Source organism: Mesorhizobium sp. LNHC252B00 (assembly GCF_000502955.1).
Classification (GTDB): domain Bacteria; phylum Pseudomonadota; class Alphaproteobacteria; order Rhizobiales; family Rhizobiaceae; genus Mesorhizobium.
On sequence record NZ_AYWO01000006.1, the window covers coordinates 1 to 225338 of the forward strand.

General features: G+C 60.6%; 195 protein-coding genes and 19 pseudogenes. 108 read left to right on the forward strand and 106 right to left on the reverse strand.

Annotation, left to right across the window (positions count from 1 at the left end):
- The first annotated feature begins 70 nt into the window (after window positions 1-70).
- From X744_RS159505 to X744_RS159480, 8 genes and pseudogenes are all read left to right on the forward strand, one after another.
- Window positions 71-1012: a DUF2493 domain-containing protein gene (locus X744_RS159505; protein WP_031259995.1), complete on the forward strand. Its 942-nt coding sequence runs from the start codon at window positions 71-73 to the stop codon at window positions 1010-1012.
- A gap of 62 nt (window positions 1013-1074) precedes the next feature.
- Window positions 1075-1335, forward strand: coding sequence for a type II toxin-antitoxin system prevent-host-death family antitoxin (locus X744_RS159500; protein WP_023758670.1), 261 nt, complete (start codon window positions 1075-1077; stop codon window positions 1333-1335).
- Window positions 1325-1716, forward strand: a pseudogene (locus tag X744_RS1000000175040) (hypothetical protein). Before X744_RS159500 ends, X744_RS1000000175040 begins: the two are co-directional and overlap by 11 nt.
- Window positions 1717-1909: 193 nt before the next feature.
- Complete coding sequence (locus X744_RS159495; protein ID WP_245266574.1) at window positions 1910-2155, forward strand: DUF1778 domain-containing protein; 246 nt, start codon at window positions 1910-1912, stop codon at window positions 2153-2155.
- A complete protein-coding gene (locus X744_RS0136540) occupies window positions 2156-2407 on the forward strand; it encodes a hypothetical protein (protein WP_023758672.1) in 252 nt (83 codons plus the stop codon).
- Window positions 2398-2931 (forward strand): hypothetical protein, encoded by a 534-nt coding sequence (locus X744_RS159490; protein WP_031259999.1) that lies wholly within the window; start codon window positions 2398-2400, stop codon window positions 2929-2931. Before X744_RS0136540 ends, X744_RS159490 begins: the two co-directional genes overlap by 10 nt.
- A gap of 708 nt (window positions 2932-3639) precedes the next feature.
- Entirely contained in the window at window positions 3640-3963 is a 324-nt protein-coding gene (locus X744_RS159485) for a DUF736 family protein (protein ID WP_023758674.1), read from the forward strand.
- Between the two features lie 57 nt (window positions 3964-4020).
- Window positions 4021-4362, forward strand: a complete 342-nt coding sequence (locus X744_RS159480; protein ID WP_023758675.1) for a hypothetical protein — start codon at window positions 4021-4023, stop codon at window positions 4360-4362.
- A 117-nt stretch (window positions 4363-4479) separates the two neighbouring features.
- On the opposite strand, the gene X744_RS159475 is transcribed toward X744_RS159480, so the two are convergent.
- Entirely contained in the window at window positions 4480-4887 is a 408-nt protein-coding gene (locus X744_RS159475) for a hypothetical protein (RefSeq protein WP_023758676.1), read from the reverse strand.
- The gene (locus tag X744_RS159470; protein ID WP_023758677.1) at window positions 4884-5564 is read right to left on the reverse strand and encodes a ParA family protein; all 681 of its coding nucleotides are present in this window, start codon (window positions 5562-5564) and stop codon (window positions 4884-4886) included. Before X744_RS159470 ends, X744_RS159475 begins: the two co-directional genes overlap by 4 nt.
- Window positions 5565-6124: 560 nt before the next feature.
- On the opposite strand from X744_RS159470, the gene X744_RS159465 reads away from it, so the two are divergent.
- Together X744_RS159465 and X744_RS159460 are read left to right on the forward strand one after the other, a co-directional pair.
- Window positions 6125-6475 (forward strand): hypothetical protein, encoded by a 351-nt coding sequence (locus tag X744_RS159465; protein WP_156938515.1) that lies wholly within the window; start codon window positions 6125-6127, stop codon window positions 6473-6475.
- Window positions 6472-8766 (forward strand): relaxase/mobilization nuclease domain-containing protein, encoded by a 2295-nt coding sequence (locus X744_RS159460; protein ID WP_031260001.1) that lies wholly within the window; start codon window positions 6472-6474, stop codon window positions 8764-8766. The genes X744_RS159465 and X744_RS159460 overlap by 4 nt, the downstream gene beginning before the upstream one ends.
- A 224-nt stretch (window positions 8767-8990) precedes the next feature.
- On the opposite strand, the gene X744_RS159455 is transcribed toward X744_RS159460, so the two are convergent.
- Complete coding sequence (locus X744_RS159455; RefSeq protein ID WP_023758680.1) at window positions 8991-9968, reverse strand: GlxA family transcriptional regulator; 978 nt, start codon at window positions 9966-9968, stop codon at window positions 8991-8993.
- A 204-nt stretch (window positions 9969-10172) separates the two neighbouring features.
- On the opposite strand from X744_RS159455, the gene X744_RS159450 reads away from it, so the two are divergent.
- From X744_RS159450 to X744_RS159410, 9 genes are all read left to right on the forward strand, one after another.
- Complete coding sequence (locus X744_RS159450; protein ID WP_023758681.1) at window positions 10173-10859, forward strand: GntR family transcriptional regulator; 687 nt, start codon at window positions 10173-10175, stop codon at window positions 10857-10859.
- 444 nt (window positions 10860-11303) lie between these two features.
- Entirely contained in the window at window positions 11304-12215 is a 912-nt protein-coding gene (locus X744_RS159445; protein ID WP_023758682.1) for a dihydrodipicolinate synthase family protein, read from the forward strand.
- Window positions 12208-13725, forward strand: coding sequence for an aldehyde dehydrogenase (locus tag X744_RS159440; RefSeq protein WP_023758683.1), 1518 nt, complete (start codon window positions 12208-12210; stop codon window positions 13723-13725). Before X744_RS159445 ends, X744_RS159440 begins: the two co-directional genes overlap by 8 nt.
- The gene (locus X744_RS159435; protein WP_023758684.1) at window positions 13722-15053 is read left to right on the forward strand and encodes an FAD-binding oxidoreductase; all 1332 of its coding nucleotides are present in this window, start codon (window positions 13722-13724) and stop codon (window positions 15051-15053) included. The genes X744_RS159440 and X744_RS159435 overlap by 4 nt, the downstream gene beginning before the upstream one ends.
- 81 nt (window positions 15054-15134) lie before the next feature.
- On the forward strand, window positions 15135-15986 hold the full coding sequence (locus X744_RS159430; protein ID WP_023758685.1) for a glycine betaine ABC transporter substrate-binding protein: 852 nt from the start codon (window positions 15135-15137) through the stop codon (window positions 15984-15986).
- A gap of 88 nt (window positions 15987-16074) precedes the next feature.
- Window positions 16075-17166 carry a glycine betaine/L-proline ABC transporter ATP-binding protein gene (locus tag X744_RS159425; RefSeq protein WP_031260002.1) on the forward strand — a complete coding sequence of 364 codons (1092 nt, stop codon included), beginning with the start codon at window positions 16075-16077 and terminating at the stop codon, window positions 17164-17166.
- A gap of 15 nt (window positions 17167-17181) precedes the next feature.
- The gene (locus X744_RS159420) at window positions 17182-18030 is read left to right on the forward strand and encodes an ABC transporter permease subunit (RefSeq protein WP_023758687.1); all 849 of its coding nucleotides are present in this window, start codon (window positions 17182-17184) and stop codon (window positions 18028-18030) included.
- Window positions 18027-18884 carry an ABC transporter permease subunit gene (locus tag X744_RS159415; protein WP_023758688.1) on the forward strand — a complete coding sequence of 286 codons (858 nt, stop codon included), beginning with the start codon at window positions 18027-18029 and terminating at the stop codon, window positions 18882-18884. The genes X744_RS159420 and X744_RS159415 overlap by 4 nt, the downstream gene beginning before the upstream one ends.
- 18 nt (window positions 18885-18902) lie before the next feature.
- The gene (locus tag X744_RS159410; protein WP_023758689.1) at window positions 18903-19901 is read left to right on the forward strand and encodes a 4-hydroxyproline epimerase; all 999 of its coding nucleotides are present in this window, start codon (window positions 18903-18905) and stop codon (window positions 19899-19901) included.
- Between the two features lie 416 nt (window positions 19902-20317).
- Here X744_RS159410 and X744_RS159405 read toward each other — a convergent pair whose 3' ends face one another.
- The 12 genes from X744_RS159405 to X744_RS0136560 all read right to left on the reverse strand — a co-directional run bounded on the left by X744_RS159405 (window position 20318) and on the right by X744_RS0136560 (window position 33295).
- Window positions 20318-22468, reverse strand: a complete 2151-nt coding sequence (locus tag X744_RS159405) for a type IV secretory system conjugative DNA transfer family protein (protein ID WP_031260004.1) — start codon at window positions 22466-22468, stop codon at window positions 20318-20320.
- Window positions 22469-22480: 12 nt separating this feature from the next.
- On the reverse strand, window positions 22481-23506 hold the full coding sequence (virB11, locus tag X744_RS159400) for a P-type DNA transfer ATPase VirB11 (RefSeq protein ID WP_023758691.1): 1026 nt from the start codon (window positions 23504-23506) through the stop codon (window positions 22481-22483).
- Window positions 23503-24966, reverse strand: a complete 1464-nt coding sequence (gene virB10 / locus X744_RS20160) for a type IV secretion system protein VirB10 (protein ID WP_023758692.1) — start codon at window positions 24964-24966, stop codon at window positions 23503-23505. Before virB10 ends, virB11 begins: the two co-directional genes overlap by 4 nt.
- The gene (locus X744_RS159395; RefSeq protein ID WP_023758693.1) at window positions 24966-25763 is read right to left on the reverse strand and encodes a TrbG/VirB9 family P-type conjugative transfer protein; all 798 of its coding nucleotides are present in this window, start codon (window positions 25761-25763) and stop codon (window positions 24966-24968) included. Before X744_RS159395 ends, virB10 begins: the two co-directional genes overlap by 1 nt.
- Window positions 25760-26467 carry a type IV secretion system protein gene (locus tag X744_RS159390; protein WP_023758694.1) on the reverse strand — a complete coding sequence of 236 codons (708 nt, stop codon included), beginning with the start codon at window positions 26465-26467 and terminating at the stop codon, window positions 25760-25762. Before X744_RS159390 ends, X744_RS159395 begins: the two co-directional genes overlap by 4 nt.
- A gap of 83 nt (window positions 26468-26550) precedes the next feature.
- Window positions 26551-27594 (reverse strand): type IV secretion system protein, encoded by a 1044-nt coding sequence (locus tag X744_RS159385; RefSeq protein WP_023758695.1) that lies wholly within the window; start codon window positions 27592-27594, stop codon window positions 26551-26553.
- A gap of 183 nt (window positions 27595-27777) precedes the next feature.
- On the reverse strand, window positions 27778-28512 hold the full coding sequence (locus X744_RS159380) for a type IV secretion system protein (RefSeq protein ID WP_023758696.1): 735 nt from the start codon (window positions 28510-28512) through the stop codon (window positions 27778-27780).
- Window positions 28513-28521: 9 nt separating this feature from the next.
- Window positions 28522-29679, reverse strand: a complete 1158-nt coding sequence (locus tag X744_RS159375; protein ID WP_084025344.1) for a lytic transglycosylase domain-containing protein — start codon at window positions 29677-29679, stop codon at window positions 28522-28524.
- Window positions 29663-32065 (reverse strand): VirB4 family type IV secretion system protein, encoded by a 2403-nt coding sequence (locus X744_RS159370; protein WP_023758698.1) that lies wholly within the window; start codon window positions 32063-32065, stop codon window positions 29663-29665. Before X744_RS159370 ends, X744_RS159375 begins: the two co-directional genes overlap by 17 nt.
- Entirely contained in the window at window positions 32062-32355 is a 294-nt protein-coding gene (locus X744_RS20125; RefSeq protein ID WP_023720449.1) for a VirB3 family type IV secretion system protein, read from the reverse strand. Before X744_RS20125 ends, X744_RS159370 begins: the two co-directional genes overlap by 4 nt.
- Window positions 32356-32358: 3 nt before the next feature.
- Window positions 32359-32709, reverse strand: coding sequence for a TrbC/VirB2 family protein (locus X744_RS159365; protein ID WP_156938516.1), 351 nt, complete (start codon window positions 32707-32709; stop codon window positions 32359-32361).
- Window positions 32687-33295, reverse strand: coding sequence for a lytic transglycosylase domain-containing protein (locus tag X744_RS0136560; protein WP_198032215.1), 609 nt, complete (start codon window positions 33293-33295; stop codon window positions 32687-32689). Before X744_RS0136560 ends, X744_RS159365 begins: the two co-directional genes overlap by 23 nt.
- A 132-nt stretch (window positions 33296-33427) precedes the next feature.
- Between X744_RS0136560 and X744_RS159360 the strand changes: the two genes are divergently transcribed.
- From X744_RS159360 to X744_RS1000000173565, 3 genes are read left to right on the forward strand one after another with little or no spacing between them, the layout of a single operon-like run.
- On the forward strand, window positions 33428-34030 hold the full coding sequence (locus X744_RS159360; RefSeq protein ID WP_156938518.1) for a hypothetical protein: 603 nt from the start codon (window positions 33428-33430) through the stop codon (window positions 34028-34030).
- Window positions 34027-34575 (forward strand): hypothetical protein, encoded by a 549-nt coding sequence (locus tag X744_RS01000000169540; protein WP_023758702.1) that lies wholly within the window; start codon window positions 34027-34029, stop codon window positions 34573-34575. Before X744_RS159360 ends, X744_RS01000000169540 begins: the two co-directional genes overlap by 4 nt.
- Window positions 34572-34736: a hypothetical protein gene (locus X744_RS1000000173565; RefSeq protein WP_156938519.1), complete on the forward strand. Its 165-nt coding sequence runs from the start codon at window positions 34572-34574 to the stop codon at window positions 34734-34736. The genes X744_RS01000000169540 and X744_RS1000000173565 overlap by 4 nt, the downstream gene beginning before the upstream one ends.
- On the opposite strand, the gene X744_RS159355 is transcribed toward X744_RS1000000173565, so the two are convergent.
- Complete coding sequence (locus tag X744_RS159355) at window positions 34733-35077, reverse strand: hypothetical protein (protein WP_156938520.1); 345 nt, start codon at window positions 35075-35077, stop codon at window positions 34733-34735. The two genes, X744_RS1000000173565 and X744_RS159355, sit on opposite strands and share 4 nt — an antisense overlap.
- A gap of 642 nt (window positions 35078-35719) precedes the next feature.
- Between X744_RS159355 and X744_RS159345 the strand changes: the two genes are divergently transcribed.
- Together X744_RS159345 and X744_RS159340 are read left to right on the forward strand one after the other, a co-directional pair.
- Entirely contained in the window at window positions 35720-37321 is a 1602-nt protein-coding gene (locus X744_RS159345) for a hypothetical protein (protein ID WP_031260018.1), read from the forward strand.
- Window positions 37311-38336 carry an alpha/beta hydrolase gene (locus tag X744_RS159340; RefSeq protein ID WP_023758706.1) on the forward strand — a complete coding sequence of 342 codons (1026 nt, stop codon included), beginning with the start codon at window positions 37311-37313 and terminating at the stop codon, window positions 38334-38336. Before X744_RS159345 ends, X744_RS159340 begins: the two co-directional genes overlap by 11 nt.
- An 82-nt stretch (window positions 38337-38418) precedes the next feature.
- On the opposite strand, the gene X744_RS159335 is transcribed toward X744_RS159340, so the two are convergent.
- Window positions 38419-38934 carry a helix-turn-helix transcriptional regulator gene (locus tag X744_RS159335; protein WP_023758707.1) on the reverse strand — a complete coding sequence of 172 codons (516 nt, stop codon included), beginning with the start codon at window positions 38932-38934 and terminating at the stop codon, window positions 38419-38421.
- Between the two features lie 96 nt (window positions 38935-39030).
- On the opposite strand from X744_RS159335, the gene X744_RS159330 reads away from it, so the two are divergent.
- From X744_RS159330 to X744_RS159320, 3 genes are all read left to right on the forward strand, one after another.
- Window positions 39031-39630, forward strand: coding sequence for a hypothetical protein (locus X744_RS159330; RefSeq protein WP_023758708.1), 600 nt, complete (start codon window positions 39031-39033; stop codon window positions 39628-39630).
- 56 nt (window positions 39631-39686) lie between these two features.
- Entirely contained in the window at window positions 39687-40145 is a 459-nt protein-coding gene (locus X744_RS159325) for a hypothetical protein (RefSeq protein ID WP_023758709.1), read from the forward strand.
- Between the two features lie 380 nt (window positions 40146-40525).
- Window positions 40526-41902: an ISNCY family transposase gene (locus X744_RS159320; RefSeq protein ID WP_031260020.1), complete on the forward strand. Its 1377-nt coding sequence runs from the start codon at window positions 40526-40528 to the stop codon at window positions 41900-41902.
- A gap of 667 nt (window positions 41903-42569) precedes the next feature.
- On the opposite strand, the gene X744_RS159315 is transcribed toward X744_RS159320, so the two are convergent.
- From X744_RS159315 to X744_RS159280, 8 genes are all read right to left on the reverse strand, one after another.
- A complete protein-coding gene (locus X744_RS159315) occupies window positions 42570-43646 on the reverse strand; it encodes an ABC transporter ATP-binding protein (RefSeq protein WP_023758711.1) in 1077 nt (358 codons plus the stop codon).
- On the reverse strand, window positions 43643-44443 hold the full coding sequence (locus X744_RS159310) for an ABC transporter permease (RefSeq protein WP_023758712.1): 801 nt from the start codon (window positions 44441-44443) through the stop codon (window positions 43643-43645). Before X744_RS159310 ends, X744_RS159315 begins: the two co-directional genes overlap by 4 nt.
- Before the next feature lies 1 nt (window position 44444).
- Window positions 44445-45305 carry an ABC transporter permease gene (locus tag X744_RS159305; RefSeq protein WP_031260021.1) on the reverse strand — a complete coding sequence of 287 codons (861 nt, stop codon included), beginning with the start codon at window positions 45303-45305 and terminating at the stop codon, window positions 44445-44447.
- A gap of 67 nt (window positions 45306-45372) precedes the next feature.
- A complete protein-coding gene (locus X744_RS159300; RefSeq protein WP_031260023.1) occupies window positions 45373-46377 on the reverse strand; it encodes an ABC transporter substrate-binding protein in 1005 nt (334 codons plus the stop codon).
- A gap of 82 nt (window positions 46378-46459) precedes the next feature.
- Window positions 46460-47938, reverse strand: a complete 1479-nt coding sequence (locus X744_RS159295) for an aldehyde dehydrogenase (RefSeq protein ID WP_023758715.1) — start codon at window positions 47936-47938, stop codon at window positions 46460-46462.
- A complete protein-coding gene (locus X744_RS159290; RefSeq protein ID WP_023758716.1) occupies window positions 47935-48984 on the reverse strand; it encodes an LLM class flavin-dependent oxidoreductase in 1050 nt (349 codons plus the stop codon). The genes X744_RS159295 and X744_RS159290 overlap by 4 nt, the downstream gene beginning before the upstream one ends.
- Window positions 48985-48989: 5 nt before the next feature.
- Entirely contained in the window at window positions 48990-50819 is a 1830-nt protein-coding gene (locus tag X744_RS159285; protein WP_023758717.1) for an alpha/beta fold hydrolase, read from the reverse strand.
- A complete protein-coding gene (locus X744_RS159280) occupies window positions 50812-51399 on the reverse strand; it encodes an amino acid synthesis family protein (RefSeq protein ID WP_031260025.1) in 588 nt (195 codons plus the stop codon). The genes X744_RS159285 and X744_RS159280 overlap by 8 nt, the downstream gene beginning before the upstream one ends.
- A 130-nt stretch (window positions 51400-51529) precedes the next feature.
- On the opposite strand from X744_RS159280, the gene X744_RS159275 reads away from it, so the two are divergent.
- From X744_RS159275 to X744_RS1000000173570, 3 genes and pseudogenes are all read left to right on the forward strand, one after another.
- The gene (locus X744_RS159275; protein WP_023758719.1) at window positions 51530-52198 is read left to right on the forward strand and encodes a GntR family transcriptional regulator; all 669 of its coding nucleotides are present in this window, start codon (window positions 51530-51532) and stop codon (window positions 52196-52198) included.
- A gap of 265 nt (window positions 52199-52463) precedes the next feature.
- Window positions 52464-52805 (forward strand): annotated as a pseudogene (locus X744_RS0136570) (c-type cytochrome); the annotation flags it as partial.
- Window positions 52806-52903: 98 nt separating this feature from the next.
- Window positions 52904-53062, forward strand: a complete 159-nt coding sequence (locus tag X744_RS1000000173570) for a hypothetical protein (protein WP_156938521.1) — start codon at window positions 52904-52906, stop codon at window positions 53060-53062.
- 31 nt (window positions 53063-53093) lie between these two features.
- Here the strand turns inward: X744_RS1000000173570 and X744_RS20025 are convergent.
- From X744_RS20025 to X744_RS1000000171875, 3 genes and pseudogenes are all read right to left on the reverse strand, one after another.
- Window positions 53094-54352, reverse strand: a pseudogene (locus tag X744_RS20025) (HipA domain-containing protein).
- Complete coding sequence (locus tag X744_RS0136575) at window positions 54330-54623, reverse strand: helix-turn-helix transcriptional regulator (RefSeq protein ID WP_031260029.1); 294 nt, start codon at window positions 54621-54623, stop codon at window positions 54330-54332. The pseudogene X744_RS20025 and the gene X744_RS0136575 overlap by 23 nt, the downstream one beginning before the upstream one ends.
- Window positions 54624-54860: 237 nt before the next feature.
- Window positions 54861-54974: pseudogene (locus X744_RS1000000171875) on the reverse strand (recombinase family protein); the annotation flags it as partial.
- Here X744_RS1000000171875 and X744_RS159270 point away from each other — a divergent pair.
- Window positions 54970-55161 (forward strand): hypothetical protein, encoded by a 192-nt coding sequence (locus tag X744_RS159270; protein WP_023758726.1) that lies wholly within the window; start codon window positions 54970-54972, stop codon window positions 55159-55161. The pseudogene X744_RS1000000171875 and the gene X744_RS159270 overlap by 5 nt on opposite strands.
- Window positions 55162-55945: 784 nt before the next feature.
- On the opposite strand, the gene X744_RS1000000173575 is transcribed toward X744_RS159270, so the two are convergent.
- The 13 genes from X744_RS1000000173575 to X744_RS159210 form a co-directional block, all read right to left on the reverse strand.
- Window positions 55946-56110, reverse strand: coding sequence for a hypothetical protein (locus X744_RS1000000173575; RefSeq protein ID WP_023758727.1), 165 nt, complete (start codon window positions 56108-56110; stop codon window positions 55946-55948).
- Window positions 56111-56360: 250 nt separating this feature from the next.
- Complete coding sequence (locus tag X744_RS159265; protein ID WP_023758728.1) at window positions 56361-57209, reverse strand: DUF1445 domain-containing protein; 849 nt, start codon at window positions 57207-57209, stop codon at window positions 56361-56363.
- A gap of 170 nt (window positions 57210-57379) precedes the next feature.
- A complete protein-coding gene (gene sctT, locus X744_RS159260; RefSeq protein ID WP_023758729.1) occupies window positions 57380-58195 on the reverse strand; it encodes a type III secretion system export apparatus subunit SctT in 816 nt (271 codons plus the stop codon).
- 9 nt (window positions 58196-58204) lie between these two features.
- The gene (locus X744_RS159255) at window positions 58205-58474 is read right to left on the reverse strand and encodes a flagellar biosynthetic protein FliQ (RefSeq protein WP_023758730.1); all 270 of its coding nucleotides are present in this window, start codon (window positions 58472-58474) and stop codon (window positions 58205-58207) included.
- Between the two features lie 16 nt (window positions 58475-58490).
- Complete coding sequence (sctR, locus tag X744_RS159250; protein WP_023758731.1) at window positions 58491-59144, reverse strand: type III secretion system export apparatus subunit SctR; 654 nt, start codon at window positions 59142-59144, stop codon at window positions 58491-58493.
- Entirely contained in the window at window positions 59137-60195 is a 1059-nt protein-coding gene (gene sctQ, locus X744_RS159245; protein ID WP_198032216.1) for a type III secretion system cytoplasmic ring protein SctQ, read from the reverse strand. Before sctQ ends, sctR begins: the two co-directional genes overlap by 8 nt.
- Before the next feature lie 78 nt (window positions 60196-60273).
- Window positions 60274-60735: a hypothetical protein gene (locus tag X744_RS1000000174800; RefSeq protein ID WP_156938522.1), complete on the reverse strand. Its 462-nt coding sequence runs from the start codon at window positions 60733-60735 to the stop codon at window positions 60274-60276.
- Between the two features lie 13 nt (window positions 60736-60748).
- Entirely contained in the window at window positions 60749-62107 is a 1359-nt protein-coding gene (locus X744_RS159235) for a FliI/YscN family ATPase (protein ID WP_023758734.1), read from the reverse strand.
- Window positions 62104-62721 carry a type III secretion system stator protein SctL gene (sctL, locus tag X744_RS159230; protein ID WP_023758735.1) on the reverse strand — a complete coding sequence of 206 codons (618 nt, stop codon included), beginning with the start codon at window positions 62719-62721 and terminating at the stop codon, window positions 62104-62106. Before sctL ends, X744_RS159235 begins: the two co-directional genes overlap by 4 nt.
- On the reverse strand, window positions 62718-63347 hold the full coding sequence (locus X744_RS159225) for a SctK family type III secretion system sorting platform protein (RefSeq protein ID WP_023758736.1): 630 nt from the start codon (window positions 63345-63347) through the stop codon (window positions 62718-62720). The genes sctL and X744_RS159225 overlap by 4 nt, the downstream gene beginning before the upstream one ends.
- Window positions 63344-64177: a type III secretion inner membrane ring lipoprotein SctJ gene (sctJ, locus tag X744_RS159220; protein WP_245266547.1), complete on the reverse strand. Its 834-nt coding sequence runs from the start codon at window positions 64175-64177 to the stop codon at window positions 63344-63346. Before sctJ ends, X744_RS159225 begins: the two co-directional genes overlap by 4 nt.
- Window positions 64178-64189: 12 nt before the next feature.
- Entirely contained in the window at window positions 64190-64822 is a 633-nt protein-coding gene (locus tag X744_RS159215; RefSeq protein WP_023758738.1) for a hypothetical protein, read from the reverse strand.
- A gap of 18 nt (window positions 64823-64840) precedes the next feature.
- A complete protein-coding gene (locus X744_RS159210; RefSeq protein WP_245266548.1) occupies window positions 64841-65488 on the reverse strand; it encodes a type III secretion protein in 648 nt (215 codons plus the stop codon).
- Window positions 65489-66444: 956 nt separating this feature from the next.
- On the opposite strand from X744_RS159210, the gene X744_RS159205 reads away from it, so the two are divergent.
- Window positions 66445-67377, forward strand: coding sequence for a LysR family transcriptional regulator (locus X744_RS159205; protein ID WP_023758741.1), 933 nt, complete (start codon window positions 66445-66447; stop codon window positions 67375-67377).
- Window positions 67378-67394: 17 nt separating this feature from the next.
- On the opposite strand, the gene X744_RS159200 is transcribed toward X744_RS159205, so the two are convergent.
- Together X744_RS159200 and X744_RS159190 are read right to left on the reverse strand one after the other, a co-directional pair.
- Window positions 67395-76406 (reverse strand): LysM peptidoglycan-binding domain-containing protein, encoded by a 9012-nt coding sequence (locus X744_RS159200; RefSeq protein WP_023758742.1) that lies wholly within the window; start codon window positions 76404-76406, stop codon window positions 67395-67397.
- Window positions 76407-77230: 824 nt separating this feature from the next.
- Complete coding sequence (locus tag X744_RS159190) at window positions 77231-78058, reverse strand: MurR/RpiR family transcriptional regulator (protein WP_245266549.1); 828 nt, start codon at window positions 78056-78058, stop codon at window positions 77231-77233.
- Window positions 78059-78302: 244 nt separating this feature from the next.
- On the opposite strand from X744_RS159190, the gene X744_RS159185 reads away from it, so the two are divergent.
- The 7 genes from X744_RS159185 (at window position 78303) to X744_RS159160 (ending at window position 84273) form a co-directional block, all read left to right on the forward strand.
- Entirely contained in the window at window positions 78303-78485 is a 183-nt protein-coding gene (locus tag X744_RS159185; protein WP_031260038.1) for a hypothetical protein, read from the forward strand.
- 116 nt (window positions 78486-78601) lie between these two features.
- Window positions 78602-79603, forward strand: a complete 1002-nt coding sequence (locus X744_RS159180) for an EscD/YscD/HrpQ family type III secretion system periplasmic domain-containing protein (protein WP_023758746.1) — start codon at window positions 78602-78604, stop codon at window positions 79601-79603.
- Window positions 79600-80040: a hypothetical protein gene (locus X744_RS0136590; RefSeq protein WP_031260040.1), complete on the forward strand. Its 441-nt coding sequence runs from the start codon at window positions 79600-79602 to the stop codon at window positions 80038-80040. Before X744_RS159180 ends, X744_RS0136590 begins: the two co-directional genes overlap by 4 nt.
- A 17-nt stretch (window positions 80041-80057) precedes the next feature.
- Entirely contained in the window at window positions 80058-80369 is a 312-nt protein-coding gene (locus X744_RS159175; RefSeq protein WP_023758748.1) for a hypothetical protein, read from the forward strand.
- Window positions 80366-82528, forward strand: coding sequence for a type III secretion system export apparatus subunit SctV (gene sctV / locus X744_RS159170; RefSeq protein WP_023758749.1), 2163 nt, complete (start codon window positions 80366-80368; stop codon window positions 82526-82528). Before X744_RS159175 ends, sctV begins: the two co-directional genes overlap by 4 nt.
- A gap of 48 nt (window positions 82529-82576) precedes the next feature.
- Entirely contained in the window at window positions 82577-82915 is a 339-nt protein-coding gene (locus tag X744_RS159165) for a pilus assembly protein N-terminal domain-containing protein (protein ID WP_084025354.1), read from the forward strand.
- Between the two features lie 317 nt (window positions 82916-83232).
- Complete coding sequence (locus X744_RS159160; RefSeq protein WP_023758751.1) at window positions 83233-84273, forward strand: EscU/YscU/HrcU family type III secretion system export apparatus switch protein; 1041 nt, start codon at window positions 83233-83235, stop codon at window positions 84271-84273.
- A gap of 633 nt (window positions 84274-84906) precedes the next feature.
- Here the strand turns inward: X744_RS159160 and X744_RS1000000175980 are convergent.
- The 4 genes from X744_RS1000000175980 to X744_RS159145 form a co-directional block, all read right to left on the reverse strand.
- Complete coding sequence (locus X744_RS1000000175980) at window positions 84907-85041, reverse strand: hypothetical protein (protein WP_023758752.1); 135 nt, start codon at window positions 85039-85041, stop codon at window positions 84907-84909.
- A 19-nt stretch (window positions 85042-85060) separates the two neighbouring features.
- Window positions 85061-85474, reverse strand: a complete 414-nt coding sequence (locus X744_RS159155) for a transposase (RefSeq protein WP_023758753.1) — start codon at window positions 85472-85474, stop codon at window positions 85061-85063.
- Window positions 85475-85960: 486 nt separating this feature from the next.
- A complete protein-coding gene (locus tag X744_RS159150; protein ID WP_023758755.1) occupies window positions 85961-86563 on the reverse strand; it encodes a dimethylsulfoniopropionate lyase in 603 nt (200 codons plus the stop codon).
- 50 nt (window positions 86564-86613) lie between these two features.
- Window positions 86614-88650 carry an NADH:flavin oxidoreductase gene (locus X744_RS159145; protein WP_023758756.1) on the reverse strand — a complete coding sequence of 679 codons (2037 nt, stop codon included), beginning with the start codon at window positions 88648-88650 and terminating at the stop codon, window positions 86614-86616.
- Between the two features lie 148 nt (window positions 88651-88798).
- Here X744_RS159145 and X744_RS159140 point away from each other — a divergent pair, with 148 nt between their 5' ends.
- The 3 genes from X744_RS159140 to X744_RS159130 are packed head-to-tail and all read left to right on the forward strand — an operon-like array spanning window position 88799 to window position 92266.
- Window positions 88799-89428, forward strand: coding sequence for a TetR/AcrR family transcriptional regulator (locus X744_RS159140; protein WP_023758757.1), 630 nt, complete (start codon window positions 88799-88801; stop codon window positions 89426-89428).
- Between the two features lie 13 nt (window positions 89429-89441).
- Window positions 89442-90236 (forward strand): pyrroline-5-carboxylate reductase dimerization domain-containing protein, encoded by a 795-nt coding sequence (locus tag X744_RS159135; protein ID WP_023758758.1) that lies wholly within the window; start codon window positions 89442-89444, stop codon window positions 90234-90236.
- A gap of 44 nt (window positions 90237-90280) precedes the next feature.
- Complete coding sequence (locus X744_RS159130) at window positions 90281-92266, forward strand: FAD-dependent oxidoreductase (RefSeq protein ID WP_023758759.1); 1986 nt, start codon at window positions 90281-90283, stop codon at window positions 92264-92266.
- Between the two features lie 85 nt (window positions 92267-92351).
- Here X744_RS159130 and X744_RS1000000173580 read toward each other — a convergent pair.
- From X744_RS1000000173580 to X744_RS159120, 4 genes and pseudogenes are all read right to left on the reverse strand, one after another.
- Window positions 92352-92701, reverse strand: a pseudogene (locus tag X744_RS1000000173580) (cobalamin-dependent protein); the annotation flags it as partial.
- 1 nt (window position 92702) lies between these two features.
- Window positions 92703-93119: pseudogene (locus X744_RS1000000173585) on the reverse strand (B12-binding domain-containing protein); the annotation flags it as partial.
- Between the two features lie 95 nt (window positions 93120-93214).
- Window positions 93215-94864: an ABC transporter substrate-binding protein gene (locus tag X744_RS159125; RefSeq protein ID WP_031260045.1), complete on the reverse strand. Its 1650-nt coding sequence runs from the start codon at window positions 94862-94864 to the stop codon at window positions 93215-93217.
- Between the two features lie 30 nt (window positions 94865-94894).
- Window positions 94895-96445 carry a trimethylamine methyltransferase family protein gene (locus X744_RS159120; RefSeq protein ID WP_031260047.1) on the reverse strand — a complete coding sequence of 517 codons (1551 nt, stop codon included), beginning with the start codon at window positions 96443-96445 and terminating at the stop codon, window positions 94895-94897.
- Between the two features lie 92 nt (window positions 96446-96537).
- On the opposite strand from X744_RS159120, the gene X744_RS159115 reads away from it, so the two are divergent.
- The 3 genes from X744_RS159115 (at window position 96538) to X744_RS0136610 (ending at window position 98989) form a co-directional block, all read left to right on the forward strand.
- Complete coding sequence (locus X744_RS159115; protein ID WP_023758764.1) at window positions 96538-97446, forward strand: LysR substrate-binding domain-containing protein; 909 nt, start codon at window positions 96538-96540, stop codon at window positions 97444-97446.
- A 408-nt stretch (window positions 97447-97854) separates the two neighbouring features.
- The gene (locus tag X744_RS1000000175050) at window positions 97855-98298 is read left to right on the forward strand and encodes a hypothetical protein (protein WP_245266583.1); all 444 of its coding nucleotides are present in this window, start codon (window positions 97855-97857) and stop codon (window positions 98296-98298) included.
- On the forward strand, window positions 98195-98989 hold the full coding sequence (locus X744_RS0136610) for a DUF4055 domain-containing protein (RefSeq protein WP_245266579.1): 795 nt from the start codon (window positions 98195-98197) through the stop codon (window positions 98987-98989). Before X744_RS1000000175050 ends, X744_RS0136610 begins: the two co-directional genes overlap by 104 nt.
- A gap of 176 nt (window positions 98990-99165) precedes the next feature.
- Here the strand turns inward: X744_RS0136610 and X744_RS159110 are convergent, their stop codons facing one another.
- Entirely contained in the window at window positions 99166-99513 is a 348-nt protein-coding gene (locus X744_RS159110) for a hypothetical protein (protein ID WP_023758767.1), read from the reverse strand.
- A 511-nt stretch (window positions 99514-100024) separates the two neighbouring features.
- On the opposite strand from X744_RS159110, the gene X744_RS1000000170950 reads away from it, so the two are divergent.
- On the forward strand, window positions 100025-100462 hold the full coding sequence (locus X744_RS1000000170950; protein ID WP_023758769.1) for a hypothetical protein: 438 nt from the start codon (window positions 100025-100027) through the stop codon (window positions 100460-100462).
- Window positions 100463-100739: 277 nt separating this feature from the next.
- Here X744_RS1000000170950 and X744_RS1000000171880 read toward each other — a convergent pair.
- Window positions 100740-100940: pseudogene (locus X744_RS1000000171880) on the reverse strand (CsbD family protein); the annotation flags it as partial.
- A 29-nt stretch (window positions 100941-100969) separates the two neighbouring features.
- Between X744_RS1000000171880 and X744_RS159095 the strand changes: the two are divergent.
- Window positions 100970-101329 (forward strand): hypothetical protein, encoded by a 360-nt coding sequence (locus X744_RS159095; RefSeq protein WP_023758771.1) that lies wholly within the window; start codon window positions 100970-100972, stop codon window positions 101327-101329.
- Between the two features lie 116 nt (window positions 101330-101445).
- Here the strand turns inward: X744_RS159095 and X744_RS159090 are convergent, their stop codons facing one another.
- A complete protein-coding gene (locus X744_RS159090) occupies window positions 101446-101745 on the reverse strand; it encodes a DUF1236 domain-containing protein (protein ID WP_031260057.1) in 300 nt (99 codons plus the stop codon).
- Between the two features lie 522 nt (window positions 101746-102267).
- Here X744_RS159090 and X744_RS159085 point away from each other — a divergent pair.
- Window positions 102268-102624, forward strand: coding sequence for a low affinity iron permease family protein (locus X744_RS159085; protein ID WP_023758775.1), 357 nt, complete (start codon window positions 102268-102270; stop codon window positions 102622-102624).
- 730 nt (window positions 102625-103354) lie between these two features.
- Here the strand turns inward: X744_RS159085 and X744_RS1000000175055 are convergent.
- Window positions 103355-103504: pseudogene (locus X744_RS1000000175055) on the reverse strand (ISAs1 family transposase); the annotation flags it as partial.
- A 177-nt stretch (window positions 103505-103681) separates the two neighbouring features.
- Here X744_RS1000000175055 and X744_RS01000000169555 point away from each other — a divergent pair.
- From X744_RS01000000169555 to X744_RS159030, 11 genes are all read left to right on the forward strand, one after another.
- Window positions 103682-103990: a hypothetical protein gene (locus X744_RS01000000169555; RefSeq protein WP_245266552.1), complete on the forward strand. Its 309-nt coding sequence runs from the start codon at window positions 103682-103684 to the stop codon at window positions 103988-103990.
- Between the two features lie 255 nt (window positions 103991-104245).
- On the forward strand, window positions 104246-105892 hold the full coding sequence (locus X744_RS159075; RefSeq protein WP_023758779.1) for an ABC transporter ATP-binding protein: 1647 nt from the start codon (window positions 104246-104248) through the stop codon (window positions 105890-105892).
- Between the two features lie 233 nt (window positions 105893-106125).
- Entirely contained in the window at window positions 106126-106617 is a 492-nt protein-coding gene (locus X744_RS159070; RefSeq protein ID WP_023758780.1) for a MarR family winged helix-turn-helix transcriptional regulator, read from the forward strand.
- Window positions 106614-107333, forward strand: a complete 720-nt coding sequence (locus tag X744_RS159065) for an SDR family NAD(P)-dependent oxidoreductase (protein WP_023758781.1) — start codon at window positions 106614-106616, stop codon at window positions 107331-107333. The genes X744_RS159070 and X744_RS159065 overlap by 4 nt, the downstream gene beginning before the upstream one ends.
- Window positions 107334-107335: 2 nt before the next feature.
- The gene (locus X744_RS159060; protein WP_023758782.1) at window positions 107336-108667 is read left to right on the forward strand and encodes an FAD-binding oxidoreductase; all 1332 of its coding nucleotides are present in this window, start codon (window positions 107336-107338) and stop codon (window positions 108665-108667) included.
- A gap of 59 nt (window positions 108668-108726) precedes the next feature.
- On the forward strand, window positions 108727-110400 hold the full coding sequence (locus X744_RS159055) for a peptide ABC transporter substrate-binding protein (RefSeq protein WP_031260062.1): 1674 nt from the start codon (window positions 108727-108729) through the stop codon (window positions 110398-110400).
- 103 nt (window positions 110401-110503) lie between these two features.
- Complete coding sequence (locus tag X744_RS159050; protein WP_023758784.1) at window positions 110504-111454, forward strand: ABC transporter permease; 951 nt, start codon at window positions 110504-110506, stop codon at window positions 111452-111454.
- A 10-nt stretch (window positions 111455-111464) separates the two neighbouring features.
- Entirely contained in the window at window positions 111465-112352 is an 888-nt protein-coding gene (locus X744_RS159045; RefSeq protein WP_031260063.1) for an ABC transporter permease, read from the forward strand.
- A gap of 11 nt (window positions 112353-112363) precedes the next feature.
- Window positions 112364-113686: an FAD-binding oxidoreductase gene (locus X744_RS159040; RefSeq protein ID WP_031260065.1), complete on the forward strand. Its 1323-nt coding sequence runs from the start codon at window positions 112364-112366 to the stop codon at window positions 113684-113686.
- Window positions 113687-114233: 547 nt separating this feature from the next.
- Window positions 114234-114476 (forward strand): type II toxin-antitoxin system prevent-host-death family antitoxin, encoded by a 243-nt coding sequence (locus X744_RS159035; protein WP_023758787.1) that lies wholly within the window; start codon window positions 114234-114236, stop codon window positions 114474-114476.
- Window positions 114476-114901, forward strand: a complete 426-nt coding sequence (locus tag X744_RS159030; protein WP_023758788.1) for a type II toxin-antitoxin system VapC family toxin — start codon at window positions 114476-114478, stop codon at window positions 114899-114901. Before X744_RS159035 ends, X744_RS159030 begins: the two co-directional genes overlap by 1 nt.
- 246 nt (window positions 114902-115147) lie before the next feature.
- On the opposite strand, the gene X744_RS159025 is transcribed toward X744_RS159030, so the two are convergent.
- From X744_RS159025 to X744_RS159010, 4 genes are all read right to left on the reverse strand, one after another.
- Entirely contained in the window at window positions 115148-116092 is a 945-nt protein-coding gene (locus tag X744_RS159025) for a Dyp-type peroxidase (RefSeq protein WP_031260067.1), read from the reverse strand.
- 152 nt (window positions 116093-116244) lie between these two features.
- Complete coding sequence (locus X744_RS159020) at window positions 116245-117309, reverse strand: alpha/beta hydrolase (RefSeq protein WP_023758791.1); 1065 nt, start codon at window positions 117307-117309, stop codon at window positions 116245-116247.
- Window positions 117310-117374: 65 nt separating this feature from the next.
- Complete coding sequence (locus X744_RS159015) at window positions 117375-117593, reverse strand: hypothetical protein (RefSeq protein WP_023758792.1); 219 nt, start codon at window positions 117591-117593, stop codon at window positions 117375-117377.
- 65 nt (window positions 117594-117658) lie between these two features.
- Complete coding sequence (locus X744_RS159010) at window positions 117659-118243, reverse strand: glutathione binding-like protein (protein ID WP_023758793.1); 585 nt, start codon at window positions 118241-118243, stop codon at window positions 117659-117661.
- A gap of 510 nt (window positions 118244-118753) precedes the next feature.
- Between X744_RS159010 and X744_RS159005 the strand changes: the two genes are divergently transcribed.
- The 3 genes and pseudogenes from X744_RS159005 (at window position 118754) to X744_RS159000 (ending at window position 120996) form a co-directional block, all read left to right on the forward strand.
- The gene (locus tag X744_RS159005) at window positions 118754-118921 is read left to right on the forward strand and encodes a hypothetical protein (protein ID WP_156938526.1); all 168 of its coding nucleotides are present in this window, start codon (window positions 118754-118756) and stop codon (window positions 118919-118921) included.
- A gap of 178 nt (window positions 118922-119099) precedes the next feature.
- Window positions 119100-120269, forward strand: a pseudogene (locus X744_RS19750) (SbmA/BacA-like family transporter); the annotation flags it as partial.
- Window positions 120270-120717: 448 nt separating this feature from the next.
- Window positions 120718-120996 (forward strand): SPW repeat protein, encoded by a 279-nt coding sequence (locus X744_RS159000; RefSeq protein WP_245266580.1) that lies wholly within the window; start codon window positions 120718-120720, stop codon window positions 120994-120996.
- Window positions 120997-121504: 508 nt separating this feature from the next.
- On the opposite strand, the gene X744_RS1000000175060 is transcribed toward X744_RS159000, so the two are convergent.
- A complete protein-coding gene (locus X744_RS1000000175060; protein ID WP_245266555.1) occupies window positions 121505-122242 on the reverse strand; it encodes a hypothetical protein in 738 nt (245 codons plus the stop codon).
- Between X744_RS1000000175060 and X744_RS1000000175065 the strand changes: the two are divergent.
- Window positions 122229-122381, forward strand: a pseudogene (locus X744_RS1000000175065) (hypothetical protein); the annotation flags it as partial. The gene X744_RS1000000175060 and the pseudogene X744_RS1000000175065 sit on opposite strands and share 14 nt — an antisense overlap.
- A gap of 4 nt (window positions 122382-122385) precedes the next feature.
- Window positions 122386-122592: a hypothetical protein gene (locus tag X744_RS1000000175070; protein ID WP_023758800.1), complete on the forward strand. Its 207-nt coding sequence runs from the start codon at window positions 122386-122388 to the stop codon at window positions 122590-122592.
- A 252-nt stretch (window positions 122593-122844) separates the two neighbouring features.
- On the opposite strand, the gene X744_RS158985 is transcribed toward X744_RS1000000175070, so the two are convergent.
- The 10 genes from X744_RS158985 to X744_RS0136650 all read right to left on the reverse strand — a co-directional run bounded on the left by X744_RS158985 (window position 122845) and on the right by X744_RS0136650 (window position 132452).
- Entirely contained in the window at window positions 122845-123255 is a 411-nt protein-coding gene (locus X744_RS158985) for a cupin domain-containing protein (RefSeq protein WP_023758802.1), read from the reverse strand.
- A gap of 178 nt (window positions 123256-123433) precedes the next feature.
- The gene (locus X744_RS158980; protein ID WP_023758803.1) at window positions 123434-123730 is read right to left on the reverse strand and encodes a hypothetical protein; all 297 of its coding nucleotides are present in this window, start codon (window positions 123728-123730) and stop codon (window positions 123434-123436) included.
- Between the two features lie 120 nt (window positions 123731-123850).
- A complete protein-coding gene (locus tag X744_RS158975) occupies window positions 123851-124609 on the reverse strand; it encodes an SDR family oxidoreductase (RefSeq protein WP_023758804.1) in 759 nt (252 codons plus the stop codon).
- A 611-nt stretch (window positions 124610-125220) separates the two neighbouring features.
- Window positions 125221-126243 carry an IS110 family transposase gene (locus tag X744_RS158970; protein ID WP_084025370.1) on the reverse strand — a complete coding sequence of 341 codons (1023 nt, stop codon included), beginning with the start codon at window positions 126241-126243 and terminating at the stop codon, window positions 125221-125223.
- 521 nt (window positions 126244-126764) lie between these two features.
- The gene (locus tag X744_RS158965) at window positions 126765-127925 is read right to left on the reverse strand and encodes an ABC transporter permease (protein WP_245266557.1); all 1161 of its coding nucleotides are present in this window, start codon (window positions 127923-127925) and stop codon (window positions 126765-126767) included.
- A gap of 55 nt (window positions 127926-127980) precedes the next feature.
- Window positions 127981-128721, reverse strand: coding sequence for an ABC transporter ATP-binding protein (locus X744_RS158960; RefSeq protein ID WP_023758807.1), 741 nt, complete (start codon window positions 128719-128721; stop codon window positions 127981-127983).
- Window positions 128722-128731: 10 nt separating this feature from the next.
- A complete protein-coding gene (locus X744_RS1000000170955; RefSeq protein ID WP_023758808.1) occupies window positions 128732-129439 on the reverse strand; it encodes an efflux RND transporter periplasmic adaptor subunit in 708 nt (235 codons plus the stop codon).
- The gene (locus X744_RS1000000170960) at window positions 129423-130205 is read right to left on the reverse strand and encodes a biotin/lipoyl-binding protein (RefSeq protein WP_023758809.1); all 783 of its coding nucleotides are present in this window, start codon (window positions 130203-130205) and stop codon (window positions 129423-129425) included. Before X744_RS1000000170960 ends, X744_RS1000000170955 begins: the two co-directional genes overlap by 17 nt.
- A 127-nt stretch (window positions 130206-130332) precedes the next feature.
- Window positions 130333-130620: a hypothetical protein gene (locus X744_RS0136645; RefSeq protein ID WP_031260080.1), complete on the reverse strand. Its 288-nt coding sequence runs from the start codon at window positions 130618-130620 to the stop codon at window positions 130333-130335.
- Window positions 130621-132203: 1583 nt separating this feature from the next.
- Complete coding sequence (locus tag X744_RS0136650; RefSeq protein WP_031260082.1) at window positions 132204-132452, reverse strand: hypothetical protein; 249 nt, start codon at window positions 132450-132452, stop codon at window positions 132204-132206.
- 746 nt (window positions 132453-133198) lie between these two features.
- Between X744_RS0136650 and petA the strand changes: the two are divergent.
- From petA to X744_RS158935, 4 genes and pseudogenes are all read left to right on the forward strand, one after another.
- Window positions 133199-133624, forward strand: a pseudogene (gene petA, locus X744_RS158950) (ubiquinol-cytochrome c reductase iron-sulfur subunit); the annotation flags it as partial.
- Between the two features lie 17 nt (window positions 133625-133641).
- Window positions 133642-134943, forward strand: a complete 1302-nt coding sequence (locus tag X744_RS158945; protein ID WP_023758813.1) for a cytochrome b N-terminal domain-containing protein — start codon at window positions 133642-133644, stop codon at window positions 134941-134943.
- A gap of 31 nt (window positions 134944-134974) precedes the next feature.
- Window positions 134975-136522 (forward strand): mechanosensitive ion channel family protein, encoded by a 1548-nt coding sequence (locus tag X744_RS158940; RefSeq protein ID WP_023758814.1) that lies wholly within the window; start codon window positions 134975-134977, stop codon window positions 136520-136522.
- Complete coding sequence (locus tag X744_RS158935) at window positions 136519-137427, forward strand: pirin family protein (RefSeq protein ID WP_023758815.1); 909 nt, start codon at window positions 136519-136521, stop codon at window positions 137425-137427. Before X744_RS158940 ends, X744_RS158935 begins: the two co-directional genes overlap by 4 nt.
- Before the next feature lie 93 nt (window positions 137428-137520).
- On the opposite strand, the gene X744_RS158930 is transcribed toward X744_RS158935, so the two are convergent.
- The 8 genes and pseudogenes from X744_RS158930 to X744_RS158900 form a co-directional block, all read right to left on the reverse strand.
- A complete protein-coding gene (locus tag X744_RS158930; RefSeq protein ID WP_023758816.1) occupies window positions 137521-137952 on the reverse strand; it encodes a DUF1810 family protein in 432 nt (143 codons plus the stop codon).
- A gap of 35 nt (window positions 137953-137987) precedes the next feature.
- Entirely contained in the window at window positions 137988-138269 is a 282-nt protein-coding gene (locus X744_RS158925) for a GNAT family N-acetyltransferase (RefSeq protein ID WP_023758817.1), read from the reverse strand.
- A gap of 72 nt (window positions 138270-138341) precedes the next feature.
- Window positions 138342-139172 (reverse strand): ATP-binding protein, encoded by an 831-nt coding sequence (locus X744_RS158920; RefSeq protein WP_245266559.1) that lies wholly within the window; start codon window positions 139170-139172, stop codon window positions 138342-138344.
- A 120-nt stretch (window positions 139173-139292) separates the two neighbouring features.
- Window positions 139293-139685 carry a CBS domain-containing protein gene (locus tag X744_RS158915; protein WP_023758819.1) on the reverse strand — a complete coding sequence of 131 codons (393 nt, stop codon included), beginning with the start codon at window positions 139683-139685 and terminating at the stop codon, window positions 139293-139295.
- Between the two features lie 104 nt (window positions 139686-139789).
- Entirely contained in the window at window positions 139790-140437 is a 648-nt protein-coding gene (locus X744_RS158910; protein WP_023758820.1) for a hypothetical protein, read from the reverse strand.
- Window positions 140438-140476: 39 nt separating this feature from the next.
- On the reverse strand, window positions 140477-140875 hold the full coding sequence (locus X744_RS158905) for a cupin domain-containing protein (RefSeq protein ID WP_023758821.1): 399 nt from the start codon (window positions 140873-140875) through the stop codon (window positions 140477-140479).
- 80 nt (window positions 140876-140955) lie between these two features.
- A pseudogene (locus X744_RS01000000169565) lies at window positions 140956-141680 on the reverse strand (NAD(P)H-binding protein).
- A gap of 64 nt (window positions 141681-141744) precedes the next feature.
- Window positions 141745-142536 carry an alpha/beta hydrolase gene (locus X744_RS158900; protein ID WP_031260090.1) on the reverse strand — a complete coding sequence of 264 codons (792 nt, stop codon included), beginning with the start codon at window positions 142534-142536 and terminating at the stop codon, window positions 141745-141747.
- A 371-nt stretch (window positions 142537-142907) separates the two neighbouring features.
- Between X744_RS158900 and X744_RS1000000171900 the strand changes: the two genes are divergently transcribed.
- Window positions 142908-143171: a DUF680 domain-containing protein gene (locus X744_RS1000000171900; protein WP_245266561.1), complete on the forward strand. Its 264-nt coding sequence runs from the start codon at window positions 142908-142910 to the stop codon at window positions 143169-143171.
- A 296-nt stretch (window positions 143172-143467) separates the two neighbouring features.
- Here X744_RS1000000171900 and X744_RS158895 read toward each other — a convergent pair whose 3' ends face one another.
- The 8 genes from X744_RS158895 to X744_RS158860 all read right to left on the reverse strand — a co-directional run bounded on the left by X744_RS158895 (window position 143468) and on the right by X744_RS158860 (window position 154175).
- Window positions 143468-144217, reverse strand: coding sequence for a glucose 1-dehydrogenase (locus X744_RS158895; protein ID WP_023758824.1), 750 nt, complete (start codon window positions 144215-144217; stop codon window positions 143468-143470).
- Window positions 144218-144360: 143 nt separating this feature from the next.
- Complete coding sequence (locus X744_RS158890; RefSeq protein WP_023758825.1) at window positions 144361-145350, reverse strand: alpha/beta hydrolase; 990 nt, start codon at window positions 145348-145350, stop codon at window positions 144361-144363.
- A gap of 390 nt (window positions 145351-145740) precedes the next feature.
- Entirely contained in the window at window positions 145741-146433 is a 693-nt protein-coding gene (locus X744_RS158885; RefSeq protein WP_027026535.1) for a response regulator transcription factor, read from the reverse strand.
- 2 nt (window positions 146434-146435) lie between these two features.
- Complete coding sequence (locus X744_RS158880; RefSeq protein WP_031260092.1) at window positions 146436-146813, reverse strand: response regulator; 378 nt, start codon at window positions 146811-146813, stop codon at window positions 146436-146438.
- Between the two features lie 2 nt (window positions 146814-146815).
- Window positions 146816-147457 carry a response regulator gene (locus X744_RS158875; RefSeq protein ID WP_023758828.1) on the reverse strand — a complete coding sequence of 214 codons (642 nt, stop codon included), beginning with the start codon at window positions 147455-147457 and terminating at the stop codon, window positions 146816-146818.
- Window positions 147458-147857: 400 nt separating this feature from the next.
- Window positions 147858-151253 (reverse strand): PAS domain-containing protein, encoded by a 3396-nt coding sequence (locus X744_RS158870; RefSeq protein WP_084025358.1) that lies wholly within the window; start codon window positions 151251-151253, stop codon window positions 147858-147860.
- A 307-nt stretch (window positions 151254-151560) separates the two neighbouring features.
- A complete protein-coding gene (locus X744_RS158865; protein ID WP_023758830.1) occupies window positions 151561-153147 on the reverse strand; it encodes an MFS transporter in 1587 nt (528 codons plus the stop codon).
- 23 nt (window positions 153148-153170) lie between these two features.
- Window positions 153171-154175, reverse strand: coding sequence for an HlyD family secretion protein (locus X744_RS158860; protein WP_245266563.1), 1005 nt, complete (start codon window positions 154173-154175; stop codon window positions 153171-153173).
- A gap of 500 nt (window positions 154176-154675) precedes the next feature.
- Between X744_RS158860 and X744_RS158855 the strand changes: the two genes are divergently transcribed.
- Window positions 154676-154870 carry a hypothetical protein gene (locus X744_RS158855; protein WP_023758832.1) on the forward strand — a complete coding sequence of 65 codons (195 nt, stop codon included), beginning with the start codon at window positions 154676-154678 and terminating at the stop codon, window positions 154868-154870.
- A gap of 65 nt (window positions 154871-154935) precedes the next feature.
- The gene (locus X744_RS158850) at window positions 154936-155118 is read left to right on the forward strand and encodes a hypothetical protein (RefSeq protein ID WP_031260098.1); all 183 of its coding nucleotides are present in this window, start codon (window positions 154936-154938) and stop codon (window positions 155116-155118) included.
- Between the two features lie 59 nt (window positions 155119-155177).
- On the opposite strand, the pseudogene X744_RS158845 reads toward X744_RS158850, so the two are convergent.
- Both X744_RS158845 and X744_RS01000000169570 read right to left on the reverse strand, forming a co-directional pair.
- Window positions 155178-155546: pseudogene (locus X744_RS158845) on the reverse strand (alkene reductase); the annotation flags it as partial.
- 663 nt (window positions 155547-156209) lie between these two features.
- Window positions 156210-157763, reverse strand: coding sequence for an AI-2E family transporter (locus X744_RS01000000169570; protein ID WP_023758836.1), 1554 nt, complete (start codon window positions 157761-157763; stop codon window positions 156210-156212).
- Window positions 157764-158017: 254 nt separating this feature from the next.
- Between X744_RS01000000169570 and X744_RS01000000169575 the strand changes: the two are divergent.
- A pseudogene (locus X744_RS01000000169575) lies at window positions 158018-159082 on the forward strand (histidine kinase dimerization/phosphoacceptor domain -containing protein).
- A gap of 160 nt (window positions 159083-159242) precedes the next feature.
- On the opposite strand, the gene X744_RS1000000173595 reads toward X744_RS01000000169575, so the two are convergent.
- The 4 genes from X744_RS1000000173595 to tssH form a co-directional block, all read right to left on the reverse strand.
- Entirely contained in the window at window positions 159243-159515 is a 273-nt protein-coding gene (locus tag X744_RS1000000173595) for a hypothetical protein (protein ID WP_156938527.1), read from the reverse strand.
- Between the two features lie 105 nt (window positions 159516-159620).
- The gene (locus tag X744_RS158835) at window positions 159621-159836 is read right to left on the reverse strand and encodes a hypothetical protein (protein ID WP_023758840.1); all 216 of its coding nucleotides are present in this window, start codon (window positions 159834-159836) and stop codon (window positions 159621-159623) included.
- 351 nt (window positions 159837-160187) lie between these two features.
- Window positions 160188-160406 (reverse strand): hypothetical protein, encoded by a 219-nt coding sequence (locus X744_RS1000000174445; protein WP_023758842.1) that lies wholly within the window; start codon window positions 160404-160406, stop codon window positions 160188-160190.
- 221 nt (window positions 160407-160627) lie between these two features.
- On the reverse strand, window positions 160628-163411 hold the full coding sequence (gene tssH, locus X744_RS158830) for a type VI secretion system ATPase TssH (RefSeq protein WP_031260101.1): 2784 nt from the start codon (window positions 163409-163411) through the stop codon (window positions 160628-160630).
- A 331-nt stretch (window positions 163412-163742) separates the two neighbouring features.
- Between tssH and tssA the strand changes: the two genes are divergently transcribed.
- The 17 genes and pseudogenes from tssA (at window position 163743) to X744_RS158755 (ending at window position 183746) form a co-directional block, all read left to right on the forward strand.
- Window positions 163743-164912, forward strand: coding sequence for a type VI secretion system protein TssA (gene tssA, locus X744_RS158825; protein WP_023758844.1), 1170 nt, complete (start codon window positions 163743-163745; stop codon window positions 164910-164912).
- Window positions 164913-164918: 6 nt separating this feature from the next.
- The gene (tssB, locus tag X744_RS158820; RefSeq protein WP_023758845.1) at window positions 164919-165458 is read left to right on the forward strand and encodes a type VI secretion system contractile sheath small subunit; all 540 of its coding nucleotides are present in this window, start codon (window positions 164919-164921) and stop codon (window positions 165456-165458) included.
- 3 nt (window positions 165459-165461) lie between these two features.
- Complete coding sequence (tssC, locus tag X744_RS158815) at window positions 165462-166967, forward strand: type VI secretion system contractile sheath large subunit (protein ID WP_023758846.1); 1506 nt, start codon at window positions 165462-165464, stop codon at window positions 166965-166967.
- Between the two features lie 46 nt (window positions 166968-167013).
- Window positions 167014-167475, forward strand: coding sequence for an Hcp family type VI secretion system effector (locus X744_RS158810; protein ID WP_023758847.1), 462 nt, complete (start codon window positions 167014-167016; stop codon window positions 167473-167475).
- Window positions 167462-168217 carry a type VI secretion system baseplate subunit TssE gene (gene tssE / locus X744_RS158805; RefSeq protein WP_023758848.1) on the forward strand — a complete coding sequence of 252 codons (756 nt, stop codon included), beginning with the start codon at window positions 167462-167464 and terminating at the stop codon, window positions 168215-168217. Before X744_RS158810 ends, tssE begins: the two co-directional genes overlap by 14 nt.
- 1 nt (window position 168218) lies before the next feature.
- Window positions 168219-170093, forward strand: coding sequence for a type VI secretion system baseplate subunit TssF (gene tssF / locus X744_RS158800; RefSeq protein WP_023758849.1), 1875 nt, complete (start codon window positions 168219-168221; stop codon window positions 170091-170093).
- The gene (gene tssG, locus X744_RS158795) at window positions 170057-171124 is read left to right on the forward strand and encodes a type VI secretion system baseplate subunit TssG (RefSeq protein WP_023758850.1); all 1068 of its coding nucleotides are present in this window, start codon (window positions 170057-170059) and stop codon (window positions 171122-171124) included. The genes tssF and tssG overlap by 37 nt, the downstream gene beginning before the upstream one ends.
- Window positions 171121-172590, forward strand: coding sequence for a type VI secretion system-associated FHA domain protein TagH (gene tagH / locus X744_RS158790; protein ID WP_031260103.1), 1470 nt, complete (start codon window positions 171121-171123; stop codon window positions 172588-172590). Before tssG ends, tagH (X744_RS158790) begins: the two co-directional genes overlap by 4 nt.
- A gap of 3 nt (window positions 172591-172593) precedes the next feature.
- On the forward strand, window positions 172594-173046 hold the full coding sequence (gene tssJ / locus X744_RS158785; RefSeq protein WP_023758852.1) for a type VI secretion system lipoprotein TssJ: 453 nt from the start codon (window positions 172594-172596) through the stop codon (window positions 173044-173046).
- Between the two features lie 39 nt (window positions 173047-173085).
- Entirely contained in the window at window positions 173086-174420 is a 1335-nt protein-coding gene (gene tssK / locus X744_RS158780) for a type VI secretion system baseplate subunit TssK (RefSeq protein WP_023758853.1), read from the forward strand.
- Between the two features lie 4 nt (window positions 174421-174424).
- On the forward strand, window positions 174425-175747 hold the full coding sequence (gene icmH / locus X744_RS158775; protein ID WP_023758854.1) for a type IVB secretion system protein IcmH/DotU: 1323 nt from the start codon (window positions 174425-174427) through the stop codon (window positions 175745-175747).
- Window position 175748: 1 nt separating this feature from the next.
- Window positions 175749-179283: pseudogene (gene tssM, locus X744_RS01000000169580) on the forward strand (type VI secretion system membrane subunit TssM).
- Window positions 179280-179807: a type VI secretion system-associated protein TagF gene (gene tagF / locus X744_RS158770; protein ID WP_023758857.1), complete on the forward strand. Its 528-nt coding sequence runs from the start codon at window positions 179280-179282 to the stop codon at window positions 179805-179807. The pseudogene tssM (X744_RS01000000169580) and the gene tagF overlap by 4 nt, the downstream one beginning before the upstream one ends.
- Window positions 179807-180910, forward strand: a complete 1104-nt coding sequence (locus tag X744_RS158765) for a DUF2169 domain-containing protein (RefSeq protein ID WP_023758858.1) — start codon at window positions 179807-179809, stop codon at window positions 180908-180910. The genes tagF and X744_RS158765 overlap by 1 nt, the downstream gene beginning before the upstream one ends.
- Entirely contained in the window at window positions 180907-181929 is a 1023-nt protein-coding gene (locus X744_RS158760; protein WP_023758859.1) for a 3-oxoacyl-ACP synthase, read from the forward strand. Before X744_RS158765 ends, X744_RS158760 begins: the two co-directional genes overlap by 4 nt.
- Window positions 181929-182891, forward strand: coding sequence for a DUF4150 domain-containing protein (locus tag X744_RS1000000175075; RefSeq protein WP_023758860.1), 963 nt, complete (start codon window positions 181929-181931; stop codon window positions 182889-182891). The genes X744_RS158760 and X744_RS1000000175075 overlap by 1 nt, the downstream gene beginning before the upstream one ends.
- Before the next feature lie 12 nt (window positions 182892-182903).
- On the forward strand, window positions 182904-183746 hold the full coding sequence (locus tag X744_RS158755) for a hypothetical protein (protein WP_031260108.1): 843 nt from the start codon (window positions 182904-182906) through the stop codon (window positions 183744-183746).
- A 58-nt stretch (window positions 183747-183804) separates the two neighbouring features.
- Here X744_RS158755 and X744_RS158750 read toward each other — a convergent pair whose 3' ends face one another.
- Genes X744_RS158750 through tssI form a run of 3 tightly spaced genes read right to left on the reverse strand, consistent with a single transcriptional unit; the run spans window position 183805 to window position 186903 of the window.
- Window positions 183805-184140: a hypothetical protein gene (locus X744_RS158750; protein WP_023758862.1), complete on the reverse strand. Its 336-nt coding sequence runs from the start codon at window positions 184138-184140 to the stop codon at window positions 183805-183807.
- Window positions 184140-184565, reverse strand: coding sequence for a DUF6484 domain-containing protein (locus X744_RS158745; protein WP_023758863.1), 426 nt, complete (start codon window positions 184563-184565; stop codon window positions 184140-184142). Before X744_RS158745 ends, X744_RS158750 begins: the two co-directional genes overlap by 1 nt.
- A gap of 10 nt (window positions 184566-184575) precedes the next feature.
- A complete protein-coding gene (gene tssI / locus X744_RS158740; protein WP_023758864.1) occupies window positions 184576-186903 on the reverse strand; it encodes a type VI secretion system tip protein VgrG in 2328 nt (775 codons plus the stop codon).
- Window positions 186904-187154: 251 nt separating this feature from the next.
- Here tssI and tagH (X744_RS158735) point away from each other — a divergent pair, with 251 nt between their 5' ends.
- The 7 genes from tagH (X744_RS158735) (at window position 187155) to X744_RS158705 (ending at window position 199828) form a co-directional block, all read left to right on the forward strand.
- Window positions 187155-188198, forward strand: coding sequence for a type VI secretion system-associated FHA domain protein TagH (tagH, locus tag X744_RS158735; RefSeq protein WP_023758865.1), 1044 nt, complete (start codon window positions 187155-187157; stop codon window positions 188196-188198).
- Between the two features lie 303 nt (window positions 188199-188501).
- On the forward strand, window positions 188502-190007 hold the full coding sequence (gene tssL / locus X744_RS158730; RefSeq protein WP_023758866.1) for a type VI secretion system protein TssL, long form: 1506 nt from the start codon (window positions 188502-188504) through the stop codon (window positions 190005-190007).
- Window positions 190008-190026: 19 nt separating this feature from the next.
- A complete protein-coding gene (gene tssM / locus X744_RS158725) occupies window positions 190027-193593 on the forward strand; it encodes a type VI secretion system membrane subunit TssM (protein WP_023758867.1) in 3567 nt (1188 codons plus the stop codon).
- Between the two features lie 168 nt (window positions 193594-193761).
- The gene (locus tag X744_RS158720; RefSeq protein ID WP_032907316.1) at window positions 193762-194535 is read left to right on the forward strand and encodes a protein phosphatase 2C domain-containing protein; all 774 of its coding nucleotides are present in this window, start codon (window positions 193762-193764) and stop codon (window positions 194533-194535) included.
- A 5-nt stretch (window positions 194536-194540) separates the two neighbouring features.
- Window positions 194541-196988, forward strand: coding sequence for a serine/threonine-protein kinase (locus tag X744_RS158715; RefSeq protein WP_031260111.1), 2448 nt, complete (start codon window positions 194541-194543; stop codon window positions 196986-196988).
- 108 nt (window positions 196989-197096) lie between these two features.
- Window positions 197097-197507: a DUF1036 domain-containing protein gene (locus X744_RS158710; protein WP_032907342.1), complete on the forward strand. Its 411-nt coding sequence runs from the start codon at window positions 197097-197099 to the stop codon at window positions 197505-197507.
- Entirely contained in the window at window positions 197504-199828 is a 2325-nt protein-coding gene (locus X744_RS158705) for a M23 family metallopeptidase (RefSeq protein ID WP_023758872.1), read from the forward strand. Before X744_RS158710 ends, X744_RS158705 begins: the two co-directional genes overlap by 4 nt.
- A gap of 158 nt (window positions 199829-199986) precedes the next feature.
- Here the strand turns inward: X744_RS158705 and X744_RS158700 are convergent, their stop codons facing one another.
- Window positions 199987-200523, reverse strand: a complete 537-nt coding sequence (locus tag X744_RS158700) for an OmpA family protein (protein WP_031260113.1) — start codon at window positions 200521-200523, stop codon at window positions 199987-199989.
- Window positions 200524-200715: 192 nt separating this feature from the next.
- Between X744_RS158700 and X744_RS158695 the strand changes: the two genes are divergently transcribed.
- Window positions 200716-201294, forward strand: a complete 579-nt coding sequence (locus X744_RS158695; RefSeq protein ID WP_198032220.1) for a hypothetical protein — start codon at window positions 200716-200718, stop codon at window positions 201292-201294.
- A 47-nt stretch (window positions 201295-201341) separates the two neighbouring features.
- Here the strand turns inward: X744_RS158695 and X744_RS158690 are convergent, their stop codons facing one another.
- From X744_RS158690 to X744_RS158675, 4 genes are all read right to left on the reverse strand, one after another.
- Window positions 201342-202586 (reverse strand): caspase domain-containing protein, encoded by a 1245-nt coding sequence (locus X744_RS158690; RefSeq protein ID WP_245266565.1) that lies wholly within the window; start codon window positions 202584-202586, stop codon window positions 201342-201344.
- 19 nt (window positions 202587-202605) lie between these two features.
- Window positions 202606-203715 carry an OmpA family protein gene (locus tag X744_RS158685; RefSeq protein ID WP_023758876.1) on the reverse strand — a complete coding sequence of 370 codons (1110 nt, stop codon included), beginning with the start codon at window positions 203713-203715 and terminating at the stop codon, window positions 202606-202608.
- Window positions 203716-203920: 205 nt separating this feature from the next.
- Complete coding sequence (locus X744_RS158680) at window positions 203921-207205, reverse strand: hypothetical protein (protein WP_023758877.1); 3285 nt, start codon at window positions 207203-207205, stop codon at window positions 203921-203923.
- A gap of 234 nt (window positions 207206-207439) precedes the next feature.
- Window positions 207440-208165 carry a hypothetical protein gene (locus tag X744_RS158675; protein ID WP_023758878.1) on the reverse strand — a complete coding sequence of 242 codons (726 nt, stop codon included), beginning with the start codon at window positions 208163-208165 and terminating at the stop codon, window positions 207440-207442.
- 189 nt (window positions 208166-208354) lie between these two features.
- Between X744_RS158675 and X744_RS158670 the strand changes: the two genes are divergently transcribed.
- Window positions 208355-209812, forward strand: coding sequence for a caspase family protein (locus X744_RS158670; protein ID WP_023758879.1), 1458 nt, complete (start codon window positions 208355-208357; stop codon window positions 209810-209812).
- A gap of 171 nt (window positions 209813-209983) precedes the next feature.
- Here X744_RS158670 and X744_RS1000000175080 read toward each other — a convergent pair whose 3' ends face one another.
- Both X744_RS1000000175080 and glnQ read right to left on the reverse strand, forming a co-directional pair.
- Window positions 209984-210505, reverse strand: coding sequence for a hypothetical protein (locus tag X744_RS1000000175080; protein WP_245266566.1), 522 nt, complete (start codon window positions 210503-210505; stop codon window positions 209984-209986).
- Window positions 210506-210723: 218 nt separating this feature from the next.
- A pseudogene (gene glnQ, locus X744_RS1000000175085) lies at window positions 210724-210855 on the reverse strand (glutamine ABC transporter ATP-binding protein GlnQ); the annotation flags it as partial.
- A gap of 303 nt (window positions 210856-211158) precedes the next feature.
- Between glnQ and X744_RS158660 the strand changes: the two are divergent.
- The 10 genes from X744_RS158660 to X744_RS1000000171920 all read left to right on the forward strand — a co-directional run bounded on the left by X744_RS158660 (window position 211159) and on the right by X744_RS1000000171920 (window position 223293).
- Window positions 211159-212016 (forward strand): NmrA family NAD(P)-binding protein, encoded by an 858-nt coding sequence (locus X744_RS158660; RefSeq protein ID WP_245266568.1) that lies wholly within the window; start codon window positions 211159-211161, stop codon window positions 212014-212016.
- A 193-nt stretch (window positions 212017-212209) separates the two neighbouring features.
- Window positions 212210-213256, forward strand: a complete 1047-nt coding sequence (locus tag X744_RS158655) for an NAD(P)-dependent alcohol dehydrogenase (protein ID WP_031260122.1) — start codon at window positions 212210-212212, stop codon at window positions 213254-213256.
- A gap of 363 nt (window positions 213257-213619) precedes the next feature.
- Window positions 213620-214531, forward strand: a complete 912-nt coding sequence (locus tag X744_RS158650) for a sugar ABC transporter permease (protein WP_245266570.1) — start codon at window positions 213620-213622, stop codon at window positions 214529-214531.
- Window positions 214531-215430, forward strand: a complete 900-nt coding sequence (locus tag X744_RS158645) for a carbohydrate ABC transporter permease (RefSeq protein ID WP_023758886.1) — start codon at window positions 214531-214533, stop codon at window positions 215428-215430. The genes X744_RS158650 and X744_RS158645 overlap by 1 nt, the downstream gene beginning before the upstream one ends.
- A gap of 44 nt (window positions 215431-215474) precedes the next feature.
- A complete protein-coding gene (locus X744_RS158640) occupies window positions 215475-217004 on the forward strand; it encodes a sugar ABC transporter substrate-binding protein (RefSeq protein WP_023758887.1) in 1530 nt (509 codons plus the stop codon).
- A gap of 24 nt (window positions 217005-217028) precedes the next feature.
- On the forward strand, window positions 217029-218675 hold the full coding sequence (locus X744_RS158635) for an FGGY-family carbohydrate kinase (RefSeq protein WP_023758888.1): 1647 nt from the start codon (window positions 217029-217031) through the stop codon (window positions 218673-218675).
- Window positions 218668-219993 carry an iron-containing alcohol dehydrogenase gene (locus X744_RS158630; protein ID WP_245266572.1) on the forward strand — a complete coding sequence of 442 codons (1326 nt, stop codon included), beginning with the start codon at window positions 218668-218670 and terminating at the stop codon, window positions 219991-219993. Before X744_RS158635 ends, X744_RS158630 begins: the two co-directional genes overlap by 8 nt.
- A gap of 76 nt (window positions 219994-220069) precedes the next feature.
- The gene (gene ugpC, locus X744_RS158625) at window positions 220070-221152 is read left to right on the forward strand and encodes a sn-glycerol-3-phosphate ABC transporter ATP-binding protein UgpC (RefSeq protein WP_023758890.1); all 1083 of its coding nucleotides are present in this window, start codon (window positions 220070-220072) and stop codon (window positions 221150-221152) included.
- On the forward strand, window positions 221153-222208 hold the full coding sequence (locus X744_RS158620; RefSeq protein WP_023758891.1) for a hypothetical protein: 1056 nt from the start codon (window positions 221153-221155) through the stop codon (window positions 222206-222208).
- Between the two features lie 86 nt (window positions 222209-222294).
- Window positions 222295-223293, forward strand: coding sequence for a sugar-binding transcriptional regulator (locus X744_RS1000000171920; RefSeq protein WP_198032218.1), 999 nt, complete (start codon window positions 222295-222297; stop codon window positions 223291-223293).
- A gap of 345 nt (window positions 223294-223638) precedes the next feature.
- On the opposite strand, the gene X744_RS1000000171930 is transcribed toward X744_RS1000000171920, so the two are convergent.
- The 4 genes and pseudogenes from X744_RS1000000171930 to X744_RS1000000173610 form a co-directional block, all read right to left on the reverse strand.
- Window positions 223639-224163 carry an EF-hand domain-containing protein gene (locus X744_RS1000000171930; RefSeq protein ID WP_031260128.1) on the reverse strand — a complete coding sequence of 175 codons (525 nt, stop codon included), beginning with the start codon at window positions 224161-224163 and terminating at the stop codon, window positions 223639-223641.
- Window positions 224164-224376: 213 nt separating this feature from the next.
- A pseudogene (locus X744_RS1000000171935) lies at window positions 224377-224870 on the reverse strand (hydantoinase/oxoprolinase family protein); the annotation flags it as partial.
- A 195-nt stretch (window positions 224871-225065) separates the two neighbouring features.
- Window positions 225066-225218: pseudogene (locus tag X744_RS1000000175090) on the reverse strand (RES domain-containing protein); the annotation flags it as partial.
- A 5-nt stretch (window positions 225219-225223) separates the two neighbouring features.
- A pseudogene (locus tag X744_RS1000000173610) lies at window positions 225224-225338 on the reverse strand (transposase); the annotation flags it as partial.

Here is a 225338-nt window from a genome sequence, read left to right on the forward strand (position 1 = left end):
GACGTGTGCTCTTCCGATCTATGCGCTGTCAGGCCGCGATAGGCGCGGCCACAACCGACGGAGACACGCCATGACCTACGAGCTTCCTTTCGACGACGCCTACGAGCCCTTCCACGTGTCCTCGCCGACCGACCGCGTCATCCTCGAACTGCAGATGTACGGCTATCGCCCGCATCAGGACGATCCCGACCCTCGGCCCCTTCCCGACGACGAGGTGATCCGGGCCGGCCTCGCCGGGATCGTCGAGACCTTTGCGGGCATGCTCGGCGATACCAGGCTCGAACCCGATCTTGACGACCTGCTCTGGTCCTTCGCAAACGTCTTCCACCGCGCCGCCGAGCGCGTCGCCCGCAGCCTCGACCGCAATGAGGAGGCCCAGCGCTTGAGCCAGCAGGAGCAGGACGGCTCGGAGGTGAAGTCCGTCGAGCTGGAACGGCTGACCGCGGAAGGCATCACCTATATCGAGCGCCGCAACGTGCTGGAAATCATGCGCGATGAGGCCGCCGACCTCTACGAGGCACAAACAGGATCGGCATGGCGGCCGCGCACCGGCTCCAAGGTCTCCCACCAGGCGATGACCGCGTCGGTGATCGACTCGAGAGACTTCCTCGCCGCCCGCCGCCATGCCGAAACCGAGGTGCTGGTGCCTGCCGGCACCAAGATCGCCTTCGCCGGCGGCCTCGACTGCAACGATCACGACCGGATCTGGGAGGCGCTCGACAAGGCCCGCGAGAAGCATCCCGACATGGTCCTGCTCCACGGCGGCAGCCCGCGCGGCGCCGAACGTATCGCCGCCTGCTGGGCCGAGAACCGTAAGGTCACCCAGATCGCCTTCAAGCCGGACTGGAACCGGCACGCCAAGGCGGCTCCGTTCCGCCGCAACGACCAGCTTCTCTCGGTGGTGCCCTATGGCCTGATCGTCTTTCCCGGCTCCGGCATCACCGACAACCTCGCCGACAAGGCCCGTCGGCTCGGCATTCCCGTCTGGCGGTTCGCGGAGGGCGGCGCGTGAGCGCCCTTTTCTTCCAAATCCAGAAAATCTGGATAATATAGAGATCGAAAAGGAGTCCAGCCATGCGTCAGTTCACGACGGGGGATCTCAACAAGCAGGTTGGCGACGTCACCGACGTTGCCAGCCGCGAACCCGTTATTCTTACCAAGCACCGGAAACCCCGGTTCGTGCTGATGAGTTACGAGCACTACGAACGGATGCGCATCGGCGGCGATCCCCGCCGCGCATACCGTGTCTCCGAGATGCCGGAGGAACACACGGAAGTCTTCGCCGCCGAGATCGACCGGCTAGCGCGCGGCGAAGGATACGATGATGAGCGGTAGATTTCTGCCCGGTCAGGTGATACCCGTATCTTTGGGCATGGCAACACGAGCGCGGCGAAACGGAAGGCCGCAAAAGCCGGCCGACCTGCGTGGTCATTGCTGTCCGCAGCGCAAGAGACGGCCTGACCCATCTCGCGCTCCTGGCGATAACCACCTAGCCACCGCCCGCCGATCGAGTCGGCTTGGAAGTCTCTGCTATCGAGTGCCGCCGCGCCGGTCTGACCGATCTCAAGCGCTGTTGGATCGTGGTTGACGAATACAAGTACGATATTGCCGAACTGGTACATCTAATCCGACGGTAAGCCCCTCGGTCTGATGAAGATCGCAGCCGCCTTTATCGAAGCGCGCAGCGAGGGCCGCCGCGTCAGCCGTCTGGATTGACGTTCTCTTTTTGCGGCAGGGGGCTTGCGTCGGATCGGATCAGTCCGCCGTTTCCGCATGCCTGTACGCCGGTCGCAGGAACAGGAATGTTCGTCGCGCAAATCCGGTGTCATGCTGCTTTGCGCCGACGTATTCAATTCCAGCACAGGAACGCAGCATGGCCGCCGCCGCAAATAGGAAGATATCCGTGTCGATGCGGTTTCGTAGCGATGATCTCACCATCATCGACCGCGGTGCTGAGCTGCTCGGCCTGTCGCGCGCGGAGTTCATGCAGCGCGCAGCACTCCACGAGGCGCGGGCCGCCATCCTCAACGAAACCGTCATCCGCGTGCCCCCGCAAGCCTATGACGCCTTCATGCAGGCGATCACAGCCCCGGCCGCTCCGTCCCCGCCGAAGGCGGCCGAGCGGCTGCGTCGGTCCCCGCCCTGGGACCGCTAGGTGGCGCTTTCAAGCATCGAACTCCTCGACGACGCGCGCCGCGTCGACAGCTTCGATTGCGGCAAGCCGGCGCTCAACGCTTGGCTGGCCGACTTCGCGCAAAGGAACCAGGCCCGCGGGTTTATCCGCGTCCTGGTCATTCACGACGAGGGAACAGTCGTCGGCTACTACGGCCTCGCGCCGGGCCAGAGGGAGAGGGCGGCCGGCGCGGGGCGGGGGACGCTGGAGAGAAGGGAGTCACGATGTCGATGATATTCATAGGCGGATCACGCGAGATATTCGAGCTGCCGGAACCTGCCATCACTCGCATCGGCGCAATCGTTGCTGCCGAGCACGGCGTGCTGATTGGCGACGCGCCCGGAGCCGATGCCGACGCGCAGGGCTTGCTCGCTGGCTATGGCTACGAACATGTCGGGGTCTTCCATGCTGGCAAGGAACCCCGCAACAATCTGGGCGACTGGGCCGCCTACCATGTCCCGTCACCTGAAGGCACTCATGGATATTGGTTCCACGCCACCAAAGACCGGGAGATGGCGCGGCGCGCCGACTTTGGGATGATGGTCTGGGACGGCGCATCACCCGAGACGGCCGTCAACATGCTTCGGCTCGCCATCGCGAACAAGCCGTGCGTCATTTACGATCTGGCCAGGGGCCGGATGGCGACGACGTACAATGTGGAGGACTGGTGCGCCATGCTCCGCCATGCCGGTTCGGACATTCGCCGCCAAGCCGAAGCCCGCATGCTGCCGGAGGAGCGTCTAACGTTGCCAGGATGATGAATGCGGTCCTGCCGACAGCCCGACGGGTCCGATCCGATATGTTGTTCCGGCTCCTCGCCGCCTAATCCACTTGTATGAGCGGACGGAGCCGGCGCCTTTCGAAACCGGTCCACGCGCAGAGCCGCGGGGCGTTGTGCGGATGATCATCTTAACCCGTCTCGCCTCTGAAGCGGGTGCAAGCGTGCCGAACAACATCCTGGCTTGCCAGGTCATCCAACCTGACTGCGCGGTATCGTCTCCCAGGGGCGTGAAGTTCGCTGCGGCTCCGATCTCAAAACCGCTGTGCCGCCATATCCGAACACGCAGGGCGGTTCACGCGCCAGGCTGCTATTCGATGTGTTGGCGGTGCCGACGACATGACTCGAGAGGCTGCAGCGTGTTCCTGCGATCCGGCAGCGTTACGTCGGCGGTCTAGCGATGGCGGCCTGAGTTCTTGTCCATCTGCTGCATCCGGGGCCATTCCCGTTTCATGTCGCCTTTGTAGACGACCGCCTGCTTTGTGCGGTCAACCCCGTTGGGGGTACACTCGACGAATATTCAGGAAAATTCGATTTCTGTTTTTTGTCTGCGGGCAGGCGAAGGGCCTGCCCGCTATTTTTCGGCAAATAGAATTTTCCAGAATTTTCGCCGAGATGACCGCAGCAGGACGGTCCTCTCCTTTGGCGCCATCGGGAATGGTCCCGATGCAACCGAAGGAGAACCACCATGGCCACCACGATCGCAAACCTCACCACCAAGTCCGACGGCTCGATGGAAGGCGTCTTTGCCACGCTGCGGGTCAACGCCCCGATCACCCTGATCCCGAACCCCAACAAGTCGCGCGAGGACGCGCCCGACTACCGAATCGTCAACAAGCGCACGGGCTTCGAGATCGGAGCCGGCTGGCACCGCATCTCCCAGCGTTCGGGCGAGGAATACCTCTCAGTCAAGCTGGAAGCTCCTGAGATCGGCGTCATCTTCGGCAACCTCGCACCCGCCCCGGGCGGCGAGGAAAACAAGAAGGTCATCCTCTGGAACAACCCCCAGTGAGGCATCGGTGGCCGGCCCCGCAAGGGGCCGGCTCCCCACCGGCAAAAGGAAGTTGCTATGAGCCGCTACACCATCACTGTCACTGTCACCGTCACCGGAAAAGTCCGCTCGGATCCAGACGCTGTCATCGGTTACGACCCACCGCTTCGGACCTACTCCCTGCAATCGTTCCTGCACGAAGAAACCGACGAGCCCGCGCTCTGGCTCGGCACCCACGATCGCGCGTTCGAAGCACTTGAGGATATTCGCCATGCAGCCATCTCACACGGCTACGACTTCATGGCGCTGTCGCCCAAACTGGCCGCAAAGCTGGTCGACGACAAAGCGGCAGCAAGCGGCCGTCCGGAGCGGGACGGCATCTTCGGTGAACTGCTGAAACACCTCAACCAACCCAAGTAGGCAAACACATCTCAGGGCCCGCGACGGAGTACTCCGTCGCGGGCCCTTTTTTTGCCGTCGCAAAGAGCCACGAACATCACCTGTCAAGGCATGTTGATGGAGAGTCCAAACCGCCGATTATTGCTTTGGCAGTTTGTGCTTATGAATGCGGATATAATCCTGGACAGCCTTTCGCAGCAGTTCGGTCATGCTGTGCCCGTTGCTGATCGCCAGCAACTTGAACTGCCGCTGCTCCGCAGCCGTCAGGTAGTAACCGCAGCGGATCATCTCCTCCTCGCGTATCTTCTTTCCGGCGATGGGGTCCTTTTTCTGACCTTGCCGCAGCAGCTTTCGGAAATCAGGCCCGACTGCCGGGGATGGCTTTGTCGGTTCCTGCATCTGGGGCGTAGCTTGCTCCTTGATCCCTGATGGCTTGGCCTTCTGTGGGATGAACATGCTGGGCAGCGCTGGCGGCTGCGTGGAGATCGCCTTCATCATGCGGGCTTTCTTGTCGTCACCAGGTTTCGGTGCGGTTTCTTCACTCATGCCGCGTTCCTTGTGGCTTCGATGAAGGTTTGCAGAAGGTCGTCGAAGACCCCTTCGCTCTCGGCAATCGCCTTCGCGTCGGGCACCTCGGGGCTGTAAAGGGTCTGCCCGGTCTGAAGGTCGCGGTAGGCAACGCGATTGTGCAGGACGTGTTCCGCAATCGGTGTCCCGTTGGCCTGGATGATGGCGCGCAGTTCTGTCAGGGCTCGCGCCCTGCCATCGATGATGGTCTGCTTGGTCAGCACGAATATCGCAGGCAGCGGTCTACCCCGGCTCTCGACCGCCAGCGCGATGTAGTGGTCGGTGATCTGGATGGCGGCGGTCACATCGTCGAGGGCAAAATAGACCGGCACGACGACAATATCGGCGGCGAAGAGCCCGGCCATGAGGTTGTCATTTGTGGTGCCTTCCGTATCGATCAAGACGACCGAGCGTTCTCCGTTGTGAGTGGTTGCTGCGCGAAGGATTTCCTGCGGCGTCATCGCGCTCACCATCGTAAGTTTGTCAGGACGATTGCCAGCTTCGCCCAGCATCTCGAACCAGCGGTTCATGTTCTGCCGCCGGTCGCCATCGATAAGAGTGACCGAATAGCCCCGATGCAGCGCGACGGATGCGAGGGTGCGCAGCACCGTCGATTTGCCAGTGCCGCCCTTTGGGATCGCAGCGGAGATGATCATGGGGCCTCCTTCCGGCGTTGTCTCCTTGTTTCCATGTTAACATGGGAACAAGTCATCATGGACACATGGAACAATGTCACGGTCGAAACATGGTGACATTGTCGACGGGGAAGGCTGGTTTGGCAACCCAGGCGCGCATCGATAAGGGTTCGCTTAAGGTGCGGTTTTGCGCAGCTGCTATCTTCAGCGAAGAAGGGTCCGGCGGGCTAATCCAACTGCGCGTTTCCGACTAAGCTTTTCCGGCTGCGCATTAGGAGCCGATGTTTCCATGTCAACATGGAAACAACTCGTCAACGCATCACAGACACATCGCCTCAAATCACGATTGGAACATTTCGCCCGCGCTGCTGCCGCTGACAACTGCGCCGGTGAGAAAACGTGCGCCCGTAATTTTCATCCCTCGTCTACTTTGTCCTTATTGGCAGGATAGCCTATTTTGTGATACACACAAAATAGGCGGCGCAGCCCTGGTGGGCCTTAGCGCCCGCAAGCGGGCTTGAGAGATGGATGCAGACGCCCAGAAAGCGGCGGTCAAGAGCGCGTCACGACGCTATGGCGAGGTGACGCACATCCGGTTTTCGGCTGACGAGCTGGCAAGCCTCAAAGCCATTGCGGAGCGGGACGGCGTGACCGTCAGCGAGGTCGTCCGGCATCTGGTGCGGGCAGAGGCCGGGCATCTGCCTATCGCGGCAGAGGAGTTGCGGCCGGCGATCGTGGACATGACCGATCAGCTGCGGCGCGTCGGCATCAATTTCAATCAGGCCGTGCGCGCCATGAACGACGGCCGTGTTACCCATGATGAGGATCTTGAGCAGGCGCTGATCGCCGTGGGCGACCTCGTGCGGCAGTTTCGCGATGAACTGAAAACGATGACAGTCGAGTCTCGCAAGGCGAGGGAAGCCAGGCCATGAGCGGTCGTCTTGCTGGCTACGCGGCCGAAATCGAACGCTATCTGCGGGGCGAGCCACCCGGCGTGAAGCGTGAGGATCTGGACGACTACAAGTCAGTGATGGGCGCCGGACGCGCGGCCAGCGAATTTCAGGCGATGAAGAGTTATGAGCTGACCGGTGGCGGCGGACGCCTCGGGCAAGGACAAGCCGGCTCGACAGTAAGTGGCGGCAGGAGCGCCCCTCGTTCTTCGCGGGGAGGGTTGGGGACGGCGGGAAGCTCCGTCTCCAGCGGTGCACCGAAGTCCACTGCTGCTGCGAGCTCGCCAAACGCCACTAGCGCGCCGATCATGGTCTATGGCGCCACGCTCGCCGGTTTCCGGCCGGAAGAGGAGGAGGAAGACTGGAAGCGGCGCGGCGGCGGAGGCCGTGGCCGTGATGCTGTTCGTCCGAGCGGTACAGGGCGAGCAGCGCGGGCGGGCTATCAGGCGCGGGCCGTGGCGGCACGGGCAGGCTATGCGGCGGGTGCGCAGCCTGCCGTGTTTAAAGTCATGCCCAATCCTCCGTCGACCAGGGAAGCCGCCGCGCGGCTGCTCAATTACATCGGCAAGCGCGAGGACGAAAAAGGCGAGAAACACGACATCGAGATTTTCGACGAGGATGGTCAGATGCTTGCGACAGGCGGCGCACGAAAGGCGTTCCTGGAGACGTTTTGCGAGACGTTCGAACCGCCCCTGGAAAATACCAATTTTCTGGAGGTTCGTTTCGAGCTCGCCAGCGAGGTCACCGGTGCCGCCGTGAGCGAGGCGCTGAACAAGGCCTTCGGTGCAAAACCGTTCATCTATGCGCAGGACGGACAGACGGTGGAGGTTTACGCGCACACCGATGAGCGGGCTGGACCGCTCGCCAAGGTCCTGGCCGGTGGTCGGGAGAATTCGCGCAGCAAGGCGCTCGACAAGATCGAGGCGCGGTTGTCTGAAACCATGGGCGAGGCGGGGGTGGCCGCCAGGGCAGAGGTAACGGCGGCTGTGAGCCGTGAACCCAAAGCAAAATATTTCCTGCAGAAGTTCATCCGCACCCACAGTCACCTCCGTCACGCAAATGGCGAGCCCGTGCCTGGGGTGAAGAACTCCACGAAGGCTGCGGCTTCAGTCTATGAACAATGGCGCCCGCAGTTTTCGGGGCGTGAGCGCCGCAATGCCTATCACCTGCTTTTCTCGGCAAGAGCCGGCACCGATGCCAACGCCGTCATGGCTGCAGCGCGCGCCGTGCTCGAGGAGCGAGCGCCAGGATACAAATTCGTCATGGCGCATCACAACGACACCAAGCACGTCCATATTCATGCAATGGTGCAGGCACGGTCAGCCGATGGCGAGCGCCTGAAATTCTACAAACCTGATCTCGCAGCTTGGCGCGAGACTTTTGCGGAAAAAGCGCGCGAGAACGGCATTGCGATGGTGGCGACGCGGCGCATGGATCATGCGATGACACGACCATTCACGAAGGAGCATGCTGGAGCTTATAGCCGCGCCCAGAGCGATCCGCGCTACCAGGTCAGCGCCAGGACGATCGAGCGAGTGGAAGCCAAGCGGCAACGCCGTATCGATGGGCAATCCCTTGTCGTCAACGGCGATGCAATCGCTGCCGCATGGCAAAAGACTGTGACGACGATGCGGACCGCGGGCATAGTCGGTCAGGCTCTCTCGGCAGCAGAGTCGATCGGCAACGATTTTCTTGAGTTCCGTCGCGATCGGGCAGGGGGAGGGCACTCAAACCCAACTACGGATCGCGCAGCAGACGACAAGCAGGGCCAGAAGTCTTTTCTGTCCCATCCCGGCATGAGAGAATTGAATGCACTGATAGGAGATTTGGACATGGCGCAAACCCCCTTGGAAATGCGGCGTCAGATGGCCCGCGTCAATCAGGCTCTCGACAACATGCGCGAGACGCTGCCGCCGGCGCATCAAGGACAGTTCGAACAATACCGTGAAGAGGTCAACAACAAGATGCATGATCGTCTCGCGCGGCTGCANGAAGAGGTCAACGACAAGATGCACGACCGCCTCGCGCGGCTGCAATTCGAGCGGCAGCAGCAGCGTCGTGGTGGCGGTGGCGAGCCGATCCCCGAGCGTGAGGCACGAGGGCGAGACCTTCCAGCTCCGGACGATCCCCGCCAGCCGGAGCAGCCGCGCACAGGCACCGAGCAGGAGAAGGTGAGAGCCAAGCAGAAGGACGCCAACAAGCAGAAGGCTCATCAAGCAGAAGAGCAGGACCGCAAGACACAGCGCTCAAACGAGAACGATTACGAGCGTTGACCAAGGGCCGACCTAGCGTCCTCGCGCGGTGGACGCATTCGTCACAGAATGATCAGGCTGGATGGCAGCAATGCTCCCGACTCCGTCGCAGAGTTCAATTTTTGCGATTGCCTGAAAATAGACATGTCCTACGACGGCTGGGGTCGCGTTTTCACACAAGCAGACAACGGTGATTTAGCAAACTTCGCACCCGAGGTGCACATTTCTTTCCCAGCGCTTGATGATCATTCTGTGGGATTGCTGGCCGAGCGGGTCGGATGCCTAAGATTGGTAGGCGTCATACCGGTCTGCTGACGGAATACCCGGCTGAAATGCCCGGCATTTTCGAAACCGCATCGGTATGCGATTTCCCCTATCTGCAAGTCGCTGTCCTCCAGCAGGGACTTCGCATAATGCACCCGTAGCGCGAGATACGCCGCCATCGGGCTGACGCCCAATTCAGTCCCGAAAAGACGCTCCAGCTGGCGCCTGGAACAATTCAACCGGCCTGCGATCTCGGTGATCGAGACTTTCTCCTGGATATTGCTTTCCATCAACAGAAGAGCCCGCTTTACCGCGCGGCTCGACGCTTCGGGAAACAGATCCCCGACGGGCTGCACGTCCCTGGTGTTTCGAATACGATCAAGGACAAGGATCTTGGCGGCTTTTTCCGCCGCTTTCCGACCGATGAATTGCGACACGAAATAGCCGGCAAGGTCAGCCGCACCCGTGCCGCCGGCACAAGTGGAGCGGCCACGGTCGACGGAAAACAGACTATCGGCATGTGCGTTCACATCGGGGAACTCAGCCCGAAAATCCTTGATGTGGAACCAGCTGACGGCGGCGCTATAGCCATCCAGCAACCCGTAACGGGCAAGCGCGAAACTTCCCGTGCAAAGCGCGGTAAGAGGCACCCCCTTCTCAGCGGCTCGCAAAAGGAATGCCTCTTTCTCTGAACTGAGGGCTCGATTGGTGTCAAGCAGGCCACCGACCACGACGACGTTGTCAAAGTCCTCCGGATTGCCGATCTCCTTCGTCGGAAGCAATTCGACGCCGCAGCTGGCCCTGATTGGCAGGCCGCGTTCGCCAATGATCTGCCAGTCGAATTCGACCCTGCGGCTCCGGTCGCCCTCATCGCCCGCCAGGCGCAACGTGTCGATGAAGAGCGACAGCGGTGACAAGGTGAAGTCGCGAACCAGGAGAAAAGCAAACCTCTTGGCCATTCCTTTTACCTAGGCTGTCCTTGTGCGTTGTTCGATTAGCAGTGTGGGTCGGATCCGTCAGTGTCCCCCCGACGGGTGTGATTTGATGACCGCTGTATATTGTGTACCAAGAAAATACAATCCGTTGACTCGCTCACCAACGCATGCGATTCTTCCTCCCAGACTAAATGTCATTGACTATCAGAATCATTCCGAAGGTGCGCGATGAAGGGCAGCAAGGGCAGTCTCTACGACGATCTGAAGCGTCGCATCCTGACGATGGAACTTGATCCTGATGAGGATCTGGATGAGGTGGCGCTCAGCGAGCGCTACGGTCTCTCGCGGACCCCAGTCAGGGAAATCTTCCGCAGATTGGAGGGCGAAGGATACATCGAAATCCGTGCGAACAGGGGAGCCCGGGTTGTCCCGATGAACCATTCGACACTTCGGCATTTCTTCTTGGTCGCGCCCATGATCTACGCTGCCATCGGCCGATTGGCCGTCCAGAATTTCAAGCCCTCACAGCTTTCGGATCTGAAGGACACACAGGAGCGTTTCCGCAAAGCAAGTGTGTCCAGCGACGCGCTTTCCATGGTGCTTGAGAACAACAGATTTCACGAGATCATCGGCGAGATGTCCGGCAATGCCTACCTTCAGCCGAGTCTCGGAAGGCTGCTGATAGACCACGCCCGTATCGGTCACACATTCTTTCGGCCGCGCAACGCTGACATGCGCAAGCGGCTTCAGTTAGCAGTCGAACACCACGACGGCTTCATCTCTGCTATCGGCGCTCACAAAGAGGATGCCGTTGTCGACCTCGTGTTCGAGCATTGGGAACTGTCGCGCGAAAACATGGAGATGTTTATCGCGCCCCAAGGATTGAAGGCCGATGCCCTCGTTGGCGATCCTTGACCGCATCGCTGTAATCGATCCCGGTGAAATTCGAAGACCCAACTTTCCGGATTACCTCCGGGTTGGGATCATCCCATTTGCTCAAATCACGTGACAGAGCGGGCTCGAAACGCACTGCGCGAGAGGAATGCTCGCTCTCGCTGCTTCTGGTCTTGAGGCAGTTTGCCGGCAATCGGATAGTCGTCGGCAAACTCAGCCGAACCCAATTGACCGGTCCCGGATCGTCCTTGCGAGCAGGTAGTGTGTTTTCAAAATATAAAAATTGTGTACGCAGATAATACAATCCATTGACTCCCTGACGACCCTGTGCGATTTTCCAAGCCATCAAATGCGATCGGCGGGTTCGGGGCACTGAGAATTCTCGCGTGAGAAGTTCGCAGACGGCTTCGTGCGTCTCGAAAAGCGCATTCGTCGAAACGGCCACTCCATCGACGGAGGAATGACTTGAAATTCGAGGGTATCTATACGCCAGCGGTGACGCCGCTTGAGCCCGATGGGCAGATTGATCGCTCCGCCTTCGCGGCAGTTCTTGAGTCACTCATCGACGCCGGGGTGCACGGCATCATCGTCGGTGGTTCGACGGGCGAATACTACGCGCAGAGCGCCCAGGAGCGCTTCGATCTCGCCGCCTATGCCAAGGAGGTCATTGGCACCCGGCTCCCGCTCATCGTTGGAACGGGGGCCATCAGGACGGAAGACTCGGTCGAATATGCCAAGGCGGCGAAGGAAATTGGCGCTGATGCCATCCTCGTATCGTCGCCTCCCTACGCCTTGCCGACCGAAAGAGAAAACGCCGTTCATGCGCTGACGGTGGACCGCGCAGCGAACCTGCCGATCATGCTCTACAACTATCCGGCCCGCATGGGCGTCACCATGCGGGAGGACTTTTTCGCCCGCGTTGGCAGATCCAAGAATGTCGTGGCGATCAAGGAAAGCTCGGGTGAAATGAGCAACGTCCACCTGCTCGCCCGTAAGTTTCCGCACATCTCGCTTTCCTGCGGCTGGGACGACCAGGCGCTCGAATTCTTTGCATGGGGCGCCAGGAGCTGGGTTTGCGCCGGCTCCAATTTCCTGCCGCGCGAGCATGTCGCGCTCTACGAGGCCTGCGTGCTCGAAAAGAACTTCGACAAGGGCCGCGCCATCATGACCGCGATGCTGCCGCTTATGGATTTTCTGGAGTGCGGAAAATTCGTCCAGTCGATCAAGCACGGCTGTGAGTTGATAGGCCTGAAGGCAGGCCCGGTGCGGGCGCCACTGCGCTCGCTCAATTCAGAAGAAAAGCGAACTCTCCAGACTGTCGTCGCCACCTTGAAGCGCACGGTCGCCCAGATCACGTCGGGAGCAAACCATGCATGACCCTTTGACCGCTGCCGAATACAAGGCGATTGCCGCAGGCCTTCAATTTCCGACCAATGCCTTCATTGATGGTGCATTTCGTCCGGCGAATTCCGGCAAGACATTCAAGACGACCAATCCAGCGACGGGCGATACGCTTGCCGAGATCGCGGCGTGCGATGCTACCGATGTCGATTTCGCAGTCGCCAAGTCCAGGCAAGCTTTTGACGACGGCCGCTGGCATCTCCGCTCGCCCAGTGAACGCAAGGCCGTACTCCTCAAATTCGCGAAGCTTCTGGAGGATAACCGTCACGAACTCGCGGTCATGGAGAGCCTCGACAGCGGCAAGCCGGTCCGCGAATGCCAGACCGTGGATGTTCCGGACACGATCCATACTCTCCGCTGGCATGCCGAACTGATCGACAAACTCTATGACAACGTTGCCCCCGTGGGCTCGAACGCGCTGACCATGGTTGTGCGCGAACCGGTCGGCGTCGTCGGGTGCGTCCTGCCCTGGAATTTTCCGCTGCTGATGCTGGCCTGGAAAATCGGTCCGGCGCTTGCCGCCGGATGCTCCGTGATCGTGAAGCCGGCCCAGGAGACGACGCTGACGACGCTTCGTGTCGCGGAGCTGGCGCATGAGGCGGGCATCCCCGCAGCCGTCTTCAATGTCGTCACCGGCAGCGGCAAGGAAGTCGGTGAGCCGATCGGCATGCATATGGATGTCGACATGGTGGCGTTCACCGGATCGACACCGACAGGTCGCCGTTTCCTGCATTACGCGGCGGACTCCAACCTCAAGCGCGTCGTGCTGGAATGCGGCGGCAAGAACCCGGCGGTGGTTCTCGATGATGCCGAAGACCTCGACCTCGTCGCCGAGCAGGTGGTCAACGGCGCGTTCTGGAACATGGGGGAGAATTGCTCGGCCACGTCGCGGCTCATCGTCGACGCCAAGATCAAGGACGAATTGCTGCAGCGGATCGGCGCCTATATGCGCGAGTGGAAGACCGGCGATCCGCTCGACCCGGAAAACCGCATCGGCGCGCTGGTCAGCAAGAACCATTTCGAGAAAGTGAAATCCTTCCTCGGCGACGTGAAGACCGAAAAGCTTTCCGTCGTCCATGGCGGGGCCACGCATAAGGGCATCTACATCGAGCCGACCATCGTCGACGGCGTCACGCCTTCGAGCCGCCTCTTCCAGGAGGAGATCTTTGGACCGATCCTTTCGGTCACGACGTTCAATTCGCTTGCCGAGGCGATAGCTCTCGCCAACGACACGAATTACGGGCTGACCGCATCCGTCTACACAGGCAGCCTGCGCAAGGCGATCAAGCTCTCGCGCGAAATCCGGGCGGGCGTCGTGACCGTCAACTGCTTCGGCGAAGGCGACGCAACGACGCCGTTCGGCGGCTACAAGGAATCCGGCTTCGGCGGACGCGACAAGTCGGTCTTCGCGCACGACAACTACTGCGAATTGAAGACGGTCTGGATCGACGTATCGGATCGTTCAATCGACGAGACCATCCGGTGACCGACATCGTCGTCAAGCGTCTTCCGGCGGAATCCGGAACCTCGGGCTGGGAGGCGATCAGCAGACGCGGCTTCCCCGTCCGGACGCTCGACGGCGACGTTTCGGCCGACTGGCTGATCATCGGTGCCGGCTTCGCGGGCCTCTCCGCCGCGCGGCGGCTGTCTCAACTGCGGCCTGACGACAAGATCGTCGTGCTGGAGGCGGGTGAGATCGCCAAAGGGACCTCGGGCCGGAACTCCGGCTACATGATCGACGTTCCGCACAATATCTCGTCGGGCGAATATTCCGTCGCCGATGAGGCCGAGACAAGGACGGAGATCGCCCAGAACCGTTTTGCGATCGCTTTCGCCGCCGACGCCGCCGCCGCATATGGCATGACCGTGCGCACCTTCGACCCATCGGGAAAGATCAATGCTGCGGCGACAGACCGCGGGATGAGGCTCAACGAAAGCTACGGCCACTCGCTCGCTGGCATTGGCGAAGAGCACCGCTTCCTGGATGCGGACGAAATGCGGGAGATCACCGGCTCATCATACTACCGGGGAGGTCTCTACACGCCGGGCGCCGTGATGATCCAACCTGCAGACTATATCCGCGGGTTTGCGGCCGGGCTGGCATCGAAAGCCGACATATTCGAGCACTCGCCGGTGCTCAAACTGGAGCGCCGGAGCGGGATGTGGAAGGCCATGTCGCGCAACGGAAGTGTGACCGCTCCGAAAGTCATCCTGGGCGTCAATGGCCACGTCGAGGATTTCGGCCACTTCCGCGGCCGCCTTATGCATATCTTCACCTACGCATCGATGACCGCCCCTTTCACGTCGAGGTCCACCGGCAAGGACAGGTGGGCGTTACTCCCGGCCGATCCGATGGGGGCGACGGTCAGGAAGATCACATCAGATGGGTCTTCGCGTATCGTGATCCGGACCAGGTTCACCTACGACTGGACCGTCCAGGTCGGCGAGAAGCGCTTGGCCGGGATTGGCGCTGAGCAGCGGACATCCCTGGACGCCAGGTTTCCGGACCTCAAGGATGTGCCGTTCGAGCACGTCTGGGCCGGGCGGCTTTGCCTCAGCCGCAACCATGTGCCGGCCTTCGGCGAAATAGAAGAGGGCCTCTACTCGGCGTGCTGCGAGAACGGTCTCGGGACCGTGAAAAGCACGCTCGCGGGCGTCATGGCCGCCGATCTGGCGACCGGCACCCACTCGGACATGCTCGACAAATTCTCGGATCAGCCGGAGCCCGCCAGGCTCCCTCCGGAGCCGCTCGCATGGCTCGGCGTCAACACCGTGATCCGATTGCAGGAATTGCGTGCAGGCCGCGAGGGATGAGCCCTCGCCGCGCAATATGAGGACTGAGCCGACCGCAAAGTCTTCAAATGAGAATGGGAACAACAATAAGGAGTGAGTAAAATGAAGACGTTGTGGAAAGCGCTCTGCGCTGCCGCGATGGTCGGTATGACCATGCTGTCCGCGCAGGCGGAAGAAAAGACCATTACCATAGGCACGATGTCCTGGGAGGACCTCACCCCGATCACCGGCATCACCAAGAAGGTGCTCGAAGATTCCGGCTACACCGTGAAGGTGGTGCCTTTCTCAGAGTGGGGCATCGCCTACGCCGCGTTGGCCAAGGGCGACGTCCAGATCCTCGCCTCGCAGACGGACTATGTCGCCCAGGACTACTGGGACAAGAACAAGAAAAAGCTCGAGAAGATCTCTCCGGTTTCGCACGGTCTTTTCCAGGGCGTTGCGGTGCCGAAATACGTGACGATCGAATCGATGGACCAGCTGAATGACAACGCCGACAAGTTCGGCGGCAAGATCGTCGGTATTGAGCCGGGATCGGGTCTGATGCGTGATACGGCGAACTCTGTGAAGGCATACGATCTGAAACTTCAGCTCGTCGAAGGCAGCACCGCGGCCATGACCGCAGCGCTCAAATCGGCAACCGACCGCAAGGAATGGATTGCTGTCACCATCTGGGAACCGTCGTGGATGATGCAGAAATATGACGTGAAGTTCCTCAAGGATCCGAAGGCAATCTTCCCGCCGCCGCAGAGCTATTACTGGATCGGCAAAAAGGGTTTCTCGGCTGACAATCCGCACGCACGCGAGGTCATCGCCAGCGTCTACGTCCCGCTCGCCGACATCACCTCGATCAACTCCGCCGTCAACGAAGGCAAGACCATGGACGAGGCCATCAAAGCCTGGACCGATAGCCATGCCGATCTCCTGAAGCGCTGGGAGAACATCAAGGCCGAATAATCGTCCGGCGGGTCGTCGACATCGGCGGCCCGCCTCGAAACTTCGAAGAACGCGAAGGCCGACGCCAAGCCGGCCCATGGGGAACGCAATGAATAGTGCGATGAAGGACTCCAATGAAGTGCTGGTGGACTGCCAGTCCGTATGGAAAATTTTCGGTAGCCGCGCTCAGGCTGCCGTCAAGGCCATAACCGAACGTGGGCTATCCAAAAAACAGGTGCTGCAGGACTTCGACTGCGTGGTGGGCGTCTCCGATGCCAGCTTCCAGGTCCGCCGTGGTGAGATATTCTGCGTCATGGGACTCTCGGGGAGCGGCAAGTCGACACTGATCCGCCTCCTTAATCGTCTGATCGAACCAAGCCTCGGCAAGATCACGGTGAAGGGAAAGGAGATCGCCAAGCTGAATGCTGCAGAACTCCGCGACATGCGCGCCCGCAACATCGGTATGGTGTTTCAGAGCGTGGCGCTTCTCCCCAACAGGACGGTGCTAGAGAACGCCGCCTTCGGTCTTGAGGTGCGGGGCATTGCGAAAGAGGAGCGCAACAGGACCGCCCGCGCAACCCTCGAAAAAGTAGGCCTTGGCGACTGGACGTCGCGCTATCCCGCCGAACTGTCCGGCGGCATGCAGCAGCGCGTCGGCCTCGCCAGGGCATTGGCGGCGGACCCCGAAATCATTCTCATGGACGAGCCGTTCAGCGCGCTTGACCCGCTGATCCGCCGCCAGTTGCAAGACGAATTCCGCAACCTCACCAAGTCGCTTGGCAAGTCGGCAGTGTTCATCACCCACGACCTCGAGGAAGCCATCCGCATCGGCGACCGCATCGCCATCATGAAGGACGGCGTCATCGTCCAGGTCGGCACGGCTGAGGAAATCGTCACCAAACCCGCCGACGAGTATGTCTCCGATTTCGTGGCGGGCATATCCAGGATCCATCTGGTCAAGGCTCACTCCGTGATGCGTCCCGTGGCCGAGTTCAAGAGCTCGCAGCCGCAGTGTGATGTGAACGCGCTGCTTCGGACGTCGCCGGAGGCCGACATTGGCGAACTCATCGACCTCACCATGCAGTCCGAACGCGACGCGGTCGCTGTCGTGGAGAATGGGACCGTCATCGGTATCGTCACCATCCGTGGCTTGCTACGAGGCGTTGCTGGGGCGCCCGCAAGAGAGCTCGCTGCGGCATAGTTCGGGAGGAGCGAAATGGACACGTCATTCATTACCGACACTTTCGATGCCTGGACGGACACGGCACTTGGCTGGATCAGCGACAACGGCGAATGGTTATTCGACGCTTTCAGGACCGTGCTTGAGGGCACTTACGACGGTGTCCTGTGGCTCCTGCAACTCGCACCGTTCTACTTGATCGCAATCATCGCGGCGCTGCTCGCACGGCGATTGATCAATCCCTTGTCTGGCGTCGTCGCCGGGGTCGCCCTGATCTTTTGTGCGGTCATGGGGCTCTGGACCGAAACCATGAGCACTTTGGCCCTGGTGACTACCGCCACGATCCTCGCCCTTGCCGTCGGCATTCCAGTTGGGATCGTGGCGGGCTTCGTCAAGTCGTTCAACCGGTTTCTCGAACCAGTGCTCGACCTGATCCAGACGCTTCCGCCCTATATCTACCTGCTTCCTGCGATCGCGCTATTGGGCTACGGGCCGGCGACTGCGCTCGTCGCTACTGTCATCGTCGCCATGCCGCCCGCCATCCGGCTCACGTCGCTAGGCATTCGGATGACGCCGCACGAATTTATCGAGCTTGGCCAGGCAAGCGGCCTGACGCCGTGGCAGATGTTCATCAAGATCAGGCTGCCTTTTGCCATCCCGAGCATAATGGCCGGGATCAACCAGAGCCTGATGATGGCCTTCGGCATGGTCGTCATCGCCGGCATCGTCGGTTCGGGAGGTCTCGGAGAGACAATCTACACAGCCGTGCGCACGCTCGACATCGCCACTTCGATCAACGCCGCGATCGCGATCGTCATCCTGACCATGATGCTCGACAGGCTCACACAGAGCGCGGCGCATCGCGCCGAGGGACGTGTAAGATGAACCTTGATCTGGTGCAGTTTTCGCCGGGGGCTTACCTCGCCCCCGCAGTGGATTGGCTGAACAAGAACTTCCATCCGTTCTTCGACGCGCTGACCAAGTTGATCGAGGCGGTGTTGGGCGCCATCGAAACCGCTCTGCTCTACCCGCCACCCTATGCAACGATCGTCTTGGCTGCCCTTCTCGCCGCGTTCTTCGTCAGCGTTCGGGTTTCCGTGGTGACAGCCATCGCGCTTGCATTCTGCCTGCTGGCGGGTTTTTGGACCGCTTCGATGCAGACCCTGGCGCTGGTGACGGTGGCGGTGATCATCTCCGTGTCGATCGCCTTTCCGCTTGGCATTTTGGCATCGCGCTACCGGAAGTTCGAAGCCGCGATCCGTCCCGTGCTGGACATCATGCAGACCGTCCCGCCATGGGTCTATCTCATCCCCGCCGTCATGATCTTCAGCCTCGGCCGCGTCCCGGCGATCATCGCGACGATCGTCTACGGCATTCCTCCGATGCTGCGCCTGACAACCCTGGCCTTCAACCAGGTGCCCAAAGACCTGCTGGAGCTCGGCCAAGCCACCGGCGCCTCGCCACGGTCTGTTCTGTTCAAGATCGAAATCCCTTCGGCCACCCCGACGCTCCTGGTTGGCCTCAACCAGTGCATCCTCCTGTCGCTGGCCATGGTCGTCCTGGCGGGCCTCGTCGGGGCTGGTGGTCTTGGAGCCGAGGTGACGCGGGGATTGACGCGGATGGAAATGGGCCTGGGCCTGCGGGCCGGACTGTCGATCGTCGCCGTCGCCATCCTTCTCGACAGGGTCTCCAGGGGCGTGCTGCAGCGCAGCCAGGCGCCTGGCGCGAAGGCCGCTTGAACCGCGAAGGAAAACACCATGCGCCGCAGTTTCTTCTGCATCGATTCCCACACCTGCGGCAATCCCGTCCGCCTGGTCGTGGGAGGCGGTCCCTTGCTGCCTCACATCCCAATTGCCGAGCGACGCGACCTGTTCGTACGCGACCATGACTGGATCCGGCAGGCATTGATGTTCGAACCGCGCGGACACGACATCATGTCGGGCGCGATCATCTATCCTGCGTACCGTCAGGATTGCGATTTCGCCGTGATCTTCATCGAAGTCAGCGGATGCCTGCCGATGTGTGGTGCCGGCACGATCGGGCTGGTGACGGCGGCAATCGAAGAGGGCCTCGTAACGCCGCGGGTTCCGGGAAAGCTGTCAATCGAGACGCCGGCCGGGAGGGTCGATATCCAATATGAGAAGCCGGGCGAGTTCGTGGACTCCGTCCGGATGTTCAACGTCGCCAGCTATCTGCATGCCGCGGACGTCGCCGTGGATGTCCCCGGTCTCGGTCGCCTCGTCGTCGACATCGCCTATGGTGGCAACTACTACGCCGTCGTCGAGCCGCAGGGTACATGGCAGGGTCTGGACGGCATGTCGGCGAGCGACATCGTCGGCCTCAGCCGCAGGCTCCGCGACGCGCTCGAACCCGTCTGCGATCCGGTTCATCCCGAAGACGAGAAAATACGCGGTGTTCATCACGCCATCTGGTGCGACAGGCCCTCAAGCAGCAATGCCGACGGCCGCGGCGCGGTGTTCTACGGCGACAAGGCGATCGACCGTTCGCCGGGCGGCACCGGAACTTCAGCGCGTATGGCGCAACTCTATGGTAAGGGACGACTGAAGGTCGGCGACAGCTTCCGCCAGGAAAGCCTGATCGGCACGGTGTTCGAGGGCCGTGTCGAGGCCGAGACCGACGTTGGGCTTTTCAAGGGCATACGGCCAAGCGTCGGCGGCTGGGCGAGGATCATCGGTCACAATACGATTTTCGTGGACGATCGCGATCCGCTGGCCCACGGATTCCAGATGCGATGACGACATGCACGCCTCTTCGCAATGTCCGCTCAGGATTTAGATCACGTCTATGCTCTGCGGGTCTGAAGGACCGCTTCTGAAAACCCATGCGCAAAGCCGCCGGTCTGCTTCCGTGAAGATCCTATGGGGATGGAAGGCGACCCGCGCTCTGCCAGAGTGAAGTTGCCAAACATCACCTGGAGGTCAGCATGCAAGCCAACACCACCAAAGCCCCGGCCGCTACCCGATCGACAATGTCGGCAGGCCGTGCATTTCGATATCCCAGGTTAGCCACGCCGTAAGGGAATATTCCGCTTTGCGAACTCACGGATTGGAACTTGTCGATCTCATTGCGCGAAGCGCGATGGATGCGGGATTTGCGGTTGAATTCGACGCCGCGGATTCTTGAGATTCCTCCGCCGCATCGAAATGCTAGTTTATTCATCGACTACATCAGGCAAAGTATCTTCGACGACGCTCAAATTTCGATCGAAAGCCTCGGTGTCGGATGCGTGGGCTCGGAGAGATCGCACCTTGTTTAGGATAGCCGCAACCGCCGCTTCTTTTTCTGGCGCTATGCGTGTTGTCACCGCTTTGGCCGCCAACGCGGAAAAATCTATGGCGGCATAAGGTGGCACACCTGCAGTGTCGCTTGCTTTCGGCCGTTCTTTCACGATGGTGCGCCGGCCCCGCGGCGGAGCCATACGCCCGGCTTTTGCGGCGAATGTCGCGCCGCGCCGCAGGCGGGTCTGCAAGAGGCCTGAGCGGTACGCCGATGCTGTCGGCACAATCGTCGGGAGCGCAGGAGATGGAACCGCCGCGGAAGCGTCCAACGCAGGTCTTTTCGTGCGCGAAGTGTCGGTAGAGGCGGGCAGGGGCATGAATGCGCGTTTGGCGAGCTGGCCGTCGGCGAAATAGAAATTGCGCGTGCCGAGGATTGGCAGTTCCCCACGCGGCAATATGATGACCTTGTTCTTGTCGAGCGTACGGATTTCATCCGGCCGCATGAGGGGCCGCCGCACTTCCTTGCGGTGCTCAGAGCGCGTGTAATAAGTGTCGAACAACGTTGCCTTGGTGCGCGTCACGTCTTTTTGCACGTCCGACGTTTCGCCGAGCTGCTCGGAAACGTAGCGCAGATCGTCAGCGTCCTGAGCACCGAAAAAGATCTGCACGCGAGCGGCGTTGATGAGCGTCTTGCGCCCTTCCTGGCGATAAATCTCGTCTACAGCCTTCAGCGACTGTACGAAAAACCACATAGAAACGCCATTGCCGCCGAGCACGCTCGCCATTTCGGTCACGTTCTCGAGCTTGCCGAGGTTCTGGAACTCGTCGAGCAGCACAAGCACCGGATGCTCTTCCGGACGCGGCATGGTTTCCGACATGAAGTTCATCATCTGCGTAATCAGGACGTTGAACAACGGTCCAAGCGACGTAATCTGCTCACGCCGCACGTCGAGATAGAGAGACATCCGATCACGCTTGAGCTTGCGAATATCGAACGTGCTGCGCGACGTAGCTCGCATCAGGCGCTCGTTGAGAAAGGGAGCCATGCCGGTGCGCACGCCGGCGTAGATTCCGGAAAACTGCCGCTCGGACATCTCAAAATAGGGCAGCAGGGTTTGCAGCGTGAAATGCGAACATTCGCGGCGGCGTTCCTCCCGCAGCGAGCCAATGAATTCCAGGATCGGCTGCTCGGCACCGTTCATGATCTCGAGGATTGTGGCGAAGGTCTTCTTCTCGTTCGGGATCGCAGGCGATTCCATGACGAAGGACGCGATGCCGGTAAAGAGGAGGCGGGCGTCGTTAACCCAGTAGGGATCCGCGTTCGAATGGGGGCGCGGAAACAGCGCCGCAGCAATATTGCGAAGGTCGATGTCGCGCTGTGCTGAGTCCAGCGAGATGAAGTCCATGGGATTGTAGCATGCGGTATTGCCGTCCGGATCAGCCGGCGCGAAACGCACCACGCGGCTCATGGTCGAACGGTAGCCAGCAGTCGCCGCATAGGTCTCACCCCGTAGGTCGAGAACCACGAGCGAATGCAGCCAGCTCAAGGCGTTCGGGATGATGAGAGACGTACCTTTACCGGACCGCGGCGGCCCTATGACGAAGCCGCCGACATCATCGCCATCAATCCACAATTTCTTGCCGCCGATCAGCTTGCGCTGCGCCAAGCGGATCTTGCCGGAGCGCTGATCGCGGCCGGGCGACAGAATTCCGGCAAGCCTGCCGCCGGCTCGACCGACGAAGACGCCGCCAACTTTCGTCAGGCCGGTTTTTGATAAATCGCTCATAGTCATGAAGCGAGAGTCATTGCGCTTTCTCGGGCGCATGAGAAACAGGCTGACCAGTGGCAAGAGAAACCCTAACGCTCCCACTGCAACGGCGTATTGTACCCGGCCAAAATCCCTCGCCATCGTGTCCGCCCACGCCTGACGAACGACTGGCAAGGGATCGGCGTTCAACTGGTCGAACAGGACGTGGGAGCCCGTCCGGTACCAATCCGTCGCGGCATAGGCGACCGTGAAGAGCAGGACGCCCAAGGCCATCGCCATGAGCATCATGAAAATTGCTGTTGCGACTTTCTGCATGGATGGGGCCCGCTAGATCGTCTCGGCCTTGGTGAACGTGATCTCACTGATGCCGCGTCGTCCGCCTTCGGTGCGGACCATCTGGACGACCACCGGGATGACCTCGCGCAGGTAGTCGAGGATTTCGCTTCGTGAGAGGCCTGAACTGCCCTGCATGACCATCAGCGCCAGCCGCTCGTAGGCGGACCGGGCGGAATTGGCATGGACGGTCGTGAGCGAACCAGGATGGCCGGTGTTGATCGCCTGGAGGAACGCGAAGGTTTCAGCGCCGCGCAATTCGCCCAGTAGCAGACGGTCGGGTCGCATGCGAAGCGAGGCCTCGAGCAACTGTTGCGCTGAGACCTTGGCAAGGCCCTGGTCGCCCTTCGAGGCTATCAGGGTGACATTGTTGGGAGCCGGCAGCCTCAGTTCGCGAGTGTCTTCGATTGTGATGATCCGTTCATGAACCGGGACCTCCTTCAAGAGCGCATTCAAAAACGTCGTCTTGCCAGTCGACGTACCGCCTGAAACGACGATCGAGACGCGGTTGCGGACCGCGTATTGCAGGAAATCCATTGGCGACGTGTCGTGCAACATCTCGACAAGTCGCTTTTCTTCGGGTGAAAGCGCCAGGCCGCTGCCCATCGCCGTGTTTTCGAATGCGCCGAGATCGTTGTAGGCATCAAGGCTCATATCCATGATGACCTGCTTGCGGATCGAGATCGCCCCGCCTTCAGGAGCCGCCGGCGGCAAGATGCATTGGATGCGCTCCCCTGAAGGTAAAGCGGCTGACAGGACCGGCTTTTCTTCGTTGATCACCTGGTTGGTCGCCGAGGCGACGCCGATCGAGATATGCCTAATCCAGCCGGGCGTGACCTCGCGCTTGACGACGTGCTCCATTTCCTTGGCGCCGAGGCGTTCGATGAACAATTCACCTGGCCTGTTGATTGCAATCTCGGACACCGCAGCTTCGTTCAAATAGGACCATATCGGCTCCAGATGAGCGCGCAGGACCGGAGCTCTCGCCCAAGGATCGGGGAGGGGATGGACGGCATTCATTTCACCGGGCTCCCATAGCCGGGATAGAAATGATCCTTCGGCGTGCCGTAGAGAGGCGTCGGATCGATCGCCTTCTTCGGCCGCCCGCCTGCCTTGAGGCGTGCAACTTCTTCCTGGACGGGATCGGCGTACAAATCCGAGAAATCGAGATCTCGCCGCACCAGCACGACGACCGATGTGCCCTGGTCGACGTAGACCGTCGGGCCAATGTTCTGCGTATCACGAAACGCCTCTTGCGCGAGTTGCTGCAGCGCGGTCGATGATTTGTCGAAGGCGATGCTACGCGCGTCGCGCTGCGAGCCATTGCCGCCATAAGTTACGGTCGTGGTCTCGCCGGTCACGGGATCGACCGTCGACACCTGGCGCTGTTGTCCATTCTGGCTACTATCGGAAAGCGAGGACAGATATTCAGAGACACCGCCAACGACGGAAAGCATGATGGCGTTGCCGTAGCGTTCAACCCAGTGCGTATCGACACGCCCGCCCATGCCGCCACGGCCGAGCGCGTCTGCCCCAGGCGACTTGATATCGACGGAAATGCCGTCCGAGCGAATGACCCTGCTCCAGACGATGAAAACACGCTTTTGACCGCGCGCAAGCCCCGAGCGGTATTCCCCGGTCAGGCGCGAGCCCTTCGGAATGAGGATTCGCCTGCCGTCGAGCGAGAAGACATCCTCACGCACGACTGCGCGCACGGCGTCGGGAAGGTCGGTGTTAACGGCGGTTTCCAAATAGCCGCGAATGATCGTTCCCTCTGGGATCAACGCATCGGTGCGTCGAAAAACCCTGGCTTTGACGATGCCGGAGGAACTTGCCTCAGACTGCGCCAGGAATGCCTTGTTGGGGTCACTGTCGGCGCCGGGGACCGGGATGATCTGACCGTCGGGCTCGATTTCGACCTGTGCCGCCTGGGCGCCGGCATCCGTCGAGCCGGTTTGATCATTCGTCACCATCTGGCTCGACCGCAGGCGTTCCCACACCGCTTTTTCGCGCTCGGCCGCCTCCGCTTTACGACGAGCCTCGTCCTCAGCCGCCGCCTTGCGTCGGGCTTCTTCCGCCTCGGCCTTGCGGCGTGCCTCCTCGGCCGCCATTTGCGCCTCCAGCGTGCGTCGCTGCGCATCAAGGTCGGCGCCCTCCTGAACGGTCTGATCGACATTATCGGCTTGTTGCGTGCCGTTCTGGACGTCAGCCGGTGGCGGCACCACGATCTGGTCGATCGTGCCGTCGGCAGGTTGCGGCGGCTCGTTCAACGTCGGCGGGCGGAACTCGGGCGGGTTGAAGTTTTCCTCGCCATCGCTGCGAACATCGCGCGATGCAGGCTCCCTGGGCCAGTTCAGCCATATCAGCGCGCCTACGAGCACTACGCCGAGGCCGACCAGGGCGATCCTGGTACCCACGCCCGCACCACGGCGCGCGACCGTCGGGCTGCCGTCCAGTTGGTTATAATCGATCTGGGTCATCACCGCCCTCCGCTGGATCCGAACAGGGTGGAACCACCCGTCAGTTTCGTTGGACCGTAGACCTGCTCGACTGGATCGATAGCGTTGGGTCGCGCCCGGTTGTAGAGGCAGAGCGTCTTGCCATCGGCCCGCAAGGTGAATTGCCGTGCGACCTTGTCGATGACTGTGTATTTGCCCTGAGTACGAACGTTGACCAGGGACTCATGGCGCTTGTCGTCGACAACGAAGATCGCCGGAATGTCGCCCTTGAACTCCAGAAACAGCTTGGTGCCGTCGTCGAATACGGTGCGCGGCTTCAGGCTGTCGTCGCCCTTGTAGGCGTAGTCGTAATTGAGATCGGCATAGTTCAGGTCCTTCAAATCCGGATCGGTTGCGCTCTCCTTGGCCTGTGAGAGCAGGCGCGCGTTGATATCCTCGTCCGGGTATTTGAACCGGACCTGGAAGGATGCCCGGTCACGGCTATTGTCAGTGGCCTGCAGCAGCAGGGAATAGACGCGCCGGTTGGTGACCACGTTGACGTTGGTCCAGGCATCGCGCTCCAGCGGCTTGACGAACAGAAACCGCGATCCGCGTTTGGGGATGATCGACCAGCCTTTCGTGTCGCCAGCCGACACGGTTTCGATGACTTCGGTCGGACTGAGTTCGACCATCGTGGAAATCCCAAGAGCGGCGCGCACCGACGTCACGTCGTCATTGTTGAAGGTGACATATCGGATGCGGCCGTCGCGTGCCGCCGCGCTGTGCATCGCGCCGAGCAGAAGGGCGGCCGATAGGACGAGGCCCGCGCGCCGTCTCATTGCAGGCTCCCCGCGGCCGGGGCCGATTCCTGGTCGCGGCGGTAATCCGTAACCTGAAAACCCAACGGGTTGTCGAAACGCCATTCGTTCTTGAGCGGCGTTGAGGTGTAGCGGAATTTTATCACCGCCACCCAATTGTCGGCGGTGGACGAATTGTCCCGCCGCGTCGTCGTGGCAAAGCGCACCGAGGCTGTGTTGCGATTGAGCAGGGAAACCGATTTGATCTCGACCGAGACAGTGACATTGCGGCCAAAAATCTTGTCCAGCGATTGTGGGTTTGCTGGCGTGAAAAGCCATGTCAAATCCTTGGACGCGGCTTCGGTCGAGTAGAGCTGTGCCAGGTCGTAATTCTGTTTCAGTTCACGCGAATCGTAGGTTTCGCGGGCCCTGATGTAGCGGACCAGATTGGCCGTCGTGACGGCCTCGTTCTGGGACAAATCTCCAGGCTTCAGCGCGCGCATGATCTCGAGGTAGCCCGTCGATTTGTCGACCTCCACAACATACGGTTCGAACTGCCGGAGGGGCAGGATCAGCACGAGCGCCAGCAGCGACAGCACCGCAACCAGTCCCGAAATGCCGCTGACGATCCAGGCCAATGTACGCGATCGGCGCATTGACCTGTGCGTGTCGTCTTCCCAGGTCGCGCCTGCCCTGTAATAGCGCTTGTCGACGAGTTCGCGGCTGCTGCTGGCAGGTGTTTCCATTGAGATTGACACTTTACTATTGCCTCGTTTGCGCGGCGATCCTGATCCGATCGAGGGCCGCGATCCGTGATAGTTCTTGTGTTCTAGCCCAGAGGCCTGGAGTTATCGCGCGCACCTTGCTGGATGGCGGTCCGGGTTGCGGCATCCGCTCTGGCTGCTCGCGAAGATCGAAAACTGTTTGTCGCGAGCTGCCGGGCGCCGCGAGCGGCACGGCCGGCGGCCCATCGCGCGCCGGAATAGCGCACGGCATTCCTTCCGAAGTTTCTATAAGGGTTGTATGCGCCCACAGTGCTGAGATACCCGCCGCCATTCAGGATCGAAGCAATCGAGGGTATCTGCATGAGAACGTAGATGCCGATGATCGTCACCAGCACCAAGGGCAGCACCAGCGACATTTTGCTGTCCATGGTCGCTCCGCCGGACGTGGCGGTGTTCAGCGCCGCATTGACGAGCGAGAAGTAGAAGCCGAGAAAGCCGTAGATGAGCACTTGCTGAATCATCAGAAAGGTGGTGAGCGAAAGGAAGCCTTCGCTCATGCGCGAGGACCAGCGGTAAAGCCAAAGGATGGTCCATATGGGCGCCAAGGCGAGCGTGATGAACAACATCACCTTGGCGGCGATGATCGCGGCCATGGCAAGCGCTGCGAAGATGATGGCCGACAGCAGAACCAGCAGCGACAGCAGCGCGCCAAAAATGTCATAGAAGGATCCGCTGTAGACCTGATTGGCCACGTCTTGCGCCCCTTGGTAGAGGTTGTCGATCAGCGCTGGAATTGCCGCCTGATCGCTGAGCTGATTGCCTGTGGCTCGCGACACGGCGCCTACGATCACCTTTCCGACCTCATCTGGAATGCTTTGCACAAGCTGGTATATCGTCGCGGAAAATGTGCCCCATCCGGTCAGCAGCAGATAGATGATGACGGCGCGGCCGAGGCGATAGGCCGCTTCGATTGGCGAAATCGACTCCCGCCCGCTCAGGATCGAATAGCCCCACCACGCGATATAGAGGGTGAGCATGAGGGTGAAGACGTTGCCCATCGCATTGCCCAACTGCATATAGACGGTGCGAACGAAGTCCTCGCCGATGTTGTCAATGCCACCGAGGATGCTTGCGGCGAGACCGTTCATGGATTCTCGTCAACGATGCTAGCGAACGGCGTTGAATTGACCGGCTTCAGCGCGCCGCATTCGTCGGCGTGGGCATACGCCAAAGGCCCGCACGGAACTTTCAGTTCACGATTTGCACATCCAAAAAGCACTGCGCCGAGCCCGATCGCAGCGCATATGCGCACCACTCGCCTCGACAAGTGCTTAGCCTCCGCTCTTGCCAAATTCCGCGAACGGATTGACGTCGCGCGGTGTCATCATTTTCTGCACCTGGCTCTGGCGAAGAAGATCTCCCTTCAGCTTCTCATTCAGGGCCGCGACCGCACCGTTTTGGACGCCGATCAGTTCGTTGACCGCACGCGCGTTTTCCAGCTGCATTCGTGTGTTCTGGTCCACCGAACCCTTGACGTCCTGCGACTGCCCGATCTGCCCACTCGCGGACTGCAATGACTGTTGGCGCTGGGTGACGCCCTGCGAGGCCTGCGAGGTCAACGCGCTTAGCAGCGACGCCACGTTGACGCTGCCGCCATAGGCGGTGTTGACGGCGCTCGTCTCCTTGCCGGCAATCTGCTGGAGCTGCTTCACCAGCTGCAGCCCATTGATGACGGCGCCGGCGATTTTCTGGATTTCGGGCGACAGGCCACCAAACGAAAGCGCACCGCCGTTCAGGATCGATCCGAACGACGGCGCCTGGGCGATCGACATATTGCCGCCGAGGCCCATTTGTCCGATCCCGAGCGAACCGTCACGACTGCCGCTGAGAGCCTGCAGGATCTCCTCGCTCTTTTTCAGAATATCCTTGTTGGAGTCCATGATGGAGTTGGTGTTTTCCGCATTCTTGCGGGCTACATCGAGATTGGCGCCATCAATGACGGCAATCTGTGCATGGGCCGTGCTTGCCCAAAGCGCCAGACTGGCCGCAATCGCGAATTTCTTCATGTGAGCCTCCTATTGCTGTAGAGAATCGATGACGCCGGCAGCGCCAGCAGGGTCGGTGGTAATGATCATCGAGCGGCTGTCGGCCGAGCTTGCCCCCGCGTTCTCAAGTGCGCATGGTAGCCACTGGCCGCGATCAATCTTAAGCCGTTCCAGTTCCGCGGGATTGCAAGAGAACGGGTTTGGAGAACCGCTCTTCGGTTCTTGCACCAGCTTGGCCGACTGCGATGCCTGAACGTTCTGCATCGACAGAAGTTGTGCCAGCAATGCCGTGAAGTCGCCCGCCTGGGCGAAGTACTGGTTGGTGACATCGGCGTTGATCCCACGAGCCGACGAGTTCAGCTCCCAAGCGTCCTTGTATTCGGTCACCTGGCCAACGTTGCCCGCCAGCGCGTCGATCGCCGCGTCGTTGGCGCCCATCTGCGATGAGCTTGCATCAAGGCCGCCAGCCGCCTTCCTGACCGTGCCCATGGCCGCGTTCTGGGCCGTGCCGCCTGCGCCGTCGGCCGTTACGAACGAGAATGGTGGCGGCGCAGCGGCCGGAGCCTTGCCGCTCGACACGTATTCGTTGAAGTAGCTGTTCCAACGGCCGACGCCGCCGGCCCACTGGTTTTGCTCGCCTGCGTTCGATCCGTTGTAGAAGGAGGCGAGACAGCCATAATTCGTCGCCCCGCATTGCTTCACGCCCATTCCGAGATATTTGACGCCGCCTTCGACATTCTGCTCGTTCACGTCCCGGTCCAGTCCCATGGACTTGCCGGTGGCTTTGGTCAGCTGCATGACGCCTTTGACGCCGGTGTGGCTCCCGGCGCATGTGTCGAAGCGCGATTCCTGATAGGCGACGGAGAGCGCCAGGCCTTCGGGCACGCCGTATTTTTGCGCATAATAGCGGATCATCTTCACGTTGCCCGCGTCGCGCTGCAACGCGTCGGCCGGCGACCGGCGAAACATCTGTGAGCGGTATTTGTTCGAATAGGTGCAGACGACGCTTTTCTTCTTGTCGGTTTCGTCCTTCTTCGCTTCATCCGACGTCTTGCTGTGCTGCTCATCCTCTTGCCGCTTGTCGAGGTTAGAATCGTCGATGACCGCGATCTGAGCGATAGCCACGCTCATACTTTCCGCCGTCGCGAGAGCCACGGCGAGACAAGCGCTGCTAAGCCGCTTCGTCATGCTCGTTCTCCCAACCGCAGAAGTATGGCAGCCACATCTCCGGCTCGTCGCCGAAGGTCTCCCGGAGCCGTGCGCATTCCTTGCTGTTGGCTTCGTTCGAGGACAGGACCTTGATCAGATCGGGCATCGCCGACAAATCGAGCTTGGCTACGATCGAGTCGCTGTCGTGCTTGACGAGGAAGGTGCGTGTTTCCTTCGCGGTCCGGCGCACGAACTCGAATTCCTTCGCTGTCAGCGAGAAGCGCTCCATGTAGGACTCCTTGCTCGCCTTCGGGTTGGGGAAGAAAATGTTGGTCTTCGTTTGCTCGATCAGCGACGACGAGATGGAGGAACTGACGACGTCTTCCGCTGTCTGCGTGCCAAAGCCGACAACGCCGTTGCGGCGACGAATGGTCTTCAGTGTCTCGTTGATGAAAGCGGCGAAAACCTCGTCGTCCAACAGCTTCCAGCCTTCATCGAGGAAGAGCATGATCGGCGAGCCGTCGATGACGTCCTCAAGACGATGGAAGATGTAGAGCAAGGCCGCCGAGCGCAGCTTTCTGTCGCCCAGGATCTTGGTCATGTCGAACCCGACCACCGGTTTCGAGAAATCGATGAGATCGACGGGATTGTTGAAAAGCCAGCCCTTGTCCTTCGGGTCGAGCCAAGGCTGTATCCGCGCGGCCAGATCGTTCATGCCGGGCATGAGGGAGCCCCGAAGCACTTCCGGCAGCAGGTCGAAGGTTCGCTGTTCGCGCGAAATCTTGTAGATCATGTCGACGGCGGCGTTGATGACGCGCATCTCCGCCACGTCCAGCGTGCCGCCTTCCGGCGTCAGAATATAAATGAGCAAATCTTCCAGGAAAGAACGGTTTTCTGCCGTGTCCTCGAGCTGCAATGGCGCGAACCCGGTCGGCTGAGAAGGCTCCATCACCTCGTAGCGACCGCCCAGCGCCCGAACAAAAATTTCAGCGCCGCGCATGTAGTCGAAATAGACACATCGCGGCCGCGGCATGATGCGCATGGCCTGCGCCATCAGGAACGACAGCACCACGGTCTTGCCCGAGCCGGTCGGGCCGAACACCGTGAAGTGGCCGACATCGTGAACGTGGAAATTGAAATAATAGGCCGTCTGGCTGGTCGTTTCGAGCAACGCGATGGGCCGTTTCCAATGCAGCCGCTCACGTTGGCCGGAGGGGAAATTGTGTCCGGAGAAAAGACCGGCGAAGTTAAGCGACGAGATCAACGCACGTCGCGCGATGTAGCTGAAATTTCCCGGCAACTGCGCCCAGAAGGCCAGTTCCGTATTCAGTGTCTCGCGAACCGGCACGATCGACATGCGCGAAAGCTCGGCCGTGATATCGGATAGCGCACGATTGAGCCCAGTCATGTCCGGTGCCAGGGCCATGACGCTCATATGATGTTGTCCGAAGACGACTTCGCCGCCGGCCAGCTTGTCGGCACCGTCGTGGACGGACTCCTCGACCGTCGTGCCCGCCTCGTCGGAACCCTCGACCTGGTTCGCGATGGTGTTGATCCTGCGCATCGCGGTTACCCGGTCTTCGATGGCAAAACTCTGCGTCAGGACAAACTCGTGTGGCAGGCGCAAGAGACCGTCCAATGAGCCCGGCGCGGTGAACGGTGGATATTCCTTGATCGACACCATGGCGCCGAGTTTGCCGGCGTCCGGCCCGCGAAGTTCCAGCGCGGATTTGCCGAAAAACAGCTGTCGTGTCGCCAGCACATCACCAAGGGACATGCGCGGCAAAGGCATTTCCACGTCGCGGCCGCCGGCGAGGATCTTCGCCAAAAATTCCGCAGGCTCGGAAAAGAAGCTGTTGCGGCGCTTCACGACACCGAGAAGACGCGCACCATAAGCGGTAAAATCCTTGACGACGCCGTCGAGAACGTCACGCAATTCGGCCATCGCCTCTTCGCGGGTTTCTTCGCCTGCGGTACTTATGCGAAACGCATTGAGCGCCTTGTCCACCCAGCCGACGCGACCGACCATCGGTCGGCGTATGATCGCCAGATACGCCTCGTTGACGAATAGGTTTTTCGCCCCGAGCTCATCCATGTAGCGGGCGTCGAGCTCGGCCACGAAAGGATTGTCAAAGTCGCCTTCGATCTCCGGCGTCACGTGGCGGCGAATGATCGTTGTGTAGACCGCAAAGCGAGACGTCGAGAGATTGCGGAACGTAGTGTTGCGGTTGAACATGCGGCTGTTCAACTCGGCCTGGTCCATCGTCTGGAACGGCAGGCCACTAAGCTGGATTACGCCGACAAGAAATCCGCTCTTCGTCACGATCAGATTGTCATCGGTATGGCGAAGGTAGGGGATGTGCATCGCCGCGGGCTTTTCGCGGCGGCGCTCACGGCCAAATTTGAGGTCGGCATCGAGGCTCATGGCGAATAGCTCCTCGCGCCCCAGAAAGTAAGGTTCGCCACCGCTCCGCGTTTGGAGACGCGCCGCTCGAAAATGTGGAACATGTAGGGATCGCGCTGGCACAGATATGCGCTGACCAGATGCACCACCCCGAACACGCCAAGGCCGAGCATGAAGCTGCTGGTGGCAATAAAGCCGATCACCGCCAGAATGCCGTTCAGCGCGAACACCTCGTAGCGCACCCCCCATTTCATCGGGGGACGTGTCAGTGGCAGGCTGACCGGCTCGACATAGACTTCCTCGTCATCCATGCCTCAGCTGCCTCCCGCGGTCGCGCGAACCGCATCCACCAGCTGCGCAGCGCCGAAGATCAGAGCGATGCCAATGATGATGGAGAAAGCCATCATCCACGCCAGCCGGCCCGTCATGGCGAGGAAGCCGAGAAAACAGACCGCGATAATGGCGAATGAGCGCGCTATGTCGCCCTGCAGAACTCCAACGAACCACTGGAGCACATTTTCAACTGGTGCCGCCGACTGGGCATACGCAGTAGCTGGCGCGAGAGCTATTCCGACCGCCGAGGCCAAGGCCAGTTTCAGCGCAAATTTGCCCGCTTTCCTGTATTCCACCCCTTGGCTCCTTTCAGTTGCCGAGATCCATGACATGACCATCCTGCCAAGCGTCCTCGCTTGCTGGCGGTGCGGCCGCGAGCGTTTCGGATTTGGTCAGGGCGGACTTCTTCACCACACCGCCGAACTTCCAGCGGTTGAGTATTTTCACGATGTATTCCGCCGTCTCCGGATTCACCGGAATGCCCTGCGACTTGTAGACGCTGTTGGGCCCGGCGTTGTATGCCGCCAGCATCAGAAGCGGATCCCCGAATTCTCCATAGAGTGATTTGAGATAGCGAAGGCCAGCCCGGACATTTGCGTGTGTATCGCAACGATCGCTGACCCCTAGATCGGCCGCCGTGCCTGGCATCAGCTGCATGATTCCCAGCGCTCCGGTCTTGGAAGGACCCTGACTGGCGCCGAGATCGCTTTCGGCCCATGCAATCGCCTCGGCCAGATCGGTGTCGAACCCTTCGTCTTGCGCGATTGAACGCACAAGTCGGGAGACGTCAGCGCGATTTCCGGTCTTACACGCCCCCGGCCTTTGCGCCCCGACTCCGGAAAGGGCTTGCGCCGGTGTTGCGAAGGCGATTGCTACGCGGTCTGATGCCAGGTCCCGGCCATGCGCTTCCAACGGCATCATGGCGCCAAAGAGAGTGAGCAGGGGAGCGAATCGAGTGTTCATAGTGTCGCCTAAATTTAACACTTTACTATGGCTACACGCAGCCCTAGTAAAGTGTCAACACGATATCGATCGCAAGGACGGATTTCGATGAAACAGACTGCCCTTTGTACGGTCTTGCTGCTCCAGGGCACCGTGGCTTATGCTGCCGGCGCCGACGCCCCGAGCGCCTTCGCGCAACCCTCAGAGCACTACCTGCTCCAGTTTGCCAAGCCGGACGAGAAGGTGTTCGTCTATGAACGCTACGATGCAAAAGGCGCGCTCTTTCAGCGCGATGCGGCGACCCTCATCTCGCCGGTCAAGGTGCCGTCGGCGACCGAGCGCGTCATCAACGGCGTGACGTACCGGCTGCGCGGCCTTGCGGCCTGCCCCAAACCGAAGATTGCGTACAAGACGCAGCAATGGGACTGCACGAAGGCCGCGCAGGACTTTGAAGAGGTAATCTACAACGATCGTGCGTCTGTCGTGCTTTGCAAAACACTTGTGCTGCAAAGCAGGAAGGGTGAACCCGATGCTGTGTCGTGCTTCTCGCTCGTGGGTGCGGGCAACGCAAACGACCCGTACAACGTCGCCTACGACGATGACGAAATGGTTTTTTTCGACATGGCGGCGATCGGACGCAACAAGGACGGCAAGTCGCTGCGCCCCGATCTAGAGCATTCGGCCGACCTCGGTGGTCAGTTCCAGGAATGAAACAGGCGAGCTTTGCAGTGCTGGCCGCATTTGGTTTGTGCGCATCGGCACATGCCCAGGATGCATCCGAGTCTGCCGTGCCAACGCCCCTCGCGGTATCGAAATCGGCTCAACTGCTGACGGGAGATACCTGGCGTGACGGAGACCACCTTTTCCGCCTCTATGGCGTCCAGTCATGTCTTCGAGGGACGTCAGCCGAAGAGCCAAATGGGAACAAAATCGATTGCGGAAACACCTCGCTGGCGCACCTTGCTGCGCTGTTCGATAGCGCGGCGGTTACATGCCAGCCAATCGGCTACGCCTTCGACAAGGCGGTTTTTGTCGTGTGCGGTGCGCAGCTCAATGGCGAAACAATCGACGTCGGCACCGCGCTGATAGCGACCGGATACGCGTTTGCCGCAACGACAGCAAAGGGCAAAGCCGTCAATGAGAACTACCTCGTCGCGGAAATCAACGCGAAGATGAAACGTGCAGGTTTGTGGGGCACGACGTTTCAACATCCTGTGCAGCTGCTGCTGAGCCAAGGGTTGGAGAGACAAGAATGAAGCAAGACGATGAGGCGCACAGATATTACTATCCCGTCGAAGGACGCGGTGACGGTGCTATTGGTGGAGCCGCTGCATTCATCGCGATCATCTTGGTGCCGGCAGGACTCTTTGCGGCCTGGAATACTGTGGTCTCATGGATTTCAGCGCTTTTCTCTTAGGACTGCAGTTTCGTGAAAGAATCGAGCAACGCGCGCAAATCGTCGACATCAATCTCGCACCAGCCATGGGCCGTCAGCCGTTGGAAGTGGGCAGCCTTCATTTTCATTTCCGCGATAGTGATTACCGGGGCAATCGCAGCACGCCTTCGCAGTGCGGCCTCCTCCGCCATGACCGCGTCCAGCCTCTGACCCAGCAAGATCGCGTCCGTACCCTCGGCCTCCATTGCTCGCTTGCCCAGACGTTCAAGCTCTGCAATGCTCCGACGATGTTCCGCAATCAGTTTCGCGACGCCTTCAGCCGCTACCACCTGTCCGTTGCTACAGACCAATTGAATAGACATCGACCGGCTCCACGTAACTGACTTGGGGGGCGAGAAAATATCCCTCTGCTTCTCGGGCTCCCGAAGCCCTGGCTTCCCCTGCCTTTCGCTCATGCGAGCACACTCCGCCCTGCCATCAGACAAAACGTTTCAGAATCTATGCCGAAATTGCATATCCCGAATTTGACCCTGGCGCCGGCGCGACCAGCCGACGGTGCGAATAGACAGTCCCATGCGGTCCTTCTGCTCGGCGAAATATGCCCGACACGGGCGCGGGGTCGGGAGCATGTCCGGTTTGCCGTGCTTGATATTCTTCGGCATCGGCCTGCCTTCGGCGCCGGTGTTGGTGCTGGCCAGCAACTTGCGTCGACTCTGTCGCCGGCAACTAGAAGACCAGGGAACCGGCCGAAGGTGCGCCGGTCCATGATCTGAACTCGGACTGCTCATCTGACAGCCCGTAAAGTCTGTAACACCAGGATTTTTAACATCATCACCGCTCGTAAGGTGGGCGCCTGCCCTGCGACCGATCCGGGCAGTCAGTCCCTTGACTGGTCTCTCTCCTCGCCGGCCAAAAATCGAGTTGACAAAACCGTTGATCGAGGACGAAGGCACGATAAAATACGAAGCCTAGCGAAATGGAACGAAACTAGAGCCCGTAAGTCATTGGTTACGAACGGAAAGTTATTTCTCCCGGCGCCGAGAGACGGGAGTGATTTCAAAGAATTATTCAAGCGATTGGCGGCGGCGGGTGCGGGTCGGCCGTTAGGCAAAGACGGGTTTCCTGCAGGCCCATGGACGCCCGAGCTTCTTGCAGAGGCGATTTCACAGATTGATTCCAATCAGGTTGGGGTCGATCTGAGAACGGTGCAGCTTTGGTTTCAGGAGAACGACAAGGGGATTAGCACTACCAACATTCGTTGGCTGGCGAGGATTTTTGGATGCGATGATCCGATCGCAACTAGCGAATGGCAGATGGAGCTTAGTGCGGCGCAATCGCGCTTATCGGCCAAGAGACGAGAATGGAAGAGAGCCGCAAGCAGGATTGCTCCAGATACCGCACTGACTGGGACTTTCGATGACAAGACAGACTCGCCGGCAGAGCTGACACGGTATACTGACGCCAAGGGGCCGAGGCGGCGGTTTAGTTTGGCGAGGAAATCGGAGGCGTTTTTTAGTTACGGATCTCCCCTGAATTTACCGGCGTCGGTGTTTGCCGGCATGACCGCCCTCGGCTTTTTGTCGTACATCATTGGTATCCACAACGTCACCTACGAGCGAGCCGACGGGCTCGTTAAGCAGGTTGGATTTCTTTGGGCCGCAAATTGGACACTCGACTTTATGGTGTTCTTACCGCTGTTTTTCTTCTTCGTTATAGAGTTGCTGGTCTTCTGGAAAAGTGAGGGGCGCAGAAAGCTTGCAGTGCAGGGCGATCAGGAAGGCGACGACGCCTGGTTGCGCAACGTTGACTCTTCCTCGTACACCTATTGGTCGGTTTTTTTGATTTGCTTGCTGTTCGCGGGTCTTTTTCAATGGATCGGCGTGTCCCTGATCCCGTTGATGAGGGGCGGTGGCAACTATGCCATGGATTGGGGGAAAATAGCTCTTGTGCGTCCTGAGATCATATCTGTCCCAGAAACAGTCGCTTTTACGGGGCTAGCCTACCTATACATGTGCCTGGTGTTTTATCTTTTCTTCGCAGGTCTCATTTTGGTCTACACGGTTGTTCATGATCTTTGGAGAATTGGGGACAGGCTGAAGAAGCTGTCGTATGTTGATCATCAGCAAGAACTCAATGAAGCCGGCCTCACAGTGATGCGTGCGGTTTTTCGGTGTACTGTTTTGGGGGTTCTGGTCGCCATATGGATGAAGGTCCAAAGCTCTTATCTGGCATCCAGTGGTGAGAATATTGTGGCATGGTTGGTCGGCGATATGTCTTCGATGTTCCAAGGTCGCGAGCATGTGACCAACGGGTTCCGCTATCGCATGCCGACGCATTACAGCAGCCTTCTTGTCGTTATTTCAACCTGTTTTGTATTTCTGTATGGCACCATCCGACTAGTTGTCGGGGGTCGAGTTCATACGCCTTTGTGGAAGATGTCGGCGGTCGTGGCGTTACTTGTTGTCAGCTACTTGTTGATCGACACGTTTGCCGGCTTTTCGACCCTGCTGGCCATTTCAGTGCTAGTCGCGCTTTACAGCCTGTTCGATCCAGGGTTGGGGCGATGGCGAGAGAGTGATTTGGGAAACAAACAGAGTGTATCATAGTTGGCTTGATCGTTGGGACGAACGCCGGGCCCTTCGCGGTGAGGAAGGGAAGAAACCAACGGATTTCGTCCTTGACGCGGAACGCGCCTTTCCATGTGCGAAGAAGATGACAAGTATCGAGGAATTCTGTGCCCTTGCGGACCAAGCCGTGGTTGATCTAGCCTTTTTCGATGAGCCGAGTGTGAGTGATCAGGGTTTTGAAAGGGTAGATGGGTGGCTCAAATTTCCATCGGACATTTCTACTGATGTCGAACAGAACAACGTCGTCTCGGCGAAAATCACAGAAAGCGGGGCGTTCGATCAGGCAATGGTGATTTTTCACCATTGGAATGCAAGCGCCCGGAATCGTCAGATTGCCAACTTTTTCTCGCAGCGTGGCATCACGGTTGTGGAGATTGCTATGCCTTATCACTTAGAACGTAGCCGTCCCGGCTCCGTCCACGCCGATTATATGCTTAGCCCTAATCTCGGTCGAACGATCCAATCTGTAAGGCAGGCAGTGCTGGATGGGCGAAAACTCATACGATGGTTGAAGAGCGAAGGCTATCGAGAGATTTCGGTTGTCGGTATGAGCTTAGGCTCGTGGGTTGCGGGGCTGGTCGCGGCGCACGACTCGGCTGTGTCAAAAGCCTCGCTGTTTCTGACGGCGGGGAGTCTAGCGGATATGGTTTGGACGGGTCGCGCGACACGACTGATACGTGACAGCATTGAGCCTAAGATTGAGCTGACCGATCTCAGAAGGGCCTGGGGTCCGCTTAACTTGGAGAATTACGAACTTTGTTTGGCACGGCCTGATCTCGATCTTCACGTTGTGTTGGCGAAGAGAGACAAAGTGGTGTTGCCAGAATTATCGGAGAGGTTCATGCGGAGGCTGAAGGATGCCGGTGCTAGGCCAAGTATTTTGGAATTAAACTGTGGTCATTATTCGCTCGCCATGCCGCCTTACATTTTGTGGGCCGGGTTGAGCTTGAAGCGGTTTCTGTCGTGCGCTGACAAGTCGGCCCGGCGAGCATGAGTGTGGCGTTGGCCGGTCAGTTCACCAGAAAATTCTCTGTTAGGCGTGCCTGCGCGTCCGGCTGCAGCCAATAACACGTAGTTCAGGTTGGTGGGACCTTATCCCAAAATAGGAACGTCCGTGGGTCAAGCTTCAACGCCTTGGCGATCGCGGCAATCGTGTCCACGCTGATGTTGCCGCTCGCGCGCTCCAGTTTCGTGAATGTCGCCTCCGCCACGCCGATCAGCTTCGCCATCTCATAGCGGAGCATATTGCGTCGTTGCCGCTCCATGTCGATGATGTGTGCAAGGCGCTTGCGGATCGCAGTTTCGTCCAGCTGATGCACCCATTCGGGGAGTTTTTTCCCGCCGGAGAGCAGTTCTGCGACAGACACTTGCAGGCCGTTTGCCATGATCTGCAGCGTCGTCAATGTGACATTATTTTTCTGCCGAACGGTCTGGATGTAAGTTCGGTAAGCGAGCCCTTCGCCTTCAGGGGTGCGGAACAGCTCGGCCATGTACATATGGGATAGGCCACGCTTGGCTCTCTCCCGCTCCAGCACGGTCGCAATGTTGACGCGCAAGGGGTTGTCGACCGCGCCCGCATCGTCTCGTTTCATAAATCGATGTAGTCGCACAAACCTGCCTTCTTGATTTGTCCTTTTTCGCACGAATCATCCATAGTAAAGTGTCAAAATCGCAACGAGGAAAAGGCTATGACCATGCTGAAACATTTCTTGGTGAGTGCCGCCGCCGTCGCGGGCGCCGCGGCTCTCCCATCCCAATCACAGGCATCGGAATGGGGCTGTCAGGTGCTCCTCTGTCTGTCCGGTGATTGGCAGGGCACTCCTTCTTGCCACCCGCCAATCTACAAGTTGATTGCGGCGATGGAAGCCCCGGGTTTTAACTGGCCGACCTGTCCACAAGCCAACTCCAGCGCCGCGAAATTTGAGAAGTATGAGGATTGTCCGCTTGGCTGGCAAGCAGTTGGTGCCAACTCCGACCGACCCGGAATGGGGCACGAACGGAACATCTGCCGCATCAGCTCCGACAGACTCACGATACCCGGCGTTCTCAAAAACAGCGGCCTCGGCGGACGTGATGAAGACGGATCACGACAGGTCCAACTCGAAATCGAAGGTAAGGTGGTGACGGCAAAAATCCAGACAAGTGGCAACGACAAAGGGCATTCCTTGGGTAATGGCCCAACCTACTACACCATCGCTCGACCGATGCGCGGAGAGCCCTGGTTCATCGAGTATGACGACGCGAACGGTATGCGCCAGAAAAGCTGGTTCAATCTCAACATGCCATAAGCCAAGCCATCACGCAGGACGAGGACTGTGAGGACCATAATTCAGGGAGGTTTGTAGTGTTCAAGACGCTTCTCATGTCCACTATGATTATGAACACAGGCGCAGTGTTGACGGCGGCTGGTCAGAGCGACAGGCCGCGATCAAGCGTGGACAATCCGATGTGGCCCGCTTCACTGAAATGGGACTGCAAGACCGCTGCCAAAATCGTGTGTGAGCGTGATGGCAGTTGCTCGGTGGCTGAGGGCCACACCGGATTTGTGCTGAACTACGGCAGCAACGAAGCTGAGTTCCCGGCCAGCAATGTCAGGATCAAACGCCACTATCAACAGACTGTGCAGGCAAGCCCTTTGCAGCAGGAAGTTAAAGTCGAACTGGCCGACAACCGGGTTCTATGGCTGACGGCCGTGGATGCCAGCCGCACGTATTCGGAAGCGTGGGTCGGCGCACTGAGCGAGTTGAAGGGTGGCGCGGTACTGATGGAATCCGAGGGAGTCTATTGCATGCCGCACAAGTGAATGCGCCCGAGAGGGCAGGCGAGCAAAGGGCGATATGGTCTGACCGCGGCGTCGGACCTCGGCGTTGCAGAAGCGTTCAGGGTGTTCCGTCCAGGTTTATCGGGCGATGAGGTGATAGTAAGTAATATAAGATCCGTCGCATCAAGGCTTAGAGTGGAGTGACTGTCACAACACTAGATATAAATTCACCATGGGACTGTCAAAGCGGTTGATACGCGAGCCATGTATACTTGGAATAACTGAGAAATATTTGCTTTTACTGATGAAAGTCGCATAAGATATCTTATGGAACTTTGACATATTGGCGCAAAGTTAAAATGTCTTGATTCTGCAAAGTAGGAATGTCGCCCTGCTCGCTGTCGAGCGAGGGAGACGGCAGAATGGGATTGATCCTCATGAGCGAGCGCGAGCTGCAACGCATTGAGGTGCTTTCGAAAGTTGTGGAGCGGCGCACGACCATGGTGTCGGCCGCACGGCTGCTGGGACTGTCGGCTCGGCAAGTTCAGCGTCTGTTGAAGACCTTCCAGGCTGAAGGCGCTGCGGCACTTCGGCACAAGGCTCGAGGACGACCATCGAACCATCGATATTTCGCCGGCGTCGGCGAGTTGGCGATCCAGTTGGTCCGAGAACATTATCTCGACTTCGGCCCGACCTTGGCGGCCGAGAAGCTGGCCGCGAACCACGGCCTGGTCGTGTCGCGCGAGACATTGCGCAAATGGATGGCGGAGGCTGGGATTTGGCTGTCGCGCAAGCAGCGCCGGACATTCCATCAGCCGCGTTTGCGCCGGGAATCTTATGGCGAGCTGGTGCAGATCGACGGCAGTGATCACCGTTGGTTCGAGGAGCGCGGCGACCCATGCACCCTGCTCGTTTTCATCGATGACGCGACCGGCAAACTCCAGCAGCTTCGCTTTGTGAAGTCGGAGAGCACGTTCAGTTACTTCGAGGCCCTGGAGCTTTATCTGAAGGCGCATGGTTGCCCGATAGCGTTCTACTCCGACAAGCACACGGTGTTTCGGGTGGCGAGGGCCGAGGCCAGCGCCGGCCGCGGCATGACGCAATTCGGGCGAGCGCTTTCCGAACTCAACATCGAGATCCTGTGCGCCAATTCTAGCCAGGCCAAGGGCCGGGTCGAACGTGTCAATCGCACGCTGCAGGACCGGCTTGTGAAGGAACTGCGTCTTGCTGGCATCTCAGATATCGACGAAGCCAACGCTTTTCTGCCGGCATTCACGACCAGCTTCAACGACAAGTTTGCGAAGATCCCTACCCGGCCGGACAATCTGCACCGTGTCTTGAACATGCCGGCTGATCGACTCCGCGACCTGCTCTGCAAACGCGAGCAGCGCTATGTCGGCCAGCAATTGTCTTTCTCCTATGAACGCAAGCAGATCATGCTGGAGAAGAATGATATCTCATGCGGGCTAGTCGGCAGATATGTCGACATTTACGAGTTCGCCGACGGTCGCCTGGATGTTCGGTGGAAGGCATGCTCCCTGCCCTACACTGTCTTCGACAAAGAGCAGCGCGTCACCCACGCCGCGGTCACCGAGAACAAGCGGCTCGGCGAAGTGCTGACCTGGATCAAGGCTCAGCAGGACGAGGCGCGGCCTCCGCCGAAGATCAAGACCAACAGCGAACAGATCGCTTACAGGAAGCGCGGAACGAAGCCGGGCCGCAGGACGGATTTCATGAATGATCCTGCTGTCATCGCGCGTCGAAAACAAGCGCTGGCAAGGCTGGATGCTGCCGAGTGAATCAGTTCTCAAAGCTAAAGCCGAGGCGCCAAGCTTGAAACGCGCCCGACCGGGCTGCGCAACCCCGACCAGCTGACGCCCGATCGGGCGCTTGTGTCAGCGCCAGGAAGCGCGTCACCGTCGCATTTCTAACTTGCTGCGCCCTGCCCCTCGCAAACGTAGGATGCGACATTTCTACTTTGCAGAGCGAGCGACATTTCTACATCACCGCCACATGACATTAAATGAAAACGCTTCGTTGACCACATCGTCCTGTGCAACCACGGATTCGTAGTTTGCGAAAGAGAAATCTCTCTCAAAAAGCACGTCGGCTACATTTGAGAAGAGCACATTTTTTGACCGTTCAAGGCCTTCCGGCTTGTATCAGGCTCGCCCGCGACTCCCATGGAAAGCGTGCACTCGGTCGCGAAGCCACCAGGCAATCTTAGGACACTGCTATCACGGCGCTCTAAGAGATCAGCGGCGCCCCTCTCCGGCTTGGTAATCGGCCTTGCGCTTTGATCCCTAAGCGGGGAACATGCGCGATCAGCGCGCCGTCAGCCGGATTTTCGACTGAGGTCGCACGGCGTGCGGACAAATTCGCCGTCGACAAGGCACCGGTGTTGAAAGAGGGGCGCGTCGGCGAGCGGCGGGAGGATCATTGGCAGGAGCTTTCTCGATCGGGCAGTTATGCGGAAAACAGGAATGCCGCCGCCGGATCGAAAAAGACTTGACGGCTGCAGGGCGTCAGATCCTGCGACCGCATGGCGGCGGAGGTCGGCCTGATGTCGATCTCCTGTCCAGTGGCCGTGCGCGCGACGATGCGCCGTCGTTCGCCATAGAAGGCGACATCGACGATCTCGACAGCGAGTTCCGCGCTCGCCGGCTTTCGTTCCATGCCAAACGCTTCCGGCCGGATCATCAGCCTGGTTTTTTGCCCCTTGTCGAAGGTCCTGTTGACGCTCACGCCGGAGACGACTGAACCGTCCGCCAGCCGGATCGTTGCCGCGCCATTGGCGGTTTCGAGATGTTCGGCGGTGAGGAAATTCGAATTGCCGATGAAGCCGGCGACGAAGTCGGTGGCCGGTCTGAGATACAGGTCCTCGCCGGTGCCGGTCTGCTCGATGCGACCGTCCCTGAAGAGCGCGATCCGATCCGAGAGGTGCAGCGCTTCCTCCTGGTCATGCGTGACATAGAGGATGGTAACGCCGGTCTCGCGGTGGATGCGGCGGATCTCGGCCTGGATCTCCTCGCGCAGTTTCTTGTCGAGCGCCGACAATGGCTCGTCCATCAAAAGGATCGGCGGATCGTAGGCCAGTGCCCGGGCCAGCGCCACGCGCTGCTGCTGGCCGCCCGACAGTGCGCCGGGCAAGCGCGCGGCGAAGCTTTCCAGCCGCACCAGGGTCAGCATGTCGGCGACCTTCTTCTTCACCTCGGCATCAGGTCGGCGGCGCACCCGAAGCGGAAACGCGATGTTCTCGGCCACCGTCAGATGCGGAAACAGCGTGTACCGCTGGAAGACCATGCCGATGCTGCGCTTGTGCGAGGGTATCGCCAGCAAGGATTTGCCTTCCAGTTGGACATCGCCGGAGCTCGGATCCTGGAAGCCGGCGATGGCATAGAGCGTCGTTGATTTTCCCGAACCCGACGGCCCGAGAAAGGTCAGGAATTCGCCCCTGGGAATCTCAAGGGTGACGTCGTGCACGGCGGTGAACGCGCCGAACGCTTTGTGCAATTTGCGGATGGAGAGGAAGGGCTGGATCATGTCTTGACCTTTCGCTGCAGCAGCGCCGTCACCACCATCAGGGCAAGCGTCAGCCCGACCAGCAGGCTGGAGGCGGCGGCGATGACCGGGCTCAGATCCGAGCGCAGACTGCCCCAGATCTTGACCGGCAGGGTTTGCAAGGAGGGGCTAGCCATGAAGATCGCCACCACGACCTCGTCCCAGGAGGCGAGAAAGGAAAAGATCGCGGCGGAAAAGATGCCGATCCGGATCGATGGCAAGGTTATCCTGAGCCTGGCCTCGAACGGGCTGGCGCCGCAGACGATGGCCGCGTCCTCGATCGATTTGTCGAAGCCTTCAAGTGCGGTGGCGATCGGGATGATGGCGAAGGGCAGCGCCAGCACCGTGTGGGCGATGACGAAGCCGATGCTGGTACCGCCGAGACCGAGGCGCAGGAAGAAGGCGTAGATTGCGATGGCGAACACCACGACCGGCAACACCATCGGCGTCAGCAGCAGACCGCGAAGGATTTCGCGGCCGCGAAACTGGCCGCGAACCAGGGCAAAGGAGGCGAGCAGGCCGATCATCACGGCAAGGATCGCCGTCATCGTGGCGATGCGGGCGCTGGTCAGCGCCGCCTCCAGCCAGGAAGGGTCGGCGAACAGGTCCCGGTACCATTTCAGCGTCCAGCCAGGTGGCGGAAAGGCCAGCCAGCGCGACGAGCCGAACGACAGCAGAACAATGAAAACCACCGGCAGGAGCAAGAAAGCGGCGACCAGGGCGGTGAAGCCGAGCAGCGCAATTTTCAACCAACCCATGCGGTCGTAGTCGAGCAGCATCTCAGATGCCTCCCGTCATGCGCCTGGCGCCGACAAGGCGCAGCTGCAATGCGTAGAGCGCCATGATGACGACGAGCAGGATGAAGGCGGCGGCGCTGCCCAACCCCCAATTGAGCAGCGACTGGATCATCTGCGCGATCATTTCGGCCAGCATCATGTTCGATGTGCCGCCGAGCAGTGCCGGGGTGACGAAATAGCCGAGCGACATGACGAACACCATCAGGCCGCCAGCGGCGAGGCCGGGCAGCGACAGCGGCAGCAGGATGCGACGGAATGCCTGGATGGGGCTGGCGCCGCACAATGCTGCGGCACGCAACGTCATCGGGTCGATCGCCCGCAAGGTGCCGACCAGCGGCAGGATCATGAACGGCAGCATGATGTAGACCATGCCGATGGTCACGCCGGTGAGATTGTTGATGAGCGGCAGCGGCTGGTCGATGATGCCGATGGCGAGCAGCGCTCGGTTGATGACGCCGGTGCGCTGCAGCAGCACCATCCAGGCATATGTGCGGGTGAGCAGATTGGTCCACATCGACAGGATGATGACGCCGAAGATGATCGAGGCCAGCGCGGAGGGCATGATCGCCAGCATCCAGGCGACTGGAAAGGCGACGACGACGGTAACGGCGGTGACCACCGCCGCGACGAGGAAGGTGTTGAAGAACACCCTGGCATAGGTGCCGTCACCCAGCAGCGTTGCGTAGTTCTGCAGGCCGGGTTCGGGCTCGGTGACACTGCGCAAGAGCAGGGCCAAGACCGGCACGACGAAGAACAGCACGATCAGGACCAGCGCCGGCAGCAGGCTGTTGAAGCCTGCCGGCATGCGGAATCCTGGTAGGCTCTGGCGTGTTTCGACCGACATGGCAGTGATCCGGCTATGGGACGAGACGGTGCTGGCCGCCTCGTCCCGTGCTGTTCAAGAGGCAGGCTTATTTCGCCTGCCAGGCATACCAGCGCGTGGCGATCTCGTCGCGGTGCTCGGCCCAGTAGTTCATGTCGAGGTTGATCTGCCCGTCGACATGGGCATCCGGCAGCGACTTCACGACGTCCGCCGCCATTTCGGCCTTGGCCTTGGTGTTAACAGGCGCATAGCCGCTGGATGCGGCAAATTCCGCCTGGCCGGCCGGGCTGCTTGCCGCAGCCAGGAACTTCATCGCCGCATCCTTGTTCTTGGCGCCTTTCGGCACCACCAGGACGTCGGCTGCCGTCAGGTTCTGATTCCAGGACACACCGACATCGGCTTCGTCGTGCTGAAGCGCAAAGACGCGGCCGTTCCACAGCTGGCCGAACGCCGCCTCACCGGAAGCGATCAGCTGCTGCGACTCGGCGCCGCCGCTCCACCAGACGATGTCAGACTTGATGGTGTCGAGTTTCTTGAAGGCGCGGTCGAGATCGAGCGGATATAGCTTGTCGGCGGGAACGCCGTCGGCGAGCAAGGCGATCTCGATGACGCCGGGCGCCGACCATTTGTAGAAGGTGCGCTTGCCCGGGAATTTCTTGGTGTCGAACATGTCGGCCCAGCCGGCCGGTTCGCCTGACACCGCGCCCTTGTTCCAGGCGAGCACGAAGGAATAGTAGAAGCTGCCGACGGCATGGTCGGTGGTGAAGCGCGGATCGAGATCGGCCTTCGGCACAGCGGCGAAATCGATCGGCTCCAGCAGGCCGTCCTTGGCCGCCTTGATGGCGAAATCCATCTCGACGTCGACGACATCCCAGTTGACGCTACCGGCGTCGACCATGGCCTTCAGCTTGCCGTAGTCGGTCGGCCCGTCCTGCAGGACCTTGATGCCGGACGCGGCGGTGAAGGGCTCGGCCCACGATTTGGTCTGCGCTTCCTGGGTTGTTCCGCCCCAGCTGGTGAAGACCATTTCCTCGGCCTTGGCGGCCGTCGTTGCAAGCAGTCCGGCAACAATGCCGGTGAAAATCAGTTTCATGTCGTTCTCCTCTGTTTGTTTTCGTTGTTGGCTGTTCGCGATCGGCGTTTTCGCCTTGATCGCGAATCCCCGTCCGCGGCGGCTACCGCATGACAAAAGGATCGGGAATTGGGTCGTCGGAGGTGCGTATCCACACCGATTTCGAACGCGTGTAGTCGCGGATCGCGTCCATGCCGCCTTCGCGGCCAAGGCCTGACTGGCCATAGCCGCCGAACGGAACCAGCGGCGAGACGGCGCGATAGGTGTTGATCCAGACCACACCGGCGTGGATGCCGCGCGCCATGCGATGGGCTTTCGCGAGATTGGTGGTGAACACGCCGGAAGCGAGGCCGAACCTGGTGTCGTTGGCAAGCGACAGCGCTTCAGCCTCGCTGTCGAAGGCAAGCGCGCTCAGCACCGGACCGAACAGCTCTTCGCGCACGCAGGCAAGGTTCTGGTCTGATGCCTCGATGATCGTCGGCGCGTAGTAGAAGCCGTCCGCCTTGCCCTCGGGGCGCTTGCCGCCGGTGACCAGCCGGCCGCCACTGGTGAGGCTTTCGGCGACGGTCTTCTCGATCCATTCGCGCTGCCGCGATGTGGCAAGCGGCCCCATTTCCGTTTCGGGATCCTGCGGGTCGCCGATCCGGATCGCCTCGGCCTTGTGCTTGAGCCGGGCGAGGAACTCGTCCTTCACTGAACGCTCGACCAGCAGGCGCGAGCCGGCGACGCAGCTCTGGCCGGTGGCGGCGAAGATACCGGCGACGACCGCGTTGGCGGCGCTGTCGAGATCGGCATCGGCAAACACCACGACGGGGCTTTTGCCGCCCAGTTCGAGCGTCGTGGAGGCAAGGTTTTCCGCGGTGTTCCTGACGATCTGGCGGGCGGTTGCCGGACCACCTGTGAAGGCAACGCGGGCGATGAGCGGATGGCTGGTCAGGCGGTGGCCGCAATCATGGCCGAAGCCGGTCAGGATGTTCACGCTGCCGGCGGGAAAGCCCGCCTCGTGCACGAGTTCGGCAAAGGCCAGCAGTGGGGCGGGGCCATCCTCCGAAGCCTTGAGGACGACAGTGCAGCCGGCCGCCAAGGCCGGGCCGAGCTTGACGGCGGACAGGAAGAGTTGCGAATTCCACGGCACGACCGCCGCGACGACGCCGATCGGCTCGGGTCGGATGGTCACTTCCATGTCGGCCTTGTCGATCGGGACAAATGAGCCTTCGTGCTTGTCGGCCAGCCCGCCATAATAGCGGTAGTAGTCGCCGACATAGGCGATCTGGGCGCGCGTCTCGCGGATGATCTTGCCGGTGTCGCGCGTCTCGAGTTCCGCCAGCCGGTCGGCATTGGCGACAACCAGATCGCCGAGCCGCACCAGAAGCTTGCCGCGCGCCGTTGCGGTCATCGCTGCCCATGGGCCGGAGTGCAGTGCCCGATGTGCGGCCGCGACGGCGCGGTCGACATCGGCGGCTGAAGCCGCGGGCATTTTTGCCCATGTTGTGCCGGTCGACGGGTCGATGCTGTCGAAGGTCGAGGCGGCCTCCACGAACTGGCCGTCTATGTAGTTCCTGAATTCGCCGGTGCTCGTCACGCGCGCGGTCCCTGGAAGGCCGGCATCACTTTGTCGATGAACAGCTGCAGCGATTTCTTCTTGCGCTCATGCGAAAGGCCGCTGTCGATCCAGATCGAATACTGGTCGTAACCGAGCGCCTCATAGGCCTTCAGCCTGGCGATCACTTCGTCTGCCTCGCCGATCACAAGATGCTGCCGGATCTTGTCCGGTGCACATTGCGGCATGGCCGCAATCTCGCCCTCCGTCAGTTCTTCCAGCACGCCCTGGCGCACCGGCTTCTTGTTCTGGAACCAAGCGCCGAACTGGCAATAGAATTGCGACAGGTCCTGCGTCAGACGCTCGGCGTCGGCTGCGTCCTCGGCGACGAATGTGTGCATCAAGAGCATGATCTCGGGTCGCGCTATTTCGGGATGAGCAGCACAGGCCGTGTTGAAGCGCTCCATCAGGCTCACCACTTCGCCATCGCCGGAGGCGAGCGGCGTCACCTGGACATTGCATTTATTGGCCACCGCAAAGTCGTGCGAATTGGGGTCACGCGCCGCCACCCAGATCGGCGGATAAGGTTTTTGCAGCGGTTTGGGCGACGAGGTGGTCGACGGGAACGACCAGAATTCGCCGGAGAGTTCGAAATCGCCATCCCACAGGCCACGGATCGCCGGCACCATTTCGCGCATGCGCTGACCCGCGCCCCAGGCTTCGAGCCCGGGGAAAAGCCGCTGGTATTCGTATGCATAGGCGCCGCGTGCAATGCCGATGTCGAGCCGGCCGCCGGTGATGACGTCGGCCATCGCCGCTTCGCCTGCAAGCTTGATCGGGTGCCAAAACGGCGCGACGATGGTTCCGGTGCCGAGCCGGATCGTGCTCGTCTTGGCGCCCAAATAGGCGATGGTGATGAAAGGGTTGGGCGAGATGGTGAATTCCATCCCGTGATGCTCACCGATCCAGGCGGTCTCGAAGCCGGCCTTGTCGGCCAGCACGACAAGTTCCTCCAGTTCGGCAACAAGCTCGGAATGCGGCTTCGCCAGATCCGAGCGCTCCATGTGGACGAACAGCGAAAATTTCATTGGCATCACCTGCGACCAGTAAGAGCTTGGGACGACGCGGCCCTGGCGAGCGGCCGGACTTCGCCTTCGACCTCGTTGCCGACATAGACACCGAAAGCATCTTCCGTGCGTTCACTGATATAGCGGGTCAGCATGGAACGAACCGCCGGATCGGCGATCTTCAGATCGGCGATATCGTCGATCTCGACAAGCCGCGTCTGGCGATCGCTGGGATTGGGTGCGGTAACCGTTCCCCGGTAGTAGACGTGTGAGCGCGACGGATCGGCCGCGTCGTCCCACACCGCAAACAGGAAGCCGAGCTGTGCGTCGACAGCCTTGGCGGCGAGGCATCCCTTGAGGCTGCGAGCGTCCTTCGGCGAGCCCAGCCCGCGACCCGCCGGCAATTCGTGGAAACCGCCCGGTGTTTCGAAGAACAGCACGCGGCCTTCATTCTCGAGAATGGCACCAACTTCGGCCCCATGAGGTGCTGCCGCCAGCGCCTCCTGGCTGAGGCCGGGTGTGACATAGGTGCCGCGGCAATAGCCAAGCGGCTGCGCGCCATTGTGGGTGAAGTCGCGAACGCGGCCGATCAGGATCGAATGGTCACCTGCGTCGACCAGTTGCTCCATGCCGCAATCGAATACGGCGACGGAACCGTCGATCAGCGGATTGCCGGTTTGCCCGGACTGCCAGGCAACAGAAGCGAATTTATCGGCGGCCTTGGAGGCGAAGATGCCGGATTCTGCCTTCTGGCTCTCCGACAGGATGTTGATGGCGAAACCTCTTGAGGTCGAAAAGGCGCTGTGCCCCAACGCCTTCTTGGCGATGCACACAAGCACCAGCGGCGGATCGAGCGAGACCGAGGTGAAGGAGTTGGCGGTGAAGCCGCGTGGCTCGCCCTCCGCACTGACCGTGGTGACGATGGTGACACCGGTCAGGAACGAGCCGAGCGCCCGCCTGAATTCGCCGGCGTCAAATGCAGCAGCCGTCTGCCTTCTCCCCGTAGTAACGGGGAGAAGGACGCTGCTCCTAATGGCAGCGTCTTTCTCCGCATCGAGAAACGCCATCATGTGTTGAGTCACTTTTTCCGGCGAAGCGATTGTCATCATGTGTCTTTCGCCGCTGAGAACGAGACATTGCCCGTGCGGTGCCAGTCGGGCCATCGCCGCCGACATGGCCGGCGTGGAATTCCTGTCTTCCGATCCGGTCATGAACAGTGCCGGCGCTGCGAGCTCGGCCAGGCGGTCGACATGCTCGGTATCGGCGCGGGCAAACAGGCGATAGGTGCGCGCGTAGCCCTGAGCGCTGACGCCTTCAAGCGCCGTGCGTGCCGTTGCGGCTGCACTGGCAAGGGTGGCCGGCAGCGGGTCGCCGAACCAGCGGGCAAGCGTTGCGGCGATGGCCGAAGGATCGCCATGAGAGCCGAGTGCTGCCGCGCGTTCGCGCACCGCCTGCGCCAATGCCTCAGGACGACGGAACACGCCGTTGAGGCAGATGACGGAGTCGACACGCGACGGTGCGCGAAGGGCGATTTCGAGAGCGACCAGCGCCCCCATGGAGTGGCCGACGATCGAAACAGAGGCGAGACCGAGGTGATCGAGCAAGCGGATCGCCTGGTCGGCAAAGTCGGACAGGTTGGAGTTTTCCGGCGGCAGCGGCGAATTTCCATGGCCGAGCATATCGATGGCGATCAGCTCGCGGCGATCCTGCATCAGCTCGATCTGCGCCTGCCAGATCCCGGCATTCATGCCGACGCCGTGGATGAGCAGAACCGGCGCGCCGGAGCCGGCACGGATGAAGCCGGTTCCGTCCGGAGCCGTGTCCCGGACCCATGCAAGGGCGGCGGCGTCAGCCATGCAGATCACCGACCTCTTTCAGATCCTGATAGCGGTCGCCGATGCGGTGGTGCGGACGTCCGCCAATGGAAGCGCCGAGCGCCACCACCAGTTCGTCCGGCGCCGGCGCGTCGCCGATCTGGAAATGCACGGTCAGATAGTGGGAGCGGCGGCCTTCGTCGTTCTTGTCCATCAGCGGGATCATGATTGGCGTGTTCGGCCCGCCACGCAGATTGGTGAAGGCGAGATAGGTCTTGGCGCCAACGGCACGGCGATAGTGGTTGCCGAAATGCAGGGTGTGGATCAGCGCCGAGGCGTGTTCGATCTCGCCTGAGGTGCCGCAGATGGCAGCCTTGCCGTAGCCCTCGATCGCCTCGCCGGAACCGGCGACGGCAAGAATCTCACGGGTAAGCAACTCGCCAAGCACCGGCGCATAGGCCCGTATCGCGGGCGAAAGGTCATCGGTAAACCCCTTGCCTGCCCACGGGTTGTCCAAGACAGCAGCGACGCCTATTAGACGCAGGGGCCTGGGTGCCGCCTTGCCACCCTCGATCAGAGTGGTCTCGACATGGGTCACTATCTTCCGAATAGCAGGGCTCATAGAGGTCCTCTGGAAACTGACCAAGGTTGAACTCACATTCCATAATATGGTATACCATACTATTATCGGCCAAAGCGGCTTGTCAACAGGCATTCGAATCTGGTTTCGTCATTCGTGAAAGGACCAATCCATGGACGATACACTTCGCATCGAGCGCTCGACAAAAACGCTTCGGACCCTGGCGCTGGAACGCATGCGCGAGGCGATCATGGATTTTCGGTTCCAGCCAGGTGAAAGGCTTGTCGAACGGCCGCTTTGCGACCAACTCGGCGTCAGTCGTTCCGTGGTTCGAGAAGTGCTGCGTCAGTTGGAGACCGAGGGCCTTGTCCAGATGATTCCAGGGCACGGGCCGGCGGTAGCGCGACCCGACCTCAACCGTACGGAGGAGATCTATGAGTTGCGTGCCTTGCTTGAGGGGATCGCGGCGCGTGCCTGCGCCCTCACCGCAACCAGCGAACAGATTGAAGGTCTCGAACGCGCGTATGAGGACCTGCTCAAGGCATGGGCCTCAAGCATCCCCGTCGAGGTGATGCGGGCAACATCGCGCTTTTACGAGAATTTGTTTGTTGCCGCAGGCAAGCTGATCGCCTGGGAAATCGTGCAAGGATTGAACGTGCGCATCAATCAATTGCGATCAATGACGATCGCCTCGGCCAACCGGCGCGGTCCCGCGATCGCCGAGATGGAAGATATCATGAACGCGATAAGGGCACGTGAGGCCGACAAGGCGCAAGCCGCCGCCCGGCACCATGTCGAGCAGGCTTGGAACATCGCGCGGCTGTCCTTGCGTCCCAACTGATTTTCTCCTGACGCTGCCTCTGTCGAATCGGCAAGGCTGTCCCCGGGGGGCGACTCCGGGTGCGCACGTCCGCGCCTCACCACCTGCATCCTCTCCTTCCCTGCCCAGCTGTTGCTGTCGAGCGGCTGGTCCCGCCGGAAGCTTCCGGCCCGCAGCAAAGCTCCTCCCCTCAACGTTTCGCAGAGGCCATCCGATGAACCATTCACAAGGCACGACACGCAACCCCCTCATGTCCGCTGGCGTTGCAACTGTGGCGACGTCCATCATGCGAGCGCGCGCATCCCTGGCTACGCTGTTGGCCGCCGGCCTGCTGTTGCCTGCCGCCGCTTCCGCGCAGCAGGCCGACGGCGAGCGGCTGTTCCGGCAGCGCTGCGGGGCGTGCCACAGTATGGAGCCTGGCCAGAACAGGGCCGGTCCGCATCTGTCTGGCGTCATCGGCCGCCTGGCCGGCAGCATCGAGGGAGCACGCTATTCAGCCGCGTTGCGAGAGTCGAACATCGTCTGGGACAGTTCGTCGCTCGACACCTTCCTCACAGCGCCGCGTCAGATGGTGCCTGGCACCCAAATGACTTTCGGCGTTTCCAATGCCGCTCAGCGCGCGGCGATCGCGCTCGCGAACGTCGCGTTCGAAGGCATCCGGGTTCCTGGACCGCTTGTTGGTCTCTCGGATCATCAGAGAATGACGGCATACTGGTTTTTTACTCGATGATATCAATCCAATCTCCCTTGGTCGAGGAGCCGATCCAGGAGGTGGACGGTAACATGTGGGCGGCCAAGGAGCGCACGACGACCTACATCGGCCGCTACAGCGCCAGGCTACATATCGGCGAGGCCTTCATTTCCGAAATCGATCTGCGCAAGTAGGGGAGCCGTCCCATCGCCGCGATTCCCCTCCTTATGCGGCGCAGGTGCCGAGTATCAGGGTCATCGTTTTCACATGCTCATCAATCCGCTCGAGCACCTTCTCCGGAATAACGGCCCGTTCCGGAAGGCTCCACCAATGATCGTTGACGCGCTCGACGACCTTGATCACCGTCCTCAGCACGGCCGGCTCTGGCAGCCTTGCACGGTTGGCGAACGACTCCATCGCGGGGCAGCGAGCGCCTTGAAGGAGCGTTCGCCGCCGAGCGAGAGCGCCATCGAGTCGGCGGGAATATAGGGCACGGTCGACAGGACGTCATAAATTGGCGCAAGCTCTGGCTTGTCGCCAGTGCCCCGGTAGATCAGCGACCAGTTTTTGAGGTGCATGTCGCCGTTGCCGGTGATGACCGTCAGCGCCAGACGGCGCACGAATTCGAGCGCGGCCGTCGGCGAGACGGCCGCGCTCAGGGCTGAGGCAATGTCATGATATGCGGCGCCCTCATATTTGCGCGAGGGATAGACACCGAAAACCTGCGCGAAATCCTCGATATGGACGCGCTCACGACCAACGACGCGATCGAAGCGTTTGACGAGGAGAACCTTGCCGTCCGACAGCGTGTCGAACTCCTCGGGAATTCCCTCGAAATCGGACTTCTCGACAAGCTCGCGCTCGGGCACGTCCATGCCGATCGCCGCCGCCAGCGCTAGGTTGGCAAACTCATTTTCAGAGACGCCGGGGAACGCCGACGATGGAAATTTGGCGATGTACTGGCCTTGCTCGTCGCCCATAGGCAAGGTCAACCCACCTCCCTTGCCGGTGTTCTTGATCACAGAGAGTTTCATCTGTACGCCCGCGAGCGAGAACCGGGCTTTTGGCCTATCCTTTGAGGCATCCTCGGCAACTGCCGTCGTGCCATCGGTCGGCAAGACACGCACGGCGCCCGGAAGATCCGCACCCAGCGCGGCCAGCAGATCAAAATCGTTTCCTGCGCGCACATTGCCTGCGTGGTGTTTCTCCATCGCTTCGCGCAGTTTGTCTTCTGGAAGAAGGTTGGCGAAGAATGCAGGTAAGGCCCCGGCAAGAGGCTTTGGATCCTTCCGCAATCCTCCTGCCGCCGCGCGGAAAGAAAGGCTGAGGACGGGAAAGCCCCCGGTCGCTCGATAGGCGTCGTCGAAATTGAATGCATTGAAATCGCCTGGCGTCCTGACGATCGTTCCGACCTTCAGATCGTTCAGCAGCACGTCAAGGGAGGGGATGGCCTTGGGTGCTTTAAACATTCGGGGGACGATCATCCTCGTCGGGTTGGGAAACAAAGGCGGGGAGATCGTCGTCATGCGGTCGCAGCAAGGACTTGACGGCAGGAACCATGGACTGTGGGATCAGCATCATCTCCAGGCCTAGGGCGCGGGTGATGTTCATCAGGATGGTCGCACGTGCCGCGGCTGCGCCCGTTTCGATGTCGCGATATCGGGGACGCGATATGCCGGCCATATCGGCGACCTGCTCCTGCGTCAGCGACGCGGTAAGCCGCGCCTGCTTCAGCAGGTGACCTATTTCAAGCAGGCCCGCATATTCGCGATGGCATGGTGATACTTAAGAGTTTCATTCAAAGCTAGTTTGATACGCATAAGTATCTTTTGTGCTGTCAATGTCAAGGGGTTGATCTGTTTGTAGATCATTTGTCCTATAAATGAACTGTTTGGGGATCATGACCTCAGGTGAGCGCTGATCCCGCATCGCCTCAGGGCCGGTCTCGCCATCGGCGCGCATGGTGAAGATCCGCTCCGGGGTTGCCTTGACCTTGCGGCCGAACTTGGTGCCGATGGCCTTGGCCTTGGCAATCCCATCCAACAGCCTCTCCGAGCGAATGGCCGTCTCGAACTCAGCGAACACGGCCAGCATCTGGAGCATGGCGGGCCTCGGCATTTTGATGATGCCGATCGCCGCTTTTCGGGCAGAAGACAACGACGGCGCGTCGGTTGAGGTGGTTGGCGTCACCTGCAGGCAGGACGACAACGAAAACCTGTCGTTCGTCGTGATGGTGGATGTGGGCGATGGCGAGATTATCCCATCACTGCGCGACAGTGTTAAAGCAGCATGAACCTTGCACCCCGATCAACGAGCGTCACCAGCACTACGGAGAGCGCCGAACCATTCCGCGGCAGGCGCGTTTCATGGAAGGAATTCTATTCGCTGCGGCCTGGCTTGCGTTCTGCCAATGATAAGGAGCGGAGGGGTACGGCCGGCAGGACCGACTACGTTCGGCCGGCGAAATGACACGTGGGCAACTCGCAACCGCACCTTGGTTTTCCAGATCGGCACCAGATGCCAGTGACACCTACTCAATCTCGAGTAGGGATCCGGTTGTCGTCCTCGCCGATCGAAGTGGACGGCTAGGCCTTCATCGACCGCAGCCAATACAGCGTAACACTCAATCTGCTCGTCGGAAAGCGCGCAGTCTAGGACTTTGTCTCGCACTGCTTGAACTGCCGAAAAGGTAGAAACGATGCGTCCGGCGGCACAAAAGCAGAGATATCCCTCGACAGCGTCAATGACGTCGTCGGGAACAATAAAGTTAAAATGGCGCAAATTAGATGTGGTGGAAGCTACGCGGTTTAGCATTTCGCCTTCAGTAAGCCCCAGCAGACGCTGGCGCCGAAAAAGAAAAATTAGCAAGAACTATTTGGGCGGCGCCGACTTTTATCCACCGCTTTCTAGGGGATAGGGGCGTTCCGATATCCGCCATATCGCGCCCATTTCCCCAAAGACATAACATGACCACTTCCCCACACCGTCGCGCTTAGCGACGGCACTGTGCAGGTGTGTCGCCTCGGTTGGGCGGATCTATGGAAACTCCGACCCGACCTACGGCCGGCGAATGACAATCAGATCGGCTCGCCGAACTCCTCTTCGTTACGGGCGGTCGGGGTGCTCTCATAATCGGGCTGCGGTCGTAGGCGCAAATCAACTCGAGCCTGAGCGCGCCCGACTTCTTCACCGAATTTATACGCAACATAGAGTGCGCCGATTCTGACAAGCCAACGGATCATGAAGGTCTCCTTCGGCGGGAGAAACCCGGCGAAGGGCGGATTGTTTCACCGGATGCCGAATGCAAGTTGCCGCTCCGATGGGGGTGGCGCATGGTGTATTGGCGAGGAAAACGATGGACGAAGCCGAAGCGCTTGAAATTACCTTTACTGAGCTGGATGCAGCTTTGCCGAGGCTTGCTGCCAGCGTGGCACCACCGTCGGCAATCAATCTAGCCTCCGGCCGACACTGTCGATATGTCGAACAGCATCCTCAGCAGGCCCTGGTTCTCAAGTCCGTCCGAACACTGACTGCTCTAACGGCTTGTGCATCCACGTCGGTGATCAGCATATGGCCCGGCGACACCGTGATCGAGATCGCGAGTTCGGCACGCGCAAGAGCGTCTTGAGCGGTCAGGCTGCTGGCCCAGAATACAGGGACCTCCCCTTCCCTGATTTCGACCGCATCGCCCCAGTCGGGAGCCATCAAATCTCGTATCCCGATGGTCACCGGCTCCCCGACATGGATGGGGGAGCCGTGCGCATGCGGGAAACCTGCGGTAAGGGCGCGAACCTTGTCGACGTCGCATTGTCTTATCGGGCGCATGGAGACGACCATTTCGCCACCAAACGATCCGACTTGGAAGGTCTCGATCCTGGTTCTAAACTTTGGAGAAGTTTTTCCGACGTCGATGCGACGGAGTTTCACGCCCTTTTCGGCAAGTGCTGCCTCGACGGTAAGCGAACTGCCTAGCGCAAAAGCGGCAAAGTCATCCCGCCACAAATCGATGATGTCGGTTTTCCGACGGATCATCTCCCCAAACCAATAGATGTTGTACTGGGGCGCATCGGTGCGGATATCGATGTCACCCAAGGCGGGGAGCAATGGACTGCCGGCACGACTCACGGCCACCAAAGGACAGGGTTTCGGATTGCGGACGCAAAACTGATGGAAATCTCCGGCAAAGCTGCGGGGCACAATCACAACGTTGGCCTGCAATTTGCCGCGCGCAAGCCCTCCCGTATGCCCATCATAGGCGCCCGTTCTAACCAGTCTGCGCAGCCTATCTGCATCGACCAGTCGCAAGTCCTCGTAGATCAATGAAGTGGTCTGGCGAGCCATGGATTCCGAGGATGTGCATGTTTCAGAGACACGTCGAGAAGGCGTAAGATCATCGACGGGTCGGCCGCCTGTCAAATTATCAGAATCTTTCCTCGTCGATAAATTGTATTTATTGGTCGACCAACAGAGGCCTCTGTTATTATTAGCCTCTGCTCATAAATCTTTCGCTCTCATTGGCAGCTGCGGCAGCCGATCGCTTCTATCTGTCGGGCTGCTTCGTGCAGAAAGGCCAGGTCCCGGTTCATGTAGAAGAGCAGGAAAGCCGCGTAGAGGACAAGTACGAGGCTGAACACCAGCGTCTTGACGACCAGCGAGAGCGCAAAGACATTCAGGTGCGGCGAGGCGCGCGCCAGGAAAGCCAGCACAATGTCGGACAAGAGCATGCTGACAACGACCGGGAACACAAGGGTCAACGCCATCACCAGGATGCGATTCAGCAGATCGAGAAATATCCAGGCAGCATCCTTGCTGAACACAGGCAGAAGTTGGTCGATCGGCCAAAGGCCGTAGCTGTCGTAGAGGCTCGTCAGGGAGAGCTGCAGGCCACCGGCTGCCAGATAGATCGTCACCATGATGACGGCGAGCAAGGTGCCGGTGGCACTCGTCTCATGGGTCATCATCGGATCGATCAGGGTCCCCATCGTGGAACCGCGCTGCAGGTCCAGGATATCGCCCGCAGCCTCCGCCGCCCAGAACGGTATGCCCATTGCCAGCCCGAGCGTCACCCCGACAACGACCTCCTTGAGCATGTACAGAACGATCATCGTTGTCGTGATATCGGTGTTCGTCAGTTTGGTCATGATCATCGGAAAGACCGGAACCGCCAACGCCAGGGCCACCCCGTTGCGCAGAAGGCCGGATAGCGGCACGCGTGAAAAGAGCGGCATCAGGAGCATGAAACCGGTCAGGCGTGCGAGCGCGAAAGCCCCTGCCAGAAGATAGAACTGAAGCTCTTTGACCGACGCGAAGAGTGGTTCGACCGGCATCCGCGTGCCTCAGCGCGTGACGACGGGGAATTCGTCCAGCGCCGTCGAGGCCTGCTCCGCGATCTGCTGGCCAAGCAGCGGACCGAAGACGATGATGACCAACAGGATCACGACGAGCTTGATCGTCTGCGGCAGCGATTGGTCCTGAATCTGCGTCAGCGCCTGGGCAAGGCCGACAAGGATGCCGACAGCCAACGCCGCGATGATCGCCGGACTGGACGCGAGCAGCACCGTCAGAAGCGCGCTTTGGACCTTCGCCAGGATGAAGTCATTGCTCATGGGAACCCCAGCGGTGTCAGACGTAACTCAGGATGAGGCCATGCATCAGCCGCGACCAGCCATCAATGGCGACGAAAAGGAACAGTTTCAGCGGGATCGAAATGAGAACCGGCGAGACCATGATCATGCCGAGCGTCATCAGGACGTTCGCAACAACGATATCGATGATGAGGAAAGGAAGATAAAGCAGGAAGCCGATCTCGAAGGCGCGGGTAAGCTCGGATGCGACGAAGGCGGGAACAAGGATCGAGAGATCGTCATCCTTGAGATTCTGCCGCGCCTGTTCCGGCCACAGGCGGTTTGTGCCATCGAGAAAGAACTGCCGTTCTTCCGGCTGGGTGAATTTCATCAGATGTCGCTGCAATGGTTCCCTGACCATTTGTGCCGCCCTGGCAAGGTCGTCCGTAGTCTGGAACTGAACTTGTCCTTCCTGAAGCCGGCCCGACATCTCGCTCAGCAACGGCGTGGTGACATAGACCGTAAGCACAAGCGCTATTCCGTAGAGCACCAGATTGGGCGGCATCTGCTGGACGCCAAGCGCGTTGCGGACAAGAAACAGCACCACCGAAATTTTCAGGAAGCCCGTCATCGTGACGACGGCCAGCGGCAGCAACCCGACGAAGCCTACAGCGATCAGAATCCCAAGGAGGTTGGGCGAATTCTCAAGCATTGTCGAACATACGGACGATCCGCACGCCCAGGTTTTCCCCAATCCGCACGATCTCGCCACGACCGACACGCTTGCCGTTGGCGATGATGTCGACAGTCTCCTGCGTTACATCGGTGAGCGCAATGATAGCGCCGGGCGCAAGCTGCCTTACGTCCCCAAGAGGCATTGCCGTGCGGCCGATCTCGAAGGCAAGCGCGACCGGCAACTCGTCCAGAGTCGAATCTTCCAATGTCTGGCCGGCTGGCGGCGGCGTGTTCTGGTTCATGGTCCACTCCCAATTCGATCCAGCGATTGCAGACGGCGCGGCAAGCAATTGCGGCCCACCGGCAGTCAAGGTCACCGGCGCATAAAGACGCTCGGCAATGATGAGTGCCGCCATGCGTTCTTCCTCCGCATCCCTGAAAAGCACCACATCGCCAGGCTGCAGGCTTTGAAGCTCGCCAAGGGTGATCGTCAGCGCGCCACGTCGAAGGCACACCGACAGTGGGAATTCGGCCGGAATCGGCGGCCTCGCTTTGCCGATCTCGTCGAGAAGGCGGCCGATCCGAACCGCCAGGCCGGCGTCCGTCGTGTTCAACACGCAGTCTATCGTTTCGTCGTTGCCGGCCATGACAAAAGCGAGGGGGATTTGCTCCGAAACCGTATCTCTTCGTTCAACCGAGGTGAGCGCGATCCTCTCACCCAGCTTGCTCTCAATCCTTTCGAGGTCCTCTTCGAATGCGGATTCCAGCAGCAGTGCGGCGTGAGTGGGCGCCAGTCGTTTCATGTCGACCAGCTCGTCCGCCTTGGCGAAGGCTCGTTCGACCACAGAAAGCGGCAGGCGCAATTTGGCGACCTTGCCTGCGACGGTGAACGCAATCGTGCACAGCCGCTGGTCCGCAGGGTTCGCCGCCGGCCAGACGGCAGCAATCGTCATTGCCTTCCCCGCGATGGTGATCTGCGCTGGGGCGCGGCGGCGGTAGAAGGCGTTCAATGCCCCGACTTCCGCGGCCGCGACGGATTCCAGTGTCAGCCGTTCGCCGACGCCCGGCAGTCCGGCTGAGCGTTTCACCGGTTTTCCGCGCGCTTTCGTTTTTGCCGACGCCAGGGCCTGAGGCATTACACTTCCATATCCACGATCACGGATGGGCTATCGTTCTGTTGGCAAGCGCGGCGGATCGCGTTCCTCTTCCTCGACAAGCTCGGAAAGAGCGAGGCGACGGCGCGCGCTGCGTTTGGTCAGATGCTCCAACAGGCCATCCAGCTTCGTCACCGCCTTCAGGCTCGCACGATGATCATTGCGGGCTGCCGACAACTCCTCTTTCCGTCGCTCCTCGGCGGCGCCGGCAATCTTCTCGTTTTCGCGCAACTGCTCGGTTTTTCTGGCGGCGATTTCGAACCGTCCCTGAAGCCGATGGAAGCTGGCAGCCTTTACCGGCTGCCCAACCAGCGAACCGAACGCTGCCTCTTCTGCGTCAACCGTGCGCCGGAGGTGTTCGGTGACCGCAGCGGCTGCCGCCTGAACCTCCTTCGCGGCCCGATGCGCAGCGGCGTGCCTTCTGATCACGCCTTCCTTGGCGCGTTCTTCCCGGCGGCGTCTGAGGTCGCCCAATCGAGCGATCATGTCACGATCTTTCATTGACGATTTCCCGCATGAGTTGGCGCGTCTTGTCGATGCTCTCGTGTGTAGCGGACGCCTGACGCAGAAAGGCGTTGATGGCATCGATCTTCGCCACCGCCTCGTCCGCGACGGCATCGCTTCCCTTTTCGTATTCACCGACCCGCAGGAGAAGTTCGATGTCGGCGTAGCGGGCAAGCAACTCACGCAGGCGGCTGGCGTCAGACCGATGGGCCGGCGGTACAACCGCATCCATGAGGCGGCTTCGGCTGCGCAGGACGTCGATGGCCGGGAAATGGTTCCGCTGCGCGAGTTCGTTCGACAGGAAGACGTGGCCATCGAGGAGCGCCTGAATTTCCTCGGCGACAGGATCCAGCGTGCCGTCGCCTTCCAACAGAACGCTGTAGAGGCTTGTAATGGAACCGACGCGGCCGGGGCCTGAGCGCTCGAGCAGGCGGGGCAAGACCGCGAACAGCGAAGATGGAAAGCCGCGACGCGTCGATGGCTCGCCCGAGGCCAGGCCAATCTCGCGCTGCGCACGGGCAAACCGCGTTATGTTGTCCATCGTAAGCAGCACATGCTTACCCTGGTCGCGAAAATATTCGGCAATGCTGGTCGCCACATAGGCGGCCTTGACGCGCTCGATGGCAGGCCGGTCGGAGGTCGCGACGACGACGATTGCCCGCTCCCGCCCTTCCGGTCCAAGCTGATGTTCGAGGAACTCACGCACTTCACGTCCGCGCTCTCCAACAAGGGCGACCACGGCAACATCGGCATCGGTGCCTCTGACGATGTCGGAAAGCAGGATCGACTTGCCGACGCCAGGTTCGCCGAAGATGCCGACGCGCTGCCCGCGCGCGCAGGTGAGCAGCCCGTCGAGGACGCGGATTCCGAGCTGGATCGGCTCGGAAATCAAGCTGCGCTCCAGCGGAGATGGCGGATAGGCATTGACCGGATAGCTGCCGGTCATGCCATCCTGCGAAAGCGGCTTGCCGTCCAGGGGCTCGCCGAGCGCGCTGATCACCCGGCCGAGAAGGCCGGGACCGACGGGCACACGCTGGTCCTTTCCGGTCGCGACGACCTCCGTCAGGCTTGAAAGACCGCTCAGATCGCCAAGCGGAACAAGGATCGCCATTTCGTCCATGAGGCCGACGACTTCCGCCTTGGTCGTCTTGCCGGTCCTGGGGTCGACCAGTTCGCATATCTCGCCGATCCGGGCCTCCTCGACGGTCGCATGGATGATCGTGCCGGTGACCCGCCGTACACGCCCTTTCCTGGGCCGGCTGGCATCGTTGCGGAGGGCGGAGCGCAGGTTCGGAATGAGGGACGCCAGACGGCTTTCGATATCAACAGCGGGCTCTTTCATGGAACCTCCGCCTTTGACGCAATCGCGGCAGCTATGGCTTGGAGCTGCGCGTCGATGCTCGCATCGACGACGGCAAAGTCGGTCGAAACGATGCAGGCGCCGGTTGCCAATGCGTCATCCGCGTCGATCTCGACCGTCATGCCCAGATCACTCTCGCGCAAGACAGCGTCCAGCTCATCGCGAACCCTGTCGACGGAAGCGGGATGAACTCGGACTTTCAGATATTTGGCGCGGCGAATTTCAATCACAGCCTGCCTTGCCGCCTTCGCGACAAGCGTGCTGACGTCGAATTCTCCAAGCATTCGCCTGACGACATCGAGGGCCAGGCTGATGACTTCGGCTTCCAGCCCGCCAAAATAGTGATCCACCTTGACCGCCGTCTCGCTGATCAAGCGTGTGGCGTCCGCATCGCCTTGCGCCTTGCCGTCTTCATAGCCCTGCGCATATTCAGCCGCATAGGCTCGCCGAGCGGCATCACGCAACTGCTGCGCATCGCGCCTTGCTTCATCGAGAAAGGCATGCCCATCCTGCAGGGCGCGCACCTCGGCGGCGCGCAGGATCCGGGCGAAAGGGCGCCCCGGCACGGCATCGGTCGCTTTGTCCGGTTCGATCATCCCGCCGAGCTCATCGCTCGTCGAACAATCGCGGGACCGGTCTCGGCAAAGGGTTCGCCTGCCGTCTGATCGACGAGCTCGTGCGGCACCAGCTTGAGGCGCACCCGCATGCTCGTATCGCCAGGCATCGCCTGACACCAGGCGCCAAGGCAACTCAGGCCGTGGGCATAGACACGGCCGTAAATGTCCTCCAGGGGTTCCAACCGCTGCATCGGACCGGCCAGATCGCGGTTGGCGACCGCGAAAGCGCAGAGATCCGCGCCAAGCGCTGCCTGCCACGCGGCCGCTTCGCGTCCAACAATGACAGCGGCCAGACTGCCGGCCCAGTAGATCGCGCCGGCGCGAAGCGCAAGTTCCTCCAGCTCCTCGCCGGAGGACAAGGCGATCGCTCGATCGACCTCGTCGGCCGGCTCTTCGACTGCTGAAGACAGCTTATGACGCTCCACCAGAAGCTCCGATAATCGTTCATGCAGGCGTCGCGACTGCAGCATACGCTCGCAGGCAGCCTCGCCGATTGTGCCGTCAAGGCATTCCGCGAGCCTGGCCGCATCCACATAGGATGCGGGGTTGGATACGAATGCCTGCCATTCCGGGCTGGCGGTTTGCTTCGAGCCGGTCTCGGTCATGTCTTTTTCACAGACATTGCCGAAGCATCGAGCGCATAGACGCCGGGCTGGCGATACCACTGGAGGTAGGCCAGCCGGGCAGCCAGCGCGAGTATGGCCGCCGCCATCCCGTAGAACAGCCACATCGCGGCGACGACGCTGTCCGGATGCAACCAAAGGCCGAGGAACGTCGTGAAGCCCGCCTCGCCGGTTCCCTGCTCGGGGGCCGCCGCCGTTACCGGAATGAGGGTGACGGAAACATTGTCATAGGTCAGTCCGGCGATACCCTTGGCCACCAGCATCTTGACCTGTGGGATCAGCTCATTCATCGGAACCGATGCGCGATGCCGGATGAAGACGGAGGCGGACGACGGCACCAGCTGCTGTCTCAGCGGATCGTTTTCGGGCAGGACAAGATGGACGCGCGCGGAAAGCACGCCGTCGATATCCGAGATCGTCTGCGACAGCTCCTGGCTCAGGCCATAGATCATCGCCGCCCGCTCTTCCACCGGCGAGGACACCAGCCCACCTCTCTTGAACACGTCGCCCAGCGTCTGGAATTCCTGTTTGGGCAATCCGCTTTCATCCAGAATCGCCATTGCGTCGGCGAACCGATTTTTCTGCACGGAAACCGTCATTTTCCCATCTTTAGCGGTCTCGCGTTGGGCAGGAATCCCATGACGCATCAACGTGGCCACGATCTCGTTGGCCTGCCGCTGGTTGAGGTTGGAATAGAGCTCCTCCGAGCACGCCTGCAACGCAAGCATGCCGATAACAATCAACGCCACGCGCCACCGGGCGCCGCATCGATTCAATAGCGTTGAGCGCCACGGCAAGGTTAGCGTCGGCACGAAATACCCCATTCACTGTTGTTTGATCAGCGTGCTGGTGGACGACGTGACGGCCGTCACGCTGCTCGTCACCACCTCGAGATTGGCGGCTGCCCACATCACCGAAATGGACCGTTCGAGAAGTTGCTCGGCATTCTTTGCCGGGGAATTTTCTGCTTCCTTGCCTGACGGGGCCGTCTTGCCGGCGGCATCCTGCACCGTAGCTGCATCGCCGATCACCGGGGCGTTCGCCTGGCCCAGGGCTTTCTGGACCTGCTGCATGGTTCCGTCCAACGACCGAACGGCCGACCCGAACAGGGCCGACGGATCCGTGAACGCCCCGCCCCCTGCCTTCTCTGCCTCGGCCAGATAGTCGAAGAGTTGGCGTTCGACGATCGCTTCCGTCCTTTCCGGCTTGGAGGATTGCCCAGCCATTGCCGGATTGGCACCGGACGACGCTTGTGCCACCTGCTGACCTTCCCGTGTGGCGACATCACCGCGCTCAGGCGTGTTGACCCTCACGGCGTCGTGCTTTTCCTGCTTGGCACCGGCCATTCGATTGCCAGGCTGCGCCGCGGCGCCAGCGGTGATCTGCTGTTGTGAGCTTATGCTGGTGGTCAAGTTTGCAAGCGTAGCCTCCAAGGCTCCAATCGGTGCGATCTGCATGAACCTGCCTCCCGTTCCCTAGTTCTTCTCGGCGGAGGGGACGTCATACGCCTCCACCTGCCTTCCGCGGAAAACGCGGACCGAAACAACCTTGCCCGGCTCCGGCTTCGTGCCCGTTGCCGCGGGAACTCCGAGCGTTTTCCTGACCAGTTCGATGTAGGAGGGTGGCCCCGATACCGAGACGACATCGTCTTGCTTGGAAACCTTTACCGGAAACCTCGGATCGATGACGCCCAGCCGCGAAAGCCGATCTTCCGCACCGGCAGCCGTGTTTGCATCAAGCGGGATCATTTCCGTCTGGATTTCGGCTTCGGTCGCAACGTTCATGACGATGCCGTCGAAATGCCAGACCAGCCCGTATCGATTGCAAATCTGGGCCAGAAACTCGTGGGCCGTCCCCGCCGGCATGCCGGCGCTCAGGCGTCCTTTTACAAGCTTGCTGACGCGCATCGGCACTCGCATGTTGCGGCCAAACTCGACCAGCGCGTCTGCCACCAACTGGTCGACCGTGATGTATTTGTAAGGGCCAGGTGGCCATCGCGGTTCGGCAGCGTATGCGTGCTGCGAGCCAAAGCCGAGCGCCAGGACCACGGCAAGGCCGCAGGCGGCAAAGGCAGCCCTGGCTCCCGACAACCGATCCGCATGGCAAATACCGCGTCCCGTCAACTTTTGTCCTATTGCAAGCGACCCACGAGTGGTGACCCCGCATCGCTCGCTTCATGGTTTTGCCCGCCGGGTTCACTGTAACGTGCGCACTGCGAAATTGGAAGTCCAATTGGATTGCCGATGCTAGTTCGGTGCCAAATGTTGCGAACAGTGAGCAAAGCGATATGGTGCGCGCTGGAATCAGGCGGGACCCGTGTGTGATCCCCTGTTCAACGCCTGGATGCAGAAAGGTGTCGGTGGTGGCAAACAGGGCGCTGCTCGCGAACGCGTTCGCTCCCGCCAGCATAGCGGGAGGCAGTATCCTGTTCGGCCCACGTCTCAGCCGGAGAGTGGCAGCGGCAGCCTGGGTTGCTGCCACGCTGGTTGCCGCCATGGCTTCAGCGCAGGCCCAATCGAACAGCGCTTATGACCCTAGATGCTGGACTTACGATCAGGCGAGAAATGTGCTGGTCTCCCCTTCCGCTCCCGACCAGACGTCGGACGAAGGAATGCTGCCGGAGCGGTTAGCGATCCCAAGGCAAATCGTGAACTTCAGCGAGGCTCAACCGAAGGGATCGATCGTTCCACCACGGAGCGGCGTCTTTATTACATCGTTGGGGACGGCAAAGCGCTGCGATATGCAGTGGGGGTTGGCAAGGAGGGCCTGGAGTGGGCCGGTCGCGACACGATTTCGAGCAAGAGAAACTGGCCGGATTGGCGACCGCCTGCCGATATGCGATCCGGGAAAGCATCCAAGGGTCGCTTGCTGCCCGCTCATGTCGCAGGAGGACCAAACCCCATTGGGCGCCCGCGCCCTTTATATCGGAAATACGCTTTATCGCGTCCGCGGCACCAACCAGCCATGGACCGTCGGACAGGCCAACTCCTCGGGATGCATCCGCATGACCAATGAAGACGTTATCGATCTATATGACCGCGTAAAGATTGGAGCTCAGATTATTGTCCGGCATTGAATCGTGATCCCTTTCAACATCAAGCAGCTCGAAACCTTTCTCCTGGTTGCCACGTTCGGAAGCTTTCGAAAGGCAGCGGAACGCCTGAACACGACGCAGCCGGCGGTATCCACCCGAATTGCCGGCCTGGAAGAAGCGCTGGGCGCCAAGCTGTTCGAACGGCACAGCAGCACCGTCAGGCTGACCGCCGAGGGACAACGGCTGCTGCCACCTGCTCAACGGGTCCTGCGCGTAGCGGAACGGCTGCAGCTGGCGGCCAACTCTCTTTCAGAGACGGCAGGGGTGCTTCGGCTCGGGGTTGCCGAATCCATCGTTCACACCTGGCTTCCGGATTTCCTGAAGGAATTGCAAGCAAACTACCCGCTTGTCGATACGGATATTGTCGTTGATGCGACGACGACCCTTCGCAACGAACTCATGTCCCACAGGCTCGATCTTGCAGTGCTGATGGGCCCGATTCTGGAGCACAGCATCGAGAACATCGAGCTGCCATCCTTTCCGCTCGTCTGGGTCTGTTCGCCGCAATTGAAATTGGCCAACCGAAGCAAGCTGACGCTGAATGATCTGATGCAGTTTCCGATCATCAGCTACGCGCGCACCACCAGACCCTACAGCGAACTTTACCGCAAGCTCACCAGCGAACTGGAAAAGACGCCGCGTATCTTTCCGGCCAATTCGCTGGCCGCCTCCATCAAGATGACTCTCAACGGTATCGGGATAGCCTCGCTCCCCGAGGAAGTCGTCCAGGACTATACCGCAAGCGGCACATTGCGCATTGTCGACTGCGAATGGCACCCGTCCGACCTGCGGTTTACCGCCTCCTATTCTTCCGAACCATCCAATCCGATAGCGGAGCGGGCGGCGAAGCTGGCCGCCTGCGTCGCGCATGCCTATGCCGCGAGAAGCGGCAAGGCGCAGCCTGCTGACGGACGCTAGATTGGGCCGGCAGTTCTTCAGCCGACCGACGTGACCGGCAGATAGATGCGGTCGCCGGAGAAAATCATGTCCGGACTCAGGATATGATCCATGTTGAGCACCACCGTGGCCGCCACATCCGCTGAATGGGTCCTGGCGATCAGGCGGATAGAGTCGCCGTTCTTGACGTCGACCCACTGATAGCCATTCTTCTCCAGCGTTGGATTCGTGCGGCCCTCGGAATTGCTGCTGCCCTTGGGGTGAACATAGACATAGTCGCCGGAGACCCAGCCGCTATGCATTTCGCCGTCCGGTCCGAAACCGTCGACGGGTATCCAGGCTTCTCCCGAAGGATCGGTCGAAGGTTTCGCGGTCTGTTCGACGAATGTGCCGGGTTGCAGAACCGTCGCCACTGCCGAATGCCCGTCGGGCTGGGTCCGCAAATTCAGGCCGTCATCCGCTTGGACGACAAGTTGCGGAAAGGTCTCTGGCGGGGTTTGTTCCCCACCTGGAACGTCCGAAGGATCATCGGATCGCTGGGACGAGGCATCGCCAGCCGGTTTTTTCGGGTCGGGTGGAGGGGCCGTCTTCGCGCCCTCCCAAGGCTCCGCGAGCAGGGAGTCCAGCGAGAAGAGAAGCATTCCAACGCCGAAGGTGACGCCCAGGGTCCACCGATCCCATGCGGTCCATCTCTTGTCGGACTTTTCCGCCGCCGCGATATCGGCATCGGTTCGCGGTACCGAACGGCTATTCATTCGGTCCGTCCTTATGGCCGACGCCCAGAATTCCGCGCAGCCGAACGTGAACATGGTGCCGGCGACTGTTGCGATCGGCGCCGGCCAGGAATGCAGCGTATAGACGGCGCAGCCAAGCACATAGCCTGGTCCAGCCAGATGTTCGGCCAGGTTTCGGATCACCGGTCTGCCGGTGAACGACTGCAGCATCGACTTTGTGCCATAGACGATGTTGCCGAGCGTAAACGTGCTGTTGACGACAAGATCCTTACCCTGGATCATCCCGGTCGCGGCACCTGGTGCTGCGGCAATGAATGTGGCTCCGCCGAGCGCGTTGAGGAATCGCCCGAACGGCTTGTGAGCCGCGGTTGCGTTGGGGAAGAGCGCCTGCGCCCCGAAAACGAAGCCTCGCACGCCAAATGCCACTCCACTTGCGGTGGCGGTCCAAGTTGGCGGCAACGAAGTCCACAGCGTGTAGGAGGTGGTCGACATGCCACCAAAGGTAGCGAGCGCCTGAGCGTTTTCCCTCATCCTGGCATGGCTCAGCGCCAGATCGACGCGGGTCGCTTGATCCGGCGTCATCGCCTTTTTATGGGTTGCCCGATAGGTCGTCAGTTGCAGCACGGAGAGGCCGTTCGTGTGATCCCCGCTCATCCACTCGAACTGCTCAAGCGTGAACTTGCGGAACTGGCCGGGGCTCATTTCCTCGAACTGTTTTGGTGTCACCGCTTCGACTTGCGGCTGGGTCAGCGCTTCGGTGTGGTGGATCGTGAAGGCGCCCCATTGATCGCGGGTCAACGCCGGGATCTGCTTCTCGGTCAGCCACGGCACCTGCTTGGGATCGAGCTTCGCCACGTCCACGGAACCGACCATGGTTTCGGGGATCGCCGCAACCTGGCGCTCGGTGAGGTTCTTCAGCAATCCGGCCTCGCTCAGATCCTTGAATTGCTGTGACGTGAACTTCGCGACCTGGCCGGGCTTGAACCACGGAACCTGGCGCGCTTCCAACTTCGACACGTCGACAAACTCGACCTTGTCTCCTTTGATCGCCTGCAATTGTGGTTTCGTCAGGTGAGGCGTCAAACCGGCTTTGCCGAGATCCCGGAACTGCTGGCCGGTCATATTCCGGATGTGGCCCTCGGTCAGCCAAGGAATCTGTTTCCCGTCGAGGCCCGCGATGTTGACCTGGCCTATCTTTGCCTTCGCGATACCCCGCATTTGGCTCCTGGTCAGAGAGGGCAGCAAGCCGGCCTGATCCATGTCGCGGAACTGCTGTTCCGTCAGTTCGGCCACCTGCTCACGCCTGAGCCAGGGGATCTGGTTTGGCTCGAAATCGGCCATGTTGAGATCCGGCACCTGGTCAAGCGAAGTCGCCCTGACGCCATCTCGGGTGAGCGCGTGGCCGCCGGAAGCACCGCGTATCCACGGCAGCACGACGGCTTCGCCGGTGTCGGGGTCGTACACCAGTATGTGCGTCTTGTCCGCCAGCTCCGGTGCATCGGCCGGCGCGCGAGGCCCGTCGGAAGGCGGCACATAGACCTGTTCCGAGCCCCTCGGCTCGGTGCCCAACATTGTCGCGGTGATCACCTTGCCGCTCTCGTCCTTGAGCTGCAGGGTTCGGCCCGGACCGGTTCCGGCCGTTGCCGATTGTGGCTGCGGCGCAGCCGTGGCGGGTCTGTTGTGTCCGAAGATGTTGCCGACAATTACCGCATCGTCGAGCGCCCGCTGCAAGTCCGCGGAAGGCGGCGCATCGAGGAAAACCCAGCGCGGTTGATAGCCCGGGTTCTCGTTCCGCAGTGCCACATCCTTGTTGATCTGCTCCTGCAGTTTCGGCGTGAGCGGCACTTCGCGCATCTGCGCGACGCCGTTGATCGTCGTCCAGCGATGATAGGTCTTTACCTCGATCGCCTCGATCACGTCGTCGCTCTTGAAGACGGGCGAATCCACATATCGCCCACCCACGCCTGAGACGGGGTGGGACCCACCCAGGTTGGCATCGACCGGGAAATGCGCTTCTCCAGGCGACCCATTGAGTTCGCGCGTATAGATCTCGCCGGCCTGCCATTTCTCAGGCTGGCGCATGTTGCGGACCTGTGGCAGCGAATAGGTCGTGGGAGGCGCCGCCTCGATTGCCTTCCTGGCAGGGTTCGCCGCCGGCGGCACGCTTTCGCCCTCCGGCCGCCCCTGAGTGCCCGGCACATGGTCCTCGGAGGCGCCGCGCATCCATGGCAGGACGTATGCTTCGCCGGTCTCGGGATCGCGGAACAGAATATGCGACTTGTGCATCAGCTCCGGTTCGTCGCCGCGCGCTGGCGGTCCGTCGGCGGGCGGCACATAGACATTCTCTGCGCTCTCTGGCAGCGGTCCATAACGGGTGGCCGTCCCGGATTGACCGTGCTCGTCCCTTATCTGGATCGGGCCGTTTCGGCGGCTGCCCACCTGCGAGGAGAGGAAGGTCAGCACGCCGTCGGCAACGTTCTGGCGCATGAAGCCGCCATCGACGATCGATGGGCCGAATTCCGTCCGGAACTGCTCGATCGCCGCGCGCTGGTCGGGTCTTGCATTCTTTTCCAGTTCTCCGAGGAACTGCTCCAGGGAGGCCTTGCCGCCCTTCGGGATGCCTGTCGCCGCCCCGTCGCGCGAGGTTTCCACGGCGTGGGCGAGCCAGGCGGGGATCGTCAATTCCTCATTTTGCCCGTCGGCGCGATCGAAGGTCAGTGTCGCGGTTTCGTTCTTGGCGATCGAAGGCGCGATGCTGGCCGCTCTGGACTTGTACTGGATTCTCACCTCGGCGCTGAAAGTCAACGCACCTGCGGGCAGAGGATGCATCGAGAGTGAAAGCGTGTAGCGCGTGGCCGGGGTGCCGTGCGAACCGTAGAGGTTCTTATAGATGTTGCCGGCTCTGGGCATGTAGCGGGACTGCGGTGATTCGTCGGGTTGGAAGCGCGCGGGAAGCCATGATTGTAGCGTCGATTTCACCTTGTAGGTCGCGGACGTGACCATCCGGTCGGGATTGAAACCCAGTACGCCAGGCAGCCTGTTGTGATCGTTGAAGATGACGTCGACCAGCATGGCCTCGGGATTTACAATTCGAGCCTTCTCGCCGGTCAGCAAAACGATGTCTGCCGTCGGCGCCTTGCCCGGTACTGCCGAAAGACGCAATCCGCTCAGCGTCGGCTCATCGACCAGAGAAACCGTGTTCGACGGATCGATCTGGCCGGCGTTGACGAGGTCACGGATCGAGCGGATGCCATCGCCCTGGCCGATGGCTGCGATGAGTTCGGACGCCTTCGCCGGGTCCTTGACCGCGAACTGGATTTTCAGGCTTGTCGAGCCGAGAGCGGACTGGATCTGGTCGTATGCCTGCGTCGACACGATGTCGCCCGGCTGGAGCGTGTCCTTCACCGACAGTTCCGGGCGCTTCTCCAAGCCGACGCGCGGCATCTGGTCCACCGCCGCGACATGATTGGCCACGATCGGCAGGCGTATACCGGCTTTGGTCTCGGTCATGACACGGTCGAACGGAAGCGCGCCTTGCAACTGGACGTGGCCGGATCTGTTTTCCGCCGGCACGCCAAAGAAGTCATGCTGGCCAAGTGCCAGCGTGACCTCCTCGCCCTTGAGCAAAGGCGTGTAGGCCATCTCGATCACGGTGCCTTCGCCATCGGGTGTCATCCCAACGATGGCAGCGTCCAGCGGCTTGGCGTCATAGCCGGTCGCATCGCTGAATATCGCCTTGCTCGCCGCCGCCGACAGATCGCTGCTGCGAACCGGGAAGGCCGTCTGATTGGACACCGGCCAGATACCGGCCTGGAGGCCTGTGATGTTCCTGTATTCGCGTGCCCGGTAGGATACGATGCCCTGGGTGCCGAGTGCGTCCTTGAACGGCGTCAGGCTGCGTTGGCTGACGCTGTCGACGATCGACCACCCGATCATGCCGACATCGGTCTTGGTTCCGACACCGAAGCCAATGGCCGCGATTGTCGGCGAGCCGATCCCGAATGCATCGCCGGTGTTCAACCGGACCCGGAAGGTGACACCGACGCGGAAGTCCGGCAGTATGTCACGAAGCGGCGTGCGCGGAATCTGAACGCCGTCCGGCCCATAGCGCTCGGCCATCTCGCGGCTGGAATAATAGCCCTTCTCCTGCTCGTAGCGGGCCACAAGCTGTTCGACGGCCAAGCCGTCGAGATAGGCCGAGGGCGTCCTCGGATCCTTGCCGCTGGTGTAGACATACCCGCTCGTGTCGTGTCCGGGCGTGCCGGCAAAGCTGCGTGTCTCCGGGTTCCAGACGAGGCGCACCGTTCCGTCTTGTCCTGTCGGCTTGCCCGGTACGATGATGGGATCGCCATCGGCGGGATGGGCAGTGCCAGGCGGGGCCGACCCCTGAGGATCGTGGCCCGGCTGCATTGTCGAACCCTCGCCGCTGCCGTCATCGGCCTTGATCATTTCTCCAGGTATCACCGGATGGCTGGGGTCGTGGAAGACCTGCTTCCCGGTCGGCCTGTAAACGCCATCGGCACCGATCTCATAGACATTCATTGGGCGCCCCGAGGAATTGGGCTCCGGCGCCGGCGGCAATTGCCGCGGTCCGTTGCCGCCAGGCGGCTGCTGGTGCGGTCCGTCGCTGCCCGGTGGCGGACTGGCGTCCGGACCGTTGGAGCTCGCCTGCGTGCCCGTTCCCGGCCGCAACGTACGCAGGCCATGGATGCCGAGGCCCGTGCCGGTGATGCCGGTGCCAAGACCGGTAAGCGCATTGGCAAGCTGGAGACCATTCATCTGATCTCCGTTGACGGCAAGATCGTAGGCAGAGGTCGCCAGCAAGGGTGCGCCGACAATCACCGAGCCGACATCCATTCCCCACGCCGCCTTGTTCAGGCCGGCGGTCGATTGCATGTAACCGCGGGTTTCGAGCGCCAGGGAAGAGCCGGATCGTGTCGCACCTATGCTGCCACGGAAGGCCTGCAGCGCGGTCATTTCCTTTCCCGCCAAGCCAATGGTGCGCAGGCCGCTGGATGCCATGGGCAGAACCGTGGTCGCCGCGCTGGCGATGTTCATCAGTGACTCTCTATCGTCCCACTCGCCGCCATGTTCCAGATGGTTGACCTGGTTTATGACCGCTCGGGTTCCGAGATAGGCAGCACCCGTATAGGCCAGCGGGGCCGCGATCGGCGCGGCCGGCGTGAACGACAGGATGGTGGCGATGCCGGTCCCGATGCCAACCAGCGGATCGACGACCTTGTCCCAGACCGAGACGTTGCGCGCCTTCACCACTTCAAGCGCGATCTTGCCGTCGTCTCCCGCCTTCATCTCCAGTCCTTTGGGAACGACGAGCTTGCCGCTCTCACCAAACTGGCTGTTGTTGTCCTGGAAGTCGCCGAGGTCGTCGAACTTCTCGCCTGTCACGTCGACATAGCGAGTGTTGCCGTCTCCGTCGCGCACGGCAAAGAGCGTGACCTGCTGCGTCCCGACCTCGTCGTCGACATAGAAGATCGGCACGCTGCGCACATACGGATCGTCGCCGCCAATATCGCGGATCTCATGCGTCACATTCTCGATCGCCTCGCGGCCATCATCGGTCGAAGAATTCAGGCCGAACGTCCTGGCGACCGTGTCATCGAGGGTCGGACCAGGTTGTTCCCGGAACTCGTTGTCATAGCCGCTGTCTAGCAGCTGCTGGAACTTCGGCTGATAGATGCCGTCGAGCGTCTGCTGCTGATGCTCGTCCAGATAGGTCTTGTCCACCGTGCCGTTGCGGTCAGCCAGGAGCGAGGGATCGCTGAGCCGAAGCTCATGATAGTCGCTGAACCCTTGCACCACTCGGCGCAGATCCTCGGCCTGCGTTATCTGAGCCCTAGTCGCATCCAGCCTGAGCTTGGCGACCGCCAGTTCGGGGTCGACCCAGCGGCCACCATGATCGTTATCCTGTGTGTCCAGGTCGATCCAGATTGCCTTGCCGCCCTGGGTCAGCGCATCGATCCCTGTCTGGCTGTATTTCTGGGCAACCTCCGGCGCCACCTTGATCGTCTGTCCTGCGACCTCGATTTCGACCGGCTGCACGCCATCGGGCAGCGTCCCTTGGGGCGCATCGACCGCTCCAGGCTCGTGTTGCGTCAGCGCATTGTTGAAGTTGGTCTGCAGGCTCGTCAGCTTCGTTTTCAGGTCGGTGATGCTGTTGCCGAGCTGCTTGTCTAGGACATCGTTCAGATTCTTTGCCGCTTGCGCCTCGCCGGCCTTCGCGGTTTCCAGGCCGTTGGCGGTGCACATCTTCTCCGTCGAACCGCTCAGAAGCTGTTGCCAATCCTTGTTGAGCTGGCGGTCCCGATATTCGTCCGTGACATTCTTGTCGTTCAGACTGTAGGTGAGCTGCTGCTCCGTCGTTCCCTTGTCGAAATGATTGACGACCCAGAGCTGGCCGTCGCGGACCTCGAGCGTCGATGTCTTGTAGTGTCCGAGGTAGTCGCCGCTATACCGGTTGTATTCCTCGTTGGGGTCGAACTCCTGTTCGCCAAGATACTGGCCAAGCAGCTTTTGCTCGAGATCCGTCTGCTGCGCGCCGACCTGTGCGGCAGTGGTATGAGCGTCGAAGTAGTTCTGGTAGGCCTGCGCCAGTTCGACCTGACTGCCTGCTGTCGTCTGCAGCGCCTTGAGGTCCTTGTATTCCTTCGAGTCCGTGGGGACGCCGTCCAGTTCGGCCTTGCCCACCAGGAAATCGATGGTGAGCTTGTCGCCCTTGCTCAGATGCAGGCCGACCTCGGAAAACAGCTTGTCGACGGCCGCGTGCTCGGCGACACCCTGAGCGTGTTCGGTATACCGGTTCGGGCCGTTGACAGGGCCGACAGCTGTTGCATCGGGATCACCCAGCGGCGTCAGCTTGCTCTGCCCGGCAATGGCATCCTTGAGGACGCGTGCGGCATTCTCATATTCGCCACGGGCATCGCGTGCGTTCTGTAGCAAGGTGTTGGCCTTGGTCAGCCGCTCCCGCGCATCGGCGAGCGTGCCCTTCGGTTTCTGCGCGGTCCATTGCAGACCGTTAGGCGCCAGTGCCCTGTTTATGATGGTCTGCGCGCCATCAACGGCATCTTTGTAGGCGGGATCGAGCATATCGACGTTGAACTGCTCCTGCTGCTGGCCGGCCAGAGCTCGCGTCTCGGTGATGCGCGACAGGGCGATGTTCTCGGAAATGATGGCCTGGGCGACCTGGGGATCGACCCAGGTCCAGACGCCGTCGATCTTCATCGGCGTCCACTTCCCGCCGGAAGGTGCGTTGCCCTGTGGCGGTTCGCCGAACGGATCGACAACCCTGTTTTGCCCATCCAGCTTGGGCTTGGCGGCCGTGCCCAAACCGTATTTGTCGATCAAAGCCTGTTTGTCCTGTCCGGCCTTCTCCGCGGCGTCGATGAGGCTGGGCAAGGTCTCACCGGCCAACAGCCCTTCGACAAAGGTCTTCACGACCTGGCCTTCCTTTGCCTCCTCGAAATTGCTGCTGTTGGGGTTCACCGCCAATAGCGTCCTGGCCAAAGCGGCCTGCGTGCTTCCTGCCTCGATCTTCAGGTCGGTGCCGGTGGTGTTGTTGTGCAGCGTCATGCTGCCATCGGGCTTAGTGGTCAGCGTATAGCCGTTGAAGGTGACCTCCACGGTAGTGCGCGTCCCGTTTTCGATGGTGACCTTTTCTCCGGGCTTGATGATGTCCGGATCTCGGGACGAATCGAAAAGCTCAGGATTCGTCCGTCTGAGATCATCCAGCGATACGCCATATTGCTGCGCGATAAGGGTCAAATTGTCGCCGGGCTTGACCTCGTGCTCGACGGGCTTGCCGCCATTGATCTTCTCGGTGATGGTCGTCGTCACCCGGCCGTCCTTGTCGGTGACGATCTTGGTTTCGGTCCCCGTTTTCGGATCGACGATCGTGGTCGTGGTCTCGCCCGTTTTGGTGTTGTGCACACTGTTGCGGGTCTTGCCGTTGCCATCGACGGATTGCGAGGTTTCCTTGCCGTCGGCCGTGGTCACGACGGAGCGTTCGTCGTGCTGATAGTCGTGCGAGTAGACGGTCTTGTCGCCGGTGTGCGGGTCAACGAGCTCCACCGACTGCACGTCGCCATTGCCGCTTGCCGCTGCCTGCGTCTTGACCTGATAGCCGGCGGCCTGCAGTTCGGCCATCACATGCTCGCTGGTGAGGCCGTTGTCCTGCGCGATCTGCTCGATGCTTTTCCCGTCGGCCAGACCTTGCTTGATGTTCTGCGTGCTTTTCCCACCCGGATCCTGCGCGGCCGCCAATATGGTTTTGTGGCCGTCAGGACCGGTGACGGTGGTCACGGGAAGGGACGGACCGGCGCACGGTGCGATCCAATCCGCGGCTGTTCACGACCGTTCAAAGCCTNAGAAGACGGCATACGATATGTAGCCGTGACTGGAGTTCAGACGTGTGCTCTTCCGATCTGCTCGACGCTCGTATAGTAGCTGTCGTGTTGATAGTCGTAATATTGCGTGACGGTGCGGCCGCCGGCATCCGTGATTTTCGTTGTCTGCACGTCACCATTGCCGCTGGGGTCGGCGGTCGACACGGTCATCCCGCCAGACCTGAGCGCGGCGATGACCTGGTCGCGCGTCATGCCGCGGGCAGACGCAATCTGGTCGATACTTTTGCCACCGGTGACGTCGTTGACGATGTTGCGGGCAGTCGTCGCTTCCGCGGCGTTGTCGTCGGGCTTGCTTGCGTCAAGTTTCACCGGCATCAGCGTGGGTGCCGCGAGATCAGTCCGCACATAGAGCGCCGGCGTCACCGTCGTGCCGTTGCCGGATATGCCGGTGCTGGCGTTCAACGCCGGCGCTGCCGGAGCCGCAGCCGGCGGCGGCTGAAGGGAACTCAGTTGCGTGTTCACCTGCGCCAGTTCCTGGCGGGCCTGCGCCGCCCAGTCGCGCTCACCCATCCGGTTGGCGAGCCTGATCTGCTCCCGGAGTTTCGCCGCCTGCGCCTCCAGCCGCGCTATCTGCTCGGCGTTTGCCGTGGCATTGACCTTTTGCGGCTGGACGGGCGGCTTGTTGAGCGTTACCAGGCGAACCATCTGGACGACCTCCGGAATCACTGTTGCCGGCAGCCTGGCCGCCGGCACGCCCGCCCGATCGCACCCTTTCGGATGTTATCGAGGGGGCTTCCAATAAATGCCGAAAGCGGCAAGCTGCTCTTCCGACTGTTTTACCCGTTCTGCGGCATCCGTTTCGGACCGCGCTGCCGTCAGTGCCGCCAGAAGTTCGACGGCGGCGAACGCCGGCGCCATGCTTCGGAAGAACGACTGCGAATTCGACGTGACGATGATTGTCTCCCGCGCGATCCGCGTCAGCGGAGACACGCTGCTGTCAGTGATTGCCACGACGCCGACGCCCTGCCGAGCCGCCTGGCGCGCCACGTCGATGGTCGTGCGTTCATAAGGCGCGATGCCCACAGCCAGCAGCACGTCGCCACGTCCCGCGTGCTGCAGGGCATTCAGGCCTTGTCCGGCCATCTCGCCGACAAGCGTCACCTTGCGGCCAGCGCCAGCCAGAAACGACATGACGTGAACGAAGTGGCTTGCGACCGGGTAGGCGGAGCGTGAGCCGAGACCGAAAAGATCGCGCGATTTGGCAAGCAGGTCGGCGGCGGCAATGAACTGCATGGCTTTGCCGTATTCACCAAGACTTGAAATCTGGGCCGCAAGCGTGTCGGCAACGACGCCGGCCGTCGAATATCCCGGATCGCCACGCTGTTCGATCCCCTGTCGCGCCGGCTCCCCGGCGATCGTCTCACGCAGAGCGCGCGCATAAAGGCTGCGCATATCCTCGTAGCCTTCAAGCCCAAGCCATCGCGCCAGCCGCATCATCGTGCTGTGCGAAACACCGGCCTGGTTCGCCTGCTCGCGCATCGACATCAGTGCGACATCCTTGGGATGATCCAGCACGAAACGCGCGGCGACCCGCAGTTGAGGCGGCATATTCTCAAACCGTTCGACCAACAACTCGGCCAAAGGACCTTTTTCCATCCTGAAATACCCCATTCACCCGCCTGGCAGATTACTCCTCACACGTTGGCAATGCAACACTTGGAACTTGAGTGGCTCATATATTCCAAATGGACTTTCAATTTCGACCATGCTGCCTTAGAGTGCGTTGGCAACCTGCCGGATCGCAGCGTGTGAATCCGGAGTTCGTAATGAATAGTCCCTCAAGGAGACAATGATGGCTGCTACCCCTCCCATTACCTCCGGCTCTACCGGGTCGCCGGAACAGAACCTGGACAAGATGATCAAGCAACAGGAGCGCATGTTTGGGCTGGAGATCACGAAAGAGATCGCGAAATCCCAACATGACATGCTGATGAGCACCGCGAAGACGCTCGGCCAGTCGGCTGAAAAGGCCTGAGCCAGCGGATTCTCGAACCCATACGCCGCCACAAGTAATCGGCGGCGTACTGCACGGCCTTTCAACGCCGTCGTCTGGCTGCATTTGAAATCGTCATCGGCGGGAGATGAAGTGGCATGACCGCTAGCCCTATCGGCAGATATCTGGATCCGGCGCCGGCGCGCCGGTTCCGCTCGATTATCGCTCCCTCCCCGGCAGCCGGACATTCCGTCGCGCTCAGCGTAACCCACGGATTTCACGCCGGCGCCGAAGTCAGTCTGGTCGAGCCAGTCTTTACGATCGGTTCCAGCACGGAGTCGGACATCGTCCTCAGGGATGCCGGCATCGCGCCGATCCATGCAAGGCTGCGGCGCCAGGGCAGCCAGTTTGAAATCGAAGCCGTTGGCGGCGATGTCGCACTGGCCACAGGCGAGACCATCCACGAGGGACATGGCAGCCGCTGCAGGCTGCCGTTCACCCTAAGCGTCGGTGACGCCGGCATCCAGTTGGTCAACTCCGAACGCCCATCGAATCGGTGGGCTGTTTCCAATCGCCCTCTCCTGGTTGCAGGCAGCGTTCTGCTTGCTGTATTCGCTGTTTCCGTCGCGGCGAACGGGTTCTCCTTCGCCAAGCCCGATATTGGCCAGAAGCTGGCCTCACAAGACGGCGAACCGGTCAGGATGGCCTTTGCGGGTGACGCAGGGCAAGAAGTCCTGGACGATTCATCGCCGGCGCAAATCCAAAGTGCCGCCGACGCGGAAAGCCAGCTCAAGCAGCATCTCGAGCAATCCGGCATAAGTACATTGACCGTTCAGCGATCATCGGGACGCCTCGTGGTCTCGGGGATGATCCCCAATGACAAAAGTGGTGTCTGGACGGAAACGCAATCCTGGTTCGACCAGGCGTTTGGCGCGCATATTGCGCTGGTCTCCAACGTCATGATCGGCAACGCGGAGCAGGCTCCGCGCCTGACGCTGCAGGCAATCTGGTATGGCGAGCGGCCATACGTCATTACCGCCGACGGCGCACGCTATCACGAAGGCGCATTCACGAATGACGGCTGGACCATAAAGCACATCGGCGAGACGGAACTTCTCCTGACCAAGGGCGGCGCCACGGTCGCGCTGAAATATCCGTGAACCGCCGGCTTGAAGGGCCGCGGTTCGACACGGCAAGGGTTGACACACCCGGCCGCGAGGTCCGGCAGGCCGAAAGCGTACGCGGTCAATCGATCCACCGGCGACGGATGAATGGCGCCGACAAAGCCACAAACCGTGCCCAGGGAACGAAGTCAGCCGCTGGCACGGAAATGTCAGAAACTGCGGAATTCCAGCGCTCTCAGGGTGCCGCCGGGGAATCGCTCGATGAGATACTCGTCAACTTCGTCATGCCCAATATTCCCGAGCCAGCCATCCTGCGGCGCTCCGTGCCAATTCTCCAGCATTTTGTAACGCACCTGGTCCCTGACCTTGAGGGCGGCGAGCAACTCAAGACACTCGCCAGAACGCTGATGGAGGATGAAATCGAGCGTCATCGCGATCTGCTTGGTCGCATGCAGGAAGGAATCGAAATCTGACCGACCCGCATGACACCGTGCACCTGCTGCATGTCCTGGGCTATCTCTATGGGTGTCACGGGCAGGCAAAGCGGGGCGCGGCGTACCTGCTTATCGCTGCACAGCTCTCGCCGGGAAATGCCGGCGTGCTGCGGACATTGGCGCACCTGCTCATACTCGATGGCGAGGCGGAAAAGGCGCTTGCCACGATCGCCAGGCTGGAGACCTTGGACGGAATGGACCACCCGGCGCTTGCATTGCTGAAGAGCCGCGCCTTGCTCGTGGCCGGGCGCAAGACCGAGGCGCGCAGTGCCTTGCTGAGCTTCCTGTCGCACCGAGGTGTTGAATGACCATATCGGAGCGACTTCTGCGATTCCTGGCCAGGCTTTCACGCCGCAGCGACCTGGTCATTGCCGTCCTGCTGCTCGTCGCAGTGGTGATGATGCTTATCCCGTTGCCGACATTCCTCGTCGACATTCTCATCACCGCCAATATCGCCATCAGCGTGCTTATCTTGCTGGCTTCGTTTTACGTTTCTCATCCGCTCCAGTTCTCGTCGCTGCCGTCGGTCATCCTCATCGCCACCTTGTTCCGGCTGGCCATCACGATCACGACCACGCGACTGATCCTGCTCCAGGCCGACGCCGGGGATATCATTACCGCTTTCGGTACCTTCGTCGTCGGCGGCAGTATTGCGGTGGGCTTGGTCATCTTTCTGATCATCACCGTCGCGCAGTTCATCGTGGTTGCACGGGGTGCCGAACGCGTCGCCGAGGTGGCCGCGCGCTTCACGCTCGATGCGCTGCCGGGCAAGCAGATGAGTATCGATGCCGAGTTGCGCAACGGCGACATTGACCAAGCGGAGGCACGCCGTCTGCGCCAGCAGTTGGAGCGCGAGAGCCAGCTGTTCGGCGCGATGGACGGCGCCATGAAATTCGTCAAGGGCGACGTCATCGCCGGGATCGTGATCATTCTGGTCAACCTTGTCGGTGGGTTCGCCGTCGGAACGCTGCAGCACGATATGTCCCTGGGGGACGCGGCTGCCACCTACTCGCTGCTCACCGTGGGTGACGGGCTGGTGGCGCAGATACCGGCACTGCTCGTAGCCGTGGCCGCCGGTACGATGGTGACGCGCGTCGGCAGCGCCGACGGAACTGGCGATCTTGGCCAGCAAATAACCAGCCAGCTCCTGCGGGATTCCCGAGCGCTCGCGCTGGCCGCGGTGATCATGGTCGGCCTTGCCATGGTGCCGGGCTTCCCCTTTATCGTGTTCCTGATGCTTGGTGCCTGCTTCGGAGCGGGCGCCTATGCAGTCAATCGGCGCACCGCCCAGGAATCCGAGCCCAAGGACATCGGCCAGCTGCCCGAACGGTCGGGGAATTCCGCCTCGCTTTCAGCAATCCCCACCGGAATACTGCCTCCTTCCTATCGCGTCGTGGTACGCCTCGGAACAGAACTCGGACGCTCGATTCCCGAGCCCGAATTCGCCGCGCTCGCCGACGGCGTGCGCCGCGAACTCTTCGGCGATCTCGGTATCGACGTTCCGGCTATCGGCACGCAGGTCGACGAGATGCTTTCACCACGAAGCATCCGCATCGATCTGGAAGGAGCACCCATCCTGGATGCCGAAATTCCAGCCGACCGCGTTCTTGTCGAAGCGGACGCAACGCATCTCGATCTGCTCGAAGTGACCTACGAAAAAGGTCCTTCGGTTGCCGGTCAGCGCAAATTCGTGTGGGTCGATGACAGCGACATATCGGTGCTGAAGGAAGCCGGCTTCGCCTTCTCCACACCGGCCGAAACAGCGGCAAGATGGACCGGAAATTCGCTTCGGCTTTATGCCGGCCATTTCGTCGGGATTCAGGAAACACGCAGGCTTCTGTCGGACATGGAGCCGGATTATGCAGACCTGGTCAGGCAGGCACAGGAGATCGTGCCACTGCAGAAGATCGCGGAAGTGCTTCGCCGGCTCGTCGGTGAAAACGTGCCGATCCGCAATCTGCGCCTGATCCTCGAAGCCCTGATCGAATGGGGCCAGCGCGAGCAGGACGTCGTCCTGCTGACGGAATATGTTCGCACATCCCTGAAACGCCAGATCAGCTTCCGCTCCGCCGGCCGCACCAACATTATCGCCGCCTATGTTCTGCAGCGGTCGGCCGAGGATATCCTGCGAAACGCAGTGCAAAGCACTTCGACCGGGACATTCCTGAATCTTTCCGACGATGATGCGCAGGCCCTGGTCACCGAAATCGAGCGGGCGCTGGCGCAGAACTCCACCGATGTCTCGCCGGTGGTCCTCGCCGCGATGGATGTGCGGCGTCATATGCGTAGCCTGCTCATGCACAATGCCATCGAGCTTCCGGTTCTGTCCTTCCAGGAACTCGCGCAAGAATTCAACGTCCAGCCGCTGGCCACGATCTCGGGCCGCTCGGGCAAAGCCGGCGCGCGCAGCGTCTCCCAGTCGTTGCCATCGGCTCAGCCGAAGGCCGGGCAAGAGGCAACCTCATGACGCCAGCCGGACGGACGGGGACATTTGGGGAATCAGGAGAGGAACGGCATGACAATCCACGATAGCGCAGCAAGCGTTCGATCAGCCGCTGTCGCCAGGCGGACAGATTTGCGCCGGCTCGCTATCGCGACGGTTGGCTTCCTGCTGGCAGTCTTGTTCACATTTGCCGACGCGTCGGCGCAGAAGGTTTCGCCCTTGTCGAGCAAGCCAGCGCTCGACCTGCCGGTCGGGCAAGGACGCTTGCTGCGGATCTACGAACCGGTCGAATCCGTCCTCATCGCCGACACCACGATTGCAGACCTTCAAGTCGTGTCGCCGAGCATGGTCTATGTGTACGGCCTCAAACCCGGCCTGACCAACCTCATCGCGATCGCCACCGATGAGTAGATCGAGGCAACGGCCCAATTCCGCGTCACGCCCGATGTCACGCCCGCCAATGAAGCGAAGCATGCAATGCAGCCGAACTCAGCGACAAATCTCCATATTTTCGGAACCCGCATTGTTGCGATGGGCGAGGCACGCGGCGTCGACGAGGCAAGGGATCTCGACAATGTCGCCCGGACATTCTCGCCGGCGCCAGCGCGATGACGACGGGCAAGAATACGGCATGCAACCGCATATCCACCTCTCCGTATTCAAGCCCGCCCACCTTACACAGGCCAGCGCGGCCCACTGGAACCACGACGGTGCGATAAGATTGCAACATGGCCGAAGAAGCTGAGGAAAAGAAATTACCAGCGTCCGACAAGAAGCTTCGTGACGCCCGCCGCAAAGGCCAGGTTTCGCAAAGCCGCGACCTGGTCTCCGGCTTCACGCTTTTCGCAGCGCTCGCGTATCTTTATTTTTCCTGGCCGATGCTCTTCAGCCGCCTTTCGGAACTCGTGCAGACCGTGACGGTGCCCGGCGGCTCGTTCGGGGAGGTCAGTTTGCGGGCCATCCGCCATTCGTTTTCGTTGCTGATGCTTGCGACATTGCCGCTGGTCGGGATCGTTGTCGTTTTCACCATGGCCTTCGGCATGCTGGGGACATTCGGGCCGGTCTTCTCGTTTGAGCAGCTCAAGCCGCAGTTCGATCACATAAACCCGGCGAAGGGCCTTCAGAAAGTCCTGTCGCTCCGCAACGTCGTCGAGTTCATCAAGGGCCTGATTAAGCTGGTGTTGCTGGCAAGCCTGTTCGTATTCGTCTTGGCCGAATGGCTGCAGCCGCTCTTCGATGCGCCAGGCTGCGGTCAGTCATGTCTGGAGCCGATTATCAAGGCGGTGCTGACGCCCCTTGGAGTTGCCGCTGCCCTGGCCTTTGTCGTTATCGGCTTGATCGATGTTCCCATTCAGCGCTGGCTGTTCCTTCGCGACATGCGCATGACGACAACTGAATACAAGCGCGAGCACAAGGATCTCGAAGGAGATCCATTGATCCGCCATGAACAGCAGCGACAGCGGCGCGAAACGGTGATGCAACTTGCGAAGCTGGGCGTGAAAAATGCCGTCATCGTTTTCGCGTCCGCCGACCGCGCCGTGGCGTTGCGCTACGTTAAGGGCGAAACGCCTGTGCCGACGGTCGTCGGCAAGGGTCAGGGCCGCGCCGCCCACGAGATAATGGCTCAAGCGCGCCAGGCAGGTATCCCCATAGTTGAGGATGCGGCAGCCGCCGAAACACTCTTCGAGCAGGCGAACACCGGATCTTATATCGGCCAGCAGATGTTTTCGCCGGTCGTTCGCCATCTCGTCCGGCACGGGCTCACCTGAGGCAGGATCGCCGCAGAAGTGCCCGGCAAGCATTCCCACTCAATTGTTTAAACAGCATGCACCAACTGAAATTGCTGACAAATTTATTCTGACGGTGAGAAGATTCCGACGCTGGGCCCGTCAAAAAGTTACAGTATTGAATTTAAAAAGAAAATCGCCGTGAAAATTTTTATGAGGTTTCGCCAACTATCGGGACCAGTCGGACGATTTATGCCCTTCTCGTCCTCTGGCGACGCGCCCGAATCTGCCCCTAGTCTAAAACCAGCGTCATCAAACCATATCGCGCTTAGAAAACCAATGCCATCGGGGTCTCGGCAGGTCTCGGCACTGGCTGCATTGATGTTGCGCAAATGTTTATCTGTCGACCCAGGGACCGCCTGCCGCCCAACGCGCATTGAAAGGCGCAGCCTCCGTCGTTGCGATCGTGGGCGGCATGACAAGCTCGGCGATGCGCGCCTGGATTTTCGAAGTGGTTCTTGTGCGAGGGCGACCTCGGTCCGTCTCAGAAACGCCGCCCACTGGACTTGCTTTGCCTCGGCGAAGCCCGTCGTCAGCGCCAATAGAGTCTCGGTGGGAAGCGGCGTTTCACGGCGCTCGAAGGTCGTCTGGAACGCCCGCGCCAGAACCTCTCCTTCAAAGGCGAAGGCGCCCGCCCGGATGAAGTTCCACGGCACTGATCGGCGGCGCGACGACAAGCTCGGCCTCAAGCCAAGCAATCTCGGCGTCGAGCGGAGCCTTGCGCTCGACCACGCGATCGGCCGAGATCACGCCTTTGATCCGAGGTCGATCATCCGCTCCAATTCACCGCGCCGCTTGGCAAGCTCGCTCTCGATCCGGCCGCGATTGTTCGCCGGGTCAGAGTGGCAAGATCGATCTCTCTGTCAAAGCGCAGGTTCCGCCCACAGCATAGTTGCAACTCAACCAGCGACCCTGACAATCTGTCAGTGCCGTTGCCCATACGGGGTTCGCTCTGCGCCACGGGCATGTCCACGGGAAGGAACATGGGACCCGCCGACGGCAACAAGAGCCCCTTCCTCCTCAGCTCTCGCCGCCAGATGTAAATCTGCTGCCGCGTCACATTATGCCGCTCGGCAACCTCAGTCACGGTCGCCCCCTCAATTCCAACCGACATGACGATGTCGAGCTTCTTCTTATCACCCCAGCGACGCCGCCGTTCAGCACCAAGAATCTCGACACGCATCGCAAACCTCGCACAAGACACGCCGCAAACGACGCCATCACGACGATGTCAGGCAGGCGGTGACAATCGGGCGGTTACGGGAAAACTGCGGCTCCGCCGACAGCTTGAAGTGCGTCGCCGTCTCGCGCGTCATCCAACCGGTATGCAGGCAAAGGAGCCGTCAGGCTGCGCAATGTGTGGATCGGCGTACAAAATTCCTTTTGCGCGAAAAACCAGGGTCCGATTCGGTGGTAATTGACACACCGACGAAGAGATTGCCGACGGTTATATCCTTGCTTGCTGTTCGAACCCGGTCGGCCATGTGAAAGTCGACGTATAGCAACCATTCCGCGATCTTTGATCAAGGTGCCTCTTCAGGCGCGGCGGCGCCTTGACGGTCCGCGGTCAACCCAAGTCGATAGGCGAAGCTATTGATGAAACGCGCTTCACCGACAGGGCAACCTTGATGGGCTGCTTCCTCGAGCCGCGGCCGGGTTTCGGCCAAGCTCAGTGATGAGTTTGATCCACCAACAGCGCCCAGAAAGCGAATAGCGGCGCATCCAGCGATCTCATGGCGTGTTTGATGCCCGGCGGATTGTAGAATGAACCTGCGGTGCCCGGCGAAAACCAATCCTTGTCGGCTTGCTTGAACTCGCCATGCGAAAGCACGAGGTAGGTCTCTTCCGGCGGATGATCGTGGTCGGGATAGCGGACGCGAGGCGCCATCAACGTGACGCCGAGCCACAGATCGTTTCTGTCCTCAATGCCGCCTGGGCCAAGTATCATCGCGTTGGCATGACCGTCGCGGAAATTGCTGCTTGCAGACGGGTCGGGGTTCGATTTCAGACGCCATTCGAGCAACGGCTCGATCGCCTTGAAGCGTTCGACCAGATTGCGAAGTGTGGACGGAACCGTCTCTTCTGCCAACGCCGGGCCGAGATAGGAACAGACTGGCAAACGGCTCCCAGCCGTGGTCCTTTCAGGCCCGGGAACCTCCGCTTGGGCGAAGAGCTGGATGATCGATCGGCGCGACCGCAGGTCGTGGGAGAACCGGTCGAATGCCACGAATGCGGTGTCTACAAAATATTGCAGCGCGTCACTTCTGACCATGACCGAACCCTTGTTATGAAGAGCGAACGTCGTCGTCCGCCGCCCGGCAATCAGATATCTTTCGCCAAGCGAAGTGCGTCGTAGATCGCAGCGTGGGTGTTGCGAGCTGAAACGGCATCTCCGATGCGGAAGAGCTGGAATAGGCCTTGCGGATTCCGCACCACCGACTGCGCTTGTCCGGCAATGAGCTCATCATGCGAAATCTCGCCGTGATTGGTCGATTTCGGTTTCAGTTCGAAATAGATGTCGTCCAGCGGAAGGGTGCCGTGATTGACGACAACCTGGTCCACGACGCGCTGCTTGGATATACCGCCGTAGTCGCTGCCGACGTTTGCAATGAGCTGGTTGCCGTTCTTTTCAACAGACTCGAGTCGATAGGTAACGGTGAAGGTCACATCGAGTTTTTGAAGAGATCTCATGTAGGGCACGAGGTTCATAGCCATGACCTCGGGTGAGAAGGACCGGTCCGGTGTCATGATCTCAACCTTGGCTCCCGCGCCAGCGAGGAATTCCGCGGCCTGGAGTGCCGCGTGGTCACCCGCGTCGTCGAAGATGAGGACATTGCTTCCCGGCTTCACGTCTCCTGAAATGATGTCCCATGACGACACCACGAACTCGTTGCCCTTGGAAAGGACGTCGGTATGCGCCACCCCGCCCGTCGCAACGATGACGACGTCGGGATTTTCCGCCTCGATGGTTTCGGCCTCCGCCCAGCTATTGAACTTGATGGTCACTCCATGCTTTTCGCACTGGGCCATGCGCCAGTCGATGATGCTCATCATCTCCTTGCGGCGCGGGCTCAGCGCTGTCAGGCGGATCTGCCCGCCAGGGTCGCTGGCGGCCTCGAAGACCACGACCTCGTGTCCGCGCTCACCCGCCACGCGGGCGGCCTCGAGGCCAGCCGGACCTGCGCCGACCACGACAATCTTCCTGCGGGTTTCTGCCTTGGGGACGATGTGCGGCATGGTCAGTTCGCGGCCGGTCGCGGCGTTGTGAATGCAGTATGCCGCCCCGCCCTGATAGATACGGTCAAGGCAGTAGTTGGCACCGACGCAGGGCCTGATTTCGTCTTCGCGCTTTTCGATGATCTTCCGCACGATGTGTGGGTCCGTCATGTGGGCACGCGTCATGCCGATCATGTCAACTTTGCCCGATGCAATCGCGTGGCGCGCAGTCGCCACATCCGGTATTTTCGCTGCATGGAAGGTTGGGAAGTTGGTCGCGGCACGAATCTCGCCGGCAAAATCAAGATGCGGCGCATTCGCCATTCCCTGAATCGGAATGACGTCGGTCAGGCCCGCATCGGTGTCGATGTGGCCGCGGATCACGTTGAGGTAGTCGATAAGTCCGCTTTCCTTGAGGCGCTTGGAGATTTCAATGCCCTCCGACTTGCCAGTGCCGCCGGGAAGACATTCATCCGCGGTATAGCGAACGCCCAGGATGAAGTCCTCGCCGACCCGTGACCGGATCGCCTTCAAGACATCCATGCAGAAGCGCATGCGGTTATCAAGCGCACCGCCATAAGGACCGTCAAGTTCGTTCGTGAGCGGAGACGTGAACTGGTCGAGCAAGTGGCCGTAGGCCTCGAGCTCGACCCCATCCATCCCGCCTGCTTTCATTCGCTCCGCTGCGTCCGCGAAGTCCTTGATGATGCGTTCGATATCCCAGTCTTCAATTTTCTTGGGAAATGAGCGGTGTGAGGCTTCTCGATGATGGGACGGCGCCACAACCGGAAGCCAATCGCCTTTGTCCCAGCGTGTACGCCGTCCAAGATGGGTTAGCTGGATCATGATGGCGGCACCCTCTTCGTGCACCGCATCAGTCATCTGCCTGATCCACGGCACGATCTCGTCCTTGTAGGCGAGCAGGTTATTGAAGACCGGGGGGCTGTCCTTCGAAACCGCCGCGGACCCGGCTGTCATCGTCATCGCCACACCGCCCTTAGCCCTTTCCACCGTGTAGGCAAGATAGCGCTGCTTCGGCATGCCGTCCTCCGGATAAGCCGGCTCGTGGGACGTCACGATGATGCGATTGCGCAGGGTCAAATGCTTGAGTTTGTACGGCTGCAGAAGGGGATCGTTCGACATCTGGCGGACTCCGGGATGGGACAGTATATGCGAACGCTATTCGAAAATGTACATATATGTCAAGTTTCAAAGCCGAGGCGTCGACTAAATAGACATCGATGTACATTTTGCTGGTTTTCACTTTGACAGTTTGTTAGGTTCGTCGCTCATGGAGCAAATTTCGAACGACAGCGGATGGCGCGGATCGCCGGAGGGGTGGCTTGAAGCCGCCTACGACTTGCTTCTGGAATCCGGCGTCGACTCTGTGAGAATTTCGCCATTGGCCAAGAAGTTGGGCTTGTCGCGCACCAGCTTCTATTGGTTCTTCAAGGATAGAGAAGAACTGTTGGCTTCCCTCGTGACCCGCTGGCGGGACAAGAACACTGGCAACCTCGTAAAGCAGGCTGAGGCCTATGCCGAGACGGTCGCCGAAGCGATGCTAAACGTTTTCGACTGCTGGCTCGACAAGTCCTTGTTCGATTCACAGTTCGAGTTCGCAGTCAGAAGCTGGGCGCTTCAATCTCCTGACATTCTGGCAGAGGTGCATAAAGCCGACCAGGCGCGTCTCAATGCAATGAGCCAAATGTTCGTCCGCTTCGGTTACGAGGAAAGCTCAGCCGATGTTCGAGCGCGCACAATCTACCTTGTGCAGATTGGCTACATCTCAATGCAGACCAAGGAAGATCTCGCGAACCGCATGAACCGCATTCCCGGGTACGTAGAGATCTTTACAGGTGAGGCCCCGCAGAAGCGCGAGCTAGACCGGTTCTTCGCCAGACATGGCTATTCGGGGGAGTGAGGCAGGTTTGACAATGGGCGAACCCTTGAGCATCGGAATAATCGGCGGAGGTGGCTGGCTTGGACGCGCCTTCGCCGAGGCCATCATCGATGCGCAAATAGTGTTCCCCGAGCAACTCACTCTCTCTCATAGAAGCGGGCAACCCGGCTTTCAGCCAAGCGCAACATGGACCAGGGACAATCAGGAGCTGGCGGATCGATCTGATGTCATCATCGTATCGGTCCGCCCCCAGGATTGGCCTGCTATCGAGATTTCTGCGTATGGCAAGCTCGTCATGTCGGTCATGGCCGGAATCCCTCTCGACCAATTGGCTAAACGTCTCAAGACCGACCGTGTCGTCCGCACGCTTCCGAATGCAGCGGCAGAGGTGCGGTATTCCTATAGTCCCTGGATAGGCTCCCAGGAGGTCACCGCGGATGACCGCAATGTCGTTCGCCGTATTCTGGAGGCCTGTGGTGCTGCCGATGAGGTCAAAAGCGAAGCAGATATCGACTATATGACGGGCCTTACAGGCTCCGGCCCAGCCTTTCCGGCGCTTTTGGCGGCAGCGATGATCGACGATGCGGTCAGCCGAGGGATGAACCCAGATATTGCCCGGCGGGGCGTCAGCGCGGTGCTGATTGGAACCGGCAAACTCCTCGCGGCTCGCGCAGAAAACCCCAAAGATATCGTCCAGACTTTCGTCAACTACCGCGGCACTACCGCGGCAGCGATCGAGGCCATGCGCGCAGCCGGATTTGAAGCAGCCGTGCGAGGCGGCCTTGCTGCAGCGCTTCAGAAATCTGTGGCTATGGGACAAGCCACCTGACAGCCGCACGAGCCGTGCCTCCCTCCGACCGCTGGTGAGATACTATGTCAAAACTCTTTCCGCATCTGTTCTCGCCGGTAAAGCTGGGCAGCCGCACGCTGCGAAACCGGATCGTGTTCGGGGCTCATACGGCCAACATGGCCGAAAATGGCGTGCCGACCGAACGACACGTTGCCTACTATGCTGAACGAGCTATCGGCGGGGCCGGCATGATTGTTGTCGAGCCCATGCCCGTCCATCAGGCCGCCGTACTGACACGCGGCAATTTTCGACCTGGCGATGATAGCGTCATTCCTCATTTCCAGCAGGTCACGCGCGCGATCAAGGACCACGGGGCGATCGCCATTCAGCAGCTCTATCATGTCGGTGCGCATGGCGATTCGGACAACTCGTTTCATGCACATTGGTCGCCCTCGGGCCTTCCAAGCTACCATGACAGCGACGGTTCCCACGCTATGTCCGAGGATGAGATTTGGGAGACCATCGACGGCTTTGTCCAGGCCGCGCGCCGCTGCCGGGAGGCCGGCTTCGATGGCGTCGAAGTCTGGGCCTCCTATCTTGGACTGGTCGATCAGTTCTGGACACCCTGGACAAACCAACGCCAGGACCAGTGGGGAGGCTCGCTCGAAAACCGCACGCGGATCTCCCGCGAGATCCTGACCCGCATCCGCGAAACATGCGGCCGAGATTTTATCGTTGGGCTCTCGGTCAGCGATGAGCCAGACTACACTGTCGCGCTCAGTCGCCAGGAGCTGGCGGAGATCGTTCGGCTGCATGATAAGCAGGAGCTGATCGACTACGTGACCTGCGGAACCGGCAGCTACCTCGATTTCTACAAGATAATGCCGACCTTTCTCTACCCGGAGAAGCTTGGCGCCGATCTTGCGGCGACCCTCAAGGGCGTGGTCAAGACGGCCCTCGTGGTGGCCGAGAGCCATATCAGGACGCCTGAAAACGCCGAAACCGTGCTCGGCGAGAAAGCTGCCGATCTGGTTTCGATCGTGCGGGGCCAGATCGCCGACCCGCACCTGGCACGCAAGGCTGCGGCGGACCGGCCGGAAGACGTGCGCGGATGCATATCCTGCAACCAGATGTGCTGGGGCCGCCGTTCGCGCGACTACTGGATCAGCTGCCTTATCAATCCCTCGGCGGGGCGCGAGTTTGAGTGGGGTGGTGACCGGTTCACGGCAGCCGCCATCAAGAAACGGGTGCTTGTCGTCGGCGGCGGTCCCGCCGGCCTCGAGGCGGCTCGCGTTGCCGCCGAGCGGGGTCACGACGTGGTTCTGACCGAAGCCTCCAGCAGATTGGGCGGGAACTTTCTGCTTGCCGGGCTGCAGCCGCGCCGCGGCCAAATCCTCGACCTTCTTGGGTGGTATGAGCGCCAGCTCGGCCAACTGAACGTCGACGTACGACTGAACACCTATGTCGAAGCTTCGGAAATCGCCTCATTCAAAGCTGATATCGTCATCCTTGCTACGGGGTCCGTGTCTCCTGAAACCGGGTTTCAGAAAGCTCTGCCGGCAATGCCGAGCCTGCCCGGCATCGAAAAAGGCAATGTCTTCTCCATCGAGTCCGTTATGGCCCGCGTTGCGCGGCCGGGTAAGCGCGTGCTTTTGCTCGATGAGGGCGGCGGTTGGCGAGGCGGTGGCACAGCCTGGAAACTTGCCGAGGATGGCCACCAAGTCACCATTCTCACGCCCGATCCGCTGGTCGGCAAGGAACTGCAGCGCACCGCTGCCGATTTCCCGCTGCGGCGGACATTGCGTCAGCTTGGCGCTACATGGCTGGTGGATGTCAGCGTGCTGGCGTGGCACGGGGATGGCGCAACCATCGTTGATCACAACACCGGTGAAGAAAGCTTCGTGCCCGGCGATTGCCTTGTCCTCGCAACCACCAATGTGGCAGCGAATTGGCTGGCAAAAGAGTTGGAAAACACATCCCAGCCTTTCATGGAGGTCGGCGATGGCGTCGCCCCGCGCCAGGCGCCCTATGCCTTCCACGAAGGACGGAAGATTGCCTTGGGGCTATGAAGCGCGAACGTTGTGCTTGCGCTTCATGTAATCCTTGGCGGTCTCGACCGCCACCGCCGCGTCGCGGCAGTAGGCATCGGCGCCNGAAGCGCGAACGTTGTGCTTGCGCTTCATGTAATCCTTGGCGGTCTCGACCGCCACCGCCGCGTCGCGGCAGTAGGCATCGGCGCCGACGGCCTTGCCGAATTCCTCGTTCAGCGGGGCGCCACCGACCAGCACGACATAGTCGTCGCGGATGCCCTTTTCCTTCATCGTGTCGATGACGACCTTCATGTAGGGCATGGTCGTGGTCAGCAGTGCCGACATGCCGATGATGTCTGGCTGATGCTTCTCGATCGCATCGAGATATTTCTCGACCGCATTGTTGATGCCGAGGTCGATGACGTCGAAGCCGGCGCCCTCCATCATCATGCCGACAAGGTTCTTGCCAATGTCNATTGTTGATGCCGAGGTCGATGACGTCGAAGCCGGCGCCCTCCATCATCATGCCGACAAGGTTCTTGCCAATGTCGTGGATGTCGCCCTTGACGGTGCCGATCACCATCTTGCCCTGCTTCGGCGCGCCGGTGGCGGCGAGCAGCGGACGCAGGATGAACATCCCGGCCTTCATGGCGTTGGCCGACAGCAGCACTTCGGGAACGAACAGGATGCCGTCGCGAAAATCCTCGCCGACGATGCGCATGCCTTCGACCAGCGCTTCGGTGAGCACCTTGTAGGGCGCCCAGCCGCGCTCGAGCAGGATGTTGGTGCCTTCCTCAATCTCTTCCTTCAGCCCGTCATAGAGATCGTCGTGCATCTGCTGCACCAACTCGTCGTCGGAAAGTTCGGAAAGGATGATCTCGTCGTCGGACATTTTGCCTACGCCAATTGCTTGTCAGTGATTTACGGGCTGCCGGCACCTTTGTCATAGGTGCCGGCAGCATTTGCTTGCAAGTCGCGGGAGTTAAATCAGGCGTCCAGCCAGACGTTCTGGAAGTCCATTTCGTAGGTCTGGTGCATTCCGTAGTTCTTCACCTTCTTGCTCATGTGGCAGTAGAGCTTCTGCCAGAACGGCTGGATGATGACGCCGGAATCCTGCAAGATCTGCTCGACGTCCTTCATCACTTCCTTGCGCTTGGCAGGATCGGCCAGCGAGAGCGCCTGCTTCAGCTTGGCGTCGAAATCCGGGTTGGCATAGGCCGTTTCGTTCCATGCTTCGCCGGTGCGATAGCCGAGCGCCAGCACCTGGACGCCCAGCGGCCGCATGTACCAGATGGTCATCGAGTACGGATATTTCGTCCAGTCATTCCAGAAGGTCGAGCCCGGCAGCACCGTACGCTTGACCTTAATGCCGGCATCGCGCAATTGGCCGGCGATCGCATCGCCGGTGTTCTTCTGCCATTCGTCCTCGACGGTGATCAGTTCGTGCTCGAAGTCGGCCTGCCCCGCATCCGCCATCAGCTTCTTGGCGGCGGCGGCATCGCGTGTCTTCTTGGGCAGCGGATAGTATTCGGGATGGATCGGGGCGACGTGGTGGTTCTCGCCGACCGTGCCGAGCCCGGCGTAGCCGAGCTGCATGACGGCATTGTTGTCGACGGCCATCTGCAGCGCATTGCGCACCCGCTGGTCGTCATAGGGCTTGTGGGTGATGTTGGTGCGGGCAACGAGCGTGGTCGCTGTCGCGACCTCCGACTTTACCAGATCCATCTTGTCGAGGGCGTCGATGAAGTCGGCCGGCGTTTCGAAATCGAGGTCGATCTCGCCGGACTCGAAGGCATTTAGCGTGGCGTTGAAGTCGGTGCCGTAGTCGATGAACTCGACCCCGTCGAGCGGCGTTTCGCCACCCCACCACTTGCTGTTCTCGCGACGCTTGACGACCGCCTTCGTACCCACCGCATAAGACACCAGTTCGAAAGGTCCGGTGCCGATTGGCTTCTTGATCGGGTCGGCGCCATCCTTGTCGAAGTCGCGATGCACGACCAGCGCCGGATAGTCGGTGAAGCCCGGTATGATCGCGATGTCAGGTTCGGTCAGCTTCAGCTTGACCGTGAGGTCATCGACCTTGGTGATGGCGCCATCCTTGGCCTTGCCGGTCTTTGTGTCGATCAGCGCGCCGACGCGTGCCGCCATGGAATTGCCGGACGCACCCTTCTCGCACCAGCGGTTCAGATTGGCGACCACGTCATCGGCGTTGAAGGCATCGCCATTGTTCCAGGTGACGCCTTTGCGCAGATGCAGTGTGTATTCGGTGGCGTCGTCATTGACGTCCCAGCTTTCGAGCAGGACCGGCTCGAAGGTGAACTCGTGCGTGTAGCGGACGAGCGGCTCCAGCCAGCTGCGGGTGACGTTTGCCATCTCGGTCCAGTCATAGGTGCGCGGATCCTTCTGCGCCTTGACCGACATCGCGACACGCAGCGTTCCGCCCTTTTTCGGTTCATCAGCCAGGGCTTTGGTCGGCTCGGCAAGGCCGATCATGCTGTAGGCGAAAGCCGTCGACGCGCCGAAGGCGCTGGCCAGCGCCAGGAATTCGCGCCGGTCCATATGGCCTGCACGCGTCTCTTTCGCCATTGCCTCGATAGCGCCCGGGACGCGGTCGCCATTGCTTCTGAAGAGTGTCATTTTTTCCTCCCTTTTGTTCCCGTTACGTCTTTAACTGACGCTGTCCGGCAGCCGCTCCTCGCGCCGCGCGATGAAATCCGTCAGGCCGTCGGCGATGCCCTCGTCAAGCTTCGGTTCCTCATAGTCGGCGAGCATGTTGCGCGCCTTCTCGCGACCGCGCGTGTCGTGGTCCTTCGCCCCTTCAGCCTTCCATTGTTCGTACGAATTGAAGTCCATGATGCTGGGTATGAAGAAGGCCGACTCGAAATGTTCGAGCGTGTGTTTGGTGCCGAGGAAATGGCCCTGCGGGCCCACCTCGCGGACTGCCGCCATCGCCTCCTTGAAATCGTCGAACGGCAGCCCGCCGGCATATTTGTACCAGCCGACAAGCTGTTCGCAGTCCGTCGCGAATTTCGAATAGCCGCAGCTCAGACCGGCCTCGAGCCATCCGGCGGAATGCCAGATGTAGTTGGCGCCGGAGAGGATGGCGGCATGCATCAGCATGTTCGCCTCGTAGCCCGCCTGGGCGTCGTTCAGCTTCGAGCCGACATGGAAGCCTGAGGTGCGCCACGGCAGTTTGTATTTCCGCGCCAGCGCACCCATCAGATACATCATCTGCGCGGCCTCCGGGGTGCCGCCCATCGGAGCGCCGGTCTTCATGTCGACGGTGACCATGAACTGGCCGTAGATCTGCGGCGACCCTGGTCGCAACAGCTGGGTGAAGGCGACACCCGCCAGCGCTTCCGCGTTGACTTGCGCGACCGCCCCCACGGCGGAGGCCGAGGTCGAGGCGCCGCACAGCGCGAAGGGCGCCAGGATCACCGGCTGGTTGCTGCGCGCATAGACCTTCATCGCGTCCAGCATGGTGGCGTCCCAGACCAGCGGCGAATTGCAGTTGGTAATCGACACCAGGACCGGATTGTCGCGGACGAAATCCTCGCCGAACACGATGCCGGCCATCGCCATCGTGTCTTCAGCGCGTTCCTTCGACGTAACGATGCCCATGAAAGGCTTGTCGGAATGCTTCAGCGCCGAATGGATGATGTGGAGGTGACGCTTCGGCACCGCAATTTCCATCGGCTCGCAGATGACCGAGCTCGACGAGTGCAGTGCCGGCGCCATGTAGGCGAGCTTGTGGAAATTGTTGAGGTCGGCGAGCGAGCCGTAACGCCTGTTGTTGTCGAGGTCGCGCACGTAGGGCGCGCCGTACATCGGCACGAAGATGGAGTTGTTGCCGCCTACCCGCACCGTACGCTGCGGATTCCTCGCATTGAGCGTAAACTCTGACGGGACTTTCGATACCAGTTCCATCAGCAGCGCACGGTCGATACGGACGCGCGTCTCGGAAACATCGGCTCCGGCGGCCTTCCACAGGGCAATCGCCTCGTCGTCGCGGAATTCGCAACCAACCTCTTCGAGGATCGAGAGCGACTCCTGATGGATCAACTCCACCGCCTCATCCGGGACCATTTCATACACAGGGATCTTGCGGACCAGGGTCGGAAAAGAGGCCATGGGAATTCCGCGCAGCGTCTTGCGCCCCACGCGGCCACCCGCTCGACGGTTGGCAGGTTCGGTTATTTCAGCGGCCGGTGCGTTCATGGAAACTCCATCCTCCCAGATTCAGTTATCTTAACGAGACGAAATTCGGCTGTGACGCTGGAAAATTCTAATCAATGCGATAAGCTCTGATTATGGGTAGCTTGCGACATCTCTTGCCCTCCGCGAATGGGCTAATCGCTTTTGAGGCAGCTGGCCGTCTGCTCAATTTCACAGCAGCCGGCAAGGAACTTGGCATGTCCCAGGCAGCGGTTTCACTCTCGATCATACGCCTCGAGGAGCAGTTCGGTACGAAGCTTTTTGTCCGCCGGCATCGAAAAGTCGAACTTACCGAACCGGGGGCCCGCTTCTTTGCCGACGTGACACTTGGGCTTTCTCATATTCAGAAGTCTGCGGAACGCCTCAAGGCATCTGCCGGTGGCAACCACGTCACGCTGTCGGCATCGACCGCGTTCGCTACGTTATGGATCGTTCCTAGACTGCAGCGTTTTCGGGAAGAGTTGCCGGGAATAGAGTTGCGCATCCAAACCAGCGATCGCGATCTCGATCTTGCCGCTGAAGGCATACCCCTCGGCATCAGGGGCGGTGACGCTGATGACATGCCGGATTACGGGCTGCTACCGATGGCGCCAGAGGAAATATATCCTCTGTGCAGCCCCTTGTATCTCGATCGCCACGGAACGCCGCAAACGATCGAGGACTTATGCAAGCATCGACTGATCCACCTGGATGAGCCGCATCGGCCGGCGGTAACTTGGCCAGACTGGCTGGCCGCGGCCGGGGTTGACGGCGCCCTCGCCCCCCAGGGCCTTCGCATCAACGACTATGTCTCGGTGATTCAGTCGGTCCTGGAAGGTCAGGGCATTGCCCTCGGCTGGGCACATCTAACCGACCGACTGGTAAGCAATGGGAGCCTGGTTCGGGTAACCAACCATGTTCATCGTACCGGAAAATCATTCAACGTCGCCTGGTCCAAGTCTCAGGAAGTTACCGGGCATGTGGCAGTTGTCAGAGATTGGCTAGCGAAGCAGAGTTCGTTTTAAGTCGCCCCGAAGTTATGCAAAATCGAGTGCTAGTGGTGCGCTGCTGCATCTGACGACATTTCGCCGGTGAATTCGTTCGCGGTGGTCTTCTTGAAGGTGCCGATGGTAGCCATTGTAAGTCTCCGTTTTCTGTTGCCGAGCCCGCACCATGCGGCCTCGATAGCGATCAATTGGCCGGAGGCGACCGACGACGCATCGCTTGCGACCAAAGCAAAGCGGAGGACGGCGCAGGAACGACTTTCTTGTCTCGCGAAGAATGGCGGCGCCCGGGGTCCCCATTCGGCTTGCCGCACGGGGTGGGGGCCGGCAGGGAAGTCGAGACGCGCCGTTGCGGCCTAGGCGGTCGAGGCTTCAGTCGTCCTTCGCCCAGATCATATCAGCCCATTGAAGAGGCCGTTTGGAGCGCTCTTGGGACGGATTGGCAACGGAGACGTTGCGGCCAAACTCGCCGCCAGCAGATCGCTACGAGTCCGCAACATTCGGCCCTACTTCATTCACTACCGGGCTGAAGACGTGCTGTCCTGCACGATCACCACGGCGTCGGGCAAGCCGCAATGTATCGACGCTCGCATTTGGGAGAACACCAAGCGCGTCGTCGGCTTTGCGGAGGTCACGGTCAAGCGGGTTCGCCATTGGCGTTCCGACGGATGGGATTTGTGGGAACTGGCGACCGACGACAAGGGCAATGAAGGCAAGTGGGGCATCATCCAATCCGGCCCGAACACTCTCGGCGAAGTCTCGATCGTCCATCTACTTCACTGGCCGCCGCACCACGAAGACCGGGTTCGCGGTCAAGCCGCCCTTCCTCGATCTCGCATGGAAGAACGTCGAGCATTGGCAGTCGGGTTCTGATCAGCGCAACATTCTGAAATATGCCCGCTTCCCGATGCTGGCAGGCTCCGGCGTGAAGATGCCGGCGAAGAAACCTGGCCGGGATCAAGAGCCGATCGCCACACTCGGCCCCAACTCGCTGCTGATCACGGAAGACCCACAAGGCAAGTGGTATTTCGTCGAGGCGGAGGGCAAGGCGATCGAGGCCGGTCAGAAAGACCTCGATCGGCTTGTGGCCGAAATGGACGAACTGTCGATGAAGCCGCACCAAAAGGGTTCCGGCGTCATCACGGCGACCTCTGTCAAGGCCGGGGAGAACCGCGAGAACTCGGCGATCAAGAACATGACGCTCAACCTGAAGGATGCGCTGGAGAGGGCTTTCGTGTTCGCGGAGCGCTATCGCGGTGCGGCCGACACGGTTCGGGCGCCCTCGGTCAATGTCGCGACGGAGTATGACGACGAGACGGGCAAAGACAGCCAGTCGGTCGATAGCCTCTTGAAGGTCCGCGTCGCTGGCGAGATCACCCGCGAAACGTTCTGGAGCGAAGTGCAGCGCCGTGGCGAGCTTTCGTCTTCGTTCGATGCCGTTAAGGAAGCCGATGCGCTCGCGTCTGAAGCAACCGGGATGGGCGCAGAGGAAGACGCCACGGACAACGTCGACCCGAACGCCATCAACGACTACGTCGATGACCCTTCAGCGGCCGTGGCATAGGAGGCACATCATGCAGCTAAAGCCTTGGTCGCTCCGTGGATTGATCGGCTCTTGTGGGCGGCCGGCGGCTTCGTCGTCGGCGTCGCCTTCACCCCCTTTGTCGCTTGGAAGGTGTTCCTATGAACGGCCGCAGCACCTTCCACGCCTACCGCGCAACCGCAGCAAATCGGGCCTTGTCAGTACCGGCAAACCCGAACGCGTTCCAGCACCCGGTGGTGATGGTGCCAGTGCCTCACCCACTTCACGTGACAGCGGTTATAGTGACGATGCCGGTAATAGTAGCGATGCGGGTAGCGCGCCACGTAGCCGGGATAATAATCGCGATAATAGCGGGGGCCGTAATAGCGGCCGCCATAGTCGTAAAACGGGCCGCCGCCGTAGAAGGGGCCACCACCGAACGGGCCGAGGCCGCCGAACGGACCAAAAAAGCCGATGCCAGGACCGAAGAATTGTGCATCCGCAGGCACGACCGTGGCAGCGGCGGAGGCGATGGCAATCACCGAAGCAAGTAACAGTTTTCTCATAGCAACCTCCCAGAAGGCCGATCACCCGATAAACGCCAGCAGGAACCGTATGTTCCCGATCGCTAATATTCTCGCGCGCCGTCTGCAAGCAACCTTCGCGCCAGGACCTTCGCCGAGGCGGAGGCTGTCAAGCTGATCGTCATCACGCCGGCTCCGGACGGCATCACCGGCTAGTCGCGGTACTGCAACGGCTTGTGGTCGGGTTAGGCGTGATGAAGCACTTCGCCTAACTCCCCTATGTCGATCTCTTGGCCGCATATGGGGCAAATCACGAAATGCTCCGCTTCAGGCTTGTAAGGCGCGTCATGGTCGGTCCCTTTGTGGCAGACCGCGATGTTCCTTGCTGGCGGCCGGTCACGAAGAACTTTCGTCAATTCGGCGCGGGCTAGATCGACCTTAGACTTCCGTCGAGCGTCGTTCATCCACTGCAACGTCGGTCGGGGCATTTTTGTCGCCGGCCTGACCATTTTCCCGACGCCGGGAAAATGATCCCAAACCAAGGACCATCGCTATGTCTGCCCTCCCTCTGTCGGCGAAAGCCGTCTGGAGGCCACTTCGTGCGACCGAAATCAGGATCATCGACAACTGGCCCGATGTCCTGAAGCGGGCTTGGTCGGTTCGCATCCTTGCGATTGCCGGCATTCTCTCCGGCGCTGAAGCGGTCTTGCCGCTCTACAGCGATCGGTTCCCGCCAAACGTCTTCGCCTCCCTTCTCTTCGTCACGATCGGCGCGGCGCTCATCGCCCCTTTGTGGCGCAACAACCAAAGGATCAAACCAATGAAAAGTCGTTATCTCCAGACCGGCGCAGCGGGACTTGCTTTGCTGGCCGCCGCCACCGCTTACACCGGGTCGTGGGAGGGGACGAAGTATGTCCCTTACTACGATGTCGGCCTTGTCCTTACCGTGTGTCGCGGCCATACCGGGATCACGAATATCGTTTCCCGGTAAGCGCTAGACGCCGGCCGAATGCGACGCCATCACGGCGAAGGATATCGTCAACCATGAGAAGCGCATGGTGGCGTGCGCTCCACGAATGCGCCAACAGTGATCAGAAGCGGGTCCAGATCCAGCGGGACGCGACCGCCGCCAGTCTTCTTCCGCATTCCTGACTACGGGGGTCAGAAGCGGGAGCGCAACCGCGACTTGGAAGCCAACATCATTCGACCGCTGAAAAAAGGGCGCGGTCCGTGACGGCGCCCTGAATTGACGGGTTCAACGCTTCCCACCAGCCTTGTCGAGCATACCAGTCGTCAATGTCGCGGTGTACGCGATCCTTCTCAATGCCATAGCGCTCCTGGATTTTGCCTTCGAGCTGATCGCGCTTACCGGCGATGCGGTCGAGATCATCATCAGTGAGTTTGCCCCACTGTTCCTTGACCTTACCTTTGACCTGCTTCCAATTTCCTTCGACGCGGTTCCAATCCATGGTGGCGACCTCGTTGGAAAAACGGTCGTATGGCCGTGAGGTTCCGCTACAATACCGCAGAAGCGACAACCGCGACTGAAGCCGACGTTCGATACGGCTTGACCAAACATAAGCAACCTCTAACGTTTGTGATTGCGGCAAGCGATGCTCACCCCATCACTGCCGAAGATCGGGATTTCACCGGCCCGATCGGCCCGCGCCTCCCGCAAGTGGCGCGGGCTCAATTGCACAAGAGATGCAAAGACCGACCATGGCTTTGGATGGCCAAAGAAATTGGCGACAAGGTGCGGATCGAGACGATCACGACGGTTTGTCCATTTTCGTACCGTCTAATATTTCAGGAAACTCGGTCGGCTTTTTTACGTTTATGGATCGCCAGCATTTCATAGTCCCCCTCGCTGGTATCTAAGAGGCCCGTCACCTCTCCCGGAGGTGGCGGGCTTTTGCGCCTGCTGGAACGGTTTGTTGGGTCGGCTCGCCGCCAGCGGCGGGCCGGAGGGCTGGTTCAGTCGTAGACCTTGACAATCTTGCGAGTGCCAGGATCGACAAGAACCGTCCGATTGTCGATCACGACATAGCGGTATTTAACGTTCGGAACTTCGTGAAGCTCGACGGTGTCTGGCAGCGATGAGCCGATATTGAGTTCCACGCCGGGAACCTTCACCGATGCCAAAGGCTGCTTCTTCACATACTCGTGGATGACCGTGTCCTGCTCAGGCGTAATGACCACGTCCTCGGCTGCGGCCGCGCCGATACCTGCGAGGAGCAGAAACGCCGCAACGGCGCCGGTAAGGTGCATTCTCATGTTTTCCTCCTATGAGATCGACGCAGAACTCCGCGCCAGCCAACCAAACTTCGAGCAGGTGCAGGCGTTCCCCGACAGGGCTTCGGTCCCACGGGACATGGGGCCAAAGTCTGATAGCAAAACGCAATAGTCTTACCCATGACGTTGCGTGGAACAGCTTACTTTCGCGGGTGTTGTTTCTCGGAAAAGTCGGAGAAATCAGATGGATAGAAGTGTCAGTCAAGCGCGCTGGGTGCTCTCGCCGCTATTTGGGACCGTCACCTTTTTCTCGCGATCGCTGGATGACAATCTTGTAGATCGGCGCAGCTACGTCTCTTCCTGCGCCGATAAGGGTTCGCTCGCTTCTGCCGAGAGGCGTGCGAACCCTCTATCTTCAACGATGCGTATGAGGCGACCCTAATGTTAAGCGACAAAGAAACCCGGTCTCTAGAGGCAGGCATGCTCCTGGCAGTGCCGTACTGCGTGGCGGTCACGGCGCTGATCGCTATCTTCGCCTTGGCCTTTTGACGGACAATGGTTCGCATGAACCGCTTCCTTTTCGTCGCGGCCGACTTTCTTTCCCGGCCCCCCGGGTTTTATGTGATGCTCATAGCCATGGTGCTTTGCACAGCGCTGGTACCTTTTGGCCTGACAAACACGGTTACGTATGCCCTGTCGGTCGCGGCCATCGTGATCACTGGTGTTGTCCTGATACAGGGCTATCGCGACACCGCCGCCATCCACGCCAAACTCGATGAGATCATCGTTGCACTTGAGGAAACCAGAAACGACGTTGTCGGGCTGGAGCATGCCGACCCGGAGGAGATCAGGGAAAAGGTTGTGAAGCTCGAAGAAGAAGCAGCGAAAGCATCTGGCCCATTCCAATCAGCTATTAGCTAAGCACGAGCTTTCGGAAGCAATAGGAGGCAGATCATGAATAATATCATCTGGCTCGTTGGAGCGGTGGTCGTCGTATTATTGATACTGAGCTTTTTTGGCCTTCGGTAAGTCTACGTCGCGTCCTCAACGCCATGCGGATAGCTATCTAGGTATCGAAGACGCTCCTGGGATTGGCCGCAGTCGATGCAAAGTGCCTTGGGCGGCGCTGCGCCGAGTTGTGACCCAGTGAGGCAGGTTTGCTTTCGCTTTCCGCTGCGCGCGCGCAACAGGATGACGCGCGGACCGAGCGAATATGTCAGAAACCCCGCAACTGGGGCAAGATAAGAGATCGGACCCTCGCGGCTCGCTGACGTGGCAGGATCGAACGCGAAACGCGTTTCTACATCACCTCGCTAGTTCTCGTGGCCAATCTGATTGGCCCTCTCATCCGCGACCATTGGGCCGTCGAAAACTCGACATGGTCTTCCGCGATGACGAGTGCCGCCTGCGAACAGACCATGCCCCCGCAAACTTCACCACCATAAAACACATGGCTCTCAATCTCATACGACGAGCGCATGGGAAGGATTCGTTGCGATTGACACGAAAAGTGGCGGCCTGGGACGACGAATTCCTCGTAAGCGTCATCTCACGATAATCAACTCACCCGATCCCCCTGGAGCCAGCCCTTAGCCATAGGAAATAGTTACCCTAGAAATCGCTCTGTGTGCCAAACGATCCTGCCGCCGGCCTCACGGGTGCTCTGGACCATGACGACACTCTTGAGGCCAGGCCATTGATGGCTCCTTTGAAGCCAGTCGATATCGTGGATAACCGTGATGTCTCGGGTCTCGATGCGACCGTGATCGCCATCGACCGTGCTGGCGCGGCTCACGGTGGTGTCCTTGAAATTGCGGGCTTTTTGCTCGGCGGCAAAGAGTTCGACGTCGCTGGCAGAACCAATGGGAACGGTCGCCTTGATTTGACGAAGCCTGCATGCTGCTCGCTCACGCGGCACTCCCATGGGCTCGTGGCTCATGACGAAAAGATTCCACAGGCGCCTTGACGATCAAGAGAAATGTTCTCTATTCGTTCTCATGGCGCACGATCCGATCGACACGCTGGGAAAGGCGACCCGGCACAATATGCTCGTCAAGGCGGAGTGCAGTTGCGGCAATGTCCGTTATTGCCGTTCGGCCGACCTGATGATGGTCTATGGGGCGGTGTCGATCCTCTAAAACTGAAATTCGATTGCAGCCAGTGCAAGCCAGAAATCAAGATCACGCTGCTTGAGATCCATCCGGAGCACCTGCCGAAGCTGTTGATGATCCACAAGCCGATGAAGGTCGACGGCACTCTGCCGACCATCAGGCAGATCCTGAAATGACCCAGAAAAACAACCGTTTCCGCCAACGCACCGGCATCGCAAGCTACATCGTCCATCCAGTGCATCCTCCAAAGAATCAGATGCTCTCGACAGATTCAGCTCCTAAACCCCTTGTCACGCGTTAACTCACCCGATTGCCCTGCCGCAACTGTAGTATTAGACCGCTTACCACGCGACTTCACGTCGGGGCTTGCGCTGATGGCAGGGCGTGCGGCTAGTATGCTGTCAGATCATTGGACTTTGAAGGGCCAAGCAATGCCGCCGAGCGAAATGACCACCCACGAGCCGAGCGAGCAAACTGTTCTCTCTGTTCGAAATCTGACCGTCCGCCTGCCAAAGAACATGGAGCGGCAGAACGCGGTCGAAAACATATCCTTCGACATGCGGAAGGGTGAGATGCTCTGCATCGTCGGCGAATCCGGCTCCGGCAAGTCCGTCACCGCAAACGCGATCATGGGCCTGCTGCCGTCTTCGGTGCGGATCGCGCAGGGAAGCATCCGCTTCAAGGGTCACGATCTCGCCAGCGCCGCGGAAGACGTGATGCGCAGTCTGCGTGGCCGTTCGGTCTCCATCATCTTCCAGGATCCGCTTTCCGCGCTCAATCCGCTGATGACTGTCGGCCAGCAGGTGGCGGAGGTCATGGAAGCACACCGGTCCGGCACCTCGGCGACCCGCGCCAAGGCGGTTGTCGACCTGCTTGGCGAAGTCGGCCTGCCGGAACCGGAGGTCTTGCGCCACCAGTATCCGTTCCAGCTCTCTGGCGGGCAACGCCAGCGCGTCATGATCGCCATGGCGCTGGCGCTCAAGCCTGATCTTTTGATCGCCGACGAGCCGACCACCGCTCTCGACGTAACCACCCAGGCGCAGATACTTGCCTTGATCCGGCGGCTGCAGCGCGAAAGGAACATGAGCGTCATGTTCATCACGCACGATTTTGGCGTCGTCGCGGAAATCGCCGATCGCGTCATCGTCATGGAGAAAGGCGCGATGGTCGAACAAGGCGCCGCCGCCGCCGTTCTGGGCAATCCAAGCCATCCCTACACCAGGCGGCTGATCGCCGCCGTCCCGCATATGATCGAGAGCGAAACGAAGGCGCGTGAGGATACTCCGATCGTGCTGGAGGTGCAGAAACTCGACAAGACATATCGGCCGGGCATCGGTTTCTTCTCGAGGTCCCGCATCGTGCACGCCGTCAAGCAGGTCAGCTTTGAGGTTCGCCAGGGCAGAACGCTCGGCATCGTCGGCGAGTCCGGCTCGGGGAAATCGTCGCTGGGCCGCGTCCTGCTGAAACTCCTGGACAGCGACGGAGGCAGCATCCTGTTCGACGGCAAGGATATCGCGGCGCTTTCGGACTCCGAGTTCCGACCGATGCGGCCGCACATCCAGATGATCTTCCAGGATCCGTTCGCCTCGCTCAATCCGCGCCAGACGATCGCCAAGATCCTCACCGTCGGCCCGATGGCGCACGGCCTGTCGGCCCCGGAAGCGCGCGCGAAGGCGCTGCGGCTGCTGCGTCTGGTCGGCCTCGACGAGGGTGCCTACGACCGCTTTCCGCACGAATTCTCTGGCGGCCAGCGTCAGCGGATCGGCATCGCACGAGCCCTGATGATGGACCCCAAGGTCCTGGTCGCCGACGAAGCGGTCTCGGCTCTCGATGTCTCCATCCAGGCGCAGATTCTCGATCTGCTGGCGAGCATCCAGGAAGAAATAAAGATCGCCATGATCTTCATCACTCACGACCTGCGGGTGGCAAGCCGGATCTGCGACGAAATTCTGGTGATGAACCGCGGCGAAGTCGTGGAGTGTGGCCCGCCGTCGCAGATATTCCGGTCGCCACATCACCCCTATACGAGGCAACTGATCTCCGCCATTCCCGGCAAGGATTGGATCCCGGCGGCTTGAGCCGCGGCCACCCTGAAGCTCTCCTCCCCTGAACAATAGATGACCGTGCCGACAAAGGCGCGGCCGCATGTCTGCTCCTTGATCAGGCTGCCGATGCGTGCCGCGCCGGTCTCCTGCTGAGCGGAATAGTTGCGTTTGTCCACTAAAAGTAGTTGCATTTATCCACTACTCGCTCAATCATACCCTGGAGATCTCGATGAAGGCTGTCCACGACAGCCTCTGGAGAGTGTTCGATGCCGGTGAAGAAGAACAAAGGTCCGCCTTATCCTGTCGAGACGGTCGGGCTGGATGTCCTCGAAGACACGTTGAGCTTTTATATCCGCAGCATCAACATAGCGCTTTCTCGCGATCTCGATGACCGCCTGGAAGGTCTCGATGTTGCCCGGGGAACGGGCAAGATCACCACCCTGCTCCTTGTCGACAGCCATCCAGGAATACGGCCATCGGTCATCGCGCAGCTCATTATGCGCGATCGCTCCGCCATGGGCAGGCTGGTCGACCAGATGATCGATCACGAACTGATCACGCGTCAGGCTGCGCCGGACGATGGACGCGCACAGGAGCTCCACATCACCCAAAAGGGGGCAGACCTTGCCCGCAAGGTGCGCAAGATCGCCACCAAGCAATCCAGCGATTTCTTCGCCGATGTGCCTGAGAAAGACCAGAAGCGTCTGCTGGACATATTGCGGCGTGTCTATCGCCGCACCGCGGGACTCGACCAATGAGGAAACCCGCGGGAATCCGAGCCGGCCAGCGTGTGGCACTCGTGTCCGGTGCCAGCCGCGGCATTGGTGCGGCTTGCGCCCGGCACCTGTTCGAGACGGGCTGGACATTGTCGCTTGGCATGCGCGCATCGGTGCAGCCCGACTGGGCCGATAGCGAACGCGTCCGCGTGTTCCCGTACGATGCCGCGGAAGCCGGCAGTGAACAAACGTGGGTCGACGGCACCATTGATGCCTTCAACCGGATCGACGCGGTTGTCGCCAGCGCCGGCATCATGATTCCGAAGTCGGTCATCGACATCGACGACGCGGATCTCGATCTGATGTTCGAGATCAACGTCAAGGCTCCGCGCCGTCTGGTGCGCGCGTCATGGGCGTCGCTTGCGGCGAGCCCCGCGGGCCGGGTGATCATACTGGCCTCGTTGTCTGGCAAGCGGGTCAAGTCCGTGACCGCGGGATCCTACTCGATCTCCAAATTTGCCGCAGTCGCGCTGGCCCACGGCATTCGGCAGGCGGGGTGGGACCTCGGAATTCGGGCCACTGCCGTCTGTCCAGGTTTCGTCGCCACCGACATGGCCCGCGGCATCACCGATCGCTCCGATGCGCTGATGACCGATCCGGACGACCTCGCACGGATCATCGGCTTGCTTCTCGATCTGCCCGATCATGCGAGCGTCGCGGAATTTTCTATCAATTGCCAGCTCGAGGAGTCCTACTGAGCATGCCCGGACCGTTCGTCGTCCCCGTCCATGGAGATACCGAGCTGCCAAAGGAGGTCGACTGTGTCGTCGTCGGCGGCGGCATCATCGGCACCGCGACGGCACTTGAACTGGCCGAGACAGGCTTGCGGGTCGCCCTGTGCGAGAAGGGCGGGATCGGACAGGAGCAGTCCAGTCGCAACTGGGGCTGGGTTCGCATTTCCCGGCGGGATCCACGCGAGGTTCCGCTGATGGCGGAGGCCTTGCGCATATGGGCGAGGCTCTCCGAACGGACCGGACGAGACACTGGCTATGCCCGGGCCGGAATTGTGTTCACATGCGCGGACGACAAGGAATACGAACAGCACGAGCGCTGGGGACGCCATCTCGAAGGCTATCAGTTCGAGTCGCGAATGATCGGCCCGGGTGAACTGCGTGACCTCCTCCCCGGCTCCAATCTCGACGTCAAAGGGGCGCTCTACACGCCCGCCGACGGTCGCGCCGAGCCGCAGAAGGCCGCGCCTGCAATTGCCGAAGCCGCACGAGACCGCGGCGCCGCCATACTGACGGAATGCGCCGTGCGCGGCGTGGAGACGACGAATGGCGCCGTCTCGGGCGTGGTGACCGAACGCGGCTTCATTGCCTGCAAGGCGGTCGTCCTTGCCGGAGGGGCCTGGTCGAACCTGTTTTGCGGAACGCTTGGTCTCGATCTGCCGCAGTTGAAGGTCATGAACACGGTTCTTCGCACGACGCCGGTCGAGAACGGGCCGGACCAGGCCGTGTGGGCAAAAAACTTCGCCATACGCAAGCGCCAGGACGGTGGCTACACCGTCGCCTCCAGCATGAGCAATGTCGTCGACCTCGTGCCGAACTCCTTTCGCTATGCGCGCGATTTTCTTCCGGCCTGGAAGACAGAGTGGCGATCGCTGCAATTCCGCCTGGGCGGTCGTTTCCTAGACGAGGCAAGGATGCCGACCCGCTGGGCGATGGATGAGGCGAGCCCCTTCGAATACTGCCGCGTGCTCGATCCAAAGCCTTCCAAGAAAAGCTCGGAGCGCGTCCTTGCAAATGCCCGCAAAGCATTTCCGGCTCTGGAAAAGGCACAGGTGGCGCAGCGCTGGGCCGGCTATATCGACGTCACGCCCGACGCCATTCCCGTCATTTCGGCGGTCGACAGCGTTCCCGGCTTTCACGTGGCGACCGGTTTCTCGGGCCATGGTTTCGGCATCGGCCCCGCGGCAGGCAGGCTGATGGCCGATATCGTCACCGGACGGCCGCCGATCGTCGATCCCAAGGACTTCCGGTGGTCGCGGTTCTCGGACGGATCGAAGGTCGCGCCGATCACTGGATTATAAGCGCTCCGACAAGAGAGCGTGACGCAGCGAAAGTGGAACACTATGAAAAGGAGCCTCCAATGTCAGACAAGAGCAGCAGCAGCATAATCTTTCGACCGACGCGTCGTCAGGCGCTTGGAATGGCAATCGCCGGTGTCGCCGGCCTCACCATGCCCAACCTGACGGGAGCAGGCAGGGCCTTTGCGGCAACCCCGCCGAGCGAACCCAAGGGACAGGTGATCGTCGGCTTTTCCCAGGAGCCCACCGTCTTCAACCCGCATTTGCCCCATATCGAGGTCGACGAGGGCATTCACTTCAGCGTCTTCGATCCGCTGTTTGGTGTCGATCCCAAGGGCAATTTCTTCCCCGCGCTCGCCAAGGAGGTGCCTACCGTCGAAAACGGCGGCATCTCGGCCGACGGGCTCGAGTGGCACGTCAAGCTGCGCGACGACGTGAAGTGGCATGACGGACAGCCGTTCACCGCCGAGGACGTTAAGTTCACGCTCGAACTGCTGGTTGACCCGAAGTTTCGCAGCTGGCGACGCGCCGGCCACGAACTTGTCCAGGACCTGACTGTTGTCTCGCCAACCGAGATCAAATGGAAGATGAAGGAGCCTTACGCGCCCTACCCGTCGATCCTGGCCGCGACCTTCATCGTTCCCAAACATGTGCTCGGTGCGGCGGAGGACAAGAACAGCGCGCCGTTCAACAATGCCCCGATCGGCACTGGCCCGTTCAAATGGGTGGAACGCATGGCCGGCGACCATATCGAACTGGCCGCCAACACCGACTACTTCGCCGACGGCCCCTACCTGAAGAGCCTGATCTACAAGTACATTCCGGATCTGACCGTTCTCTACACCCAGTTCAAAACCGGTGATATCGACGTCATCGGACTACAGTGGATCACAGCCGACCACTATGAGGAAGCCAAGGCATTGAGCGGAACGTCGGTCGCCGTCATTCCCGCCGCCACGGTCGAATCGCTCAGCTTCAACATGGAGCGCCCGCAGTTCAAGGAACTCGCCGTTCGCCAGGCGCTGTATTATGCGCTGGACAAGAAGACGATCATCGACGCCCTCTACTACGGGCTGCCGGCCCCAACCGAAACCTACATGCCGCAGCAGTCCTTCTACTACAATCCGGATTTGCCGAAGCAGGAATACGACGTGGACAAGGCAAAGAAACTGCTGGACGACGCGGGGTGGGTCCCCGGTGCGGACGGCATCCGCGTCAAGGACGGTGTCCGCCTCTCGTTCAAGAATTCGACCACGGCAGGCAATCATATCCGCGAGCAGGCGCAGCAGTTCATCCAGCAATCATATCGCGACATCGGCGTCGAGGTGGTGATCTCCAACCTGCCGCCGGCCGTGATGTGGGGCGACTACTGGATGAAGTCGGAATTCGATTCCGTCGTCGTCGGCATCAACTTTCTGACGGGCTCCGATCCCGACACTTCGGACTATCTCAGCTCGAAGTCGATTCCGGCCAAGGGTGGTGCCGGCCAGAATACCTGGCAGTATGCCAGCCCGGAGGTGGACAAGCTGCTCGAATCCGGTGGCGTTGAATTCGTGCCGGAGAAGCGCAAGCAAGCCTACCTGAAAATCCAGGAGACCGTACGCAACGACCTGCCATTCCTGCCGATGTTCCAATACGCGACGGTGCGCGGACACAAGTCCGGTGTCGAAGGCGTCGAGCCGAACATCAATGTACGCATCGACTCCTGGGACGTGGCCACCTGGCACTGGGCATAGTGCCGGAATAGGCCGAGCCGGCCATCACCGGCTCGGCCTGCATAGCCGACAAGGCGCCTCTGGCGCGACTGTATCTACGGACACCAAAACGGAGACAACCGGCATGCTTGGCTATCTGCTGGGACGCTTCTGGCAAAGTCTCGTCCTGCTCCTGCTGGTCTCGGTGATTGGCTTTGCCGTCCTGAACCTGGCTCCGGGCGGACCGCTCTCGCAATTCACCCTCACGCCAGGAATGACGCAGGCCGATCTTGACCGGATCGCCACGCAAATGGGACTCAATCGCCCCCTTCCCATCCAGTACCTCGACTGGCTGAGCCACCTGCTTCGCGGTGACTGGGGTCATTCCTACCGGGACGGCAGGCCCGTGCTTGATATCATCTGGGAGCACCTTGTCGCGACATTGCTGCTGATGGGCGTATCGACCGCGATCGCCATCTTTGTAGGCACGTGGATAGGTGTCCTGGGCGCGCTTAGACGATACTCGATCTTCGACTACGCAGCGACGGTCGGCGCGATGGTGGCACTGTCGATCCCGACCTTCTGGTTCGGGTTGATCGCGATTTACATATTCTCGCTGCGGCTCAGATGGCTGCCGGCCGGCAACATGTACACGATCGGCAATGGCTCGCTCGGCGACTACGCGATCCATCTCATCATGCCGAGCATCGTTCTTGCGCTGGTTAATGTCGCCGTGTGGAGCCGCTACATGCGCACCGCCACGCTCGACGTCATCAGTCAGGATTTTGTCCGAACGGCCCGGGCCAAGGGGCTGAGTTCCCGGCGCGTATTGATCCGCCACATCCTCCGAAACGCCCTGCTGCCGATGATCACCCTGCTGGGGCTGCAGCTGCCAACGATACTGGGTGGGGCGCTGGTGACGGAAACGGTCTTTACCTGGCCCGGCATGGGACGGCTGTTCCTCGATAGCCTCGGTTACAGCGACTACCCCGTCGTGATGGGTCTGCTGATGATGTCCGCGGTTCTTGTCCTGGTCGGCAATCTGGCCGCGGACCTCACCGTCGCATTCGTCGATCCGCGCATTCGATTGAGCTGAGGACGAATAGATGACCCAGTCGGATTTCCTCATCCCCACCCACGCCAGGCACCGCTGGTGGCAAAGCCGCTCCGTGCGCCGATTTGCCCGTCACCGACTGGCGATGTTCGGCCTGGTGATGATCGTCGTTCTGGTGTTGGCCTGCGTCTTCGGCCCCTTGCTGCTGCCCTTTGACGATCTCTACATCGACCTGCGTGGCCGGTTCTCGCCGCCGTTCACGGGCTATCATTTCTTCGGCACCGATCCGCTCGGCCGCGACATCGCGGCGCGGCTCTTCATGGCTGGACGCATTTCGCTCCTGGTCGGCTTCGCTGCGATGGTCATCAGCACAGTCTTTGGAACCGTGCTCGGTATCGCTGCCGGCTTCTTCGGCGGCCGCATCGGCACGGTGCTGATGCGTTTCGTCGACGCGATGCTGTCCTTTCCCAACATCTTCCTACTGCTGGCGATGGCGGCCTTCATCAAGCCGAGCCCGATCATGATCACTCTGATCATCGCAGCAACGAGCTGGATGGAAATCGCGCGCATCGTCGAGGCGGAAGTGCGATCGCTGCGCGAACGCGACTTCGTCGTCGCCGCCCGCATGCTGGGCTTGAGCAACAGCCACATCATGTTTCGCGAACTGTTGCCCAATGCGATCGGCCCGATCATCGTCGCGGCCACGCTTACCGTAGCCCGCGCCATCCTTCTGGAAGCCTATGTCAGCTTCCTCGGCTACGGCATCCAGCCTCCGCTGCCGAGTTGGGGCAACATGCTGAACGGCGCCCAGCAGTATCTCGACAGCGCGCCGTGGCTGGCAATCGTTCCCGGTGCCGCCATTACCCTGGCAGTCACCAGTTTCAACTTCATCGGCGACGGCTTGCGCGATGCGCTCGACGCTCGAAGCGACATGCTGTGAAGCCGCCCGGAATGGCAAGGTTTTCGCCGTTTGAAGTCTCGCTCTGGTATGCGACCGCAGCGCCGCCGCCAGAGACCAGCCCACTGCAAGGACGCAGGCGGGCGGACGTGTGCATCGTCGGCGGCGGCTACACCGGGTTGACCACCGCACTCGATCTAGCCCGTGATGGCATAGACGTGGTTCTGCTCGAAGCCCAGGAGATCGGGTTCGGCGGCTCGGGCCGCAATGCCGGCCACTGCACGCCAACCTTCACCCACTACAGCCTGCCCGAACTGCGTGCCATGCTGGGCGACCCGTGGGCCGAAAGGCTGATCGCCCGGCAGACAGGAGCCAATAGACAAGTCGCCGGGATGATCGAGCGCTACGGCATCGATTGCGAATGGCAACAGAACGGCTACGTCATGGGCGCGCTTACGCCAGGCGCTGTCGTCAAGCTCGAGGCAAAGGCGCAGCAGTACAATGCCGTCGGCGCCAAGACGCGGGTGCTCGACAGACAGGCGACTGAGGAAATCACCGGCAGTCCGCGATATCATGGCGGCTGGTTTCATTCCGAGGCTGGTCACCTCAATCCATTGGGATACGCCAGAGGCCTGGCCCGTGCCGTCATGGAGGAAGGTGGTACAATCCACACGGGGTCGCCGGTCCGCGACGTCGTGCGGCAGGATGGTGCTTGGGCAGTGGACGCCGGTGAAGGAACCGTCGTCGCCGACAAGATCATCTTTGCGACCGGCGCCTACACCGTCGACGGATGGCCCGGCCTCGACCAGACCTACAAGATCCAGAGGGTGTTCGTCGCCGCCACCCAACCGCTGACCGCCAGCGAACGCCAAACCATCCTGCCGCGCAATACCACGATGCATGACGGCCGCGGCGACATCTTCGTCTACAAGTACAACACCGAGGGACGCATCGTCGCCTCGATGTTCCCAATGGGCCGTCGTGGAAGGGACATGGCGTTCACACACCGCCTCATGTCCGATCGCCTGCGCTGGCTTCATCCGCAGATCAGCAGCGACCTGAGATGGGAGTATTTCTGGTTCGGCGAGCTGGACATGCAGAAGCGCACCATCCCGCGATTCTATGAGCTCGCGCCGGGCGTCGTCGCCCTGACAGGACTGTCCGGTCGTGGCGTGCCGACCGGAAGCATGCTCGGCGGCATACTCGGCGAATGGGCGAAGGGCGTCCCTGAAAAAGACCTGTCGCTGAAGCTCGAACCACTCCGGCGGGCACCCTTCTTCATGTCGTTCGCTCCTGCCGCGATGTTACGGTACTGTCGCGTCTCGGACTGGCTGCGGGCAAAGGCCAGCGGGTCTCAACTCCCACCCCACGCCTAGCCAGGGTCGAATGGAAGATTTCGCGACGCCTTTCGGATCTGAGTCTGGCACTGGCATACAAAGGTATGCGCCACTCGATCGATCGACCTTGTTCCGGCGGAAACCGGCACCCGAGCTGGTCAAGCCCCACAAGACACACCAAGGAACGTCTGACCCAAATCAAGCTCCTTGCGCGGCGGACGGCTTTATGGCCCCGACAGAAAGGGAAGCCGCAGTCAATTCTGCTTCGACAGAAGGGAACAAAGTTTGACCACGGGATATAGCAGCAAAAGCTGCCGCCAAACCCGAACGTGGCAACGACAGCCGCTGGTTCCAGCGGCGAGCCTGACCTGGTGGCGGGTCGACCATGGCTCGAGCGCCCGGCTACCTGCGGTGTCAGTGAAGCGGCCGACGAACTCGCGGAATTCGCATCTGGTTGAAGCCCGCATGGCAAGCGCACCGACGCCCGGTTCTACAGGAGTACTCGCCACGACGGACGTCGGGGGTTCGCTCTGGAATTCTTAAGTTGAACACGCTATATGACCACCTACATGGTCAGGAGAATGTCATGGATGTGATCAATCTGGCAGAAGCCAAGGCCCATCTGAGCGAGTTGGTCGACCGGGTCGAGGCAGGCCATTCAATCGACATCACTCGGCGCGGCAAGCCGGTTGCACGGCTCACCGCCGTGGCCAATCCTCGCAAACCAATCGACGCTGCCCTGCTCCGGTCTCTGACGGCGATTATGCCGCCGCAGACTGAAAGCGCTGCTGACCTGGTGCGCGCGATGCGGGACGGCGACCGCTACTGATGCTTTATCTAGACACGTCGCTGATCGTCGCGGCGCTCTCCAATGAAGCGATGACGCCGCGCGTCCAGACTTGGCTGGCGGAGCAGGATGTGGCGCAGCTTCTGATCAGCGACTGGACCATCACCGAGATGTCTTCGGCCATGGCGATCAAGCTGCGGACCAGCCAGATCAGCCTTGAACAGCGCGCTGGGGCGCTCGCCATGTTCAACAAGCTGGTCGCCGAGAGCTTCACCGTGCTCGGCGTGACTGGCGGGCAATTCCGGACCGCGGCGAAGTTTGCCGATCAGCATATGCTTGGGCTTCGGGCCGGCGATGCGCTGCATCTCGCCATTGCATCGGAGCATGGCGCCACGGTGCACACGCTCGACCAGCGCCTCGGCAAGGCCGGTCCGGCGCTCGGCGTGCCGACGCGGTTGCTGACATGAAGCGGGCCCTCCCCACTCTACCCTTGTCTGAGGCATCCATGGCCGGTGACTGGAGCGAAGAGCAGAATGAGGCGATCGTCGCGGATTATCTCACGATGCCGGGAGCGGAATGGCAGCTTTAGAGAGCGATTTCATTGACGAAATTCAGCTGTTGGGGAATCCCATGCTTTCGCAGACTATCCGCGAATCTAGACGACGTAGAATGAGCTCCGCCCGACGGACCGGGCCAGCAGTCGAGGTGACCGCTTACTCCGTCGCAATATTCTCGAGGAATGTCGCCGGCGGCACGAAGAACAGAGTGCCGGTGATGGCGCGGCTGAAATCCAGCAGCCGGTCGTAGTTGCCTGGCGGCCGGCCAACGAACATGTTCTCCAGCATCTGCTCTATTCTGCGCGGCGAGCGGGCGTAGCCGATGAAATACGTGCCGAATTCACCCTTGCCGACGTCGCCGAACGGCATGTTGTCGCGCACGATCTGCAACTGCTCTCCGTCCTCGACGATCGTGGTCAGCGCATTGTGCGCGAAGATCGGTTTCACGGCATCGTCGAGTTCGATATCAGAGAGTTTTTTTCTGCCGACAATTCCCTCCTGCTGCTCGATGGGAAGCGTGTTCCAGGCTTTCAGATCATGCAGGTACTTCTGCACGATCACGTAGCTTCCTCCCGCAAAGGAGGGGTCCTCCTCACCGATGATCGTGGCCTTGACTGCGTCGTGATCCATCGGGTTTTCGGTCCCATCGACGAAACCGATCAGGTCGCGGTCATCGAAGTAATTGAAGCCGTGCACCTCATCCGCCACCGAAACCGCGCCATCGAGCCGCGACATGATCTGTGTCGCCAGTTCGAAGCAAAGGTCCATATGCGCGGCACGGATGTGAAACAGGATGTCGCCCGGCGTCGAGACAGCGTGATGCTGGCCATGGATCTCGCGAAATGGATGCAAGTCCTTCGGCCTGGGCGCTCCAAAGAAACGGTCCCATGCATCGGACCCAAACGCCATGACACATGACAACTGACCTTCAAGGTCACGGAACCCGATTGCGCGCAGGAGCGCGGAGAGATCGCCACACAAGGCGCGCACAGTTGCTTCGTTGTCCGGCCCGGATTTGACCGTCACGACGAGAAATATTGCGGCTCGCGTCAGTTGCGCGACGACCGGTTGCGAAACAGCAGATGGCACATTTGAGTCCACAATAGATCCTTTCGATATATCACTCGGAACGCCGCTGAGTTGACGGCAAAGGCGCGGAAATGCCGAGTTCAGATTTGCCCAATTCGAGGCAAGCCCAGGATCAGCTCTGCGACCAGCCGACCATCAGCTTGCCTCACCAGTATCTGCCTGCCTCATCGGTATTCGCCGACGTCGATGACCGCCTGGGCGAAGGCCTGCGGGGCTTCCTGCGGCAAGTTATGGCCGATCCCGCCAGTGATGATCCGATGGTCGTATCTGCCGGAAAATTTCTTGGCGTAGGCGCTGCTGTCGGGATGGGGTGCGCCATTGGCATCACCCTCGAGAGTGATGGTGGGCACCGTGATCAGGGGACTTTCGGCCAGCCGTTTTTCCAGGCCGTCAAATTCCGGCTCGCCTTGTGCCAGGCCGAGCCTCCAGCGGTAATTGTGGATGACGATGCTGACGTGGTCCGGGTTGTCGAGGCACGCTGCACTGCGATCGAATGTGGCGTCGTCAAAGTCCCATTTCGGCGAGGCGATCCGCCAGATAAGATTCGCGAAGTCCCGCCGGTATCGTTCGTAGCCAGCCCGCCCGCGTTCCGTGGCGAAATAGTATTGGTACCACCATTGAAGCTCTGCTTTCGGCGGCAACGGCATTCTGTTTGCCGCGAGGCTGCCGATCAGATAGCCGCTGACCGAGACAAGGGCTTTGCAACGCTCAGGCCAGAGCGCCGCGACGATGCAGGCCGTGCGCGCGCCCCAGTCATAGCCGGCGATGATCGCATGGCTGATCTTCAGCGCATCCATCAATTCGATGACATCGACAGCCAGAACAGACTGCTGGCCGTTGCGGACCGTCTGACTGGAAAGAAAGTGCGTCGTGCCATGGCCGCGTGCATACGGAATGATCACGCGATAGCCCGCCATCGCCAATAACGGAGCGACTTCGACAAAGCTGTGGATGTCGTAGGGCCAGCCATGAAGGAGGATAACCACGGGACCGTCGGGCGGACCCGCCTCGGCGTAACCGACATTCAGGACGCCAGCGTCGGCTTGCCTGAGCACTGCGAAGGAAGCGGCCGTCGACCGCTCTGTCGTTGCTCCATCCAACCCTGAAACAGGTCGTGCCTGAGCTGTGAGAACTGTCGTGAACTGCGTAGCCGCCAGACCGATTGCCGCGGCGCCGACAAAGGCCCTGCGATATCGATCGATCTCTTTCGGCGGTTCTGTATTTTCCATTATTGCAACCTCTTTTCAGGGCAAGATCGGATGCCGTGCTGTTTGACGCAGCTTTGGCATCACCTTCATTCATCGACTTGGCAATGCCAGGCTGCATGCCCTGGCAATCGTTCAGGACGGCCGGGCGTGAGTGACGCCACCACCTGAAGTCTGACGCCCTTGCTGGGCAACGTAGGGAAGACGATGCTGAGTGGCGCCTCGGCTTCCGCCTTTAGAAATTCGGGGCGTAACCCATCGCCGCGCTTGGCAGCGATCAGGTGGAGGTTCTGCAGCAACGGAAGCATGGATAAACTCCTTCGATATTTGTTCCAGCTCAGGGGTGATAGGACGCGACCGGCCAACTTCGCAGTTAGACGAGACCCTCACGAACCATCGCGGCGCGAACAGCAGGACGGGCCGCAATTCGGGCGCGGAGCGCTTCCAAAGGCGCGGGAACAGGGACTTGGAAGCGGGCGGCCCAGAGCAGCATCACGAAGAGATAGAAATCCGCGACGCTTGGTTTGTCGCCGAACAGATAGTCGGTCCTGAGTTGGTCCGCGAACAGGCCGAGTTGCGTCGTAATCGTCGCGCGCGCTTTGGTCTTTTCGGCATCGCTGCCTTGGTGCCACATGGGTTTGAAGCTTCGGTGTATCTCAGTCGAGACATAGGTCAGCGCTTCGAGAACGCGCGTGCGGCCCAATGGCCCTTCCACGCCAAGTGCCGGGTATTGTGATGCGACCCAATCGAGCACGGCGATGTTTTCTGTCAGCGTTTCCCCGCTATCCAGCACGAGGGCCGGAACATACCCCTTGGGCGTCACCGTGGTGAAATCCTCCCCGGAGCCGGTCCGCTTGGTTTTGAGATTGACAGTTTCGCGCTCGAAGGAAGCACCAGCCTCCTCCAAGGCGATGTGGTCGGCCAGGCTGCAGGCGAGAGGGCTATAGTAGAGTTTCACGGTCTTTCCCTTTCTGGACCCTCGATGACGTTTCGAAAATTTGGCCGTCGTCGGGCGCGAGACTGCTCATCGCGATGCGCCGGTCATCATTGCCGGCGGCATCCACGCCGTCGGCAGCCAACGACGCTCAGAGGACTCGCACTTGGCGGTGGGGATGGCTACGACACCGACAGCTAGGCGCGCCTATGCCGAGGTATGGTCGAGCTGAAACAATTGTTCGTGGTTGCCGCACCCTCAACGCCGAGCCTCTCAGCTCACATCAGGAATGGGTCAGGTGGAACCAGAGTCCCCGCCCTCGTGGACATGGCGTGCTCGACAGTCCGACCAGTCCTTCGTTCGGGAGACCATAGACGAAGGTATTGGAAGCGCGTGCCCTTGGCACGATGGCTCACATCCTGCCTTGGTTGGCATATTTCAAGCTGACATGCGGCGCGAAAACCGAAGCGTGGATTTGCGCGAAGTGCCGCCGACGAAATGAAGCAGTTTTTTCCAAAGCCAGGAGTCATCATCATGCCGGAGATGACCATTATGGGTCCGGCCGATCCGCAGTTGCCTGCGACCGACGCCGTCCATACGGCATCGAGCAAAAAAGCAGACAAAAATGCCGGCGTACCGCAGACCGTCCGCAGGCCGATCCGTCCCAAGGAAGAATCTGGCCGGGGCAACTGGGGCCATTGACCCTGACGGCATTGATTTCAGGACCGGGCGAGGCCTCGGTCTTTCCGCCGTCTCAACCGGCAAACGGTATTCCCAACCCTGGCCAGCACGGTAACCGCGACGAACCCGCTCGCAATCCCGAGTTAGCGGCACGGCTCTGGCGACGATGTGACCCGCTTCGTAAGCATGGACCTCATGTATGGTTGACCAAGCGGACGACAACTCCGGTGTCAAGATGGCCGCCGTCTCGGTCGAGGCCAGCAGCCTCGGCGACCAATTGGCGACCATCCATCTGGGTTTGAAGGCATCGCCGGTCCGCAACTGGCTGCTCTGGACGTCGGTTGGAATCGTGGCAGTCATTAGCGCGACATCGATCGGCCAGGTCGTGCTCAACAGCTGGAACCAGCCCTTCTACGACGCGCTGGCGCGCCGCGACTTGCCGGTTCTCCTATATCAGCTTGTGATCTTTGCCCTTATTGCCGGCAGCCTTCTGGTGCTCAATATTAGCCAGGCCTGGCTTAACCAGATGATCCGGCTGAAGCTGCGCGAGGCGTTGACGCTCGACCTGATCGACCAATGGATGCACCCGGCGTGGGCGTTGCGATTGACAAATGCCGGTGCTATCGGCGTCAATCCCGATCAGCGCATGCAGCAGGACGCCGCGCATCTTTCCGATCTGTCGACGGACCTCGGGATCGGGCTGCTGCAGTCGTTCATCCTGCTGGCGTCTTTTGTTGAGGTGCTCTGGCGGGTTTCTTCTGGCTTCGTCTTCCACATTGGCGGTTATCCCTTGGCGATACCAGGTTACATGGTGTGGGCGGCGCTGCTTTATGCCGGCATAGCATCGTGGCTGAGTTGGCTGGTGGGGCACCCGCTGGTCAATCTCGACGGTGATCGTTACACACGGGAAGCGGAACTTCGCTCCTCCATGGTGCGCATCAACGAAAATGTCGATGCCATCGCGCTCTACCATGGCGAGGCCGACGCGAAGCGACGGCTCGAAATGGACCTCAGTGCGGTGCTGGCAGCGATGCGGCGCATCTACACCGCCCAGATCAACCTGTCATGGGTGACCAACACTTACGGCTGGATTGGCATCGTGGTCCCAATCCTTATCGCGGCACCTGTGTATTTCTCGGGCCAGATAGCTTCGGCGGACTGATGGTGGCAGTCGGCGCGTTTAACCAGATGAATTCTTCGCTGCGCTGGTTCATCAACAACGTCGGCAGCATCGCCGACTGGCGCGCCACGCTGATGCGTGTTGCCGATTTTCGCATCGCGCTGAATAAGACCGACGTGGTGCACGACATGGAAAAGCCCATTGAAGTCGGCGACAATGCCGATGGGCCTGACCAACGAGAAACTTGAGACCTGCTGTCCCGAATAGAAGGGCAAGCAGCCTGTTCTCGCCGCTGGACGAGGTTGTTCCCGGCTCTCCTCACGGATTGCTTTGAGAGTAGGGACAGACGTCAACTTACACGATCTGCTAAATGCTATTGGCCGGGCAACGTCTTTGCTCCTCGGAGCGGAGGAATGCCACTTGGCATGTATGCCGGGGATCGCACATCCCTGACGAACTGTGACCGAGCGCATCGATGTCTTCTACAATCATCGCGCCTGGCCGCCCTAGACTTTAGCATCGACGAACAGGTGCCTGCGTAGAATTGGCGGGTACCTGGGACTGCCCCATTCTCCGCGCACCGGCCACCTCCGTGGCACGGCTGAAGAAGGAGATGAAAATGAGAAATGATGTAACAAGCAACGGGTTGGAATGGACCAACCTTATTCTCGGCGCAGGCTTGGCCTGCGCCGCAATCATGTTCGTCGGGCTACCTGCTGCGGCTTGGGACGCTGGGGTCGTGGGCGCGCTGATTGTGTGCAGCTCTGCCGTGGCCCTCTACCGGTACGGGGACTGGACGGAATGGTCCAACCTCACCTTGGGGTGCTGGGCGGTGGTCGCTCCGTTTCTGCTCGGCTTCGGATCTGCGCAGGGGCCGATGTGGACGCATGTCCTGGTCGGGGTTTGCGTAGCGACAACAGCTGCGGCGCAACTTGTGGCAAGTCGCAGGACGCAAGCTCATTCGAGCTCCAACTAACTCTGTTGTCCGGAGGGCGCCGCGGCGCGGCAACGGGGAGTTTCGGCTTGCCTCCTGTGCCTCGGCGCCTCCAACGCTGCTGCTCGGCTGCTGCGCTCAAACCAGATGGGGCCCTATACTCAGGCTAAGTCTGTCTAAACAAACCTCCATGCCTACATCTCTTGTCGTGTTGCACTGGCCCCAATGCTTCTGTCATGTCAGATATTGAGGAGAAATTGTCGTTTTCCTCAGCCCAGAATTCGTGGTCTCCGGTGCGATGAAAGGAGATTGCGTTCGATCTTGGTTTTAGCGAAGTGACTGTGAAAAAATTCGCGGTCCGTCTCACATCCATTCAACGATTGTCAGCCGCCTCCAACCTATTTCAGTGCCAGTTGAAGATGGCTTCGGCTGCCGGGAAAGCAGTCGCAGAATCGGTAAAAAACGGGGCGCTTTGCGAACTGAGTAGACGCGGCCACGATGACAGGTCGGCCGGGGAAGCGGATCCAGAGGGTCTCAGATGGAACTAACCTCATTGCGGCAGCGCCACGCCATGGCCTGCCGCGATTGGCGTTGGATGCGTTTTGGTTACGCTTTTAACCCATGAGCCATCTGACCTGTTGGTCGTGGTCGCAATTGTCTGCGTCTGCATGGGCTGGAAGGCGGGATCGGATGCCGTAGCAGCCGTGAGCTTGGTGTCAGCGGCGATCTTGCTGTCGCCGGAATACGTCACAGAGAACGGTCTTGCTCGGTTCGCGGCGTTTGTTTCGGGGCGTTTGCACTTTGGCTGGTGGTAAGAATCTTCGGGACCATCAGCTTCTATAACCGGCTTTACCAGAGTGCCGGGTCGGGCATCGCCGATATTCCGGGCATCGCCTGGTCCGCCTGTCCGGACGGACGCCTTCGGTTTCTCACTCCCGCAGCCCTTTGGCGTCACGGTCGAGGAAATGCGCGAGATCATGGATGCCGACGACTTGTCTCGGTGGCGGAGATTTGTCCACCCCGACGATGTCGAGGCGAGCATGGCGCAATGGCGCCACAGCCTAGAGATGCCTCGCGCGATGACCAGGGACGAATCGTCGGCTGGCATGGCCATACCGAGGACATAGACGACCGGCGCAAAGCGGAGACCGCGCTGCGCAGCAGCGAGAGGGAGCTCAGGCTGCTGATCGATACGGTGCCCACGATGATCTGGCTGGTGACGCCGGCGGGATTGCCGTACTATTTCATCAAAACGGTTCGCAGACTGGGCGGGCATCAGTTCAGCCAAGGAGGAATCGCCAGGCAGGCGGCAGTTCGCCTCGCATGTGGAGTTGTTCCATCCGGATGACCAGGCGGGCGTCAAGGCCGTGTTTCAGAAGTCATTTGCCCGGGGAGAGCCACTCCAGCACAAAGGTCGGCTGTGCAGCAAGGATGGCGAATATCGCTGGATGGCGCTTCGAACCGTTGCGCGACGAAGACGGAACAATCCTTCGCTGGTACGGCGTCAATTTCGACATCGACGACGAGGTCCGCGCGCAGGAATCACTGCGTCTAGCGGACGAGCGGCTCGCGCGCGCCCTGTGCGCCGCCAGCGGAGATCATCTCCCGAACCGCACGACACGACTGGGCTGGTCATGAGGGCGGACGCTGGGGATGGCCGCGATATCGGGCTGGTGAGGTGGCGGATGAGGTCGGATTCGTTTAGCATGCCAGCGCCGCTCCGTTTCGCCGCATACAACGACAAGGCCAATGCCAGGCTTCGAAAGCGAAAGCGCCGCGGCTTGCGCCGCCGAGTTGGCCTCGATCACCATAAGGACGAGCCTTTGTCAGCGCGTTGAGTTGTTCGATGTGCATCAAAGTCCTCCGAGATCGCCCTACCTCCTGTCGACCTCACTTTTCGAATGTCGTCAGGTTTGTGTCGTCCGTATCGACGACGAACACGGCAAGCAATCGAGCAGGCTCGGTGGTGCTGGCATTTCCGCTGACGCCGTGATGATCACCGGGGAACTCGGACCAACTGTCGCCAGTCCGATAGGTAGTCACTGGCCCATTATTGACCTGACTGCGGATCGCGCCTTCCAGAACCGTTGCGAAGATAAAGGCCGACTTCGCGTGAGTATGTGACGGGGAGCTGCCGCCGGGCCCATACTCGACCAGCACGGCACGCATGCTCTTGCCGGGCACATTCGGGAGTTGGTGGTCGTAGACCATGGTCACCTTTGCGCCTGAAGAATCGTCGGCCTTGGCCCCGGTTGCAAAAACAGCTGCAAGAGCAGCGGTACAGAGGATGGTCTTAATCATAGTTTGGGTTCCTTGTTTGCGATGAGGTGAAGAAGGGATCGCCGGCCGATGGGAGGGGGCGGCCGGCGATCAGGCTCTTGCCGGGGGGAGCGGCGTGAGCCTATGACCTGATGAAGGCGAGCAGATCAGTTTGACTATGTCGCGCTGGGTCGTGACATGACGTGCGTGCGGAAAACTCTCAGAGACCTTCAGTGTCCCGCGTTTCAGGATCTTTGCGGCCAAAGCATTGACTAGAAAGAAGCGGGGGGTGGTCCTCGCGCTGATCGCGCAAAACCAATTTGCCGTTGCCTCTTCGGCCCCGCATTACGGCCGTTCTGTCGGCTTTTGCCATGTAGCGGCCCTCAGTCAATGTTTCGATGAAACGCGACGCCTGCCAGTCTTTTGGCCACGGGCCGGCGACATATTTCTCGTCTTTGTAGACAAAGAAGACAGAATAGCCGTTTGCGTCCGCTTCCTTTTTTACGCGGTATGTCATTTTATCTGCCTTACACGCTGCTTGAACTTTCGTGCTGAATTGGAAAGCAACTTAATTTGATTGCTCAACGGAGATCGATCTTGATGCCCCCGCTGCGTCGAGCGGCACGCAAATCACAGATCAGTTCCGCTGGAGCTGGGCGTGGCCGAACCAGTCTTCGAAGTCCGTTGCACCTATGCGCGGATGATCGCCTGGCACGAGGGAGCGATCGTTAAGTTCCGTGCCAAAATAGCGTGCCTGGGGATCCGCTGTTACTTTACGCGGATCGTTCGTTGCCTTCAGAAATCTAGCAACGAGGTCGCTCATGCGGATCGGCTCTGGGCCTGCAATCTCGATCACGCCATTGACCGGTGGCGAAAGCGCCACATCCGTCATGATGTCCGCGACGTCGTCAGACGCGATTGGTTGAAAATAGGCATTCGGAACTATCGTGACGTCTCCGACAGTACCCGACTGGGCAATGCCGCTTAGAAATTCGAAAAATTGCGTCGAGTGGACAATCGTGTATGGGATTGCGGAGCCTCGGATCAGCCTTTCCTGGGCCATCTTGGCGCGCATGTAGCCGCTATCAGGCAGACGCTCGGCGCCCACGATCGAAAGGGCGATGTGGTGCTTCACGCCGGCGGTTTTTTCTGCTGCGAGCAAGTTCCGGCCAGAGGTCTCGAAGAACTCCAGAACGGCCTTGTCCTCGAAAGAGGGCGAATTCGCCAGGTCGATGACGACCTGCGCTCCCGCAAGCGCTTCGGAGAGACCCTCGCCGGTGATCGTGTTGACGCCGCCGTTAGGTGACGCTGCGAGCACATCATGGCCCTTCTTACGCAGCCTCTCGACTGTCTTCGAGCCGATCAGTCCGGTTCCACCAATAACAACGATCTTCATGACGTACTTCCTCGGTCCGTGATTCAGGTTCGATTTTCTGATCAAGCGGCCAATTGGCCGGCGCATCGCTTGTCTACGTTCGAGACAGTGCACCGGGGCTGCCGGTCCAGGCTATCGACCGGAAGCATCTGTCATGCGATGCGAAGGTCTAGGACGAATGCATCCGTCGAATGGGGATTCTAGTCAGCAGGGACACAGCGACTTGAGGTACTAGCTAAGCCGGCATGCCACCCGGGAGCGGTCAGGGGCCATCACCATCAAGGTCGGCTGAGAGGCAGCTTCGGCCAGCGGCAAATTGCTCTTCGACCGCACTGAGGCGCATTCCGATCAGGCAGCTTTGGGGCCGTGTATGGACGGCTCTCCGTTGGCAAGGGATTTGTGAGCTTTTGCAGTTGCTGGTTGGTGCGGCCATGTATCCGACCTGTAGGTGCGGCCTTTCATGTGCCGCTGGCCATAATGCCATTCGCGCGTCTCAGGTCCCGATCGAAAGCTCGCACTTATGGTGCACGGCCCCAGTGGGTTTTCCCGATCCGGCGGTTTCAACCGGCTTTGTGCATTAGCTCCTGTCCGCCCTTTCCAACCTCGTCGGCGATAGCACGCCTTGTTTCGTTCTACGCGATGACCGGCTCCCTGTAGCGCTCGCCGCCGGTCATCAATGCCCAGACCATGCGGGCTGTCTTGTTAGCCAGCGCAACCGCCGCGACCTTGGTCGTTCGTCGTGCCATCAACTGCACGAGCCAGGGGCGCCTGGTCCCGTTCCGCTCCGCGTAGCGGATGACGGCCATCGCCCCGACGACGAGCAGCTGGCGCAGGTAGCGATTACCTGCCTTGGAGATGCTGCCGAGCTTCTCCTTACCCCCGCTCGAGTTTTGCTTCGGCACGAGCCCGATCCAAGCCGAGAGGCATCGCCCCGACTTGAATGCGTGCGGATCGGCGACGGTCGCCACGAACGCACTCGCCAGCAGCGGGCCAACGCCCGGAATCTCCATCAACCTGCGACCCAGTTCAGTCTCTCGCGCACTCGCACGGACCCGGCGATCATTTTCGAGGATCTGTTCCTTCACGACACGAAGCTGTGCTTCAAGCATCCTCAGGCAAAGCCGTGCGTCGGCCGGTATCCTGGCATCGTTCTCGTCGTTGATGACCACGAGAAGTTGCTCAATTCCATTACGCCCGATCGGCGCCACGACCCCGAACTCGGATAGGTGCGCCCGCAACGCGTTCGATATCTGTGTGCGCTGGCGATTGAGCATCAAACGAACCCGGTGCAGCATCATCACACTCTGCTGCTCGGGCGACTTCACCGGTACGAAGCGCATCGTCGGTCGTGTCACGGCCTCGCAGATCGCCTCTGCATCTGCAGCATCATTCTTCTGTCGCTTCAGATACGGCTTCACATACTGTGCCGGCAGCAGCCGCACATCGTGGCCACGTGCGATTAGCTCGCGAGCCCAATAATGCGACGAACTGCACGCCTCGATCCCGACAAGGCATCGCGGCAAGCTCTCAAAGAACGGCAGCACACGCCCACGCGTCAACTTCCTGCGAACTGCGACCTCACCAGCCGCATCCACGCCGTGGACTTGAAACACGGACTTCGCAATATCCAGACCGATTGTCGTAACGTTGCTCATCATAGCGCTCCTCCAGCTCTAATCCCGCGATGATACCGCAGGAGGCAGGAGAGCCGTCCACCGCATCAGAAGCGGACTTGCGGCTTGGAATGTGAGAAGCGGACGTTCACGCGCCCCCATGCATCGACGCGATCTGACCCAAGCCGGTCATTCCCCGGGTCAACATGGACGTCGCGGAACGGCGGGAAGCCGTCATTCAGACAGTTCAGTTAGCGATGGCTTCGGCAGCATCACTTCGGCCAGTGCCGTGCACCGGCACGCTTTTGAGTACGAGCGGCGCTGAGCACTTGAGCACCCATTCGTTCGCATCAGTGCTAATCCGTTGCAGCAATAAACCCGGTCCAGATGGGGATGAACTCGTTTCCAATCGACCGATAATGCCCCTGACCGCTAACGACGAAATTTTGCCGGTCCGCATCTCTCCCACCGGAGCGCGCGTGGTGGTACTCAATCACGAAACCGCAGTGCGAGACTAAGCGCTGTTTGATGCGCGGGGTAGCTGTCATATCAGTTGCGCCGGATCACTCGGTGCGCAGGGCTTCGATAGGCTGGAGCCGTGCAGCCTTGCGGGCGGGATAATAACCGAAGAAGACGCCCACGCAGGCGGCGAAGCTGACGGCAAGCAGCACCGCGCTGAGATCGATGACGACCGGCCATTGAGCGAATGTGCCAATGGCAGCCGCCGCCATGATCCCGATGGATACACCGAGGATGCCACCCATCAAAGCAAGGGTGATGGCCTCGACGAGGAACTGAGTAAGGATATCTCTCTGGCGCGCGCCCACCGCGAGCCGCAGCCCGATCTCGCGGGTGCGCTCCGTAACCGTCACAAGCATGATGTTCATGATACCGATGCCGCCCACCACCAGAGACACCGACGCGACCGTCAAAAGAAGCAGTGACACCGCGCGCGTGGCCGTTTCCTCAACCTCCGCCGCCTCGGCCAGATTGCTCACCATGATGGTTTCTTCCTGGCCCGGCTGCAGCCGGTGCCGCTGACGCAACAGGTCATGAACGGCCGCCATGGTGTCCTCGGCCGACACGCCCTCTGCGAACTTGACCGTGATATTGTGGACTTGCCAAGGATTGGCGCGGCTGGTGCCAACGAATTGACGCCGAGCTGCCGTTATTGGAACCAGCGCAACATCATCCTGGTCGTCGCCCCACACGCTCTGGCCCTTGCGCTCGAGCACACCGATGACGGTGAACGGCACATCGCGTATGCGCAACAGGGCCCCAACGGGGTCGGCATGGCCGAACAGCTTCTCCCGCATTGTGGTCCCAAGAAGCACCACGTTGGCGGCGCGCCTGTCATCTTCCCATATCATTTCACGCCCGGCCATGACGGCCCATTCGCGCGCGATGAAATAGCTTGGAGTGACACCGCGAAGAACACCCTGCCAGTTCGAGTTCCCGACCGTAAACTGAGCCCGGCTGTAAAGGAGCGGCACCGCAACAATGACGCCCGGGATCTCCGATTCGATCGCCACCGCATCGCCTTCGCTCAGGCGCGGAGCGGCACCACTGCCAAGCTGAACGCTGCCCATGCGTGCGCTGCCTGGAGTGACGCTGATAAGATTGGTGCCGAGGCTGCGAATCTGAGCCGCGACGCGTTCGCGAGCGCCATTGCCGATGGACATCATTACCACTACAGCGGCGACACCGATGATGATGCCCAGCATGGTAAGGGCGCTGCGCAGGCGGTGGGCGCGCATCGATCGCAAAGCCGCTCTCGCGCTACTGGGCATTGTAGACCAGCGACAGACGGCCTTGGGAGCCCGAATGCCATGCGTGCTGCGTAGCAGGATGGTCGGCCACCATGCGCCCGTCGCGGAAGGTCACGATGCGACCGGCATTGGCGGCAACCTCCGGTTCGTGTGTCACCAGCACAATGGTGAGCCCTTCACCATTGAGACGGCGGAAAATCGCCATGATCTCTTGCCCGGTCTGACTGTCGAGCGCTCCGGTTGGCTCGTCGGCAAGCAGGACCAAAGGCTCGGTGACCAAAGCGCGGGCAATGGCAACGCGCTGCTGCTGTCCGCCTGACAACTCCGCCGGTGTATGGCTCGCTCGGTCGGCCAGGCCGAACTTTTCGAGCAACGAGAGAGCGCGGCGACGGCGCTCGGCGGCGCGCATGCGACGATAGACGAGCGGCAGTTCAACATTTTCCAGCGCACTGGTGCGCGGCAGTAGGTTGAAAGACTGAAATACGAAACCAATGCTGCGGTTGCGGATTGTCGCGAGCGCATCCTGGCGGAGGCGGCCGACATCAATGCCGTCAAGCCGATAACTGCCTTCGGCTGGCCTGTCGAGGCACCCCAAAATGTTCATGAACGTGGACTTGCCGGAACCTGAAGCTCCCATCACGGCGACGAAATCGCCCTGTTCAATGTTCAGGCTAATGCCGTCGAGCGCCCACACCAGTCCGCCGCCGATGCGATAGCTGTGACGCAGAGCCTCGACCGCGATCAGGACCATCCCCGGTGCCTCACTGCAGCCGGAAGCGAACCAGGACCGAAGAGGCCTCGGCATCCCGTCCTGGTGACGCGGCGAACCCGGTAATGACCGGCTGCCCCTCGGCCAGCTCTCCAGCCAGAATCTCGCTCATTCGGCCGTCGCTGATCCCGATTCGAAGCGCAACCGGTGCCGGCCTGCCGTCCCGTCCCAGTACAAAGACTTGCCCAATCGATCCCGACTCCATGCCGTTCTCAACCGATTTTAATAGGGGAGTCTCATTCAGACGGGCCTCCTCTAGGGCGTCGCCCTGTGGCCGGAAGCGCAGAGCGGCGTTTGGCACTTTCAAGGTGTCTTTCCGCTGTGCCACCACCACCTGCAAATTAGCAGTCATACCGGGCAGCAGTAGCTCGTCGGGATTTTCGGCAGCGATCACCACTACGTAGGTGACGACGTTCTGCACGATCTGCGGTGCTTTGCGGATCTGCTTTACGGTGCCGGCGAAGACGCGCTCGGGATAGGCATCGACTGTAAAGGTGACCGGCTGCCCTATCGAGAAGCGGCTGATATCAGCCTCCACCACTGAGGCTTCGACCTGCATTTGCGCGAGGTTCTGTGCGATCGTGAACAGGACCGGGCTTTGGAGGCTGGCCGCCAACGTCTGGCCACCGCTGACGGCTCGGTTGACCACCGTACCGGTGACTGGCGAACGGATATAGGTACGCTCAAGATCGATCTGCACCTGACGCAGGATTGCCTGCNATTGCCTGCTTCTGCTTCACCTGCGCCAAAGTGTTCGCAAGCTGCCCCTCTGCCATGTGGAGCGCCGCCTGAGCCGCGCGGACCGACGCTTCCCGCGACAGCTCATCCGCACGGGCCGCAGTTGCCTGCGCCTCGGCCGATCTGTAGGCGTTCTCAGCATGCTCCAACTCGCCGGATGCGATGACCTTGCGTTGAGCGAGGGGGCGCTTGCGTTCCATATCCTGTGCCGCACCGTCAAGCCCAACTTGGGCGCGCAGGCTTTCAGCCTTCGCGGAGGTGCGCCTTGCCTCAGCAGTTTCCACCTCAGCAAATGCCTGCTCAACCTGCGCTCGCTGCACCAGTACAAGCGACTCGGCCATCTCAAGCTCGGCTTGGGCCTGCGCCACCTTTGCCTCGTATATTTCTGGCTCCACCCGAGCGATGACCTGGCCCTCCCTCACACTGGAGTTGAAATCGACATAAAGCTCTTTGACCAGGCCGGATACTTGCGAGCCCACCTCGACCAGAACCAGCGCGTTCAGCGTGCCAGCTGCCTGCAGGGTTGTAACAATGTCGCCCCGCTCCACGGCTGCTGTGCGGTAGGAGTGTGCGTTCACATCGCCGGAGGAGGAAGACAAAAAAGCTGCCAGCCGATCAAGCCCTGATGGCAACTGGCCGAGCACCGAGGACGGCGACGGCGACGCTTGGCTCGATGGTATCGCGGCCGCGCCCAGGAACGCCGTTGCTAGCAACACAATGCGGGTCATCTTCAGAACCAATTAGAGACGCAGAGTTGATCGGCCAACAGGCGAAGCGTGGGTCGATGCTCCCGCCTGCTCCCATGTGTGGCCATTGAGGTGCCGCCATGGGGCGGCACCTCAAAGGGGCCCGTTACTACTTGCAATGCCCCGGATTGCCCGTGCACGTGGTGACGGGATCGTTGCCGAGATTGCCTTGGCCGGTGGTCGTATCCTGCGTTGCCGTTCCGTTGGCGTTGCCATTCACATCCTTAGTGGTTTCAGGGTAAACGCAGATAGAGTTCGGGCCGTCTTTAGTGTACGTTCCGCCGGCGGCTTCGCAGTCCGCTGACGACCCAGAGGCGAAAGCGGCACCCGTCCCGAGCACAAATGCACTGCCCATGAATGCGGCCGCAGCCGCCAAGATCAACCAATGTCTGGACATGAGATCCTCCCTTCGTTTTGCCGGAGCCAAAGTTACACAACGCGCTGCACAGACCACCTCTGGCACCAGCCCGCAGCGCAAGGTAAGGATTGCCCGCCGATCTTTGATCAGCCGGTCAGTGGAAGCCTGGATCTTTTAGATTGACGAATGCGAGGCAGCCGGCAACGGCGCTCTGCCACCGCGCTTCCGAAAGACGCTTCTGCATGTTTCTGTTTCTCGGCAGCGCTGCAAGCGATAGCAATGCGACGCGACGTAACCGTCTGCATTGCTTAGATTCCCCATTGCCAACCAACTGGCAAGTCGGTCATTAGACCCAAGCTTCTCACCAAAGATAAAGTATTAACTACTTATCGCACCTATTGCAACCGATATTTCAAATTTTAACAGAACAGTGTTATGAGATAACGATATATAACTTATGGCTATACTCGTACGCCTTATGGCAGACTCGTATGTCTTATGGCGTAGACTCGCGCGCTAAAGAACTGGTTACTTCCCCCTTTTTATTCCGCCTGCGCAAAACGCAAGCCGCCATCCCGGTTGGCACCAGCTCGCGAATGCCATGTAGCTGGGCCATCACAGTCGATGCGCGTAGCCCCTAACGTGGCTTGGCGATATCGTCCGGGAGCGCAAGCGATTGAAGTGAGATGAGCTTGTCCATCTCACCGACATCCACAGGAAGCGTCGCCGGTCCCTCGCCGCAGGCAAGGTTGAGCGAAGGGCCCTCCGCGCTGTCGAGGCCGGCGATCTGCCCGGATACAGCCTCAGGCAAACACGCGCGGCCGATGGCCGCTGTCGCTGTCAAACGGACCTTAGGCGCGTTCATAGGAAGGTCGGTTCCTGGCGCAACTACGCCCTCAAGCGCGGTCGCCGGTAATGTCCGCTGTAAGGCGGTGGCACATCTAACTTTAATGGCCGACATGAGGCGCAAAGCTGCCGTCCAAATCGCGGCAAACGTCGGTTCTTTGGGTCAAGCTCTCACCTTCCAAATGCGTACTCTCGTCGCGGGTGTCTCCGACTGGAGGACAGCAAGGAGGGAGCATCGCTGCGGCCGATCGGACGAGCGGTGTTGGACTACCTTGCAACAATTGAGGCAGTGGAAGACTGCCCGACCGTGCTCGTACAGGTGCGCGACGGGCAGGTGTTTGGCGGAATGGCTAGGGTTGGGAGAGGATTGCAAAGAATGCGAAACTTGAAGATGTATCGCCCAAACCCTGCGGCATTCCTTCGCCTCGGTAGCCGCAGAGTTCGGCTATACCGAGCCCACGATCGCAGCGATCTTGGGACATGCGGCGGGCTCGATCACGAGCCGGGTCGATGTTCCTATCGACACGACAGAGGTCAGCCGTGCGCCAGAAGTAGCCTTTCGGACGTGCATCTCGGAACGACCGGAACGGGCCGAGAGCTGATCGGCAGCTTGGTCGAAGACATTGCGCTCGGGAACGCGATTTCCCTGCCGCTATGGAGCGACATCGGCAGCGAGGACTTGCAGCGAACCAGATACTGCCGACCAGATCATTATGAGCAACTGAGTGCTAATGCCTCTATCCGCTTGGGATTGATACCGACTCGGGTGCACGACTCTAGAAGTGAGCGTTAAGTTTGTTGCGCCACGCGCGTCCCTGGCGCCACAGTTCATGAATCAGCCACCCCAAATACACGAGGCGGCGCCTCAGATGTTGGCCAGCGTAGCCCGCATCGCGATAGTCTGTAATGTAAGTATTGGCACCGCGAGGCGTGGATGCCGCTTCAACCTCATGGCCCTTGCTTTGTAATTTTTTGACAGTGCTCGCTCTGATGTAATGTGAGCCACCGATGACTACAATTTTCATATCGAGTCTCCAAATCTGAGAGCGCTCGCACGACGATGCGCTATCTGCGGACGGCGGCCCCGAAACAACATGAGCTTTCACGAGTACACGACCCGATTTTTCTCAACTCCGATTGAATCTGGTGCCAAGGTACAGCCAGCGCAGGTGCGCCCAAACCCCATCGCCGCAGCGCTAACCGTCGTTAATTTCGTCGTGCGTGCCTTTGTTTTTCCGAACGCAGATGACAATCCGTTGATTTGTTGTTGTCCGGGCGCAAGCCTGCATAGCGCCACGCGCTAGCTATCCTTGCCAGCAACCTCCAAGACGATTGCATCAGAAAACTTGCATCTGCCGGGGTGGGACGGCCATCACACCGACAGCCAGACGTGCCTATGCCGAGGTATGAACGGGCTGAGCGATTGTTCTGTGATTGCGGCGTGAACAATGCCGGATCTGAGGAACGCTAAACGGAGAGTTCAGAAACCCGGCGACCATCCATGGTCTCCTCAACAGTCCGGCCAGTCCTTCGCTCAGGAAATCATGACCGAAAGTATTGGACGAACGCGCCCTAGGCACAATGGCTCACGTCCCACCACGGCCGGCATATTTCAACCCGACCCGACGCATTCGAAAAGCCACAGTCGTGTCCTGGCTTTGCTCGATGCCGCCGACGCGCTGAAGCAGCTTTCCCAACGCCAGGAGTCCTCGTCATGGCCGACCTTTCCGAACCCGAATCCGGCAGCGCCGAGCACACATTGCCCGCCGAAGCGCCGGCCGCCGTCGAGGTTGACGTCTCCTCAGTTGCGCCGGGAATGTCGCTGGTCGTGCAATGGCGCGGCAAGCCGGTGGTCGTGCGCAACCGCACCGAGCAAGAGATGAAGGACGGCGAGGCAGTCAATCTCGCCGAGCTCAAGGATCCGATCGCCCGCAATGCCAATTTGCCCGCAGACGCGCCGGCGACCGACGCAAACCGCACTGCGCCAGGTAAGGAAGCCTGGATAGTGATGGTGCAGGTCTGCACGCATAGCGGCTGCATCCCGGTTGGCCAGCAGGGCGACTTCGGAGGCTGGCTCTGCCCATGCCACGGTTCTCAATACGATAGTGCAGGACGCGTCCTTAAGGGTCCAGCGCCGGAGAACATGTTGGTGCCGGCGTTCCAGTTCATTTCCGACACCAAGATCCGTATCGGCTGAAGCATAGGCAGGTTACCATGAGCGACAAACATTCGACATATGTGCCGAAAACCGGCATCGAACGCTGGTTCGACGCCCGCCTGCCGTTGCCACGGCTGGTGCATGATTCCTTCATCGTTTATCCCGTCCCGCGCAACCTGAATTACGCCTATACGTTCGGCGGCATTCTCACGGTCATGTTGGCGTCGCAGATCATAACAGGTGTCGTGCTGGCGATGCATTACGCTCCCGACACGGGGCTGGCTTTCAATTCGGTCGAAAAGATCACGCGCGATGTAAATTCTGGCTGGCTGCTTCGCTCCCTGCATTCGAACGGAGCATCGTTCTTCTTCATCGCCGTCTACCTCCACATCTGCCGCGGGCTCTATTACGGTTCGTACAAGGCGCCGCGCGAGTTTCTATGGGTGCTCGGCTGCACCAATCTGCTGTTGATGATGGCGACAGCCTTCATCGGTTATGTGCTGCCCTGGGGCCAGATGTCATACTGGGGCGCTACCGTCATCACCAACTTCTTCACGGCAATCCCGCTGGTCGGCGACTGGATCCAGCAGCTGTTGCTCGGCGGCTTCGCTGTCGGCAATCCGACGCTGAACCGTTTCTTTGCACTCCATTATCTGCTGCCATTCATGCTTGCAGGCGTGGTGACCTTGCATATCTGGGCGCTTCACGTGGTCGGCCAAAACAATCCGACGGGGGTTGAGGTGAAATCCAAAACCGATGTCGTCGACTTCACGCCCTACGCCACCGTCAAGGATGCGGTCGGCATCATCGTGTTCTTGTTTTTCTTTGCCTATTTCGTCTTTTATCTGCCGAACTTTCTTGGCCATCCGGACAACTACACGGTGGCCAACCCACTGAAGACGCCCGCGCATATCGTGCCGGAATGGTACTTCCTGCCGTTCTACGCAATCCTGCGGGCCATCACCTTCAATGTCGGACCGGTGAATTCCAAACTTGGTGGCGTGCTGGCGATGTTCGGCTCAATCGCCGTGTTGTTCCTGGTGCCGTGGCTCGACAGCTCCAAGGTGCGCTCGGCGGTCTATCGGCCCTGGTACAGGCTGTTCTTCTGGATATTCGTGGCCGACGCGCTCTTTCTCGGCTGGCTCGGCTCACAGCCGGCGGAAGGCGCGTACGTGGTCATGTCCCAGCTTGCGACGCTTTACTACTTTGCATTCTTCATCATCGTCATGCCGCTGCTTGGGCTGATCGAGACACCACGTCCTTTACCGCATTCGATCACCGAAGCGGTCCTCGAAAAGAACAAGGCCAAGCGGCGGGCGCCCGGTCCGGAGATCCGACATCCGTCGGAAGGGCGCTGAACATTGCGAATATGCTCGATCTGGATCCGTCATGAACTGGTGGAACTCGCCTCTGGTCTACATCGTGTTGATCGGCCTCGCCGGGATCGTCGTTTGGGCCCTCATCCCCAGACGTTTCGCCAATGCGAGGCTGATCGTCCAGCTTGGCTTTTTCCTTGCCATGTCGGTTATCGTTCTCGCCCTGCGCGTTGTCCCGTACGAACCTGCGGGGGGCGAAGAGGCAAGCGGCGGAGCGATCCTGATCGGGTCAGTCAAGCTGCTCTGGTGGGTTCACCTTGCCTGGGCGCTAATCGGATTTGTTCGTATTTATCTTGTCTTCGAGCGAAAGCCGCGCGAGGCACGTCTCCTGCAGGACGTCGTAGTCGGCATCGTCTACACCGGAATGCTGCTGTCGATCCTGGCGTTCGTCTTCTCCGTGCCAGTCGGAACGTTGATCGCCACCTCGGGGGTATTTGCCGTCATCCTGGGACTTGCGCTCCAGAATACGCTTGGCGACGTATTTTCAGGAATCGCGCTTAACCTCGGTCGCCCTTACGTGCTTGGAAACTGGATTGTCCTGAGCGACGGAACAGAAGGGCGCGTTGTCGAGACCAATTGGCGGTCAACCAACCTGCTTACCCCAGCTCACAATGTCGTCGCGCTGCCCAACAGTTTTCTCGCCAGGATCGGAGTGACGAATGTCAGCGGTCCAGACGAGAGCCATGGACTCGCCGTGACGATCAAAGTGGTACCGACGAAGATGCCGGCGATCATCCTTGATACCATGCGTTCCGTCCTGCTGAGTTGCAATTCGATCATCCAGGATCCTTCGCCTTCGGTTGCCATCAGAAGCCTGGATGCTGCGGCAATCGAAATCGAGCTCTCGTTTCGCGTCGCAAGTCTCGACCAGCGAATTAGCGCTCGGAACGAAGTTTTCGATCTCATCTATCGCCATTCAAAGTCAATCGGCATGCTGCTGGCTGAGCCGCTTTCGGCGTCGATTGCCATGACCAGCCGGCCAAGCGACGATAAGGCAGCCTCTGACAGCTTCACCCCGATCGAACTGATTAAGTCCATACCGATTTTCTCGGCGCTGACGGATGCCGAGCAGGAGGCGCTTGCCGCGATGACCTCGGTCCGCCGCTACCGCAAGGGCCAAATCATCGCAAGGCAGGGAGAAATGCTGCCGTCCCTCATGATTGTTCGGACCGGCGTCATCGCCCGGCAACGTGGCCAGGACGATGCTCACCCCCTGGAAATCGGCCGGCTCGCACCGGGCGACTTCTTCGGCGAGACAGGCTTGCTCGCCGGGATCGGCGAGGAGTCGACATTGCGAGCAATGACCCATGTCGCGGTTTATGAGATAGACCAGAGAAGCATCGCGCCGCTGCTGCTCGACAGGCCTGAAATAGCCGAAGATCTTGCCGCGATCCTGGCGACGAGGGTGTCGGCCTTCGGCGACAGCGGCATTCCAGGACGCCAGCACGCGAGCTCCAAGTTCGCGCTCCTTACAGCCATTCAGGCAGCCTTTCGCGCCGCTCCGTTCAAGCATGCTGGAGCGCCTGGCCGAGAGGTCAAACAGAAGGATCAACATCCATGACCATCCGCCAAGGCGATATCGCTGGCATCGAGGCACTCATCCAGCCGAGCGTCCGTGAGTTCGCGGACGGCTTGAAGGTACGGCGTTTGTTGCCCTCCTCGAACCGCCTGATGATCGGGCCCTTCATCCTGTTCGATCATTTTGGTCCGGCTGTATTCGACGCGGGTCGCGGTTTCGACATGCGACCGCATCCGCATATCGGCGTTGCGACTTTGACCTACCTGATCGATGGAGAGATCGTTCACCGGGACAATCTCGGCGAGGTGCGGACCATCCGTCCCGGCGAGGTCAACTGGATGACGGCCGGGTCGGGCATCGTCCATTCCGAGCGCACGCCGCCAGAAGTCCGAGCGTCGGGGGGCAATCTCTTCGGCGCTCAGGCGTGGATGGCCCTTCCCTCCCGATATGAAGAAATTGCGCCCAGCCTTGCGCATTACGGCGCTGCCGAAATCCCGAGGATCTGTGCCGACGGGGTCGAGTTCACTTTGATCGCTGGCGCATCCGACGGCCTGGTCTCGCCGGTAAGGACCTTCTCCGACACGGTCTATGCCGAAATTGTGCTGACGAGCGGCGCGCGATACCAGGTGAAACCCGAACATGTCGAGCGCGCGATCTACGTTGCCGCCGGCGAGGTTGGGATTGTCGGCCAGGACGGAACGTTCCATGAGGCCGATTTGATAGCTCTGGCGCCCGGCACCGAGATCGTGCTCCAGGCGCCTGCCTTTCATGCGGCAAGACTGATGCTGATTGGGGGCGAGCCGCTTTCAGAACCACGTCACATCTACTGGAACTTCGTTTCCTCTTCTGCCGAACGGATCGCGCAGGCGAAGATAGATTGGCGCGAAGGCCGCTTCCCCGGCGTGCCAGGCGAGCACGAATTCGTACCCCTGCCAGACGACACCTGAGCGTGGGAATGAGGTAGTGATAGTTCACCGGTGCGCAGATTGGCTGCCGCCATTCCCACCCCAGCGCCCGCAAGATGCCTCTCGTTGGCGACGCTACGACATCGGGTTGAGTTCGTTCATCGTGTCCTCGTCGAGCAAACCGTCGAACCACACGTCAAAGATGGTCTCGAGCAAGAACTCGTCGTTGCTCGCTTCGGAAAACAGCGTCAGAGAGGCGTGTAATTTCTTCGCGTCAACATCACCGAAAACAACGTGAGCGCTTGAGCCCGAGAGCCGTTGCAGTGCCCCGATGCATTCCCGATAACGACCTCCCAGTATCGGAGATGACAGATAGGCGCTCGCTTCGTCGAGCGATGTGATCGCATATGGCGCAGGCGCGGCGTCGCTTCGGTTGACAGCCAACCTTGGGAAGATGAACTCCATATAGGAAGTGCACATCATTCCTTGGCGCAGAATACCTAGCGCATCTTCATAGACAGCGTCCTGCGCTCTGACGAACCTCTGCAAATTATACTCGTCGCTCATTTCAGATCATGCCTTTTTTCGCAACCAGCCTGTAACTATCCGTCGACGACATCGACATATTCCGGCTGCTTTGCGAAGAACCGGCTCATGAAGGGGCATTTCAAGATCGCTTTTCGGCCGGTTTTGCGCAGCAGTTCAAACGTACCCTGAGCCAATCGCGTTGCGATCCCCTGTCCGGAAAACTCCGACGGGACTTCGGTGTGTATGAGAACAATCTTCCCGCTCTCGATCCTGTAATAGGCCGCAGCGAACAGTTCATCGGCGATCGGCAACTCGAAACGATGCTGTTGAGTGTTCTCGATGACTTCCGTATCCATCTTTAACTCTCGATTGTACACTGGTTGGTCGGTATTGGTGGTTGCCGAGGCAGGTTGGTCGGTCGTTGGCCCTCATCGTATTGCGGGCAGCCGCAACGTCACGGCAGTGCCCGACCCGAGCTCGCTTTCGATGTCGACACTTCCCCCCGCCTCCTCGGCGAAGCGCTTCACCATTGGCAGCCCAACGCCGCCGAGGCCTCCACCTTTCGTAGTGAAGAAAGGATCGAATGCGCGCACCATAGTCTCGCTGGTCATTCCAATTCCGTTGTCGGCGACACGAACATCGATCCGACCGGCCGTGGAACTTTCGGACGCTAAGGAGGCATCGATCGAGATCAGGCCGCCGTCAGGCATCGCATCGCGTGCATTGAGCAGAAGGTTCAGAACCGCATTTTGAAGTCCAATCGGATCGCTCTTTACCCGAGGCAGATCGGAGCCGACCCGAACCTCGAGACGCAAATTGGCACCCCAAGCGCTTCGAACGACGGATTCGACCTCAGCCAGGCAGGCGCCCACGTCCGCATACTCGATTTCGGCGTGGATTTCTCGGGCTACGCCGATGGTCTGCCTGACAAGGCCGCCAGCTCGTTCCAAGGCCGTTTTGGCGCCGGTAATTACAAGCCCAAGATCTGGAGCCGCCGAGACGTTCGGGTCACGGGCCAGGTGGTTCAACGCCGATGAGGCGACCTGGATGAGATTGCCAAGGTCATGAACGATGCCGGCTGTCGATATCTGCACGGGTAGGCCGGTTCGCGGAATATCGGCAGGCCGGTCGAAGACGTCTTCCTTTAGTTCTGAGCGTGACATTCCATTCCCCCGGTTGCTCGGTCGACTCTTGGTTGCTGGAAGAAGCTTAAATGAAGGGCATCTGTGGTCGATTGGGTCGAGGAAGAGGGCGAGCAATACCGTGGTATATGTCGTGCTATCGCGTCGCGGGGCCCAGCGATCATGTTGACGAGCACGAGGAACAAGAGATCGCCCGGAGTGGGCTTGCTGTGGCCGGCCCGGTGCCTTGCTCCTGCATCACTGGTAGCCGATCCCGCCGATGTAGTTGGCCAAGAGTTGCTCCTGGAGCTCCTCTTGATCGAAGAGCGCCTTCATTGCATCACGGATATCAAGCACGCCTATCGGTTTCTGGTCCGCCCCAAGTACCGGCACATTCTGAAGGCCTCGCGCGGCCATCGTCTGCCAGACTGAATGGACGTCGTCGTCGGGACCGCAGGAGACGATGGATCGGCTCATCAACGTAGCAACGGGCGCTTCTGTTGGCCCTGAATTGGCCAGATGGCGGATGATATCGGACTTGCTCAGCACACCTGCCGCCTGCCCGTTGCCGTGGCAAACGACGACCAGGCCTGTTGCTGGTTTGGAAAGCGAGAGTGCGGCACCGCGAAGCGGAGCGTCGACATCGATCACTGAGAGGCGGGCCGACGTTATTGGATGCAGACTGTCAATGCGCATGACGCCCTCCTGAAAGCGCCTCGCGGCCACAGCCGGGAGGTTGGGGTTCGATGTTTTCCTCACTCCTGGAAGGGAGCGTTCATCACGGAATCAACTGCCGAAGGAGCCCTGTAGCCGGGGACAAAGCGTTCGCCGAAATCCCGGGCAAAGTTGTCGTAGGTGGTTTCGCGACTGACATTCGCGATCTGACAAAAGCATCGCGTCATCCGCCGCTTCATTCCAAGCCGTGGGAATTCGCCGACGATCCTTGCCATCTCGGTGGAAGGGATGAGCTTATATTGCAAGCCGACGACATCGAGGCAGATGCCGGCTGTGCACAGCGCCACCTCGGCTTCTTTGTAGAGGCCGATCGACGGTGTCGAGTTGAGGGCGACGCTGTCCCAGATCAGTTGAGCGCGACGTTCGTCGAAGCCGCCGTCCCGGACGAAGGTTCGAGCCAGATCGGCGCCCTCCACTTCGAAACGGCGCGGCCCGGCAAAGTGCTCATTGAGCGTGATGTCATGCAACAAGGTTCCGACAGCGACAACTTCCGCGTCGTGCTCGACATTCTGAAGCTGTCCGATCCTGGCCGCGAAAAGCCAGGATCGGACCACGTGATTGAACAAGTAGGGTTCACATCGCTGACGAGCATATTCGATCGCGCGGCCAACAATCGGCGTGTCGGGGAGCGAAACTCCTGCAAGCGTGCGCCTGCCGATCGCATCCATATCGGTGACCTTCCTTTACGCCCGACGACTAGCCCGATTTCATTTCGCGTATGTCGTCAGGTCCTTCTCGTTGGTATCGACAACGAAGATCGCAAGCAGGCGGGCGCGTTCCGTCTTGCTGGCGTTTTCGCTGACCGCGTGACGGTCGCCGGGAAATTCCGAGAAACTTTCGCCGGCACGATAGGTCTTCACCGGTCCTTCGTTGACCTGGCTTCGGATCGCCCCCTCCAGCACCGTCGCATAGATAAACGCGGATTTGGGATGGGTATGCGCCGGCGATGTACCGCCCGGTGCGTACTCGACGAGCACCGCTTTCATGCTCTTGCCGGACACGTTTGGAAGAGCCTGGTCGTAGACAAGCTTTACGTCCGCGTCATCGGCTCTCGCCGCGGTGACGGAGGTGGCAATGAGCGCTGCGCAGAGAAGTGTCTTGATCATGTCTGGTCTCCTTGTTGGAATATGCATGGCTGGGGAACGCCGATCCGATTGGTCACAAGACCGGCGTTAGCTTTGTTTGTTTATGTCGGCGGTGTGTACCGGCTGAGCCAGTCATCGAAATGCACGGCGCCGATGTGCGCATTCTCGCCGGGAACAAGCGTTCGATCGTCGATTGCCACTTGACCATAGTAGAGAGCACCAGGATCCGCGACGACCTTGCGGGGGTCGTTGGTGGCCTTCAGAAAGCGACCGACGAAGATCGGAAGAGCACACGTCTNGTGGCAAGCGCGACGTCCGCCATTGCATCGGCGACATCATCGGCCGCCATGGGTTGGAAGTACGCCGGTGACATATGGATGGTATCGCCGACGGCGCCGGTGTTTGCGATGGCGGCTGTGAATTCGAAGAATTGTGTAGCGTGGACGATCGTGTATCGGATTCCGGATTCCTTGATCAGTTTTTCCTGGAGCAACTTGCCGCGGAAATAGCCCATGCCCTGCAGCCGGTCGGTGCCGACGACTGACAATGCCACGTTATGACGGACGCCGGCGGCGGCTTCGGCTGCAAGAAGATTACGCCCGGACGCCGCGAAGAATTCCAGCGCGGCCTTCTCCTCGAACGACGGCGAGTTCGCAAGATCGACGACGACCTGCGCCCCGGCAAGTGCGGCGGCCACCCCTTCTCCCGTGACGGTGTTCACTCCGGAGTTCGGCGACGCCGCAAGCACGTCGTGCCCCTTTTTCCGCAGTCGTTCCACAGTCTTCGAACCGATCAGCCCGGTTCCGCCGATGACGACGATTTTCATTTCCAATCTCCTGGTTGGGCGTGTTGATTTGCGTTGTTGATCGGACGCAGGCGTTTTCAGCCAGTTACTGACTGGCCGATGCAGCAGCATCCTCGATAAGAGACGTGACCTCGTCGGGATGCGAGACCATGAGGGCGTGGGAAGCCCCCTCGACGACGACGGTTTTTACGGCATGCGCGCGCTTGGCCATGAAGCCCATGACGGCTGCGGGGATATTTCGGTCATCCGTGCCGTAGATCATGTAGGACGGCAGCGTCTTCCATGAGGCAACGCCCGAGGCCTCAGCCAGAGCTGCCTGTGCGACGGGGCGTTGAGTGGCGGCCATTAGCGACGCCTGTTCTTCCGGGACATCGGCGGCGAACTGGGCGCGGAACTTGTCGGGCTGGATGAAGAGATCCTGGCCGCCGCCCGGCAACGCGACTGGAGCAAGCGCGCTCGCCAAAGTGCTGCCGGGAAACATGCCAGAAAGCGTCAGGCTCGATTCACCGGTCTCCGGCGCGAACCCAGCCACATAGACCAGGGCCTTCACATTGGCATTGCCGTTGGCGGCCTCGGTGATGACTGGCCCGCCATAGGAATGACCCACCAGAACGACCGGCCCGGGGATCGACCGGAGGATGGCCGAGACTGCCGAGGCATCGCTGGCGACGCCGCGGAGCGGATTGGCTGCGGCCTTGGCTATATAGCCGTCCCTGTTGAGTTTGGTGATGACCGCATCCCAGCTCGACGACTCGGCGAAGGCGCCGTGCACCAGCACGACCGTCGGCTTGGCCTTTGGGCCGACCGGCTGCGCCATCGCGGTGCTCGATAAGGCAATCGCCGCTGCGAGCGCCAGGATCCTGGTAATGTTCGACATTGCTTTCTCCTTTGCCGGCCTTTCATGACCTATGCGCAGAAGAATGCGCCGACCCGGCGCGCCGACCTATTATGCGGAATGGTCAGTCATGTGATGCCAAGGTCCAGGGTAGGTCATCGCTGAGATCAGGTGACCGGTGGCATGCTGCAGCGGATGGCCGGCAGCGCTGGAATGTTGCCGGGGCGGCGGCCAATAAAGATCCATGCAAGTGGCTGCTTCCAAACACCACTTCGCTCCGACGAATGTTCAGCGCACTGCGCTCCCGTCAACGACATTGTCCCTGCCCTTCGGCTTGCATCGCTCAATGCCAACGTATGGGTCACACAGCCGGATCGTCTAATCGTCTTGCGGAAGCGAGGCTTTATATCTGGATGGGTGAAGACTACCAAGATAAAGATGGAGTTACCAAAATGAAAATGACAGCTCTTGCTGCCGCCGCTCTTGTTGTTACAGCAGGAAACGCAATTGCCGGAAGCGACCACTATGGATCAAACGGAGCCCAGCAACCTGCAACTGCGTCTGACAACACGTATACCTCCTCGACCAGAAAAATGAACAACGATACCGGCATGCCGAAAACCGTTCGCAAGCCCGTTTCCAACGACGAACATGGCCAAGGCATCTGGGGTCACTGATCCTGACCGACACAAAATTAAAGGGCCGGGGCGCAACCTCGGTCCTTCGGCGGCATCTGAGTTACTTCCTTGAGAGGTGAACCGACCTCTCTTGCCAGCCGATCCCTCTGCCAGCGTCCGTGACGGCTTCTATCGGCTTGATTTGTACTACCACGACGAATGTTCTCGCCTTCGATCCGGTGCCCACCGCGCGACGCGGTCGACGTCACTGCCGGTCTTAGGGTTCGGATGCGCACCCGGTGGGTGAGATCGTGGAATAAGGGCGTGGCGACGGCGGACAGCCGAGCAAGCGCGACTCAGAGCAACGCCATTCCGCCGTCAACCCGCAGGTTGATACCCGTGACAAAGCTGCTCGCGTCCGAGGCAAGGAACAGGGCGGCCTTTGCCAACTCTTCCGGCTGTCCCATACGACCCAGGGGTATTGCTTCCGCCATCGCCTTTTCGAACGGCCCCCGCTGTTCAAACGGTAAGCCTAGCTTTTCGAGAATAGCCGTATCCACCGGACCTGGGCTGAGCACGTTGACTCGGATGCAACGAAACTTCAGTTCGATCGCCCAGCTGCGCGCGAACGCATTAATCGCCGCCTTCGAGCCAGCATAGACAGCATGGCCGTCCAGGACTTTCTCGCTGGCCAGCGACCCCGTGAGGATGATTGCGCCGCCGTTCCGCATGATCGGGATCAGCTTCTGGACACCGAAGAAGACGCCGCGCGTATTGACGGCAAACTGCGCGTCATATTCTGCCTCGGAGACTTCGGCCGAGTGTGTGATGGTGTTTAAGCCGGCGTTCGCCATATAGATGTCGAGCGCCCCGAACCTTTGGCGGATCTGCTGCGCTACGTCGTCATGGTGCGCCACATCGGCCACATCTCCTTGAATCCCCAGCGCGCCTGCCCCGATCTGTGCGATCGCCTCCTCGACCGCCTGCTGCCGGCGGCCGGTGATGACCACTTGCGCGCCCTCGTCAGCAAAGATTTTTGCAGCCGATAGTCCGATTCCACTGTTTCCGCCGGTGACCACAGCGATTTTACCTGACAGTGTGCCCATGTCGTTTCTTGCCTCCGGAATATTGGCACTGGCCTGCTGGACGCCGGCGAGTGCAGCAGCGGCGTGCAGGCTGCGGCCGGAGCTCTCCGGAACTCGAACGGCCGCAGCTGCCCGCAACAACGCCTGGTCGTGATCGCGGGAAGCTATCCTTTGATAAAGGCGAGCAGGTCGGCATTGACCTGATCCTGGTGCGTGGCCGTAATCCCGTGGGGCGCACCGGGGTAATATATTTCCTTTGCACCCCTGATCAGCCGCGCCGACTTGACTGACGAATCCTTGACCGGGACGATCTGGTCGTCCTCGCCATGCAGGATCAGCGTCGGTATATCGAACTTCTTGAGGTCCTCGGTGAAATCGGTTTCGGAGAACGCTTTGACGCATTCATATGCATTCACGAGACCGACCTGCATGCTCCAGAGCCAGAACTGATCCAGAATCCCCTGGGAGACCTTGGCGCCTGGCCTGTTTGCACCATAAAACGACGGTGCGAGGTCCAGGTAGTGCTGTGAGCGATCCTTGAGGAGGCCAGCCCGTATTCCATCGAACACATCAATCGGCAGGCCCTCCGGATTGGCCGGCGTCTTCACCATGATCGGGGGGACGGCAGCGATGAGCACAGTCTTGGACACCCGCTTCGTCCCGTGCCGTCCGATATAGCGAGCGACCTCGCCTCCTCCGGTGGAATGTCCGACCAGCGTGACGTCCCGCAGATCAAGCGCATCGATCACCGCTGCGAGATCGTCCGCATAGCCGTTCATGTCGTTGCCGGACATGGCCTGACTGGAGCGGCCGTGGCCGCGCCGGTCATGCGCAACCACACGAAAGCCGTTATGGGCAAGAAAGAGCATCTGCCCGTCCCAGGCGTCCGAATTCAGCGGCCAGCCATGCGAGAAGGTTACAACCGGCCCCCTGCCCCAGTCCTTGTAGTAGATTTCGGTGCCGTCCTTGGTCGTGATTGTGCTCATAGTCCTGGTTCCTTTGTCTTGGTGGATGGCGGCGTTTGGCTTTCGGCCCGCGGTAGATTGCGAAGCGACCGGCAGTCCGGCGGTAGCGGCGAGGATCAATCCGCCCACCAAGACGTCACGGCGGGATGCGCCAATCGTGAAAAGTCCATCCCTGCTCACCGTGTCCATCCCTGATGCTTGGCCTTCAACAACTACCATCACGATCATCGATCCGACCTGCATGGTCGCTTTCGGGGAGGGCGAGCGAAGGGGCGGGCGACACTCGACGATCGTGATGGCTTGCGAGGAAGATTGCGCTTATCCGGCCCGCAAACCTATTCTACGGAAGGGTCTGTCATGCGATGCCAAGGTGTAGGAGAGATACGCTGAGACGAGGCTCTGCGGAATAACCTGGTCTAGTTTCCAAAAGCGCGACGCTGGCCCCAAAACTATCCGTTCGGACCGATGTGACGCGGCAGCGACCAAGCGTCATCGCATGGATAATGTTGGAACTCGCGCAAATCCCGCGAGCGATCGGCTGTCCCTGCATCATACTTGCAGGAAGGTTGCGGCAGAGATCTATGTCGCGTCGGCCTGTCGCATCGGCGCGGGCAGTGTCTCCCATGCCCGGATCAGCTCGCCGATGGAAGCGGCTTCCATCTTGCGCATGACATTGCCGCGATGCAGCTTGACCGTCACTTCGCTAATGCCGAGGTCAAAGGCGATCTGTTTGTTGAGGCGTCCGCGCGCCACTTCATGCAGAACCTCACGCTCGCGTGGCGTCAGCGTTTCAACGCGCTCGATGTTGCGCTTGACGATCACGGCATCCGCCCGCCGCTTGGCATCCATCGCAATACCCGCGATGACGGCGTCAAGCAGCGTCTGGTCCCGCACCGGTTTAGTGAGAAAATCCACGGCGCCGGCCTTCATCGCCTGGACGGTCATCGGGATGTCGCCATGTCCGGTCAGGAAGATGATGGGTTTGGGGTTGCCGTTTTTCGCAAGATGCTGCTGCAGATCGAGGCCGCTCGATCCTGGCATGCGCACGTCGAGGATCAAGCAGCCGGGGCTGTCCAAAATGTCGGCGTCGATCAACTCGCGGGTCGAGGCAAAGCAAACTGGCTCGAAACCCGCCGACAGGATCAATTCCGATAGCGCCTCGCGGACAGACGCATCGTCGTCGACAATAATGACGAGCGGCTGCTCCGCTTCACTCCTGCGCTGCGGCGCCGACGATAGCGATCTCCGCTGGAGCGGCTGGTCAACTGTCATGATCATCCCTCGGTTTCTTGGTTGCGTAAAGCGTCACCCACCGCCACAAGCAGGGCCTGGCCATCGAAGGGCTTGCGGAAAAACCCGCTAACACCTTTGGCGCGGTACTGATCCGCTAGCTCGTGCCGGCCGGTAATCAGGAATACCGGAAGGTTCGGACGCGCCCTCTTGACCAGGTCACGAAGCTCAAAGCCGTCCATGCCGGGCATCCCGATGTCGGTGATGAGCACGTCCACGTCCGACAACCCACTGACGACCAGCGATCCCGCCGACGAGAAGCTGCGGGCTATATAGCCGGCGGACTCCAGAAGATCCTCCAGCGACTCAAGCAGCCTCGGATCGTCGTCAACCACCGCCACGACGGGCCTTCGCTTGCTCACGTTCAGCCCCCTCCCGATCGGCGCGAGTGCGTGATCGGTATTTCCAATCGCTCCGCCATGCGGACGAGGTCGGCAAGCGACGCGGCGCCCATTTTCTGCATCACATTCCTTCTGTGAATTTCCAGCGTAACTTCGCTGATTCCCAGTTCAGCGGCGGCCTGCTTGTTGAGCAGGCCACTCACCACCAGCGGCAGCACCTCGCGCTCGCGCGGCGTCAACTCGAGGTAACGTTGCCTTAACAGGCTAAGTCCGGCGCGCTGCGATCTCTGTTCCCGATCCTGGGCAATCGCCGCATGGATTGCGGTCATGAGGTCCGCATCGCTGAACGGCTTGGTCAGGAAATCCACGGCGCCGTGCTTGATCGCACGCACCGAGGATGGGATATCGCCATGTCCTGTTATGAAAACGATCGGCGGATGACCGCCCACCGCGATCTCCCTCTGCAGATCGAGGCCGTTGATATCTGGCAACTCGACATCGAGGATGAGACAGGCAGGCAAATCCGGCTTGTCTGCATTGATATACTCACCGGCCGACCCGAAGGCTATGGCGCGCATGCCGTGCGAAACCAGCAGTTCGCTGAGCGCCTCGCGGATGCGTTGATCGTCATCCACGATGAAGACAATTTGCTCGTCCGTAGTCATGACGGGACTTTCGCACCGACGGACGCGAGAATGCCGAGATCGAAAGGGCGAACCGCTGTTTGAGAAGCACCGCCATCGGTTGCTCCCGATGGACCAACAAAGGCTCGAGATTGTCGGTGCTCTGCATAGCACCTTCTATCAGTGGCTGGATTTGGGCGGATGCTCATGGCGCTATACTAGTCCCGCTACACGCCATTCGCATCTCATGGAAATCCATGCATGGATTTCCATCGGACTGGCCGACACACCCGTTTGGAGAACCGGAATGAAAACCAAGCGCTCCCGCGCGACGCTTCATACCGAGATACCGAGATACCGAGCGAGCGAAGCGCCGTCTGCAATCAGTGCCCTCGTCTCGGATGCGTTCCGCGTATGACCAAAAACTATTGCGGTCGCCCGATCATGGTGCAGCCTCCGCCTCAACCGGAAGCGTGAAGACGAACCTCGCCCCATGCGGAACGCGGTTCTCCGCCCATAAGCGTCCGCCGTGAGACTCGATGATCGAACGGGAGATCGCGAGTCCCATGCCCATTCCTTGCCCTTTTGTCGTGAAGAACGGGTCGAATATCTTGTCGGGATGTTCGACTCCCGGGCCGGAGTCGCTGACTTCAATCTGGATTATGTCCCCTGTCCGGCGCACTCGCATCCCAAGAACCTTGTCACCGGCAATGGCGTGCATAGCCTCGACGCCGTTGCGAATAAGATTGACCAGCACCTGTTGGATCTGGACGCGATCGAACGCGACCAGCGGGAGGTTGCGTTCGACGTCGATATCCATGCGAACGCGACACCGTATGGCTTCCTCGGCCATGAGGTCACGCGCTTCGTCAATGACACTGGGGATCGGCGTGCTGGTTCTCAGTTCAAGGGACGGCCTGAACAAGGCGCGGATGCGGCTGACGACATCTGCCGCCGAGTTGGCGTCCCGGATAATGCGCTCGGCTGTGATCTTCGCGCGGTCGAGATTGGGGGGCTCGGCGGATAACCAACGGTGGCATGCATTGGAGTTGGCAACGATCGCGGCCAGCGGCTGGTTCACCTCATGAGCGATGGATGCGGAGAGTTCGGCAAGGCTCGCCGCCTGGCTCGCACGTGCAAGTCTCTCTTGCGCCAGTCGCAGCTGCTCTTGTGCACGCACCTCGTTTTCAATGTCCAGGCAGATAACGTTCCACTGCACGATGGCCCCTTCAGTGTTGCGCATCGGGGCGGCTCGCGTCTCGACCCAGCGATATTCGCCATCGAAGCGCCGCAGACGGTGTCTTCGCGCATAAGGCTCGCCTGTGGTCAAGGAATGGGCATATCTCTCCTTGACACCTGCCAAGTCGTCGGGATGAACACCCGCTTCGAGTGTGCCGGCCAGCCGCGATTTTCCCGCTTCGTCCAGTTCTTCGAGGTTGTAGCCGAGAAATTCGCGGAGCTGCTGGCTGCGGTACATCGGCTCGCCATCCGGCGCGGCACAATCGATCATTGCCGGCAGCGTTTCAACGAGTTGCCAAAGCGCGCGCTCTCTCTCGCGCAGCGCTTCCTCGACCCGTAGCTGATCGTCGATGTCGTGCGTAAGGCCGTACCACTGGACAATGCGTCCGCTCTCATCCCTCAGCGGCTCGGCCTGGCCCTCCATCCAGCGGTAAACGCCATCGGCACGACGCAGGCGATACTTCATGAAAAAGCGCTCGCCAGTGGCGAAGCAACTGTTGAGTGCTTCCCGCAGGCTGGGTGCATCGTCGGGATGAACGACGGTGGCTATGAAGGCTGCCAGCCGGTTCGTGTCCGGCATCTCCGCGTCCGTTATGTCGAGGCCGAGAAAATCGATCAGTCGCTTGTTGAAGAAGGTCGGCTCGCCGTTCGAAGACAGCCGCCAGAGGTAGCTCGGAACCATGTTGACGAGTTGCGAGAGCGCCTGCTCTCGGTTGTGCAACGCAGCCTGGGTGGTCACCAGGTCGTGGATGTCGACGCTCACACCGTACCACTGGAGGATACGGCCATCTTCGTCGCGGAGGGCCTCCGCGCGAGTCTCGGTCCAGCGATAGCCGCCGTTGGCGCGCCGCTGGCGATATCTCTGAATGTAAGGCACGCCCGTTGCGAATGAATGGCGGATCGCTTGCCGTGCCGTATCGATGTCGTCTGGATGGATCACACTGAGGGACGGCGAGCCGTCCGGGGCGATGATGTCGCTAAGAGTGGCCCCGGTAACGTCCGTGAACCGCTTGTTGACATAGGATGGCGTTCCTTCCCGTGTCGTACTCCAGATCAAGGCGGGCACCGTGTCGATGAGTTGCTGAAGGCGTCGCTCACTTTCGCGCAATGCCTCCTGCGCGCGCACCTCATCGTCGACATCGAGAGAAACGCCGTACCATTGCACAACGGCGCCGTTTCCATCACGTCGGGGCTCCACCCTGCACTCCGCCCAGCGATAAGAGCCGTCCTTTTCAAGCCAGCGAAACCGCATGGTGGAGCCATCGCCGGTCTCGAAGCTATTCAATAGCGTGCACTGCACCCCGGGAGCATCTTCGGGATGGATCAGCTTCTGCAGCAATTCATCGATGCGCGGCTCGCCCAGATCTTCGAAGTTCGCGATGACGGAACGGAAATGGTCCTGGTACCGCTTATTGAAGTAGGCCGGCCCGCCCGTCGGCATGGCGCTCCAGATGCGGACCGGCACGGCGTCAATCATCTGCTGGAGTTGCTGTTCGCTCCGCCTCAATGCCTCGACGCTTTCGTGCAATGTGAGCACCGCCTGCTGGTGCTGCCGCGAAATGGCGGCCACGATCAGAGCCGAGAACGCCGAAATGACCAGAAAAAGCTGCAGCATGATCTGATTGTGCTTTTGGGAAACGGGGTCGCCGGCAAATTGGCTGGCGCCGGATACCGTGAATACCGCCGTGATCAGCGCAAGCAGGATCAAGGCGACTGCGGCGCCCCTGAACTCAAAGCGCACCGCGGCCCAAAGAAGAGGCGGCATAATGATGTAGGCGAAGGGCAGGTAACCGCTCAAGGAGAGGGCGGCAACGCCGAGAAAGATCAGCGCCAGGACGCCAGCTTCGATCCATCGGGCGGCCGAAAGCCGGGCCTTGCCGCGCCAGTTCTGGAACACGACCAGCGCCAGCGGCGCCACGATCAGGACCCCGGTTGCGTCGCCGATCCACCATAGAGGCCAGGCCGCGGCGAAGCTCTGTGACTGAATGCCGAACCACGCAAGCGTTGCACTTCCCACCGTCGCGCTTGCGACTGGCGCGATTCCAGCGGCCAATACGACGAATGCGAGAACTTCCTGCAAGGTTTCCAGCCGAAGCGGGCGCTTGCAAGCCCGATTCACGAGCCATGCCCCGGCCACAGCTTCGAGAGCATTGCCGGCATAGATCAGGAAGGCGGCAGGCAGCGGAGTGTGGAACCACAATAGGTTGCTGGTCAGTTCAGCCACACAGGCTGCCACTATCCACCACGGCCAGCTATACCTGGAGGCAATGAGGAGCGTGGCGATGAAAAGCCCGCTCGGAGGCCAAATGGAGATGCCCGTTCCAGGTACGATCGCGAGCGACTGAGCGAATCCGCAGCCCAAGACGTAAACCGCGATAAAAAGTCCCAGATGCAAGGATCGAGGGCGATGCGCCCAGACCCGAGACGAACTGCTTGTTTCAAGATCACTGACAAGATCGCCGGGAGGCAGGCCTGGTTCATTTGCCGCGCGAGGTCGACCTCGTCCTTGCGATCCAAATCCGGGTTGGTCCAACCCATGCTTCAGCGCGCGTGTTGCTTCGGAGTCGGTTTTGCTAGGCGAGGTGGATGCTGTCGTCATCGGCTGCTCCTGACGGACAAACAAAAGCCTTGTCGGCTCTCCGTATAGCACTTGCTCTCAGCAGCTGGAATCTGGGCTGACGAACTCGCAGCCCATAATAAACCCGCCGCGCCCCAGCCGCATCTCATGGAAATCCATGCATCGCGCAGAGACTGTACGATACGGCCAGGTCATGTCGGCTGCCGCTTTGTCTGCCGCACGGCGAACCCGCAATGCCCAGCATCCTCCAGCCTATCTCGTCCGGTCGACACCGCTCGCACTATAAATCCCGAGCCTGCCGGCAAACATAAGTTCCACTGTATATGGCCTAGAGGCGCTGGGGTCTGAAGCCTGTTCGGTTCGGCCGAGCGGCTCGGCTGCCGAGGAATTGTTTGGCCAGGATGAGACAGGGGGCAGCGACCGCGAACAGCACGACAAGCGCGAAGAAAGCTTCATCGAACGAGATCGTGGCGACCTGCCTCTCGAGCGCGCGCTGCAAAAGGGGGAGCGCGGCCTTCGTCGCCGTGGCACTGTCCATACCGTTTGTCACCAGAACGTTCGCGGTGGACCGCAGGCGCTGGTCCACGGCCGCGTCGCCATTCACGAGGTGGGCAGCCAGTATGGTTCGGTTGTGGATATTTTGATGATCAATGTACGTTTGCAAAAGGGCTGTTCCGGTCATACCGCCCACCTGTTTGCCGAAGCAGAACAGGCCGATGCCGAACGGCAGCGCATCGGCGGCAAGTCCCCGCAGCGTAACCAGCGTCAACGCCACGAACAGAAGACCCAAGCCGAATCCCCGCAGAAACAAAGGAAGGCTCAGGTCCGGTGAGCCGCTCGCGCTGGTCGAACCGGACAGGAGCCACATGGCTCCGGCGAAGAGCAAAACACCAAACGGGACAAGCGCAATCGGGTGAATTCCGGTCTTTTCGATGACGAAGCCAGCGAACAGAAGCCCCAGCGCGAGTGCGGCCCCACTGGGTAGCAGAAGCACTCCTGCGCCCGTGGCCGTAAAACCGAGGACATTGAGGGCAAAAGCCGGGATGAGATAGGCGCTGCCCGAAAGAGCAAAGCCCGCGATGATGCTGACGAGCAGGCCAAAACAGAAGTCCGGACTCCCCAGTGGCGAAACAGCCAGCAGTGAGCGTTCTGAACGGAAACCGGTTTCCCAAATAGCCAGAAAGCCGACGGCCACGACACCGATGGTGGTAAGCAGGGTGATATCCGTGTCGTCGAACCAGTTGAACCTGTTGCCTTGCAGCAGGACGTAGGTCAAAAGCGCGGCGCCCAGGCCAAGCAACAAGATCTGAAGGACAGGAAGCCTGATTTCACGCCAGTAGGTCCGGTCGCCGTCCGCCCCCAGAAGGACAAGGGAGGCGATGCCGAGGGGAATGTTGCTGAGGAATATCCAGTCCCAGGTGAGATGGTCGACGAGCCAGCCCTCCAGGGCAGGCGTAACGGCCGCCGGAGCCATCACGGCGCCTACAGCGAAAATTGCCTGAACGACCGGCTGATTTCTGTGCGGGAACCGGAAGAACAGCAGAGTCTGACCTGCGACGAGAATTGTGCCGCCGGCCAGACCTTGGACAACGCGGCAGATGTCAATCCAGGTGAGGTCAACGGAGAACGTCATTGCCCCGGATGACAGCAAAAGGGCGACGATCCCTGCGCGCAAACAGGCGGTCGGCCCGACTGCCCTGACAAAAAGCGGCGCGACAAGGAAAACCGTCAGTTTGGCAGCGATGAAAACAACGTCGGCCATCGCCAGTTCGTCCGGCGTTGCGTAGGTGTCGCCAAGCATGTCGATCCGGCCGATGGACAGAGCAGTGGATGCGACCGCGTCCATGAGGGCGGCCAGCACAATGCCTGTCGCCATGAGCGAGGCGCGCAACGGTGCGCCGAGATGATGCTGCATGGCTGCTTCTTCAGCGAGACGCGTCACTGTAGCGAGCGTCCGTTCGCGGTTCCGCGGGGCTGCGTTTCCAGCGCAATAGCGGCATCCTGGGCATTAACGGCGATGGCAACGCGCGCCGAGAGCCCCGGAACCAGGCGGCCGGGCAACGGGTTGCGCTTCATCCTGATCTTGACAGGCACGCGTTGGACAACGCGAATGAAGTTTCCAGTCGCATTGTCCGGCGGCAGCAGGCTGAACGCCGCACCGCTGCCGGGTGCGAAGCTGTCGACAACACCAGCGATTTCCAGATCTGGATATCCGTCGACCCTGACGCGGACAGGTTGACCGATCTGCACCTGCTTCAGCTGGGTTTCCTTGAAGTTGGCGACGACCCAGACGTCGTTGACAGGAACGATGTCCAAGGCTGCCGCTCCCGGAGTGACATAGCGGCCGACACGGATCTGGCGATTGCCAACGATCCCTTCGACCGGAGCTCTCACGACTGTGTTGTCCAGGTCGAGCATAGCCAGATCGAGCGCTGCCTGCGCCTGCGCCAGGGCTGCTTGCGCGCCGGACAATTGTGCGTCGAGAACGTCGAGTTTCAGCTTTTGAGCCAACAGATTGGCTTCTGCGCCGTCCAGGGATGCCTGTGCCTTGTCATGGCCAGCCTGTGCATCCTGCAGCTTCTGATCGCTTGCTGTCCCGTTCTTCTGCAGCGTCACGTAGCGGTTCAGGTTGGCGCGCGCGAACTGCAGGTCAGCGGTGGCGGATTGCTTCTGCGCCTCAGCCTGCGCGATCAACGCGTCCTGAAGTTTCCGGGTCGCCCCGATGTTGGCGATATCCGCGTGCCGGGCGGCGACGTTGGCCTTCGCCTGGATCACTTTGGCCTTGTAGTCGCTGTCATCGATGCGAAAGAGAACAGCCCCCTTTGCAACGCTGGCATTGTCGTCCACATCGACTTCGACGACATAGCCCGCCAGCTTGGGAGCGATATTGGTAGTGTCTCCGCGGAGATAGGCGTTGTCGGTCGCTTCCTCGAATCGGCCCATCGTGAACCATTGCCAGCCCCATATCGCTGCCGGTGGAACCACCATAAGGGCAACGATGACGAGTGCGATCTTGCGGGCTCGGCTCATGATCGCCTCGACCTCAAGTCAACGCACGCGCCATCGCGGCGGTAACTCCCGGAGAGAGAGATGGTCGGCAAGGCTGCAAGCCGCGGTGCGTGATAGGCTTTCACGAGAATGTCTCCGTCGAGTTGCGGTTCTGCACCAAGCAGAGCTGCCGAACGATCGCGGATTTCATGGTCTCGCGGCTATCACACGAATGAACATCCCAACTCGCCCGATCGGTAGTTCGTATTGGACCTCGGCACAGGTAGGCGGCGGGATCAGGCCGGCCGCTCAGCTGACGCGCCGCCGAGCAATTCGCCCGAATGATTCGCTAAGCACCTGTCGGGGGTGTACAGTCCGTTGTCGCCGGCCACAGAACTTGGGCACCGGCGCTCGAGAGTGTCCATCGTACTCCCGCCCTCAACGGGCGCTGCATCGTGGACAATGACCATTCGGCCGATGCGATTTCGACTTTTGACTGCAATATCCTGCGCGACGCCTTCAGAACATCGGTCATTGAAATGCAGCTCTCCGAGGATCAGTGGCAGGCATACGCCGCGCATTTGATCCTCGACTATACCGGCAACTCCGATTTTGATCCGGCGTTGCTGGCCTGGATCGTGCGACCTTAACTTTGCCGCCGAGCGAGGTACGGGAGCCGCTCTCCCTTTCATTCTTTCCTAAAAGGACAACACGCATGAGGAATATGAAAACCCCGGACGCGCCTGCCATACCTGTCAAGCCGATCGTCGAAGCCGGAAAATTCCTGTCGAAGCGGCTGACGATCAGAACCGACGAAGCGTCAAGACGAAGGTCCGCCGACACCGACGGCACGGTGCGGCGGGCGCGCCAAATTGCGGAAAGCAATCGCCTGATTTGATGCCCCTTTGTCCCTTTGGCAAACCCGGACATCATGCTCCCCAAGCCGATCGTCTGCTTTCATGGGCGGCTTGAGGCGGCGATCGCGGGATAGTCGGTGTACCCGGCGGAGCCGCCGCCATAGAGCGTCGCCGAGTTGAACTCCGTCAGCGGCGTGCGCGTCTTCAGCCGTTCCACAAGGTCGGGATTGGCGATGAACGGGCGCCCGAAGGCGAACAGGTCCGCCTTGCCCTCAGCGAGCCGCGACGCCGCGAGTTCGAGGTCATAGCCGTTATTGGCGATATAGGTATTGTTGAAACGCCGGCGGAGCGATCCGAAGTCGAACGGCGCGATATCGCGCGATCCGCCCGTGGCGCCCTCGACGACATGGATATAGGCGATGCCCAAAGCGTCGAGTTGATCGACGATATAGTCGAACTGCGCCTGGGGCTGCTACCATACTGTCCTTGACGAGTTCGAGCTGGATGACAAGATGCCTGGGCCATTGGCTGTGAGGTCGGTTCTTCGTTCGCCGTTCTGCTGCCGGGCAGCTGTTTGCGAGACCACTGGCCCTCGCCGGGATCGGTGACCCGCGCCACGATACGTGCCCTGCCGCCGCCGTCACCGCGGCCTCAGCTTGCAACCGCCAGCGGCGCCTTCTTCGCCAACGACGGCCGCCGGCGCAAGCGACGCTTGGCTGTAAGCTTGAGAGCGACCGGCGGCGCGCTGGACAGAGCGCCACGCACTGCATCGGCGATGCTATGAGCAACGAAATCGGCATTGATGTCGCCGGCCAGTGCCGCCGCCGCTTGGCTGTCGTCGTTGCCGGCCTCCGACCAGAACGCGATGCCGACCCTGAGCGCCGGCCTGGCGCGCTTCAGCCGGCGCACCAGGAAGCGGGCGTGCTTGACGGAATCGCGATTGAGGAAGCCGACAACGACGGTATCGACAGCGGCAAGATCGAGCCGGCGGATGCTCGCCGGTTCCATGTCGGCGAATCCCGCCTTCGACACCGTCGCACCGTTGACTTCGAGCACCTGCGCCAGCATGGCAGCCGCGGCATCATCGAGTTCGCCGCGCCCGCCGCCACATAGCACTGATATGCCGACGCCGTCAGGAAGTCCGATGTCGTTCTCGGCTNTCGAGTTCGCCGCGCCCGCCGCCACATAGCACTGATATGCCGACGCCGTCAGGAAGTCCGATGTCGTTCTCGGCTTCCTTGCCCTTCCCGGCTGTTTCTTCTCCCGCATCCGTCTTGCCGTCCCCGGCGGAGACCGGTTCATCCTCTTCGGCCGCTTCTTCGTGTGCGCTGTCGTCGAGGTTTGCCACCAGCGTCAGCGCGCTGGCCGCCACCTGCCGTCTCTGCTGGTCGTCCATCACGCCGCGGACACGATCCTGCTCGCCGAGCAACAAAGCGGGAATGGCGACCTGGTCGTAGAACTCGACCAGATATTTCTCCTCCAGCAACTCCTCGGCGTGGTCGGTGGCCTCTTCCGGGTCGCCGGCCAGCAGTCGCTGGTAAAGTCGGGCATGCGGTTCGAGCACCGGCTCGTTGCCGAACAGTACGTCGAGGAATTCGAACTGCGGCACGTGCCTGCCCAGCACGACCAGACAGACGGTGAGCGGCGTCGACAAGATCAGGCCGAGCGGCCCCCACAGCCAGGTCCAGAAGATCGCCGCGACAATGATGGCCAATGGCGAGAGCCCGGTGCGCGAGCCATAGAGCCAGGGTTCGACGACATTGCCGGTGAGCAACTCCATCACCACGAACAGGCCGGCGGTCCACAGCACCAGCGACCAGCCGGGCGCTACCGCCAGCGCCAGCAACAGTGGCAGGAGCGCCCCGATGACCGGCCCGATATAGGGGACGAAGCGCAGCGCCAGCGCTAGTAGGCCCCACAGCAACGCATTGGGGATGCCCACAATCCAGAGCCCGATGGTGATCGGTATGGCATAGACGATGTTGACGACCAGCTGCATCAGCAGATACTGGCCGACGCGTTTGCCGGCATCCTGCAGCGCCTGGGTGGTGCGGTGCAGATCGCCATAACCGACAAGGCGGATGAAACGATCGCGCAAATCCTCCCGCTCTAGCAGCATGAAGATGACGACAACGATGATCAGACCCGCCGAGGCCAGCGGGCTGATCAACGGGCCGATGAGGTTCTGCAGGAACTCGAGCGGCCGTTCTCGCGCGATGATCTCGACCGGCACGGGCTCTCGCCTGGGCGTGTCGGCGGCGGGCGGCGACGAATCCTGCAGGTCGATCTCCTGCCCGACGCGCTCGATCACCTGGCTCAATCTGGCAATGATCCCTCCTGCTGCCCCGGTTTCCTTGAGCGACCGGATCTTGGTCAGGATGTTTGTCTGGTAGACCGGGATGTTCTGCGCCAGTTCGCTAACCTGCGATGCGGCAATGAAAGAGAACAGAGCGAGTGCCGCGAAGGCACCGAATACACTGGCGATGACAGCGGGAAGGCGGGGAATGCCGACGCGCTTCAGAGCCGACACCACGGGCGCAAGCGCGAAGGTCAAAAGCAGCGCAATGGCGATCGGCAGGAACACTTCGCGCCCGAAATACAGCGCCGCAACCGCTGTCACGATCGTGGCGACGGTGGGCAATGAGGTGCGCGGACGGGCGTTGGCTGCGGAAAGAATGCCCGCCAAGCCGAGCTCTGATGGGTAAATGCCGTTTCGACGATTTGCCGCCATTGAATACCTAGCCTCGCCCGCGCGCCATGATCGGGCATATTTAGCTGGCGCGCAACGTAGCAGCTTTACGCGCTTGCAGGTTCCGACCGAACAGTCCGACTGGCACGTTGTCGTGACGCGCTGGTTCGATTCAATTCACGACACGAAGTGGCAAGTGTGTAACAAGTGGCCGAAGAGGAGGCGAAGGCGCCTTCAGATCGGCTTTGAGCTTGTTCCGCACCATTGAGAATATCGAGGACGCGCAGACGCTGGCGCAGGCCATCGTCAACACTATTGCCGAACCGTTCCTCGTCCTCGACGAAAAGTTTCATGTGCTGGCGGCCAGCCGCTCCTTCTATCAGATCTTCAAGGTCGACCCCGAAGAGACACACGGCGCCTTGCGTTAAGCGACGGCCAGTGGGATATTCCGGTACTGCGCCTGCTCCTGGACACGATCATCCCTGAGAAGACCGCCATGGACGGCTTCGAGGTCGAGTATGATTTCCCCAACATCGGCCAGCGCACGATGCTGCTCAACGCGCGAAAGGTGCTTTACGACCACAATTCGGCCGTCACCATCCTGCTCGCCTTCAACGACATAACGGCGCGGCGTGTCATCGAGCGCGAAAAGGAAGAACTCCTCGGCCGCACCGAAGACCTATTGCGGCAAAAGGGTGTGCTGCTACGTGAGATGGAGCATCGGGTTGCCAATAGCCTGCAGATTATTGCCAGCATCCTGTTGCTGAAGGCCCGCTCGGTCACTTCCGAGGAAACGCGCCAGCATTTGAACGATGCCCACCAGCGGGTCATGTCGGTAGCCGAAGTGCAGCGCCATCTCCACACCTCGGCGGGCATCGACGAGATCGACGTCGGCTCCTATCTGCCGAAGCTGTGCAGCAGCCTGGCCTCGTCGATGGTCGGGGATGCACAGCCAATCGCCGTCAAAGTCGCCGCGGAAGCCGGGCAGGATCGACTCGCAAAAGGCGGTCAGCTTCGGGCTGATCGTCACCGAACTCGTCCTCAACGCGATCAAATATGCCTTCCCTCGCGAGAAGACCGCAGCCCTGATCCAGGTGTCTTACGAGACCAATGGCAGCGACTGGAAACTGACGATCTCGGACAATGGTAGCGGCAAGCCAGCTGGCCGCGCGCCAAATGCCGGCCTGGGAACAGCCATCGTGGAGGCACTGGTCAAGCAGCTCGAGGCCCGGGCGAATGTCATTAGCGACGCCAACGGCACCAGCATATCGGTGACCCGGGCGACGTTCACGTCGCGCATGCCGGAGGGGGCGTAGCCCTTCCCACGACCTTCGGGCAGTGGATCAGTCCGATGCCGCTTCGCACCTGAGCCAGCAGCAGATCCCGGCAGTCGATCGAACGGAGGAACTTTCTCATCTCGTCTCATCTGTCTTGCCTACTCTACCGGAACCAATGTGTTCGCCGGACGTAGGGCATTCACGCCTTGGAGAACTCCCCATGAAAGCTTTGATTTTTGGCGCTTTGGCGCTCGGCTTGGCTGTGCCCGCGATAGCTTCGACGGCCCAGGCCGACGTTATTTTTACCACCCATCGACATCATCACCGATATCTCAACAACGAGCGCAACGACGTGATCATCAACGAAGACGGTCAATGCCTTCATCATCGCAACCACGGCCAGCTCGCGTTCTATGACCACGGGCGCCGGCACCATCGTCGCCAGGAGGTGGTCGTCGTCTCGATCCTTCACCATAGGCCTCATCAGGTCGTTTTCGAGAACGGCGGGTACTGATCATCGGGAAATCTCTCAATTGAGGCAATTACAGTCGAGACGGAGGGGCGGCCTTGAGCGATTTCAGCCTGCCTGTTCATCGAACAAAACCGAGCAGCCTCGCGCAAGCGCTACTGTTGAGAGTGCATTTGCCATCAGATCATCCGGAGACACGAAATCGCCGGTTAGCACACGCAACTCTTCCACGCCTTCGGCCATCGACACGAAACTTCCGACCACTCGATCGCGCTTGCAACCCTCAACCACGTAAAGCAGATCGATCAATTCGAAGCCGCGCATATTCAGCCTCCAAAACAAATCGTCCCTTGCAGGATCTTGAAACGCATTGGCGGGAAATAATGTTCCCGGCTCGCCTGGCCGTGTAAAGAACACCTGGCCTGCGGTCGCGCCGGCGGCCTTGCCATCGGGATACTTCCACGATCGCACCTTGAGTCCGGGCGGCCAGCCTGTTGGCTTGTTCTGGCAGCGGATTTTTGGTCCGCTTGGCCGGCGCTCGAAAGCCCCTACCAGCTCCTAACCCTTACGCGCCGATGCCGCTCTTCAGCCGGACAGCCTGTCCGACGGCGAAGAGATGCGTTGCGGCTTCGCGGCGGACCGGGCGTGCGTTGCGTTGCATCAGGGTTGTGGTTCTCATGATTGTCTCTCGTCCAGCTCCAGCGAGGCTTGAAGCAATGCCGGTTCGATCGGCACCATTTGCTGCGTAGCACCGCTCGCGGTGATCGCCGGCAGGTGAATGAAGGTGGCCACGCGGCGCCATGCGATCTGGGAAGTCCCTTCGAGGGCCTCCTCGTCATGGTCTTTTGTTTTTAAAGGGAAAATCGCCACAAAAAATGTTTCAAGGTTTACCAACTATCGGGACCAATCGGGCGATTTTTGCACACTGAAGCGTCTCGACGTCATCACTATTGCGGTGCGAAAAGTACCGTCAGTAGGTCAATCACGCCACACAAACTCGCCCATTGGCGCGAGATGGAGCGGCAGGCAGGTCTCCCATGCCTTCAAAGATGGTCGAGCTGGCTGGCTCGGCCTGCCTATGCAAGAGACGCCGAAGCAAATCGTCATCAACATTCCTATTCGAAGGAATACGTGAAGCCCTCCTTGGAGGCGCCGACGGTTACTTTTGTCATCTTTTCGCCCTCGAGCGAGCGGTTCAGCACGCCGCGGCTGAGTTCCGGCAGGAGCGTGTTGGTGAGGATGGCATCGATCATCCGGCCGCCGGATTCGATCTCGGTGCAGCGGGCCTTGACCAGATCGATGACACCGTCGCCGATCACCAATTCCGCATCGTTGGTTGCTCGCAGCCGGCGTGCGATCTTGCCGAACTGGTGACGGGTGATTGCTTCGATCATTGAATCCGAGAGCGGATAATAAGGAATGGTCACCACCCGGCCGAGGAAGGCCGCCGGGAAGACCTTCAGCAACGGGCTGCGCAACGCGGTGTCCAGATCTTCGAGCCCGGCCCGCAGCGTGCCATTTTTGGTGCGGTCCATGATGACCTCCGAGCCGACATTGGAGGTGAGCAGGATCAGCGTGTTCTTGAAGTCGATCCGGCGGCCCTCGCTGTCGTCCATCATCCCCTTGTCGAAAACCTGAAAAAAGATTTCGTGCACGTCCGGATGCGCCTTCTCCACCTCGTCGAGCAGGATCACCGAATAAGGTTTGCGGCGAACCGCCTCGGTCAGGATGCCGCCCTTGCCGTAGCCGACATATCCGGGCGGAGCGCCCTTCAAGGTAGAGACCGTATGTGCCTCCTGGAACTCGGACATGTTGATCGAGATCAGGTTCTGCTCACCACCATAGAGCGTTTCGGCCAACGCCAATGCAGTTTCGGTCTTGCCTACACCCGAGGGGCCGCAAAGCAGGAACACGCCGACTGGCTTTTCCGGCGCGCCGAGCCCGGCGCGGCTGGTCTGCACGCGCTTGGCGATCATCTCCATGGCGTGATCCTGCCCGACCACGCGCTCGGACAGAGTGGCTGCGAGCTTAAGCGCCTTCTCGGTCTGGCTCGACAGCATCCGTCCGGTCGGAATGCCCGTCCAGTCCTGGACCACGGCGGCCACGGCGTTGCGGTCGACCGATGGCAGGATCAGCGGAGTCTCGCCTTGCGCCTCGGCCAGTTCAGTCATCAGTTCGCGCAACCGGGTGAGATCGGCGGCCGGATCGGATGAAGGGGCAGCGGCAGTCGCCGGTATCTCCACGTCAGCCCGGCCTGTTTTCATCTCAGGCGTTTCGGTCTTGGGCGGCTGAGCTTCAACTGCGTTGGCGCCTGCCGTTTCGACATTCGTCTGCGGTGTCTCTACCGCATCGAGCTGTACGCCTTCGCCGCGCAACCTGGCGCGCAATTCGAGAATTTCGGCAACAAGTGCCTTTTCGCGATCCCAACGTTGCTGCGCGGCGGCCAGCTTGACTTCGTTTTCGGCAAGCCCGTTGTCGACCCGTGCCTGCCGCTCAGCCACCTCGATGCCGATCGCGGCCTCGCGACCGATGATGCCGCGCTCGACCTCCAGCGCCTGCCGGCGGCGCGTGATATCTTCGACCTCGGCCGGCGTGGCGTGCTGCGATATGGCGACACGCGCACAAGCGGTATCGAGAAGGCTTACCGCTTTGTCCGGCAGTTGCCGTGCCGGGATGTAGCGATGCGACAGGCCGACCGCCGCCTCGATCGCCTCGTCGAGTATCTGCACCTTGTGGTGCTGCTCCAGAACGCCGGCCACCCCGCGCAACATGAGAACGGCCACCGCCTCCGACGGCTCGTCGATCTTTACTACCTGGAAACGGCGGGTCAGCGCGGGGTCTTTTTCGATGTGCTGCTTGTATTCGGCCCAGGTCGTTGCCGCGATCGTGCGGAGCTCACCGCGCGCCAGCGCCGGTTTCAGGAGATTGGCCGCGTCGCCAGTTCCAGCCGCGCCGCCGGCGCCGATCAGCGTGTGGGCCTCGTCGATAAACAGGATGACCGGCGTTTCGGATGATTGGACCTCATCGATGACTGCCTTCAGCCGTTTTTCGAACTCACCCTTTACGCTTGCACCCGCCTGCATCAATCCGACATCGAGCATGCGCACGCTGACATCCCGCAGCATGGGCGGCACGTCGCCCTCGGCGATACGCAAGGCAAAGCCCTCGACGACCGCCGTCTTGCCGACCCCGGCCTCGCCGGTCAGGATCGGGTTGTTTTGCCGGCGTCGCATCAGGATGTCGACGATCTGCCTGATCTCCGGATCGCGGCCGACGACCGGATCGATCTTGCCGTCACGGGCGCGCTGGGTCAGGTCGGTGGCGTATTTCGCCAGCGCCGAATCCCCGCCCAGTGCCCGCTTCGGCGGGGTCTCGGCGGCGGCAGCGGACGGCGCAGCCCCGGCTTCGAGCGACCCTTCAGTTACGTCGGCAAAGCGCTGGATGACCGCGGCGGCGTCGACCTTGTCAAACTCGCCGCTGATCTTCGACAGCAGGCCTTCCAGCACCGGCGTCTTTAGGCAGGCAAGGAGAACATGTGCGCTACGGACTTCCTCGACGCCGAATTCCAGCGTTGCCAGGTTCCAGGCTTCCTGGATGGCATGAAAGATATGGTCGGAAAATTCCTCGATCGACGTTGCGCCATATGGCAGCTTGTCGACGGCGCGGGTCATGTCGGCCGTGAGCCGGCTCGCATCCAGTCCCGCATCGGCGATTATCATCTGCACATCCGAGCGGTCGGAAAGCACAAGTTGCTCGATGAAGTGGACGAGTTCGACGTAAGGATTGCCGCGCAGCTTGGCGGTGTCGGCGGCGGCCTTGAAGGCTCGCACACCCACAGGATTGAGCTTGCCGACCAGTTCCTTACGCTTGAAGCTCTGCGACGACCGGCGCTGTTCCATCGAACGTGCTCCTGCAATCTGCCAGCCGATAACCTGCCACATAAGCCGCCACTTGACAAAGTGCGTGATGGACGAGGTCTCGAAGACCGGTCCAGCCAGCTTATTGCGTTTATGGACGTCCTGCACCGCCGGCTGCAAACAATCACGGAATTCGGCCCTTGCGCGATACATTTCTCATGCAGGATCGGCAATCATGCTACGGATGTCAGCATTCGGAGGCGGTTGCATTTAGCTTCTGTTAATTTTTGAGCAGTCGTTGAATTGTGGTAAAGTGCAGCGGTGTGATAACGTCGGGTCACATCTGGTTTGAGGGCCTTCGCTGGGGGTTGGTGTGATTGATCTCGCACTCTGGCTTACTTCGCTCGACGGTGAGAATCCGTCCGGGGAAGATTTGCGCAACGACCCAGCTTTTCATGAGCTGGAGCGCCTGACGGAAGCCCAGATCAAAGTCGTCCACGACGGCAACAACAAGGCCGCCTCGCAAAGCACCATTCCGGTCGACTGGCCTGCGGTGCTCGCAAAGGCGGAGGAGTTGCGCGCGCATGGTCGGGACCTGCGCCTGCTCGTCATCGTCACGCGCGCGCTGGCCAATGAAGAAGGGCTGGCCGGGCTGGCGCAAGGTCTGACTCTCATTGCGCAGACTTTCGATCAGCATTGGGAAACCATGCATCCGGCACTGCGGCCCAACGCTTCGCCACGCGATGCCGCCCTGCGCCGTATCAATGCGCTGCTCGACCTGCAGAATGGTCAGGACGGGTTGTTGGCGAACCTGCGGCAAATGACGTTCTTCGCGCCGCGCGCGATCGGCCCGATTCAGGGCAAGGATCTGGAAAAGGGTGCGCTCGACGACCGTGTCATGCTCCAGGAGGCCGCCTCGGGGTTGAATGCGGCGGAGAAGGCCGCGCTGGTCAGTGCGCACGCACAACTCCTGAATCGGGTGCGTGCCGGATGTGCGGCCCAGATTGATCAGGCCAATGCGGAGATGCTCCAGCTCATCGCTGACGCCCGGGCAACGATCGCGGCACTCGATGCGGTCGAGGCCGCGCTCAACGCTCGTCTCGGCGGCGGCGGCGCTCCCGTTCCGGACTTAAAACGGTTCCTGCAGCGTTTGCTGACGACACTCGAACGGAATTCGGCAGCCGGCGCGGTGACGAATGGCGCGGCCACGCCGATGCCGGCGGAACCGGCAACGCCTGCTCGAAACGGTCATGGAGCCGATGCGATGGCAAGTATGGCAAGCTACGCGGAGCCGAGCACGGGGCTTCCCGACCGGATCTCCTCGCGCGACGACGTGGTGAAATGCCTCGACCTCGTCGTCGCCTTCTATGACCGCACCGAACCGTCGAGCCCGATTCCGCACCTGGCTCGGCGCGTACGCCGGATGGTGCATATGGATTTCGTTGAACTGATGGAAGATCTCGCCCCGTCTGGGCTGAAGGAATTCAGGCTGCTTGCCGGCGTTCCCGATGCCAAGAAGACGGCTCAGAAGGATGAAAGGTAACAACACATGCCAGCCGAAAGCAAAGCGAAGGTCATCGAACGAAACCGCGCGCCGCGAGTGCAGATCGCCTACGATGTGGAAACCTACGGCAGCCCGACGACGATCGAACTGCCGTTTGTCATGGGCGTGATGGCCGACCTTGCCGGTGCTTCGCAAACCAAGGAAGCGTCAAAGTCGGTGCTGGACCGCTCCTTTGTCGAGACCGACGCAAACCGCTTCCCAAAATTCATGGAGGCGCTCGGGCCCCGCGTCAAAGCCCGGGTGAAGAATACCCTGCCACAGGCCGAAGGCCAGGAGCGCGACGAAGAACTGGCGCTCGATCTCACCTTCAGCAAGATGGGTGATTTCGCCCCGGACAAGATCGCCGAGCAAGTTCCACAACTGGCCGAGATCCTCAAGATGCGTCGTCAGCTCGAGGAATTGCTCGGCTTCATGGACGGCCGCGTCGATGCCGAAAAACGCATCGCGCAGCTTCTGAACAACGAACCGCTGCTTGGCAAGATCGCCAACCAGGCACTGTCGGATGACGACAAGGTTGGGGAATAAATCATGGCCGAACAGCAAAAGACCGCCGCAGTCGCCGCCGAGGCCGAGGCCATAGACCTTGGAGAATTCAGCGGACTCCTCGAGAAGGATTTCAAGGTCAAGAAGGACGACAGCGAGAAGCTGCAGCAACTCGTGCGCAATCTCGCGCTCGCGGCGCAGTCCCGTTCCGACACCACGACCATCTCGTCCAATGCGATCAAGTCGATCAAATCGCTGATCGCCGGCATCGACAAGATGCTGACGACCCAGGTCAACGAGATCCTGCACGCGCCGGAAGTGCGTGAAATGGAAGGCACATGGCGTGGCCTCTGGTATCTTGTCAACAACACCGAGACGGATCAGAAGCTGAAGATCCGGGTGATGAACATTTCCAAGGAACAGCTGGCCGATACGCTTGAAGACTATGAAGGCCAGATGTGGGATCAGAGCCCGATCTTCAAGAAAGTCTATACAGACGAGTATTCGATGCTGGGCGGCGAGCCGATCGGCTGCGTGATTGGCGCCTATGAGTTTTCCAACCACCCGCGCGACGTCGGCCTGCTGCGCAACATCTCGGGCATCTGCGCTTCGGCGCACACGCCGTTCATCGCGGCGGCCTCGCCGCGCCTGTTCCGCATGGACAGCTGGCAGGAATTGCCGAACCCGCAAGATCTGCAGCAGATCGTCTCCAACCCGGCCTATGCCTCGTGGCAGTCGTTGCGCGAGAGTGAGGACGCTCGCTACATCGGCCTGACCATGCCCCGCGTCCTGGCGCGGCTGCCCTACGGCACCGATACCGTTCCGGTGAAGGGCTTCACCTTCGAGGAAGAGGTGCAGGGCGACCACAACAAATATGTCTGGATGAACGCCGCCTTCCCGATGGGCGTCAACATCAACCGCAGCCACAAGCTGTTTGGCTGGGGCACGCAGATCCGCGGCGTCGAGAATGGCGGCACGGTGCTCAACCTGCCGGTACACAGCTTCCCGACCGATGATGGCTCTATCGCGATGAAATGTCCGACGGAAGTCGCCATCGACGACCGGCGCGAGGCGGAACTGGCCAAGCTTGGCCTGATGCCCATCCTGCACCGGAAGAATACCGATCTCGCGGCCTTCATCGGGGCCCACTCGCTGCAGGACGACGAGACACGAGCGGGGCGGCTGGTCGATCCCGATGCGCAGTCCAACGAGCGGCTGAGCGCCAACCTGCCCTACCTATTCCCGGTCTCGCGCTTTGCGCACTACCTCAAGGCCATCGCGCGCGACAAGGTCGGCTCGTTCAAGGAGCGCTCCGACATGCAGATCTGGTTGACCGAGTGGATCAACCGATACGTGCTGGCCAACCCGGCCTTTGCCGACGACAAGGCGCGCGCCAAGCGCCCGCTTGCCGCCGCCGAGGTTCAGGTGGACAGCGTGGAGGGGCGGCCGGGCTACTACAATGCCCGCTTCTATTTGCGCCCGCATTACCAGTTGGAGGGCATCAACGCCTCGCTCCGACTGGTGTCGGAACTACCGTCCGTTAAGACTTGATTTGCAGCAACAACATCCTGGTTTTTGAAAGCGGTGGAGAAACACAATGCCCACGACTACAAAAATTGATGGCTTTCTGAAGGTTCCCGATATCAAAGGCCCCAGCACCCGCGACGGGCACGAAGATGAGATCGAAATTCATGGCGTCGACTACAAGATGGTCGCCCCCTATGATCCGAATTCGATCTCGCGCCGTGGCCGCGTGAACATGGGCATGATCAAGTTCACCAAACACTACGACAAATCCTCGCCCTACCTGAAAAAGGCGTTGTTCGACAACAAGGCCCTTGATGAAGTGGTGTTTTCGGCGCGCCGGACCATCGATGGCGAAAGTAAGGATTATCTGGTCATCACACTGAATGACGCCTTCGTCATGGAATACGACATGTCGCAGGCCGAGGATGAGGAAGACCTGATCCAGGAAGAAGTCAGCTTCGCCTACAAGAAGATCAAGTTCGTCTATGACGGCAACGATGAAGCCGAAATGGATGTCTATGTCGGCAAGTGAGGTTCGGCAGCCCGGCGCGGGCAAGCGGCAGACCACCGGTAGCTTGCGGGCGAAAAGCGAAGCCGTCCAGCCATCGCTTTGGGATCGCCTCGTCAATGACCTGCCGGGTCTGACCTCGGAAATAGAAGGGCTGCGCCATTTCCTGCTCGACGAGCTTGGCGCGGACCGCCTCGACACACTCGTTGCCGGCAGTCCGCGGGCCATCGACGCCGATACGGAACTGACACCGGATCAGAAACGCCGTCTGCATCGATTGGCCTTTCAGACCCAGCACCGCGTCGAGATCGAAAGCCGTGGCGTGGTGGTATCGGCCCGAGTGCTCAGGGAAGCGGTACGGCGTGACATCGAGGCACTCTTCAACACGGAGCGCTTCGAGGCCACGCCGCTTCTTTCCGATCTGGAAAATGAACAGGTTTCGGACAATCCACCTTCGCTCGCCGATTTTCCGGAGGTCCGCCGAAGCGTGGTCAATTATGGCGTACCTTCCTTCTCGGGCCGCTCGTCCCGCGATTTCGATCGCGACGTGCTGGCGCGTGAGATCCGCACCGTGCTCGCCACCTTCGAGCCTCGCCTGAAGGAAAACGCAACAAAGGTTACGGTCACGCTCGGCGACAAAACCGTTGGCCTGAAGATCGAGATAGACGCCGTGCTGATCATGACGCCGACGCCCGAACGCATGCGCCTGCGCACCACGATCAATCTCGATAACGGCTTGGCGCGGACCGAAATTAGGGACGCCTGAGATGGATCGAGTCTTCGTCGAATATTACGAGGAGGAACTGACCCATATCCGTGGCCTCGCAGCGGAATTCGCCGACATGCATCCAGCAGTGGCGCGCAACCTTTCCCTCGACACGGTCCCGTGTCCGGACCCATATGTCGAGCGGCTGCTGGACGGCGTCGCCTTCCTCGCCGCGCGCACCCGGCTGAAGGTCGACGCCGAGCGCTCGCGATTTTCCCGCAGCGTGCTCGATGTTCTCTATCCCGATCTGGTCACGCCGGCGCCGGCGACGGCGATGGTGGTGCTGAAACCCGGCCAGCAGGTCCAGACCATGCTCGCCGGCCACGTCGTCAAGCGCAACACGCGGCTGGTTTCCAGCCTGCAGTCCGGCCTGTCGACACGCTGCACTTTCTCTACCGCGCAAGAAATGACCCTCTGGCCGATAGGGATTACTTCGGTCAGCTATTTTCAGGATCGCAGTGCGATGGCGATGGCCGGCATAGGGCCGATCGGCGGCGTCGGCGGCGAGGCGGCGCTCCGCATCACGCTGGCCCGGACCGGAAAAGGCAAGCTCGACGAACTGGCGCTCGACCGACTCGACCTCTATTTTGCCGGGCGCACCAAGGCGCCGCTGCTGTTCGACGCGATCTTCGGCGCCTGCACGGCTGCCGGCGCACGACCCGAAGGCAAGACCAACCCGTTGTCGGCCTTGCCGGTACCCGCAATGGTCGGCATCAGCGACGACGAAGCCTTGATGCCGCGCACGCGCCCGACATTCGAAGGGTACCGCCTGCTGCGCGAATACTTCATGATGCCCGAACGCTTTCACTATGCGCGGCTTTCGGGGCTGCAGCCCATCGTGCGCAAATGCGCGGCCGGGCTTGAGATCATCTTCCTGTTCAGACGCGCGGCGCCTGAGTTGGCCGATCTGACGCCGGCGGACTTCGAACTTTTCGCCACGCCGATCATCAATCTGTTCGAACGCGAGTGCAACGTCGTCGAAGTCGATGCGCGCAAGACGCGGCAGGTGTTGCATGCGGACCGGACGCGGGCGCGTGACTTCGAAATCTATCGGGTCATCCGCGTCGAGGACGCCGACAGTGAAGGCAACGACGCCGAAATCCCCGAACTCTTCAGCCTGGGTCAGAACCGCGGTAGTGGCTGGGTCTATTCAATCGAGCGGCGCCCACGCCGGGCGACGGAAGAGGAGCGCCGCGACGGCCTGACCCGCACGTCCTACACCGGGGATGACGTTTTCCTGGCCGTATCCCGGCCGCTCGCAAGCCCGACGACCCGGCCGCTGAAGCGTCTCGACGTCATGGCCCTTTGCACCAATCGTGATCTGCCGATCCTTGATGACAATCCGACCTTGACGCTAGAGGCCGGCGACCCGGTCGAAACTGTAAGGCTTCTTGGCGCGCTGCGTCCGCCGCAGCCAGCTATCCCCGCGGCACTGCCGGCTGGGGCCGACGGTGAATCGCGGGCCGACGATCTCGCCTGGCGGCTGGTGGCGCAGCTCGCGCTCAACTTTCTCAGTCTTGCCAAGGAAGGCCGCGGCATCGACCCCCTGCATGCGCTGCTCGACCTCTATGCCGATCGCGGCGATCCGAGTCTTGCCCGCAATGTGCATTCGATCGTGCGTATCGACTCGCAGCCGGTCATCGAACGTCTGCAAATCGATGGGCCGATGTGCTTCGGACGCGGTACCGAAGTGACGTTGCATGTTGATCAATCGGTCCTGGCCGGCCAAAGCACCTTGCTGCTTTCGGCCTTGCTGGCGCGGCTGTTTGCCCGTCACGCCGGGATAAACGGCTTCGTGCGAACCCGCACGCGGCTGCTGCAGAAGCAGGAGGATGTGCTATGGCCGATGACGCCCGGCAATCGCTACCTGATCTAAACAAGCCCGACCCGAACCGGGCCGAAGTTTTATCCGAGACGTTCGACTTTTTCGAACTGCTGCGCCGTCTCGAACAACGGAGCGGTCTGTTCGGCCATTCCGGCCGCCCTGACCGTGAGCCGGCACGGCTTGGCCAGCATGTTCGCCTCGCCTTTTCCGCACGGGATCTGGTTCAGTTCCGCGAAGCCAGCGACAGGGCGCCGGCCCGGGTCACGGTGGCAAATCTCGGTCTGTTGGGACCCGAGGGTCCAATGCCGCTGCATCTGACGCGCTGGGTGCTCGACCGCCTGTCGCAACGCTGGTTCGCCGGCGCCGATGCGCAGCTGACCAGCGACACAACGTTCGTGGACTTCGTCAACATTCTGCAGCACCGTATGATCGCCCTCTACTATCGGGCGTGGGCGGATGCGCATCCAGCCGTACAGGTCGAACGCGCGGTCGGCGGGCGCATTCGCGCCATGCTTGAAGCCATGGCCGGGATCGGACTTCCCGGCACCCAGGACCCCGATCTCGATACGGTGAAACTTCGCCAGGCGGCTTCGCTCGCCAATCAGACCGACGGCCCTGAACGGCTGACGCTGTTCCTGGCGGAAGCGTTCAAGGTGCCGGTACAGATCAAGGAATTCATCGCCGCCTGGGTAACAGTACCAACCGGCCTCCAGACCCGTCTTGCAAAGGCCTTTGCGGGGCTCGGCAAGGGGGCGACGATCGGCCCGCGCGTTTTCAGCCGCCAAAGCAGGATTGAACTGCGTGTCGGCCCGTTGGGGTACGAGGAGTTCAAGGCGTTCCTGCCTGGCGGCCAGCGGCTCAAACTGTTCAAGCAGGCGGTTCGCGACATGGTCGGGGAATCGCTCGACGTCGACCTGCGCATCGTGCTTGCGCGTGAAGCTGTGCCGCCGCCCCGTGTCGGATCGGTTCAGCTCGGGCGGACCGCCTGGCTTGCGCGACCCGCTGAAAGGGGCGATGCTGACGACATGCGGCTGCGGACAATCGTCGGATGGCGGCCGGAAATGGCGGGGGTCGCGGCATGAGTCTGCTGCTGACGCTGGAACAAGGGCCACGCACCCAGGCGGTACGGCAGACCCGGCTGGACGAGGGCGAGCTGGTGATCGGCCGCAGCGCGGACGCGGGCTGGCAGATCAACGATCCCGACATGTTCGTTTCGCGAGCGCATTGCAAGATCTCTGGCGGGCGAGATGGATATTTTGTCACCGACACGTCGAGCAGCGGATTGTTCATAAACGACTCCGACAGCCCGCTTGGTGCCGGTAAGTCGACGCGCCTTCAAAGCGGCATGCGGCTGAGACTTGGCGACTACATCGTCTGCGTCGACCTGCAAACGCCAGCCACTCAAGCACCCGCAGCCGGCCAGCCGGTTCCTGAACGCGCGCCGCCGGCGTCCCGGGCGCCGGTGAGCATCGGCCGCGATGACTTCTTTTCCGCCAAGGTCGAGGAAGAGCCGCGACGGCCACGTCCGGCCGATCTGCCGAACCCGTTCGAGCAGCCGGTTCCGGGCGCATTCGAACGTGCCAACTCCGACCAGCGCAACTCGCCCGGTTTCGATGACCCGTTCAGCCTCGATCCGGTTTCAACGCCCGTGTCGAAAAATCCCGCCCCTTATCGCGAACCGGGCGGCGCGACGAGCCAGGTGGACCCATTCAGCCTCGACCCGGTGCCGTCCCCCAGCCGCGGAGCCGAAGCCACTCCTGGAAAGCCGTCCCATTTCAATGATTTTGGTTTCGGACCAGCCGCGGCGCCCAGTTCGGCGAACGGCGCCAGTTCGACCGGACAGCGCGAGCGCATCGCCAATCCACCCCAATCCGCCAATCCCTGGGATTTGCCGGTGCAGCCGGCGGATGCCCCTCCTCCACCACGTGTGGGCGCTGCTCCCAAAGCCGCCCGCCCGCCAGCAGCGGCGCAGCCGGAGGAGATGGCGCTTCGCGCCGCGTTCCTGCACGGTATGGGTGTCGAGGAAGCCGAGTTTCCCGGACGCGACAGCATCGCGGAAATGGAGAAGTTTGGTCGCGAATACCGGCTGATGATGGAAGGCCTGATGCAGCTTCTGCGCAAGCGGGCTGAGGAAAAGGGAAACGCGCGCGTCGCCCAGACCATGGTCGGGCCCTCCGAAGTCAATCCGCTCAAGTTCCTGCCGACGGTCGATGACGCCATCGTGACGCTCATCGCTGATCGCAGCCCCGGATTTCTCGCCGGCGAAGCGGCAATCGCCGATGCGGTTCGCGATCTTGCGCAACATCACGTGCGCGCCTGGCGAGGCATACAGGCCGCCTTGCGGCGGATGATCGACCGTTTTGACCCGGCAGCGATCGAGGAAGAGCTGAAATCGAATTCCGCGATCGGCACCCTGCTCTCGGGTGGGCGGAGCGCCAAGCTGTGGGAGCTTTACCAGAAACGCCATCGCGAAATCGCTGAGAGCGCGGAAAAAAGCTTCCTTGGTGAAATCGGCGCTGATTTTCGAGATGCATATGAGGAGGAGTGAGAGATGATCGATCGACGCGAATTTGTCGTTGCCTTGGGCGCGACAGGGCTGCTTGCGGCTTGCCAGAGTGGTCCGCCAAAACCATCGGTGATCACTGTCAACATGACCGGCGGCGCCGGCATGAACCCGGGGCCAGGTGGCGGCGACCGGCCGGTGACGGTTCTCGTGATGCGGCTGAAAAGCACCGGCAAATTCAATTCCGCCGACTATTTCGCGCTGCAGGGGGATGCCGGCACGGCGCTGGCAGGCGATCTCATCGGATCCGATCAGATTTCCGTCGGGCCGGGAAAATCCGCGTCGAAAACCATCACTGTCGAGCCGGACGCGACGGCGCTGGGCTTCGTTGCACTGATCCGCGAGCCTGGCGGCAGGAACTGGCGGACAACCAAGTCGGTATCGCCTGGGTCAAAATTCACGATCAATGTCACGCTTGGCAGCGGCGGCATTTCCGCCTAGCGGCCAGGGCAAGGGGAGCTCAATGCAGAGAGTAGCGGCATGAGCGATGCAAACAGGGTGCTATGGTCCGAAGGGCTTTTCCTGCGGACCCAGCATTTCCAGCAGCAGGATCGCTTTTTCGAGGCGACGGTGCGCGGCGCATTGCAGGCCGGGCAATTGCATACGTTCGGCTTTCAACAGCTGACGCTTGACCAGGCATCGCTGGAGGCCGGCCAGATTTCGATACTGTCCGCACGGGGCATCTTTCCGGATGGGACGCCTTTTTCCATTCCAGACATGATGGACGCGCCGCGACCGCTGCCGGTCACCCCGGACACGGGCGCCGGACCGGTGCTGATCGCCTTGCCGCTAGAGCCTCCCGGCGGTGTCGGCTTCGATCCGGCGCACGCCGCCGCCTCGGGAGCGCGATATCATGGACGGATCGTTTCGGTGCGTGACGCCGTCCAGGGCGGATCAGATCCTGAAGAAATCGAAATCGCCCGTCCGCAAGCGCTGCTGCTGGCGCCCGGCAAGTCGGTCGGTGGCTATACAGCCTTGCCGATAGCCGACCTCAAGGGGGTTCGAGCTGACGGTGGCGTCTCCCTGGACGAGACCTTCCTGCCACCAACATTGGTTACCGGCGCGGTCGCCTGGTATCGGCAATTGCTGCTGGAAGTTGTCACCGGCCTAGACCAGATCGCCGAGGCGCACGGGAAGATGGTCATGGGTGGGCCTGGGCGCAGCGTCGAAGATCTGCTGATGCTCAATCTCGCCAATGCGGCGCGTCCGCGGCTGGCCCACATGCTGGCGCAGGATGTCTTCCATCCGGCCGAGCTTTACCTGGAGCTTGCCGGGCTCGCCGGTTCGATGGCGACATACGGATCAAGCGCACGGCGGTTGGGCGAATTGCCCGCCTACGATCACATGGCGCCAGGCCCCGCCTATTCGGCGCTGGCGGATGCGCTGCGCTCGCTCATCCTCAGCCTGCGTTACATCGAGCCGAAATCGCGTGCGCTGCCGGTCATGCGGCACTCGACCAATGTCTGGAAAATCCGCATCGACAACCCGAAACTGCTGGTGGCCAGCCGGATCGTCATCCGGGTTGGTTCGGAGCTGTCGGAGGACGCGCTGCGCAAGATATTCGTCAATCAGGCGACCGTCGGGTCGGCCGACCAGTTCGAGGGCCTGTGGAAATCGCGCTTACCCGGCATTCCGCTGAAACCACTCCATTCCCAGCCGCGCGAGATTCCTTACGATGGCGATCGGTTATGTCTCGAGCTGGACCAGAAAAGTGAGCACTGGGCGTCGCTGCTCGATGCCCCCGGCTTCGTCATCGGCGTTTCGGGTGTGTTGCCAAGCGAGCCGCAGGTGGACTGTTACTCGGTGAACAGGTGAGATCATGAGCCGCGATGATCCTTTCGGACTGTCGGAGGATCGCGAACGCACTCGCATTCGATTGACCGGCGCGCCGATGCCGCGGCCGATGGCGCCACTCTTGCCCGGCGCGGTGGTGAAACGGTCCCGCACCCATCCGAACGCACTCGTCAACGCATTCGCGCCCTTGCTCGAATTCGCTCCCGAGCTTGAAAGCGCGCTCGCGCCGGACAATCCGGAAGCTTTGCGCACCCGATTGCTCGAAGAACTGGTTCGGGCGCGCGATACGGCTATGTCGGCGGGATCTTCGATGGAGCGCGCCGACCAGGCGGCCTGGGTGGTGGCGGCCTTGCTCGACGATCTGGCCCTGAACACGCCATGGGGCGGTGCCAGCGCCTGGCCGCGGCAGCCGCTTGTGGTCATGCTGCGCGGCGATGTCGATGCCGGCACGCAGTTCTTCACGCGTCTCGACGAACTTGAGCGCCATCCCAACCGCGATCGCGAATTGCTGGAACTGCAGTACGACTGCATGGCGCTCGGCTTCCGCGGCAAATACCGTGTGCCCGGCCGGTCAGGCGACCGCTCGCTCAATGCCGTTCGCGTGGCGGCGGCACGCTTCCTGCGCGATGCCGACGCCGAAGGCGCTCCACTGTCGCCAAACTGGAAAGGCGTGATCGCATCCGACGAGCCGCAGCACTTCATTGTTCCGATCTGGGTCATGGCGCTCGGCGCGGCGGTTGTCGCCACGGCAATCCATGTCGGGCTCTCGATGGGCCTGAGCAGCCAGGCGGTCGAGCTGTCCGCACTTGTGCGCGCCTTGCCCCCGCCTGCACGCGGCGACATCAGCCGCACGTCGCCCAAGGTCGATGCCCCACCTCCGGAGAAAGTGGATTTTGCGCTCTTGCCGGAATTTCAGGCCGGGGCGCCGGCCGACCTCAGATCCGCCCTCAGCGGCACCGAGAGCGTTTCGCTGGCCAAGCTGATCATCCAGGGCTCCAACCCCGAACTGTTCCAGTCGTCGAGGCCACAACTGACCGAAGGCTTCGAACCGCTGATCGGGTCACTTGCCAAGGTGATCCTCGCCAATCAGGAGCTTATCGGAAACATCACCGTGGTCGGTCACACAGACAGCGTTCCGCTGCAAAAGACCAATCCGCTGTCGACCAACCAGCGACTGTCCGAGGCTCGCGCCCAGACGATTGCCGATATGCTGGTCCAGAACGGAGTGCCACGGGACCGCGTCCATTCCGAGGGCCGCGCGGCAACCGATCCAGTCGCCACCGACAGCACGCGCGAGGGGCGGGCCTTGAACCGCCGCGTCGAGGTGCTCGTCGAAAAGAGGTTGTGAGATGTTCATCCTGCGCTTCCTCTGGGCGGTCCTGACATCGCGCTGGCTGTGGACGCTGATCGGCCTCACTCTGCTTTCCCTGGTCATCTGGGTGTTCGGTCCGATCGTCAGGGTCGGTCCCTACGAACCGTTCGCCTCTGATAACGTGCGCATCGTCATCATCGCGCTGCTGGTCATCTTCTGGCTGATCTGGCTGATCGTCGCCCAGCGCCGGGCGATCCGCGCCAACCGCATGTTCGTCGCCGAGATTGCCGCGCCAGCTGTGGAAAAGCCGCTCAGCCCCGGCGAAGAGAATGTCGCGGCCGTCGGTGCTAAATTCGCCGAGGTGATGGCCGAACTGAAGCGCCGCAAGCTGGGCGGACGAAAGTTTCTGCGCGAAATGCCCTGGTATGTGATTGTCGGGCCGCCGGCCACCGGCAAGACCACGGCGTTGCGGCAGTCTGGACTGAACTTTCCGATCGACCTCACCGACGACCTGCAGGGGGTCGGCGGCACGCGCAACTGCGACTGGTTCTTTTCCGAACACGCGGTTCTGATCGACACCGCCGGCCGCTATGTCCAGCAGGAGAGCCAGCCCGACGTCGACGCGGCGGAATGGCTAGGCTTCCTCGACCTTTTGAAGAAGCACCGGGGCCGCCGCGCGCTTAACGGCGTGATCGTCGCGCTTTCGATCGACGTGCTTTCGGAGGGCGATGAAGCCATCAAGGCACACGGCCGCAAGATCCGCCGCCGGTTGGCCGAGCTCAACGACCGCCTCGAAATCCGCCTTCCAGTCTATCTGATGCTGACCAAGGCCGATCTGATCAAGGGTTTCGAACCGTTCTTCGGCGGTCTGTCCACCGCCGCGCGCGAGCAGGTATGGGGAACGACTTTCCCGCTGGATGCGCGCGTGGACGCCAAGACAGTCGAACGGGAGATTTCGACGCTGGCGACGCAACTCGAGCGGCGGCTTGTGCCACGCCTGGAGGACGAAGAGAAACTCGCCGCCCGTGCCGAGATTTTCCGGTTCCCGGCTCAACTCGCGAGTCTGTCCGAACCGATCCAGGTGCTGATCGAGGCGATGTTCGGTGAAAGCCGGTATGAAGAGGCTGCCTGGCTGCGCGGGCTCTATCTGACATCGGCAACGCAGGAAGGAGCGCCGATCGACCGCCTGACCGCGGCGCTGTCTTCTTCCTTCGGCCTTCCGCCACGCCGGACCCCGCCCGCGTCAAGGGTCGAGAAACGCAGCTTCTTCCTGAAGAACCCGCTCACCGAGGTCATCTTCAAGGAAGCGGGCCTGGGTACATTCGATCCGCTGGCGCAACGGCGCCGCGCCTGGATCTGGCGGGGTGCGGCGGCTGGATGTGCGGCAGCGGGGCTCTTGGCCAGTGCGGTGTTCACCTGGTCCTATTACGACAACCGCAATGCGATCTCTGCCCAGGCAGGCCAGTTCGAAGCGCTGCAGATGCCGCTGACCTCGGCTGCCGCAACGCCGGCATCGGTGGAGCAGCCGGCCATGGACACTGCGCTCAATGCGATGGACGCAGTCGCGAATGCCCGAACAGCCCCGCCCGGCGCCGCCCAGGACCTTCTGGGGCCATCGGCCTCGGCAGAAATGGTGCGGGCACAGACCGACACGTATGACCATGCCCTGCGAAATGTTCTCGAGCCACGCATGGTCGCCCTGCTCGAGGCCACCATGTGGCGGCAGATCCGCGATCCGGATTTCATGCTCGGCGCTCTCAAGACCTATCGCATGATGACGGGTCTGTCGCAGATGGATCCCGATTTCGCCCAGAACTGGTGGGTGAACAGCTTGCCCGAATTCGCGGCCGCGGCACCATTTCCGACCGCCGATGCCGAAGAGCATCAGCTTGCCGCCATCCGCCGGATGACGGTCGACGAGAGCTATGTCGCGCCCGACCAGGCCCTGGTTGCCGAAGCGCTGAAAACGGTGTGCACGATTTCATTGCCGGCGCGTGCCTACAAGCAGTTGCTGGCGGATCCGGCAGTGGCGGAGCTCAAGGAATGGATACCGGCGAATTTTGCCGGCCCCAATGGCGGCAAAGTGTTTGCGCGGCGTTCCGCCAAGACACTTCGCGTCGGCATTTCCGGAGCCTTCANATGCCGGCTTCCACGACGTCATTCTCGACCGCATCGACGATGTCGCCGCTCAGGCGGCGCTCGATCGCGCGGTTTTCGCCGGCGGCTGCTCGGAAAATTCTGAAACCTCGGTCTCGGCGCTGTCGGAGGATATCCTGAAGCTCTATTACGACGACTATATCGCGCAATGGGACAGCTACCTGCGCGACATGAGGCTGGCGCCGTTGACCGATCTCAATGTCGCCAGTGAAAATCTGAAGGATCTCTCGAGTGCCGATTCAGCCCTGAAGCGGCTGCTGACCGCGGTCGTTCAGGAGACCGAGTTGACGCGCTCCGATGAGGCGCCGGCCGACGACAAGACGGCAGCCAAGGGCGCTTCCAAACTGCTCGGCAAGCTTGGCAAGCTCGGCAAGCTGGCGACAAGCGGTGCGAAACTGCTTCCCCGCGCCGGGTCGGCAAGCGAGGTCGACCTGACCGGCAATCTGGTGGCCGAACATTTCAAGCCGCTCAAGAGCACTATTGCCGAAGTCGATGGCCAGCCGCCGGCACTCGATGCCGCCGTTGTCGCGCTGACCGCGCTTTCGAATGTTCTGCAGACGGTCACCGCGAACCCCAATCCGCAGGACGCCATCAAGAAGCAAGGCGGCCTTGCCGAATTGACGGGGGCGGTCGCCAGGCAAGCGCAGATCCTGCCCGACCCTATCAACAGCTGGCTCGGCGGAATTGCCGGTGACACCAGCAACTTGACCCAGAAGGCGGTCACTTCGGAGCTAAACGCCATCTGGCGGGCGGACATACTGCCTTTCTGCCAGGCCGCGCTGAACGACCGCTATCCCTTCAGCGCCGACAGCGCGGTGGACGTCAATGTGCGGGATTTCGCCAGGCTGTTCGGACCGGCTGGGCTGATCGACGGTTTCATCAACGATCACCTGATCAATTATGTCGACATGACCAGCCAACCATGGAAATGGCGCGCCGATTTCGGCCTCGATGCTTCGGCGCTGGCGGCGTTCGAGCAGGCCAGGCACATCCGCGACGATCTGTTTCCCGGTGGGACCGGACCGGTGATGAGCTTCACGCTCGAACCGAAGGACCTGTCGCCCAACCTCACGCGCGTCACGCTTAACCTCGATGGCCAAAGCCTCGTCTACTACAACAACGCGACGCGGCCGCAACCCATGACGTGGCCCGGCAAGGATGGCACCGGCGTTATCTCGCTCGCCTTCCAGCCGATCGACGGTTCGCCCGAAATCATGCTCAACGAGACCGGCAGCTGGGCATGGCTGAGGATGCTGCGCAGCGGCCGTTTCGCAGGCACCTCGCTGACTGATGTCTACAGCCTACGCCTGGGCACGAAGGGAATGTGGGTCGATTTCGAGCTCAAGGCGGCAAGCGTCGAAAACCCCTACAACCTGCAAATGTTCAAGAAATTCTCATGTCCACCGCAGATATGATCCTGCCTGGCTTTTACGGCAAAATCCCGGCGACCGGAGATTTCGTGACGCGACGCCTGACCGGAGACTTTGTTCACCTCTGGGACCGCTGGCTGGCGCAGCACCTCGTCCCGCTGTTTGGCTCGGAATTGTGGCCAAGCACAACTGCGTTGCGCTTCCTGGCTGGCCCGGCTTCTTTCGGCGCATCGGCGGGGATCATCTTGCAGAGCGCCGACAGGGTTGGCAGGAAGTTCCCTTTGAGCGTCGTCGCGCAACTTGTTGAAGCTCCCGTTCAGCTCGCCGAAGCCGAGGCGTGGTTCTCTGGGATCGAGGAGGTGGCCATCGCCGCCCAGAACGGCGAGCTGACGCCCGACGAACTCGATGCCGCCCTCACTAGACTGCCGGCGCCGCCCATCGAGGCTTGCGACGAGATCATCAGCGGCATGGTGATGTGGACCGCCCGCTCGGACATTTTCGACATCGACCCGCAATCGCCGCAGGCGACGCTCGAGCAGATCCTGGCCGCCAGTTGGGAGACCAGCTGATGCAGATCTGGAACCAGATGGGGTATCAGCACCAATTCACCATAGGCATGGACAAGGACGGCCGTGAGTGGATCGTCGTGGTGGTGAAGGGCACATTCGATTTTCCGTCGACGCCGGGCGGCATGGTGCAGAAATCGGCGGAGCAAGTTCCATTGGTCATGGCCGACACGCAAACCGGCGTGCCTGGTTACTCGGCCACGCTGTGGGAGACCGACTTCGCCTTCCGCAAACCGCGCTGCGACGTGATCGCCAATGGCTGCGCCTACGCACCAGGCACACGACCAGCCGAGCGCGTGCCGGTCGGCATCAAGATTGGCAATTGGTCAAAACTTTTCGAGGTCGTCGGCGACCGCGAATGGCGCTCCATCGGCCCGGTCTTTACCGCCACGTCGCCGCAGCCCTTCCTGAAACTGCCCATCTCCTATGACGTTGCCTGGGGTGGCGTCGACAGGCTGGATCCGGAGGACAAGCTTCCCGCCAGCTACAGACACAACCCGGTCGGAACCGGCTGGTCGCGGACCAGGAACCAACGACTCATTCCTGGCTTGCGGCTGCCGAATACGCAAGCTGTCGGCGAGGATATCCGCACGCCATTCGGCGATTACAAACCAATGAGCTTTGGCCCGATGGGCCGAGGCTGGCCGGGACGCATCGAATATGGCGGCACCTACGACCAGAATTGGATCGACAATATTTTTCCGTTCCTGCCGCCGGATTTCGACGAGCGCTATTTCCAGATGGCACCGCCCGACCAGCAGATCGACTATCCGAGGGGCGGCGAGGACGTACAGCTCATAAATTTGACGCCAGCAGGCAAGGAAAGCTTCCGGATGCCGAGCACGGCGTTGCCGCTGACGCTGTTCAAAGGTCGGGAAAAAGTATTCGAGGGCGAACTTCTGCCAGATACGGTGCTGCTCGATCCGGAGAACCGGCGCTTCTCGCTGGTCTGGCGGGTATCGCAACGGATTGTGCGCACTATCCTCGATTTCAACGAATGCTGGGTCGGGCCGCCGACCGAACCCATGCTCAGATCGCGCGCTGCCGGACGCGAGTACATCCGCGCCAACGGGACGGCGCCGGAAGAAGAGGTCGAGGACGCATGAGCGCGGCAATCGACATCACAGCTGTGGGCATGGTGACGGCCGTAGGTCTCGATGCCCCCTCCTCCTGCGCGGCGATGCGCGCGCGTCTGGACGGCTTTCAGGAAACGCGTTTCACGGCGGGGAACGGCGATTGGCTGAAAGGGGCGCCGATACCCTTGCCGCGCAACTGGATCGGCGAAAAGCGACTAGCTCACCTGGTCGCGGCCGCCATCTGCGAAGCTTTCGAGACGGTTCCGCAGGCGCGTGGCCAAACAGCTCTCATCCTTTGCCTTCCGGAAGAGGCTCGCCCCGGCCGACCCTTGCGCGACAACGCCACGCTGCTGCGGCGCATAGCCGAGATTGTCGAAGTCGAGCCACAGACCAGCACCCGAATCGTGGCGCACGGGCGGCCGTCTGGGCACGTAGCGCTCGATCGGGCACGCAAGATGATCGCGGCCGGCGAGACCGCATATGTCATGATAGCCGGCGTCGACAGCTACCTCACCGCTGCATCGACGGCACATTATCTGAGCGAAGAGCGCCTGCTGACGGCCGATAATCCCAACGGTTTCATTCCAGGAGAAGCCGCAGCTTCCATTCTTTGCAAGCCAGCGGAGCGCGGCGGCTTTCGCCTCTTCGGGCTCGGCCTGTCGCGGGAACTGGCTTCGATTTACAATGCCGACGACCTCCCACTCCGAGGCGACGGCATGACCAACGCCTATAACACGGCCTTCCAAGAAACCGGCATGGAGATGAACAAGCTCGGTTATCGCATCTCCGACCTCATCGGCGAACAGTTCTGGTTCAAGCAAACCGCGCTAGCGAGCTTGCGGCTTCTACGCGGCCGCCATGAGTTTCAGGATTTGTGGTCGCCGGCCGAATCGCTTGGCAATGTCGGGGCGGCTGTCGTGCCCCTGATGATCGGTATGGCGTGGACCGCTGCGCGTAAGGGTTATGCAGCCGGAAATCCGGTGTTGGTCGAGGCGTCCAATGATGCCGGCGCATGCGGTGCGGCGGTGCTTGCGACGAGGGTCGCCTGATGACCGTCTATGCGAACACGCTCGAGATCGCTTGCAAGGCGCAGTCCAACAAGGTGATTGCGGCGTTTCCGGACGTGTGCATGACGCCGCCGGAAAATCCCGCCACGCCGCCTGGCATCCCGGTGCCCTACCCGTCGTTCGGGCTCGATTCCGACACCGAAAGCGGCACAGGGACGGTCAAGATCGGCGGCGAGACGATCACCCAGAAGAACAAATCCTACTACACCAAAACCAGTGGAACCGAAGCCGGCGCCGCCGCCAAGAAGGGCGTCATCACATCAGTTAACACCGGCAAGGAATATGCAGTCGCCTGGTCGGGCGACGTCAAAGCTGATGGCGAGCCAGTCAGCCGCTTCAGCGACCTGTCGACGAATAACCACGCCTCGCCGACGGGCAATGCGCCCCCTTGGCCTAAGATCGGCAAACTGAAGGTGGGCAGAGTATCCTGCACCACGATCCTCGCCAAACTTGGGATGAAGGTCCACCGCTACGGCGACGCCTCTAAGGAGTGCAGCTCAAGCCAGCAATCCGACCATATCCTGCAGAATGCCTGTTTCCAGAATTCGCGTGGCGGCGAGGCGATCAGCACAACGTCCAGCTATGCGATGAACGATGCTCCGTGCGTTTGTCTACAGGACGGAACGAGTCCCAAGACGGAGCACGGACGAAAGACATTAGCTCAAGGTGCATGGGCCAAGGCACAGCGAGATAAAGGCACCAATCCGAGTTACGAAGAGGTGCGAGAGGCCAATATGGAGGCGATGAAGAAGGCCAAGAAGATTCCCGACGGCCCAAACGGCAAGGAGCATCCCGCCATCAAATGCCTGAGAATGGTGTGCGATATACATTTCAAGGAAATGATGGAAGCCCCGGCGGGCAAGAAGGACAGTACCCCGGTCCGCACTCCGGCCACCGGCCAATTCAAACAATCGCTGACTAGAACTGCGACCCGCAGGCGTTAAAGGAGACAGAGTGTGGCAGATTATACCGTGACGGTAACTGGCGCGGTCCCAGCGGAAAACGGCACCATATTCACGGCTGTCGTCTACTACGATGGCGAGAGCTTCTATTCCTATGTCGTAGAGGAACCCGACGTATCAAGGGACGATGTTCCAACCGCATCGATCCTGGAAAAGCCTTGCTGGTTTACCAGCATCTGGCGCTCGAAGTCCGGGCGCATCTTTGTGCCGGACGACGATGGAAAGGTCCATGCAGGATCAGGGTCGGATTGGACCGAGAGCCAGGTTTCGCCGGATCCGTTGACGACTGTCTGGGGATTTGGTGACGATTCGGTCTATGTGGGCGGCTCAGATGGCGTCGTCTACCACTGGGATGGCGCGCAATGGTCCGCAATTAGCCGCCCGCTCGGCGATACAATCCAATGCTTCGGAGGGGTGAGCTCGAATGATCTCTACGTCGCCGGCGAAGGAGCGTTGTTCTGGCACTACGACGGCCGAGAATGGACCCAGGTTCCTTTGCCGACCAACGCGATACTCGTCGGGCTGCTGGCTCTGTCGTCGACCGACGTTTTAGTCTCCGGAAGTGACGGCGCGCTTTTCCGCGGCTCCGGTCTGGAATGGTCGGACGTCTCGCAATCCGGCCGAGACTTCTACGAAATGGCCTTTTTCCGAAAGACCATTTACATTGCCGGTGGCGGGCAAGGCGTGTTCACGTTCGACGGTCTAACAGTCTCGAACGTTAAAGACAGTTTTCCAGTCTACAACCTTTCGGCAAACAAGAAGTACATGGCGCTCGCAGGTGGCAATTCCGCTATCCGATTTGACGGTACGGACTGGTTTGGTCCGGATTACACCTGACGATGCCGGAATTTTCCTGAAAGCCGAATACCGACGGTGCTCCGCTGGCATGGATGTGCTAAACTGGCTTCGCGGCCAGATACGCCCTTACCTTGTCCAGATCGAGGTCGGCGACCTTGGGCATCTCCGAAACCGACAGCATCCTGATTACGAACAATTCGCCCGGATCGGGGTATTCATCATAGAGCTCCTGCGCAATCTGCCGGCCTGCGTTCCCGGCTACGCGCAACCCGTCCAGATGCGCCTCCAGCCGCTCGACCAAGCGCGCCATGCGCTCCTCGTCCATATCCTTGTTTTCGCCGGGATGAAGCAGATTGTAATCATAAACCGTCCACAGGAATGCCGCCATTTCCGCATGCTGGCGCACGATTTCGCGCAGGATCGGCGCCGGCATCAATTCAGATTTACCGAACCGCCGCGAATACGGTTGGCACCGCTGGCGTGGCTGGTAAGGTAGGTGCCTCGAATAGTAATGTGGCCATCCTTCTCCATGATGATGCTTGCCTTGCCGCACCGCAGTTCAACGCGCTCGTCACCAACGATCCGCACCCGTTCGCCGTCACGGAGGACTTGCGGCGCAGAGGCCTTGCGCTGCGGCTCGACGATGCGCCCGACGATGAGTGGCCGATTCGGGTCGCCATCTTGAAACAGGAGCGCCACCTCAACGCCTATCATGTCGGAGGTGAGTTCGGCCAGGCTGCGCGCCGGCATCGCGGTTTCATTCGGATTTCCGGGAAAGACAACGAGCGGCGCCTCCTGTCCGAAACCGAGGAAGACGCCGATCACGACACCTTCGATTCGCTCTTTGGTTCTGGCCATCGAACCATCCTCAATTGTGCTCAATCTCGGTCCCCTTGATGGAAACATTGCCCGAAGCCTTGATGTTGATCTTGCCCGACCCGACCACCGATATGTCCTTGCCTTCGATCGAGATGGTGCCGTCGCTTTTCATCGAGATCGCGGCGGAGCCGCATTTGATAGCGATGGAATCGCCGGCCTCGATTATCAGCGTCTTGCCCACCTTGATTTCGCTGCCTTCTTTGACATCGACAAGGCTACCCTTGGCGATGTTGAGCGCCCGCGAACCGTTGACGTTGGTGACGTCGTCCTCGGCGACCTTGGAGCTGCGCCCCTTGCCGACCTCCGTTATGTGGGCCCCGGCCACATTGAAGTTCTGATCGCCGCCGACCTTCACCGTCTGGTCCGACTTGACGGTCCAGCTGTCACTCGCCCCGATGTCGTGGGTCTGTCCCAGCACCACGCTGACAGAACGGGTCGCGCCGATGCTGTTGGTCTGAACGCCGCCGACGCTGCGGGTCTCGGCGGCGCCCACTTTGTCGATGCGAGCGGCGCCCACCGTAACGGTTTGGACAATCCCCACCGTCTGAGAGTGATTGGCGTCGATGTTCTCCGTCGAGTTCGACACGACATGGATGATCTCGTTGGCCATGACCGTCAGCGAACGGTCCTTGCCCACCGTCTCGGTGTCGTTCGAGCCGATGTTCGTCGTCTGGTCGACGCCGACCCTGACCGTCTTGTTGTTGCCGACGTCCTCGTCGAGGTTGTGGCCGACGGAATGCTTGGCATCGTGGTCGATGCGGTCGGACTGGTCGTGCTGGACCAGCTTGGCGCGGTCATGCTTGATCAGAAGGTGATGGTCCTTCTGCGCCTGGAAGTTGACCAGTTCGGAGCCGGCCTTGTCCTCGAACATCAGCTCGTTGTAGCCGCCACCGCCTTTGGAGGAGTCCGACTTCCAGCCCGATTGGGTGGCGCTGCCCGGCAGGCCGTAGGGCGGCATCTGCGAGGCGTTGTAGACTCGGCCGGTGATGATCGGCAGGTCCGGGTCACCTTCGATGAAGTCGACGATCACCTCCTGACCGATGCGCGGTATCTGAATGAACCCCCAGCCACTGCCGGCCCAGGTCTGCGAGACCCGCACGAAGCAGGAACTGTTCTGATCCTTCTTGCCCAGACGGTCCCAATGAAATTGCACCTTCACACGCGCGTATTTGTCGGTGAATATTTCCTCGCCGGATGGGCCGACCACCGTCGCCGTCTGGGGGCCTCGCATGATCGGCCGTGGCGTGATCCGCGGCGGACGATAGGGCAAGGCGGTCGGCGCCACGCCGAGGATCACTTTGAAGTTCTCGCTGTCGACGTCGGCATGGGCTCTGTAGCCCGGGTCGAACAGCCTGTATTCGGCGCTGACCACCAGATATTCCTGGTTCTGGTCTTCGCGTGGAAAGCTGTCCAGCTTGAACGTGCAGCCAGAATAGAGGCCGCGCACAGTGCCGACAGCGGCGATGCGCTGATGGACGGCCTGGATTTCCTCGCGCCGGATCGCGGCCAGGCTGTCTCCCCGGCCCGTTTCGAGATGCGCGCCGGGCTGGCGGTAATTCTCTCCGGCGGCCAGTTTGTGACTGAACGGCTGGGCCGACTTGGCCATCAGGTCGGCGCCGGGCTTCGTGAAATCATAGTCGGTGTGGGCATAGGCGCCTGGGCGCACCGAACTGCCCGGAATCCATTCGGTGATGTATTCGACATCACGCCGGGAACCCTGACCTTCAAGGTTATAGAGCACTTTCTCGTAGCCCGGCGCAGGCCTCAGCTTGCTCATTGCATCGGCCAGGACAAGCGTGTGCTTGCCCTCGTCATGCTCGAAGAAATACAGGATGCCTTCATGCTCGAGCAGCCGCTGGACGAAATCCAGATCGGTCTCGTCGTACTGCACGCAATATTCGCGCGGAGGGTAGGACCCCTGCAGGCGCAGGTCGAATTCCGCCGTGCTGTATCTCTTGAAGACGTCCTTGACGATGTCGATGACGCTCTTGTTCTGGAAAATACGGCAATCGGTGGTGTTGCCGAGAAACCAGAGCCACGGCCTGACGACCGCTTCATAATATGCCAAATGGTCCTCGAGCCGGGTGAGCCGGAACTCGGACACGATGCCGCTGAACCAACGTTTCGGATCGGATTCACCTTCGATCGATAGCGGGCCACCTAGCATCTTCAGCGGATCGATATCGGTGTCCGTGCTGACGAACCCGACCGTATAGGCAAAACAACGGCTGATCTCATCGCGCCCGACAAGATGCGTGAACGTCAACAGCTCGGAGCCAACCGGTGTCTGCACCACCGTGGCACGTTCATTCGGCATGGGTCGTGCCCCTCCTGGACGCGGCCGCCAACGTGATGGATTTGAAGTTCCCGCTATATTAACAGCATCACGTTCAGGAACTTTTTAAATCCGCCAAGCCAGGCCGTGGTGAGCCTACCACATGTTTCCCCGCCGGCCAAAGAGAGGCGGCGACAAGATCTTACCCATCGATTCAGGGGCTTGAAACGCCGCTGTCCTGTTTTACCTGCAAGCTGCTAGAATGGTGGAGTATTGATCGAGGGCGATCCTGGATGTACGTCAGTCTGCAAATCAACAACGTCGATGCCTTGCCCGCTGGCACCTCGACCAATTACGCGGCGCGCGATCGCGGCTTCGAAATCGGACGCGATGGTTGTGACTGGACCTTGCCGGACCCCGACAAGTTCATCTCGGGTCGGCACTGCGAGGTTCGCTACGAGGCCGGCGCGTTCTGGCTGCACGATATCTCGCGCAACGGCACCTTCATCAATGGATCGACCCAGCGCATGACCAGCCCGCATCGGCTGGGCGATGGCGACCGGATGCTGATCGGCCGCTATATCGTCTTAGTGTCGATCGACGAGGAGCGCGCCACCGCAGGCAACCCCAGCCACGGTCAGACGCAGCGAGACATGCCGCTCGCGACAGGCCGGCCGCTGGAACTCGGCGAGGGGCCTTTCTTCGATTCCGCGCAGCAACGGTCCGGGCGGCGCGTTCCAGCCGTGCACTCCCCACCCCTGCCCTCAACCAGAGACGAGGTGTTGAGGGAGATTGCGATCGGAGCCGGCATTTCGCCGGAATTGCTTCAATTGCGCGACCGGCATGAAGTTGCAGCCGAAATCGGCGCGGTCCTGCGGGCCGTGGTCGAGGAACTTAGTTTGCTGCTGAAGGCGCGGGCGGCCGCGAAAATGCTGGCCAAGAGTACACAACGAACGATGATCAGCGCCGCGGACAATAATCCGCTGAAGTTCGTTCCAGGGACCGACGATATCCTCGAAATCATGTTTGCCCGACGCAGGGCCGGCTATCTTGATGCCAGGCGCAGTATCGAAGATGCATTCCGCGATCTCAAGACGCACGAATTCGCTACTTATGCCGCCATGCAAGCTGCGCTCTCCCGGCTGCTTGACGATCTGTCCCCCGAGTCAATCGGCAGGAAACTCCCGCCTACTTCGTTTACATCGAAGAAGAGCCAGGCCTGGGACGCCTATGTGGCGACGTGGCGGACCATGGAAGAGGCACATGAAAACGGCATGCTGGACATCTTCCTGGCGTATTTCAGCGAGGCCTACGCCAAAGCCGACAAGCAAAAATAGGCGATCCCAGGAAACGCACGGCGCGGCAGTCGGCGAAGAAAAGTCTCTCCGACGCCCGGGACCCGGTTCCAATCGACAATTTCTGAGATTACGATCGGATACGACAGTTCGCCTAGCGGGTAAGACTCATTGACCTGGGGGTCTGCGGCAAATGTCATGCTACGGCGGAATAGCGTTTTCTAGCCAATCCTCCTCCGGACACTGCCACGGCCGGCCGGGGCAGCCTTTCCTTTACCTGACCAGAAACCGTCTTGCGCCTGTCTCGCCCAATCGTAGGTCCCCAGCCAGCACGGACGATCGGCGATGAGCTCGAAGGACGACCCCTTCGGCCTGGCGGGCAAGACCGTCATTCGCGCAAATCCGCGGCGCACGCAGAAATCGCCGCCAGCTCCTGAGCAACCCGTCGCGGGCGCAGACCAACCCTCTGGGGCCAAAGATTCAACCGTGTTCGATCCTGGTGTCGTGCGGCCGCCGGGCTGGGCATCCGGAACCATAATCTATCAGGCTCCAGCCTTGGGTGCTGCGGCAGGCACCAGCTCTTCCGCCGCCGCGCCAAAGCCAGCCATCGAGCAGGCGATGCTGCTCGGCGCCGCCGACATCGTCAAATACACCGCGGCAAACCCTATTCTCGCCGCGGCGGCACCTTTGCTGATGCTGCTCGGGCAGCTCAGGCTCATGCCGGTCGAAAGACAGGCGGAGCCACTGGCGGAACATGTCACCGAGGCGATTGAAAAATTCGACCGGACAGTGGAGAAGTCAGGCGTTGCCGAAGAGGATGCGCGGATTGCAAAATTCGCCCTCTGCGAAACCGTCGACGATCTCATCGGCAACCTGCCCTGGCCCAGGAGTGACGACTGGGCGCAACACAGCATGCTGGGGCAGTTCTTTCACACCGAGCGCACCGGCACAGGTTTCTACGAAGCACTGAACAAGATACTGGCCAATCCCGAGACGCACTGCGATCTGCTCGAACTGATGCATGCCTGCCTGTCGCTGGGTTTCGAGGGCCAGTATCGAGGCGTGAAGCGCGAAGACAACAATCTCGAGCGCGTTCGACGCGACGTCTACGAGACGCTTCGCTACTTCAGGGCGCATGCGGGTGAAGACATCTCGCCGCACTGGCAGGGCCTGGCAGCGACGATGGTACAGTCATCGGCCCGCCTGCCGCTCTGGGTCGTCGCGGCAGCGGGATCGGCGCTGCTGACAGCGGCGTTCTTCGCATTGCGGGTCTTTATCAGCAATGAAGGCGACGCCGCCGCCGGTGAATTGCTGGCACTCAATCCATCGACGCCGATTGCCATCGAGCGCGCCAGCGTGGCGCCATTGGCCGAGCCGGCGAAACTCACCCCACCCACGGCCACCGGGCAGATCGACCGTATTCGTGCGGCGCTGGCCAAGGACGTCGAAGGCGGCGGGCTGACCATCGGCACGAAAGGCGACTTCATCGTGGTGGAAATCAACAATCTGCTGCTGTTTCAGTCCGGCAGGGCAGAGACGAAGCCGGAATTCCAGCCCATTGCCACCGACATCGCCGCGGCTCTGGATCACGAGCCTGGACCAATCCGGATCGTCGGCCACACGGATAATGTCAAACCGCGAAAGTCGAGCGCCTTCAAATCCAACTTCGACCTTTCCGTCGCCCGGGCGAAGGCCGTGGAAGCGTTGATGGCAGCGAAATTCAGCGATCCCTCGCGACTGACGGTCGATGGCAAGGGCGAGGACGAACCGGTCGCCGACAATGCGACGCCGGAAGGCCGCGCCAAGAACCGCCGTGTCGATGTGATGATCCCCAGGGAGGAAACATTGTGACGGCCCGTTGGAAGCACCCATGACGCGTTGGCTGCTGCGGATATTCAGCGTGACCGCGCTGGGCGGCTTCGCGGCGGCGGTGTGGTTTGCCGGCCCCTTGATCCGGTTCGCCGATAGCCGGCCGCTCGGACCTGCCTGGCTACGCGCGACGATCATTGGTGTGATCGTGGCGACGCTGGCGCTTTTTTGCGGGCTGCGTTTCTGGCAGGCGAGGAAGGCGCAAAAAGCGCTCGAAACCGTCATTGCGCACAATGACGACCGTGATGATAATGATGCGCGGGTGCTCGAAGCCCGCATGAATGAGGCCGTGGCGACGCTCAAACGGTCGAGCGGCAAGCGCAACTTCCTCTACGAGATCCCCTGGTACGTGGTCATAGGCCCGCCGGGTGCCGGCAAGACAACGGCACTGGTCAATTCGGGTCTGAATTTTCCGCTTGCCGGTTCGGGAGACGCCCAACCGGTGGCTGGCATTGGCGGAACACGTGCCTGCGACTGGTGGTTCACCGACCAGGCCGTGCTGATCGACACCGCAGGACGCTACACGACGCAGGATTCCAATGCCGAGAGCGACAAGAAGAGCTGGCTCGCCTTCCTGTCGCTGCTCAAGAAATACCGCGCCAGGCAACCGATAAACGGCGTCATCCTGGCCATCAGCCTTGCCGATCTGATGAGCTTCGACGATCAGCAGCTTGATGCCCACCTCACCGAGATACGCAGCCGGCTGAGGGAAATCCACGAGACGCTGAAAATCCAGTTTCCAGTTTATCTGCTTTTCACCAAGGCCGATCTTGTCTCCGGATTCATGGATTACTTCGGCGGTTTCGACGAGCCACGCAGGCGCAAGGTATGGGGCGCGACATTCCAGACCGCGGAGCGCGACAGGAACATGGCCGCCGGGGCCCCTGCCGAATTCGATGCGCTGGCAAAACGATTGGTAGACGAGATGGCCGACCGCCTCCAGGAAGAGGCTGATCCGGTCACTCGCATCTCCATCTTCGGCTTTCCGGCACAGTTCGGCGCGCTGAGGAGTCGAATTACCAGTTTTGTCGCTAGCCTGTTCGATCCGACCCGAAGCCAGGTGAACGTCAGCCTGCGTGGACTGTATTTTTCGTCAGGCACGCAAGAGGGAACGCCTATCGATCAGGTGCTGGGCGCGATCGGCCGCAATTTCGACGGCAATTCCCGTCCGCACTTTTCCGGAACTGGCAAGAGCTTCTTTTTGCATGATCTGCTGACGGACGTCATTTTTGCCGAATCCGGATGGGTTTCGTATGACAAATCGGCCGCAAGGCGTGCGGCGATCGCCAGACTTGGCGGCCTCGGCGCAATAACGCTGATCGCTGCCGCCGCACTGGGTACGCTCGCCCTGAGCTTTGCGGCCAACCGATCGCTGATAGCCTCCACAACTCTTGCCATGGGCCAGTATCGCGAGACGGCGGCCCCATTGCTCAAGACGGCCACGGTTACCGATGTCGACCTTGAAAACGTCATCGGCCCGCTCGACCAGTTGCGCGATCTGCCGGCCGGGTTCGAAAACGGTGACCTGCCGACACCGATCGAAGAGACGTTCGGCCTCAGTCAGCGTGAGAGACTTCTTTCGGCGTCCAAAACGGCCTATCGGCAGGGGCTGGAACGAATGTTCCGATCGCGCCTGCTGATCCAGGCCGAGCGGACGATCCAGGCCAAGATGGCCGATCCCGTCGCGCTCTACGAACCGTTGAAAATCTATCTGATGCTTGGCGGCAAGGCACCGAAGGTCGATGACGCCTTGATCGTTTCCTGGATGAAGCAGGATTGGGAGCAGAACCGCTATCCAGGCGAAAACAATCGCGAAGGACGCGATCAGCTCGAAAAGCACCTGCGCGCCATGCTGGCATTGGACGACGCTTACGATCCCGTCTTCGAACTCAACCGGCCGCTTGTTGAAGCCGCTCAACGTTCTCTCGGGCGTATGAGCCTTGCCGATCGAGCTTCGGCTTTGATCAAGTCGGCGACATACGCGGCCGCGCTGGACGATTTTTCCGTATCCCAGAAAGGTGGGCCGGAAGCGCAGCTGCTGTTCGAGCGCATCGATGGCAGCGATCTGTCAGGGCTTCGTGTTCCCGGAATTTACACCCATTCCGGCTTCAACACCTTCTATCTTCGGCAACTTTCGCGCATTGCGCAGATGCTTGTCGACGAGCAGTGGGTTCTCGGCGGCGGCGGCGAACAAGGCGACATCAACCAGCAACTGCTCAAGCTCGGCCCCGAACTTCTCGATCGCTACGGGAAGGAGTTCGCGGCCGCGTGGAACGGCGTTCTCGACCAGTTGAAATTCAAGGCGATGCTGACGGACAAGCCGCACTACATCGCCCTTTCAGCCGCTGCCTCCCCAAGCTCACCGATGAACCAGCTCTTTGCGGCGATCGCCAACGAAACAGCTCTAACGCGGGACCCAGGTGACGGCAACGGTCCCGGCACCGAGATCGAAGCAGGCACGACTCAGAACCCGCCGCGCAACGCCGCGGATCTGGCCAAGGGCCTGGCCCGCATCGGCCTACAAATCGCCAACGGCAAATCGCAAAGCCGCGCCGGCACGGGGGCCGCCGACGCACGGAACGTCAATCCAGGTGCAAACATCGAAGCGCAATTCAGACCATTCCAGGCCCTTGTGAACGGCCCTGCCGGACACCGCCCAATTGATGCCCTGACCCACAACTTCAGCGATATCTATCAGAGCCTGCAACTGGCGGCCGAAGTTCCTTCGCAGACGGAGCGCGTCAGTTCGAACCTGCAGCTACAGATAGCCACGCTTCGCGCCAATGTCTCACGCCTGCCCAAGCAACTCGGCCGGATGGTCAACGCGACGGCGGATGAGTTCGAAGAAAATGTCGCCGAAACCTCGGTGACCAACTTGAACCAGATACTCGACCAGACGGTGACGGCCCCCTGTGAAGCCGCGATCAACGGCCGTTATCCCTTCGCCGGCGACGCCACCGAGGATGTTGCGATGGCGGATTTCGCGAAATTGTTCGCCCCGGGCGGCTTGCTGGACCGGTTCTTCGCACAAAATCTCGCATCGCTGATCGACATGACCGGCCAGGACTGGAGCTGGAAACAGGATGCGCGCTTTGGACGCGACCTGTCGAAATCGACCCTGAAAGACTTCCAACTGGCCGCGGAAATCCGCAGCGCCTTCTTCCCATCGGGCGGTTCGGTGCCTTCGGTCAGCATCACTTTCACACCATTCTCACTGAACGGCGATGCCGATACGGCGATACTCGATGCCGACGGCCAGATCGTCCAGAGCAACCAGACCGGCAACGCGCCAAGTGCGGTCACCTGGCCGGGCGGTACGGCTTCCGCGTACGCCAGCCTAAGCCTGACACCGGAAATGCCAGGCCGCGAATCCGCGATCAAGTTCGAAGGGCCGTGGGCCCTGAAACGGCTTCTGGACAAGGCTGCCGTCACCGGCGACGACAGCAGCATGCAAGCGCGCTTCGTGATCGGCGGACGCGACGTTTCTTATACGCTCCAGACAGGCTCAGGCTCCAACCCCTTGTTCCTCCCCGCGCTTTCCGGGTTCAGCTGTCCCAAGGCGTTTTGAGATGGGGATGATCTGCTGAGCATGGTGCCGATCCGCAGACCACATACGGTCAAACCTTGGTTTTCCTTAGTTTTCGATACTTTAATGTTCGAGCCTGTGGCAAAGTGGCGCGAGCGAGCGTCCAAAGGTGCGCCGCAGAAGGACGCTTGAAAAGCGCTTGGTGGCAAAATGAATACTGTCGCCCTTCCCATTGAAAGCTTCGGCGTGAGCCACAAAGGCCTTGTCCGTGAGCTCAATGAAGACAGCTATCTGGTCGAGCCACAAACTGGCCTCTGGGTGGTAGCCGACGGAATGGGTGGACATGACGCCGGAGAGGTCGCTTCAGCCAGTATCGTCGATCATCTGGCAACGATCGGCATCGCGAGCTCGGCACCCGATCTTCGGGCGCGCTTTGAGGACAGGCTGAGCAGGGCCAATGCCGAGATCCGCGGCATAGCCGAATCTCGCGGCATAACCATCGGTTCTACCGTTGCCGCGCTGCTGGCGATGGACGGGCGGTTTGCCTGCCTGTGGGCGGGTGACAGCCGCGTCTATCTAATCCGCAACGCCTCGATCTCGCAAATATCGAGAGACCACACCGAAGTTCAGGAGCTCATCGACCGGGGTATCATCAGCGCAGCCGAAGCGCGCACCTGGCCGCGCCGCAATGTCATCACACAAGCGATCGGCGTCAGCGACGAGATTGTCATCGATTTCCAGCAGGGCGAAATCATGCCTGGGGACATTTTTGTGTTGAGCACGGATGGGCTGACGGCGCATGTCACCGACGCCGAGATCGAGGCGGCGACTGTTTCGGCGACACCTCAGGCAGCCTGCGAGAACCTGCTCGACATGGTGCTGGCGCGCGGCGGAACGGACAACGTGACGATCGTGCTTGTGAAGATCGGAGAACGGCGCGATGGCCAATCGCCTCGTCCAGATCCGCATAGAGCGGAGGCTTGAGGCTCATGAGCGCCGACGATAAGACGCGAATATCGGGGGGCATGGCCAACACCGCCGTAGGCACGCAACTCAGCGGCATCTACGAACTCGACGAGCGGATCGCATTCGGTGGCATGGGCGAGGTCTACCGTGGCCATAATATCCAGACCGGTGACCATGTCGCGATCAAGATCGTCTTGCCCGAGTTCGCCCGTGACCAGACGATCTTATCGCTGTTCCGCAAGGAGGCATTGATCCTCAATCACCTGTCGCATGACGCGGTCGTGCGGTACCACGTCTTCACGATCGATCCCGGGATCGGCCGTCCCTACCTTGCCATGGAATTCGTCGACGGCGAGTCGCTGTTCGACATCATGCGACGTGGCGCGATGCCGACGGCAGATGTGCGCAAGCTCTGCCACCGCCTCGCTTCCGGTTTGAGCGCCGTCCATCAAGCTGGAGCAATACACCGCGACCTCTCCCCCGATAACATCATCCTGCCCGGCGGCCGGGTCGACCGCGCGAAGATCATCGATTTCGGTATCGCCCGCTCGGCGAGCGTGGGCGGTGAGACCCTGATCGGCGGAAAGTTCGCGGGAAAGTACAATTATGTTTCGCCCGAACAGCTCGGGCTCTACAGCGGCGACGTCAGTGAGCAATCCGACATCTACAGCCTGGGGCTGGTGCTGGTTGCCGCTTTGCGCGGCAAGCCGATCGACATGAGCGGATCGCAGTTCGAGGTCATCGAAAAGCGCCGGACCGTGCCTGATCTCTCCGACATCGACGACGATTTTCGTGACATCGTTGAAGCCATGCTGCAACCGGATCCGCGAGACCGGCCGGCCAGCATGGCGGACATCGCCAGAATGACGCGTGGCGAAGACGAAGGAACGATGCCGCCGACGTCCATCCCACCACGCAAGCGACCGGTCTTGCCGCCAGCCGAGCAAGCCCTTGCTCCTGATCCTAAGGGCCAGCCTCAGCCATCCAATGTCGCGGGACACGACGCGCCGCTGGCGACGGGCACGCGCGAGCGCTTTGTCCCGCATGTCCGGCCCGCGCTTTTGACCGCACCGCAGCCATCCCCGGCCGTCGGTCCTCCGCGCGCGGTCAAGGCGGATGTGCGCGCAAAACCCGCAAAGACCACCCGGACCGTCGCCATCGCCGCCTTGGCGACGCTTGCTGTCGCCTCCGGCGCAGGGCTCTATCTGAGCGGCTTCATGACGCCTGCCACGCCGACCGTCGATAAGATATCGCTTTCCGCACCAGAGCCATCAAAGCCCGCCCCAGAGCTGTCAAAGCCGCCCCCGGCGGACACTGCCGCGAATGCCCCCGAGCCGGCAAAGGTAGTTCCGCTCGCGCAGCCGGAGGCCGGCGCACCGCCGGCTGAAAATCAGCAAGATGCAGCGGCAGCTCAGAAGCCGCGGCCGGCCAACCCCGCCGGAGTCCCCTCGAAGACCGGGGCACCCCCGAAGCCAACTACGGACGTGCAGCCGCCGCCCGAAAAGGCATCACCGGCAATCCAGCCCGATGCAGTGGCCAGCGACAGCCAGACGTCGGCGGCGCCACCTGTCACGACCGCTCCAGCGCCGTCAGCAGCCGAGAGCGTCTCGACGCCGCCGCCGGCCAAGCCAGAGGTTGTCAAGAGCCAAAAGCCCGAGCTACAGACCAACCAGCCGACACCGCCCAAGGCGACCACGCCGGCGCCTGAACCCGCCGCAAGCAAGACAGATATCGCGAAGGCCGAGAGTCAAAAAGCCGCACTACCGGAGGCCAAACAGCCCGACCAGCCTGTCGTCGCGTTGAACGTGCCCAAACCAGAGGCCCCCGCGGCCGTCGACGACATCGCGCAACGGGTCTCCTGGGTTCGCGACTTCGGCGGCGGCGATTGTTTCTATGCGACCATGACGTCGGCAACCGACAAGGCCCCCGCGATCGAAGGATTTGGAACTGCGGTCCAGCCATTCGAGCGCATGCTGGGCGATTTCCAGGCAAAATTCCACATCGAGCCGGACATCAGCGTCCGCCTCATCGAGCCAAGCCAATGCGAAGTCACCAATTTTCTGCGCTTTCTGGGGCAGACCGCCGCCGACAAGCCGCAGCTTGTTCTCGATCGGACGTCGGTGCCGAACGGCACGCCGGTCAGCGGCACGCTGGTGACACGCGGCGGGCTCGTCTCCAGCGTGCTGCTGATCGATCACAAAGGCATGGTATTCAATCTCGACGACCGCATCGTCGTAGAACCGGGCAAGGCTACTTTCAGCATCCCGATTGGCCTCGGCGCGGCCGACAAAGCCGCCGGAAAGGCCGTGCCGCAGATCATAATGGTGATCACGGGCGTCCATGATATTCAGGCGGCCGCGTTCTCCACGCCGACACCCGCCGCTGTGCTGCTCCCCAAAATTCTCGAAGAAATTGAGACCGATGGGACTCGGTTCTCGGCCGCTGCCCAGTATTTCCGGCTCGGCGGATAGCATGGACGCCCGATGGAACTCCGCCGCTCGCGTTCGCCCCGTTCGTCCGCCGACCTGCCCATAGAGCAGCGTGATCCGCTTCGAGCCGTGTTTGCCCTGACAGGCCACATGAGGCTTGCAGTCATGGCGGGCGCCGCGCTGCTGGCGGTGCTGTCATCCAGCGAAGCGCGCGCCGAATTCACGGTTTGCAATCAGACACTCGACGTCGTCAATCTCGCTGTCGGCCAGAAGGTCGACAATGCGGACCAGACCGATGGCTGGTGGACCATCGGCGCCAATCAATGCGTGAACGTCATCCGCGAGAAACTGACGAACCGCTACATCTACATCTATGCCACGGACGTGTTCGGTCATGCGATCCTCACCGGATCGACAGAAATGTGCATCGAGCGGCGCCGTTTCTCGATACGCGGCATCGATGAATGCTGGCAGCGCGGCCATATCGCGGCGCAATTTCTCGAAGTCGATACGCTCGAACAGGTCCGCTGGACCTTCTTCCTGACCGGAAGCAATCCGTGACGCACAATATCGACACGAGCTTCAGGCACAAAAAGCAGGCGCGCGCCGCCCTTCGCAGGCGCGCGCTTTGGCGCAGGCTTATTGCCGGTCTCGCGGTGGTTCTCCTGCTTTCGATCGCCGCCGGTTTCTACCTCACCGCGGACTATTGGTCGTTCGGCGACGAAGATGAGGAGTTGCACGCGGTCGAGGGAGTGGATGATGTGCCGGCCGATGCATCCGTCTATGTGCCGGCCATCATCGACCTTGCCGGGGATCCAATGTGGATCACCCTGGCGCCCGATGCCGGCGCCGCAACGAAAGGCCGAACGATGCCGCGCCCGGCGGAACTCGATCAGGCCGGCGTTTCTCCCCAGCTCGAAATTCTGTCCGACGTCATGCTTAGCGCCAGCGAAAAATTCATGACGACGATACCGTCGACGCAGGAGGATTTCGCATTCTTCCAGGCGCAAAGAAAGACCGCTACCGCTCCATCCGGCGATCTCCAGAACGACCTTGAGCCATCACCCACCGCAGAGGAATCCGCGGCGGTTCCGGACCAGAAGGCGGACGCCGACGATCCCGAAGCCGGCTGGGGTGAGACAATCGACGCGGGCGATGCTGCCCTTCCCGCATTCCAGAAGACCCAGATCGAAAACAACACCAGCGTCGCGGTCGTCACGAATGATTATCAGCGGTTCGAGGCGACCGAGGACATGTTCGTGAAGACCCTCAACGACCGCAGCCTGGACAGCGTTGTGCTCGATGCGCATTTCTCCGCCGACGATGCCAAGTTGGCAGGCGAGGCCCTGAAGGCGCTTTTCAATCGGGACAGTCTGGAACCGGGTTATGTAGTTGCCATGCGCGGTTTCAGGCCGAGCCGCGGGACGACCACGATGTCCCTCATGCAGGTTTCGATCTACGCCAGGAACGTGTTCGTCGGCACGCTGACGCGCAATGCCGCCGGCGCGTTCGTGTCGGGCGTCGATCCCTGGGTCCGCGAAGACCTGTTCAATTATTCGGGCGCACAGGCGGAAGGCACGCACAAAAGGCAATACCGTCTGCTCGACGCGATCTACTCGACGGCGGCCCGCAACAATGTCCCGACCGGCGTGATCGGCGAAGCGATCATGTATCTCTCGAGAGGACAGGACTTGGACGCCTTTGCAAGCGAGGACCAGCGCCTCGTGCTGATCTATTCGCAGATGCCGCGCGGCAAGGACGAAGGTGCCGGGCGGGTGCTGTATGTGGGTGTCCAGGGCAGCGAAAAGAGCCTCGACTGTTTCGTCTTCCAGCAGAGCGACGGCCAGTTTGCGTGCGTCACCGGTGACGATCAGGTTCGCTCACTGACGGTAACCAACGGCATGGTCACACCGGTCAACGGGGTTATGACCTCCACCTTCGGGCCACGCAAGCATCCAATCCTCGGGACCGTTCGCATCCACAAGGGCGTCGATTGGGCGGCTCCCGTTGGCACGCCGATCGCAGCGGCCTTCGATGGCGAGATCACCTTCCAAGGCGATGGCGGCAACTATGGCAATCTGGTGAAGATATCGCACGGAAACGGGCGCGAGACGCGCTATGCGCATATGCAGAAATTTGCAATCCAGGCCGGCGTCGGCACGAAGGTGAAAGCCGGCGACATCATTGGATACATCGGCACCACCGGCCTTTCGACCGGGCCTCACCTGCATTTCGAACTTTATCAGAATGGCGAGGCGATCGACCCGCTGGGCAGGGTTACCGCGATCGCTTCAGACGATTCCGCTGTCGAAACGCTCACCGACCGCATCGTTCATGTCGAAAGTGGCGGCAGCGCTCGCGCCAAGAACCCAAATTCTTCAGCGACCGGCGCCGGCCAGTTCATAACCAAGACCTGGATCAGGATGATGAGCACCTATCGCCCGGAGCTTGCGCGCACGCTGTCGACTGCCGACCTGCTCGCTCTGCGCTACGACGCCACGATCTCGCGCGAGATGGTGCGCAATCTGGCGCGCGAAGGCGAGGCCTATCTTCGGGCGCGCGGTCACCAGATCACAGCTGGACGGCTCTATCTCTGTCATTTCCTGGGGATGGAAGGCGCGCATCAGGTGCTGGCGGCGACAGGTTCGGCGCAACTGAGCGCCGTGCTGGGTTCGGCCGTCATCCAAGCCAATCCGTTTCTCACCGGCAAGACAGCCAGCTACGTGGTGGACTGGGCCGAAAGGAAAATGGGCCAAAAACTAAGCCGTGTGGCTACTGACGCGAGCCCGCAGACCACGCAGATCCGCCAGACATCGCCGGAGTTCGAAAAATACAAACAGGCCGTCACCGCCCTCATAGGCTCGATTCAGAATACGCTTTGACCTGGCCGCGCGGCATAAGTGTCTCGGACTGTTGATGTTCCCCATCCCGATTTCATCGGGATGCAACAGGCTTCAGAGCGTTCACGGAAACGCCGAACCGCGCACTCTGTTTGTTTAACGCAATCCGGACGGAAAACCGTTTCACACTTTTACCGGCTTTATTCCGTCTTTATCCGCATTTCCACGCGGCGGTTCACGGGATCGTATGGGTTTGGGCTGCGCGGATTTTTTTCGCCCATGCCGATCGCATTGATGCGCGCGGTCTCAATCCCGCTGGCTGTCAGGAAGGTCGCCACCGATTGCGCTCGACGCTGCGACAGGCCTTCGTTGTAATGCACGGTGCCGGTGGCGTCGGTGTAGCCTTCGACGACGAAGTTGAACGTGCGCAGCCGATTGTCCTTCAGGGCCTTGGCGAATTCGGTGAGTTCAGCGCGCGCAGTCGTGTCGAGCTCGGCCGAATCCAGCCCGAAATTGATCAGCATGTCGAGGCTGGATTTTCCTGCTGGCGCGTCATTTGCCTTGGTCTTGCTTTTGCACTCCTCCTCGGAGCCGACACAAATTCCTCGCGACTTGCCCAGATCGGCCGCGCCGGCAAAAAACTTCACAATGTCTTCTGATTTCTGAACGGGATCGGCGGAAGCGTGGGTCGAGAAAAACACGACCGCCAACATAAAAGCTGAACTGCTCCACTGCATAGCGGCTCCTCCTGTTTGAGCAATCCGATTTCGATGATCGCGATCATACCAAATTCCAAGGCAACTGTCTGTCGACAAAACACTGAGGGCACGACAATGCCGCGAGTTGTCGGCGCGTCACAGGATGAGACTTGACCCGCGCCGCGCGTGAGGCTTGAGTGGCCAGAGCTCCTCGATGAAAGCGTGGCGGTCATGGCCAATGGGCTCCGGTTCAAAACGGCACGGGATCTTTTCATGGCCTGTCCTGCTGTTGCCCGGGACATGAGAGCCCTTCCAACCGACCAGCGCTCGATCGAGTTCTGCCGCGACCTCCTCGCCGGGCGCGTTCCCGAGGAAGCGATTACATTTTGTGCCTATCTGCTTCCAGAGCGGGCCGCGGTCTGGTGGGCCCATGAATGCCTGAGCCACCTGACCGACCTGCTCGATGAGACCGATCACGGTTTGCTCGCGCTTGTCCGCGACTGGGTGGGTGAACCGGACAGCCCGCATCATCGCGCAGCAGTCAGTGCGGCCGCGACGACACAGCCAACGACGCCGGTCGGCTGGATTGTCCTGGCCGCGGGATGGCGTGACAATGGTTCGGCCAGGGCCGCGACGATGGTATCGGCCCTGCAACCATTTCCTGCCGCCCATGCGGTCAATGCCGGGATTCTGACCGGACTGGCACGTGTCGCGCTCGCCGACCGGTTTGCCGTTCTTTCGGCCTTTGTCGAAATGGGCATCCAGATGGCCGAGATCGAGGCGCTGCGCGAATCAGCGGATGCGTATTAAAGCATTCACCCCGGCACAAACTGGATGGATGCCATCAACGCCCTGTATTACTTGCAGCCACCTTGAGCCCATTTGGCAAGCGCCACCTTGAAGCGTGTTCCGAGCGGATGCTGCAGGCGCAAAACAGAGACATCGTTGGAGGCGAAATTTTTCGCCTGTTCGCACAGCCGGGCCTCGTTCCATTGATGGCAGCCGTCGCAATGCTTGCCTTCCCATACCGACTTGTCGAGCCCCTCCACCGGACTGAAGCGTGGCTTGCCCTTGATGAGCTCGGCAATGCTCTTGCCGTCGATTTCCGGATCGCCAAAATCGATCGGGTGGTCGAAAAAGATGGGGTCGTCCGAGGCAAGCTTCGGTATCTTCTGACGAAGCACATTGAGTGCGAGTTGGGCGTCGTCACCGGGGCCGGCCGGACTTGCCGTGGCGTTGCGCCCATCCGAGCCGCCTTCCGGTTGCTGAGCGCTCGCCTCGCCGACGATCAGCGGCGCGTTGAGATCGATCTTGTGCAGGACGACCTCGGTGGTCAGTGAGACATTGGTCCAGGGGCGCTGTTTGCCGGCGGTTGCCTTGAAGACATCGGCGGTAACGCGGTTCATCGCTTCGGTGATGGAAACATTCGTTTCGCCCATATGCGCGAGCAGCGCCGAAGCAAACGGCGAATGTTCGCCCGACCCGTCATAGGCGACCCGATCAGGACTGGTGGCGAACGCGACAAGCGTGCCCGCGCCACCATTATCGATCGGGATTTCGGCAAGGCCGCTCCTTGCTCCCTTGACGCCGGCGGTCTTTGCCAACACATCGGCAAGCGGATTGTCACGGCAGGCGTCGAGGAAAATCAGCCTTATGCTGGTCTCGCGTGACATTTGCCGCAAGATGAAATCCACAGGCACCGCCTCGAAGTCGAGCGAGGTCTCGTCCTCAAGTGCTGCATCGATCGGAAGAAGGTAGTTGCTGCCTGAAACCTGCAGCCCATGGCCGGCGTAGAAGAACAGGGCGATGTCGGCGCCGCGAACCTGCTTGGCGAACTGCGCAATCGTCGTCTGGGTCTGCAGTTTGGTCAGGTCGAAGCCGGAAACGACTTCAAAGTCCAGGTTCTTCAGACGTTCGGCCATGGCCTGGGCATCGCGTACCGGATTGGTCAGCGCCGGAGCATGCTGATACTGGGAGTTGCCAAGGACCAACGCGACACGGCGTTCGGCATCGGCGGCCGACAAAGTCAAAAGTAATGCCAGTGCTGCAAGCCCGATGCCGCGCATAAGGCCACCACAACGGGCGATCAGATCGAAACTCACCGGGACAACGGATCCTTCCTCAGTTGACGAGCTTGGTGGCGGAAAACTCGATCCGCCGATTGAGCGCCTTGTTCTTCGGCGTGTCGTTGGCGGCAACCGGCCGCTCCTCGCCGTAGCCGGTCGCCGCGATCTGCGTGCGAGGAATGCCCGCGGCGACAATGGCGTCGGCAACCGCCTCGGCCCTCCGCTCCGACAAGCGCTTGTTCTCGACAGGCGACCCATCGGAATCGGTATGTCCGGAAACCTCGACCTTCAGGCCCGGGCACTTGCCAACGACACCGACGACCTCCGCAAGTAGCGGGCGGCTTTGGGTATCGAGCCGCGCGCTCGCCGTTCGAAAGTAGATAGCCCCGGTGCGCGACAGCACCGCAAACCGGTTGAGGCACTCCTCGTCGCTGAAGTTCGTCTTCGCGGCATCGGTGGCGACGGGTCCGACATCGGCGGTCTTCGCCGCAACAGGCTGGACAGCAGCCGGCGTGCTGCCGTCAGCGGTGAACACGAAATCGAACGACACCGATGCGGTCGGAACAATGTTGGTCACATTGGCCGCCTGCTGGAGTTTGTCGACATTCGGCAATAGCCCGAAGTCCTCCACATGCACGGCGACCGGAGCCTCCGAAGCGACCGATACCATGTCGTCGCTGATCATGGTCACCACGACGTTGGCCTCAAGGTTCTTGTCGACCCCGTGCAAGTTGAGACGGAACGGAAGCACCGCCTTCACACGTCGCTTGGTCGGCAGGTCGGCAAACGCCGCGGGATCGACCTTCGCGGTCAGTTCGGCGGACGGAAACTTGAATGTCTCGAAGAAAAGGAACCGCATGCGGACATTGCGAAGATCGACCCCCGTATCGACCGAATTGAGGTCGAAGGTGACTTTGGCGTCACCCCCCGAAGTAAGGCTGCCGGAAATATTCCTGATCTTGTTGGTTTCGACGATCGTGTTCTTCTTGACCGACTGATAGGTGAGCACCGACGCGGCGGGATCGAGCGTCCAGTTCGCCTGTGCGTTCGCGGTTCCCAGTCCGGGCAAAAGCAGCACGGACAGCGCAACGATCAAGCCAAGTGCGTTTATGGCGAGCCGACTTCTCGACCGTATTTTCCAGCAGAATCCGACGACTTCGAACATGGAACCCCCCTGCCTAGAGCAGTTCACGCTTTCACGGAAACGGCAAACCGCTCCATCTGTTTGTTTGACGCAATTCCGGACGGAAAACCGTCTCTTTTCCTGGAATTGCTCGGTGCCGATGGAGAGCATAGAACACTTGCTCTCGCTTGGCGAGCGTCTCGGCTGGAGTGCTTGGCCAGTCCATAATCCGGCCACGCCACACTGGCTAGAAGGCGATCTTCAATCCGAACTTGGCGCCGATGGTGGAACTGTCTGAAGACGCTTTGCCACGGACTTCGCCGTTGACGGTGGTCGAGTCCGACACTTTCAGATTGAAGCCGGTCGACAGCGCGGCGGAAAAATCCGCATCGTCGAAGTTGATTTCCCTGGTGTCGATTTCGGTGGTGTTCTTGTAGCCGAAACGCTGCTGCAATTCGCCCCGCGCATAGGGGCTGAACACCATGCCGTTGCTCAGCGTGTAATCGCCATAGATGCCGGGCTCGAGCTTGATCGCGCCAAAAGAAAGCTGGCTCTTGCCGAACTCGTTGCCGCCGCTGTCTGTATAGGGATCGCCGCGGAATGAAACGCCAAGCAGGCCGCCGCGCAGGTCGAAACGGGTGCGCTCGCCCAGCTTGAAGATGTGGCCGACCGATGCCGTAACCGCATAGCCCTTGGTATCATAGCTGCCGGTGGTGCCGAGCACGCCGTTCGTCACGTCGCTTCCGCCGATGAAGCCGGAGGCGGAGACCAACGCGTAGTCGACGCTTTTGCGAAACAACACGTAGCCGCCGAACAGGCCAGCCTTGTTGGTACCTTCGCCTATGGCATCAAATCCCCGGAACGCGCCGAGGCTGACGTCGGTCGAGGCGTAGCCGGCGAAAACGCCGATGTTCAGGCCATACTCATTGTCGAACTGGAAGTGTTTGGCGGCATTGAAATCAAGACTGATGGCGGCCGAAAAATCATTGGCATCGAAGCTCGGGCCGGGTCCATTCAAGCCGCCGCCGCTGATGTTGTAGCCGTCATGCTCGGTATGGGCGAACTGGCCGGAGGCAAAGACCCCGAAGCTCTCCGAAACCGGCACCATTCCAGATCCGGATGCGGGCGAAAGGTGGAGGTCAGCATCGAGCGCGTCGCGGTTTATGCCGTAGAGAGCGTCGATTGCCACCGTGACCGCGCCGGCGTTGGTGGCGCTGGTGGGCGCCGCCGCAATGCCGAAATTGGCCGGCGTGGCACGCAGGAACAAGCCGCCATTCGGGCCGGCTACGACCTGATAGCTGAAAAGCGAGCCCGGCGTGCCGGGAACACCTGCGACGCTGAACGTCCCGGTGACCGGACCGTTCGTCGAAACAATGAGCGGGATATCGGTCGCCTGGGTGAATTGCGGCGTGCCGAGCAGGTTGACGATGATTGTATTGACGCCGGTGGCCGAGAACGCGCCGGCGACCAGTTGATCCGACTGCACCGTCTGCTGGTTGATGTCGAGGCCGATGCGGGCGCCGTTGAGGGTAAGGCCGCCGAGCGTCAACACGTCGTTGGCGACACCATTGCGCATGTCGATCAGCGAACTCGTGGTCGCGATGATCGAACCCGGCATGGTGACGTTGCCGTTGATGAACAGCGTCGAGCCGTTGCCGAGGTTGAGCTGGTTGATGCCTTGCGTGCCGCCGCTGAAACGCAGTGTGGAAGCGTCGGCCGAGAAATTGTCGAAGCCCGTAAAGTTCTGGCTCTTGCCGCCGGCCGCGAGGTCGGTGCCGGTGACGGTGCCATTGGCATTTATTCCACTAAACAGCACGCCATCGCTCAGATTGAGCGGATCTACCGTGCCGATACCGTCTATGACGAGCGTGTCGGGCCCGAGGCCAGTGATGTTACCGCCGATCGTGCCGCCTGACAGATGAACATGCTCGGCTTCGATGCCGCCAGTAATGGTGCCGCCGATGACCGAGACGTTGTCGAAGCCGGCGCCGCTGACGCCGCCTTCCCCGAAAACAGATCCGTTGACCGTGCCGCCGCTCATGTCGAATGTATTGACCCCGGTACCGAGATCGACCTGGGTCGGCACGGCGGCTGTGCCAATGGTGCCGCCCGAGATGCTGATATGGTCATCACCGTCATTGCCGGAAACCGGCCCGGCGATCGTTCCGCCGCTGATGGTGATCGTATCGTTGCCTAGGTCACCGATGATTTCATCGGTGAGAATGCCGCCGGATACGAAAATCCGGTCGTTGCCGTCATTGCCTTCGATGAAACCATTTATCGTGCCGCCGCGGAAGTCGATCGTGTCATTGCCGGCGCCGCCGCTCACGGCGCCGCCGAGTGTGCCGCCGGTCATCGAGAAGCTGTCGTCGCCATCCTCCAGGCCGACAGAATCGGTGTCGTTCCCACTCTCGCCAAGGTCGATGCCGATACTGGCGCTGCCTGAGACCGTGACGTCGTCGTTCTGGCTGCCGGCGAAAATCGAACCGTCGATCCTACCGCCGCTCACGTCATAGGTGTTGCCGCCACCTTCACCGAATACCGAACCGGTTATGTGACCTGCGGTCATGTTGAAAATATCGGCGCCGTCGGCGAGATCGACGCGGCCCGGCGTCGTGGTTGTCCCGATGGTTCCGCCGTTGATGTTGACGGTGTCGTTGCCATCGTTGCCGAATATATTGCCGCCGATGGTGGCGTTGCCGCCGACCGTTATGGTGTCGTTTCCGGAGGCACCATCGACATCGAGTTCGACCGCGGCATCGCCGCCTATGCTGACCTTGTCATCGCCGGCCTCGGCATCGACTGCAGCAACGTTGCCTCCCGCAATGGTGATGGTATCGCTGCCGTCGCCCCCGTAGATGACGCCGACGGTTGGCGCGCTGTAAAAAACGCCCTCCTCGGTCTCGAGGATACCGACCGTTATCTCGTCGTCCCCAACGCCGCCGGTCACATCACCGACCTGCGTGGCGCCGCCGGATATCGCGGCCCTGTCGGTGCCGTCTCCAAGGTTGATGTCCTGAATGCTGCCGGCCTGGATGACGACGGTGTCATCGCCCGCCCCGGTATCGAGATTGGCCCTGACGTTGGGGGCGAACGGCTCGCCCAAGTAATCCCCATAGAACATCTCGAATTGGTCTTTGCCGCCAAGGAGCTCGATCGTCCCATCCGCCGGCTGCAAGGAGGTCGACCCATCCGTGGGCAGCCCGCCTACACTGGGCGTTGTCGACACGTCGTCGGTCAGCTCGCCGCCAAAAATCCTTAGGATGTCGTCGCCGTTGCCATCGTAATCATTGATCTTGATCTCCGACGAGTTCTGGAACCCATTAAACCGGGTGGTGAATACGCCATCGATGTCCTGAAAATCCCCGACCGTCCTGCACTCCACCGTAACCGATGTCGTCTGGAACGGATCGCCGTCGCCGTTTGCAGTGGCGGAGCACGCCGCTGCGCCAGATATTTGGAAGGTGGACGCTGCCGCCAACGCAAGCAACGAAACACCCGCCAATTGATAGGCCTCGCGCGGCACGCTCATTCGACCCCACTTTACGAGAAATCGATACCGTCACAAAAAACTAAAATAGGCCCCACCCATGGGATTGGGGCTCGTTGACCTGCCTCGCCGAGAGTGTAGGCGGCGTGTTGCTCTACGGCAATGGTTCGGCGTTCGCCGTTGGGCGACTATCAGGCCAGCTGTGGCGACAAGGTCACTATCGAAAAGCTCGAAGCGAACTATTGACCCCAGTGTATCACCGTTCAAAGGGCACATTTAGAGATCAGAATAGGCTGCCGAAACGGTCAGGTCTCCGGCATGAGCAATCTTGCGGTCGTAGCTTGCCCAGATTTCGCCGCCACACTGTTCCGCCCAGCGGTAACAGAAAGAAAAATCGTCAGGCAAATCCAGTTCCGGCGTCACGATCTTAGTAAACGGCGTCAGGAAATTCTGGAACTGAGCGGTGTACTTGTTCCTACGGTAACGAGACCGGTCCACCGTCTCGGGCAACTTCTCGATCATCGCCGTCACGCAGTCGCGGGAGACCAGAAAGATACCCGTGCCGCATGACGATACCCGGACAAAGCCCCTTATCTCTTGCCGGGGTTCGACGACGGTTCCGATGAAGTCCAGGCTTTGTGCGAAGGCCTTGTCGAAGGGCAATGTCGACAGTGAGTGGAGTTTTCGCAGATCGACCAGGCGCCGGGGATACAACGAGCCGACCACCGGTTTGTCCAGCGCCAGCATCGCGCCGATCAGATCAGGCGAAAAGCCCATGTCGCTGTCGATCATCAGGATGTGACTGCAATCCGGCTTGTTGTAGTAGAAGTTCGTCAGCAGATAGTTCCGGGAAAACGGGATATCCGTGTACTCGATTTCCGACAGCGTGAAAGCGTAGCTGGACAGGCTGTTGTGGGTCAGGGCCGCGAAGAGGCTGCGAACGAACACGCTTTTGTAGGCTGCTCCATAAACCGGCAGGGCGAGGTTGATCTTGATCGGCATCGTGTCCTCCACAGTCCAGTGACTGCATACAAATCCCCTTTTTCCTATCTTTGACATGACACTTGGTATAAAAATTTGCTGGCCGTTGGCGGCACGGAGTCCAGACGCTCAGGCAGGATTGCGTTTGCGTGTGGTGCGTTCGAAGGCTGCCGGAATAGGATTGACGCAGGCTGGAACGAGCATGCCGATATGACCCATCGCCACGGATTCTTCTTACGCATCCTTCTGCTCATGCTTTTCGTGATCCTGAGCACGGTCGGCGTTCGCGCCGCGGTCGAGCAGAACGCCTCGCCACAGCCGCGCAACCGGCTGGCGATCGTCATCGGCAACACGAACTACCAGAGCAAGCGTCTCGAGCACCTCGCCAATGCGGTGAACGACGCGACGAAACTGTCCGACAGCCTGAAGCGGCTGAATTTCGAGGTTCTGACCGGAACCGATCTCACCGCCGATGGATTCGCCAAGCTTTTCCGCGACGCCGAGGCCAAGCTGCCCGAAAGCAGCGCCGTGCTGATCTTCTACGCTGGTCACGGCATGCAAGTGCAAGGCGAAAACTACCTGCTGCCGATCGATACGCCCGATCCGGAAAACCTGGACAAGTTGACGGCGCACGCCGTCAAGCTGAACGACGTGATCGCCAAATTCGCCAGTCGCGACCGTCAGACCTTCATCTTCCTTGATGCCTGCCGCAACAATCCGCTGGGCAGCGGCGCCAACATCAACGGTCTGGCCCAGGTTGAGGTCGGCGAAAACACGTTTGTCGCCTTCGCGACCCAGCCCGGCAACGTCACCGTCGACGGTACCGGCGAAAACAGCCCGTTCACCACTGCGCTTCTGAAAAATGTCGAAATCCCCGGCTTGAGCATTTCGGACATGATGATCCGCGTCCGCAACGAGACCGAGGCGCTCACCGTCGGCCGCCAGGTTCCATGGGACCAGTCGAACCTGCGTGAACAATTTTATTTCACCGAACAGCAGATGCTCGATCCGGCGCAGTTGAGCGCCAGCCTGTCGCGCATACTGTCCGATCCCGACGCCAAGAAGAAGCTGCAGATCGAGCTCGCCTCCAACGACCTGCAGACCGCCGTGCTCATCGTCGGGCAGACGTTGCGGTCGGTCGAGATTCCTGCACCATCAGGCGGTTCAGCGGGGCCGGTCGGCACTCAGGTCGCCAATCTGTCTCCAACTGACAGCGTTGCAGTCGCTCGCCAGAGCGTCGTCTCCGGTCTCGAAACCCTGATTGTCGGCGCATCGGCGGGCGAAGCACAAAAGGACAAGGCAGGCGATCTTGCGCGCAGCATTCAGACGGAACTTCGCCGCCTGGGTTGTTATCGCATGCAGGTTGATGGCGATTGGGGCACGGGCTCCATCCGCGCCCTCACCGACTATTACAAAAATACCAATCAGGTCGCATCGACGACCGAGCCGACCGTCGGACTGCTCGGCGATCTCTTTTTGCGTTCCGGCAGAATCTGCAAGCAGCCGGTCATCGTCAAGGCCAAGCCGGCCAAAGTCGCGTCGGACAACGGCCTTTCGCAAACCGGTCCCAGCCGCAAGGCTGCGAAACGCGCGCAGGCCGCCCCGCAACGCCCCGCAGCCCCCCCTCCAGACATTAGTGGGGGCATAGGCATTGGTGGCGTGTTTTAGGATGTGGGCGGTCAGGCGCGCTTCCTTTCCGCCTTTGTTCTGGGAATGCCGCGGCTCGGGGCCGCCACCCTCCTTGAGCGCAGCGGTTATGACGCAAAGGCATCGGAGCATTTGAAGGGCCGCTATTGGGAGCGGATCAAAACCGGACGAGCGCGACCGTATCTTCTTTGATCATTGCCTGATGAACAGGCCCGTGTAGGTCTGGCCGGCGAGCGTATAGGTTCCGGCCAGAGTTCCGTCGGGCATCATCATAAAACTGACGTCCGCGCCATTCGGGAGGCGCCCAAGCTTCAACGTAGTCCCTACAATTTTTCCTGCGCCTGCGGCCTCTCCCGGATTGTTATCGCCCAGAATTCCCCACGCATAGGTGACCGTGACCTTTCCGTTCGAAGAAACAGATTGAACAGCCAGTTTACCTTCATATGTACCTTCCAATCGTCCGGCCCAATTGCCCGAAAAAGCAGCGTACTTTGTTGGAACGCCCTTTGCGGGAGGAGTGATTGTCACGGATTGATCCATAATCGCCGAGCCAGGAGGAACAGAGGCAGGATCCAAGGCGGGTTGGGATGGAATGGTAGCAGGATCCAACACAGGTTCAACAACGGCGGATTGTGGCGGTTCTGGAGCCGATTGGCACGCGGCTAGGACAAGTGCCGCGAAGGCCAGTATAAGGTTCCGCATCAATTTCTCCACTTCGTTCTCCGACGGACGTATCCGAAAAGCCCGCTGATCGGCAGAAGGTCCTATTCCCCAGGCCGGATGTCGGAGACACCTGTTATGCCGAACAGTGGCCCTAATAGATAACCGCGTGTCAACGGTGTGGCGACATTGCGCGGCCGGACCTTAGGTGGCTTTTTGGCATGCCCGCGGTCGAGTGCGAGGCGCACTGCGCTTGATCTAGTTGTGTTTGGTATCTGGCTCAGAAACTGCTTGGTCCGGGCATGTTGGGGATTGCCGAAGAAGCTGTGTTGACTGCCTTCCTCGAAAATCTGACCGGCGTCCGTGAAGATCACGCGGTCGGCCACAGCACGCGTAAAGCCCAGATTTTCTGGCTGCCTTCTCTGTCGTCAGCAGTTCTCAAAATCCGGCTCTTGAAAATCGAAAATTGCTGCGGCGATGTCTGTGACAATCTGGCCGTCCCGCCGCAGCTTCGTTTGACCAGACACACGTTGAAACCGTGGACCTTCGAATAGCGCGTAGAGATCCTCGGCCATTCACTCTTCAATTCGCGTAGCGCCAGTCAGGTGGGCCTTGGTTGGAACTGCTTCGCATCGCGGCCGTTACCTTTGCTCAGGAAAACCAGATCGAGCAAATTACTTACCACCTGACTGCGAGGGAGTTAGATGATGATCCTTGCGATCGGTGCAGCCGGCAGATTCGGCGGCTATGTCGTTCCGGCGCTCGCAAAGCGCGGCGCGAGAATACGCGGTTTCGTCCACAAGCCCGGGGATGCCGATCGCGCGCGAAGCCACGGCGCAGCCGAGGTCGCGATCGGCGATCTCCATGACCAGGAGAAACTCGACGCGGCGCTTACTGGCGTGCACTCTGTATTCTATATCGCCCCCGCCTTCATGCCGGACGAAGCCGACCTAGGGATGCGTTTGGTTGACGCTGCAGTTCGTGCTCGCGTACGCCGCTTCGTGTTCTCAGCCGTGATCCATCCGGTCCTGTCGGCTCTCAGCAATCACACCGCCAAGGCGCCGGTAGAAGACGCCATCCTCAATTCGGGCATGGAATATACATTGCTCCATCCAGCCCGGTTTTATCAGAATTACGCAGCCTTCTGGCCCACGGTAATGAAGGAGCGTTTATTGGCTGAGCCGTGGTCGGCAGACACCCGTTTCTCTCTCGTCGACTATCGCGACGTTGCCGAAAGTGCAGCGATCGCATTGACGGATGATCGACTGCTTTACGGTACATTCGAGCTCTGTGCTCCCGGTTATTGGGATCGCAAGCGCGTTGTCGCGCTCATGAGCGAAGTGCTGGGGCGCGAGATCAAGGAGCGGCGCGACCTTGATGTCCTCAGCGAAGTCCCGCAGGCCGAGAGAAGGATGTTCGAGCACTACGACCAACATGATCTGCTCGGAAACCCGCTGACGCTGCGGGCGATCCTCGATAACGAGCCACGTACACTCAGGGCCTACCTCGAGGAGCTAGCGGACCACTCTGATGACCGACACATTCTAGCCGAACCAAAGAACTGAAAATAAAAACGAGAGGTCCCAGGCCGCTCGAGGCCGCTCTGCGCCCTGGACTGGCAAATTTCTCCAAAGTTCGGCCAAGCTCCCCCACATCGACGCTGACGAGAAGGGTCCGATACACTGTGAAATGAAAATTTCAGCTGGCTAGGGCTTGCGTTTCGAAACACGGCAGCCAGTTTTGAAGGAGGAGATGATAATGACCAAAGTTCGCGCCCTTGTCCTTGAACGCCAGCACGAGCTTAAGCTGCGTGACATAGATCTGCCCCAGACCGTCGGCCAGGGCCAGGTCCGGATCAAGATCCACACTGTCGGGGTTTGCGGCTCGGACGTCCACTACTATACCCACGGCCGCATTGGCCCGTTTGTCGTCGAAGCACCGATGGTTCTGGGGCATGAAGCCGCCGGGACGATTGTCGAAATTGGCGAAGGCGTCGAGCACCTGGAGATCGGCGACCGCGTTTGCATGGAGCCGGGCATCCCCGACCCGAATTCGCGGGCGAGCCGGCTTGGCCTCTATAACATAGATCCTGCCGTAAGGTTCTGGGCAACGCCTCCTGTCCATGGGGTGCTGACGGCCCATGTCGTTCATCCTGCCAACTACACCTTCAAGATACCCGACAGTATCAGCTTCGGCGAAGGCGCGATGGTGGAGCCTTTCGCCGTGGGGATGCAGGCGGCGACAAAAGCGAAAATCAGCCCAGGCGATACAGCTGTTGTGCTTGGCGCCGGACCAATTGGCACTATGGTCGCGATCGCTGCCCTTGCCGGGGGATGTTCCCGGGCAATTATCGCCGATTTTGCGCAACCCAAGCTCGAAATCGCCGCCGGTTATCAGGGGGTGATCCCGGTCAATCTTCGAGAAGAGGACCTGGTGAGGGAGGTCAAGCACTTGACCAACGGCTGGGGCGCCGACGTCGTGTTCGAATGCTCCGGCTCGCCCAAGGCGTGGGAGACGCTTCTTGACCTGCCGCGGCCCGGCGGCGCTGTGGTGGTCGTCGGCCTGCCGGTGGCGCCGGTCCCATTCGACATCGCGACCGCTTCGACCAAGGAAGTCCGTATCGAGACTGTGTTCCGCTATGCCCATCAGTATGAGCGGGCGATTGCTCTTATGGCGTCGGGACGGGTCGACTTAAAGCCACTCATTTCGGCGACCTTTGCCTTCGAGGACTCTATCGCGGCCTTCGACCGTGCGGTCGAAGGCCGGCCGGCCGACGTGAAACTTCAGATCACCCTGCCAGATTAATGTGAGCCTGGCTGCTCTCAAGTCTTGACTCCTCGCGCGGTCGTCACGCTTTGGCGGCGGAGACGGGTGATGGCATCGGGCCTGCATGGCTGCGCGGCCGCGTGACCACCTGGGGGTTTGTCGGTATTCGCCGACAAGCTTGCCTGATCCCCTTAGCTTGGAGAACAGTTCATATTTGCCCCTGATAGTCAACGTGCGGATCAACTCCCGCGGGCTCCGCTCAAAGCCGTCTTGACAAATCGACGGCCGTCCCACACGCTACCTTAACAAAAGGCACAACAAACTTACAAAAGTTCAAGTTGGCACGATCTGGCCGGTAGGGAGAAGGCCGATGCATCTCTGTCACCCAGCGGAGATTTGCGCGTGAGCACGGCGACTTTCACCCGAGAGAGGTCCGGGTGGGCCCTGCCCCGGTTCATGACGGCCGAGCATCCGTTTCCCTGGCTGGCACCGATCACGGTGATGCTTCTCGTTTTCGGCATCTATCCTCTCGCCTATTCGGTCTGGCTGTCCTTTCACAAACGCAATGTCGTATCGCGGCAGCTTGATTTTGCCGGATTCCACCAGTGGGCACGCGCATTTTCGGATACGCGCATGTGGGATGCGTTGGAAACGACACTGATCTATACATTCATCGCGCTTGCGGTTCAGCTTGCACTCGGCATCCTCATCGCCCTCCTGCTTGATACCGATCGCAAGGGGTACGGGATCCTGCGGGCGCTGATGACACTGCCGCTGGTCGTGCCGCCTGCGGTTACCGGAATGATGTTCCTGCTGATGCAGGACGGCTCTTTCGGTGTCCTGTCGTTCTATCTCTATGCCCTCAACCTGATCTCGCCGGCACAGCCGATCTTGACCCAGCCGGTAACCGCATTGCTGGCGATCCTGCTGGCGGACATATGGCAATGGACGCCGTTCATGGTGCTCATCATACTGGCGGGCCTGCGGGCGCTGCCGAAGGAGCCTTTCGAAGCCGCGGCGATCGATGGCGCCAGTGGGATCCAGACATTCTTGCGACTTACACTGCCGATGCTGCGCAAGGTGATTGCGGTTGCGGTGCTGATCCGCGGCGTCGATCTTTTTCGAATCTACGACTACGTCTACATCATCAGTGCCGGCGGGCCGGGCACGGCTACCGAGACGCTCTCGTTCTACGCAGGCCGGATCTATTTCACGGGAGATTTTCCCTACGCCGCGACCTTGTCGCTGATCGTGCTCGTCGTCCTCATCGGAGTGTCGAACCTCTTCGTCAGGCTTTTCAAGGTAAGGTTCTGATGGAGCCCTCCCGCGCCCAGATGATCGCACGTGACCTGCTCGCCGTGTTGGTGGTTGCGATCTTCATGTTCCCGATCGCGTGGTGGGCGCTGTCCTCCATCAAACCCTATTCGGCGATCTTCGACCGCAGTGGACCGGTCTACATCGGCTTCAAACCGACGCCGGACAATTACCGCGTGACGCTGCTCGGCGTGTCGCGAGTTGATATCGGCATGGAACAGGGGGGCGAGGCGGCCGGAGTAATAAAGGGAGGCGCCAGTTCTTACGATTCCCGCCAGTCGCTGCTCGCCAGCGCGATCATAGCGGTCGGGTCGACGGCACTGACACTGGTCCTGGCGACGCTGGCTGCCTATTGCCTGTCGCGAATGCAGTTCAGCGGGCAGCAGTCGTTCCTGTTCTGGATCCTCTCGCAGCGCTTTATGCCGCCCATCGCGATCGTCATACCGATCGTTTTCATGTTCCGGGATCTCGGCCTGCGCGATACTTATACTGGGCTCATCCTCGTCCACAGCTTGATCAATCTGCCGCTGGCGGTTTTGCTTTTGAAGTCGTTCTTCGACGATGTTCCACGCGAGGTTGACGAGGCGGCACTGATTGACGGTGCGACGCGCTGGCAGACGTTCGGACGCGTAGTCCTTCCTATGGTGAAGGGCGGCGTCGCCGCGACCGCCGTACTATGTTTCATCTTTTCATGGACCGAGTTCCTGCTGTCGCTGTTCCTGACAACGTCCATCCGCACTGTCCCGGTGAAGATCTCGACGTTTGTGACTTCGACGGCCACCGAATGGGGCTACATCACAGCACTCGGCACGTCTGCGATCATACCGAGCTTCATCTTTATCCTGCTGGTTCAACGGCATCTGGTCCGCGGCCTGACCCTTGGATCTCTCAAGGAGTAAGGCCGGACGAGAAGAACGACGACAAACGCAACGGAGGAACGATCATGAGCTTCAGAGACCACGACAAGAAGACATTCGTCGCCGATACCTGCAACGACTTTACAGCGCGTCGAATAACCAAACGCGACTTCATGAGGAAGATGGCGCTGGCGGGCATTGGCTTTTCCGCCTTCGGATCGGCTATGCTGGGTGGCGGTCGCCCCAATCGAGGGATGCTGGGCTTCGGGGTCGAGGAGGCCCGGGCCCAGGACACGGACATGCTGAAGTGGCTGGCCGATGTCGGTAAGCCATATGCCGGCACGAAAATTCGCTACACCTCGGAAGCAACGCCGCCCACGATCGTCGCTAACCAACTTGTCGCGGGTGAATTCACGAAAGCAACCGGCATTGAGGTCGAGGTCGAGATCGTGCCGCTAGAGCAGGTTCTCGCCAAGGCCACGCAGGACGTGCAAGGCCAGCTGGGCACCTATGATGTCTACTATCTTGACCAGTCCTGGATGGCGACATTTGCACAGGATGTCATCGATCCGCGCGAGTATTACGACCAGAACAAAGCGCTGGCGATGCCCAATTTCGACTGGGACGATTTCTCCAAGCCGCTGGTCGACGGTATCGCCATGTACAATGGCAAACAGTGCGGAATTCCCTTCGATATTCCGATCTTTATCCTGATGTATCGCAAAGACCTTTTCGACAAGCATAATATCGCCTTGCCGACAGACCTCGACGCCTATCTCAAGGCCGTGCAGGCGCTGACTGAGGCGGAAAAGGGCAATGGCATCTTTGGCACCGCATGCCAGGCGAAGTCCGGCCATTATTCGCTCGAATGCGACTGGACCTTCGCGCTTTGGGGTCATGGCGGTTCGATTTTCAACAAGGATAAGAAGTTCGTCGGCAACGATGAGCGCGGCATAGCCGGGCTGAAATTCTACCAGGAACTGGTCAAGAACTCGCCACCGTCGGCAACGACATGGACCTGGGATGGACAGGGGCAGGCCCTGACACAGGGGCAGGCCGCCATGGCAATCACCTGGGGCGAGGATTTCCCCGGTTTCGATGCCAACGATTCCAAGGTCAAAGGCCTCTTCGAGGCCTTGCCTGCGCCCAAGGAGGTTCCCGGCCGCCGCGCCACCGCGGATTGCGGCTTCAACGAAATCCCGGCCGTCGGTCATCAGGGCGGCTCGACGATTTCCCTGTCGCAATATTCCAAGAACAAGGAAGCGGCTTGGTTGTTTATGCAGTGGGTCTGCTCGAAGGACGTGATGGCGCGGGTCTCGACGCTTGGCGGCGGCGCCTCGCCGATGCGCAATTCCTCCTTCACGGATCCTCGGGTCAAGGCGAAGGCCGTGGTTGGACCAGGAACAACACGCCATTTCGAGGCGATCAAATACACAATCGACAATCAGATGGGATCTGAGCCGGACATGCCCATCTGGGCGGATCTGTCGAACAATGACATCCCGGTCGAACTCGGCAAGCTGCTGACTGGTCAGGACTATGGCGGGGACGCCAAGGCATGCCTCGATGCCATCGCCCACATTGTCGACGGTAAGGTCAAGGACGCGGGGCTTTAATGGCGTAATTGGGCTATTTCGGCGATGGCGGTTTCGACCGCCCTCGCCCTTGGCAATGTGGCGGCAATGGCTCCGGATCTCGTCATCGGCATTGATTCCTCGACCTCGGCAACCAAGGCAATTGCCTGGGACCGCAATGGNATGGCTCCGGATCTCGTCATCGGCATTGATTCCTCGACCTCGGCAACCAAGGCAATTGCCTGGGACCGCAATGGACGCAGCGTGGGGGAGGGTCGCGCGCCGATAGCAATGTCCAACCCGCGCTCGGGGTATTTCGAGCAGGACCCGGCCCAGTGGTGGGCTTCGGCGGTTGCAGCGCTGCGCACCGTAACTGCAACAGTTTCGCCAAGGCGCATTGCCGCCCTAGCCATTTCCAACCAGCGCGAGACCTTTGGCCTTTTCGACGAACAGGGCGAAGCGCTCCGGCCCGCGACACTCTGGCTGGACGAGCGGGCTCGCAAGAAAGCACGCCGCTTCGGTGAGGCATTCGGCGCGGCGCGCGTCCACGCGATATCCGGCAAGCCGCTGGACGTCATTCCTTGCCTTTATCGCATGATCTGGTTTCGCGAGGAGCAGCCCGAGATCTTTGCCCGGGTGGAGCGAATGGCCGAAGTTCATGGCTATCTCGTTTTTCGCCTGAGCGGCCGATGGGTAACATCGACTGCCTCAGCGGACCCGATGGGTGTGCTTGACATGCGCGCAATCGACTGGTCGAACGAGATACTGGAAGCGGCAGGCGTCGCCCGGCGGATGATGCTGGACTTGGCTCGGCCAGGGACGGTTGTGGGCCAGGTAACTCAGGAAGCCGCCACGCTGACAGGCTTGCGGGAGGGGACGCCGATCGTGGCTGGCGGCGGCGACGGTCAATGCGCCGGAACGGGCGCCGGTGTGTTGCAGCAGGGAAGCGCTTACATCAATCTTGGCACAGCGGTCGTCTCGGGAAGCTTCGGCACCGAGTATGTCTGTGATCCGGCCTTCCGCACCGAAAATGCCATCGCTGAGGATGGCTACATCTACGAGACGTGTCTGCGCGCCGGCACTTTCCTCGTCGACTGGATGGCGCGCGAAATGCTGGGCGTCGATCTGCATGGCTGCAACGGCGAGCTGGAGGCGCTTGAGGCCGAGGCCGCAGCCAGCCCGATCGGCGCTGGCGGCATAATGCTGTTGCCCTACTGGCAAGGCGTCATGGATCCCCATTGGAACAGCGGCGCTCGCGGTGTGATTGCCGGGCTTTCCGGCTCGAGCCGCCGCGGCGACATCTATCGCGCAGTGCTGGAAGGCATAGCGCTCCATCAGGCAGCTACAAGTCAGCGGGCCGCTGCCGCCGCCCACCAGGACATCGACTACTTTATAGCGATCGGCGGAGGAGCGAAGTCCGACCTGTGGATGCAGATTCTGGCAGATGCACTCGACCGTCGCGTAAAGCGTTCGACGACCGTGGAAGCCTCCTCGCTCGGCGCGGCAATGGCAGCGGCAAAGGGGGTGGGCTGGTTTTCCACCATCTCCGAAGCCTCCCTCGCAATGGCCAGCGAATCCGCCAAATCTTTCGAACCCAATGCAGTCCATGCCGGCCGGTATGCCGAACTTCTTGCGATTCACGCCGATCTTTGGCCGACGATTTCGGCCTGGAACCAGCGACTGGCGGCTTTCACGGAGGCTGATGGTGGCTGAGACGATCAACTGGAACGCCCTGATCGAGGATGTTGTCGCAGGACGCTGGAAGGATCCTGAGACAGGCGCGGCCGCTGACCTGCCCTTCCAGACGATCGAATTGCTGGAGACGACTGAAGGCCGCGAGGCGGATCTCATCGCGCCTCTGGCGCTGGGCAGCCGGATTGCTGTCGTGTCCGATGTCAACACTTTCGAAGTAATGGGGCGACGCGTCGCTAAGGCGCTGCGCAGTGTAGCCGATATTGACGCAATCGTGCTTCCCGACGGCCTCGACTGCGAAGAAACGACGATCGAGTTGGTCAGGGAGAAAACGCGTCACGCCGACGGCATCGTTGCCGTCGGGTCTGGAGTCCTCAACGACAGCTGCAAGCACGCAACCTTCCTCGACGGCCGGACCTATGCGGTCTTCGGAACCGCAGCGTCGATGAATGGCTACGGCGCCTCGACTGCGTCGGTGACGTTGGCTTCAGGGCTCAAGATCTCGCTGCCCTCGCACGCCCCGCGCGGCATCTTCCTGGACCTAGGTGTGTCGGCGGCAGCGCCAAGCTGGCTCAGTGCTGCTGGCCTTGGCGACAGCCTCTGCCGGTCCACCGCGCAGGTCGACTGGTGGGCTTCGCATCGGCTTTTCGGGACCTATTACTCCGACGTGCCCTATCGGCTGCAGGCCGGCGACGAGGAGCCGATGCTAGCCCACGCGTCTGGCCTGGCGTCGCATGATCTCACCGCCGTCGGGCATCTCCAGCGCGTGTTGACGCTTTGCTCGATGGGAGTCTGCTTCGCGGGCGTTTCGCACCCCGGCTCCATGGGGGAGCACCAAATCTCCCATTGGGTCGACATGTTCGCGCGAGAGCATCATCCCGGTACCACCCATGGTCAGCAGGTTGGCGTGGCATCGCTGGTCATGGCGCGGCTGCAAGCGATGCTGCTGGACATGGAAGAGCCCCCTCGGGCAAAGCCGACGCCCATCGATGAGGCGGCGATGCTGGTACGCTACGGTGCGCAACTTGGACCGCTTTGTATAGCCGAAATGAGGAAGACAGCACTCGACCACAAAGAGACAGAAGCTTTCAACCGGAAGCTTGAGGAAATCTGGCCGGCTCTGCGCCGGGAGCTTCGGCCGATGGCTATGCCGGTCGCCCGCATGGAAGCAGCGCTCAAGGCTGCTGGAGGCCCGGTCACCGGCGCCGAATTAGGCCTGCCACGAGAGCTTTGGCACGACGCCATCCGCTGTTCGCGAGAAATCCGAGGCCGCTGGTCCTTTGTCAATTTGGCGGCCGATGCAGATCTCCTGGAAGAATTTCTGCAGAGCGAACGGTGAGACCGCATTTGCATCGTCCCAGTGGCTCGCATGGCGAATGGAAACGAACGGCAAGGGAATTGAAGGGTAGCAATTTATGGCGTCTGTAACCATCAACAACATAAAGAAGGACTATGGCGCCGTAGAGGTGATCCATGGACTCGACCTTTCGATCGAAGATGGCCAGTTCGTCGTCCTGTTAGGCCCCTCCGGATGCGGCAAGTCCACCCTGTTGCGCATGATTGCCGGTCTTGAGCCCATCACATCCGGTCGCATCGCCATAGGCGACCATGTCGTCAATACCCTTCATCCCAAGGATCGCAACATCGCGATGGTGTTCCAGAATTACGCGCTTTATGCGCACATGACGGTTTTCGACAATATGGCCTTTTCCATGCAGTTGAAGAAACGACCTAAGGAAGAGATCAAACAGAAGGTAGGATGGGCCGCGTCAGTTCTCAATCTGACTCCCTACCTGGAACGGTATCCTCGCCAGCTTTCCGGCGGTCAGCGGCAGCGTGTTGCCATGGGCCGCGCAATCGTGCGCGATCCAACCGTGTTCCTGTTCGACGAACCGCTGTCCAATCTCGATGCCAAACTGCGCGTGCAGATGCGGACCGAAATCAAGGAGCTCCACCAGCGGCTGAAGACCACGACAGTATACGTCACGCACGATCAGATCGAGGCGATGACCATGGCCGACGTCATCGTAATCATGCGAGACGGCTACATCGAACAGATCGGGCGCCCGCTCGACGTCTATGATCGCCCGGAAAATCTCTTTGTCGCCTCGTTCATCGGCTCGCCTGCAATGAATATGTTTCATGGTGAGGTGGCCGATGAAGGGGACGCAGGGGTGGTGCGGATCGGTGACCTCGCCCTGCCGCTACCACCAAAGGCCGCGGTCCGCCCGGGCCAAAAGGTAGTCTATGGCGTCCGCCCCGAGCATCTTCGACCTGTGACGGATGGGAGCGGCATCCGGGCGACCGTCACTGTTGTCGAGCCGACTGGTCCTGAAATCCATATCTTCGCCAGCGTGGGCAACATCGTGGTCTGCTCGGTACTGCATAGCCGGATGGAGCTCTCTCCCGGGGCGACAATCCATCTGGAGCCCGCGCCAGACCGAATTCATCTGTTTGACCAAGGCAGCGGCGAACGGCTGGACAAGGGAAGAAACTGAATGGCGCGGATCGTCATCCTCGGTGCCGGCGTCATGGGCTCGGCCATGACGCTTCCGGCCGCTCACGCGGGTAACAGCATCAGCCTCGTCGGGACCCATCTTGATGAAGAGATCGTTGCATCGGTGGCCAGCACAGGGCACCATCCGCGTCTCAACGTCACTCTGCCAGCCGCCGTTGTCGCCTACCCCTGGACTGGATTCGTTGACGCGATGAGCGACCGACCCGATCTACTTGTGCTCGGTGTCTCGTCGGCTGGCGTTCCCTGGGCGATCGACCGTATCGCCGAGAGTGTCACGTCGCCCGTGCCGATTTTGATGGTTACAAAGGGGCTCGCCGCGCGAGACGATGGCATCGACATCCTGCCACACGTGGTTGCCCGCGAAATTCAACGGCGCACCGCTTTGTCGATGCCGGTGATGGCAGTGGGCGGACCGTGTATTGCCGGAGAACTGGCGGCCCAGCGCGATACCTCTGTGATGGTGGCAGGGCACGACGCCGACAGTATTGCCGCGGCATCTCGCCTCCTGCGAGCCCCCTTCTATCATGCGCGGGCGTCGTCCGATCTCGCCGGGGTTGAAATCTGCGCCGCTTTCAAGAATTTCTATACGCTCGCAGTTGGGGCTCCAGTCGGGCTTCTTGAGCGCGACAACAAGGCGCCGAACGGCGCACTCATGCACAATCTTGCCTCGTCACTTTTTTCGCAGTCCCTCCAAGAAATGGCGATCCTTGTCGAAGCCCTGGGCGGAAAAATCGCAACCGTGCGGGGATTGGCCGGTTCCGGCGATCTTTACGTGACCTGCCAGGCAGGCCGCAACGGTCGAATGGGACGCTTGCTCGGCTGCGGCTTGCGTTATTCCGTGGCAAAGCGCGACCATATGAGTTCGGACACGGTCGAGGGGGCGCAACTGGCGCTGGATCTTGGCCCGACATTGGAGAGAATGATGAGCCGGGGCAAACTTCCTCGCGATCGCCTGCCGCTGACGGCCGCCATAGTCGAAGCAATTTGCCATGACGCTCCGCTGGTATTGTCCTTCGACAGTTTTCATCGTGGATAGGCGAATACACAAAGCGCTTCACGTCGATGGCACGGTCCGCCGAGCCACTCGGCTATCGTAGCGCCCCGTGTAGAGGAGGACTTTTGATGGAGAAACCACCAAGAAAGAAACGCGACGGCCGCCAGATCCTAGCGAATTCCGTCAGCGTCGATCGCGAGGAAGGGCTCCTTGTCCGGGCCGCCTGGCTTGCCTATGTGGGTGACCTCACACAGGCGCAAATCGCCAAGTCTCTCGGTCTAACCCGCCTTCGCGTCAATCGGATGCTGGCGCTTGCCCGCGAGCGGGGGATAGTCCAGATTCGGATTAATTCCAAGGTAGCCAGCTGCATAGATCTAGAGCACCGGCTGCGGGTCGTCTATGGCGTCTCTGATCCAATCGTGGTCCCAACGCCTCCCGATCCCGCTTTGATACCGCAGGTCATTGCAGCCGCGGCGGGCGAAGCCCTGTCGGCTAGAATCCGGGACGGAATATCCGTCGGCGTGGGTTGGGGGAGGACGCTCCAGCTCAGCCTCCGGTCTGTGACAGTGCGCCCGGTGAAAGGAATGTCGATCGTTTCTTTGCTCGGCGGCCTGACGCGGGGGTCGGCCATCAACATTTATGATATGGCTTCTCGGCTTGCGGCGCTGTTCGATGCCGAATGTTTCTACATCGCAGCCCCGGTGTTCACGGATACCGAGGCCACGCGCGATCTGCTCATGCGCCAGTCCATTCTGGAAGATGCCTTTACACATGCCCGTGCTGTCGAGGCCGCTTTTGTTTCAGTTGGCGCGGTTCACAAGGACGCCACGATTTTTCGCATCGGGCTGGTGGGCGAGGATGACCTCACGTCCCTCCAACACGCAGGCGCCGTTGGCGATATCTGCGGCCACTGGATCGATGCGGACGGACAACTCGTCGATCACCCGCTCAACCGGCGCGTTATCGGCCTCGCACCTCAAAACTTGCGTGACATCGATACGGTGATCTTGCCTTCCGGTGGACTCGAAAAAGTTCCGGTGCTGCGCGCTGTATTGCGTCTTGGCGTCGTCGATGTCCTGATCACCGACGAAAAGACTGCTGAATCGATCCTTTCAGAAAAGTCCTAGAGAGGACTGACTGATTTTAGGGGCGCGGACTTGTCTTGGTCGTCCAGATTTCGACTATTCGTTTAGCAGCTTTGCGCGCGTAATGCCTGCCGCTTGCTATAAACCACACCGACGGGATCCTGGAATCTGGGTCATATTCGAATTTGCATATCGAGGTCGACGGCATGGTACGCCGTCAAGCCGGCATCATAGCATGGAGTCGTGACGCTGATCCGGCGCTGGGCGACTATGGACCGCCGTCCGTACTTTTTCACTAATGGCGAAGTGCCGGACGTGGACTGAAGGTGATCATCCGCCGAGAGGACAGGCCGACCAATACTCTAGGCGCAAACTGGGTGTTCAAGGCTAATCAGCACCCCAATTGCCGGGGCCATGAAAGAAGGACTGGATTTCCTCCATGTCGACTTGGCCGTCGCCATTCTCGTCCACTGCATTGAATATGCGATCCACGAAATCCTGCATTTCGCTCTGTGAGACCGAACCATCGCCGTCGGCATCTATGATGGCAAACATCATTCGCATCCTTGCGCCATGCATCATCCTGGCTCCCATGCGCCCGTGATTTTCGGCCATCCGCCCTCGTTCACGCCCGCCCATTCTGGGCTCTCCGCCCCCACCGTCGCCACCTTCCCGTTCTGCTTGCGAACGCCGATCCTCGTGCATCTTTTCTTGCATCATCTTGTCCATCATCTGACGCATCATTTCCCTCATCGAATCTTGGCTCGGTCCTGTGCCTTCAGGTGATCCTCCGGGGCTATGATCCTGTGCTTTGATTGCGGGCACGGGCGTCCCGCTCGACTGGGCCAATGCTGGCAAGGCGCATATAGCCAGCGCCGCGGCGACTGCCGTCGCTTTGATCGTGCCTGACATCGTGTTCTCCTTTGAGTGATCTGTAACCCAACATGTTGGCATCTCAGCCCAAACAAGCTGATCGCTTTCTGGTTCCTCGCAAACGTTCGGAAGACCTGGTTCGGTGATGGGGCCAATGTCGCCGAATTCACCTGATGAACTGAAACGAGAGGACCGCGAGCACGACAATGACGAGGCCGATAAGGTAGATGACACTGTTCATGGCCCGTTCGCCTGGGGCCCGAGGACGATCGTCGAAGTCAGCGACCGCTCATGGAGCGAGACTTCCGAATCTCCACCGAGGCCAAAGGTGGGCATGGCGACGGCTTCCACCATGGTTCGCATTCCGCCGACGGTGGCGCCTTCCGGATCGAGCCGCAGGCGGCCGCCGTCGAGAACGGCGATGTCGGTGGTGGTGCCGCCGATGTCGGACACCACTGCCTCATCTAGGCTATCATGTACCGCGCTCCACCACGCTTGCCGCTGGGTCCTGACAGGATGGTCTCGATCGGCCTGGAGCGAGCGAATTCAGCGGTAATAAGCGCGCCGTCGCCGCGCACGACCATGAGCGGAGCGACGATCCCGCGTCTTGCCAGAAAGCGTCGACAAGGCGATCGATCATCGAGATCAGCCGGGCGTTGAGGAAGCGTGGTTAGCGCCCGATGAGGGCCGCCGAGTTTCGACGACAGTTCGTGTGAACAGGTCACTCGGAGCCCGGTACGCTCGCGATGATGTCCCCGCCATGTCGTCAGTGCCACGGGGCGTGATCGGGAGCCGTTCATACCCTAAAAGAAAGGCGCAAAGGATTTTGGCGGCCGGCCTCAATGGCGTTCGCGGCTGAAACACGACATGCCGAGAATGGCAGTACCGAGCTTCACCAACTTGTCCGGCGAAGGCCAGTGGAGATCGCGCCCACCCCGATGTTATTTGCTGGCCGGGGGATGCAGCCTTGTGTCGAGGGCAAAAGCTTCCTGGAACTTAAGCGTGTAGGAAGCTGCCGCCTCGCTCGCCACGAAGATGATGTTCCAGCTATGTGAAGAGACCGCACTTGGCATAGCATTCGCGCGACCCTGCCGTCGTGCTCGCGCCAACTCGAATGGCTCTCCCGGTTGGCCAGCTCAACGCCCAAAACCGGGCGCCGGTCCTCCCAATCCACGCCGATCGCCACCAGCACTGCCTGGCTGGCGATCAGGCCC

Coding starts and splice junctions, on each gene's coding strand:
- X744_RS159505 (WP_031259995.1), top strand. CDS start 71: ATGACCTACGAGCTTCCTTTCGACGACGCCTACGAGCCCTTCCACGTG.
- X744_RS159500 (WP_023758670.1), top strand. CDS start 1,075: ATGCGTCAGTTCACGACGGGGGATCTCAACAAGCAGGTTGGCGACGTC.
- X744_RS159495 (WP_245266574.1), top strand. CDS start 1,910: ATGCGGTTTCGTAGCGATGATCTCACCATCATCGACCGCGGTGCTGAG.
- X744_RS159490 (WP_031259999.1), top strand. CDS start 2,398: ATGTCGATGATATTCATAGGCGGATCACGCGAGATATTCGAGCTGCCG.
- X744_RS159485 (WP_023758674.1), top strand. CDS start 3,640: ATGGCCACCACGATCGCAAACCTCACCACCAAGTCCGACGGCTCGATG.
- X744_RS159480 (WP_023758675.1), top strand. CDS start 4,021: ATGAGCCGCTACACCATCACTGTCACTGTCACCGTCACCGGAAAAGTC.
- X744_RS159475 (WP_023758676.1), bottom strand. CDS start 4,887: ATGAGTGAAGAAACCGCACCGAAACCTGGTGACGACAAGAAAGCCCGC.
- X744_RS159470 (WP_023758677.1), bottom strand. CDS start 5,564: ATGATCATCTCCGCTGCGATCCCAAAGGGCGGCACTGGCAAATCGACG.
- X744_RS159455 (WP_023758680.1), bottom strand. CDS start 9,968: ATGGCCAAGAGGTTTGCTTTTCTCCTGGTTCGCGACTTCACCTTGTCA.
- X744_RS159450 (WP_023758681.1), top strand. CDS start 10,173: ATGAAGGGCAGCAAGGGCAGTCTCTACGACGATCTGAAGCGTCGCATC.
- X744_RS159440 (WP_023758683.1), top strand. CDS start 12,208: ATGCATGACCCTTTGACCGCTGCCGAATACAAGGCGATTGCCGCAGGC.
- X744_RS159430 (WP_023758685.1), top strand. CDS start 15,135: ATGAAGACGTTGTGGAAAGCGCTCTGCGCTGCCGCGATGGTCGGTATG.
- X744_RS159425 (WP_031260002.1), top strand. CDS start 16,075: ATGAATAGTGCGATGAAGGACTCCAATGAAGTGCTGGTGGACTGCCAG.
- X744_RS159420 (WP_023758687.1), top strand. CDS start 17,182: ATGGACACGTCATTCATTACCGACACTTTCGATGCCTGGACGGACACG.
- X744_RS159415 (WP_023758688.1), top strand. CDS start 18,027: ATGAACCTTGATCTGGTGCAGTTTTCGCCGGGGGCTTACCTCGCCCCC.
- X744_RS159410 (WP_023758689.1), top strand. CDS start 18,903: ATGCGCCGCAGTTTCTTCTGCATCGATTCCCACACCTGCGGCAATCCC.
- X744_RS159405 (WP_031260004.1), bottom strand. CDS start 22,468: ATGCAGAAAGTCGCAACAGCAATTTTCATGATGCTCATGGCGATGGCC.
- virB11 (WP_023758691.1), bottom strand. CDS start 23,506: ATGAATGCCGTCCATCCCCTCCCCGATCCTTGGGCGAGAGCTCCGGTC.
- virB10 (WP_023758692.1), bottom strand. CDS start 24,966: ATGACCCAGATCGATTATAACCAACTGGACGGCAGCCCGACGGTCGCG.
- X744_RS159395 (WP_023758693.1), bottom strand. CDS start 25,763: ATGAGACGGCGCGCGGGCCTCGTCCTATCGGCCGCCCTTCTGCTCGGC.
- X744_RS159390 (WP_023758694.1), bottom strand. CDS start 26,467: ATGGAAACACCTGCCAGCAGCAGCCGCGAACTCGTCGACAAGCGCTAT.
- X744_RS159385 (WP_023758695.1), bottom strand. CDS start 27,594: ATGAACGGTCTCGCCGCAAGCATCCTCGGTGGCATTGACAACATCGGC.
- X744_RS159380 (WP_023758696.1), bottom strand. CDS start 28,512: ATGAAGAAATTCGCGATTGCGGCCAGTCTGGCGCTTTGGGCAAGCACG.
- X744_RS159375 (WP_084025344.1), bottom strand. CDS start 29,679: ATGACGAAGCGGCTTAGCAGCGCTTGTCTCGCCGTGGCTCTCGCGACG.
- X744_RS159370 (WP_023758698.1), bottom strand. CDS start 32,065: ATGAGCCTCGATGCCGACCTCAAATTTGGCCGTGAGCGCCGCCGCGAA.
- X744_RS20125 (WP_023720449.1), bottom strand. CDS start 32,355: ATGGATGACGAGGAAGTCTATGTCGAGCCGGTCAGCCTGCCACTGACA.
- X744_RS159365 (WP_156938516.1), bottom strand. CDS start 32,709: ATGTCATGGATCTCGGCAACTGAAAGGAGCCAAGGGGTGGAATACAGG.
- X744_RS0136560 (WP_198032215.1), bottom strand. CDS start 33,295: ATGCCGTTGGAAGCGCATGGCCGGGACCTGGCATCAGACCGCGTAGCA.
- X744_RS159360 (WP_156938518.1), top strand. CDS start 33,428: ATGAAACAGACTGCCCTTTGTACGGTCTTGCTGCTCCAGGGCACCGTG.
- X744_RS01000000169540 (WP_023758702.1), top strand. CDS start 34,027: ATGAAACAGGCGAGCTTTGCAGTGCTGGCCGCATTTGGTTTGTGCGCA.
- X744_RS1000000173565 (WP_156938519.1), top strand. CDS start 34,572: ATGAAGCAAGACGATGAGGCGCACAGATATTACTATCCCGTCGAAGGA.
- X744_RS159355 (WP_156938520.1), bottom strand. CDS start 35,077: ATGTCTATTCAATTGGTCTGTAGCAACGGACAGGTGGTAGCGGCTGAA.
- X744_RS159335 (WP_023758707.1), bottom strand. CDS start 38,934: ATGAAACGAGACGATGCGGGCGCGGTCGACAACCCCTTGCGCGTCAAC.
- X744_RS159330 (WP_023758708.1), top strand. CDS start 39,031: ATGACCATGCTGAAACATTTCTTGGTGAGTGCCGCCGCCGTCGCGGGC.
- X744_RS159320 (WP_031260020.1), top strand. CDS start 40,526: ATGGGATTGATCCTCATGAGCGAGCGCGAGCTGCAACGCATTGAGGTG.
- X744_RS159315 (WP_023758711.1), bottom strand. CDS start 43,646: ATGATCCAGCCCTTCCTCTCCATCCGCAAATTGCACAAAGCGTTCGGC.
- X744_RS159310 (WP_023758712.1), bottom strand. CDS start 44,443: ATGCTGCTCGACTACGACCGCATGGGTTGGTTGAAAATTGCGCTGCTC.
- X744_RS159305 (WP_031260021.1), bottom strand. CDS start 45,305: ATGTCGGTCGAAACACGCCAGAGCCTACCAGGATTCCGCATGCCGGCA.
- X744_RS159300 (WP_031260023.1), bottom strand. CDS start 46,377: ATGAAACTGATTTTCACCGGCATTGTTGCCGGACTGCTTGCAACGACG.
- X744_RS159290 (WP_023758716.1), bottom strand. CDS start 48,984: ATGAAATTTTCGCTGTTCGTCCACATGGAGCGCTCGGATCTGGCGAAG.
- X744_RS159285 (WP_023758717.1), bottom strand. CDS start 50,819: ATGGCTGACGCCGCCGCCCTTGCATGGGTCCGGGACACGGCTCCGGAC.
- X744_RS159280 (WP_031260025.1), bottom strand. CDS start 51,399: ATGAGCCCTGCTATTCGGAAGATAGTGACCCATGTCGAGACCACTCTG.
- X744_RS159275 (WP_023758719.1), top strand. CDS start 51,530: ATGGACGATACACTTCGCATCGAGCGCTCGACAAAAACGCTTCGGACC.
- X744_RS1000000173570 (WP_156938521.1), top strand. CDS start 52,904: ATGATATCAATCCAATCTCCCTTGGTCGAGGAGCCGATCCAGGAGGTG.
- X744_RS159270 (WP_023758726.1), top strand. CDS start 54,970: ATGGCGGGCCTCGGCATTTTGATGATGCCGATCGCCGCTTTTCGGGCA.
- X744_RS1000000173575 (WP_023758727.1), bottom strand. CDS start 56,110: ATGATCCGTTGGCTTGTCAGAATCGGCGCACTCTATGTTGCGTATAAA.
- X744_RS159265 (WP_023758728.1), bottom strand. CDS start 57,209: ATGGCTCGCCAGACCACTTCATTGATCTACGAGGACTTGCGACTGGTC.
- sctT (WP_023758729.1), bottom strand. CDS start 58,195: ATGCCGGTCGAACCACTCTTCGCGTCGGTCAAAGAGCTTCAGTTCTAT.
- X744_RS159255 (WP_023758730.1), bottom strand. CDS start 58,474: ATGAGCAATGACTTCATCCTGGCGAAGGTCCAAAGCGCGCTTCTGACG.
- sctR (WP_023758731.1), bottom strand. CDS start 59,144: ATGCTTGAGAATTCGCCCAACCTCCTTGGGATTCTGATCGCTGTAGGC.
- X744_RS159235 (WP_023758734.1), bottom strand. CDS start 62,107: ATGAAAGAGCCCGCTGTTGATATCGAAAGCCGTCTGGCGTCCCTCATT.
- sctL (WP_023758735.1), bottom strand. CDS start 62,721: ATGATCGAACCGGACAAAGCGACCGATGCCGTGCCGGGGCGCCCTTTC.
- X744_RS159225 (WP_023758736.1), bottom strand. CDS start 63,347: ATGACCGAGACCGGCTCGAAGCAAACCGCCAGCCCGGAATGGCAGGCA.
- X744_RS159215 (WP_023758738.1), bottom strand. CDS start 64,822: ATGCAGATCGCACCGATTGGAGCCTTGGAGGCTACGCTTGCAAACTTG.
- X744_RS159190 (WP_245266549.1), bottom strand. CDS start 78,058: ATGCCGCCTCAACTGCGGGTCGCCGCGCGTTTCGTGCTGGATCATCCC.
- X744_RS159185 (WP_031260038.1), top strand. CDS start 78,303: ATGGCTGCTACCCCTCCCATTACCTCCGGCTCTACCGGGTCGCCGGAA.
- X744_RS159180 (WP_023758746.1), top strand. CDS start 78,602: ATGACCGCTAGCCCTATCGGCAGATATCTGGATCCGGCGCCGGCGCGC.
- sctV (WP_023758749.1), top strand. CDS start 80,366: ATGACCATATCGGAGCGACTTCTGCGATTCCTGGCCAGGCTTTCACGC.
- X744_RS159165 (WP_084025354.1), top strand. CDS start 82,577: ATGACAATCCACGATAGCGCAGCAAGCGTTCGATCAGCCGCTGTCGCC.
- X744_RS159160 (WP_023758751.1), top strand. CDS start 83,233: ATGGCCGAAGAAGCTGAGGAAAAGAAATTACCAGCGTCCGACAAGAAG.
- X744_RS159155 (WP_023758753.1), bottom strand. CDS start 85,474: ATGCGTGTCGAGATTCTTGGTGCTGAACGGCGGCGTCGCTGGGGTGAT.
- X744_RS159150 (WP_023758755.1), bottom strand. CDS start 86,563: ATGGTCAGAAGTGACGCGCTGCAATATTTTGTAGACACCGCATTCGTG.
- X744_RS159145 (WP_023758756.1), bottom strand. CDS start 88,650: ATGTCGAACGATCCCCTTCTGCAGCCGTACAAACTCAAGCATTTGACC.
- X744_RS159140 (WP_023758757.1), top strand. CDS start 88,799: ATGGAGCAAATTTCGAACGACAGCGGATGGCGCGGATCGCCGGAGGGG.
- X744_RS159135 (WP_023758758.1), top strand. CDS start 89,442: ATGGGCGAACCCTTGAGCATCGGAATAATCGGCGGAGGTGGCTGGCTT.
- X744_RS159130 (WP_023758759.1), top strand. CDS start 90,281: ATGTCAAAACTCTTTCCGCATCTGTTCTCGCCGGTAAAGCTGGGCAGC.
- X744_RS159125 (WP_031260045.1), bottom strand. CDS start 94,864: ATGACACTCTTCAGAAGCAATGGCGACCGCGTCCCGGGCGCTATCGAG.
- X744_RS159120 (WP_031260047.1), bottom strand. CDS start 96,445: ATGAACGCACCGGCCGCTGAAATAACCGAACCTGCCAACCGTCGAGCG.
- X744_RS159115 (WP_023758764.1), top strand. CDS start 96,538: ATGGGTAGCTTGCGACATCTCTTGCCCTCCGCGAATGGGCTAATCGCT.
- X744_RS159110 (WP_023758767.1), bottom strand. CDS start 99,513: ATGAGAAAACTGTTACTTGCTTCGGTGATTGCCATCGCCTCCGCCGCT.
- X744_RS1000000170950 (WP_023758769.1), top strand. CDS start 100,025: ATGTCTGCCCTCCCTCTGTCGGCGAAAGCCGTCTGGAGGCCACTTCGT.
- X744_RS159095 (WP_023758771.1), top strand. CDS start 100,970: ATGGCCGTGAGGTTCCGCTACAATACCGCAGAAGCGACAACCGCGACT.
- X744_RS159090 (WP_031260057.1), bottom strand. CDS start 101,745: ATGAGAATGCACCTTACCGGCGCCGTTGCGGCGTTTCTGCTCCTCGCA.
- X744_RS159085 (WP_023758775.1), top strand. CDS start 102,268: ATGAACCGCTTCCTTTTCGTCGCGGCCGACTTTCTTTCCCGGCCCCCC.
- X744_RS01000000169555 (WP_245266552.1), top strand. CDS start 103,682: ATGTTCTCTATTCGTTCTCATGGCGCACGATCCGATCGACACGCTGGG.
- X744_RS159075 (WP_023758779.1), top strand. CDS start 104,246: ATGCCGCCGAGCGAAATGACCACCCACGAGCCGAGCGAGCAAACTGTT.
- X744_RS159070 (WP_023758780.1), top strand. CDS start 106,126: ATGCCGGTGAAGAAGAACAAAGGTCCGCCTTATCCTGTCGAGACGGTC.
- X744_RS159065 (WP_023758781.1), top strand. CDS start 106,614: ATGAGGAAACCCGCGGGAATCCGAGCCGGCCAGCGTGTGGCACTCGTG.
- X744_RS159060 (WP_023758782.1), top strand. CDS start 107,336: ATGCCCGGACCGTTCGTCGTCCCCGTCCATGGAGATACCGAGCTGCCA.
- X744_RS159055 (WP_031260062.1), top strand. CDS start 108,727: ATGTCAGACAAGAGCAGCAGCAGCATAATCTTTCGACCGACGCGTCGT.
- X744_RS159050 (WP_023758784.1), top strand. CDS start 110,504: ATGCTTGGCTATCTGCTGGGACGCTTCTGGCAAAGTCTCGTCCTGCTC.
- X744_RS159045 (WP_031260063.1), top strand. CDS start 111,465: ATGACCCAGTCGGATTTCCTCATCCCCACCCACGCCAGGCACCGCTGG.
- X744_RS159040 (WP_031260065.1), top strand. CDS start 112,364: ATGGCAAGGTTTTCGCCGTTTGAAGTCTCGCTCTGGTATGCGACCGCA.
- X744_RS159035 (WP_023758787.1), top strand. CDS start 114,234: ATGGATGTGATCAATCTGGCAGAAGCCAAGGCCCATCTGAGCGAGTTG.
- X744_RS159030 (WP_023758788.1), top strand. CDS start 114,476: ATGCTTTATCTAGACACGTCGCTGATCGTCGCGGCGCTCTCCAATGAA.
- X744_RS159020 (WP_023758791.1), bottom strand. CDS start 117,309: ATGGAAAATACAGAACCGCCGAAAGAGATCGATCGATATCGCAGGGCC.
- X744_RS159015 (WP_023758792.1), bottom strand. CDS start 117,593: ATGCTTCCGTTGCTGCAGAACCTCCACCTGATCGCTGCCAAGCGCGGC.
- X744_RS159005 (WP_156938526.1), top strand. CDS start 118,754: ATGCCGGAGATGACCATTATGGGTCCGGCCGATCCGCAGTTGCCTGCG.
- X744_RS159000 (WP_245266580.1), top strand. CDS start 120,718: ATGTTCGTCGGGCTACCTGCTGCGGCTTGGGACGCTGGGGTCGTGGGC.
- X744_RS1000000175070 (WP_023758800.1), top strand. CDS start 122,386: ATGGCGAATATCGCTGGATGGCGCTTCGAACCGTTGCGCGACGAAGAC.
- X744_RS158985 (WP_023758802.1), bottom strand. CDS start 123,255: ATGATTAAGACCATCCTCTGTACCGCTGCTCTTGCAGCTGTTTTTGCA.
- X744_RS158980 (WP_023758803.1), bottom strand. CDS start 123,730: ATGACATACCGCGTAAAAAAGGAAGCGGACGCAAACGGCTATTCTGTC.
- X744_RS158975 (WP_023758804.1), bottom strand. CDS start 124,609: ATGAAGATCGTTGTTATTGGTGGAACCGGACTGATCGGCTCGAAGACA.
- X744_RS158970 (WP_084025370.1), bottom strand. CDS start 126,243: ATGAGCAACGTTACGACAATCGGTCTGGATATTGCGAAGTCCGTGTTT.
- X744_RS158965 (WP_245266557.1), bottom strand. CDS start 127,925: ATGCTGGGCATCATCATCGGTGTCGCCGCTGTAGTGGTAATGATGTCC.
- X744_RS158960 (WP_023758807.1), bottom strand. CDS start 128,721: ATGGTCCTGATCGCGGTCGAGGCTCTGCGTCACAGCTATCGCATCGGC.
- X744_RS0136645 (WP_031260080.1), bottom strand. CDS start 130,620: ATGTCCAGACATTGGTTGATCTTGGCGGCTGCGGCCGCATTCATGGGC.
- X744_RS0136650 (WP_031260082.1), bottom strand. CDS start 132,452: ATGAAAATTGTAGTCATCGGTGGCTCACATTACATCAGAGCGAGCACT.
- X744_RS158945 (WP_023758813.1), top strand. CDS start 133,642: ATGAGCGACAAACATTCGACATATGTGCCGAAAACCGGCATCGAACGC.
- X744_RS158940 (WP_023758814.1), top strand. CDS start 134,975: ATGAACTGGTGGAACTCGCCTCTGGTCTACATCGTGTTGATCGGCCTC.
- X744_RS158935 (WP_023758815.1), top strand. CDS start 136,519: ATGACCATCCGCCAAGGCGATATCGCTGGCATCGAGGCACTCATCCAG.
- X744_RS158930 (WP_023758816.1), bottom strand. CDS start 137,952: ATGAGCGACGAGTATAATTTGCAGAGGTTCGTCAGAGCGCAGGACGCT.
- X744_RS158925 (WP_023758817.1), bottom strand. CDS start 138,269: ATGGATACGGAAGTCATCGAGAACACTCAACAGCATCGTTTCGAGTTG.
- X744_RS158910 (WP_023758820.1), bottom strand. CDS start 140,437: ATGGATGCGATCGGCAGGCGCACGCTTGCAGGAGTTTCGCTCCCCGAC.
- X744_RS158905 (WP_023758821.1), bottom strand. CDS start 140,875: ATGATCAAGACACTTCTCTGCGCAGCGCTCATTGCCACCTCCGTCACC.
- X744_RS158900 (WP_031260090.1), bottom strand. CDS start 142,536: ATGTCGAACATTACCAGGATCCTGGCGCTCGCAGCGGCGATTGCCTTA.
- X744_RS1000000171900 (WP_245266561.1), top strand. CDS start 142,908: ATGGGTGAAGACTACCAAGATAAAGATGGAGTTACCAAAATGAAAATG.
- X744_RS158895 (WP_023758824.1), bottom strand. CDS start 144,217: ATGGGCACACTGTCAGGTAAAATCGCTGTGGTCACCGGCGGAAACAGT.
- X744_RS158890 (WP_023758825.1), bottom strand. CDS start 145,350: ATGGACACGGTGAGCAGGGATGGACTTTTCACGATTGGCGCATCCCGC.
- X744_RS158885 (WP_027026535.1), bottom strand. CDS start 146,433: ATGACAGTTGACCAGCCGCTCCAGCGGAGATCGCTATCGTCGGCGCCG.
- X744_RS158875 (WP_023758828.1), bottom strand. CDS start 147,457: ATGACTACGGACGAGCAAATTGTCTTCATCGTGGATGACGATCAACGC.
- X744_RS158870 (WP_084025358.1), bottom strand. CDS start 151,253: ATGACGACAGCATCCACCTCGCCTAGCAAAACCGACTCCGAAGCAACA.
- X744_RS158865 (WP_023758830.1), bottom strand. CDS start 153,147: ATGCAGCATCATCTCGGCGCACCGTTGCGCGCCTCGCTCATGGCGACA.
- X744_RS158860 (WP_245266563.1), bottom strand. CDS start 154,175: ATGGGCCGATTCGAGGAAGCGACCGACAACGCCTATCTCCGCGGAGAC.
- X744_RS158850 (WP_031260098.1), top strand. CDS start 154,936: ATGAGGAATATGAAAACCCCGGACGCGCCTGCCATACCTGTCAAGCCG.
- X744_RS158835 (WP_023758840.1), bottom strand. CDS start 159,836: ATGCGCGGCTTCGAATTGATCGATCTGCTTTACGTGGTTGAGGGTTGC.
- tssH (WP_031260101.1), bottom strand. CDS start 163,411: ATGGAACAGCGCCGGTCGTCGCAGAGCTTCAAGCGTAAGGAACTGGTC.
- tssB (WP_023758845.1), top strand. CDS start 164,919: ATGCCAGCCGAAAGCAAAGCGAAGGTCATCGAACGAAACCGCGCGCCG.
- tssC (WP_023758846.1), top strand. CDS start 165,462: ATGGCCGAACAGCAAAAGACCGCCGCAGTCGCCGCCGAGGCCGAGGCC.
- X744_RS158810 (WP_023758847.1), top strand. CDS start 167,014: ATGCCCACGACTACAAAAATTGATGGCTTTCTGAAGGTTCCCGATATC.
- tssE (WP_023758848.1), top strand. CDS start 167,462: ATGTCGGCAAGTGAGGTTCGGCAGCCCGGCGCGGGCAAGCGGCAGACC.
- tssF (WP_023758849.1), top strand. CDS start 168,219: ATGGATCGAGTCTTCGTCGAATATTACGAGGAGGAACTGACCCATATC.
- tssG (WP_023758850.1), top strand. CDS start 170,057: ATGGCCGATGACGCCCGGCAATCGCTACCTGATCTAAACAAGCCCGAC.
- tagH (WP_031260103.1), top strand. CDS start 171,121: ATGAGTCTGCTGCTGACGCTGGAACAAGGGCCACGCACCCAGGCGGTA.
- tssJ (WP_023758852.1), top strand. CDS start 172,594: ATGATCGATCGACGCGAATTTGTCGTTGCCTTGGGCGCGACAGGGCTG.
- tssK (WP_023758853.1), top strand. CDS start 173,086: ATGAGCGATGCAAACAGGGTGCTATGGTCCGAAGGGCTTTTCCTGCGG.
- icmH (WP_023758854.1), top strand. CDS start 174,425: ATGAGCCGCGATGATCCTTTCGGACTGTCGGAGGATCGCGAACGCACT.
- tagF (WP_023758857.1), top strand. CDS start 179,280: ATGATCCTGCCTGGCTTTTACGGCAAAATCCCGGCGACCGGAGATTTC.
- X744_RS158765 (WP_023758858.1), top strand. CDS start 179,807: ATGCAGATCTGGAACCAGATGGGGTATCAGCACCAATTCACCATAGGC.
- X744_RS158760 (WP_023758859.1), top strand. CDS start 180,907: ATGAGCGCGGCAATCGACATCACAGCTGTGGGCATGGTGACGGCCGTA.
- X744_RS1000000175075 (WP_023758860.1), top strand. CDS start 181,929: ATGACCGTCTATGCGAACACGCTCGAGATCGCTTGCAAGGCGCAGTCC.
- X744_RS158750 (WP_023758862.1), bottom strand. CDS start 184,140: ATGCCGGCGCCGATCCTGCGCGAAATCGTGCGCCAGCATGCGGAAATG.
- X744_RS158745 (WP_023758863.1), bottom strand. CDS start 184,565: ATGGCCAGAACCAAAGAGCGAATCGAAGGTGTCGTGATCGGCGTCTTC.
- tssI (WP_023758864.1), bottom strand. CDS start 186,903: ATGCCGAATGAACGTGCCACGGTGGTGCAGACACCGGTTGGCTCCGAG.
- tagH (WP_023758865.1), top strand. CDS start 187,155: ATGTACGTCAGTCTGCAAATCAACAACGTCGATGCCTTGCCCGCTGGC.
- tssL (WP_023758866.1), top strand. CDS start 188,502: ATGAGCTCGAAGGACGACCCCTTCGGCCTGGCGGGCAAGACCGTCATT.
- tssM (WP_023758867.1), top strand. CDS start 190,027: ATGACGCGTTGGCTGCTGCGGATATTCAGCGTGACCGCGCTGGGCGGC.
- X744_RS158720 (WP_032907316.1), top strand. CDS start 193,762: ATGAATACTGTCGCCCTTCCCATTGAAAGCTTCGGCGTGAGCCACAAA.
- X744_RS158715 (WP_031260111.1), top strand. CDS start 194,541: ATGAGCGCCGACGATAAGACGCGAATATCGGGGGGCATGGCCAACACC.
- X744_RS158710 (WP_032907342.1), top strand. CDS start 197,097: ATGAGGCTTGCAGTCATGGCGGGCGCCGCGCTGCTGGCGGTGCTGTCA.
- X744_RS158700 (WP_031260113.1), bottom strand. CDS start 200,523: ATGCAGTGGAGCAGTTCAGCTTTTATGTTGGCGGTCGTGTTTTTCTCG.
- X744_RS158695 (WP_198032220.1), top strand. CDS start 200,716: ATGGCCAATGGGCTCCGGTTCAAAACGGCACGGGATCTTTTCATGGCC.
- X744_RS158685 (WP_023758876.1), bottom strand. CDS start 203,715: ATGTTCGAAGTCGTCGGATTCTGCTGGAAAATACGGTCGAGAAGTCGG.
- X744_RS158680 (WP_023758877.1), bottom strand. CDS start 207,205: ATGAGCGTGCCGCGCGAGGCCTATCAATTGGCGGGTGTTTCGTTGCTT.
- X744_RS158675 (WP_023758878.1), bottom strand. CDS start 208,165: ATGCCGATCAAGATCAACCTCGCCCTGCCGGTTTATGGAGCAGCCTAC.
- X744_RS158670 (WP_023758879.1), top strand. CDS start 208,355: ATGACCCATCGCCACGGATTCTTCTTACGCATCCTTCTGCTCATGCTT.
- X744_RS158660 (WP_245266568.1), top strand. CDS start 211,159: ATGATCCTTGCGATCGGTGCAGCCGGCAGATTCGGCGGCTATGTCGTT.
- X744_RS158655 (WP_031260122.1), top strand. CDS start 212,210: ATGACCAAAGTTCGCGCCCTTGTCCTTGAACGCCAGCACGAGCTTAAG.
- X744_RS158645 (WP_023758886.1), top strand. CDS start 214,531: ATGGAGCCCTCCCGCGCCCAGATGATCGCACGTGACCTGCTCGCCGTG.
- X744_RS158640 (WP_023758887.1), top strand. CDS start 215,475: ATGAGCTTCAGAGACCACGACAAGAAGACATTCGTCGCCGATACCTGC.
- ugpC (WP_023758890.1), top strand. CDS start 220,070: ATGGCGTCTGTAACCATCAACAACATAAAGAAGGACTATGGCGCCGTA.
- X744_RS158620 (WP_023758891.1), top strand. CDS start 221,153: ATGGCGCGGATCGTCATCCTCGGTGCCGGCGTCATGGGCTCGGCCATG.
- X744_RS1000000171920 (WP_198032218.1), top strand. CDS start 222,295: ATGGAGAAACCACCAAGAAAGAAACGCGACGGCCGCCAGATCCTAGCG.
- X744_RS1000000171930 (WP_031260128.1), bottom strand. CDS start 224,163: ATGTCAGGCACGATCAAAGCGACGGCAGTCGCCGCGGCGCTGGCTATA.